The organism is Nocardia sp. NBC_00403 (assembly GCF_036046055.1).
Classification (GTDB): Bacteria; Actinomycetota; Actinomycetes; order Mycobacteriales; family Mycobacteriaceae; genus Nocardia.
Map to the genome: position 1 here is coordinate 687,076 of NZ_CP107939.1, position 230,686 is coordinate 917,761.

Annotated in this window: 208 protein-coding genes, 1 tRNA gene and 2 pseudogenes (2 of these 211 running past the window's edge); 99 read left to right on the forward strand and 112 right to left on the reverse strand. The window is 66.4% G+C overall.

Annotation, left to right across the window (positions count from 1 at the left end; all coding sequences use genetic code 11):
• A protein-coding gene (locus OHQ90_RS03030; RefSeq protein WP_328407087.1) for an MFS transporter crosses the window boundary here: on the reverse strand, nt 1-160 show its beginning. Its footprint begins 1,283 nt before the window's first position; only the first 160 of its 1,443 coding nucleotides appear in the window; its start codon is at nt 158-160; the stop codon falls past the left edge of the window.
• A gap of 87 nt (nt 161-247) precedes the next feature.
• On the opposite strand from OHQ90_RS03030, the gene OHQ90_RS03035 reads away from it, so the two are divergent.
• Together OHQ90_RS03035 and OHQ90_RS03040 are read left to right on the forward strand one after the other, a co-directional pair.
• Nucleotides 248-691 carry a winged helix-turn-helix transcriptional regulator gene (locus tag OHQ90_RS03035; protein ID WP_328407089.1) on the forward strand — a complete coding sequence of 148 codons (444 nt, stop codon included), beginning with the start codon at nt 248-250 and terminating at the stop codon, nt 689-691.
• A gap of 293 nt (nt 692-984) precedes the next feature.
• Complete coding sequence (locus OHQ90_RS03040; protein ID WP_328407091.1) at nt 985-2,145, forward strand: zinc-binding dehydrogenase; 1,161 nt, start codon at nt 985-987, stop codon at nt 2,143-2,145.
• A gap of 76 nt (nt 2,146-2,221) precedes the next feature.
• On the opposite strand, the gene OHQ90_RS03045 is transcribed toward OHQ90_RS03040, so the two are convergent.
• From OHQ90_RS03045 to OHQ90_RS03070, 6 genes are all read right to left on the reverse strand, one after another.
• Nucleotides 2,222-2,755, reverse strand: coding sequence for an NUDIX hydrolase (locus tag OHQ90_RS03045; RefSeq protein ID WP_328407093.1), 534 nt, complete (start codon nt 2,753-2,755; stop codon nt 2,222-2,224).
• Nucleotides 2,756-3,109: 354 nt separating this feature from the next.
• The gene (locus OHQ90_RS03050; RefSeq protein WP_328407095.1) at nt 3,110-3,574 is read right to left on the reverse strand and encodes a hypothetical protein; all 465 of its coding nucleotides are present in this window, start codon (nt 3,572-3,574) and stop codon (nt 3,110-3,112) included.
• Nucleotides 3,575-3,693: 119 nt separating this feature from the next.
• Complete coding sequence (locus tag OHQ90_RS03055) at nt 3,694-3,906, reverse strand: hypothetical protein (RefSeq protein ID WP_328407097.1); 213 nt, start codon at nt 3,904-3,906, stop codon at nt 3,694-3,696.
• Nucleotides 3,907-3,956: 50 nt separating this feature from the next.
• On the reverse strand, nt 3,957-5,480 hold the full coding sequence (locus OHQ90_RS03060; RefSeq protein ID WP_442941436.1) for a dynamin family protein: 1,524 nt from the start codon (nt 5,478-5,480) through the stop codon (nt 3,957-3,959).
• A 14-nt stretch (nt 5,481-5,494) separates the two neighbouring features.
• Nucleotides 5,495-7,372, reverse strand: a complete 1,878-nt coding sequence (locus OHQ90_RS03065; RefSeq protein WP_328407100.1) for a dynamin family protein — start codon at nt 7,370-7,372, stop codon at nt 5,495-5,497.
• Nucleotides 7,373-7,389: 17 nt separating this feature from the next.
• Nucleotides 7,390-9,099, reverse strand: coding sequence for an IniB N-terminal domain-containing protein (locus OHQ90_RS03070; protein WP_328407102.1), 1,710 nt, complete (start codon nt 9,097-9,099; stop codon nt 7,390-7,392).
• A gap of 301 nt (nt 9,100-9,400) precedes the next feature.
• Between OHQ90_RS03070 and OHQ90_RS03075 the strand changes: the two genes are divergently transcribed.
• From OHQ90_RS03075 to OHQ90_RS03100, 6 genes are all read left to right on the forward strand, one after another.
• On the forward strand, nt 9,401-11,251 hold the full coding sequence (locus OHQ90_RS03075) for an Hsp70 family protein (RefSeq protein WP_328407104.1): 1,851 nt from the start codon (nt 9,401-9,403) through the stop codon (nt 11,249-11,251).
• The gene (locus OHQ90_RS03080; protein ID WP_328407106.1) at nt 11,244-13,907 is read left to right on the forward strand and encodes a LuxR C-terminal-related transcriptional regulator; all 2,664 of its coding nucleotides are present in this window, start codon (nt 11,244-11,246) and stop codon (nt 13,905-13,907) included. Before OHQ90_RS03075 ends, OHQ90_RS03080 begins: the two co-directional genes overlap by 8 nt.
• Nucleotides 13,908-13,942: 35 nt before the next feature.
• A complete protein-coding gene (locus tag OHQ90_RS03085; protein ID WP_328407108.1) occupies nt 13,943-15,091 on the forward strand; it encodes a hypothetical protein in 1,149 nt (382 codons plus the stop codon).
• A 167-nt stretch (nt 15,092-15,258) separates the two neighbouring features.
• Nucleotides 15,259-16,614 carry a S1 family peptidase gene (locus OHQ90_RS03090; RefSeq protein WP_328407110.1) on the forward strand — a complete coding sequence of 452 codons (1,356 nt, stop codon included), beginning with the start codon at nt 15,259-15,261 and terminating at the stop codon, nt 16,612-16,614.
• A gap of 317 nt (nt 16,615-16,931) precedes the next feature.
• Entirely contained in the window at nt 16,932-18,260 is a 1,329-nt protein-coding gene (locus tag OHQ90_RS03095) for a S1 family peptidase (protein WP_328407112.1), read from the forward strand.
• Between the two features lie 128 nt (nt 18,261-18,388).
• Nucleotides 18,389-19,282 carry an NRDE family protein gene (locus OHQ90_RS03100; RefSeq protein ID WP_328407114.1) on the forward strand — a complete coding sequence of 298 codons (894 nt, stop codon included), beginning with the start codon at nt 18,389-18,391 and terminating at the stop codon, nt 19,280-19,282.
• A gap of 54 nt (nt 19,283-19,336) precedes the next feature.
• Here the strand turns inward: OHQ90_RS03100 and OHQ90_RS03105 are convergent, their stop codons facing one another.
• Nucleotides 19,337-20,023 carry a hypothetical protein gene (locus tag OHQ90_RS03105; RefSeq protein ID WP_328407116.1) on the reverse strand — a complete coding sequence of 229 codons (687 nt, stop codon included), beginning with the start codon at nt 20,021-20,023 and terminating at the stop codon, nt 19,337-19,339.
• Nucleotides 20,024-20,541: 518 nt separating this feature from the next.
• Here OHQ90_RS03105 and OHQ90_RS03110 point away from each other — a divergent pair.
• On the forward strand, nt 20,542-23,619 hold the full coding sequence (locus OHQ90_RS03110) for a (Fe-S)-binding protein (RefSeq protein ID WP_328407118.1): 3,078 nt from the start codon (nt 20,542-20,544) through the stop codon (nt 23,617-23,619).
• Nucleotides 23,620-23,726: 107 nt separating this feature from the next.
• Here the strand turns inward: OHQ90_RS03110 and OHQ90_RS03115 are convergent, their stop codons facing one another.
• From OHQ90_RS03115 to OHQ90_RS03145, 7 genes are all read right to left on the reverse strand, one after another.
• On the reverse strand, nt 23,727-23,996 hold the full coding sequence (locus tag OHQ90_RS03115; RefSeq protein ID WP_328407121.1) for a Txe/YoeB family addiction module toxin: 270 nt from the start codon (nt 23,994-23,996) through the stop codon (nt 23,727-23,729).
• Entirely contained in the window at nt 23,989-24,552 is a 564-nt protein-coding gene (locus tag OHQ90_RS03120; protein ID WP_328407123.1) for a type II toxin-antitoxin system Phd/YefM family antitoxin, read from the reverse strand. The genes OHQ90_RS03115 and OHQ90_RS03120 overlap by 8 nt, the downstream gene beginning before the upstream one ends.
• 54 nt (nt 24,553-24,606) lie before the next feature.
• Nucleotides 24,607-25,431 (reverse strand): enoyl-CoA hydratase-related protein, encoded by an 825-nt coding sequence (locus tag OHQ90_RS03125; RefSeq protein ID WP_328407125.1) that lies wholly within the window; start codon nt 25,429-25,431, stop codon nt 24,607-24,609.
• A 51-nt stretch (nt 25,432-25,482) separates the two neighbouring features.
• On the reverse strand, nt 25,483-26,109 hold the full coding sequence (locus tag OHQ90_RS03130; protein ID WP_328407127.1) for a QsdR family transcriptional regulator: 627 nt from the start codon (nt 26,107-26,109) through the stop codon (nt 25,483-25,485).
• 2 nt (nt 26,110-26,111) lie between these two features.
• Nucleotides 26,112-27,260 (reverse strand): acyl-CoA dehydrogenase family protein, encoded by a 1,149-nt coding sequence (locus tag OHQ90_RS03135; protein ID WP_328407129.1) that lies wholly within the window; start codon nt 27,258-27,260, stop codon nt 26,112-26,114.
• Complete coding sequence (locus OHQ90_RS03140) at nt 27,260-28,489, reverse strand: acyl-CoA dehydrogenase family protein (protein WP_328407132.1); 1,230 nt, start codon at nt 28,487-28,489, stop codon at nt 27,260-27,262. The genes OHQ90_RS03135 and OHQ90_RS03140 overlap by 1 nt, the downstream gene beginning before the upstream one ends.
• Nucleotides 28,490-28,705: 216 nt before the next feature.
• Nucleotides 28,706-29,242 (reverse strand): YdcF family protein, encoded by a 537-nt coding sequence (locus OHQ90_RS03145; protein WP_328407135.1) that lies wholly within the window; start codon nt 29,240-29,242, stop codon nt 28,706-28,708.
• Nucleotides 29,243-29,391: 149 nt separating this feature from the next.
• Here OHQ90_RS03145 and OHQ90_RS03150 point away from each other — a divergent pair, with 149 nt between their 5' ends.
• Both OHQ90_RS03150 and OHQ90_RS03155 read left to right on the forward strand, forming a co-directional pair.
• The gene (locus OHQ90_RS03150; RefSeq protein ID WP_328407138.1) at nt 29,392-30,714 is read left to right on the forward strand and encodes a UDP-glucose dehydrogenase family protein; all 1,323 of its coding nucleotides are present in this window, start codon (nt 29,392-29,394) and stop codon (nt 30,712-30,714) included.
• Between the two features lie 152 nt (nt 30,715-30,866).
• Complete coding sequence (locus OHQ90_RS03155) at nt 30,867-32,195, forward strand: Hsp70 family protein (protein WP_328407140.1); 1,329 nt, start codon at nt 30,867-30,869, stop codon at nt 32,193-32,195.
• Between the two features lie 15 nt (nt 32,196-32,210).
• Here the strand turns inward: OHQ90_RS03155 and OHQ90_RS03160 are convergent, their stop codons facing one another.
• The 3 genes from OHQ90_RS03160 to OHQ90_RS03170 all read right to left on the reverse strand — a co-directional run bounded on the left by OHQ90_RS03160 (nt 32,211) and on the right by OHQ90_RS03170 (nt 36,632).
• Nucleotides 32,211-33,491 (reverse strand): YibE/F family protein, encoded by a 1,281-nt coding sequence (locus tag OHQ90_RS03160; RefSeq protein WP_328407142.1) that lies wholly within the window; start codon nt 33,489-33,491, stop codon nt 32,211-32,213.
• A 436-nt stretch (nt 33,492-33,927) separates the two neighbouring features.
• Nucleotides 33,928-35,184, reverse strand: a complete 1,257-nt coding sequence (locus OHQ90_RS03165; RefSeq protein ID WP_328412495.1) for a pyridoxal phosphate-dependent aminotransferase — start codon at nt 35,182-35,184, stop codon at nt 33,928-33,930.
• A 107-nt stretch (nt 35,185-35,291) separates the two neighbouring features.
• Nucleotides 35,292-36,632 carry an XRE family transcriptional regulator gene (locus OHQ90_RS03170; RefSeq protein ID WP_328407144.1) on the reverse strand — a complete coding sequence of 447 codons (1,341 nt, stop codon included), beginning with the start codon at nt 36,630-36,632 and terminating at the stop codon, nt 35,292-35,294.
• Between the two features lie 262 nt (nt 36,633-36,894).
• Here OHQ90_RS03170 and OHQ90_RS03175 point away from each other — a divergent pair, with 262 nt between their 5' ends.
• On the forward strand, nt 36,895-37,350 hold the full coding sequence (locus OHQ90_RS03175) for a hypothetical protein (protein ID WP_328412497.1): 456 nt from the start codon (nt 36,895-36,897) through the stop codon (nt 37,348-37,350).
• 214 nt (nt 37,351-37,564) lie between these two features.
• Here OHQ90_RS03175 and dcd read toward each other — a convergent pair whose 3' ends face one another.
• The 7 genes from dcd to OHQ90_RS03210 form a co-directional block, all read right to left on the reverse strand.
• Complete coding sequence (gene dcd, locus OHQ90_RS03180; protein WP_328407146.1) at nt 37,565-38,137, reverse strand: dCTP deaminase; 573 nt, start codon at nt 38,135-38,137, stop codon at nt 37,565-37,567.
• Nucleotides 38,138-38,202: 65 nt separating this feature from the next.
• Nucleotides 38,203-38,973: an alpha/beta fold hydrolase gene (locus tag OHQ90_RS03185; protein WP_328407148.1), complete on the reverse strand. Its 771-nt coding sequence runs from the start codon at nt 38,971-38,973 to the stop codon at nt 38,203-38,205.
• A gap of 69 nt (nt 38,974-39,042) precedes the next feature.
• Nucleotides 39,043-39,510 (reverse strand): DUF2961 domain-containing protein, encoded by a 468-nt coding sequence (locus tag OHQ90_RS03190; RefSeq protein ID WP_328407150.1) that lies wholly within the window; start codon nt 39,508-39,510, stop codon nt 39,043-39,045.
• The gene (locus OHQ90_RS03195; RefSeq protein ID WP_328407152.1) at nt 39,507-39,656 is read right to left on the reverse strand and encodes a hypothetical protein; all 150 of its coding nucleotides are present in this window, start codon (nt 39,654-39,656) and stop codon (nt 39,507-39,509) included. The genes OHQ90_RS03190 and OHQ90_RS03195 overlap by 4 nt, the downstream gene beginning before the upstream one ends.
• A gap of 49 nt (nt 39,657-39,705) precedes the next feature.
• On the reverse strand, nt 39,706-39,906 hold the full coding sequence (locus OHQ90_RS03200) for a hypothetical protein (protein WP_328407154.1): 201 nt from the start codon (nt 39,904-39,906) through the stop codon (nt 39,706-39,708).
• A gap of 154 nt (nt 39,907-40,060) precedes the next feature.
• Nucleotides 40,061-40,495 carry a hypothetical protein gene (locus OHQ90_RS03205; RefSeq protein WP_328407156.1) on the reverse strand — a complete coding sequence of 145 codons (435 nt, stop codon included), beginning with the start codon at nt 40,493-40,495 and terminating at the stop codon, nt 40,061-40,063.
• A 1,176-nt stretch (nt 40,496-41,671) separates the two neighbouring features.
• Entirely contained in the window at nt 41,672-41,818 is a 147-nt protein-coding gene (locus OHQ90_RS03210) for a hypothetical protein (protein ID WP_328407159.1), read from the reverse strand.
• 824 nt (nt 41,819-42,642) lie between these two features.
• On the opposite strand from OHQ90_RS03210, the gene OHQ90_RS03215 reads away from it, so the two are divergent.
• Nucleotides 42,643-45,189, forward strand: a complete 2,547-nt coding sequence (locus OHQ90_RS03215) for a helix-turn-helix transcriptional regulator (protein WP_328407161.1) — start codon at nt 42,643-42,645, stop codon at nt 45,187-45,189.
• Nucleotides 45,190-45,282: 93 nt separating this feature from the next.
• On the opposite strand, the gene OHQ90_RS03220 is transcribed toward OHQ90_RS03215, so the two are convergent.
• Nucleotides 45,283-45,789, reverse strand: coding sequence for a GNAT family N-acetyltransferase (locus tag OHQ90_RS03220; protein ID WP_328407163.1), 507 nt, complete (start codon nt 45,787-45,789; stop codon nt 45,283-45,285).
• 13 nt (nt 45,790-45,802) lie between these two features.
• Nucleotides 45,803-46,605 (reverse strand): annotated as a pseudogene (locus OHQ90_RS39315) (IS110 family transposase).
• 510 nt (nt 46,606-47,115) lie between these two features.
• On the opposite strand from OHQ90_RS39315, the gene OHQ90_RS03235 reads away from it, so the two are divergent.
• On the forward strand, nt 47,116-48,495 hold the full coding sequence (locus tag OHQ90_RS03235) for an aminotransferase class V-fold PLP-dependent enzyme (protein ID WP_328407168.1): 1,380 nt from the start codon (nt 47,116-47,118) through the stop codon (nt 48,493-48,495).
• Nucleotides 48,496-49,526: 1,031 nt separating this feature from the next.
• On the opposite strand, the gene OHQ90_RS03240 is transcribed toward OHQ90_RS03235, so the two are convergent.
• On the reverse strand, nt 49,527-50,069 hold the full coding sequence (locus tag OHQ90_RS03240) for a hypothetical protein (protein ID WP_328407170.1): 543 nt from the start codon (nt 50,067-50,069) through the stop codon (nt 49,527-49,529).
• A 363-nt stretch (nt 50,070-50,432) separates the two neighbouring features.
• Here OHQ90_RS03240 and OHQ90_RS03245 point away from each other — a divergent pair, with 363 nt between their 5' ends.
• On the forward strand, nt 50,433-51,047 hold the full coding sequence (locus OHQ90_RS03245) for a GNAT family N-acetyltransferase (RefSeq protein WP_328407172.1): 615 nt from the start codon (nt 50,433-50,435) through the stop codon (nt 51,045-51,047).
• A gap of 82 nt (nt 51,048-51,129) precedes the next feature.
• Here the strand turns inward: OHQ90_RS03245 and OHQ90_RS03250 are convergent, their stop codons facing one another.
• The gene (locus OHQ90_RS03250; RefSeq protein WP_328407174.1) at nt 51,130-52,428 is read right to left on the reverse strand and encodes a cytochrome P450 family protein; all 1,299 of its coding nucleotides are present in this window, start codon (nt 52,426-52,428) and stop codon (nt 51,130-51,132) included.
• 308 nt (nt 52,429-52,736) lie between these two features.
• On the opposite strand from OHQ90_RS03250, the gene OHQ90_RS03255 reads away from it, so the two are divergent.
• From OHQ90_RS03255 to OHQ90_RS03265, 3 genes are all read left to right on the forward strand, one after another.
• A tRNA-Gly gene (locus OHQ90_RS03255) sits at nt 52,737-52,810 on the forward strand.
• A gap of 452 nt (nt 52,811-53,262) precedes the next feature.
• On the forward strand, nt 53,263-54,555 hold the full coding sequence (locus tag OHQ90_RS03260; RefSeq protein ID WP_328407176.1) for an alpha/beta hydrolase: 1,293 nt from the start codon (nt 53,263-53,265) through the stop codon (nt 54,553-54,555).
• A 265-nt stretch (nt 54,556-54,820) separates the two neighbouring features.
• Nucleotides 54,821-55,123 carry a DUF1905 domain-containing protein gene (locus OHQ90_RS03265; RefSeq protein ID WP_328407178.1) on the forward strand — a complete coding sequence of 101 codons (303 nt, stop codon included), beginning with the start codon at nt 54,821-54,823 and terminating at the stop codon, nt 55,121-55,123.
• Nucleotides 55,124-55,152: 29 nt separating this feature from the next.
• Here the strand turns inward: OHQ90_RS03265 and OHQ90_RS03270 are convergent, their stop codons facing one another.
• The 3 genes from OHQ90_RS03270 to OHQ90_RS03280 all read right to left on the reverse strand — a co-directional run bounded on the left by OHQ90_RS03270 (nt 55,153) and on the right by OHQ90_RS03280 (nt 56,118).
• A complete protein-coding gene (locus OHQ90_RS03270; protein ID WP_328407180.1) occupies nt 55,153-55,485 on the reverse strand; it encodes a hypothetical protein in 333 nt (110 codons plus the stop codon).
• A 122-nt stretch (nt 55,486-55,607) separates the two neighbouring features.
• Nucleotides 55,608-55,907, reverse strand: coding sequence for a hypothetical protein (locus tag OHQ90_RS03275; RefSeq protein WP_328407182.1), 300 nt, complete (start codon nt 55,905-55,907; stop codon nt 55,608-55,610).
• Nucleotides 55,894-56,118, reverse strand: a complete 225-nt coding sequence (locus OHQ90_RS03280) for a hypothetical protein (protein WP_328407184.1) — start codon at nt 56,116-56,118, stop codon at nt 55,894-55,896. Before OHQ90_RS03280 ends, OHQ90_RS03275 begins: the two co-directional genes overlap by 14 nt.
• 162 nt (nt 56,119-56,280) lie before the next feature.
• Between OHQ90_RS03280 and OHQ90_RS03285 the strand changes: the two genes are divergently transcribed.
• On the forward strand, nt 56,281-57,069 hold the full coding sequence (locus OHQ90_RS03285; protein ID WP_328407186.1) for an alpha/beta fold hydrolase: 789 nt from the start codon (nt 56,281-56,283) through the stop codon (nt 57,067-57,069).
• A 4-nt stretch (nt 57,070-57,073) separates the two neighbouring features.
• On the opposite strand, the gene OHQ90_RS03290 is transcribed toward OHQ90_RS03285, so the two are convergent.
• The 3 genes from OHQ90_RS03290 to OHQ90_RS03300 are packed head-to-tail and all read right to left on the reverse strand — an operon-like array spanning nt 57,074 to nt 60,016.
• Nucleotides 57,074-57,718 (reverse strand): TetR/AcrR family transcriptional regulator, encoded by a 645-nt coding sequence (locus OHQ90_RS03290; RefSeq protein ID WP_328407188.1) that lies wholly within the window; start codon nt 57,716-57,718, stop codon nt 57,074-57,076.
• 4 nt (nt 57,719-57,722) lie between these two features.
• The gene (locus tag OHQ90_RS03295; RefSeq protein WP_328407190.1) at nt 57,723-58,487 is read right to left on the reverse strand and encodes a crotonase/enoyl-CoA hydratase family protein; all 765 of its coding nucleotides are present in this window, start codon (nt 58,485-58,487) and stop codon (nt 57,723-57,725) included.
• On the reverse strand, nt 58,484-60,016 hold the full coding sequence (locus OHQ90_RS03300) for a thiolase C-terminal domain-containing protein (RefSeq protein WP_328407192.1): 1,533 nt from the start codon (nt 60,014-60,016) through the stop codon (nt 58,484-58,486). Before OHQ90_RS03300 ends, OHQ90_RS03295 begins: the two co-directional genes overlap by 4 nt.
• Nucleotides 60,017-60,143: 127 nt before the next feature.
• Here OHQ90_RS03300 and OHQ90_RS03305 point away from each other — a divergent pair, with 127 nt between their 5' ends.
• From OHQ90_RS03305 to OHQ90_RS03320, 4 genes are all read left to right on the forward strand, one after another.
• Nucleotides 60,144-60,905: a crotonase/enoyl-CoA hydratase family protein gene (locus tag OHQ90_RS03305; protein WP_328407194.1), complete on the forward strand. Its 762-nt coding sequence runs from the start codon at nt 60,144-60,146 to the stop codon at nt 60,903-60,905.
• 164 nt (nt 60,906-61,069) lie between these two features.
• Nucleotides 61,070-62,176 carry a DUF4185 domain-containing protein gene (locus OHQ90_RS03310; RefSeq protein ID WP_328407196.1) on the forward strand — a complete coding sequence of 369 codons (1,107 nt, stop codon included), beginning with the start codon at nt 61,070-61,072 and terminating at the stop codon, nt 62,174-62,176.
• Nucleotides 62,177-62,339: 163 nt separating this feature from the next.
• Nucleotides 62,340-63,596, forward strand: coding sequence for an erythromycin esterase family protein (locus OHQ90_RS03315; protein WP_328407198.1), 1,257 nt, complete (start codon nt 62,340-62,342; stop codon nt 63,594-63,596).
• A 58-nt stretch (nt 63,597-63,654) separates the two neighbouring features.
• Complete coding sequence (locus OHQ90_RS03320; RefSeq protein ID WP_328407200.1) at nt 63,655-64,362, forward strand: class I SAM-dependent methyltransferase; 708 nt, start codon at nt 63,655-63,657, stop codon at nt 64,360-64,362.
• 89 nt (nt 64,363-64,451) lie between these two features.
• Here the strand turns inward: OHQ90_RS03320 and OHQ90_RS03325 are convergent, their stop codons facing one another.
• Complete coding sequence (locus OHQ90_RS03325) at nt 64,452-65,057, reverse strand: alpha/beta hydrolase family protein (protein WP_328407202.1); 606 nt, start codon at nt 65,055-65,057, stop codon at nt 64,452-64,454.
• Nucleotides 65,058-65,358: 301 nt separating this feature from the next.
• Between OHQ90_RS03325 and OHQ90_RS03330 the strand changes: the two genes are divergently transcribed.
• A complete protein-coding gene (locus tag OHQ90_RS03330; protein ID WP_328407204.1) occupies nt 65,359-67,194 on the forward strand; it encodes an acyl-CoA dehydrogenase in 1,836 nt (611 codons plus the stop codon).
• Nucleotides 67,195-67,279: 85 nt separating this feature from the next.
• Here the strand turns inward: OHQ90_RS03330 and OHQ90_RS39320 are convergent, their stop codons facing one another.
• Nucleotides 67,280-67,441, reverse strand: a complete 162-nt coding sequence (locus OHQ90_RS39320) for a winged helix-turn-helix transcriptional regulator (protein WP_442941437.1) — start codon at nt 67,439-67,441, stop codon at nt 67,280-67,282.
• Nucleotides 67,442-67,681: 240 nt separating this feature from the next.
• Between OHQ90_RS39320 and OHQ90_RS03335 the strand changes: the two genes are divergently transcribed.
• Entirely contained in the window at nt 67,682-68,770 is a 1,089-nt protein-coding gene (locus OHQ90_RS03335) for a DUF4185 domain-containing protein (protein WP_328407206.1), read from the forward strand.
• A gap of 73 nt (nt 68,771-68,843) precedes the next feature.
• On the opposite strand, the gene OHQ90_RS03340 is transcribed toward OHQ90_RS03335, so the two are convergent.
• The 3 genes from OHQ90_RS03340 to OHQ90_RS03350 form a co-directional block, all read right to left on the reverse strand.
• Entirely contained in the window at nt 68,844-69,044 is a 201-nt protein-coding gene (locus OHQ90_RS03340; protein WP_328407208.1) for a hypothetical protein, read from the reverse strand.
• Between the two features lie 352 nt (nt 69,045-69,396).
• Nucleotides 69,397-69,627: a hypothetical protein gene (locus tag OHQ90_RS03345; protein ID WP_328407210.1), complete on the reverse strand. Its 231-nt coding sequence runs from the start codon at nt 69,625-69,627 to the stop codon at nt 69,397-69,399.
• 656 nt (nt 69,628-70,283) lie between these two features.
• Nucleotides 70,284-72,221: a VanW family protein gene (locus OHQ90_RS03350; protein WP_328407212.1), complete on the reverse strand. Its 1,938-nt coding sequence runs from the start codon at nt 72,219-72,221 to the stop codon at nt 70,284-70,286.
• Nucleotides 72,222-72,543: 322 nt separating this feature from the next.
• Here OHQ90_RS03350 and gnd point away from each other — a divergent pair, with 322 nt between their 5' ends.
• From gnd to OHQ90_RS39325, 3 genes are all read left to right on the forward strand, one after another.
• Nucleotides 72,544-73,575, forward strand: a complete 1,032-nt coding sequence (gene gnd / locus OHQ90_RS03355) for a phosphogluconate dehydrogenase (NAD(+)-dependent, decarboxylating) (protein ID WP_328412501.1) — start codon at nt 72,544-72,546, stop codon at nt 73,573-73,575.
• A 277-nt stretch (nt 73,576-73,852) separates the two neighbouring features.
• Nucleotides 73,853-75,607, forward strand: coding sequence for an SDR family oxidoreductase (locus tag OHQ90_RS03360; protein WP_328407214.1), 1,755 nt, complete (start codon nt 73,853-73,855; stop codon nt 75,605-75,607).
• A gap of 407 nt (nt 75,608-76,014) precedes the next feature.
• Complete coding sequence (locus OHQ90_RS39325; RefSeq protein ID WP_442941438.1) at nt 76,015-76,344, forward strand: carbohydrate-binding module family 14 protein; 330 nt, start codon at nt 76,015-76,017, stop codon at nt 76,342-76,344.
• Nucleotides 76,345-76,724: 380 nt separating this feature from the next.
• Here the strand turns inward: OHQ90_RS39325 and OHQ90_RS03365 are convergent.
• The 4 genes from OHQ90_RS03365 to OHQ90_RS03380 all read right to left on the reverse strand — a co-directional run bounded on the left by OHQ90_RS03365 (nt 76,725) and on the right by OHQ90_RS03380 (nt 81,389).
• A protein-coding gene (locus OHQ90_RS03365) for an IS3 family transposase (protein ID WP_442941243.1) occupies nt 76,725-77,869 on the reverse strand; the annotation gives its coding sequence in 2 pieces (ribosomal slippage) (nt 76,725-77,602 and nt 77,602-77,869; 1,146 coding nt in all).
• A 440-nt stretch (nt 77,870-78,309) separates the two neighbouring features.
• Complete coding sequence (locus OHQ90_RS03370) at nt 78,310-78,918, reverse strand: PIN domain-containing protein (RefSeq protein WP_328407216.1); 609 nt, start codon at nt 78,916-78,918, stop codon at nt 78,310-78,312.
• Nucleotides 78,919-78,972: 54 nt separating this feature from the next.
• On the reverse strand, nt 78,973-79,431 hold the full coding sequence (locus OHQ90_RS03375) for a helix-turn-helix domain-containing protein (protein WP_328407218.1): 459 nt from the start codon (nt 79,429-79,431) through the stop codon (nt 78,973-78,975).
• Between the two features lie 641 nt (nt 79,432-80,072).
• Nucleotides 80,073-81,389, reverse strand: a complete 1,317-nt coding sequence (locus tag OHQ90_RS03380; RefSeq protein ID WP_328407220.1) for an acetyl-CoA C-acetyltransferase — start codon at nt 81,387-81,389, stop codon at nt 80,073-80,075.
• Nucleotides 81,390-81,632: 243 nt separating this feature from the next.
• On the opposite strand from OHQ90_RS03380, the gene OHQ90_RS03385 reads away from it, so the two are divergent.
• Together OHQ90_RS03385 and OHQ90_RS03390 are read left to right on the forward strand one after the other, a co-directional pair.
• Nucleotides 81,633-82,991, forward strand: coding sequence for a 3-oxoacyl-ACP reductase (locus OHQ90_RS03385; protein ID WP_328407222.1), 1,359 nt, complete (start codon nt 81,633-81,635; stop codon nt 82,989-82,991).
• Nucleotides 82,988-83,884, forward strand: coding sequence for a MaoC/PaaZ C-terminal domain-containing protein (locus OHQ90_RS03390; RefSeq protein WP_442941301.1), 897 nt, complete (start codon nt 82,988-82,990; stop codon nt 83,882-83,884). Before OHQ90_RS03385 ends, OHQ90_RS03390 begins: the two co-directional genes overlap by 4 nt.
• Before the next feature lie 77 nt (nt 83,885-83,961).
• Here the strand turns inward: OHQ90_RS03390 and OHQ90_RS03395 are convergent, their stop codons facing one another.
• From OHQ90_RS03395 to OHQ90_RS03405, 3 genes are all read right to left on the reverse strand, one after another.
• Nucleotides 83,962-85,128: a DUF5685 family protein gene (locus OHQ90_RS03395; RefSeq protein WP_328407224.1), complete on the reverse strand. Its 1,167-nt coding sequence runs from the start codon at nt 85,126-85,128 to the stop codon at nt 83,962-83,964.
• A gap of 131 nt (nt 85,129-85,259) precedes the next feature.
• Nucleotides 85,260-85,859 (reverse strand): TetR/AcrR family transcriptional regulator, encoded by a 600-nt coding sequence (locus OHQ90_RS03400; protein WP_328407226.1) that lies wholly within the window; start codon nt 85,857-85,859, stop codon nt 85,260-85,262.
• 302 nt (nt 85,860-86,161) lie between these two features.
• Nucleotides 86,162-87,331 carry a glycoside hydrolase family 3 N-terminal domain-containing protein gene (locus tag OHQ90_RS03405; protein WP_328407228.1) on the reverse strand — a complete coding sequence of 390 codons (1,170 nt, stop codon included), beginning with the start codon at nt 87,329-87,331 and terminating at the stop codon, nt 86,162-86,164.
• A 314-nt stretch (nt 87,332-87,645) separates the two neighbouring features.
• Here OHQ90_RS03405 and OHQ90_RS03410 point away from each other — a divergent pair, with 314 nt between their 5' ends.
• The 5 genes from OHQ90_RS03410 (at nt 87,646) to OHQ90_RS03430 (ending at nt 95,598) form a co-directional block, all read left to right on the forward strand.
• Nucleotides 87,646-88,125: a universal stress protein gene (locus OHQ90_RS03410; RefSeq protein WP_328407230.1), complete on the forward strand. Its 480-nt coding sequence runs from the start codon at nt 87,646-87,648 to the stop codon at nt 88,123-88,125.
• A gap of 245 nt (nt 88,126-88,370) precedes the next feature.
• Nucleotides 88,371-89,465, forward strand: coding sequence for an isochorismate synthase (locus OHQ90_RS03415; RefSeq protein WP_328407232.1), 1,095 nt, complete (start codon nt 88,371-88,373; stop codon nt 89,463-89,465).
• A 299-nt stretch (nt 89,466-89,764) separates the two neighbouring features.
• A complete protein-coding gene (locus tag OHQ90_RS03420; RefSeq protein WP_328407234.1) occupies nt 89,765-89,935 on the forward strand; it encodes a DUF2613 domain-containing protein in 171 nt (56 codons plus the stop codon).
• 83 nt (nt 89,936-90,018) lie between these two features.
• A complete protein-coding gene (locus OHQ90_RS03425; protein ID WP_442941439.1) occupies nt 90,019-94,818 on the forward strand; it encodes an alpha-(1->3)-arabinofuranosyltransferase domain-containing protein in 4,800 nt (1,599 codons plus the stop codon).
• 321 nt (nt 94,819-95,139) lie between these two features.
• A complete protein-coding gene (locus OHQ90_RS03430) occupies nt 95,140-95,598 on the forward strand; it encodes a DinB family protein (RefSeq protein ID WP_328412505.1) in 459 nt (152 codons plus the stop codon).
• Here OHQ90_RS03430 and OHQ90_RS03435 read toward each other — a convergent pair.
• Nucleotides 95,583-96,773, reverse strand: a complete 1,191-nt coding sequence (locus OHQ90_RS03435) for an acyltransferase family protein (protein ID WP_328407238.1) — start codon at nt 96,771-96,773, stop codon at nt 95,583-95,585. The two genes, OHQ90_RS03430 and OHQ90_RS03435, sit on opposite strands and share 16 nt — an antisense overlap.
• A 205-nt stretch (nt 96,774-96,978) precedes the next feature.
• Between OHQ90_RS03435 and OHQ90_RS03440 the strand changes: the two genes are divergently transcribed.
• On the forward strand, nt 96,979-98,154 hold the full coding sequence (locus OHQ90_RS03440) for a DUF3068 domain-containing protein (protein WP_328407240.1): 1,176 nt from the start codon (nt 96,979-96,981) through the stop codon (nt 98,152-98,154).
• Nucleotides 98,155-98,228: 74 nt separating this feature from the next.
• On the opposite strand, the gene OHQ90_RS03445 is transcribed toward OHQ90_RS03440, so the two are convergent.
• On the reverse strand, nt 98,229-98,594 hold the full coding sequence (locus OHQ90_RS03445) for a VOC family protein (protein ID WP_328407242.1): 366 nt from the start codon (nt 98,592-98,594) through the stop codon (nt 98,229-98,231).
• A 38-nt stretch (nt 98,595-98,632) separates the two neighbouring features.
• Nucleotides 98,633-99,880 carry a polysaccharide biosynthesis protein gene (locus OHQ90_RS03450; RefSeq protein ID WP_442941302.1) on the reverse strand — a complete coding sequence of 416 codons (1,248 nt, stop codon included), beginning with the start codon at nt 99,878-99,880 and terminating at the stop codon, nt 98,633-98,635.
• A 332-nt stretch (nt 99,881-100,212) separates the two neighbouring features.
• Between OHQ90_RS03450 and OHQ90_RS03455 the strand changes: the two genes are divergently transcribed.
• Nucleotides 100,213-102,351 (forward strand): hypothetical protein, encoded by a 2,139-nt coding sequence (locus tag OHQ90_RS03455; RefSeq protein ID WP_328407244.1) that lies wholly within the window; start codon nt 100,213-100,215, stop codon nt 102,349-102,351.
• Between the two features lie 330 nt (nt 102,352-102,681).
• On the opposite strand, the gene OHQ90_RS03460 is transcribed toward OHQ90_RS03455, so the two are convergent.
• Nucleotides 102,682-103,848, reverse strand: a complete 1,167-nt coding sequence (locus tag OHQ90_RS03460) for a glycosyltransferase family 4 protein (RefSeq protein WP_328407246.1) — start codon at nt 103,846-103,848, stop codon at nt 102,682-102,684.
• A 277-nt stretch (nt 103,849-104,125) separates the two neighbouring features.
• On the opposite strand from OHQ90_RS03460, the gene OHQ90_RS03465 reads away from it, so the two are divergent.
• Entirely contained in the window at nt 104,126-104,839 is a 714-nt protein-coding gene (locus OHQ90_RS03465) for a class I SAM-dependent methyltransferase (protein ID WP_328412508.1), read from the forward strand.
• Here the strand turns inward: OHQ90_RS03465 and OHQ90_RS39330 are convergent.
• Nucleotides 104,836-105,354, reverse strand: coding sequence for a hypothetical protein (locus tag OHQ90_RS39330; RefSeq protein ID WP_442941303.1), 519 nt, complete (start codon nt 105,352-105,354; stop codon nt 104,836-104,838). The genes OHQ90_RS03465 and OHQ90_RS39330 overlap by 4 nt on opposite strands.
• On the opposite strand from OHQ90_RS39330, the gene OHQ90_RS03475 reads away from it, so the two are divergent.
• Complete coding sequence (locus OHQ90_RS03475; RefSeq protein ID WP_328407248.1) at nt 105,353-106,798, forward strand: aldehyde dehydrogenase; 1,446 nt, start codon at nt 105,353-105,355, stop codon at nt 106,796-106,798. The genes OHQ90_RS39330 and OHQ90_RS03475 overlap by 2 nt on opposite strands.
• Here OHQ90_RS03475 and OHQ90_RS03480 read toward each other — a convergent pair whose 3' ends face one another.
• Nucleotides 106,799-106,999 (reverse strand): hypothetical protein, encoded by a 201-nt coding sequence (locus tag OHQ90_RS03480; protein ID WP_328407250.1) that lies wholly within the window; start codon nt 106,997-106,999, stop codon nt 106,799-106,801.
• Between the two features lie 316 nt (nt 107,000-107,315).
• On the reverse strand, nt 107,316-108,266 hold the full coding sequence (locus tag OHQ90_RS03485) for a GlxA family transcriptional regulator (protein ID WP_328407252.1): 951 nt from the start codon (nt 108,264-108,266) through the stop codon (nt 107,316-107,318).
• A 14-nt stretch (nt 108,267-108,280) separates the two neighbouring features.
• Between OHQ90_RS03485 and OHQ90_RS03490 the strand changes: the two genes are divergently transcribed.
• From OHQ90_RS03490 to OHQ90_RS03505, 4 genes are all read left to right on the forward strand, one after another.
• Nucleotides 108,281-108,583 (forward strand): hypothetical protein, encoded by a 303-nt coding sequence (locus tag OHQ90_RS03490; RefSeq protein ID WP_328407254.1) that lies wholly within the window; start codon nt 108,281-108,283, stop codon nt 108,581-108,583.
• Nucleotides 108,584-108,623: 40 nt separating this feature from the next.
• Nucleotides 108,624-109,025: a hypothetical protein gene (locus tag OHQ90_RS03495; protein ID WP_328407256.1), complete on the forward strand. Its 402-nt coding sequence runs from the start codon at nt 108,624-108,626 to the stop codon at nt 109,023-109,025.
• Between the two features lie 67 nt (nt 109,026-109,092).
• Entirely contained in the window at nt 109,093-109,560 is a 468-nt protein-coding gene (locus tag OHQ90_RS03500; RefSeq protein WP_328407258.1) for an SRPBCC family protein, read from the forward strand.
• Nucleotides 109,561-109,822: 262 nt separating this feature from the next.
• Nucleotides 109,823-110,656, forward strand: coding sequence for an HD domain-containing protein (locus tag OHQ90_RS03505; protein WP_442941440.1), 834 nt, complete (start codon nt 109,823-109,825; stop codon nt 110,654-110,656).
• Between the two features lie 70 nt (nt 110,657-110,726).
• Here OHQ90_RS03505 and OHQ90_RS03510 read toward each other — a convergent pair whose 3' ends face one another.
• From OHQ90_RS03510 to OHQ90_RS03525, 4 genes are all read right to left on the reverse strand, one after another.
• Nucleotides 110,727-112,559, reverse strand: a complete 1,833-nt coding sequence (locus OHQ90_RS03510) for a phosphoenolpyruvate carboxykinase (GTP) (RefSeq protein WP_328407262.1) — start codon at nt 112,557-112,559, stop codon at nt 110,727-110,729.
• A 255-nt stretch (nt 112,560-112,814) separates the two neighbouring features.
• Complete coding sequence (locus OHQ90_RS03515) at nt 112,815-114,371, reverse strand: hypothetical protein (protein ID WP_328407264.1); 1,557 nt, start codon at nt 114,369-114,371, stop codon at nt 112,815-112,817.
• A complete protein-coding gene (locus OHQ90_RS03520; RefSeq protein ID WP_328407266.1) occupies nt 114,358-115,497 on the reverse strand; it encodes a hypothetical protein in 1,140 nt (379 codons plus the stop codon). Before OHQ90_RS03520 ends, OHQ90_RS03515 begins: the two co-directional genes overlap by 14 nt.
• A 66-nt stretch (nt 115,498-115,563) precedes the next feature.
• Nucleotides 115,564-116,346 carry an SDR family oxidoreductase gene (locus OHQ90_RS03525; RefSeq protein WP_328407268.1) on the reverse strand — a complete coding sequence of 261 codons (783 nt, stop codon included), beginning with the start codon at nt 116,344-116,346 and terminating at the stop codon, nt 115,564-115,566.
• Nucleotides 116,347-116,519: 173 nt separating this feature from the next.
• Here OHQ90_RS03525 and OHQ90_RS03530 point away from each other — a divergent pair, with 173 nt between their 5' ends.
• The 5 genes from OHQ90_RS03530 (at nt 116,520) to OHQ90_RS03550 (ending at nt 122,972) form a co-directional block, all read left to right on the forward strand.
• On the forward strand, nt 116,520-117,866 hold the full coding sequence (locus OHQ90_RS03530) for a lipase family protein (protein ID WP_328407270.1): 1,347 nt from the start codon (nt 116,520-116,522) through the stop codon (nt 117,864-117,866).
• Between the two features lie 154 nt (nt 117,867-118,020).
• On the forward strand, nt 118,021-118,830 hold the full coding sequence (gene trmB / locus OHQ90_RS03535; RefSeq protein WP_328407272.1) for a tRNA (guanosine(46)-N7)-methyltransferase TrmB: 810 nt from the start codon (nt 118,021-118,023) through the stop codon (nt 118,828-118,830).
• 118 nt (nt 118,831-118,948) lie between these two features.
• On the forward strand, nt 118,949-119,629 hold the full coding sequence (locus OHQ90_RS03540; protein WP_328412511.1) for an NYN domain-containing protein: 681 nt from the start codon (nt 118,949-118,951) through the stop codon (nt 119,627-119,629).
• Entirely contained in the window at nt 119,629-122,634 is a 3,006-nt protein-coding gene (locus tag OHQ90_RS03545) for an MMPL family transporter (RefSeq protein WP_328407274.1), read from the forward strand. The genes OHQ90_RS03540 and OHQ90_RS03545 overlap by 1 nt, the downstream gene beginning before the upstream one ends.
• A 23-nt stretch (nt 122,635-122,657) precedes the next feature.
• Complete coding sequence (locus tag OHQ90_RS03550; protein ID WP_328407276.1) at nt 122,658-122,972, forward strand: putative quinol monooxygenase; 315 nt, start codon at nt 122,658-122,660, stop codon at nt 122,970-122,972.
• Nucleotides 122,973-123,022: 50 nt separating this feature from the next.
• On the opposite strand, the gene OHQ90_RS03555 is transcribed toward OHQ90_RS03550, so the two are convergent.
• The gene (locus OHQ90_RS03555) at nt 123,023-124,747 is read right to left on the reverse strand and encodes a DUF2339 domain-containing protein (RefSeq protein ID WP_442941304.1); all 1,725 of its coding nucleotides are present in this window, start codon (nt 124,745-124,747) and stop codon (nt 123,023-123,025) included.
• Between the two features lie 684 nt (nt 124,748-125,431).
• Between OHQ90_RS03555 and OHQ90_RS03560 the strand changes: the two genes are divergently transcribed.
• Nucleotides 125,432-125,803, forward strand: coding sequence for a hypothetical protein (locus OHQ90_RS03560; protein ID WP_328407281.1), 372 nt, complete (start codon nt 125,432-125,434; stop codon nt 125,801-125,803).
• Nucleotides 125,804-126,073: 270 nt separating this feature from the next.
• On the opposite strand, the gene OHQ90_RS03565 is transcribed toward OHQ90_RS03560, so the two are convergent.
• Nucleotides 126,074-126,532, reverse strand: coding sequence for a hypothetical protein (locus OHQ90_RS03565; RefSeq protein ID WP_328407283.1), 459 nt, complete (start codon nt 126,530-126,532; stop codon nt 126,074-126,076).
• Between the two features lie 346 nt (nt 126,533-126,878).
• Here OHQ90_RS03565 and OHQ90_RS03570 point away from each other — a divergent pair, with 346 nt between their 5' ends.
• Nucleotides 126,879-128,069, forward strand: a complete 1,191-nt coding sequence (locus OHQ90_RS03570; protein WP_328407285.1) for a helix-turn-helix domain-containing protein — start codon at nt 126,879-126,881, stop codon at nt 128,067-128,069.
• 50 nt (nt 128,070-128,119) lie between these two features.
• Here the strand turns inward: OHQ90_RS03570 and OHQ90_RS03575 are convergent, their stop codons facing one another.
• Nucleotides 128,120-128,506 carry a MerR family transcriptional regulator gene (locus OHQ90_RS03575; RefSeq protein WP_328407287.1) on the reverse strand — a complete coding sequence of 129 codons (387 nt, stop codon included), beginning with the start codon at nt 128,504-128,506 and terminating at the stop codon, nt 128,120-128,122.
• A 65-nt stretch (nt 128,507-128,571) separates the two neighbouring features.
• Between OHQ90_RS03575 and OHQ90_RS03580 the strand changes: the two genes are divergently transcribed.
• The gene (locus OHQ90_RS03580; protein WP_328407289.1) at nt 128,572-129,711 is read left to right on the forward strand and encodes an alkene reductase; all 1,140 of its coding nucleotides are present in this window, start codon (nt 128,572-128,574) and stop codon (nt 129,709-129,711) included.
• Nucleotides 129,712-129,716: 5 nt separating this feature from the next.
• On the opposite strand, the gene OHQ90_RS03585 is transcribed toward OHQ90_RS03580, so the two are convergent.
• The 4 genes from OHQ90_RS03585 to OHQ90_RS03600 form a co-directional block, all read right to left on the reverse strand.
• The gene (locus OHQ90_RS03585) at nt 129,717-130,385 is read right to left on the reverse strand and encodes a DUF1707 SHOCT-like domain-containing protein (RefSeq protein ID WP_328412513.1); all 669 of its coding nucleotides are present in this window, start codon (nt 130,383-130,385) and stop codon (nt 129,717-129,719) included.
• A 289-nt stretch (nt 130,386-130,674) separates the two neighbouring features.
• A complete protein-coding gene (locus tag OHQ90_RS03590; RefSeq protein ID WP_328412515.1) occupies nt 130,675-131,307 on the reverse strand; it encodes a response regulator transcription factor in 633 nt (210 codons plus the stop codon).
• Between the two features lie 65 nt (nt 131,308-131,372).
• A complete protein-coding gene (gene macS, locus OHQ90_RS03595; RefSeq protein WP_328412517.1) occupies nt 131,373-132,548 on the reverse strand; it encodes a MacS family sensor histidine kinase in 1,176 nt (391 codons plus the stop codon).
• Nucleotides 132,529-133,749: an AI-2E family transporter gene (locus OHQ90_RS03600; protein WP_328412518.1), complete on the reverse strand. Its 1,221-nt coding sequence runs from the start codon at nt 133,747-133,749 to the stop codon at nt 132,529-132,531. The genes macS and OHQ90_RS03600 overlap by 20 nt, the downstream gene beginning before the upstream one ends.
• Before the next feature lie 268 nt (nt 133,750-134,017).
• Here OHQ90_RS03600 and OHQ90_RS03605 point away from each other — a divergent pair, with 268 nt between their 5' ends.
• Entirely contained in the window at nt 134,018-135,538 is a 1,521-nt protein-coding gene (locus OHQ90_RS03605; protein WP_328412519.1) for an adenylate/guanylate cyclase domain-containing protein, read from the forward strand.
• 114 nt (nt 135,539-135,652) lie between these two features.
• Nucleotides 135,653-136,066, forward strand: coding sequence for a DUF3054 domain-containing protein (locus OHQ90_RS03610; protein ID WP_442941441.1), 414 nt, complete (start codon nt 135,653-135,655; stop codon nt 136,064-136,066).
• Between the two features lie 86 nt (nt 136,067-136,152).
• Here OHQ90_RS03610 and OHQ90_RS03615 read toward each other — a convergent pair whose 3' ends face one another.
• Nucleotides 136,153-137,652, reverse strand: a complete 1,500-nt coding sequence (locus OHQ90_RS03615) for a serine hydrolase domain-containing protein (protein ID WP_328407294.1) — start codon at nt 137,650-137,652, stop codon at nt 136,153-136,155.
• A gap of 440 nt (nt 137,653-138,092) precedes the next feature.
• The gene (locus tag OHQ90_RS03620; RefSeq protein WP_328407296.1) at nt 138,093-139,772 is read right to left on the reverse strand and encodes an NTF2-like N-terminal transpeptidase domain-containing protein; all 1,680 of its coding nucleotides are present in this window, start codon (nt 139,770-139,772) and stop codon (nt 138,093-138,095) included.
• Between the two features lie 397 nt (nt 139,773-140,169).
• Here OHQ90_RS03620 and OHQ90_RS03625 point away from each other — a divergent pair, with 397 nt between their 5' ends.
• A complete protein-coding gene (locus tag OHQ90_RS03625; RefSeq protein WP_328407298.1) occupies nt 140,170-140,769 on the forward strand; it encodes a hypothetical protein in 600 nt (199 codons plus the stop codon).
• A 24-nt stretch (nt 140,770-140,793) separates the two neighbouring features.
• Nucleotides 140,794-141,246, forward strand: a complete 453-nt coding sequence (gene aroQ / locus OHQ90_RS03630; RefSeq protein WP_328407300.1) for a type II 3-dehydroquinate dehydratase — start codon at nt 140,794-140,796, stop codon at nt 141,244-141,246.
• A 38-nt stretch (nt 141,247-141,284) separates the two neighbouring features.
• Here the strand turns inward: aroQ and OHQ90_RS03635 are convergent, their stop codons facing one another.
• Nucleotides 141,285-141,731, reverse strand: a complete 447-nt coding sequence (locus tag OHQ90_RS03635; protein WP_328407302.1) for a nitroreductase/quinone reductase family protein — start codon at nt 141,729-141,731, stop codon at nt 141,285-141,287.
• Nucleotides 141,732-142,028: 297 nt separating this feature from the next.
• Between OHQ90_RS03635 and OHQ90_RS03640 the strand changes: the two genes are divergently transcribed.
• Nucleotides 142,029-143,300, forward strand: coding sequence for a glycosyltransferase 87 family protein (locus OHQ90_RS03640; RefSeq protein WP_328407304.1), 1,272 nt, complete (start codon nt 142,029-142,031; stop codon nt 143,298-143,300).
• Nucleotides 143,301-143,327: 27 nt separating this feature from the next.
• Entirely contained in the window at nt 143,328-143,609 is a 282-nt protein-coding gene (gene ppnP / locus OHQ90_RS03645) for a pyrimidine/purine nucleoside phosphorylase (protein WP_328407306.1), read from the forward strand.
• A gap of 44 nt (nt 143,610-143,653) precedes the next feature.
• On the opposite strand, the gene OHQ90_RS03650 is transcribed toward ppnP, so the two are convergent.
• Together OHQ90_RS03650 and OHQ90_RS03655 are read right to left on the reverse strand one after the other, a co-directional pair.
• Nucleotides 143,654-144,151, reverse strand: a complete 498-nt coding sequence (locus tag OHQ90_RS03650) for a hypothetical protein (RefSeq protein ID WP_328407308.1) — start codon at nt 144,149-144,151, stop codon at nt 143,654-143,656.
• Between the two features lie 65 nt (nt 144,152-144,216).
• Complete coding sequence (locus OHQ90_RS03655) at nt 144,217-144,570, reverse strand: winged helix-turn-helix transcriptional regulator (protein WP_442941305.1); 354 nt, start codon at nt 144,568-144,570, stop codon at nt 144,217-144,219.
• A gap of 143 nt (nt 144,571-144,713) precedes the next feature.
• On the opposite strand from OHQ90_RS03655, the gene OHQ90_RS03660 reads away from it, so the two are divergent.
• Nucleotides 144,714-145,604, forward strand: coding sequence for an NAD(P)-dependent oxidoreductase (locus OHQ90_RS03660; protein ID WP_328407312.1), 891 nt, complete (start codon nt 144,714-144,716; stop codon nt 145,602-145,604).
• A gap of 21 nt (nt 145,605-145,625) precedes the next feature.
• Here OHQ90_RS03660 and OHQ90_RS03665 read toward each other — a convergent pair whose 3' ends face one another.
• The 3 genes from OHQ90_RS03665 to OHQ90_RS03675 are packed head-to-tail and all read right to left on the reverse strand — an operon-like array spanning nt 145,626 to nt 147,632.
• The gene (locus tag OHQ90_RS03665) at nt 145,626-145,865 is read right to left on the reverse strand and encodes a helix-turn-helix transcriptional regulator (protein WP_328407314.1); all 240 of its coding nucleotides are present in this window, start codon (nt 145,863-145,865) and stop codon (nt 145,626-145,628) included.
• Complete coding sequence (locus OHQ90_RS03670; RefSeq protein WP_328407315.1) at nt 145,855-146,706, reverse strand: ABC transporter permease; 852 nt, start codon at nt 146,704-146,706, stop codon at nt 145,855-145,857. The genes OHQ90_RS03665 and OHQ90_RS03670 overlap by 11 nt, the downstream gene beginning before the upstream one ends.
• Nucleotides 146,703-147,632, reverse strand: coding sequence for an ABC transporter ATP-binding protein (locus OHQ90_RS03675; RefSeq protein ID WP_328407317.1), 930 nt, complete (start codon nt 147,630-147,632; stop codon nt 146,703-146,705). Before OHQ90_RS03675 ends, OHQ90_RS03670 begins: the two co-directional genes overlap by 4 nt.
• A gap of 101 nt (nt 147,633-147,733) precedes the next feature.
• On the opposite strand from OHQ90_RS03675, the gene OHQ90_RS03680 reads away from it, so the two are divergent.
• Nucleotides 147,734-148,060 (forward strand): SRPBCC domain-containing protein, encoded by a 327-nt coding sequence (locus OHQ90_RS03680; RefSeq protein WP_328407319.1) that lies wholly within the window; start codon nt 147,734-147,736, stop codon nt 148,058-148,060.
• Here the strand turns inward: OHQ90_RS03680 and OHQ90_RS03685 are convergent.
• Together OHQ90_RS03685 and OHQ90_RS03690 are read right to left on the reverse strand one after the other, a co-directional pair.
• Entirely contained in the window at nt 147,942-149,063 is a 1,122-nt protein-coding gene (locus OHQ90_RS03685) for a glycerate kinase (RefSeq protein WP_328407321.1), read from the reverse strand. The genes OHQ90_RS03680 and OHQ90_RS03685 overlap by 119 nt on opposite strands.
• Before the next feature lie 37 nt (nt 149,064-149,100).
• Nucleotides 149,101-150,690: an alpha/beta hydrolase gene (locus OHQ90_RS03690; RefSeq protein ID WP_328407324.1), complete on the reverse strand. Its 1,590-nt coding sequence runs from the start codon at nt 150,688-150,690 to the stop codon at nt 149,101-149,103.
• A 158-nt stretch (nt 150,691-150,848) separates the two neighbouring features.
• Here OHQ90_RS03690 and OHQ90_RS03695 point away from each other — a divergent pair, with 158 nt between their 5' ends.
• Nucleotides 150,849-151,160 (forward strand): GNAT family N-acetyltransferase, encoded by a 312-nt coding sequence (locus tag OHQ90_RS03695; RefSeq protein ID WP_328407325.1) that lies wholly within the window; start codon nt 150,849-150,851, stop codon nt 151,158-151,160.
• Here OHQ90_RS03695 and OHQ90_RS03700 read toward each other — a convergent pair.
• Nucleotides 151,154-151,915 carry a lysophospholipid acyltransferase family protein gene (locus tag OHQ90_RS03700; protein WP_328407327.1) on the reverse strand — a complete coding sequence of 254 codons (762 nt, stop codon included), beginning with the start codon at nt 151,913-151,915 and terminating at the stop codon, nt 151,154-151,156. The two genes, OHQ90_RS03695 and OHQ90_RS03700, sit on opposite strands and share 7 nt — an antisense overlap.
• 141 nt (nt 151,916-152,056) lie before the next feature.
• Between OHQ90_RS03700 and OHQ90_RS03705 the strand changes: the two genes are divergently transcribed.
• The 3 genes from OHQ90_RS03705 (at nt 152,057) to OHQ90_RS03715 (ending at nt 153,986) form a co-directional block, all read left to right on the forward strand.
• Nucleotides 152,057-152,701, forward strand: a complete 645-nt coding sequence (locus OHQ90_RS03705; protein WP_412001456.1) for a YqgE/AlgH family protein — start codon at nt 152,057-152,059, stop codon at nt 152,699-152,701.
• A gap of 62 nt (nt 152,702-152,763) precedes the next feature.
• Entirely contained in the window at nt 152,764-153,273 is a 510-nt protein-coding gene (locus OHQ90_RS03710) for a sigma-70 family RNA polymerase sigma factor (protein WP_328407329.1), read from the forward strand.
• A complete protein-coding gene (locus tag OHQ90_RS03715) occupies nt 153,270-153,986 on the forward strand; it encodes an anti-sigma factor family protein (protein WP_328407331.1) in 717 nt (238 codons plus the stop codon). The genes OHQ90_RS03710 and OHQ90_RS03715 overlap by 4 nt, the downstream gene beginning before the upstream one ends.
• Nucleotides 153,987-154,053: 67 nt before the next feature.
• Here the strand turns inward: OHQ90_RS03715 and OHQ90_RS03720 are convergent, their stop codons facing one another.
• The 3 genes from OHQ90_RS03720 to OHQ90_RS03730 form a co-directional block, all read right to left on the reverse strand.
• A complete protein-coding gene (locus OHQ90_RS03720) occupies nt 154,054-154,824 on the reverse strand; it encodes an ABC transporter permease (protein WP_328407333.1) in 771 nt (256 codons plus the stop codon).
• A complete protein-coding gene (locus OHQ90_RS03725; protein ID WP_328407335.1) occupies nt 154,821-155,798 on the reverse strand; it encodes an ATP-binding cassette domain-containing protein in 978 nt (325 codons plus the stop codon). The genes OHQ90_RS03720 and OHQ90_RS03725 overlap by 4 nt, the downstream gene beginning before the upstream one ends.
• 130 nt (nt 155,799-155,928) lie before the next feature.
• Nucleotides 155,929-156,447 (reverse strand): EXLDI protein, encoded by a 519-nt coding sequence (locus OHQ90_RS03730; RefSeq protein ID WP_328407337.1) that lies wholly within the window; start codon nt 156,445-156,447, stop codon nt 155,929-155,931.
• Between the two features lie 198 nt (nt 156,448-156,645).
• Between OHQ90_RS03730 and OHQ90_RS03735 the strand changes: the two genes are divergently transcribed.
• The 5 genes and pseudogenes from OHQ90_RS03735 to OHQ90_RS03755 form a co-directional block, all read left to right on the forward strand.
• Nucleotides 156,646-158,337 carry a thiamine pyrophosphate-binding protein gene (locus tag OHQ90_RS03735; protein ID WP_328407339.1) on the forward strand — a complete coding sequence of 564 codons (1,692 nt, stop codon included), beginning with the start codon at nt 156,646-156,648 and terminating at the stop codon, nt 158,335-158,337.
• Nucleotides 158,334-158,996 (forward strand): SRPBCC family protein, encoded by a 663-nt coding sequence (locus OHQ90_RS03740; protein ID WP_328407341.1) that lies wholly within the window; start codon nt 158,334-158,336, stop codon nt 158,994-158,996. Before OHQ90_RS03735 ends, OHQ90_RS03740 begins: the two co-directional genes overlap by 4 nt.
• An 8-nt stretch (nt 158,997-159,004) precedes the next feature.
• Nucleotides 159,005-160,063 carry a 3-oxoacyl-ACP synthase III family protein gene (locus OHQ90_RS03745; RefSeq protein WP_328407343.1) on the forward strand — a complete coding sequence of 353 codons (1,059 nt, stop codon included), beginning with the start codon at nt 159,005-159,007 and terminating at the stop codon, nt 160,061-160,063.
• Nucleotides 160,060-161,121 carry an aminotransferase class I/II-fold pyridoxal phosphate-dependent enzyme gene (locus tag OHQ90_RS03750; protein WP_328407345.1) on the forward strand — a complete coding sequence of 354 codons (1,062 nt, stop codon included), beginning with the start codon at nt 160,060-160,062 and terminating at the stop codon, nt 161,119-161,121. The genes OHQ90_RS03745 and OHQ90_RS03750 overlap by 4 nt, the downstream gene beginning before the upstream one ends.
• A gap of 102 nt (nt 161,122-161,223) precedes the next feature.
• A pseudogene (locus OHQ90_RS03755) lies at nt 161,224-161,475 on the forward strand (hypothetical protein); the annotation flags it as partial.
• A gap of 245 nt (nt 161,476-161,720) precedes the next feature.
• Here OHQ90_RS03755 and OHQ90_RS03760 read toward each other — a convergent pair.
• Nucleotides 161,721-162,128, reverse strand: a complete 408-nt coding sequence (locus tag OHQ90_RS03760; protein ID WP_328407347.1) for an SdpI family protein — start codon at nt 162,126-162,128, stop codon at nt 161,721-161,723.
• A gap of 363 nt (nt 162,129-162,491) precedes the next feature.
• Here OHQ90_RS03760 and leuS point away from each other — a divergent pair, with 363 nt between their 5' ends.
• Nucleotides 162,492-165,335 (forward strand): leucine--tRNA ligase, encoded by a 2,844-nt coding sequence (gene leuS / locus OHQ90_RS03765; RefSeq protein ID WP_328407349.1) that lies wholly within the window; start codon nt 162,492-162,494, stop codon nt 165,333-165,335.
• A 114-nt stretch (nt 165,336-165,449) separates the two neighbouring features.
• On the opposite strand, the gene OHQ90_RS03770 is transcribed toward leuS, so the two are convergent.
• Nucleotides 165,450-166,238, reverse strand: a complete 789-nt coding sequence (locus tag OHQ90_RS03770; protein ID WP_412001466.1) for a polysaccharide deacetylase family protein — start codon at nt 166,236-166,238, stop codon at nt 165,450-165,452.
• Nucleotides 166,239-166,403: 165 nt separating this feature from the next.
• A complete protein-coding gene (locus OHQ90_RS03775) occupies nt 166,404-167,099 on the reverse strand; it encodes an SDR family oxidoreductase (protein ID WP_328407351.1) in 696 nt (231 codons plus the stop codon).
• A gap of 281 nt (nt 167,100-167,380) precedes the next feature.
• On the opposite strand from OHQ90_RS03775, the gene ggh reads away from it, so the two are divergent.
• Nucleotides 167,381-168,718 carry a glucosylglycerate hydrolase gene (gene ggh / locus OHQ90_RS03780; protein WP_328407353.1) on the forward strand — a complete coding sequence of 446 codons (1,338 nt, stop codon included), beginning with the start codon at nt 167,381-167,383 and terminating at the stop codon, nt 168,716-168,718.
• Between the two features lie 99 nt (nt 168,719-168,817).
• Complete coding sequence (locus OHQ90_RS03785) at nt 168,818-169,564, forward strand: glycoside hydrolase family 25 protein (RefSeq protein ID WP_328407356.1); 747 nt, start codon at nt 168,818-168,820, stop codon at nt 169,562-169,564.
• An 89-nt stretch (nt 169,565-169,653) separates the two neighbouring features.
• On the opposite strand, the gene OHQ90_RS03790 is transcribed toward OHQ90_RS03785, so the two are convergent.
• The 3 genes from OHQ90_RS03790 to OHQ90_RS03800 form a co-directional block, all read right to left on the reverse strand.
• Nucleotides 169,654-171,717 (reverse strand): PhoX family protein, encoded by a 2,064-nt coding sequence (locus tag OHQ90_RS03790; protein ID WP_328407358.1) that lies wholly within the window; start codon nt 171,715-171,717, stop codon nt 169,654-169,656.
• A gap of 165 nt (nt 171,718-171,882) precedes the next feature.
• Nucleotides 171,883-172,686, reverse strand: coding sequence for a hypothetical protein (locus OHQ90_RS03795; protein ID WP_328407360.1), 804 nt, complete (start codon nt 172,684-172,686; stop codon nt 171,883-171,885).
• A 137-nt stretch (nt 172,687-172,823) separates the two neighbouring features.
• A complete protein-coding gene (locus OHQ90_RS03800) occupies nt 172,824-173,369 on the reverse strand; it encodes a lipoprotein LpqH (RefSeq protein ID WP_328407362.1) in 546 nt (181 codons plus the stop codon).
• A 146-nt stretch (nt 173,370-173,515) separates the two neighbouring features.
• Between OHQ90_RS03800 and OHQ90_RS03805 the strand changes: the two genes are divergently transcribed.
• Genes OHQ90_RS03805 through OHQ90_RS03820 form a run of 4 tightly spaced genes read left to right on the forward strand, consistent with a single transcriptional unit; the run spans nt 173,516 to nt 178,731 of the window.
• A complete protein-coding gene (locus tag OHQ90_RS03805; RefSeq protein WP_328412525.1) occupies nt 173,516-174,868 on the forward strand; it encodes a hypothetical protein in 1,353 nt (450 codons plus the stop codon).
• Nucleotides 174,868-175,887 (forward strand): hypothetical protein, encoded by a 1,020-nt coding sequence (locus tag OHQ90_RS03810; RefSeq protein ID WP_328407364.1) that lies wholly within the window; start codon nt 174,868-174,870, stop codon nt 175,885-175,887. Before OHQ90_RS03805 ends, OHQ90_RS03810 begins: the two co-directional genes overlap by 1 nt.
• Before the next feature lies 1 nt (nt 175,888).
• Nucleotides 175,889-177,466 (forward strand): tetratricopeptide repeat protein, encoded by a 1,578-nt coding sequence (locus tag OHQ90_RS03815; RefSeq protein WP_328407366.1) that lies wholly within the window; start codon nt 175,889-175,891, stop codon nt 177,464-177,466.
• Nucleotides 177,463-178,731: a CHAT domain-containing protein gene (locus OHQ90_RS03820; RefSeq protein WP_328407368.1), complete on the forward strand. Its 1,269-nt coding sequence runs from the start codon at nt 177,463-177,465 to the stop codon at nt 178,729-178,731. Before OHQ90_RS03815 ends, OHQ90_RS03820 begins: the two co-directional genes overlap by 4 nt.
• 37 nt (nt 178,732-178,768) lie before the next feature.
• Here the strand turns inward: OHQ90_RS03820 and OHQ90_RS03825 are convergent, their stop codons facing one another.
• The 9 genes from OHQ90_RS03825 to OHQ90_RS03865 all read right to left on the reverse strand — a co-directional run bounded on the left by OHQ90_RS03825 (nt 178,769) and on the right by OHQ90_RS03865 (nt 185,708).
• On the reverse strand, nt 178,769-178,945 hold the full coding sequence (locus OHQ90_RS03825) for a type II toxin-antitoxin system RelE family toxin (protein WP_328407370.1): 177 nt from the start codon (nt 178,943-178,945) through the stop codon (nt 178,769-178,771).
• A 56-nt stretch (nt 178,946-179,001) separates the two neighbouring features.
• Nucleotides 179,002-179,841 carry an alpha/beta fold hydrolase gene (locus OHQ90_RS03830; protein WP_328407372.1) on the reverse strand — a complete coding sequence of 280 codons (840 nt, stop codon included), beginning with the start codon at nt 179,839-179,841 and terminating at the stop codon, nt 179,002-179,004.
• Between the two features lie 132 nt (nt 179,842-179,973).
• On the reverse strand, nt 179,974-180,399 hold the full coding sequence (locus tag OHQ90_RS03835; protein WP_328407374.1) for a hypothetical protein: 426 nt from the start codon (nt 180,397-180,399) through the stop codon (nt 179,974-179,976).
• 332 nt (nt 180,400-180,731) lie between these two features.
• Nucleotides 180,732-181,088 carry a nuclear transport factor 2 family protein gene (locus OHQ90_RS03840; RefSeq protein WP_328407376.1) on the reverse strand — a complete coding sequence of 119 codons (357 nt, stop codon included), beginning with the start codon at nt 181,086-181,088 and terminating at the stop codon, nt 180,732-180,734.
• A 135-nt stretch (nt 181,089-181,223) separates the two neighbouring features.
• Complete coding sequence (locus OHQ90_RS03845; RefSeq protein ID WP_328407378.1) at nt 181,224-181,697, reverse strand: GNAT family N-acetyltransferase; 474 nt, start codon at nt 181,695-181,697, stop codon at nt 181,224-181,226.
• A 123-nt stretch (nt 181,698-181,820) separates the two neighbouring features.
• Nucleotides 181,821-182,117, reverse strand: a complete 297-nt coding sequence (locus tag OHQ90_RS03850; RefSeq protein ID WP_328407380.1) for a hypothetical protein — start codon at nt 182,115-182,117, stop codon at nt 181,821-181,823.
• Between the two features lie 110 nt (nt 182,118-182,227).
• A complete protein-coding gene (locus OHQ90_RS03855) occupies nt 182,228-182,953 on the reverse strand; it encodes an amino acid ABC transporter ATP-binding protein (protein WP_328407382.1) in 726 nt (241 codons plus the stop codon).
• A 5-nt stretch (nt 182,954-182,958) separates the two neighbouring features.
• Entirely contained in the window at nt 182,959-184,752 is a 1,794-nt protein-coding gene (locus tag OHQ90_RS03860) for an ABC transporter substrate-binding protein/permease (RefSeq protein WP_328407384.1), read from the reverse strand.
• Between the two features lie 161 nt (nt 184,753-184,913).
• Entirely contained in the window at nt 184,914-185,708 is a 795-nt protein-coding gene (locus OHQ90_RS03865; RefSeq protein WP_328407386.1) for an LLM class F420-dependent oxidoreductase, read from the reverse strand.
• 403 nt (nt 185,709-186,111) lie between these two features.
• Between OHQ90_RS03865 and OHQ90_RS03870 the strand changes: the two genes are divergently transcribed.
• Together OHQ90_RS03870 and OHQ90_RS03875 are read left to right on the forward strand one after the other, a co-directional pair.
• A complete protein-coding gene (locus tag OHQ90_RS03870) occupies nt 186,112-186,711 on the forward strand; it encodes a methyltransferase (RefSeq protein ID WP_328407388.1) in 600 nt (199 codons plus the stop codon).
• A gap of 64 nt (nt 186,712-186,775) precedes the next feature.
• Nucleotides 186,776-186,904, forward strand: a complete 129-nt coding sequence (locus tag OHQ90_RS03875; protein ID WP_328407390.1) for a CDGSH iron-sulfur domain-containing protein — start codon at nt 186,776-186,778, stop codon at nt 186,902-186,904.
• Nucleotides 186,905-187,000: 96 nt separating this feature from the next.
• Here the strand turns inward: OHQ90_RS03875 and OHQ90_RS03880 are convergent, their stop codons facing one another.
• The 5 genes from OHQ90_RS03880 to OHQ90_RS03900 form a co-directional block, all read right to left on the reverse strand.
• Nucleotides 187,001-188,011 carry an iron-containing redox enzyme family protein gene (locus OHQ90_RS03880; protein ID WP_328407392.1) on the reverse strand — a complete coding sequence of 337 codons (1,011 nt, stop codon included), beginning with the start codon at nt 188,009-188,011 and terminating at the stop codon, nt 187,001-187,003.
• Nucleotides 188,012-188,421: 410 nt separating this feature from the next.
• Nucleotides 188,422-189,171: an ABC transporter permease gene (locus tag OHQ90_RS03885; RefSeq protein ID WP_328407394.1), complete on the reverse strand. Its 750-nt coding sequence runs from the start codon at nt 189,169-189,171 to the stop codon at nt 188,422-188,424.
• Nucleotides 189,168-190,109, reverse strand: coding sequence for an ATP-binding cassette domain-containing protein (locus OHQ90_RS03890; protein WP_328407396.1), 942 nt, complete (start codon nt 190,107-190,109; stop codon nt 189,168-189,170). Before OHQ90_RS03890 ends, OHQ90_RS03885 begins: the two co-directional genes overlap by 4 nt.
• Before the next feature lie 370 nt (nt 190,110-190,479).
• Nucleotides 190,480-193,107, reverse strand: a complete 2,628-nt coding sequence (locus OHQ90_RS03895) for an ATP-binding protein (protein WP_328407397.1) — start codon at nt 193,105-193,107, stop codon at nt 190,480-190,482.
• Nucleotides 193,108-193,365: 258 nt separating this feature from the next.
• Complete coding sequence (locus OHQ90_RS03900; RefSeq protein ID WP_328407399.1) at nt 193,366-193,662, reverse strand: hypothetical protein; 297 nt, start codon at nt 193,660-193,662, stop codon at nt 193,366-193,368.
• 271 nt (nt 193,663-193,933) lie between these two features.
• On the opposite strand from OHQ90_RS03900, the gene OHQ90_RS03905 reads away from it, so the two are divergent.
• Together OHQ90_RS03905 and OHQ90_RS03910 are read left to right on the forward strand one after the other, a co-directional pair.
• Nucleotides 193,934-195,007, forward strand: a complete 1,074-nt coding sequence (locus OHQ90_RS03905; RefSeq protein WP_328407401.1) for an ABC transporter ATP-binding protein — start codon at nt 193,934-193,936, stop codon at nt 195,005-195,007.
• A gap of 103 nt (nt 195,008-195,110) precedes the next feature.
• Entirely contained in the window at nt 195,111-195,758 is a 648-nt protein-coding gene (locus OHQ90_RS03910) for an NADPH-dependent F420 reductase (RefSeq protein WP_328407403.1), read from the forward strand.
• 22 nt (nt 195,759-195,780) lie between these two features.
• Here the strand turns inward: OHQ90_RS03910 and OHQ90_RS03915 are convergent, their stop codons facing one another.
• Entirely contained in the window at nt 195,781-196,299 is a 519-nt protein-coding gene (locus OHQ90_RS03915) for a winged helix-turn-helix transcriptional regulator (RefSeq protein WP_442941307.1), read from the reverse strand.
• A gap of 101 nt (nt 196,300-196,400) precedes the next feature.
• Here OHQ90_RS03915 and OHQ90_RS03920 point away from each other — a divergent pair, with 101 nt between their 5' ends.
• Nucleotides 196,401-197,570: a thiolase family protein gene (locus tag OHQ90_RS03920; protein WP_328407406.1), complete on the forward strand. Its 1,170-nt coding sequence runs from the start codon at nt 196,401-196,403 to the stop codon at nt 197,568-197,570.
• Nucleotides 197,571-197,652: 82 nt separating this feature from the next.
• Here the strand turns inward: OHQ90_RS03920 and OHQ90_RS03925 are convergent, their stop codons facing one another.
• On the reverse strand, nt 197,653-197,976 hold the full coding sequence (locus OHQ90_RS03925; protein ID WP_328407407.1) for a hypothetical protein: 324 nt from the start codon (nt 197,974-197,976) through the stop codon (nt 197,653-197,655).
• A gap of 92 nt (nt 197,977-198,068) precedes the next feature.
• Between OHQ90_RS03925 and OHQ90_RS03930 the strand changes: the two genes are divergently transcribed.
• The 3 genes from OHQ90_RS03930 to OHQ90_RS03940 are packed head-to-tail and all read left to right on the forward strand — an operon-like array spanning nt 198,069 to nt 200,544.
• Nucleotides 198,069-198,692: a TetR/AcrR family transcriptional regulator gene (locus OHQ90_RS03930; protein ID WP_328407409.1), complete on the forward strand. Its 624-nt coding sequence runs from the start codon at nt 198,069-198,071 to the stop codon at nt 198,690-198,692.
• Entirely contained in the window at nt 198,689-199,492 is an 804-nt protein-coding gene (locus OHQ90_RS03935) for an SDR family oxidoreductase (protein WP_328407411.1), read from the forward strand. Before OHQ90_RS03930 ends, OHQ90_RS03935 begins: the two co-directional genes overlap by 4 nt.
• Before the next feature lie 59 nt (nt 199,493-199,551).
• Nucleotides 199,552-200,544 carry an o-succinylbenzoate synthase gene (locus tag OHQ90_RS03940; protein ID WP_328407413.1) on the forward strand — a complete coding sequence of 331 codons (993 nt, stop codon included), beginning with the start codon at nt 199,552-199,554 and terminating at the stop codon, nt 200,542-200,544.
• A 134-nt stretch (nt 200,545-200,678) separates the two neighbouring features.
• On the opposite strand, the gene OHQ90_RS03945 is transcribed toward OHQ90_RS03940, so the two are convergent.
• Nucleotides 200,679-201,197, reverse strand: coding sequence for a TIGR04338 family metallohydrolase (locus OHQ90_RS03945; protein WP_328407415.1), 519 nt, complete (start codon nt 201,195-201,197; stop codon nt 200,679-200,681).
• Nucleotides 201,194-202,042: a DUF2786 domain-containing protein gene (locus OHQ90_RS03950; RefSeq protein WP_328407417.1), complete on the reverse strand. Its 849-nt coding sequence runs from the start codon at nt 202,040-202,042 to the stop codon at nt 201,194-201,196. The genes OHQ90_RS03945 and OHQ90_RS03950 overlap by 4 nt, the downstream gene beginning before the upstream one ends.
• 181 nt (nt 202,043-202,223) lie before the next feature.
• Between OHQ90_RS03950 and OHQ90_RS03955 the strand changes: the two genes are divergently transcribed.
• From OHQ90_RS03955 to OHQ90_RS03980, 6 genes are all read left to right on the forward strand, one after another.
• Nucleotides 202,224-203,525 (forward strand): ABC transporter substrate-binding protein, encoded by a 1,302-nt coding sequence (locus OHQ90_RS03955; protein WP_328407419.1) that lies wholly within the window; start codon nt 202,224-202,226, stop codon nt 203,523-203,525.
• An 86-nt stretch (nt 203,526-203,611) separates the two neighbouring features.
• Nucleotides 203,612-204,586, forward strand: a complete 975-nt coding sequence (locus OHQ90_RS03960; protein WP_442941442.1) for a carbohydrate ABC transporter permease — start codon at nt 203,612-203,614, stop codon at nt 204,584-204,586.
• The gene (locus tag OHQ90_RS03965) at nt 204,586-205,446 is read left to right on the forward strand and encodes a carbohydrate ABC transporter permease (protein ID WP_328407421.1); all 861 of its coding nucleotides are present in this window, start codon (nt 204,586-204,588) and stop codon (nt 205,444-205,446) included. The genes OHQ90_RS03960 and OHQ90_RS03965 overlap by 1 nt, the downstream gene beginning before the upstream one ends.
• A gap of 331 nt (nt 205,447-205,777) precedes the next feature.
• Nucleotides 205,778-208,108, forward strand: coding sequence for a transglycosylase domain-containing protein (locus tag OHQ90_RS03970; protein WP_328407423.1), 2,331 nt, complete (start codon nt 205,778-205,780; stop codon nt 208,106-208,108).
• 183 nt (nt 208,109-208,291) lie between these two features.
• A complete protein-coding gene (locus tag OHQ90_RS03975) occupies nt 208,292-208,750 on the forward strand; it encodes a GyrI-like domain-containing protein (RefSeq protein WP_328407426.1) in 459 nt (152 codons plus the stop codon).
• Between the two features lie 9 nt (nt 208,751-208,759).
• Nucleotides 208,760-209,185 carry a GyrI-like domain-containing protein gene (locus tag OHQ90_RS03980; RefSeq protein WP_328407428.1) on the forward strand — a complete coding sequence of 142 codons (426 nt, stop codon included), beginning with the start codon at nt 208,760-208,762 and terminating at the stop codon, nt 209,183-209,185.
• A 404-nt stretch (nt 209,186-209,589) separates the two neighbouring features.
• Here the strand turns inward: OHQ90_RS03980 and OHQ90_RS03985 are convergent, their stop codons facing one another.
• From OHQ90_RS03985 to OHQ90_RS04000, 4 genes are all read right to left on the reverse strand, one after another.
• Nucleotides 209,590-210,681, reverse strand: a complete 1,092-nt coding sequence (locus tag OHQ90_RS03985) for an inositol-3-phosphate synthase (protein ID WP_328407429.1) — start codon at nt 210,679-210,681, stop codon at nt 209,590-209,592.
• Nucleotides 210,674-211,231 carry a PadR family transcriptional regulator gene (locus OHQ90_RS03990; protein ID WP_328407431.1) on the reverse strand — a complete coding sequence of 186 codons (558 nt, stop codon included), beginning with the start codon at nt 211,229-211,231 and terminating at the stop codon, nt 210,674-210,676. Before OHQ90_RS03990 ends, OHQ90_RS03985 begins: the two co-directional genes overlap by 8 nt.
• A 127-nt stretch (nt 211,232-211,358) precedes the next feature.
• A complete protein-coding gene (locus OHQ90_RS03995) occupies nt 211,359-212,168 on the reverse strand; it encodes a DUF1707 SHOCT-like domain-containing protein (protein WP_328407433.1) in 810 nt (269 codons plus the stop codon).
• Between the two features lie 7 nt (nt 212,169-212,175).
• Complete coding sequence (locus OHQ90_RS04000; protein ID WP_442941308.1) at nt 212,176-213,294, reverse strand: DUF1707 domain-containing protein; 1,119 nt, start codon at nt 213,292-213,294, stop codon at nt 212,176-212,178.
• Nucleotides 213,295-213,408: 114 nt separating this feature from the next.
• On the opposite strand from OHQ90_RS04000, the gene OHQ90_RS04010 reads away from it, so the two are divergent.
• Together OHQ90_RS04010 and OHQ90_RS04015 are read left to right on the forward strand one after the other, a co-directional pair.
• On the forward strand, nt 213,409-213,825 hold the full coding sequence (locus OHQ90_RS04010; RefSeq protein ID WP_328407434.1) for a DUF5318 domain-containing protein: 417 nt from the start codon (nt 213,409-213,411) through the stop codon (nt 213,823-213,825).
• 502 nt (nt 213,826-214,327) lie between these two features.
• The gene (locus OHQ90_RS04015) at nt 214,328-216,721 is read left to right on the forward strand and encodes a transglycosylase domain-containing protein (RefSeq protein ID WP_328407436.1); all 2,394 of its coding nucleotides are present in this window, start codon (nt 214,328-214,330) and stop codon (nt 216,719-216,721) included.
• A gap of 743 nt (nt 216,722-217,464) precedes the next feature.
• Here the strand turns inward: OHQ90_RS04015 and OHQ90_RS04020 are convergent.
• The gene (locus tag OHQ90_RS04020; RefSeq protein WP_328412531.1) at nt 217,465-219,132 is read right to left on the reverse strand and encodes an amidase; all 1,668 of its coding nucleotides are present in this window, start codon (nt 219,130-219,132) and stop codon (nt 217,465-217,467) included.
• 455 nt (nt 219,133-219,587) lie between these two features.
• On the opposite strand from OHQ90_RS04020, the gene OHQ90_RS04025 reads away from it, so the two are divergent.
• Entirely contained in the window at nt 219,588-221,294 is a 1,707-nt protein-coding gene (locus OHQ90_RS04025; RefSeq protein WP_442941443.1) for a glycosyltransferase family 87 protein, read from the forward strand.
• Nucleotides 221,295-221,321: 27 nt separating this feature from the next.
• On the opposite strand, the gene OHQ90_RS04030 is transcribed toward OHQ90_RS04025, so the two are convergent.
• Nucleotides 221,322-222,929: a TerD family protein gene (locus OHQ90_RS04030; protein ID WP_328407440.1), complete on the reverse strand. Its 1,608-nt coding sequence runs from the start codon at nt 222,927-222,929 to the stop codon at nt 221,322-221,324.
• A gap of 31 nt (nt 222,930-222,960) precedes the next feature.
• Complete coding sequence (locus OHQ90_RS04035) at nt 222,961-224,331, reverse strand: TerD family protein (protein ID WP_328407443.1); 1,371 nt, start codon at nt 224,329-224,331, stop codon at nt 222,961-222,963.
• Between the two features lie 207 nt (nt 224,332-224,538).
• Here OHQ90_RS04035 and OHQ90_RS04040 point away from each other — a divergent pair, with 207 nt between their 5' ends.
• The 3 genes from OHQ90_RS04040 to OHQ90_RS04050 are packed head-to-tail and all read left to right on the forward strand — an operon-like array spanning nt 224,539 to nt 226,635.
• The gene (locus tag OHQ90_RS04040; RefSeq protein WP_328407445.1) at nt 224,539-225,162 is read left to right on the forward strand and encodes an AIM24 family protein; all 624 of its coding nucleotides are present in this window, start codon (nt 224,539-224,541) and stop codon (nt 225,160-225,162) included.
• Nucleotides 225,163-225,171: 9 nt separating this feature from the next.
• Nucleotides 225,172-225,867 (forward strand): AIM24 family protein, encoded by a 696-nt coding sequence (locus OHQ90_RS04045; RefSeq protein WP_328407447.1) that lies wholly within the window; start codon nt 225,172-225,174, stop codon nt 225,865-225,867.
• 3 nt (nt 225,868-225,870) lie between these two features.
• Nucleotides 225,871-226,635, forward strand: a complete 765-nt coding sequence (locus OHQ90_RS04050) for an AIM24 family protein (protein WP_328407449.1) — start codon at nt 225,871-225,873, stop codon at nt 226,633-226,635.
• Between the two features lie 79 nt (nt 226,636-226,714).
• Here OHQ90_RS04050 and OHQ90_RS04055 read toward each other — a convergent pair whose 3' ends face one another.
• Nucleotides 226,715-227,413 (reverse strand): HAD family hydrolase, encoded by a 699-nt coding sequence (locus OHQ90_RS04055; protein WP_328407451.1) that lies wholly within the window; start codon nt 227,411-227,413, stop codon nt 226,715-226,717.
• A 137-nt stretch (nt 227,414-227,550) separates the two neighbouring features.
• Here OHQ90_RS04055 and OHQ90_RS04060 point away from each other — a divergent pair, with 137 nt between their 5' ends.
• Together OHQ90_RS04060 and OHQ90_RS04065 are read left to right on the forward strand one after the other, a co-directional pair.
• On the forward strand, nt 227,551-228,189 hold the full coding sequence (locus OHQ90_RS04060; RefSeq protein ID WP_328407453.1) for a hypothetical protein: 639 nt from the start codon (nt 227,551-227,553) through the stop codon (nt 228,187-228,189).
• 74 nt (nt 228,190-228,263) lie between these two features.
• Complete coding sequence (locus tag OHQ90_RS04065) at nt 228,264-228,701, forward strand: MerR family transcriptional regulator (RefSeq protein WP_328407454.1); 438 nt, start codon at nt 228,264-228,266, stop codon at nt 228,699-228,701.
• A gap of 23 nt (nt 228,702-228,724) precedes the next feature.
• On the opposite strand, the gene OHQ90_RS04070 is transcribed toward OHQ90_RS04065, so the two are convergent.
• A complete protein-coding gene (locus OHQ90_RS04070) occupies nt 228,725-229,471 on the reverse strand; it encodes an IclR family transcriptional regulator (protein WP_328407456.1) in 747 nt (248 codons plus the stop codon).
• A gap of 150 nt (nt 229,472-229,621) precedes the next feature.
• Here OHQ90_RS04070 and OHQ90_RS04075 point away from each other — a divergent pair, with 150 nt between their 5' ends.
• Nucleotides 229,622-230,371, forward strand: a complete 750-nt coding sequence (locus OHQ90_RS04075; protein WP_328407458.1) for an MIP/aquaporin family protein — start codon at nt 229,622-229,624, stop codon at nt 230,369-230,371.
• Nucleotides 230,372-230,382: 11 nt separating this feature from the next.
• Nucleotides 230,383-230,686, forward strand: partial view of a dihydroxyacetone kinase subunit DhaK gene (gene dhaK, locus OHQ90_RS04080; protein ID WP_328407460.1) — the 5' end (the start) only. It continues 698 nt past the right edge of the window; 304 of the gene's 1,002 nt are visible here — the first part of the coding sequence; its start codon is at nt 230,383-230,385; the stop codon falls past the right edge of the window.

Genomic DNA, 230,686 nt, shown 5'->3' on the forward strand with positions numbered 1-230,686 from the left:
CGGTGGACAGGCCGAGATCGGACCGAATCGACGGCAACGCCACATTGAGCATCGCCACGTCGATGCCCTCCAAGAAGATCGCGCCGCACAGCACCGCGAGCACTGCCCAGGCACGGCCGGACATCTCGGTGAAGACCTCGGCGGGTCTCGATTCCACCATCGAACGACTCCCAACAGACACGGTTACCGATAGTGAGGTCGGTTCCCTCTTGATACCGACCATGAGTCTTCGGCAGAATCGGTAACCATGGAAGACGGCACATTGAAGTCACCCGGTTACTGCGGGGATACCGAGGAGGACTACGACGTTCTCCAGTGGGACACCCGCGTCGACTGCGAGGTCAGGCAGATCCTCGACCGCGTGGCCGACAAATGGTCGCTGCTGGTGATCGCCCTGCTCGACCAGCGCAGCCTGCGTTTCACCGAACTGAAGCGCAAGATCGACGGTGTCAGCCAGCGCATGCTCACCCGCACGCTGCGGCATCTGGAACGCGACGGACTTGTCCAGCGGACGGTCTATCCGACGGTCCCGCCACGGGTGGACTACGCCCTGACCCCGTTGGGCGCCAGCCTGCACGCCACCATCAAGGCTCTGGTCGTCTGGACGGAGGGCCACCAGAACGAAATCGCCTCTGCCCGTGATGCTTACGACCGCCGCAGCGCCGAAGCGGAAGCCCTGCAAACGGTGTGACCGGCCCTCCGGTCCGCTCGGAGCCGACGCTCGGCCGAGTCCCGCCGAGGCAACGGTCCAGTCGGCCCGGCCGTCGGAGTACGACACGGCTTCGCGAGCCGGCGACGGTCATTGCCGGCCATCGAGATGTGCGTAAACCGGTGCGCGGTGGATTTCCGGATCGGCGACGCGCCCTGCCACTTGTTCGTCGTCCTCCTCGCGAGTCAGCCGAATAGCAGTAGCGTGAACCTGCACCGTGGGCCGACCCACGCATCGGGAGCCCTGCCGCGCGCCGCCGATTCGAGGAGTTCGCCATGAGGGCAACCGTCTGCACCGAGAGCAAGTTGACCGTCACGGACCTGCCGACGCCGACGCCAGGGCCAGGACAGCTGCTGATCAACGTCTCCCGCTGTGGCATCTGCGGCTCGGACCTGCATGCGCGCGCCCACGCCGACGAAATGGCCGATCTTGCCGTCGCAACCGGCTACGACCACTTCATGCGCGCAGCTCAGGGCGTGGTGCTGGGACACGAATTCAGTGGAGAGATAGTCGATTACGGGCCGGGCTGCCGCAAACGCTGGCCGACGGGAACCCGGGTTGTCGCATTGCCGATCGTGCGCCACGACAAACAACCGCACCTTGTCGGCCTGTCGACGGCGGCACCCGGCGGATACGCCGAGCAAGTAGTGGTGCAAGAGTCGATGACTTTGCCTGTCCCGAACGGACTTTCGGCCGAGCATGCCGCGCTCACCGAGCCGATGGCCGTGGCATGGCACGCGGTTCGCAAAGGCCGCGTCGACAAGAACCAGAACGCCTTCGTGATCGGTTGTGGCCCAATCGGTCTCGCCGTCATCAGCATGCTCGAAGCGGCGGGCGTACGCACCGTGATCGCCAGCGATTTCTCGCCGCGCCGCAGGGAACTCGCCACCGTGTGTGGCGCGGACGTGGTGGTCGACCCGGCATCCGAATCTCCATGGTCCGCCGCCCCGAGGAAGGGTCGCATCAACGGTGTCACCGATATCCTCAGCCTCGGCTTCGACACCATGGAAAAGCTGCGTCGCATCCCGAACATGCCGTGGTGGTACGTCTTTCGCCTCGCGCACACAATGAACGCGGGACCATCGGGTCCGGTCATCTTCGAATGTGTCGGGGTCCCCGGCATCATCGACCAGATCCTCACCGCAGCGCCACCGCTGTCGCGCGTAGTCGTTGTCGGCGTCTGCATGGAAACCGACCGATTCCAGCCCGCCATGGCCATCAACAAGGAGATCGAACTTCGCTTCGCCCTCGGCTACGACCCCGGCGAATTCCGTGACACCCTGCACATGCTCGCCGACGGCAAGGTCGACCCGGCCCCCTTGATCACCGGGACCGTCGGCCTCGACGGTATCGACAATGCCTTCACCGCACTCGGCAACCCGGAGCAGCACGCCAAAATCCTGATCGACCCGACCAGTACAGCGATAACACCCTGACCGACTACCCGGCCCGCGCTGCATTCGCCAGCCGGCTCAGCCGTGGCAATCCAGCCGCCGTGACGCGGTGCCGCGCTCAGCCGAGGTGGCGGTCGCGGTCGGCCTGGCGGTCGAGCCAGGACGCGGGCGCGGCGTCGGCGCTGGGATATGCCAGTGCTGTTCGACCATGTTCGAGGTAGAGCGGGCGGCCCTCCAGGCGGGCGCGGAAGGCGTGCCACAGCCGGCGCGCCAGCCGGGGCACGACGAAGTCGTCGATGGTGTCGACGCGGACCCATTGCCAACGGTCGAGCTCGCCCGGCTGCAACTCGACCGCCTTCTCGTCGCCGAGAACGCCGCAGTCGAATATGTAGACAATCTTGTCGCCGTCGTCGGCACTCGGCGCCCAGTCGTGCACGAGGAGTCGCTGTGCGGGGCGGTCGATGCCGAGTTCTTCGCGAATCTCACGACGGCACGCGGCGGCGGGCGATTCGCCGGACTCGACATAGCCGCCCGGAATCTCCCAGCCACTGCCGTCGGTGGTGTGCACGAGCAACACTTCCTCGGCGCGCACGAACAGGCCGCCCGCGGCCAACCGTACCTGGGCGAATGAATCCTCGACACTGTCGATCATCGACTCACGACCTTCGGTTGCGGACCGGGACGGGCACGACCCTTCCACTTCTACACCGCCGCCACCCGGTCGTACAGAGAACAGCTATCAGTGGTCCGCACCCACCACGGCGGGCGCGGCCATCCACAGCTCACCTTCTACCATCCCGTGATTCTCATGTAGCCGTTCAACGGAACCGGCTACCTGAGCAGGTCCCGATACGCAACGTCCGACGGCCACCGCGGCGGGCGCGACCATCCACAGCTCACCTACCATCCCGTAGTTCTCATGCAACCGTTCAACGGGACCAGCTACCTGAGCCAGGACCCAGTACGCACTGCCCGGACCCGCGGCCACCACGGCGGGCGCGGGCGTCTACCCCTCACCCGCCGCCTCATGGGCCCTCACGCGGCTGTGAGCACCGCGTTCAACTGGGGCGGTGACCTGGGCAAGGACTCGGCCCGCGGTGTCCAGATCGACGGCCGGGATGTCGGCGTAGGCCTGTTGCATCGCGGCCTCGATATCCGAGCGGACCGCGCCGAAGCGGGTGCGACCGAGATCGGTGACACGGACAGTCGTCGAGTCCTGGTCGATCAGACCCTCGACGGTCAGTTCGGCGAGGGTGGTTCGGACTGTGTCGACACTGGTCTTCAAAGCGCCGGTCAGCCGACCGATGAGCTGCTCGAGCGGAACCTGGTCGCCCGCCGTGGCGGCGACCGTGAGGCCGACCCACTGGTGGTAGGTCATGCCGGGGCTCCGCAGAATTACGTCGAGCATCGCGCGGTGTGCGTTCTCCGCCTGGCCGAGGACCTGCGGGTTCAGTGTGACGACGGTAGCCATGATGACTGCTTCCTTCCGGTTGTGTTGCCTTCACCCTGTTTCGACACCGGATTCGCGTCGGCTGTGACCGCGCGAGGTGAGCAGTTCCTGTGAGCCCGATCATGTACCCGCCATCGACATTACGGCGTTACGTAGTCCTCGAGCGCGACCGTGCGGACGACCTGCTGCGGTGCGCCGATCATGCCCCACCACCGCAAATACGGGGGCGGGCGGACGTTGAGGTTGCGGAGGCGGATCGTCGGGTTGCTCGCGGGCACATACCACTGGTCAACGCCGTCGGCGAAGCTCTGGCAGGCGGCGACCGGCCGGCCCCTTCGATCGGTCGTCCACATGAATCCGGGCCATGGCGTCGAAGTAGAAAACGGTCAGCTGGTTTCGGTGGTCAGCTCGACAGCAGGTCGAGAATGCCCTCCGCGCTGCGGGCCACGGTGAGGCAGGCCGTGATGGTCAGCTGATCGGCGAGTGGATGCTTGGCTCGGGTGCGCCATTTGCGGACGGCCGCGACGGCGTGCGCGCGCTGCTGCTCCAGCGAGGTGTCGATCGGGAGACCGAGGCGCAGGTGCGGTGCGACGCCGGATCCACCGATCAGTCGATGGAGTTCGGCGAGATCGTCTGCGGGAAGGGTCAATTCGTCGGTGCGCAGGCGGCCGAGGAGACGCAGCTCGGCGAAGCCGTGCACGTCGGCGAGCAGGGTGCGCACTCGGGGCAGCAGCTGTTCGGCCGCGACGCCGGGGTAGGCGGTGAGTACGCGAGCCAAGACGGTCAGGGCGGAATGCGCCTTGAGTTGGTCGGCGCGCTGGCCGAATTGGACGTCCAGCACCGAACGCAATTCATCGACGCCACTGCGGCTGGTCAATTCCGCTGCCAGCGTGGTCGAATCACGGACGCCGAGCCGAATCAGGGTGATGGCCATCCGGATTCCGAACATGCCGAACCGCTCGGCCAGTTGCGCGCGCAGCCCCGGTGACACCGGAAGCGCGATATCGGCGCGCGCGAAGCGATCCGCCGAGAGCAGTGCGGCGCTCAACTCGTCGACCGGAACACCCGCCAACGCATCGAAGGCCGCGAAGTCCTGCTGACGTAGCGTCGCGGCGGCGAAGGCGAGCAGTCCGGCGACCGGAATCACCGCCTGGCACAAGCCGGTTCGCTCCAGCTCGCCGGCGAAGCGCACCGCGACATCGCGGGCGGAATGCAATGCATCGATCCGGCCCGCCCCGATCTCATCGGCCCGCGAGACGACGCCGACAACGCCGAGCGGACCGGACACTCCCGAATCGCCCGCGCCAGCTCCGACCTGCTCGAGGAACCGAATATCGGCGGCATCGAGCCTGCGCAGCAGATACACCACCGCATCCGCACCGGGAATGGCGATGTTCTCCGGGGTGTCCAGCCCGGCGTCGCCCGGCGTCAGCAGCCGCGCGGTCCGCTGCGACACCTCCCGCGACAACGACGAAGTGCCGGGCGTATCGATGATCGTGGTGTGCGCGAGCGCGGCCGAGGGCCATTCGACCTCGAGATGGTCCACCGCCCGCGGCGCGGGCGCGTCCCAGGTCAAGCGGTCCAGGTCGAAGGTCAGCCCGTGGGCTCCACCGCCGCGCCGCACCACCACATTCGCCCGGGCGCCATCGGAGGCATGCGCGGTCACACTCGGTGTCGAGCCATACCGGTACCAGGTGACCACCCGTGTGCACTCGGTGGCATCTGTCGGCGCGATGTCCTGTCCGACAAGGGAATTGAGCAGCGTCGACTTGCCCGCTTTCAGCGAGCCCGCCAGCGCGACACGCAATGGCTGATCCAGTCGGCGCGCGCAGTCGGCGAGCAACGCGCGCGGGCGCGGTTCACCGGCGAACGCCTGACGGGCCGCGCCGACCAGCTGACGGGCCTCGGCGACGATCCCGGGGGCCATCCGGGCATCGATTCTCATCGGCCCACCGTACCGACCTGCCCTTCCAACGGCGCGGCACGCTCGATCACCCGTATGGTCTGCATGGCATCCGCATAGCGCCGCAGCTCCGCGACCACCCGCAGCTGCCGCTCGAGCACCGTGCACCGCTCGGCGCGCCGCGCGGTTTCCATCGTCGCCGCCTCCTGCGCCGCGCGCAGCGAATCGTCGATCGAGCGCAGGCTGCGCTCGGCGACGCCGGTGTAGTGGTCGCGCAGGGCCCGATGGATGCGGTGCAGCCGGTCCTTGGATTCCTTGCCTGCCTGGAAGGCGACATCGTCGACGAACCGCCGGATCGCGATCTTCGCCTCGTTCCGCCTGCGCGTCATCCTGGCCTGCTTGTCATCACGGAAAGCCTTGCCGCCGACCAGCAGACCCGCGCCGAGCGAGAGCGGGTTGAGCAACGCAAGCCCGGCGAAGGTACTGACGAGACCGACCATCAGCACACCGCCATAGGAGCCGCGCATTCCGACGAGCAGTTTGCTGCCGAGGCCGATGTCGGGCTCCAGGCCGGCGAGAGTGCCCGATCCGGCGCGGCTCTCGTCGGTGTTGAGGCCGGGGTGCACGTCGGGCAGGTCGACAGCACCGATTTCGGTGAAGTGTTCGGCGACCTGCTCGGCGAGTTGCACCGCGCGGGCATGCGTCCACAGCAGGTTGTCTCCGAGTGCGGTATCGATGGTGCCCGTGAGCCATTCGGCGATCCGGCCCCAATGTCTGCCGGGATCATGGGCGTCGATCCACTCCTCACCGGTTCTGGCGATAGTGCGCAACCGATCACGCAGATCATGATCGACATCGCCGGCCAGGTCGGTGATTCCGTCGGCGAGTGTCAGCTGCCATGCCGCCGTGCGGCGGTGCAGGTCCTCGGCCGCAGTCCTGGCCGACTGCAATTCGCGCACAGCCGCGGCGCCCTGCTCGGGATCGCGTAGCGCGACCAGTTCGCTGCCCAGAGCAAGCGCCAAATGTTCTGCGGCCGAATGGATGTCGCGCGCTACCGCGAGGCGGGTCGCGGCCACATCGCGGGCAACCACCTGCTCACGCAGGAACTGATAGAGCACGCCGAAGCCGGATTCGATGCCGAGCTGCTGATCCTGCAACCGCATGGCGTGGCTGCGCAGCACCGCGGAGACCGGGATCATCGGCACGTCGAGCCGTGCCCACTCGAGGTGGCGAAGGTCGGCCTCGTGCACCTGCCGCCAATGCGGGTACAGGTCGGTTTTGGTGAGCAGGAGCGCGACCGTCGGGCACAGTTCGCGCACCTGACGCACAAAGGCGAGCTCCGGCTCGGTCAGCTCGGTCGAGGCGTCCGAGAGCACCAGCACCGCGTCTGCGGCGGGCACCATGCCGAGCACAGTTGCCGCATAAGAACTTCCGTGCCCGCCGACCCCGGGGGTGTCCACCAGCACGATGCCGTCGGCGAGCAGCGGGTTCGGCACTTGAATCTCCAGACGGAGAATCCGGCGTCCCTCGGCCAGCGGTGATCGTGCGGTGATCATGCCGATCTCGTCGACCGGCACCGGGATTCGTGCCTCCTGCCCACCACTGTGACCTGTGACGACCAGCTCGGCACGTGGTTCGGGCCCATGGGAAAGCTCGGTCGTCACCGCGGTGGTCGCATCATCGCCCACCGGGCAGATATCGAGGTTCAACAGTGCGTTGACGAACCGACTCTTGCCCTGATCGAGCTGTCCGGCAATGACGATGCGCCGCCGCGGATCACGGACCCGATCGGCCGCCACTTCCAGGCGGCCGACCAGGTCGGTGCGACCCGCAGCGCGCGCCGCGGCGATGGTTTCACCGAGTACCGAAAGCAGCGGTACCGCGGGTGGTTTTGCCTGTGGTGCGGGTGTCCCCATCGCGTTATCGCTCTCCCTCAGTGCAGGAACATATCGTCGTGCAGGTCCCCGCCACCGTTTCCGGCGACGTCGGCACCCACATGTGTGTCGGAGAACAGGCTGGAGTCGCCGTGTGCGTCGACCGAACTCTCCAGGCCCGAGCCGAAGGCACTCGAAACATCCAGTGACGACCAGGTATTCGCGGTCGAAGCGGCGGTCGACCCGACACTGCCGCCGAGATCCGCCGCGCCGTGCGCCCCGGCATCCGCCGCACCATGTGCTCCGGTCCCCACCGAACCACCCACTCCCGCAGCCGTTTCCAGCCCGGAGTGCACAGTTCCACCAACACCCGTGGACAACCCGCCGCCGAGATCGGCAGCCGTGTCGATCCCCGTCGACAGTCCACCGTTGATCGCGCCGCCGAGCCCTGTCTCGAGGCCCGCGCCCAGGTGCGTCCCCACGTCCGCAGCGCCACCGACACCAGCGGACAGGCCGGTATCGGCAGCACCGATTCCTGTCGAAAGTCCCGTCTCGAGCCCCGTCGCCGCCTGCGCACCGGCGCCGACAGCACCACCGAGGCCGGTGGCCAGATCGGTGCCTGCGTGCGCACCCGCGTCGACAGCACCACCCAGACCCGACGTCAGACCCGCACCCGCCTGCGCACCAACATCGACAGCACCACTCAAACCCGACGTCAGACCCGCACCCGCGTCAACGGCACCCTGCAAGCCGGTGGACACCCCCGCTCCCAGATCCGCTCCGGCCTGCGCACCTGCGCCGAGGTCGGTCGACGCTTGGCCACCGGCGTCGAGGACACCACCGATTCCGGTGGTCAACCCCGTTTCCAAGCCCGTGCCGAGGTCCATCGCACCGCCGAGACCGGTGGCCAGGTCAACACCCAGATCAGCACCCACCTGCGCGCCCGCGCCGAGTACACCGCCGAGACCGGTGGACAAACCCGCCTCCAAACCCGTCCCGAGCTGGGCACCCGCATCGAGCACACCTTCGAGGCCGGTGGTGACACCAGCGCCCACATCCGTTCCCAGCTGCGCGCCGGCGCCGAGAGTGGCACCGAGCCCGGTTTCGAGCCCTGCCGCGGCCTGCGCGCCCGCGTCCAGCACACCGCTCAGATCGGTCGCGACATTTCCGCCGAGACCAGCACCGCCATCGACAACGCCCTGCAGGCCGTTGGACAACCCGGCACCGAGGTCGACGACAACCTGCGCGCCGGCGCCGATGACTGCGCCGAGGTCGGTGTCCAGTGCACCGCCGAGGCCTGCCGTCAGGTCGGCGCCCGCATTGGCGAGGCCATCGAGACCTGCGGAAACCCCGGCGCCGATGTCGGCACCGAGCTGCAGGCCCGCGCCGATCGCGGTGTTCAGGCCAGAGGTCAGATCGAGGTCGACTCCGGTTCCGGCTTGCAGGCCGAGGTCGATGTCGTTCTGCAGGCCGCCGCCGAGATTCAGGCCCGCGTCGGCGGCGACGGCCGCTCCGGTGGTGACCGCAGCGGCAGCGCCTGCGTTCCCGGCGGCCTGCGAACCGGCCGCGACGATCGCCGACAGTTGCGAGCCACCGCTGACCAGCGCCGATTCCGCGACCATCGGGGCGACGGCGGCGATGTCCTCGGGCGTCACATCGGGTAGACCGGCCGCGACCAGCGCCTGGCCGGGGTTGGCGCAGTAGGCCACCGCGGCATCGTGGTGGCGTAGCAGGTTGAGAATGAACTCCAGAATCGCGTTGGGTGTCATCGAAATCATCTCCTGGATGAGCGGACCCTCGCGATCCGCGGTCGTTGGAATGCATTTCACGCTAAGGACCCCACGCGTTACTTCGAAACGGGGCGGACCCCTACTGTCCGCCGTCGATACCCGTTAGGGACCCGAAGACCATTAGGGGAATTTCCCCGAACATGCCCCGATTCAGTAACGGCGGACCGCCAGCAACCGACAGAACTGACGGATCCACAAGATCCACGCAACCCTTTTCCGCAGCGGCGGGACTAACCAACAGCGCCATCGGACCGAACAGTTTTTCGAACGGGGTTCTCGAATGACAGAGCGTCTCGCACTCGGCATCACAGTCGGAGCGTCGAATTCGGTCGCCGTGGCGGCGACCGGGGATATCAGCGACGGGGTTGACGGACCCGCAGGTAGCGGCGCTGTTTTGACCCACCCGAGCGTACTGCGCCTGGCCGCGGACAGCGCGCCGGCCTTCGGGACGGACGCCCGCGCCACCGCCAGGCATTCCAGCGACGTGGTGCTCGATGGCTTCCTCGACCGGGTCGGCGATCCGGTCGGCATCCTGGCCGAGGACGGCACGAGCCATGCCGCCGCGGACCTGATGGCCACGGCCGTCAGGTGCCTGATCGACGAAATCGATACAGAGGCAACGCAAGACGGCTCGGCCACGGTCGCGTGCCATCCGGCGTGGTGGTCGCGGCACACCGTCGATATGCAACGCGCCGCGCTGGATCGGGCGGGCCTACGTGAGGTGACCCTGGTTCCGGAACCGACCGCCGCGGTGCGCTGGCTCGAAGCCGCACACGGCCCGCTCGGCGACAGCGTGGTGGTCGTCTACGACCTCGGCGCCACCGGGCTGACGGTCTCGGTGGTCCGCACCGGCGAACAGGCGGCCTTGCTCGGCACACCGCTGCGTACCACCGACGTGGCAGGCGCCGAATTCGACCTGCTGACCATGCGCTACGTCCTGGCTAACGCGCTGGGCGGAAATGAATTCGATCCGTTCGACCCGGTCGTCGAGCGTGAATTGTCGGTATTGCGCAACCGCTGCAGAAATGCGAAAGAAGAGCTTTCCATAAATACCGCGACCGTGGTTCCGGTGCGCTTGAATCCCATCGATCGGCGCACCGACGACATCCGGCTGATCCGCGGCGAGCTGGAGGATCTGCTGCGCGGACCGCTGCTGAGCTCGATCGAACTGGTCCGGGATGCGGTGCAGCGCGCCGGGCTCGACATCGGCGATATCGGCCGCGTGCTGCTCACCGGTGGCGGCGGCGCGATTCCACTGGTTGCCGAGCTGATCTCGACCGAGTTCGGCCTTCCGGTCGTCGCCGCGGCGGAGCCCGGACACACCAGCGCTCGCGGCGCCGCCGTGCTGGCCACGGATCTGCTGGCCGCCACCGGCGACCGCGAGCCGCTCGCGGCCGCGGCGGCTGTCGTGACGAATGCCCCGGCGAAGACCGAAGAGCTACCCGCGGTGTCGTGGCAGGACAAATCGCCGCCGAAGGTGGGGGCGCTGCCCGGCTCACGTGTCCGCAACCTGACCGGCCGGCAGCGGGCCGCCGTTGTCGCGGGCGCGGTGGTCGTCATCGGGCTGCTGGCGACCGGCACCGTCGCGATCGGCACCGGGGCCCAACCCGAGCCGAGCCGTCCCGCATCCACCGAACAGACCACCGCCGGCACGTCCGACGCGGCGGCGACCACCGGCGCGGGAACCGGCGCGGGAACCGGCAACGCACCGGTTCCCGGAGCAGCCGCATCGGTGGCAGACCCGACCGGTACCGACCCGAAACCCGAAGCAGGACAACCCGGCTCCGCAGCGCCGGGAGCGACGTCGGTGGAAGCGGTGAACAACGGGCCCGCGCTCGACCAGGCCGTGGCGAGTCAACATGCGCCCACACCGGCCAACCCCGCGCCTGCGACGCCCGGAGCATCCCAACCAGCCCCACAGTCACCCGCTCCGGCCCCCGCACCAGCGCCTGCGCCCGCACCAGCTCCCGCACCAGCCCCCGCACCCTCGCCGAAACCGCCCACCCAGTCGCCGGGCGGCGCACTGAACAACACCCTCGACGGGGTCGTCGATGGCGTCGACGGGGTCGTCGACGGCGTCGGCGGCATTCTGCGCCCGCCCGGCCAGATCATCGGAGGCTCTGGTGGCTGACATCGCGTTCGATACCCTCCCGTGCGCCCGCGAGATCTTCCGCGAACTGGATGCCGCCGGTCAGCGGCCGGTCGTGTATCTCATCCGAGGCCGCTCCGGCACCGGTAAATCCATGTTGCTTTCGGTCATCCGCGCCCGGCTGCAGGCCGGCGGGATCGCACTGCAGGATCACCCCGCGCTGCCTGCGACTGCCCTCGAGGTCGGCTCCGGCGATGCCGTCCACGCGATGGCCGGCGCGCGTAGCGTGTTCGGTGCCGCAGCAGGCAATGGGCGCCGTACGTCCCGTATCGTGCCCGCCGCCGACACCACGCAGTCCCGCGCCGAAACCACGCAGGCACGGCCCGCCCTGATCATCGACAACGCCGAGACCCTGAGTCACGCCGAGCTCGAAAACCTCTGCGCAACTGTCGAATCCGGCCGATGCACGATGGTGATCGCAGCCCAGCCCCGCCCGCACGACCCGTCCCTGCGCAAGCTCGCCGACACCGTGGCGCGCCGCGGCCGGGTGGTCGACCTCCGCGCCCTCGGCGTGAGCGATATCGCGCCGTTCGCCCGCGAGCTCGGCATGGCGGTGCCGCGCCCGGTGGCCCAGCACATCCACCAGCAGACCGCGGGCATCCGCAGTGGCGTGGTCGCCGCACTCACCGCGGCCTGTTCGGCGCGGCTCGACGCCGGTATCGGCGCCGTCGACGAGGCGGTCGCAGGCTGGGCGCGCGCCATGCTGGACAACGTGGCGCCCGACCTGCTCGAGACCATGGTCGTGGCAACCACCGGCACCGGACTCGATGCGACCGAGCTGGCCGAGGTGCTCGGCATCGACACGGCCGCGGCGCAGGATCTCATCGACAGGGCCCGGGCAAGCGCCCTGGTGACCGATGCCGACCTGCTGCTCGGTCCCGCCATCGCACCACTGCGCACAGTGCTCGGCGACCGGCGGTACGTCGCGGTCCAGCGCAGGCTGCTGACCGCGCGATTGGACGCGGGCCTGATGCGCGACCACACCGCGTTGCAGCTGGCCGAGTCCGGCGTGCGCGATCAGCGACTTGCCGAATTCCTGTGTGCCGCCGCGGCAAAGGCGGGCCGCGACGCGGTGCGCTATTACGCCGCGGCCGCCGCGGCAGGCGCCGACCCGGACATCATCGCGGTGCGCTGGGCCGAAGCGGCCGCCTGCATCGGCGACGGCGAGACAGCGATGCGTCTAGCCGAGCCGGTGCTGGTCCGCTCGGGTGTCAGTGCACCGGAACTCGCCGCGGCCGTGCGGATTTGCGCGGCGGTGCTGACCCGACGCGGTCTGGTCGGGCGGGCGGCGCAGTTGTACTCCTGGCTCGGATCCCATCGCATCGGCGCGGATTGGGCGGTCGGCGCGACTGTCCTATACCTCGCGGGCGATGTACGCGCCGCCGCGGAGATGTCGCATTCGGCGACACAGTGGCCACCGACCGAGACCAACGCGCACGCCCGGCTCATCGCCACGGCACTCGCACAGACCATTGTCGAGCACGAAACCGGTACCACCACAGCCGTTTCCGCGCTCATCCACGCGGCGCAGGCCGATTCGGGAGTCGACAGGTTCCTGCCGTGCACCGCGGTGTCCATCGCGACTCTGCTGTGCCTGGGCACCGGTGAACCCGACCGTGCGGGGGATGCCGTGCGCAGAGCCACCGCAAGCGGCCTGCGTTGTCATCAACTCCAGGTGCTGCAGGCGTGGGCCGCGATGCTCGGCGGCGACGAGCAGACCGCCGCGGCGACAGTCGTAGCATTGCAACCGGGCTCGCTCGATATCCGCGACCAGCTGCTCGCCCACGGCGTCGCCGTCGGCCTGGCACGGCGCAGCGGCGATCACGCCGCACTCGCCAAGGCCTGGCAGGCTGCCTACCCACTGTTCGACGACGTGGACGCCGATCTGCTCACCTTGCTGCCGATCGGCGAGCTGTGGCTCGCCGGCATCCGGCTGCGCGACGAGCGCCGGATTACGCCGCTGGTGGAGGCCTCCCTCGCCTTGCTCCGACGCCTGGATCAACCGCCGGCCTGGGCGAATGCCTTCCACTGGTACGGCGTGCAGGCTGCGATCGCACACGAAAGTCCCGCAGAGCTGCTACCGCACGCTCGACTGCTCAAGACCGCGGCCGAGGCGGGCGACCGGCATGCCGCCGTGCTCGTCGACGCCGGCCGCACCTGGGTGCTCGTGCTGCGTGGAGAGGTCGCGGTCGCGCAGGTGCAGGTTGCCGTCGCCGGACTCAGCGAGATCGGCCTGACCTGGGATGCCGCCCGGCTCGCCAGTGAGGCCGCGCTCGCCGCGGACGACTCCACGACCGCGACCGCACTGCTCAAGCTGGCTCGCGCGGTTCGCTCCGATGCGCGTCCGCAGGAACCCGCAGTCCGTCCGCCCGCGCATGCCGCGGCGCCGAACGGTCGGGAGCTTGCCGCGTCTGCACCGGCGGCGCAGGCGACGGCGATCCTCAGCGAACGCGAACGGGAAGTCGCCGAACTCGTACTGCTAGGTTTGACCTATCGGGAGATCGGCGCACGCCTGTACATTTCCGCGAAGACGGTAGAGCATCACGTCGCCCGCATCCGGCGCCGTATCGGTGCCAGGTCCCGCTCGGAGCTTTTGTCTATGCTCCGCGCGATGGGACACGGCTCGCTGCTGGTGTGACGGGTCGCGGACTGATCCGAAGCGAGGTAACGAGGATGGCCACAGGCGTCGGTCTGCGCATCGCCGAGAACAATTGCACCGCGGCGATTGTCACCGACGCCGGTGAACCGCAATTCATCATCCGCGAGTCGATCCTGCACATGTCCGACGACGGCGACACCGTCCTCGGCGGACCTGCGCCGGCCGATCACTCGCACTCCATCACCGAGTTCGTTTCCCGGGTCGGCGATCCGGCCGGTATCCCGGTCGACGCCGGCGAGGCCTACCGGGCCGAGGATCTGGTTGCGACCGCACTGTTCTGCCTGATCAATCTTGCGGCCGAGTATTTGAACGGCCCGGCCGAGTTCTATGCGACCCATCCGGCCGACTGGCCGCCGCTATACGTCCAAGCCTTGCGCGATTCGCTCGACTATCTCGGCCTGCGCTCGGTGGTGCTGGTCAGCGAGGGCGACCTGCCCGGCACCGATATCGGCGACCCGGAGGCAGCGTTGGCCTACGACGCCGCCCGCGCGGCACTGGCCTCGGTGCTGGCGACACCGGCGGGCAGCACCCCGCCCGATCCGAGCGACGCCGAGAACTCGACCGTGGTCACCGACGTGATTCCCGCGGTGCCTGCCCCCGGGTCGCAACAAATGCAGGCCTACTCGGCGGCGCTGCCGATCGCCGACCCGATCCTCGCGCAACTGCCGACCGCAGCGGTAGCGGAGTCGCCTGCCGCGCCGAAGACCATCGCGCCGAGGGCCACCGCGCAGCCCGGCCGCACCACCCCGCTGCTGATCGCGGCGGCGGTAGTGATCGGGTTGGTGCTCGGCGGTTTCGGCGTGTCGGTGCTGTTCCGCGATACCGGAAAGACCCCGGTGCCGACGGTGCGGGACGCCAAGTCCGATCCGGTGACGGTGACCCCGACGCCACCGGCGCCACCGGTGGAGTTCCCCACGGTGCCCATCACGACGCCCCCACCGACCACGGAACCGCCGGTGGTCATCACCCGCACGGTCGAGCCGGAAACGACCGAGCCACCGGTCACCACGACCACCGAGCCACCGGAAACCACCACCGAGCCAACGACGACCGCCCGGCCAACGACCAATTCGCGGCCGACTCGAACGACCAGCCCCTTCCATATCGACGTGCCAACACCGCGGCAGTGGCGGCCCACCTCGGAGATCACACGTCCTCGCTGATTTAGTAGAGCCCAACCCCGGTTTGTGCCCTAAAGTGATCCGCTGACCGGTGTTGCCGGAAAAATTTCCGACGACCGGTCTGTTGCTGGACGAGGACTGTGCGCCAACGGATTCAGCCTGTGGCCCACGGATGTAGCTGGCACGCCCCGTGCCGACGAAGGGACTTCATGCGCAAGTTGGTGGCGCGCAGCGCCGCGGTCAAGGCAGCAGCCGTCGGATGCGCCGCGACCGTTTTCCTCGCTCCATTGCTCGGTATCACCTCTGCATCGGCCACCCCGACGCAGCTGCCCGCCGAAAATCTGCCCGCCGAATTGGTGCAGGCCATTTCGCGCGATCTGAAGATGACGCCCGCGGAGTATCTGGAACGGTCCGCCCGCGCCCAGCAGCTCAGCGAATACGCGCGTGACTTCCGATCCGAACGTCCCGATTCCTTCGCAGGCGCGTGGATCGGCACGGACGGCAGGCCGTTCGTCGCGGTCACCTCGGTCGATGCCGCCAAGATCGCCTCGGCCGCCGGCTACCAGACCCACCTCGCTCCGGTCTCGGCGAACGCACTGGAAAACTCCCTGATGCAACTGAATCAGTGGATCAACACGCTGCCGCGTGAGCTGTCCTCCACGATCAACTCCGTCGCTGTCGACTTCCTCAACAGCCAGCTCGTCCTCAGCGTCGCGAACACTCCGGCCGGCCACGTGCTGAATCTGCCGACGCTCATCGCCAACGTGAAGGTCATCCTGTCGCCGGGCAGCGGCGGCCCGATCGAGCGCCGCCCGATGGGCGGCGACACCTACATCAGCGCCCCCACCTCACTGCACGATGCCGAGCTGCGCAGCGTCGATGTGTGCTCGTTCGGCTTCAACGGCGTGGACGCCGCGGGCAATGCGCTCAACATCAGCGCCGGCCACTGCGATCCGAATCTCGGCAAGGGCGACCAGCAGGCGGGGGTCTACCTGCCCAACGTCAAAGATATTCCGAACAGCCCCGAAGTCGGCACCTTCATGCAGGCGAAGCTCGGCGGACCGACCGCATTGGACTATTCGGTCATCAAGCTGAACGAGCGCGCGGTCAGGGCCGGCATGGACCAGCCATCGGTGCGCGGCTCCAACGGCACCACACTGACCATCACCGGCACCGCCGACCCGGTGACCGGTGCACCGGTGTGCAAGTCGGGGCAGTCGTCCACCTTCACCTGTGGGTTCGTGGTGGCCGATCGGGTCGAGACCCAGCTGTTCACCGCGGAGGGCGTGAGCAAGACCGTGCGCGGCTTCGCCAGCTCGGCGTGCACCCTCGGCGGCGACAGCGGTGGCGCGATCTTCACCGGCACCCTCGCGCTCGGCATCACCAGCGGCTCCAACGCGGCCGACGCACCGAATTGCAACGACGCAAATGTCGGCCTGGCACAGTACGGCGGCACCGCCTCGCTCGGCATTCCGATCCGTGCGATCCTCGCCGATATCGACGCATCCTCGGGCGGCGGACTCGGCAGCGGTGTCGAGTTGCGCACCAAGCAGGCGGCCGGCTAGGCGGCTGCCTCGCCTCCGCTCGACCCGGCGCGAGTGCGGCTGCCTCGCCTCCGCTCGACCCGGCGCGAGTGCGGCTGCCTCGCCTCCGCTCGACCCGGCGCGGGCGCGGCTGCCTCGCCTCCGCTCGACCCGGCGCGGGCGCGGCTGCCACGCCTCCGCTCGACCCAGCGCGGCTGTCGGCGGACTGCCGTCCGACAGTGCCATCAGGTGTGTCAGAGCCTGCTCACACCGGACGTGGTGTCGGTTACGTCCACAGCGACCGAATCGTCGCCCGTGATAAGTAGGCACCCCCGGGCTGGAGCCCATATAGTCTGGGAATGCTCCTGCCACGTATAGGTCAGCTCCGATCAGCTGCGCGACAGACCCGGGTTCGAAAAACAGTAATCGCCGCCTCGGCGGCGATTCTGCTGTTCGGTCCCACAGCAGCAGTAGCGACGGCACAACCGGACCCGAATGCCGGACTTTCCCCCGAGCTGGCAGCGGCCGTGGCACGCGATCTGAAGATCTCGCCGGAGGAGTACCTGCACCGCGCCGACCTCGCCCAGCAGGCCGCGGCCTTCGCCACTACCGCACAGCGTCAGTACCCCCAGGTTTTCGCCGGTTCGTGGCTCGACGACGCGGGCCGCGTCGTGGTGGCGCTCGCGCCGGGATCCGGCATCGATGAGGCGCGCAAGGCCGCCGATTCGGCCGGATTCGAAGTCCGCAACGTCGCCAAGAGCGAGGCTGCGCTGCGCGGTGAGAAGACCGCGTTCGAGCGGTGGCTCGACGGGCAGCCCGAGGCAGTGTCCGCGCTGGTACGCGGCGCGGTGATCGACACCGTCAACAACAGCGTCGCGGTGCGGGTCGACAAGCCGGGTCTGCCGATGCCGAGCTTCATCGATCCGATGCGGGTCATGGTGATGGCTCCGCCGGTGGCGAGCGAGCCCGCGAACCTGCCGCGGGCCGGCGAGATCGCCGGTGAGGCGCGTGGCGCGCTGTCGGGCGGCGACGGTTTCGCCTCGATCGGCGGTGATACGTCGCTGCGTTGCTCGTTCGGCTTCAATGGCACCGACCGGTCCGGCAACACCGTGAACATCACCGCGGGCCACTGCAACCCCGACATTCCCTCGGCGGGCAACGGCAATGCGGCAGGCGTTTTCGAGCTGCACGGCGATCGCGCGGGCGCGCAGCTCGGCACGTTCCAGAAGTCGGTGCTCGGCGCACAGGACTACTCGATCGTTCGGATCAACGACCAGGCCAAGGGCCGCTTCGAGAACAACGGCGTGCGGGTTCCCGGCCGGGCACCGATCCCGATCGACGGCGTCGCCACGCCGGTCGTCGGTGCGCCGGTCTGCAAGTCCGGTTCGCGCACCGGCTTCAGCTGCGGCGTCGTCAATGCCGTCGATCAGACCGTGCTGGTCGGCGATCGTGAGCTCACCCAGAGCTTCTCGGCCAACATCTGCGCGCTGCCCGGCGACAGCGGCGGCCCGATCGTGACCGGCCGGATGGCACTGGGCATCTCCAGCGCGTCCTCGGTGGCCGACTTCCCGATCTGCGAGATCCCCAACCTGATCGGCGCCCTCACCGGCAATGTGCCGCAGCTGTTCGCGCAGCCGGTCAGCGTGGTCCTCTCGGACAACCCGGGTCTGCGGATTCGCACCAACTGATCCTCGGGTCACCGAAAAGGCCGGCAGCGGGTCGCTGTCGGCCTTTTTGCTGTCACTGCGCTGTTCTACCGGCCGTCCGGGGATGAATACGCTGTGAGCGCCCGCTAGGTTCCGGCATCCTGGATTACATGTGTTTGGTTTTGATCGGCTGGCGTGCACATCCGGAGTACCGGTTGATCGTCGCGGCCAACCGCGACGAGTTCTACACCAGGCCGACCGAATCAATGCGGTGGTGGCCGGAGGTGGCCGGCCTGCTGGCCGGACGCGATCTCGGGGCCACCGGCAAGGCGGCGGGTGATCCCCCGGGCACCTGGCTCGGCCTGACGCGAGAGGCGCAGGGACGCAACCGCTTCGCCACCGTGACCAATGTCCGCAACCCGGATGGTGAACGCTCCGAAGCCCGTTCGCGTGGTGCGCTGCTGATGGATTTTCTGCGCGGCGCCGACGACCGCCATCCCAGCGGCAGATTCCCCGGCCCCGAAAAGTACGTTCTCGACGTCGCTGCGGCACCGGATGACTACAACGGGTACAACTTGGTGGTCTCGGACCTCGAATCGCTCTGGTGGCATTCCAACCGCAGTACGACCCCGCCCCGCGAGCTGACGCCGGGCTTCCACGGTCTGTCCAACGGGACCTTCCTGGCCTCGACGGCACCGGGACCCTCGACGGCATTGGAAGCGCCGCAACCCATCTGGCCCAAAATGCGCGACGGCGTCCTCGGTCTGCGCGCCGTCGTCGAGACCGATCCCGGCAATATCGACCGATATTTCGAGGTGCTCGCCGACCGCACCCAGGCGTCGGACGATCAATTGCCGCACACCGGCATTCCGCTGTCGCTGGAGCGGGCGGTGTCCGCCAGATTCGTCGCGCACCTCCTGCACGGCACCCGGGCGAGCACGGTGCTGCTGGTGCGCGAGGACGGGACGTTCGAGATGGCCGAGCGTTCGTTCGGGCGGTTCGGGCGCGGTAAGGGCGAGGAATCGTTCAGCGGCAGCTTGGATTTGCGCGAGCGCCAGGCCTGAAAACACAATCGGCCCGCTCTCTACGAGAGCGGGCCGATTGTTGTTCGGTTCGAGTTAGTTCGGCGTTTGAACCGGCGCGGCCGCGGGCGCCGCCACCGGCTTCTCGGCCCACTTCGTGGTGCCATCCGGAGCCTGGATGGTGTTGAGCAGTTCGAGGCCCGCAGCAACCAGCGTCGGACCGCCGACGGCGATGGTGCCGAGGATGCCGCCGATGCCCGCACCGGTCAGCAGACCCGGAAGGCAGCCGACCGGAATGCTGATGATGCAGCCGGCGATCGCACCGATCGCGGTACCGATGAACCCGCCGACGGCGGTCGCGATGCCGAAGTTGCTAGCGAATTCGTTCTGCGCGCGCTGGTTTTCGATCGGCGACGCGATTTCCTTGGCGGCAACCGGCTTCGCGACGACCGGCTTGGCCGACACCACGAGATCCGCGGGCTTTTCCGGGGTGACCTCGAGCACGGTGCCGTCGTTCTTCATATCCGCTTTGACCGGCACGAGCTTGCCGTCGACATCCACGTTCAGCGGGAAGGAGACGAGGGTGTTGCCCTTGCCGTCAAGCACGTTGGCGATCGTGGTCTTCGGGTCGTCGACAGTGGCGCCGGGCTCCTCGGTCACCGAGAAGGTCCCCCCCTTGAGGGTTGCGACAACGACCTTGTTAACCAGCTTGACGGAATAGCTGAGAGGCTGCGGCGCCGCAGGTGCAGGCTCAGCATGCGCGGTGCCGAGGCTGATGGTCATCGCACCGATGACCAACGCCGAAGCCGCAGTAGTTCTGCGGAGATTCATTCAGATTCCAATCCATCATCACGGGTGTTCCTGAGCCTTCTCCAACACGCGAGAGCTCATTCAACCCAATGGCGGTCTGACCTTCGGGTTCTCCCCGAGCGGTGTGAAGACAGGCACAGCAAATAGAACGGACGTGAGACTAATCGAACCGCCATGAAGATGCGAGATGCATTACTAGCCCTGGGAACACGAAGGACTAAGCCTGTCCTTACCTGCAGGAATGTATGGGTCGACGTTTACGGTGGTGGTCGGTAGTAGACACCGTAGGATTGGTCGAATTTGTGTGACATTCTTCACAGGCAAATTTGGGCTCGAGCCCCTGCATGAGGGGGTTCCGCCCGGCCGGTGATCGCACGATGGAGACCAATTGTTACTGGTGGGTAACTTACTGGCGGTTAGGATACGAGCCAACCGAGGCGGCAGATGGCCGCCCTCGACACTCGTGTTGCCTCTAAAAGAAAGGTCGCGACATGAATGCCCTGACAGTGACGCTGGGCACGATTGGGGCGACGCTCAGCCTCCTGTGTTGGGCGTCGTTCTTCGGCGGCGTGCGGAATATCGTCCGCGCCATCATGATCGGCCAAGGCGCGCCGGACCGTTGGCGACCGTTCTTCCCTCGCTTCAAGCAGATGCTCGTCGAGTTCATCGCGCACACCCGCATGAACAAATTCCGCACCGTCGGCTGGGCGCACTGGCTGGTGATGGTCGGCTTCCTCGGCGGCTTCATGCTGTGGTTCGAGGCATACGGCCAGACCTTCGATCCGGAATTCCACTGGCCGATCGTCGGCGGCTGGGCGATCTACCACCTGTGGGACGAGATCCTCGGCATCGGCACCGTGGTCGGCATCTCGGCGTTGATCATCATCCGTCAGCTCAACCACCCCAGGGTGCCCGAGCGGCTGGCTCGCTTCACCGGCTCGAAGTTCGCACCCGCCTACGTGATCGAATCGATCGTGCTGCTCGAGGGTCTGGGCATGATCTTCGTGAAGGCGGGCAAGATCGCCGCCTACGGCCACTCGAATCCGGCCACCGACTTCTTCACCAGGCAGGTGGCCGAGGTGCTGCCCGCGAGCACCACCATGGTCGCGCTGTTCGCGTTCGTGAAGCTGATGTCCGGCATGGCATTCCTGTACCTGGTCGGCCGCAACACCACGTGGGGTGTCGCGTGGCACCGGTTCTCGGCGTTCCCGAACATCTACTTCAAGCGTGAAGACGACGGCGGCGTCGCGTTGGGTGCGGCCAAGCCGATGATGTCCAAGGGGCAGCCGGTCGACATGGAGTCGGCCGATCCGGACAACGACACCTTCGGCGCCGGTCGGATCGAGGACTTCTCGTGGAAGGGCTGGCTGGACTTCACCACCTGCACCGAGTGCGGTCGGTGCCAGTCCCAGTGCCCGGCCTGGAACACCGGCAAACCACTGTCGCCGAAGCTGTTGATCATGTCGTTGCGTGACCACGGCTACGCGAAGGCCCCCTACCTGCTGGCCGGCGGCCGCAAGGATATGGGTGGCGACGAGGTCGGTCTCGTCGACGCCGAGGGCAACCCGAACGAGGGCGCGCTGGCGAAGATTTCTGCGGCGGCCAAGGCCGAGGCCGAGCGGCCCCTGGTCGGAGACATCGAAGCGGGCGGCATCATCGATCCGGAGGTGCTGTGGTCGTGCACCACCTGCGGCGCGTGCGTCGAGCAATGCCCGGTCGATATCGAGCATGTCGATCACATCATCGATATGCGCCGCTACCAAGTGCTGATCGAGTCGGAGTTCCCCTCCGAGCTGGCCGGATTGTTCAAGAACCTGGAGAACAAGGGCAACCCGTGGGGTCAGAACTCCAAGGACCGGCTCAACTGGATCAACGAGATGGACTTCCAGATCCCGGTCTTCGGTAAAGACGCCGACAGCTTCGACGGCTACGAGTACCTGTTCTGGGTCGGCTGCGCGGGCGCCTACGAGGACCGCGCGAAGAAGACCACCAAGGCCGTGGCCGAACTGCTTGCCACCGCCGGGGTGAAGTTCATGGTGCTCGGTGCGGAGGAAACCTGCACCGGTGACTCCGCACGCCGCGCGGGCAACGAATTCCTGTTCCAGCAGTTGGCCGCGCAGAACATCGAGGTGTTGAACTCGGTCTTCGAGGGCGTGGAACAGAGCCGCAAGAAGATCGTCGTCACCTGCGCGCACTGCTTCAATGCGCTGAACAACGAATACCCCCAGGTCGGCGGCAACTACGAGGTCGTGCACCACACGCAGCTGCTGAACCGGCTGGTGCGGGCCAAGCAGTTGATCCCGGTCGCCTCGGTGTCGCAGAACGTCACCTACCACGACCCCTGCTACCTGGGCCGCCACAACAAGGTCTACGACGCACCGCGTGAACTGATGGAAGCCTCCGGCTCCACCCTCGTCGAAATGCCACGCCACGGCGAACGTTCCATGTGCTGTGGCGCCGGTGGCGCCCGCATGTGGATGGAGGAACAGCTCGGCAAGCGCATCAATATCGACCGCGTCGACGAAGCGCTGTCCACCTCGCCGGCCAAGATCGCGACCGGTTGCCCGTTCTGCCGGGTGATGCTCACCGACGGTGTCACCGCGCGCCAGGAGCAAGGCCAGGGCGAAGGCGTCGAGGTCGTCGACGTCGCGCAGCTCATGCTCGACGCCATCGACCGCGTCGACGCGGGCACGTTGACCGAGAACCTGACGGTGGTGCAGAAACCGAAGGCTCCCGTCGTCGAGAAAGTTCCCGAGGCCGAGCCGGAACCGGCCCCTGTCGCGCAGACCCCTGCAGCGGCCGAGGCCGCGCCCGCGGGTGGCGGCTTGGCGATGAAGGGCCCGGCGAAAGCACCAGGTGGACTGGGCATGAAGGGCGCCGCGAAGGCACCCGGCGGTGGCCTGTCCATGAAGGGCGCGGCCAAGGCACCCGGCGCCAAGGCATCCGCCGCGGCACCGGCCGAGGCGGCCACCGCGGCACCCTCCGCACCGGCCAAGGGCCTGGCCATGAAGGGCCCGGCGAAGGCACCCGGCGGCAAGGGCTTGGCCATGAAGGGCGCGGCAAAAGCGCCCGGCGCCAAGGCCGAATCGGCTCCGGCCGCCGAGGCCGCACCCGCGGCCGAAGCGCCCGCGGCACCCGCAGCACCGGTGAAGGGCCTGGCGATGAAGGGCGGCGGCAAAGCCCCCGGCCTCGCCATGAAGGGCGCGGCCAAGGCACCGGGTGCCAAGGCTCCCGCGGCACCCGCACCTGCCGAAGCACCGGCGCCCGCCGAAGCTCCGGAAACAGCGGCCGCCGAACCGGCTTCGGAACCCACCGAAACCAAGCCGACAGCACCGGTCAAGGGCCTCGCCATGAAGTCGGGCTTCAAGCGCCCCGGCCCCAAGGCGCCAGGCACCGCAGCCGCACCGGCCCCCGCGGCGGCACCGACCGCCGAGACACCGGTGGAATCAGCTCCGGAACCCGAGCAGCCGACCAACGGCAACGGGACCCCCGAAGCCACTCCCCCGGCCGCTAAGCCCGGCGGCCTGGGCTTCAAGTCCGGAGCAAAGGCGCCGGGGCGCAAGAACTGACCGGCAACTGAACGCGATCGGCCCGGGTCCACAGGGACCCGGGCCGGCGTGGGCTCGGCGGCCTGGTTGCCCGGCCTCAACTGACAATTCTGACTGCCCAGCCCTGGTCAGTCGTCGTAGTGCCCGCCTACCTGCACAACCACTACCTCCGTGTCGGTGACGTAGTAGATCAGTCGATGCTCTTGGGTGATCCGCCGCGACCAATGACCTGCCAACTGGTGGCGCAGCGGCTCAGGCTTACCTATCCCTGCGAAAGGGTCGAGCAGCGCGGCCTCGATCATCTTGTTCGCCGCCTTCAGCACCGCACGGTCCCGGGCCAGCCACGCTGAATAGCTGCGCCACCCCTGGTCGGTGAACGTCACTTTCCGATCAGGCACTTGGCTCCCCCGGCGGCACAGCCCTTTCGCGCAGGTCCGACAGGACCGCCGGCAGTCCTCCATCTGCTGGACGATCCACCCACACCGACACTGGCACGGAATCGAGTGCGGACTTGTACTGGTACAACTCGTCGAGCAGGTCGCGGCGGACCGAACGATCGTCGGTGGTGCGCAGCTGAGCGAACAGTGTGCGGATTCGCGTAGAGGCTTCGCCCAGCGCACCCGCCATATTCGTGGCGGCCGCTACATCCTCTGCTTCCTTGTCAGGGTCGATGAGGGCGTGAGTCTGGGTACGACCGTCGCGGGCGTCTTGCGCGGACTTCAGCAGTTCCACGCCTCCGTGGGTCTGGAGTACATACAGCGTCTCCATCAGTGAGTTCCAATCGGACTCGGCGACCAGCACGGCGTTCTCGCCGGACTTGGTGACCACTGTCAACGGATCATGATCGTCGTTGACCTGCTGGACCAGTCCGAATAGGTTTTGGCGAACCTTCGAAATCGGTAGCGCGGACATCTCCACCTCCTGGAAAAAGTCGTACAACATATCGTACGTCACACTCGTACGGGAAGTTGTACGACTACGTGAGCGAGGACGTCAGCAGGCGGCCACTTAGGACAACCAGTCGTCGAGGTCGGGGAGTTCGGTCTCGACCTTGCCGGTGAACTGGGGTGGGCGCTTCTGGAGGAAGGACATGACGCCTTCGCGGAGGTCGGCGCTGGAGAAGGCGTAGGAGATCAGGCGGGCGTCGAGGGTGAACACGTCTTCGGGGGTTTTGTCGCCGGACATGGCGACCAGCCCGCGGCGGATTGCCGCTACCGAGACCGGCGCGACCTGCGTAGCGAGTTCGGCGGCGAGGGATCGGGCGGCCGGGAGCAGGTCTTCGGGGGCGTGCAGGCTGGTCACCAGGCCCGCGGCCAGTGCTTCTTCGGCGCCGAAGATTCGGCCGGTGAGCATCCATTCCTTGGCGCGAGCCAGGCCGACGATGCGGGGCAGGAACCAGAGGGAGCCGCCCTCGGGGAAGAGGCCGCGGCGGGCGAAGACGAAACCGAAGCGTGAATCCTGTGCGGCGAGCCGGAAATCCGCCGCCAGGGTCATGGAAAGGCCGACACCGACCGCCGCGCCCTGCATCGCGACGATGACAGGTTTGTTCAGGTTGGTCATCGGGCGCACCACCCTGGTGGACCACTCGACCCACCCCGGCGCGGTGACGTCCTCATCGGAGGCGCCCGCTGTCAGGTCCATGCCGACGCAGAAGTCCTTGCCGGTGGCGGCGAAGACGACCACGCGGACCTGGTCGTCATGGTCGGCGGCGGTGAAGGCCGCGCCGAGCTCATCGGCCATCTCGGTGGTGAAGCCGTTGCGGGCATCCGGGCGGTTGAGCGTGATCGTCGCGACGGCATCGGCGACGCTGTAGATGATGGTGTTGTAGGACAATTCGACTCCTGGTCTCTTCGAGCGACTTGCAAGCAGTCGCTAGCGGTGTGATCAGCGCTTGCCGGATGCGGCGGTAACGAGCAGTTCGACCATGGCCGTCGCCTTGTCCGATCGGGGCGGGTCACCTGTGATGACGTCGCTCCAGACGAAAGCTTCGCCGATGCGGACAATGGCGTAGGCGAGATCGCGTATCTCGATGCGCGGATCGAGGTCGGGCAGATCGGTCAATCGGGATGCCGCCCAGTCGATCATCCGGCTCTGCACAACGGTGTAGCCCGAGGTGAGCACCCGCAGACCGTATTCGGGGTCGTCGGCGACAAATCGTGAGAGCGGTTCGAAGGTGCGCACGGTGTCGGCGAGCCTGCCGAAATTACGGACGAAGCGGTCGAGGGGACCGCCGTACCCGCGCGCTTCGACCCGGGTGATCGCGTCGGCGATGATCCGCCAGACCACCTCGCCGATCACCACTTCCCTACTGCCCCACCAGCGGTACAGCGTCGCGCGACCGATGCCGAGCTCGCGGGCCAGCTGTTGCATGTCAATGCGACGGCCGTCGAGAAACCACCGATGCGCGAGATCGATGACCTCCTCGCGCGTCGGCTTCGACCGGGCATCGGGTGGTTGTGCGGCAGCCGGTAGCGACTCCTCCCGCACCGATTCCGCCCCGCCGCGGGACACGGTTACGGCCTCGTGAGTGCTGCGTACCGAGCGAGATGCTGCTCGCTGGAACCGAATTCGCGCTCGATCACGGTAAGCCGCTTGAAATAGTGGCCGATCGCGAGCTCTTCGGTCATGCCCATGGCGCCGTGCAGCTGCACCGCGTTCTGACCGATGAACCGTGCCGCACGACCGATGGTGACCTTCGCTGCCGACACCGACCGCGCGCGGTCGGCAGCGGAAGCGCCGAGCGAATAGACCGCGAGGAACACCGCGGCGACGGCCTGCTCCAGTTCCATATACATGTCGACCATGCGGTGCTGCAGCACCTGGAAGCTGCCGATCGACACACCGAACTGTTGGCGCTGCTTAGCGTATTCGACGGTGTCCGCGAGCACTTTTCGCATACAGCCGACGGCCTCGGACGCGATGGCCGTCGTCGCTTCGTCCACGGTCGCTTCGATGTCGTCCCAGGCCGCGCCTTCGGTGCCGAGCAGCGCGTCGCCCGGCAGCCGGAGACCGGTGAAGGTGAGGTCGGAGCCGACCCTGTCATCGATGGTCCGGTAGGAGTGCACCTCGACACCGGTGGGCGGGTTGGCCGCATCGAATTCCGTGAGGAACAGCGACACACCGGCCTTGTCGCGCCGGTCGCCCGAGGTGCGGGCAGTGATGAGCAGATGGGTGGCCAGCGGCGCGCTGGTCACCACGGTTTTCGCACCGTCGAGCACCCACGCCTCACCATCCCCGCGCGCGCTGGTCGACACGTCGTGGAACGTCGGGCCCGACGTCGGCTCCAGCGCGGCGAAGGCGGTGCGGGCAGCGCCGGACACGATCTGCCGCAACACTTCCTCGGCCCGCTCACCGCCGGAACGCCCCAGCAGACCGCCGCCGACAACAACCGTGTCGACATACGGTTCGACAACCAGCGCGCGGCCGAGCTCCTCGGTGATCACCATCAGCTCGATCGGGCCGCCGCCCATGCCGTCGACCCGCTCCGGCAGTGTCGCGCCGAGGATGCCGAGCTCGTCGGCGAAGCCGCGCCAGAGGGCAGGCTGCCAGCCCGCATCCGATTTTGCGGCGTTGCGGCTCTTCTCCAGTTCGTAGCGGGCGCCGAGGAATCCGGCGACCGCGTCGCGCAGGAGTTCCTGCTCTTCGGTGAGTGTGAAGTCCATCAGAGCCCCAATGCTGCCTTGGCGAGGATGTTTCGCTGAATTTCGTTGCTACCCGCATAGATCGAGCCCGCGCGGTCGTTGAAGTAGCGCAATGGTGCGACGGCCTGCCAGTCCTGGCCGCTGCGATAACCGTCCGCGGGCGGAGTGAATTCGGCGATCGGCCCGCCGGGCTTGGTGGCGTGCGGTTGATAGACACGGCCGCGCGGGCCCGCCGCCTCCAGCGCGAGTTCGGTGATCCGCTGGCTCAGCTCGGTGCCGAGCACCTTGAGCATGGATGAGGCGGGGCCGGGGTTCTTGCCCTGCGCCATCGCGGAAAGGGTTCGGTATTCCAGGATCTCGAGCACTTCGGTGCGAATCCGCGCGTCGGCCAGCTTCGCCGCGAACGTCGCGTCGTCGATCAGCGGATTGCCGTCCGGCCCAGGCTGATTCGCCGCCACGTTGGCCACATCCTGCGCCATCACCTGCAGCCACGGTGACGCCGCGCCGCCGCGTTCGTGCACGAGCAGGTACTTCGCCACCGTCCAGCCGTCGTCGATCTGCCCGAGCACGTTGCCCTTGGGCACCCGCACATTGTCGAAGAAGACCTGGTTCTGCACCTCCTCGCCGGAGGTCATCACCAGCGGGCGCACCTCGATGCCCGGCGTGGTCATATCGATCAGCAGGAATGTGATGCCCTGCTGCTTCTTTCCCGCGCGCGAGGTGCGCACGAGGCAGAAGATCCAATTGGCCTCGGTCGCATGGGTGGTCCAGATCTTGCTGCCGGTGCAGAGGAAGTCTTCGCCGTCTTCGACCGCCGCCATAGTGAGCGAGGCCAGGTCGGACCCGGCCTCGGGCTCCGAATATCCTTGGCAGAAGAAGATTTCGCCGGTCAGGATGCGCGGCAGATAGAAAGCCTGCTGCTGCGGGGTGCCGAATGCGACGATCGCGGGCGCCACCATCCTGATCCCCATCGGCGACAGCGTCGGCGCGCCCGCCAGCGTCGCCTCCCGGTTGAAGATGTAGTGCCGGGTCAGGCTCCAGTCGCACCCGCCGTGCTCGACCGGCCATGCCGGCGCCGCCCACCCTCGCTCATGCAGGATGCGCTGCCACTCCATGCTCGCCTCGTGGTCCGGATAGACACTCGTCGCCAAGCGCCCGGCCTTGCGCAGTTCGGGCGTCAGCTTCGCGTCGAGGAATTCCCGCACCTCGTCGCGAAAGGCCAGATCCGCCGCTGACCAGTCGTATTCCATCTGCACTCCCAGAGGTATGCGTCATTGCCGCACCGCGAGCCCCTAGGCCCACGAGACACAACATACGTCTGTCTCACGTCCGAATCAAACTGAAGTCACCCGCCAGCAGTTCCAATTCGGACAACCCGCGCAATAGGCGGTACCGGGCGGAGAGGTCTTCTCGACGTTCGACTCAGCCATGTACCGCTCGCCCACAGTCGGGTGAATTCGGCAGAGTCAGCAGGGTTCGATGACGGCCTCGAGATAGCCGGCGGATTGGTAGATGTAGTTATAGGCCCAGCGAGCGAGCGATAGGTGGGGGCGGGGGTCCAAGAAGAGGAGGTCTCCGTCCCAGCACTTTTCGAGGATGTGGCGGGCTCGGGAGAGGTGGGGGGTGAAAGTTATGACGATGACTCGGCGCCAGTTCTCGGCGCGAGCCAGCGCGGCCAGTTCGCGGCCCTCACCTCGGGTGGTGCGAGGGGACGGGTCGAAGCAGATGACTTCGAAGCTGTAGCCGCCGTGGCAGATTCGGTTGATCAGGAGGCTGTTTTCGTAGGGGTCGGAGAAAAGGACTCGGGGCGCGTAGCCTTCGTGTGCCAGGCGCAGGGCCAGTTGTTCGCGGCCGTCGTGGGCGCCGCCGAGAACAAGGATGGCGTCGGCTTTTCCCGGCTGATCGGTGCGGGGGTCGACGTACACCGGCCAGAGCGCGGCAGTCAGGACGACGACGGCCGCGGCAAGACTCGACAGGAACCACAGTATTCTTCGGCGGCGCACCCGGTCGATGGTAGCTGGGGTGTCGCGGACAAGAAGTTCGCAGGTCAGCACGATATTCGGGATTCATGTCGCCACCTGTACACCTGCTGTTGCCGCGACTCTTGCCTCGCTGACGTGGCGTGGCCATTGGCGAGGCCTATCAATCGATCATGCGATGCACAGTCTTCGGAACCGGGTACCTCGGGGCCACGCACGCAGCGTGCATGGCCGAACTCGGGCATGACGTGATCGGGGTGGACGTCGACCCCGGCAAGGTCGCGAAGCTGTCCGACGGGGTCGTGCCGTTCTATGAGCCGGGCCTGGAGGAGGTGTTGCGGCGGAATCTGGATGCAGGCAGGCTGCGTTTCACCACCTCCTACGCGGAAGCGGCGGCGCACGCGGACATGCATTTCCTCGGCGTCGGGACACCGCAGAAGAAGGGTGAGTACGCCGCCGACCTGAAATACGTTCACGCCGTCGTCGATACGCTCGCACCGATGCTGGAGCGACCCTCGGTGATCATCGGAAAGTCAACGGTGCCGGTAGGGACCGCGACGGCATTGGGCGCGCGGGCCCGCAAGCTCACCGACACCGCGGTCGAGGTGGCCTGGAATCCGGAGTTCCTACGCGAGGGCTTCGCGGTGAAGGACACGCTACGCCCGGACCGGCTGGTGCTCGGGGTCGATAACCAGCGCGACGCCGCGGCCTGGGTCGAGGACCTGGTGCGGGAAATCTACGCCGATCTGATCGCGGCCGATGTGCCGTTCCTGCTGACCGATCTGGCCACCGCCGAGCTGGTCAAAGTGTCGGCGAATGCCTTTCTCGCGACAAAGATTTCATTCATCAACGCGGTCTCGGAAGTCTGCGAGGCGACCGGCGCCGATGTGACCGTGCTCGCCGACGCGCTCGGCTACGACGCCCGCATCGGCCGCCGATTCCTCAATGCCGGACTAGGTTTCGGTGGCGGCTGTCTGCCGAAGGACATTCGCGCGTTCATGGCCCGCGCCGGTGAGCTCGGCGCCGATCATGCCGTCGCCTTCCTCCGCGAGGTCGACAACATCAATATGCGCCGACGCACCAAGATGGTGGACATGGCCGCGCGGGCCTGCGGCGGTTCGCTACTCGGCGCCAATGTGGCGGTGCTCGGCGCGGCGTTCAAACCCGAATCCGACGACGTGCGCGACTCCCCCGCATTGAATGTGGCGGGCATGATCCAGCTGCACGGCGCGGTGGTCACAGTGTATGACCCCAAGGCACTGGAGAATTCGCGACGCGTATTCCCCACGCTGAACTACGCGACCTCGGTCGCCGAGGCATGCGAGCGCGCCGATGTGGTGCTCGTCCTCACCGAATGGGATGAGTTCGTCGCATTGCGACCGCAGGATCTGGACCCGGTGGTCCGCGGGCGCTCGATCATCGACGGCAGGAACTGTCTCAATCGTGCCACCTGGAGAGCCGCCGGATGGGTGTACGCCGGTCTCGGCACACCGTAGAGTTGCCTGGCGAGGCGGGAGCGACTGTCGGACAACCAGTCCTGCCTTAGGCATTGCCGATCGTCGGCGGTAGGGTCGGCATGAGCGGCCTATCCACCGGCGGGCGGCACAAGGCTCGCATGTCGTGGAGTGTGAAACGAGATGGGTAGCTGATGAGTTCGGTTCTGGGAGTTTCGGTGGGGGCCGGCGCAGTCCGTATGGCGCGGCCGCACGCCGCAAGCCCTCACGGACACATCGCGCCACACTCGTTCGACCTGCAGTCCATCCCGGTCGGCGAGTATCAGGTGGAAGAGCTGGCCGCCGAGGCGATCGGCGTGACGCTGGAGGCGACCCCGGGTATCGAAGCCACCGCAATCGCCTACCGCAGCGAACAGCACGCCAGGGCGATCCGCGCATCCATGGCCCGTCAGCAGCTCACCAATTACGAACTCGTGCCCGAGATCATCGCCGCGCTCGAATTCGCCCACTCCACCGGCGATATTCGCGGCATCTCCTCGCTGGTGGTCTACGATCTCGGCAGCTCGGGACTTTCGGTCAGCGTCGTCGATGCCCAGACCCGTGAGGTCCGCCACAGCGAACGCACCAGCGATATCAGCGGCGACTACCTCGACTCACTCATCCGCGAGCAGCAGATCGCCTCGGGCCGGATCGCGCACCCTGCGGATCCGGCGGGCTTGGCCGCACTCGACGCGCTATGTCGCGAGGCCAAGGAACAGCTGTCCTCGAACACCGCTGTCGCCCTGCCGAGCGAACAGGGTCTGGTGCTGCTGGCCCAGGAAAACTTCGAATCGCTGATCATGCTGGCGATCGAATCGTCGGCGCGGATGGCGCGCGATGTGATCGTGCGGTCCGATCGCCCGGTACACGGTGTGCTGCTGATCGGTGGTTGCGCGCGAATTCCGCTGATAGCCAAGGTGCTCGAGCGGTGGATGGGTGTGCCGGTGATCGTGCCGGACAGCCCGGAAACGGTGATCACCCGCGGGGCGGCACTGCTGGCCCGTCCGGTCCGTCCGATCCGGGCTTCCACTCCACCCGGCAGGATGCTCGATGACGATGAGCTGTCGCCCGCCTGGTTATCCGCGCCGCCCAAGCGTCGTCGTAAGCGTGAGATCAACGGCGCGGTCCTGACCGTCAGCGCGCTGGCGGTTGTCGCCGCGATCGGTCTCGGACTGGGTTACGGACCGCAGGTGCTCGAACGCGATTCGCAGAGCAGCGAGCGGCCCACCTCGGTCTCCCCGACCAGCGCGCCGCGCACCACCACGCTCGATCCACAGATCGCGGTCGCCCCTGGCACGACGACCGAGACCGAGGAATCGGTCGCCGTACCGCCACCGCGACGGCAGACGACAACGACGCCACCGACCACGACGCAGGGCCCGAATACGATTGTCGTGCCGGGGCTTCCGCCGATCGTGGTGCCGACAATTCCGACCGAGGTCTTCCCGTTCCCGCCGCCACCGCCGCCACCGCCACCGCGGTAACCGGCGAGCCCACCCTCAGTTCTTCGCGTGCCGCGCACGACGCGCAGGCGCGGACGGCGCCTGCTGCTTGCCGCCGAACGGGCGCGCGAGCATGACCGCGATTGCGGTCGTCAGCGGAACCGACAGCGCGAGCGCGATGCCGCCGACCGCCGAGCGCGCGATCTCGATGGCCACCGCGTCGCCGGTCAGCACATCGCGGATGGAGCGGCCCGCGACGCTGAACAGCAGCAACAACGGCAGCGCACCACCGGCGTAGGCGAGCACCAGGGTGTAGACGGTGCTGGCGATGTGGTCGCGGCCCACTCGCATCGCGGCAGCGAAAACCTCGCGGCGCGAGGCCGATTCGTCGAGGGCGGCCAGCTCGAACGCGGCGGAGGCCTGGGTGATGGTGACATCGTTGAGCACACCGAGCGAGCCGATGATGAAGCCCGCCAACAGCAGCCCGGTAATGCTGACGTGCTGAATGTAGGTGGCGACGTTGGTGTTCTGTTCCTCCGACAGCCCGGTCAGGTGCGTCGTCTCGATCGCGACCCAGGACAGCACCGCGGCGAGCACCATCGATGTCAGTGTGCCGAGCAGCGCCGAACTGGTCCGCAGGTTCACCCCGTGTGCGAGATACAGCACGGCATAGAGAATTAGCGCCCCCGAGACAAGCGCGACGGGGATCGCGGGTTTTCCGTCCAGCAGCGCAGGCAACAGGAACCCCACCAGCACGGCGAAGGCGAATATCAGTCCGAGCAGCGCGCGCAGCCCGCGCCAGCGCGCCACCACCACGATCACCACCACGAAGGCCAGCACGATCAGCAGCAACGGCAGCCCGCGCGAGTAGTCCTCGAAGGAGTACATCGGCGTGCCGTTCGGATCGGTCTGCCGGACCAGTCGGATGTGGTCACCGGCGCGCAGGTCGGGTTGTCCTGGGCCCGGCGCGATTTCGAGCAGCGTGTGATTGCCCTTGTGCGGCCCGGAATCGATGGTGATCAGACTGCGCTGGCAGGTGTAGGCGTTGTTGCGTGGTACTTCCGGCTTGTCGACGAAGACCTTACCGATCGAGGAGCTGCCGCACGCGCCGACGTCCTGTAGCACCACCGTTCCGGCCTCGGTCTCCACCGCGCCGCCGCCCGCACTCTGCATCGGCAGCGGGATGTCGACGTGCTGGGCGCTCGGCCACAGGACGATCGCGGCGATCACGACCAGCACACCGATGGCGGTGAGTAGCCCGATCACGACGCGGGCGGCGTTGGTGCCGATCGCGATCGGTTCGGAATGGTCGTGGTGGTGGTGATGGTGGTCGGTCATGACACCGCCGTGCGCTGTGGCGACGGTGCGCTTGCTGCGCTCACTTACCGGGCTCCTGCCTGTCGGACGTGTGCTTGTCCGGTGCCGAGCTTAAAGGATTTCATTTTCAAGTCTGCGCAACGGACCGGAGCGGCGTTCGAGGCGAAATCCGGAACGGAGAAAGTGGGAGGGGGCGGCGGAGAGCAGGGGGATGTCTCCGCCGCCCGCGAGCTGGCGCCCAGGGGGGTAGGCGGCCGAACTCGAGGTCGGATCGTCCAGGGGGGGTAGACAACCCGACCGGGCACTCTAAAGTGCCAAGAGCCACTGTACACAAAAGGTCTTCTTTTGCGCTAGCTAGTCTTGAAAACTCGCCAATATCCATACGGTGAGTCGGTTTTTTACCGCGTAAGCGGGGCGGTTTGGTTGCCCCGAACACGCTGGGTCCCTAATCAGCCACTCACTGACGGTAGCTGGACAGGAAATTGCCGAAGCGCTCGATGGCCACCGCAAGATCCCGAGCCCACGGCAGCGTGACGATCCGCAGATGATCGTGATCGGGCCAGTTGAAGCCGGTGCCCTGCACCATCAGGATCTTCTCCTGCAACAACAGATCCAAGATCAGCTTCGAATCATCTTGGATCTCATAGACGTTCGGATCCAGCCGCGGGAACGCGTACAGCGCACCCTTCGGTTTCACACACGAGACGCCCGGGATCATATTGAGCCGCTCCCACGCGACATCACGCTGCTCGAGCAACCGCCCGCCGGGCAGGATCAAATCCTCGATGCTCTGGTGTCCCCCGAGCGCCACCTGAATCGCATGCTGTGCAGGCACATTCGGACACAGCCGCGTCGAGGCGAGCAGGTCGATGCCCTCCAGGAAGCCCGCGGCATGCTCCTTCGGCCCGGTGATCGCCAGCCAGCCCGACCGGTAGCCCGCGACCCGGTAGGCCTTGGACAATCCGTTGAACGTCAGACACAGCAGGTCGGGCGCGAGCGTCGCCAGCGAAATGTGCTTGGCGTCGTCGTAGAGAATCTTGTCGTAGATCTCGTCGGCGAGCAGCAGCAGCCGATGCTTACGCGCGATATCGACCAGCTGCTGCAAAACCTCGGCGGAGTACACCGCGCCGGTCGGGTTGTTCGGGTTGATCACCAACAGGGCCTTGGTCTTGTCGGTGATCTTCGACTCGATATCGGCGATATCGGGCTGCCAGCCGTTGGACTCGTCACACAGGTAATGCACCGGGGTGCCACCGGCGAGGCTGGTCATCGCCGTCCACAGCGGATAGTCGGGCGCCGGGATCAGCACCTCGTCGCCATTGTCGAGCAGCGCCTGCATGGTGATGGTGATCAGCTCGGAGACGCCGTTGCCGAGATACACGTCGTCGACATCGAGCTCGGGGAAGCCCGCGACCAGCTCGTAGCGGGTGACGATGGCGCGCCGCGCCGACAGGATGCCCTTCGATTCCGAATAGCCCTGGGCATACGGCAGCGCGGCGATGATGTCACGCATGATCACATCGGGAGCCTCGAACCCGAACGGGGCGGGATTGCCGATATTGAGTTTGAGGATCCGGTGACCCTCCGCCTCGAGCCGTGCCGCGTGCGCATGTACCGGACCACGAATTTCGTAGAGAACGTCCTGCAGCTTTGTCGACTGTTCCAGAACGCGCGGCGGATGATGCGGTAGATGACTCGGGCTCACCTGTCCAATGGTGCCATCCCGCCGCAAGCACTTATCGGCCTTATCGGCGCGAGGAGACCTGCGCCACTGCCAACCCCGCACGCGCAGGGCTGCGGGAGAAGACCGAGGTCGCGGGCTCAGGCCGACGAATTGCCCGGCGGAATGCCTTTGGCCGCGGTGATGCCGCAGAATTCCTCGATGCGTTCGTCGAGGAACCGCGCCTCCACCGCATCGCGGAAGGCGGGACCGGCGATGCGGCGCCGTACACCGGTGAGTCGCTCCTCCAATTGGGCGATGCGCTTGTCCTCGGCCAAACCGAGCACCGGATGCAGGGCCTCGGCCGCACCGTCCAGGCTGCCGTTGATCAGGTGCGCCGCGGCGCTGTCCACCCGGGCCAGGGATTCGGCGCCGTAGGAGCGCTGCTCGGTCGGACCGTTCGCATACAGCTCGATGGTTCGCTCGGTGGCGGCTAATGCGGGGGCCGCCTGGCCGAGGTGGATATAGGTGGCGCCCGCGTAGTAGCTGGCCTTCGCCTCGTTGAAGCCGAATACGCCGCCGATCTCATCGTGCAACGTGTCGGTCTCGCCGGTCTCGCGCGCATCGTCCGCGGCGCGGATGCACCGATCGGTGTCGGCGGCACTGCCGAGGCGAGACCAGATCCTGGCCTCGATATTGAGCAGGCGCACCCGCGCGGTGGCCGACTCCGCGAACTCCTGCCCGCTCTGCGCGAGCAGCACCGCGCGGCGCGGCCGCTCCGACCAGTATTCGATGAGCGCGTGCATGCCGCGGGTCCAGGCACGCAACCCGTTGTGGCCGCACAGTTCCGAATAGGCCCATGCGGCTCTGGCCTGTTCACCGGCCGCGTCGTAGTAGCCGAGGTCGGTGCTCGCGTTGGCGAGCAGACCAGAGAGAGTGCCTGCCAACAGATATAGGTGACTGGTGTCGGCGGGCCGCTGATGTCCCTCCAGTAGTCGGTACACCCGGCGACGCACCCGCAGCATCTCCACCATCATCGGAACCGGCGGAATGTGCACATAGTCGTTCGCGATGCGCGTGACATCGGCATCGAGCTGTTCCAAAGTGGTTGCACCCACATTGGTGCTCTCGGCCTGGCCGGCGTGCTCGCTGGCCTCATGGGCAGCCGCCATGATCAGATCCCTCTCCGAAATCGCCGCTAACGCATCACCTCTCATCGCACCGGCATCTATGAGAGCCAGCAGGTCCGCGTCGCTCGAATAATTGGCGCGCGCCGCGGCGTCGGCATGCGCATCGAATCCTGGCGCGGCAGCACGATCAACAAGGGGTTGATCGATCAGCGCCGCAAACCTCGCCCGCACAACATCGTCGGACCTGGCCAGGGACGTATCGAGAGCGGCTTGATTGATCGGACGTGGGTGTACCCGGGCGCCGCCGGCCTCCCACTTCGACACCAGGCGTTCGTGCACACCCAGATGCGCCGCGAACTCCCGGAGACTCATCCGCTTGGCATCGCGAAGGGCACGGGCCTCTTTACCTGACCACTGCCGGACCACGATGTCATCCCTTCGAACGAACAACTCCTATCCAGGGTACGAGGGGTTTGTGAGTGCGGCCACAGTCAAAGGCAATTCGCTATCAGGCAAGGCAATCGGCGCAGGGGGCAGTCGCGTGAGGGGCAGCGGAATGGCAGTGGAAGGCGGGCGCGCGGGCAATACCGAACCGCCGCCGTTGCCGCGACCCTTGAAGCAGGAGGCGAGGAGTATGGCCGTGAACGTGGACAGGATCAGAACAGTCGACGATTGGGTGGCCTACTACCGGCACGAGTTCGGGCTACCGGTCAGCGAGCGAGGCGGGTTCGTGATGCTGCCGATTACCGGTCGAGTGTGTGTCGTACATCTGCCGACCGCCAGGGCCGAAAAGGTCATGGCGGCTTTGGAACAGCAGGGGACGAGGGGCCCCATGCTGGCCAGGCAGATCCGATGGAGCTTCCTTGCCGAGCCGGACAGCCGGCCGGGGACACAGGTATTGGAGGTGTTGAACCGTCTCGACATAGGCATACCTGCCATCGGCAGCGCCGTGATGTTGCCGACCGGACTCGGCCGCTGGACCCGGGAAGGGTGCTTCTGGGTCAGCCTGCCGAATCGGGGCGACACGCTCCCACCGCTTTCCGTCATCATCACGACGGCACTCGCGGTCGGAGCGGGCGGCGGGGATTGATTTGCGTCATCAATCCCCGCTGGCGCCGGCGCCGACCCCGAGCCGGGCCCACCCCTATTTCCGGCAGTCGACAGGGGTGGACCCGGCCCTGGGGCCGTGACATCGAAGTACGAGCCGTGACATCCGCGGCGGAATCCGGCTGGAGCCGAAGGCATTCGGCTTCGACCAGGGCGCAATGCTCGGCGACGCATCGAGGAAGGCTCGCCGAGCAGCCCTAGGTCGGCAGCGGGAAGTTCAGGTAGGACTTCGACGGTGTCGGACCGCGCTGACCCTGATATTTCGACCCGGTGCTTGCACTGCCATACGGGTTTTCGGCCGGGCTCGTCAGCCGGAGCAGGCACAGCTGACCGATTTTCATGCCGGGCCACAGCGTGATCGGCAGGTTCGCCACGTTGGACAGCTCGAGGGTGATGTGGCCGCTGAAACCCGGATCGATGAAGCCCGCCGTCGAATGCGTCAACAGACCGAGCCTGCCGAGGCTCGACTTGCCTTCCAGTCGTCCGGCCAGGTCGTCGGGCAGCGTGCACACCTCGAGGGTGGAGCCGAGTACGAACTCACCCGGGTGCAGCACGAACGGCTCGCCCTCGCCGGGCTCGACCAGGCTGGTCAGCTCATCCTGCCGCTGCGCCGGGTCGATATGGGTGTAGCGGGTGTTATCGAACACTCGGAACATCCGATCCAGTCGCACGTCGATACTCGACGGCTGGATCAGGGTTTCCAGGAGCGGCTCGACGCCGAGACGCCCAGCGGCGATCTCCGCACGGATGTCACGATCGGAAAGCAGCACGCGACGAGACTACTGCCTGCCCGATAGGGCCTGTCGGCGTGGCATCCGGCTTCGGTGTTGTCGAGTTACCGCGACTGGAGGAAATCGCGCACGGCCGCGGCGAATCCGCCCGGGTCGCCTTTGTGCACGAAATGGTCGGTGTCGAGGGTGATCAGCGCCGCATTCGACCTCTTGACGCACATCTGCTCGGCGAGCGCGGGGTCCACGCACGGCTGCTTGTTGCCGACGACGAGTAGGGCCGGGCATTCACTACCGAGCCAGTCAGCCCAATAGTCGCCGGCGACAAGAGCTTCGGAGTCGACCATGTCCTGCGGAGCGAACGGCAATCGCCAACTGCCGTCCGGGTTCTCGCGCAGCACCTCTGCGAACATCGGCGCCGCGAACCCGAGCGCGTCGAGCAGCCCTTGCCTGGTCGATGCCTGCTGCGGCCACCCGAGTACAAAGTCCAGCGCGCCGGTGCTCACATGGACCGCGCCGATTTCTTCCACTATCAGTGCGGAGACCAGGTCCGGGCGGCGGGCCGCGAGCCGCATTGCGGTGATGCCTCGGCCCGAGTGTCCGAGAATCGCGACGGGTCCGACTCCCAGGTGCTCGATCAGCGCGACGGCGTCGGCAACATAGCCCTCGAGCGAGTAGTCGGGTGCGCGATCGGAGTCGCCGTGCCCGCGCTGGTCGGGCGCGATGACCCGCCACTGTGGCGCAAGATCGGCCGCCAGCCGCGCCCAGCTCGCTCCCTCTTCCAAGTGACCGTGCAGCGCGAGCAGCGGCCTGCCGTCCCCGCCCGCGTCGAGGTAGGAGATCCGGCGGCCGTCGATGGTGAGTTCGTTTCTGTGCATGCACGAGACACTACAAAGATTTAGACATTTGTGCAACACATATGTACAAGACGAATGTCCAATTCGTGGTCAGGTCGCCATACGCTCGGCATGAACGCGGACGTTCGAACCCGATGAGCGTTGCGCCACAGGGGAGTTCGACAGGGGATCACGGATGCTACGGGGTGTCGTTCGAAGTCTGTGTGTGTAAAAGAATGCGACGGAACCGTATTCGGCCTGCTCGTCGTTCTCCGGCCCGTGCTCGATACCGAAAAGCAGGCTGGATCGGTAGTCCACCGCTTCGGCGAGCATCAGGCGGTAGGCGGTCACGCAGTAGTCCTCGCATCGATCGTCGGTAATGCGGACACTCGGCTGCCCGGTGAGCGGCAGGCTGTAGCGAGTGCCGTGGTCGAAGAACCAGCCGCCCTCGTAGAAGTCCTCCGTGCCGGTGCCGTGGAGCTGCGGTACCAAGGAGTCGTCGACATAAACGCGCTCGTCGACTTCCAGGAAATGTGGGCGCAGGTCGCCAGGGAACGGCTCGATCCGACGGCTGCTCATCGAATGCGCGGCCGTGCCCGGGCCACGGCCGGGCCGGCACTGGTGTCGAGGGTGGTCAGCCCTGCCTCGACGGCGGCTTCGACCGCCGAGGGATCGGTGACAGCGGACACGATGTCGATCTCGACGGCATCGGCGGCCGTAAGCACGTCCAGGCATAGGCACTCAGGCCGCGCCCCGACACCTGCGCCCTCACGGTCAGCACCGACGCTGTTCGCGCAGGGTGGCGAGTTTAGCCTCGGCCATCTGCAGCACCGATCCGACCGCATCGGCCTCCACTCCCAACGCCTGCGCGATCACCTCGTCGGTAACACCGGCTGCGCGCAGGCGCAGCGCCTCGGCATATGGGAAGGGCAGCCGATCCACCACCGAGCGATCAAGCTCGTCCTCACTGCTCATCTCACCCGTGCTCCTTTCCCGACCCGGGGCAGCGCGGACCGCGCGCGTACCGCGTCCGATGTACTGCCGGAGTCGTCGAACGCGATGGCCGGCCGGAGGACTTTCGCCCGCCGGCCGGGCACGTGCCCCTCGTCTGTCCCCCGCAGGGGCGGGGTCACCGCAGGGCGGGATCGGTCGTCAGCGTGCCGCTACCCCCACCGACCAGCATTCCGTCGACCCCGTCGAGCACCGGGTTGGCCAGATCGACCGCGACCTCGAGCTTCGAGTCGAGCACCAGCTTCGGGAAGGCTGGGGCTGGGGGGCGCGTATAGCAGACGGTGTGGACCCAGCGGATTCCGGGCGCGACCTGTGAAATCAGCACGCTCTGCCTGCCGCCGGCGGGGACGTCGATCTGTCGGTTGCCACCGCCGTCAACCGTTACCGAGCACCCCAGCGGATCGAGCTCGGTGGAAGTGACGGTGACCTTCACTCGTTCCCGTCCGCCGACCGGGTCTTGGTTCACGTCCGCGAAGGCCATCGCGGGCCACCCCGCGACCACGGCCGCACCGCTCAACGCGACCACTACAGCGCGAAACATCTTCCTTCTCATCTCATCTCTCCTTTCTCGGCAGCCGGGACTCGGTACCGCGGCTGCGGGATCGCGGGCCATAACCGACCCGAACCAAGTCTCGAGGCGCAAGCAGCGACCAGCTGAAGTAATCGGCTACCCCAAACCGGATGCAACCCCTGCCACACCGCGCACCAAACACCGCGCGCACGCCATCCAGGGGCGCCGCAGGGGTGGTGTGCAGCAGCGGCCACAGGCTGGCTAACCGATCGGCGAAACACCGGAACGAAGGCTCTTGCACCGTAAAATCGCGCAGGTTCCTTCTGGACGGCCACCGCGACTGTGATGCCCAGCCGCAGTGCTGGATGTGGAGTACCAGGTGGTGGGGGATCGGCGAACCCGACGTTGGACGCTGTCGACTCGATGTTCATCAGTGCGGGCGGCTCGGGCTGGCCACCAACGCGACACTATGGCGCCCCTGCCATCCCCATGGCGGGTCGGATGTCCGGCGGCGTGATTACAGCCGCACCGCGTGGACACCCCGGGGCAACAGGCAATGTCCGCAGCCGGACTACAACCGCTTGTACGTCGCCTCACTCAGCTGAAGTTGGACGCTGGTCGCAGTTCCGGTGGTCTGCTGACCCTGGTTCCGGTCGAACGGTTCACCGCGACAACGCAATCCATGCCCGGGGCGCCGACGGCATCGCTGATCGAACCCTGCCCCGGGAGCCAGCGGAGCACGCACACTTGCTGTATTCGAGCGCAGCGATGACTGCCGACGACTTCACCGTTGGCACTGCAGCAGGTGAAGGAGTTCATCAACGCAGACGTGCACGAGAGGATGCGTGCCAATGGTTGGCCCGAGCTGTCCGAGCCTCGCCGATTCGGCCCCTTGCTTCTACGACTGCGGCAAAAGGGGTTCATCGTGAAGGTAGCCGGTTGCGGGCAACTCCAGCACGTTCGCATGGCGGTGTGACATCGGTATGGCGAAGCAGAGCCTTGCAGCAGTGACCCGGTCCGTCCCGACTGTCGGGTGTCGCCACTCTGGTTTCCGGCAAGGTGGAGCGATGCGCGTCTACGGATGCCGGCGAGTTGGGTGGGCAGGTGTCTATGTCGGTGGGGTTGTGTGCATGACGGCCTCGCTCCGATCTGTAGCGCCCGTTGCTGGCATTAGTCCAGGTCGGCGTCCGCGGCGAGGTCCAGGTGGGCGATCGAGGTTCAGGGCCAGAATGGTGGGGCGTGGTCGGGGACTTTCTGGGCGATCATGATGAGCCCGAAAGGGATGCCGATCCCGGCGCTGCCGTCGTTGTTTTGCAGCAGTCGTCCGCCCAGCAGTTCGAGGTAGAACCAGGGCTTCGGGGTCATCGCAATCCAGGGATCGTCCGGCCAGTTGAAGGGGCTCTCATCGACAGACTCCTGTACTGCTGTGCCGGATGAAATCGGATCGAGTCATGGTGACATCACGTCGTCGCTGACGTCAGCGTATTTCGTTAGGGTTCTTTGCTTTTCGGAATGGCGTAGGCGGCACACTGCGGTGCCCGCAGGCCCGAGCCGTTGACTTTCGATGATGAACTACGAACACGCGCCCCTCTTTCGTGGTGTGGTGTCGTGAACACCACGTCGGTGCGCCCTTCTGTCCTGCGATCGTTGCGCGTTCGAGCTGTCGGCGTCGATGCGTCGGTGGAGATCGGACGCCGATAGCGAACGCCGGAGTGGTCGGTGTTCGCCGCGCGGCGGGTGGCCGGGGAATTGGGGTAGTGGGCTACGCATGCCATCGCGGTGTTCTCGGAGAAAGGTAGTCGGTGCGGTCCGACCGCATCGGGATCTGTATTTCGATCGGAGGCGATCAGCAAATGACATCGGTGACTACTCTGGATAGGGAACAACTGGCCACGATCCGCGGACACGACCAGCGATGAAACCCCGCAGAATCGGGCCGTTTCGTGGTCAGAGTGCGAGCACGCGGGTACCGGCCGCAGATCCCGAGGCGGTCGGGCTATTGGATACACATCTGGTGCGAACCGAACTCGCCGTGACCGGGGTGCGTCATGACCGGAATTGAGTGCTCGAACCACACGCCGCCAACCCCGCGGGCCGTCGAGGCTCGCCACGCTGAGTTCGCGGCGGCTCAATGGCCTCTGGTCGGGCGTCGAGAGGAGTTGGACTGGGTAGTCGAGCACACACACCCAGTGTCGTTGGGCGTGTTGGTGGCGGGCCCAGCCGGGGTGGGGAAATCGCGATTGCTGACCGAAGCCGTAGCGCACTGGCGTGCACGTGGCCGCCCGTGCCATTACTTCCACGCCAGCCGTTCGGCCCAGGCGGTACCACTGGGGCTGTTCGCCGCGGTCGCCGATGCCGCCTCGGTCGACCCGCTGCGCCGTATCCGCGCGGTGGTGACAGCGCTGACGCACTGCGACGACCCTGCTGTTCCGGTTCTCTTGGTCATCGATGACGCTCATCTACTCGATGACCAGTCCTCGCTGGTGCTGACCCAGATCGTGCACCACCATCTCGCGACGGCATTGCTGGCCGTACGCACCGGGGCGGACTCGCCCGACGCGGTCACCGCGCTGTGGAAAGACCAGCGTCTGCGTCGTCTGGACCTGCAGCCGCTGTCGGTGTCCGAAACCGCCACTCTGCTCACCTGTGTACTCGACGGACAGGTCGAACATTCTGCGGTTTCCGAGCTGTGGCGATACACCCGTGGCAACGTCCTGCATCTGCGGCACCTGGTCGATGGCGAACTCGCCGCGGCGCGACTGGTCGACCGTGGCGGAGTGTGGGTATGGCAGCGCGGCGAGGGCATCTCTTCGCCGTTGGCCGAGCTGATCGAGTCCACCATCGCCCGGCAATCACCGAGTGTGCTGGCTGTGATCGACCTGCTGTCGGTGTCGGATCCGATCGAAACCACGGTGCTGGAGATACTGACCGGTGTCGAGGCGATCGGTGCCGCGGTGGATGCCGCGCTGGTCACTCTCGACACCGTCGGTGCGGGCTCGATGGCCCGCTTGGCTCACCCACTGTTGGGCGAAGGCCGCCGCGCCCGCACCACCCCGTCGCGACTGCGCGCCTTGCGCGGGCAGATCGCGACCGCCCTGGCCAGTTGCGGGACCGCCACCGGGCTGGTCGATTTCGTACGCCGCGCGGTGCTCGTCGCCGACTCCGACCTGCCTCCGGATCCATTGATGTTCGCCGAGGCGGCAGAAGCGGCACTGAGACTGGCCGACCCTGCCACCGCCGAGCGACTGGCTCGCCGTGCGGTGGAGACGGGCGGCGCACGCGCGGCACAGATCGTGCACGCGAGGACGCTGCTGCACTGCGACCGCTACGACGAAGCGCTCTCGGTGAATACCGCGCTGCAAGACAGTGCCGAGTCCGATCGAGAAGCTGTGCTCTTGACGCTGAGCCGTATCACCTACATGGCCGGAAAAGCCGACTACGCTGCCACGGCCGCAGAGGTCACCAGAATTGAAAAGGCCGCTAACGCATGCGGTTTGCACCGCCCCTACAACGCGATCGCAGCTTGGGCGAAGCTGCCGCGCGATCACCCGGCAGCGATCACGCACGCCTGTGCGGCGCTGCAGGCACAGGGCTGGCTCGATGAGTCCTTCGGACTCTTTGCTCTGACCTCGCTGGTAGCCGGACACAGCATGCTCGGCAACTACAAGCAGATGACCGCGGCGGCCGAAGACGGCTACCGGCTGGCAGGCAACTCCGCCGACGCCGCCACCCTGCACTACATCATCGGCATCTTCCACCTCGAGGGATACTGTCTCGGCGGTTACCTCGACGCCGCGACCGAACTGGTTCGACAGCTCGACCACGTACCGGGAGACTTCCCCACAGCTTTCGCCTTCCGGGCGATCTTCGCGGGCATGCTCGCCTACACCCGAGGTGAGCTGTCCGCGGCGACATCGCACTTCCGGGAGGCATTGGCGATCGCGGCCTCGTTCGAGTCGGTGTGGCTGCCGGGTTTCGCACAACTGAGCGTGGCCACACTCGCCGCAATGGCGGGCGACAACGGTACGGCCACAACACTGCTCGACCGATACGAGCCTTTCGGATACCCCGACCCGACACGGTTCACCTACGCGCACCTACTCGCGCGCGCCTGGACCCAGGCCGCCGCCGGCACCGTCACCCATGCCATCGCCTTGGCCAATCAGGCCGCCGATCTCTCGCAGGAACATCGACGACCTGCGCAGGAACTCATGGCCGCCCAGACCGCGACCCAGTTCGGTGACCGCACCCAGGCACACCGGCTCGGCGAACTCACCCGCCTGGTCGAAGGCCCCCGCCCCGTTGCCGCAGCCCTACACGCTACCGCGTTGTCGGACTGGGACCCTGCGGGTCTGGTGGAAGCGGCGCGGTGCTACGAGGAATTCGGTGATCTCGTCGCTGCGGCGGACACCTTCGCGCAAGCAGCGGATTTGTTGCGTCGCAACGGATATCGTGGTGCTGCACTGACAGCGACGGCGTCGGCGCGCAGGTTGGCCGCGATCACCGGCGCCGATACCCCCGCGTTGCGTGCCAACAACGTCCCCAGCCCGCTGACCACCCGTCAACGCGAGGTCATCGCTCTGGTTGCGGCGGGGCTCACCAACCGCCAGATCGCCGAAAAACTGGTCATGTCGGTGAGGACGGTCGAAGGTCACCTGTTTCGAGCCTCACGCAAGACCGGGATCACCACGCGCGCGGGCCTCGCCGCTGCCTTGGACCCCACTGCGAAACATTGACACTGCGTGCCGACCTCGACCCGGTCCCGATCGCTGAGAACACCGGGTAACGTGTCCCTATGGTTCCTGTCAACCGGTCGGGGAAGTTGAGGATCAGCTACTCGGTGGAGGAAGCGTGATCCAGTAGCGTTGAGCGGGGCCGAGTTCGGTGTCGCGGACTTCTTCGAAGACTCCGCCCAGGCGTTGGATCGTTGTCGCGGAAGCGATGTTGTTCGCGTCGCAGACGAGCAGGAGCCGGTCCATGCCGAGCTGACGGGCCTGGTCGAGCATGCCCCCTAACGCCCAGCTGGCCAGCCCGCGCCGCCGCGCGGACGGCCGGATGCCGAAGCCGATGTGGCCGACTCGGAGCGCGTAGTCGTCGAGGTGGTGGCGCAGCGCGATTCCGCCGAGGACCTGGTGGCCCTCGCGTATCCACCGGTAGGTCGTCTGGGCCGACTCGTCGGTCAGTCGCTTCACCCAGGCTGCGAAGCCGGCAGGCGAGTCGACGTCGTCGGCCGGTGTCAGCCCGAACCCGTCTTCGTGTAAGCCGGGCCCCCACTCGGCATGCGCGTCAAGCCAGGCGCGGTGCAGGCGTGTGGTTGGTGCGATCAGGTCGGGCATGTCGCGACTGTAGCTAGTGGGCCGGGTTCAAGGCTGGCTGTCGCAGCGGGTTGCGGTAGGGCTCTTTGGTTTTCAGCATGGCGTAGATGACGTCGCAGCGGCGTCGGGCCAGGCAGATGAGGGCGGCGTTGTGTTTCTTGCCCTCGGCGCGTTTTCGGTCGTAGTAGGCGCGACTGGTCGGGTCGTGCAGGGCGGCGAACGCGGACAGGAAGAACGCTCGTTTGAGCTTGTGGTTGCCGGATCTGGCGGGGTGTTCACCTTTGATGGAGCTGCCGGAGCGGTGGGTGACCGGGGCGATGCCGGCGTAGGCGGCGAGGTGGCCGGAGGAGGCGAAGGCGGAGCCGTCGCCGACTTCGAGCAGGATTCGGGCTCCGGTCCTGACTCCGACGCCGGGTGTCCTGGTCGGCTTCGACGACGACCTGGCCGGAGAGGCCACCCGCACCATCAACCGCATCCGCGGTCTGCTCACATGGTGCGGGCCGCGTCGGCGATGATGAACGCGTCACGGGCGTCGGTCTTGGCTTGGCCGGGGTAGAGATCGGCGATGCGGCGCATCGCCAGGCCGGGCAGGTAGGCCACATCGTGGCCGCAGGCGCGGGCGACGGTGACCGGCAAAGCGCCGATGGTGTTGGGCTGGTCGACCACGATCAGTAGCCGACCGCGGTTGGCGAGGCGGTCGAAAACTGCGCGGAGTTTAGCTTCGTCGTTCGGTAATGCCTTGTCGTGCAACCGGTTCCCGGATACGTCAAGTCCGACCGCGTGATGTTCGCCCTTGCCAACGTCAATGCCGCAGAACACGGCGTACGCCTGTGTCACTCGCAGTTCCTTCGTCGCGTGGAGCCCGGACGGCCGCCCGATCTGGCGTCAACGCCCGGCACCCACGTTACGAAGAGACCTACGATCGGCCCTGTCCCTATCAGCGGTCCGTCGACGCCACCAGGAACCCGGTGACACCACCCCCCGGATCATGCGAAAGACAGGGGCAAGAAGTCATACCGGGCCTGGCGACCGTGGCCCTGGTTCAGGGCCACGAAAAAGGTAACGGGGGGACGAATGCGCTGTAACTCCGCGAGGTGCGCGATCGCATGAACCGCCGGGGTCAGTCGATTCCGCGGGCGGATAAGATCGCGTCTGCCGCTCGACCGCTCCGCATCTCGTGTTCGTTCGCACTTTCGGTAGGCACCCACCGCATCAGCGCACCTACGAAAAGAAGGAGTACGGGGGAACGGGCCGTCTCGAGCGCCGCGAACCCGACCGCCGATGGCCGAAACACCTGTGCCCCAACATATGACCGCCGAAGAGTTTCGCCGTCATGGGAGGGCGGTGGTGGATTGGATCGCGGACTACTGGGAACGGGTGGAATCGCTGCCGGTGCGGTCTCAGGTGAAGCCGGGACAGGTACGCGGGCAGCTGCCGTCCACACCGCCGGAGGTGGGCGAGCCCTTCGACGCCGTGTTGGCGGATTTCGACACGATTGTGGTTCCGGGACTGACGCACTGGCAACATCCTGGATTCTTCGCCTACTTCCCGACCAGCACGTCTGGTCCGGCGGTACTCGCGGAGCTGCTCGCGTCCGGGCTGGGCGTGCAGGGGATGCTGTGGCAGACCAGTCCGGCGTGCACCGAGCTGGAGCAGCATGTACTCGATTGGCTGGCCGAGATGCTGGCGCTGCCCGAGAAGTTCACCTTCGCGGGCACCGGAGGTGGCGTCATCCAGGACACGGCATCCAGCGCGATACTCGTGGCGCTGGTCGCCGCGCTGCATCGGGTCTCCGGCGGACAGGTGGCCCACGACGGTGTCCAGCGCGGTCGCTACGCCGTGTACACCTCGACACAAGCGAACTCCGCGCTGGAGAAAGGCGTGCGTATCAGCGGCCTCGGCGCGTCATCGATACGGTTCATCGAAACGCGTCCGGACCTGTCGATGGATCCGGAAGCGCTACGGCTGGCGATGAAAACGGATGTGGCGCAGGACATTATCCCGGTCATGGTGATGGCCACCGTGGGTACCACCTCGACCGGTGCGGTCGATCCGATCGAGTCGATCGGCCGGATCTGCCGGGAATACGACGTATGGCTGCATGTGGACGCGGCCTACGCCGGGGTGGCCGCGGTGTGTCCGGAGTTGCGGTGGATTCATCAAGGGGTCGGCGCATATGCCGACTCCTACGCGACCAATCCGCACAAATGGATGCTCACCGCATTCGACTGCGACGCTTGCTATGTCGCCGATCGGGAGGCACTGGTGGGCGCGCTGTCGGTGCTGCCGGAATATCTGCGCAATACCGCGACGGACTCGGGCGCGGTGGTCGACTATCGGGACTGGCAGGTGCCCTTGGGGCGTCGCTTCCGGGCGCTCAAGCTCTGGGCGGTTATCCGCTGCTACGGGGTCGAGGGTTTGCGGACGCATTTGCGGCACAGTGTCACGCTGGCACAGCAATTCGCCGCATGGGTAGATGCAGACGATCGCTTCGAGCTGATGGCCCCGCATCAGCTGTCATTAGTCTGCTTCCGGCTTCGAGGGCCCGATGAACCCAATCAGCGGCTGCTCGAGGCGCTGAATGCATCCGGTCGGGTCTACCTGTCCCACACCGTGGTTCATGGCGCGTTCACGCTTCGCCTGGCGATCGGCGGCACGGCCACCAGGTACGAGCACGTCGCCGCCGCCTGGGATCTCATCGGCCGGATCGCCGCCGCCTGCCGGTGAGCGCGCACTCGGATCGATCAGCCCGATCCGCCGTTCTCCGAGCTTGCGCAAGACGATCACAGCGGAGGACTGATGGGGGCGCACCACCGTGCGGAGGCTGGTCGCGGCGTCACCGACGAAGCGTTCGCATACGCCTTCGTGTGCCCCGTATACAGCAGTGAGTGCGGCATGCAGGCGTTCGACCCCAGGGTGCACCGCGGGACTGTCCATGCCGTGCCGACATTGCCGGAGCGTGGCGACCAACATGCGATGATCCACCGACAGCAGCCCGCTGAACCCCGCCGAGACATGGGGTGGCGTCATCAGCGGTCGTATCTGCTCCCGATATTCCGTGGCGCTGAAGTTCGCGGTGATGCGCAGCGCCGCAGCGCTGGAACGAAACAGGGCCGCTGCGGTATCGAGGCCCGCGGTGGCGGCACTCGGGATGCCCAGCCGTACGGTTCGGCAGGCGTGGCGCAGGGCCACCGTCGCCACTTGGGTCAAGACCGCGAAGAGGCGGTGACCCTCCACCCACCAGTCGAGCGGCGCCCATGCGGTGTCGTCCCGTGCGGGCGGCACCTGCGTCAGCGACCGGAAGACCTCTGGGGGCAATGCGACAGACAGTCCAGCGAGCAGGTCCGGTTCCTGTCGCGGCGGGATCTGCGCGGCCAGTCGGCCGGTGAACTCCTGCAGGCTCCGCATCAAGGCCGTCCGCCACAGCGAGGCGGGATCCCGTGGTACACGTTGGATGCCGAAGAACCTGTCGTGCTCGGCCTCCCCCACGGTCATGGCGTGGATATCGACGCCCGCAAGCGATGCACGGCCGTGGGACCACAGCGCTGTCATGGCCTCCGGCAGCATCCCGGGGTGGGCGAGCAGCACCGGCTCGCGGATCGGTCTCTCCGAATAATTGCTCATAACGAGTGCACCTGACTCGTAAAGAATCTGGGAACGTGTAGGACCTCGGGCGTCGGCACCGCCGCCGCATCGTCAGTCCCAATCGGGTGCGGCTGATTCGTCCGCGCTGTCTGCGCGGCCTGCGGGCAAGTCGATCAGAATATCGACAGCGTGCCGGTGAGCGTGGCTTCGGTCAGACCCGGACAGGATTGGCCGGATGCGGTCACGGTGTTGTCATCGGTGGCCGGATGGCCGACATAGTTCCCCGTGAGAATGGTGATCGGAAAGACACCGGGCCCCGCGCCGGCGGATTTGCTCTGCACGTTCACACCGGCGGAGATCTTGCTGGTGGAACCATCCGACCAGGTGATTTCACCGGTGCCAGAATGCACTGACACCTCGCCATCGCAGGATACGAATTCGGTTCCGGTTTCACTCACATGGACCGGGGTCGGACGTCCTTCATCGACGGCCGGTCCGGCGCAGTCGGTGAAGTCGATCCCGGCATTCCACTCGATGGTCGCCGGCTCGTTGCGTATTCCAGGGGCAGCCCAGGACACCGCGCCCGACTCCTGACAGATCATTATCGCCCCCGGAGCCAGGCTGGGCAGTGCCGCACTGTGCGTGATCAGCGGGGGCGTGGCGAGCAGCACGCCGAAAACAGCGACGGTACCGGCCAAGCGGTGACTCGTAGACAATGCATGTCCTTCCACCAGGAATACGTTCGGTCGGCTTGGTGCAGCGCTTGGGCACCGGTTATGCCGGTGTGTGCGTAGAACATCCCACGTATCCGTCGGCATACTTTGAATCTTCGTTGTCGACTGCGCCGAGGATGGCTGTCAGGAGGCGACACGAGAGACCAGAAGAAATCGCACTAACGCGCCATTCACGTGTCGGTGGGTAACAACGCGGGCTGATCCAGCGCGGCGCCGCCTGTCTTCCCCGATGACGAGGAAAGCTGACCGACGTCAGCCTCACTGGTCAGTTTCGCCGCGCTACTCGGCATCGAACCATCTCAGCACCGTGCCTGCCAGGCCCGACTTCGTTTGGACGGAGGAGCGATGATCAGACGCTCGCAGATTCGCCGCGCGACTGCGACCGATGCCAGCAGGATCGCCGAGCTGATCGCCGTAGCCTTCCACTCCTTGGAGGTCGCGGCCTGGCTCGTGCCAGACTCCGGCGAACGCGCACACGTCCTGCCGGCCAACTTCGGCATCGGCATCGACCAAGCGCTCAGCGACGGCGAGATCCACCTCCTCGATGACGAGTCCGGCGAACTCGCGGCGACCGCCGTTTGGTGGCCCCAACCAGCCGGACCAACTTCACCGCCAGGCGACTACACCACCCGACTCGCCGCCGCCTGTGGACCCGCCACGGGGCGATTCCAAGTGCTGGACCAGCGATTCGCCGACAGCCACCCGCACACCGTCGCGCACCACTACCTCGTATACCTCGCGACCCGCCCCGACCTCCAGGGGCGTGGGCTGGGCACCGCACTTCTGCGATACCACCACAGCCACCTTGACAACCATCGCGTACCCGCGTTCCTCGACGCCAGCAGTCCGATATCGCGTGCCCTCTACCAGCGGCACGGCTACGAGTGCCTCGGCGCTCCTTTTCGCCTGCCGGACGGTCCGCCGATGTGGCCGATGTGGCGGGAGCCGAAAAGCGCGTAGCTCCTCGATCACCAGTGCTTCGGCTCGACCGGCACCAGCTTCGAGTTCGGAACCACCCAGCTGCTGACCTCGAACTTCCGGCTCAGGGTCCGAGGAGAACCGGCAGTTCGCACAGTTCGTTTTGTGTCACCGTCGGATTGTGGCGCAACTCCTCGGCGGGAACCGCGAGTGTCAGGTCCGGGAACCTCTCATACAACATGGAAAGAGCCATGTGCCCCTCCATCCGAGCCAAGGTCGCACCCACGCAGAAATGTGGGCCGTGACCGAAGGACATGTGGCGATTGGGGGCTCGGGTGACGTCGAAGTCCTCGGCAGTGCGGCCGTGTTGACGCTCGTCGCGGCCGATCGCACCGTAGGAGACAATGAGGGCCTCGCCGCTCCTGATCACTATCTCGCCGACTGGGACGTCCTCGGTGGCGAAGCGGATGAGGAAGTTCGAGTTCGGCGCGGAATAACGCAGGGTCTCCTCGACCACGGCATCCCAGCCCACGACGCCGCGGCGGACCAGTGCCAGTTGGTCGGGATGGGTGCAGAGGTTGGCTACCGCGTTGACGATCAGGGAGACCGTGGTCAGGTAACCCGAGCCGATCAACAGTTGCAGGGTGCTGACGATCTCCTCGTCGGTGAACATGTCACCGCCGCCGTGGGCGACGGCAAGCAGGCTGGTCAGGTCGCCGATAGGGGATGCACGGCGCGCAGCGGCCAGAGACCGCATCATCGCGGTCAGCTCGGCCTGATTCGATGCCACCTCCTCCGGCGGCGTCTGGGTCGAAAGGAACTTGTCGAACAGGACCGAAAGCCTAGGCTGGTCCACCAGGTCGACACCCATCACCTCGCTGATAACCCTCATCGGCAGCCGGCAGGCGAAGGCTGCTTTCAGATCGACCGGTTGCCCGTCGTTCGGCAGAGCATCCAGCAGTTCCCGCGTCAGTTCGCCGATGCGTTCGCGCATCCCCTCCACCTGCCGGGTGGCGAACGCCTGCGCGACCGGGCTCCGCAGCCGTCGGTGGTCCACGCCATCCACGGTGAACATGGAACGGCCGTGGTCCACCACACCGATCAACGGCCACTCGGGCGAGATCTGCCCGCGCTGCCAAAGAGCCCACACGTTGACGTCCTTGACCAGACGCGGATCGGTGAGCAAATGTCTGGCCTCGGCGTCGCGGGTGACCGCCCACGCGGGTATTCCGCCAGGCAGTTCCACCGCGACGAGCGGGCCGGCGGCCCGTAGCCGAGCGTTTTCGGCCTCGATGTCTCTGACAAGCGGATCGAGGACAAGGCGGCCCGTGCGAACACACGGTTTGGTTGTGCCGAAGACGGCCGGTTCGGCGGCATCGGGCTCGCTGGTATAGCGGATGTGGTCGGGTGTTGACGGGGTCAAGGAACTCGTTGCTCCTTTGGGTTCGTGGGAGCCGGTGAACGGCTGCTGTGGTGCACGTCGATCTTCTGAGCGATGGCGCCCGTGTCTGCGGCGAGGATTCGATGCTGGTATTCGTGGTGAGCGCGGACTCCTCGGTGAGAACGAAGCGCGAGTCCCGGCAACCACTTCGGGCGTGTGGCCTGATGGCTGCCGAAAGCAAGGCGTAATAAGGACCAGGCCCGTTCAGTGCCTGATGCCGGCGTCGACACACCAGGACTTGCAGCGCATAGTGCCTGATCTGGTAGGCTCGCGATCGCGCTCACGCGTAGGCCGATGTAGTTCAATGGTAGAACTTCTGCTTCCCAAGCAGACAGCGCGGGTTCGATTCCCGTCATCGGCTCCACACGAAAAGATCCCACTACCAGGGCATTCCGATTTCAGGCCGATTGGCCTCGGTCTGCGGTGCAGCCAAAAGTGCAGCCAATCCACTCCTTCCTCGATTCCCGGCCACGGGGTTCCAGTATCGGTGTTGTCCTGCGCTGGGGTGGGCATCGACGGTAGTGGAATGACGCTCGTCGATGCCACTGCGGTTGGCTGGAGCAATCCGGCCGTTCGCAGATGTGTGCCGCGCGGCAGTACCGGAGAGTGAGGCGGGATCGCTCGCTGGAGTGATGTGGTCGGTCGAGGGTCGCGGCGACGATCATCCGTATGCACTTCCGTCGCAAGATACTCGGTGTGACCTTGGCTTCGACACTGGTCGCGGTGGCATCGGCCGCCTGCACTTCCGCCGCGAGTCCAGCGCAAGCACTGCACTGGCAGCCTTGTGCCGAGAAGGTCGAATTCGACTGTGCGACAGTGACTGTGCCCATCGACTGGTCGGACCGAAACGGTTCGACAATCGACATTGCCGTGGTGCGGGATCGGGCCGACGATGCCGCAGGGAAGATCGGAACGCTTGTTTCACTACCCGGTGGGCCCGGCTCTTCGGGGGTGGACGAAATCCTGCGGGGCGGAAAGTTCTCGCCGCAGCTGCAGGCGCGGTTCGACATCGTCAGCATTGATCCGCGCGGGGTCAAGCGCAGCCATTCGGTGCAGTGCGATTCCGGACTCGCAGCGAGCCACCCGAACATGGTGCCGGACACCGGCGGGCGGTTCGACGATATTCATTCGTACACACGAGATCTCGCGGAAAGCTGCCGCCAGTACACCGGGCCGCTGATCGATCATCTCGATGCGGCGAGCGTCGCACGGGATGTCGAGGCGCTGCGGTCGGCGCTCGGCGAGGATCAGCTCACGCTCTACAGCCGCTCCTACGGCACCATGCCGGCGCAGGCGTACGCGGAGCTGTTCCCGAAGCGATTGCGCGCCTCGCTGATGGACAGCGTGGACGATCACAGCTTGGACGGTCGCGGGTTCCTGGCCAGCGAAGCACGAGCGGGCCAAGACACTTTCAACGAATTCGCATCCTGGTGTACGCGCGACGAGCAGTGCGTCCTGCACGGCGTCGACACCCACCGCGTCTATGGCAAGCTTTTCGCCAGCGCCGAGCGCGGCGAACTGCGAGATGCGGAGAAGCCCGACACCCCGCTGGGCCCACTCGAATTGAGCCGCAAGGTCACCCAGCGACTCTATGCGCCCGAATGGCCGCGACTGGCGACCGAACTTCGAACACTGACCGAGCAACCGGCCGGCCTCCCGATGCCGATTGCCCCAATCGAGCGGTCCGGCAAGCCGACGACAATGCCGGAGATCATCCTGTGCTCCGACTGGCGCTTCGACATCACCGATCACAACGACTGGCTGGGCCTCTGGCGCGAACAGAATGCCAACACCCCCACCCTGCGCGCCCATTTCGCCTGGGCCGCAGGCACTCTCTGCTCCGGCTGGCCGACCCCACCGCAGAACCCACAACACCGCCCGCAGATCGAAGACGGCCCACCGATCCTGATCGTCAACTCCTTGCACGACCCCGCAACCCCCCACGAATGGGCAACCCAGGTAGCCGCCCGAACCCCACGCGCAACCCTCCTGACCTACACCGGCTGGGGCCACGGCGTCTACAACCGCACCCCCTGCACCACCACCGCGGCCGACCAATTCCTGACCACCCTGACACTGCCGAGTACACCTAGTTGCGCGCCCGCCTGACCTGGTAAATACCGCGGACCTCGTCCAGTTCGGTTCGCAAACACGAATCGGAGACTCGAATCGGTTCGCGTTCGTCCTGGATGGCGGCGGCCCGAGCGAGGAGATCGTGGTCATGGCGTTGGCTGAACTCAGGGAATTCGACCGCGTCCCCGCCCCGTCGTAGGGGCTGGCGTTCACTTCTGGGGTCGGCAACAGAAGGCGGGCGCGGGTACCCGGCCCAACGATCGCTCGGCCAGTTGTCGGCGCCGCTCGCTACAGTCACGCGGTGGCGGTAGCGCGGTACTCGTTCTCGGCGGAGGTCTGGGAACACAGTGGGCAGGGGTCGTGGCATTTCGTGAATCTGCCCGAGAGCATCGCCGATGAGATCGAGGAGAGGTACTCGCACCGGGCCGGTGGGTTCGGCGCGGTGAAGGTGGAGGTGACCATCGGCGGTAGCCGTTGGTCGACCTCGCTGTTCCCGGACAAGTCCCGGGCCACCTACGTGCTTCCGGTGAAGAAGCCGGTGCGGATCGCCGAGCAGCTCTCGGCCGGATCCGAGGCGCACATCGAACTCGTCGTCATCCTCTGATCCGCGCACCGGCTCGACTCATGATCGGGTCAGTGCTGTGCGAGGCATTCGCTGACGATCTTGCCGGTGGCCTGGCGGGCCTTGTCGGCGTCTTCCTTGCTCATACCGAGGGTTGTCGGGTCGACAACCTTGGTGTCGTACTCGCTGCCTGTCATCTTGCGCAGGCCCTCCTGCGAAATACCCTGCTCCACATAGAGCTTTGCCGCGCATTCGGCAAGCTTCGGGTCCTGCAGGCCCTTGTCCTGCAGCGACTTCGAGAGATCTGCCTGGGTTATCGCGGTCGGCGCCGCGTCCGTGTCGTTACCGCACGCCGCCAGCATCGGCAGCGCGACAGCGGCCGCGGCGATCAGGAAAATCCGCACCTGACTCCTCTTCTCAGTAAGCTTGTGACATTAGGGCGGCCACTTGGTAGACGCCGCAACGATAATGCCGCACCGAGGCCCCGGTGGCCGCTCGAGCCGAAATTCCCGGCCCGGGGAAGCAGTCACAGATCCATGGCCGCCCGCAATGCGGTGTCCAGCCGTTCGAGCTCTTCGGTTTCCATTTCATCGACTCGCTCGGCGAGCCAGCCACGGTAGATGCGACCGATATTGCCCGCGTGCACCCACCCGTGCCGCGATACCGGCACCGCGAGGATGTCCTGCGGATCCTGATCGAGTATCTCGGCGGCGATCAGCCACTGCCTGGTCGACTCGTTGATGCCATCGCTGCTGATGAGCACAACGGTGCGGCGCCGCGACGGCGAACCATGGGGGTAGTAGGTCCACAGTTCACCCCTGCGCACGCATCGCCTCCTCGGCGGCGGCCAGCTCCGCCTCGTCCGCCGCAGCATCGGCCGTCACATCCAGCACCGGACCGACTCCCGTGCGAACGGCTTCGCGGCGCGCTGCCTTCGATATCCACGCCGAGGGCGACATACCGGCTCTGGCCGCGGCCTGTTCGGCGAATGACCAGGCGGCCTCGTCCAGCGAAAGGGTGACCTTACGCGTTGCCATACCTTTTATCGTACCGACCCGAGCCCGTTTCGGCTCGTCATCGACGAGTGCAGTTTGCGCTGCAACCGGGATCCTATGGCGACGCCGATACAAACTGATGGCTGGTGACTGCTGTTAGTGTGATCGCATTCGGCCGATCGCGAAGAACTGGGGATCACGAGGATGACGACGCTGAATCACCACCGGGTCGGCGCCGGGGAACCGCTGGTCCTCGTGCACGGGATCGGCAGCAGGTGGCAGGTGTGGGAACCGATCATCGACAACCTCGCCGAATCTTTCGAGGTCATCGCCGTCGACCTGCCCGGGTTCGCCGGTTCCGCGCCGCTGGCGCACACCACTGTCGACACACTCACCGATGCGCTGGCCGATTTCCTCACCGCCCAAGGCATCCAACGGCCGCACCTCGCAGGCAACTCGATGGGCGGGCTCATCACGCTGAACCTCGGCGCCCGCGGGCTTGCTCGATCGGTGACCGCCTTCTCCCCGATCGGATTCTGGGAGACCGCGGGCCGTGTCTGGTGCCAGCAGGCACTCGGCAAGTCCAAAGCGCTGGCGGGCCCACTCGGATCCGCGTTGCCGACAATCCTCGGGACCGCCGCAGGCCGGACCGCCTTTCTCGGCCTCGTCTTCGGCAAGCCATGGGCGGTGTCCGCTCAGATCGCCATCGACACCGCGGGCGGTGCGGTCGACGCCCCCGCCTTCGACGACGCACTCGCCTCTTTCGCCGAGGCGCAACTGCATGAAATCGGCAGTCTCGCAGACATTCCCGTCACGATCGCGTGGGGCAATCGCGACATCCTGCTGACCTACGCCACGCAGAGCCGCCGCGCCCGCGCGGCATTGCCGAACGCCGGGCACGTCACCCTGCACGGCAGCGGGCACATCCCGTTCTACGACGACCCGGCCGCCTGCGCGAAGGTGCTGCGGGACACGATCGCCGGTTGCCCGTAGCGCCCTATCGGTCCGACCGTGGTGTGGTGAGGGTGCTCGGCTCCGCCGTACCGAGCAGGATGCGCACCGCATTTCGCCAGCGGTGCTGGATGATTCGGTTCCGATCGAGATCACCGGTCAGCAGCGCACGCAGCGCGAGCCCGGTCATGATCTCGATAGTGAATTCGGTGATCGTCGGCACCCGGGGATCGTCGGGGAACTCCGCGCGGAAGAGGTCGCGAATGCTGTTGTGCATCAGATCGAACAGGCGCTGCTCCAGCGGCAGGAAGGCCGTGAGCAGTTCCGGATCGGTGCGGGCGCCGACCCACATTTCCAGCGCGGCCAGGAAGGTCGGTCCGCTGAGCATCCGCATGGTCAGCTCGACCGCCGTCTCCAGCCGATCGGATTCGGCGGGTATCGCCTCGAATTCCCTTGTCAGCTGGAGGAATCGACGTTGGGCAACATGCTCGACAGCACCGGCGAGCAGATCCGCCCTGGTCGGAAAATAGTGCTGCAGCGTGCCGCGCGGGACACCGGCCCGCTTCTGCACTTCGAGTGTGGTCGTGCCCGCATAGCCGACCGCGACCAGGCTCTCCACCGCCGCGTCCAGGAGACGGGTGCGCATGCGTGCCCTGCGCTGCGCCTGCGTCTCCCGGACGCGTTCGGTCATGGTGTCAGCGTCCCTGCCACTGCGGTTCGCGCTTCTGCGCGAAGGCCAGTGCACCCTCGGCAGCATCCTTGGAAAACAGTGCGGGCAAAGCGATTTCGCCCTGCTTGGCGAAACCCTCCGCGAGGCTCCAGTCCGGCGACTCGTCGATGATCCGCTTGCTCGCGGTGACCGAGAGCGGTGCGGCCGCTACAATTTCCGCCGCCAACGCCAATGCACCCGCCAACGCGCCACCGGGTTCGGTGACCCGGTTGACCAGCCCGAGCTGGTAGAGCCGCTCGGCGCCGATCCGGCCGCCGGTCAACGCGAGCTCGGCGGCCATCGGCCGCGGCAGGCGCTGGGTCAGGCGCAGCACACCGCCACCCGCGGCGACAAGACCGCGCTTCACCTCCGGAATGCCGAACTGCGCGTCGCTCGCCGCGACAATCAGATCACCGGCGAGCGCCAACTCGAAACCACCGGCGAGCGCGAACCCCTCGACCGCCGAAATCATCGGTTTGACAGGTGGTTTCGCGGCGATGCCGAGCGGACCCCGGCGCTGCGTCATCGGCATCTCTCCCTTGGCAGCCGCAACGAGATCCATTCCGGCGCTGAATGTTGCGCCCGCACCGGTGAGTACGAGCACGCGAGCGGAATCGTCGGCCTCGAACTCGTCGACGGCGGCCTCGATGGCCTGTGCGGTGGCCAGGTTGATGGCGTTGCGGGCCTCGGGACGGTTGACGGTCAGCAGCGTGATGGCATCGCGCCGTTCGACAAGGATCAGGTCGGTCATCGGGCGGTCCTCTCGGTGAGCAGGGTGAGCTGGTCTGCGGCTGTGATGTCGACGGCGACGCCGAGCGGATCGCCGTCGGTGAACGCCGCGATGGTCTCGGCATCGGACACCCGCAACAGTATGCGTGCACCCTCGGGGTTGAGCGCGCTGATCACCACGGCCTCCGGCTCGTCGGCACGGTCGGGCCCGCTGCCCTTGCGATAGGCAACGGTGTAGGACTCGACGACGGCGGGCCCGGTGTAGCCGGGCGCTGTATCACGCCGTGCGACAGGCACTTCTGCCTCGACGGCCCGAAACAGTCGCGCGGGCGGGCGCGCCGAGTACACGCCGACACCGTGTTTGGTGATGTACCAACCCAGAGCGGTCGCCAGACCGTAGGACCCGGAGTCCGCGCGCAGCAGGCCGACCAGTGTCGCGAGGGCATGGGTGGTGTAGTTGTTGCCCGGCCCGCCGCCGAAGGTGAGTCCGCCGGTGACCGAGAGCGGCCGGGCGGGATCGTCGATCGGCAGACCGAGCGCCTCGGCCGCGACCTGCACCGCAACCGGGAAGCAGGAGTACAGGTCGAGGTGCGCCACCTCGTCGATGGCGATGCCTGCGGCCGCCAATGCGGCCTGCCCGGCAGCGGCGATGGCCGGCGAGGCGGCCAGATCCGCCCGCTCCGAGACGAACCATTCATCGGTGGCCGTCGCGCCACCGTGCGGGAAGACCCAGCGGTCGTGCGGGACGCCCGCCGCGTCGGCAGCGGCGGCGCTGCACACGATCAGACCGGCGCCCTGATCCACGGACAGATTCGCGACGAGCAGCTTCGGATACGGGGCCGACACCAGCCGGTTGGCCGGACTCGGCGTCACCAACTCCGCGATCGAATGCTCGGTGGGCTGCCAGGCATACGGGTTTCGCGCCGCCACCCCGGACAGCCGCGACCACAGCCCGCCGATCCGCTCCCGATGCTCCTGTTCGCTCAGGCCGAGCCGTCCGCGCAGGGCAGTTTCCATCAGTGCATAGAAATAGACCGGGCCCCACAGTCCGGCCGCGGTCTCCATTTCGGTGTTGGGTCCGCGCTCGGAGCCGATGACGTCCGTCGGTCGCGCACCTTCCGGCTGCTCGGGCCAGTCGAGCGTGCCGCCGCCGCGAGTCGCGACGTTCCAGGAGGCGACCGCCTCTGCTCCGGTGAGCAGCGCGACGTCGGAGGTCCCCTCGGCGATCGCCTGCGCGACGGCGTTGAGCAGCCGTAGCGGCGCGTCGCCACCGAACCGTGCGGATCGCACCGTCCGCTTCGGGGCAGCGCCGAGTTCCGCGGCGACGAGTGCGCCGAGGTCCGGATAGGGACGACTGACCGGTGCCGCCGTGGCGATCAGGTCGGCCGCTCGGAGCAGTCGGTCGCCCGTGCCGCTGTCGGATCCCGCTCGACGCAGGGATTCGGCGGCGAGTTCGACAGGTCCGGGCAGTCCCGGCTCGCCCGGCCGGTGCACGATCTGCCCGGCGCCGACGAGCACCGGCGTTCGGGGGTCCATTCCCGCTGGCAGCATGTGTTCCTCCGCATCACGCTCCAGTTACCGTCAACATTGACGGTAACTATAGTTCCGATTAGAACAGGTGGCACCCCGGGCAGGCAATGGCCGATGACACGAACTGACCCACGGGTAAGATTCGAGAATGGGCACTGACATCGCACTGCGGTTCGAGGGCGATCGCGCCTACGTCACGCTGGACCGACCCGACAAGCACAACGGCCTCACCATCGAGATGCTGCGCGGGCTGGCCGATGCCGCACACACCATCGCCGACCGCAAAGACCTCCGGGCGGTCATCCTGTCCGGCAACGGCCCGAGCTTCAGCAGCGGCCTCGATGTCGCCCAGGCCACCAACGACCCACTGGCCGTCGCGCGCAGCTTCGTCCCGCTACCCTGGCGCGGCACCAACACCTTCCAGGAAGCCTGCTGGGCGTGGCGTCGACTCCAGATCCCGGTGATCGCAGCGGTGCACGGTCGCTGCTACGGCGGCGGCCTGCAGCTCGCATTGGCCGCGGACGTCCGATTCGCTACGCCGGACGCGGAATTCTCGGTGATGGAAGCCAAGCACGGCCTGGTGCCGGATATGACCGGCGCCGCGACGCTTTCGCGCCTGATCGGCATCGACAAGGCGCTGCTGCTGACCATGACCGCCGACCTCGTCGACGCCGCCTACGCCGAGCGCATCGGCCTGATCACCGAGGTCACTGTGGACCCGGTTGCGACCGCGGAAGAACTCGCCGACCGCATCGCGACCCGCTCCCCGCACGCCGTCGCAGGAGCCAAGCGGCTGTTCGATCGGTCCTGGCAGGCTTCCGCACGCCGCACCTTCGCGATCGAGCGGGCCATTCAGCTGCCGCTGATCGTGCGGAAGGCGACCTCCCGGGCCAACAAACCACTGAAGTAGTCGTCAACTTTCACCGATCAATGATGCAACCCCACCAATTCCTCCGGATTGGCTGTTAGCATTTTCCAACGATTTGCCAGCCAGTCGAAATGTGCCTCGAAACACACGAAGAGGGGTCGGTGCATCGAGCACACTTCGGCGAGAAACCGGAGGGCTCAAAGACTTTGACCAAAACCGGATCCATCCTGCTGTCCGCGCTGGCGGGTGCCACGGCCTTGCTCCTCACAGCGACTACCCCAGCCTCGGCAAACCCAAACGCAATCAACCCGTTTCCCGTGCTCAACGGCTCAAATGGGCTACCCAACCTGACTGGACGGACCAGGGCCGTTTTCCAGGTAACGGGCATGGCCAGCCCGAACAACACCCAGAGCTACAACGTGCTCGGCACCGATCTCGGCATCATGTGGGACAACGGAAGCGGCGAAATGCTAACCGCGTTCGGCGACACCGCCGGACTCGGTTTCCCGAATTTGCTCGCCGGTAGCATGTGGGCGTGGCGAAGCAATATTCTCGTGCGCAGCCATACTCAGGATCCGGCCAACGGCATATTCTTCGACAGTGTCGTGCGCGATGTATTCGGGCAGGCGCGCGACCTTATCCCCAGCCCCAAGATTCCTTTCATCGAGATAAGCCGCATCCCCACCGCGGGCATCGCGGTCAACGACGTCCAGTACATGAGCCTCATGTCGGTGCACAGCTGGGATGACGTCGGGCAGTGGACCACGAACTACTCCGGCCTCGCCGCCTCCGGCGACAATGGCGAGACGTGGGCCGAGCTGCCGGAGACCCGCAGGCCCAATGAAGGGGCCAACGCCAACTTCCAGATGAACGCCTTCATGAAAGACGGCGGGTATGTCTACGAATACGGCACCCGCTCCGGGCGCAACCGTGCGGCGTTCGTCGCCCGCGTGCGGGCCAACGACATCGCCAACCTCGCCGAATACGAGTACTGGGACGGCGAGCGCTGGAAGAAGGACGACGTCAACGCGGCCGCGCCGATCATGTTCGGCGTCGGCGAGCTGTCGGTCATGTACAACCAGTACCTCGGCCAGTACGTCGCGCTGACGACCGATCAGTTCAATTCCGTGGTGATGCGCCGCGCACCATCACCGTCTGGTCCGTGGAGTGATCCCGAGGTGTTGATCGACACCAGGGAACTGCCTTCCGCATACGCGCCGTCGATCTTCCCGTACCAGACCGGTCGTGACCTGTACTTCCTCACGACGGTCCACAGCCAGTACAACGTGATCCTGATGCGCACCACGTTGTGACCACGGCCCGCGCGTCGGCACGGGTAGTCCGATGGCTCCGCGTCTGGATCGGACGCAGCGCTCGACATAAGCCGGGGTCCAGCAATGGATCCCGGCTTCGCTGTCACACCGCCCTCAGTGCGCGCCTTGACCTCGAGTGGACTTCACGTATGAGGCTTGCGGCATGACTACTACCGCTCCCGCATCCGATGCCAGCGCATCCACCGAGACTGCCGCGGTGCGTGACTGGTTGCGCGCCAATGCCCATCCGGTGACCGGTACCGACGCCGACTACCGTGGCACCGACCTCGAACCATTGACCGACCGGCTCGCTGCCGCGACAGTGGTCGGACTCGGCGAATCGACCCGCTTCTCCCGGCAGACCTTCGGCGTGCGCTCGCGCATCTTCCGCACGCTCGTCGAGCGGCACGGCTTTCGTGCACTGGCGATTCAGGACAGCGCACGTTCCGGTGAGCGCTGGGACGATTACGTCCGGACCGGGGCGGGCGATCCCGAATCCGTGCTCGCGGGTGCGTGGCGACCGTGGCGCAGCGCCGAGACCGCCGAGGCGCTGACCTGGATTCGGGCTTTCAATCAGGAACATCCGGATGATCAGGTTCGCATCTTCGGCGTCGAGCCGCCGCATGCCGAACCCGCCGATTACGACGTGGTGCTCGACTACATACGGCACGCGGCGCCGCAACGGCTCACCGCGCTCGAATCTCATCTCACTCCTATCAGGACCGCCCACCAGGTGGACGAACACGTCCAGCGTCACCAGGGCATTCACCCTGGTCGTCCCTTCGTCGACGAGGCACGCGACGCGCTCGCGTTGCTCGACGGACTACCCGAATCGACCGAGCGCTCGACCGCACTCGCCCACGCGCGCCTCATCCTTTCTTTCCATTCGAATAGCGTTGCGGGACAAGGCGGTTTCGACCGCAACGAGCAGCCGTCGGCCGACCGCGTCATCGAATGGCACCGTGCGACCGGCGCCAGGATCGCCTACTGGGACGGCATCGCCCACACCTGCGCGCTCGCCCTCGGTGCCCAACCCGAGCAGAGCACATTCCGCGGTGCGGGCAGCCACCTGCGCCGCCACTTCGGCACGGACTACGCGTCGGTGGCTATCGGCTTCCATCACGGCGACCTGGGCATGGCGATAGCCCCTGATCCCGCGCCCGATCTCATCGATGCAACGCTCGGCGCGGTGAACCTGCCCGCCTTCGCCGTCGACCTGCACGCGGCGGCCCCCGACGCGGTGCTCCGGTGGCGACTCGCACCGGCGAAGCTGCGCACCATCAGCGGGATCTACGACCCGACGCAGGACGCCGACGCGAACATGCTGGTCGGCTCGTTGATCGATGCGTTCGACCTGCTGATCCACATTCGGGAAACCACGCCGCTGCGCTGGCTGCCGGAGTTCGCACCGTCGAAATGACCCGGCCCGTGTGCACAGCGCTGCGAGCCGGCCGCAGCCGGTCCATAGACTGACGGGTATGGAGGCGGCCGATTGGGACGCGCGGTATGCGCAAGGTGAATTGGTCTGGGGCGCACCGCCGAACAGCACGGTGGTCGAGCACGTCTATGGGCTGGAGCGACGCACCCCGCTGCAGCCCGACACCCCGGACGGCGGTGCACCGATGCTGCCGCGCGCCCTCGACCTCGCTTGCGGCGAGGGTCGAAACGCATTGTGGCTGGCCACGCACGGCTGGCAGGTGCACGCGGTCGACTACTCGCAGGTGGGGGTCGACAAAGGCCGCACCGTCGCGACCCGCTTGTCGCGCTCCGTGCGCAGCCGCATCACCTGGCAGTGCGCCGACGTCACCGACCTCGACGCGGCGGGTATCACCGGCCCGTACGAGCTGGTCCTGCTGGTCTTCCTGCACCTGCCCGCCGAGCAGCGCCGCACCCTGCTCCGTCGCTGTGCCGACCTGCTCGCCCCCGAAGGCACCCTGCTGATCCTCGGGCACGACACCACCAATCTCACCGACGGTTACGGCGGTCCTCAGGACCCGTCCATCCTCTTCACCCCCGAAGACATCGTCGCCGACCTCGGCCCGAAATCCGAACACCTCCAGGTCCGCATCGCCGACCGCGTCCTGCGCCCCACCGAAGAACGCGATGCCATCGATGCACTGGTCGTCGCGACCAGATCGGCAGCAGTACCCGACCGGCCGGCACTGGAATCCCAGACCGTCGAGTGACCGACGATCCGCCTGCGCCGCGCTCAGCAGAGGCGGTTGCGCTCAGAAGTCCAACAGATAGTTCTGCTCAGAACCAGAAGCAGTGGTTATCAGACTGCGCGTCCGGCCCATCGCCGCAGCGGCGGCGTCACGATGTCGGCGATCTCGGCGAATCCGCTGCGGAACGAATGCGGTTGTCCAGCGATGGTTTCCACCAGCGTCGCGTCGGCGGCATCGGGCACGCCGAACGGGTCGCGCGCACCGTTGATCACCACTACCTCGATGTCGCCGGTCGACCGCAGCTCCTCGACGCGGGTGTTCTCCGGCTTTCCCGGGGGATGCAGCGGAAAGGACAGTGCGATCACCCCGCTTGCCCCTGCGGCGGTCGCGGTGCGGCAGGCCACCCGGGCACCATTGCTGCGACCACCCTGGATCAGCGGGACCTTCGCGACCCGCTTACGCAGGTCCGCGACGATCTCGAGCCAGGCTTCGTCCTGCTTCACCGCCGAGCCCGGCGCGCGTCGTCCCGCGACCCGATAGGGCTGCACGACCCTGGCCACCGCGCCGCCGAGCTCGAGCGCACGATCGCGCACCGTGAGCAGGTCTTTCGCGTCGACGCCACCTCCAGAGCCGTGCGTGAGCAGCAGCAGGAAGGCAGGGGTGCGCGGCTTGTCGAGCTCGATCTCGGCAGGCCCTGCGCTCGTCTCGATTCGCACACCCAACGGTAGCGCTCCAGCAATCAGGAAACATCGAGCGCAACAGGGCTTTCGTTCGGCAGTCGAGCCAGGTCGGCAACCCGCCTCTTACTCGAGCCGCGGTGGCGCGGCAACGCCTTCCGGTGTTTTCCGCGTCACATTGCCCGCTCGAGCCTTTGCCTCCCCATTACCGGCCGGTAATATGTTTCATAAGTTACCCGCGAGTAGCATGCGGAAACCCGGATGGCTACCCGGTGGCGACAACGGGCGGGAACGGCAAGCAACCGACCGCACCAACTCAACGGAGAGTGAGTAGACAGACATGGGCCACTACAAGAGCAACGTCCGCGACCTGGAGTTCAACCTCTTCGAGGTACTCGGCCTCGGTGCGCTCCTCGACGGCGAAGCATACGGCGATCTCGACTCCGAGACCGTCAAGGAGATGCTCAACGAGGTGCGTCGCTTGGCCGAGGGTCCGCTGGCCGACTCGTTCGTCGACGGTGACCGCAACCCGCCGACCTTCGACCCCGAGACCCACACCGTCACTCTCCCCGAGTCCTTCAAGAAGTCCTACCGCGCGCTCGAAGACGCGGGCTGGGCCAAGGTCGGCGTCCGTGAGGAGCTGGGCGGCCTCGGCGCGCCGAGCGCCGTCACCTGGGCGCTGGGCGAAATGATCCTCGGCGCCAACCCGCCTGCCCAGATGTACGCAGCGGGCGCGGGCTTCGCACAGGTCTTCTACAACAATGGCACCGATGAGCAGAAGAATTGGGCTCAGATCATCGCCGACCGCAACTGGGGCGCCACCATGGTGCTGACCGAGCCGGATGCCGGCTCCGACGTCGGCGCCGGGCGCACCAAGGCGATCGAGCAGGAAGACGGCACCTGGCACATCGAGGGCGTCAAGCGCTTCATCACCTCGGGTGACTCCGACGACCTGTTCGAGAACATCATGCACCTGGTGCTGGCCCGCCCCGAGGGCGCAGGGCCGGGCACCAAGGGTCTTTCGCTGTTCTACGTGCCGAAGTTCCACTTCGACTTCGAGACCGAGACCATCGGCGACCGCAACGGTGCCTTCGTCACCAATGTCGAGCACAAGATGGGCATCAAGGTTTCGGCCACCTGTGAGGTCACCTTCGGCGGCCACGGCATCCCCGCCAAGGGCTGGCTGGTCGGTGAGGTGCACAACGGCATCGCGCAGATGTTCGACGTCATCGAGAACGCGCGCATGATGGTGGGCACCAAGGCCATCGCGACCCTCTCGACCGGTTACCTCAACGCGCTCGACTACGCCAAGCAGCGCGTCCAGGGTGCGGACCTGACCCAGATGACCGACAAGGCCGCTCCCCGCGTCACCATTACCCACCACCCGGACGTGCGTCGTTCGCTGGCCATGCAGAAGGCATACGCCGAGGGCCTGCGCGCCATCTACCTCTACACCGCCGCGCACCAGGATGCCGATATCGCGCAGCTGGTTTCCGGCGCCGACGAGGACGTGGCCTTCCGCGTCAACGATCTGCTGCTGCCGATCGTCAAGGGTGTCGGCTCCGAGCGGGCCTACCAGTACCTGACCGAATCGCTGCAGACCTTCGGTGGCTCCGGCTTCCTGCAGGACTACCCGATCGAGCAGTACATCCGCGACGCGAAGATCGACTCGCTGTACGAGGGCACCACCGCCATCCAGGCGCAGGACTTCTTCTTCCGCAAGATCGCCCGTGACCGCGGCGTCGCGCTGGCCCACGTGGCCGGCCAGGTGCAGAAGTTCATCGAGTCGGAAGCAGGCAACGGTCGACTGAAGGCCGAGCGCAAGCTGCTCGCCACCGCGCTGGAGGACGTGCAGGCCATGGCCGCCACGCTCACCGGCCACCTGATGGGCGCGCAGGCCGACCAGACGGAGCTCTACAAGGTCGGTCTCGGCTCGGTGCGCTTCCTGCTCGCCGTCGGTGACCTGCTCATCGGCTGGCAGCTGCTGCGTCACGCCGAGGTTGCCATCAAGGCCCTCGACAATGGCGCCACCGGTGCCGACGAGGCGTTCTACACCGGCAAGGTCGGTGTCGCGCAGTTCTTCGCCCGCAACGTGCTGCCGGAGCTGACCGCCACCCGCGCCATCCTGTCGAACCTGGACAACGACATCATGGAGCTCGACGAAGCGGCGTTCTAATGCGGTAGCTGACTGCTACCCACAGCGAACACAACACAGCGGCCCGGAGATTCTCCGGGCCGCTGTGTTGTGTTCGCTGTGTGCGCTAGTCGATCCGGTCTGCGTGCTCGGCGTCGAATTCGGCCTGCGAGCGCAGGATTGCGTCCTGGCTATCGCGTGACCATTCGACCAGCCCGAAGATCGGGAGGGACAGGCTATGGCCGCGCTCGGTCAGCGCGTATTCGACCTGTGGCGGATAGGTCGGCAGCCGCTGACAAGACCGTCACGAACCACTTTTTGCCGATCTCCGACGAGATTAGCAACGATTCTCTTCGGGCCCCGCGTGCCGGATCGCCTCGAAGGGGGAGGCGATGCGGCACGCGGGGCCGCATTTCGCTGCTGTTATCCGGTGCGGTCCGCCGACACAACACCGGCCGCCGGACATCCGACGGACAGCGGGCACAATGATCGGGCAAGCCGCGCGTGTGCCGACGAAGGGACCGTTTGGATGAACCGCTCGCTGCCCGCTCTTGCCAGAATCGGCGTACTCGCCGTCGCATTCGCTGTCGCGTTCGCGGGTCCGGCCGGCGCCGATCCGAACAATGTCAATCCGATTCCCGGGCTCAACGGCCAGCCGCGCGGACTACCGCGGCTGCCGGGTCCGGCCCAGGCGATCTTCCAGGTGACCGGAATCGATAGCCCCAATCACACCCAGAACGTCAACGTGCTCGGCACCGATCTCGGCATCATGTGGGACGACGGCGGCGGCCGGATGATCACCGCCTTCGGTGACAGCGCCGGGCTCGGCGTGCCCAACCTGCTCGCGGGCAGCATCTGGGCTTGGAACAGCAACGTCCTGTTCCGCAGCACCACCAAGGACCCGGCCAACGGCATCATCTTCGACAGCGTGGTGCCCAACCCGCTGCCGAGCCCGAAGATTCCGGGCATCGAGATCAGCTTCATTCCGACCGCGGGCATCTCAGTGGGCGGCGTGCAGTTCATGAGCATGATGTCGGTGCGCGAATGGGGCGACCACGGCAAGTGGGCCACCAACTTCTCCACCCTCGCGGCCTCCGGCGACGGCGGTCGGACCTGGGCCCAGTTGACCAACACCCGGCGCGCGAATGTGGACGGCCACGAAAAGTTTCAGCAGAACGCCTTCTTGAAGGACGCGGGATATATCTACCGCTACGGCACGCCCGGTGGCCGCAACAACCCCGGATTCGTCTCAAGGGCAAAGGAAGCCGATATCGCGAATATCGACGGCTATGAATATTGGGACGGCGGCGCATGGCAGCCCGGTGACGCGAATACCGCGGCGCCGATCGTCGGGGATGTCGCCGAGCTGTCGGTGCTGTGGAACGACTATCTCGGCAAGTTCGTCATGCTCACCACCGACCCGGCCAATTCCGTTGTCATGCGCACCGCGTCGGCTCCACAGGGCCCATGGGGCGATCCGCAGGTTCTCGTGAGCGGGCCATCATTGCCGACTGCCTACGCGCCCATGATCTTTCCGTACCAGACCGGGCGGGACCTCTACTTCATGCTGACCGTGCACACTCAATACAACGTGATCCTGCTGCGAACTCCATTGTGACGGATGGCGAAACAACACAAGCGGCCCGGATTTCTCCGGGCCGCTTGTGGATCGACGCGCAATCGAGCGCTTATCAGCCTGCCGTAGGGACGGTCGGCAGCGGCTTGACGCCACCCGAACCGGTCGCCAGCAGCTTCGCAAGGCCGGTGGCGAGGTTGCCCGAGCCGGTGGGAGCCGGGACGGGGGCGGGGGTCTCGGCGGCGGCGATACCCGAACCAGCGAGGACGATACCGGCAGCGGCGACGGCGGCACCGAACAGACGAATCTTGCGCATGAAAACTCTTCTTCCTTATTCCTCATCCGACCGCGTTTGCGATCGTCTGCGCATTTCTATCACGGTAGATTTTCGATCAGGGTCGTGACTATGAACACCACGCAAACGGATAGTTACCAGTTCTGCACACGACCTGGTGGTTCGCTGCGAGGAGACGCAGCTCGCCGTCGGAACAAATAATCAGCGGCGGAAGAATGCTGGCCACCGCCTCGTGGCTCGTGATATTGCGAACCGGCCCCGCGCCGATTAAGTCATCGGCCGCTCGGGAACCTTGGCACAGCAGTAGGTTTCGAACGCAAGAAACAAGAATTGCCCCACCTCATGCGAGGTGGGGCAATTTCGGTACCGTGAATTACGGAGTCGTGGGAGTGGTGCCCGCCGAGCCGGATGCCAGCGCCTTGAGAAGTACCGGAAGCAGCGCCGCCGAGCCGGTACCGCCCGGGGCCGGCTCACCGGGGGCGATGGTGCCGATTTCCTGCAGGACGATGCCCTGGTCGACGGTGGCGGACGCCAGGCCCGAGCCCGCGCCGATCACAGCAGCAGCAGCGATAACGACCACACCGAACACGCGAAGCTTGCTCATTGAATATCTACCCCTAGAAATGTCTGTCGCCGATAACACGTTTGTTATCAACGAAAGATGTTCTATCACAACGCTTCAACTGCCAGCGAGCAGCTACGCGACCCTTCTGACCGGCAAGAGTTGCCGCACCGTTGCGAGTCTTTCGAAATGAAATCCACGATTGATCGGACTCGAGCCGAGCTGCCGGGCGGTCCGCCCCGCGCCCGCCCCGCACAAACTTCACCGCCGACAAGTCATCCGGCGAGGCTGCAGCTGGCACGATAGGCCGCACAGCATCGAGCACACGCCGAGATCGCACCAATGACCTTGCACAATGGGCCCATTGGACGATCCTCGAGAGAGCCGAGAGGCATGCCCATAGAAATGGGGTGTACCCAGCTACCCACAAGTTATGTTGAGAAGTATTTCACAGAAATTATCTGTAACATTTCCGGGCTCGCGGAGATGGTGAGGTGATTCGCCTTTATCCGCTCGAGCCGAACAGCCAACGCGCACTTGGTGATCGGCAGGCCATTCCCGTACAGCCCCGCCTCCGGAACTGTACGGGTAGCGCCGCCGCCCGCAACCTCAGGTCTCGCCCGGGCGGGAAGGCGGGCTCGAGGCGGCCTCCGCAGGTTCCTCGGCGACTCCCCCGGTGCCGACGCGCGAAGCCCGACCTACTCGCACTTGACGACAGGGATCGGGTCGTACTTCACGGTCCGAGTCGCACGCGAGACTTCCCGGCCGGTTTTGTGATCGGTGATGACGCGGGTATCGGACACGGTGAACCCGGGGGCACCCTCGGAGGCGATGCAATCCTTGCCCTTCGGGAGGGTGACCGTCTTGGGTTCGGTCGGCTTGTCTCGTTCGCCGGTGATGGACTCGACATCGACGGTCTTGGTGCCCCAGAGCCGGACCGTGACGTCGGAGTCGGTGGTGAGAGTCTCGATGTATACGCCGTTGGGGGTGTTGTTGCGGAAGCGCAGGTCGATGGCACCGTCGAAGACGGTGGCCTCGCGAGCGGCGGGGTAGCGCGAGATGTAGTAGCTGTGCTCGGTGTGGCCCGCGTCCTCGAGGCCCGCGAAGTAGGAGGCGTTGTAGAGGGTGGTGGCGAATTGGCTGATCCCGCCGCCGACGGCGGTGCTCGGTCGACCGTGATCGATGATGCCGGATTCGACGTAGCCTTCGGCCGTACCGCGCGGGCCGGTGAAGTCGTTGAGCGAGAACGTATCTCCAGGTTTGACGATGGCGCCGTTCACCTTCCGCGCGACCACCCGGATATTCACCCCGGAGGGGCCGCTGAAGCCGTTGGTGGTGAATTGGCCCATGACGTCGGTGACGCCGAGGCCCTGTGCTGCCTCGGTGGTGAGCTTGGGGTCGACCTTCTCGTAGACGGCGTGAGCGGTGCGTTCCTGTGGCATGACAACGAGATTCGGCAGCTGCTCGAGCGTCTTCGGCCAGTTGATCTTGTCGCCGACAATCGCCGGAACGACCTTCGCCGCGCCACCGGCCAGACTGAATGTCGCGTCCTTCGCCTCCACTTCGGAGGCGGCGAGCTGGGGCGCCAGCAAACCGGTCGCGAGCTCCTGGTTGAAGGTCGCAGCGAGTCCGCCATTCCCATCGGGCGCGAAAGACAAGATGGTCGCGATCTGCTCCGGCTCCAGCTTGGCCGCTGCACCGTTGCCCGCAAAGGTGATCGGTGCGCGCACTGCGGGCTCTGCGACCTCACGCAATGCCCGATCGACCGCTTCCGGGCGGACGGTCATGGGCGCGGCCGTCTCCGGCAGATCGATCAGCGTGCCGTAGATCCAGTTGTCGATCAGCGCTGCGCGCGCCGCGGGCTCGTCGAGCACCCGCCCCGGCACCGGCGGCACAGCTACCGGTCTGCCACCCTCGAATCTGATGGTGCCTTCGACCGTCGGCCGGTCGTGCACCCGCAACGCGGTGAGCTGACGATCCAGCGCCGAGTTGTCGACCACACTGGCGATCGGCACCGCGCGGGTGGTGAACAGTGATGTCAGCCTGGTGACCGGATTCAGCGGCTGCGAGCCGATGCGTTCCCAGGTGGTCGCCCAGTCCACTTCCAGCCCCGCGGTGCTCGGCAGCAGCTTGGTCTGCATATCGGCGATCTGCACGGGCAGTTCATGCCCGGAACGCGGGCCGAGCACTGCACGCAGCCTGGTGTCCGCGGTGGCGGTATCGAGGCCGCCCACGCTGACGCCGGCGACCTCGACACCGCGCGGCACTTCCCCAGCGGACAACAGCAGGTCAGCCACATACACAGATCCGGCCACCGCGATGAAGGCGCCGATCCCGATGCCGATCTTCTTGACGAGGGGCGCCTTCGGTGACCCGCTCACCTCGGGTTGCGACTGTGGCCGCGGTTCCTGGCGCCGAGACCAGCGCTCGGTAGCGGCTTCGCTGACCGGCGGGCGACGGGGTGGCTGCACCCTGGCGGTCGTCCGCAGGGGTTGGGTGGGCGTCGAGTCGTCAGCCCAGCCGGTGGACGCGTCCGGTAACGGAGAACGGGTCGATTCGAGGAGCTGACGCAGTCCGACTTCGCCGCTTTCGTGTCTGCCGTGACCGTCACGCCCGGCGCTCGATTCGCTCGTCACGAACCGTCCTCCCCGCTCGAGATGAAAAGGGACCTCGCACGGTTGCGAGTCTCCGCCAACCATAGTGGCCGCTACCGGCATGGTCCGCAGAGCACAGATCTGCAGCAAACCTTGCGCAAAAGGGCCCGCGGAGAACATGGAAGGGCCCCACGCAGTTGCCGGGTCGGGGGTCTGGCAACTACGCGGAGCCGATTGGAATATCGCCACCCCGAACCAGAGCGTTACACCCGCTGCACGCGACCGTGGCCGACCGGCGCGGGACAATCGACCAGGACAGGACTCTCACTATCAGGGCTCGAATACACGAGGGAGATGGATGGGTATGCAGCTGGGAATGATCGGTCTAGGCCGGATGGGCGGCAATATCGTGCGCCGCATCGTCAAGGACGGGCACACCGCCGTCGGCTACGAACGCAAACCTGAGCGCATCGACGAACTGACTGCCGAGCTGGGCACCGCGAAATTCCAGGGCGCCACCGAACTGGCGGACTTCGTCGGCAAGCTGGAGACACCGCGCGTGGTCTGGGTGATGATCCCGGCAGGCGCCACCGGTGCGGTCATCGATCAACTGGCCGAGGTGCTCGAACCGGGCGACATCATCATCGACGGCGGCAACAGCCGCTACCACGAGGACCTCGTACGCGCCGAGCAGTTGCGGCCCAAGGGAATTCACTACGTGGACATCGGTACCTCGGGGGGCGTCTTCGGCCTCGAGCGCGGCTTCTGCCTGATGATCGGCGGCGAGGCCGAACAGGTGAAGTACCTCGATCCACTCCTGAAATCCATCGCTCCCGGTGTCGAGGCCGCCGAGCGGACACCGGGCCGCACCGGCGAACCGTCCGCGGCCGAGCAGGGCTACCTGCACTGCGGCCCGGCCGGTGCGGGCCACTTCGTGAAGATGGTGCACAACGGCATCGAGTACGGCGCCATGCAGGCCTATGCCGAGGGGCTGAACATCCTGCACAAGGCGAATATCGGCGCGAACCACGACGCTCGGTTCTCCGCCGAGGAGACACCGCTCGAGCATCCCGAGTACTACCGGTACGCGATCGACATCCCCGAGGTCACCGAGGTGTGGCGGCGCGGCTCGGTAGTCGCCTCATGGTTGCTGGACCTGACCGCGGGCGCCCTCTACGCCGATCCGAACCTCGATTCGTTCGACGGCCGGGTCTCGGATTCGGGCGAGGGCCGGTGGACCCTCGACGCCGCGATCGACACCGGAGTCCCCGCACCCGTCCTCGCGGCGTCGCTGTTCGCGCGATTCTCCTCGCGCGGCGAATCGCTGTACGCGGACAAGATGCTTTCGGCTATGCGGCAGGCCTTCGGCGGGCACAACGAGCTGCCGGAGCAGTAGCCGGTCGACGTCGCTGTCGAGCCGGTCGATGGTCTGCATACCGAAGAGGTCCAGCCCGGCCGGTAATCAGCACGTCCTGGCATCGGGTACGAAACAGACCGGCGATCGCAAGCCCGGCCGATTCGGCCCGGAGTCCGGCGCCGTCTCCGCTACCACGGCCCCGGGGCAGGCAGACACTGCCGCCGGACACGGAGGGGCTATCCGAAACGTGCCGTCTCAGACACAATGAACTCGAGGGCGACGTCCGCTACCGCGGTCCGGAAGGTGGGTTGACTTCATGGTCGAGAAACATGTGGTGCGCAACGGCGAGGTGGACATTGCCGTCTTCGAGCAGGGCAATCCGGCGGGCCCGACGGTCTTGCTGCTGCACGGCTGGCCCGATAGCCACCATCTGTGGAACAACGTCGTACCGGAACTCACCGAGCGATTCCGGGTGCTGAGCGTGGACAACCGCGGGCACGGCGAGTCGTCCAACCCACCCGGCACCAACGCCATTTCGGTGGCGAATTTCGCGGCGGACTACGTCGCGGTGATCGAGGCGCTCGGCAATGGCGAGCCCGTCCACGTGCTCGCGCACGACTGGGGCAGCATCGCGATGTGGGAGGTGATCGCGCGGCCCGACGCCCAGCGACTTGTCGCGTCGTTCACTTCGGTCTCCGGCCCCAGCCTCGCGCACACCGCGAGTTGGGCACGCAGCAGGCTGGCCAGGCCGACGCCGCGCAATATCGCGCTCCCGCTGGCACAACTCGGCTCGTTCGCCTATTCGGGCGTTTTCTCACTGCCGGTACTTCCGCAAGCCGTGATCGCGGCGGGGATGAGCGAAGAGCGTTGGCGGACCTGGCTTTCCCGCGCCGAGGGAGCGGCCCCCGACCAGATCCACTTGGCCCCCACGTTCAAGCAGGACATGGCGAACGGCCTGCGCATCTACCGATCGACCTGGGCCACCAATCCGCTGCGCGGCCGCGCGCAGCACACCTCGGTTCCGGTGCAGATCATTATCGGCACCCGCGATCCCGCGGTGCGGCAGTCGAGTTACTCCGATGAGGACCACTGGGTCGACGCGGTGTGGTTGCGCGTGGTGCAGGGCGGGCATTGGCTGCCGTTCTCCCACCCGCGACTACTCGCCTCAGCGGCCGTCGAATTGATCGACGCGATGGCAGGCGCGCCACAGTCGCGCGCCCTGCGGCGCGCGCGAATGGGTGTGCTGCGCAAGCCGTTCGAGGACCAGCTGGTGGTGATCACCGGTGGCGGCAGCGGGATCGGGCGGGAAACCGCCCTCGCCTTCGCCGAGGAAGGCGCGGAGATCGTGGTGTCGGATATCGACATCACCGCCGCCGAGGCGACCGTCGCGCTGATTTCCCGGTCGGACGGCCGCGCCCACGCCTATGAACTGGATGTCTCCGACGAAGCGGCAGTGCGCAAGCACGCCGACCGCGTGATCGCCGAGCACGGCGTGCCCGACGTGCTGATCAACAATGCGGGCATCGGCCAGGCCGGACGCTTCCTCGACACCTCCACCGAAGATTTCCAGCGCGTGCTGAATGTGAACCTCAACGGAGTCGTCAACGGCTGCCGCGCCTTCGCCGGTCACATGATCGAGCGCGGACTCGGCGGACACATCGTGAACCTCTCCAGCATGGCCGGTTATATGCCACAGCAGGGATTCACCGCCTACTCCACAAGCAAGGCAGCCGTTTTCATGTTCTCCGACTGCCTACGCGCCGAACTGGCAAAGCACAGCATCGGCGTCAGCACCATCTGCCCCGGCATCGTGCACACCAATATCGTGCGCAACACCAGGATGTCGGGCGTTTCGCCCGAAGAAGAGGCACGCAGGCAGCAGCGCTACGACCGCCTCTACCAACGGCGCGGCTACGGACCGGAGAAAGTGGCCCGGCAGATCGTGCGAGCGGTGCAGAAGGACCGGCAAGTCGTTCCGGTGACGCCAGAAGCACGGTTGCAGTATATCATCGGACGACTCGCCCCCGGCCTGGTCCGCTTCGCCGCCGCCCGCGTCAGGCTGGTGCGCTGACACCAGAGGGATTCGAACCCACACTGTCGCCACCGTCGCGGCACCCGAGTCCGGCATGCGGACACGGAGAGGCGCCAGCGCGCCGACTGAACCGGCAGGATTTTGCCGATTCCGCTGACTTCTCACACCAGATCGCCAGTCCGCAGCTCAAACCGGCGAGATTCTGCCGAATCTTTTCTACCTCCGGCCGCACCGGTCTCGAACAACGCTACCGCCGCGACACGCTGCTGCTCGGACAACGAACTTCGTGCATGCATAAAACTGCTCCCCGGAGATCGGAACTGAGTTTCTCAGTCCAACTTCCGGGGAGCGGTTCACACACGCGGCCCGCCCCTTCGCCGTTCCCTGCCCGAGGCAACAACAACTCTCTCTCGAGCGGATCATGATCGGGCGGGTCCTATGTCATGATGCGAGGTCTGCGACAACAACTGAAGGAGACGATCGTGAGATTCGTGCGTGTCCTCGTTTTGCCCGCTGCGACGTTGCTGGCCGGTTCGGGGTTGTTGCTTGCCGCAGCATCTCCAGCTCTGGCCGAAAGGTATGCAGACAGCGTTGCCGATTACACCTGCCCCAAGCCGGACGGGTACTTCGAGTATCCGAACGATCGAAGCAAATACATAGAGTGCAGGGGCAATACCGCGACCATTCAGTCATGCCCTTCGGGCCTGATCTGGAATCGCACTGGCGAGTACTGCGACTGGCCTGCCAGCGCGGGTGCGGCGGCTCGCCGAGAGTGAGCGGCGCCGTACCCATGGAGAGACCAACGGAGCGCGCTGTTCGACTCGAACCCGGAGCAGATCCCGCTCGCGCGGGTAGTGCTTGAACCCGGTCTGGCGCGCGACATCGGCGTGCTGGCGATCTCGTTGCCGGTCGTGGCCTCGAAACCCCGATGTGCACGAGATCGCCCTGCGCCGAACCGTTTTTCCAGCTGCCGTTTGCGGTGATCTCGCAGAATTGCCAGCAGTGGTCGAGGCGCCCGCAGTTTGGAGCAGCCGATGCCACAAATCGCCATTATGGTCCGATCTATGGATGACGAAGTATCAGTGCGACTCGGGACTGGCGAGTCCCCGATATCGAGTCCGCCCGGTAGTAGAGCCGGGTGGTATTCGATCCAGGTTCAGTTGATGTCGCAGGCCACGGGGTGGTGGGTGTGGCTGCAGCGGGCAGCGTACTCGGCCGGGGTGAGATAGCCCAGCGCCGAGTGACGGTGCCGCAGGTTGTGCTCGGTCTTGAAGTCGCCGATGACCACCCGGGCCTCGAGCAGGCTCGTCCAGTGGTTGCGGTTGAGGCACTCGGCGCGCAGCCGTCGGTTGAACGACTCGATGTAGCCGTTGTTCCACGGCGTCCCGGGCGGGATATAGGAGATACCCACCCGGTCGGCGCAGAACTGTTGCAGCGCTGCCGAAATCATCTCCGGCCCGTTGTCCATGCGCAGCACCAGCGGTGGGCCGCCTCGGGCGGTGAACACCTTCTCCAGCTCGGTCACGAGCTTCTCGGCGGTGATCGAGCGTTCCACGAGGTGCAGCACCGACTCGCGGGTGTGCTCGTCGATCATCGACGCGATCTTTACCGCCTTGCCGTCGACGGTCGAATCGAACTGGAAATCCAACGCCCACACCACTTTTGGTGCGTCGGCGTCGATCCTGGGCGCCGAGGAGGCGCCGGCCCGCTTGCGTGGTGAGTGCGCCCGCACCTGCAGCCCCTCGTCTTTCCACAACCGGTGCACCTTCTTCTTGTTCACCTCCCGGCCGTCGTCGTGGCGCAGCGCGGCCCAGGCACGGCGAAACCCATGGCCGGGATGTTTCGTGGCATAGGCGCGCAGCCAGGCCCGCAGATCGGCGTCCGGATCGGCCGGGGTCGCCGCGACCGGGATACGCCGGTAGGTGGCTCGGGCGAGCCCAACAACCTTGCACGCGAACCGTTCCGACAGGCTCTGAACTTCTCTGAGCATGTCCACGGCGCGGCGCTTGGCAGCCGGGCCTAGAATTTTCCCTTCGCAATCTCCCGCAACGCGTCCTTCTCCAACTCCGCATCGGCCAGCAGCCGCTTCAACCGCGTGTTCTGCTCCCGCAACTCCTTGAGCTCCTTGGCGGCGTCGGTGTCCATGCCACCGAACTGGCGGCGCCAGTTGTACAGCGTCGCCGCCGACACTCCCAACTCGGCCGCGATCTGTTCGCCGGTCTTGCCTTCCGCGGCCAACTCATCGGCGCGGCGCAGCTTGCGCACGATGTCCTCTGCGGAATGCCGCTTCCGACCAGCCATGTCACTCATCGTCCCTTCCAGCCCTCACCAGGGCCAACAGGACTCTAATATCAAGCGGTCTCATTCATTGGGGACGGGCCAGGACCGCCTCCGACGCACGGCGACACTTCGACGCAATCTGCGCGCTCTACGACGCCGCGTTCTCGCAACCGCCGTTCGTGTGGCCGGACACCGAGTCGCAGCGCCACCGGAAGATGCTGACTGGCATGATCGAGTCGCCGGACTTCGGAATCGCGATAGCCGCCGCTGCGGACACATTGATCGGATTCGTCTACGGGACAACGCTTTCGACTACGACCGGATGGTGGAAGGGATTCCAGCAGCAGGTCCCTGCGGAGGTGACGGCCGAGTGGCCCGGCCGCACCTTCGCAGTCATAGATCTCGTTTCGACATCGCGGCGCGCCTGCCCAATCAGAGCGTCGACCGCTGGACGTCGCGGGCTACGGCAACTTGCCCTTCAGAAGGCGGGCAACGTCGACATTCTGTAGATACCGTCGGATGCGTTCGCCGAATTCGGGTGCGCCCGCAGATTTCAGCGCCTCGGGGAGGGACTTGCCGTCTCTCCTAACCCAGTAGACGAGCTGTTCCCGCATGGCGATCTGTACCAGTTCCGGCCTGGAGTCGTCGACAAGCTCGAAAAAATCGTCAGCTGTGTAGATCTCGTATGGAAGCTCGTCAAGGTTGTTGAAGTCTTTGTCATTTGCTGTCAGGACGATATCGGCACCAGCGTGGACAGCCGCGGCATGGATGTGCGCGTCTCCGGGGTCACGGTACACAAGCGTTTCGTCGACATGGTAGCCCCTGATGAGGGCGCCGTCACCAAAGGTTTCCTCGATCTTTCGACGGATCCCGCCCACCTGCTTATCGGAGAGGAAGGGGTTGTCCTTGCGCTTGTGGTAGACGACCTCAGCCATGACGTCTTCGGTCCAGAGGACCTCGAACATGCCGTGGCCGCCACGTAGGTACAGCAGCGATAACCAGTCACGAAGGGTCCTTGAATAGAGGATATTTGCATCGACAAGGACCCTGGTTACCCGCCCGCTGACCATGGCGGACATGCTACAAGCGGGTGGGCACCGCGACTGGTCGAAAACCGGTGGCGCTCAATCAATGACGCCGAGCTCATCCTCGAGTGCTCGCAGCTCATCGAATGCCTTGCTCTGCGCAGCCAGTTGACTTCTCCGGTAGGCAAGCACGTCTTTGCTGTAGAGCCGGGCATGTGAGCCGACCTTGTGCGACGCGATCTTGCCGTCCTTGATGAGCTTCATCAACGTTGGTCGCGACACTCGTAGCATCTGCGCAGCGGTAGTGGTAGTGACCTCGTTGGGGATGCTGCCGACTGTGATCGTGCAGCCGCGACTAACCAGATCGACAACCTGCATGACAAGCTTGGCCAGTTCAGCCGGCATCCGCACGTGCTGATCAGCATTTGGGCCGACGACCACGTCCACCGTCTTGCTTGTCGAGGCCGAGCCGACCAGTCGCTCTACGAGGGCCTTTACATCGCGCGCCTGCTGGATTTCACTGGAGCCGATCGGCACGAGAGCCTTGTCCTCACGCATCAATATGTCCACTGGTTCGACCCCCTTCTGTTGTCAGACGTATCTAAATCTGACTAAATCTTACGCACCTTACACATATATGTGCAACCAATTTTCGCTTATATGTGCAAGGGCGATGGTCGCTGAGCTGCGCGGATAGGTCCGGCGGTGTGCAGAGCCCCACGACTCTGCCCGAGCACCGCCTCTATCAGCGGCTCTCTTGATCCTTGTGTCGCCAGAACATGGCAAGCACTTTCCGCGCGACCTCGCGGCGGTCTTTATCGCGGGCGAAGACCCCGGCGAGGCTCAGGACGTACATCAAGGCGCAAGACACACAGCGCGATGGTCCCGCCACCGGTGGCAATACCAGAGAAAGCTCCAAACACGATGGACCCCAGTTGGTTTGGAGATGACCTCACGCTCGAGTGACGTCGCGGCCGGGCGGTCCGGCATGGATACGACAAAAGGGGTATCCGATCGGGAAACCGACCGAATACCCCTCTCGTCGTGTGCTCACTTTCAGCCGTCCCTACAGGACAACTGATTTCGTCAGCACATGGGTAACTCACCGGGTACCGGCGAACTCACCCATCACCTCTCCGCCGGCCGCCGACGCCACCCTTGCGGCACCCGAGTCCGGCCTGAAGACGCGGAGAGGCGGGTTAGCGCTCCAGGATGGCTACGACACCCTGACCACCCGCAGCGCAGATGGAGATCAGCGCGCGGCCGGATCCCTTCTCCGCCAGCATCTTCGCGGCGGAGGCGACGATGCGGCCGCCGGTGGCGGCGAACGGGTGGCCCGCGGCGAGCGAGGAGCCGTTGACATTGAGCTTGCTGCGGTCGATCGAGCCGAGCGCGCCGTCGAGGCCGAGGCGCTCCTTGCAGTAGGCGTCGGACTCCCAGGCCTGCAGGGTCGCGAGCACCACGGAGGCGAAGGCTTCGTGGATTTCGTAGTAGTCGAAGTCCTGCAGAGTCAGGCCGTTGCGGGCCAGCATGCGGGGCACCGCGTAGGTCGGGGCCATCAGCAGGCCGTCGGGGCCGTGGATGTAATCGACGGCGGCGACCTCGCTGTCCACCAGGTGCGCGAGCACCGGCAGGTTGCGCTCGGCGGCCCATTCATCGCTGGACAGCAGCACCGCGGAGGCGCCGTCGGTCAGCGGGGTGGAGTTGCCCGCGGTCATGGTGGCCGCGCCCGCCTTCACACCGAAGACCGGCTTCAGGGTGGCCAGCTTCTCGACGGTCGAGCCGGGGCGCAGGTTGTCGTCGCGGGTCAGGCCGAGGAACGGGGTGATCAGGTCGTCGAAGAAGCCACGGTCGTAGGCGGCCGCCATGTTCTTGTGCGACAGGTAGGCCAGCTCGTCCTGCGCCTCGCGGGCGACACCGAACTCCTTGGCGGTGATGGCGGCGTGCTCACCCATCGACAGCCCGGTGCGCGGCTCGGCGTTGCGCGGGATCTCGATGCCGAGCATGCCGGGACGCAGCTGGCCGACCAGCTTGAGCCGGTCCTTGTTGCTCTTGGCGCGGTTGGCGTCGAGCATCCACTCGCGCATGCCTTCGCTGACGCCGATCGGAGCGTCGGAGGTGGTGTCGGTGCCACCGCCGACACCCGCGTCGATGCGACCGGCCGCGATCGCATCACCGACGGTGACGATCGCCTGCAGGCCGGTGCCGCAGGCGAGCTGCAGGTCGTGGGCCGGGGTGTAGGGGCTGAGCTTGCTGCCGAGCACGCTCTCGCGGACCATGCCGTGCTCGCCGACGCGCTTGAGCACCGCGCCGCCGACGACCATGCCGAGGCGCTCGCCCTGCAGGTTGAACCGGCTGACAAGGCCGTCGAGCGCGGCAGTGAACATGTCCTGGTTGGAGGCGTGGGCGTAGGCCTTGTCGGAGCGGGCGAACGGAATCCGGTTGCCGCCCACGATCGCAACCGGGCGGGGGGCCTTCTTGGCCGTGCTCTTCGCCGAACGGGCTTTGGTTGTCACTCGAGTCTCCAGGTCTCGTCGGGGTTGGCCGGCGCCCCGGTGCTCGCACGGAAATTTCCGTGCGGATCGGCGCACCGTCGCGTTGGTTTACTTTAAACTTACTCTGGAGTAAGTTTGTTGTCGACACCGTACCCCGCGCAAGTGCGTAATTTCGCCTGGGGACGTGCAGTGAACGAGCAACACCGGTCGGCCGGCAGCCACCGGCGAGTCGAGCACACACACGACACAGAAAAGGGAGAAACAGTGGCAGCGAACAAGAGCAAGGGTGCTCCCAACCTCTACGGATCGTTCGTACACTCTGCCCCCGGACAGTTCCTGGCGAGCAAGCTGGGCCTGCCGCAGCCGCAGACCCTGCGCCGCTACACCAAGGGCGAGCCGCCGCTGCCCGGCCCGGTGCTGCTCGGCGGCAAGGGCCGCGTCGCAGAGCCGGTGCGCACCCTGCTGTCGGACTACACCTTCGCCGACGCACCGAGCCAGGGCGCGAAGTACGGTGCGCTGGTCTTCGACGCCACCGGCATCGGCTCGATCGAGGACCTTTCGCAGCTCTACGAGTTCTTCCAGCCCGCCATGCGCAGTGTCGCCGCGTCGGGCCGCATCGTGGTGATCGGCACCACCCCCGAGCTCACCGCGAGCGTGGACGAGCAGATCGCCCAGCGCGCGCTGGAGGGCTTCACCCGCAGCGTCGCCAAGGAACTGCTGCGCGGCGCCACCGCCCAGCTGGTGTACCTGCACCCGGAGGCGGCCCCGACCGCGACCGGACTGGAATCCACCCTGCGCTTTCTGCTTTCGGCCAAGTCGGCGTTCGTCGACGGCCAGGTCATCCGGGTCGGCAAGGACGACGCGGCCGCGCCCGCCAGCTGGGATCGCCCGCTCGAGGGCAAGGTCGCCGTGGTCACCGGCGCGGCCCGCGGCATCGGCGCGACCATCGCCGAGGTGTTCGCCCGTGACGGCGCCACCGTGATCGTCGCCGACATCCCAGCCGCGGGCGAGGCGCTCTCGGCCACCGCCAACAAGGTCGGCGGCACCGCGCTCGCACTGGACGTCACCGCGCCCGACGCCGCGGAAAAGCTGGCCGAATTCGCCACCGAACGTTTCGGCGGCATCGACATCGTCGTGCACAACGCGGGCATCACCCGTGACAAGCTGCTCGCCAATATGGACGAGGGCCGCTGGAAATCGGTCATCAACGTGAACCTCGCTGCGCCGCACCGCATTACCGAGGGCCTGGTCGCCCGTGGCGCGCTCAAGGAAGGTGGCCGCGTGATCGACGTGTCCTCCATCGCGGGCATCGCGGGCAACCGCGGTCAGACCAACTACGGCGCCTCCAAGGCCGGTGTCATCGGCATGGTCAACGCCGAGGCGCCGAAGCTGGCCGAGAAGGGCATCACCATCAATGCGGTCGCGCCCGGCTTCATCGAGACCGCGATGACCGCCGCCATCCCGCTTGCGACCCGTGAGGCGGGCCGCCTGATGAGCTCGCTGCTGCAGGGCGGCGAGACCGTCGACGTGGCCGAGACCATCGCCTACTTTGCGAGCCCGGCGTCGAACGCGGTGAGCGGCAACGTGGTTCGGGTCTGCGGGCAGAGCCTGATCGGAGCATGATGGCACGGGCGGGAACAGGTCGGGAGAAGACGCAGTTGATCACACTTACCGAACCTCCGAAGAACAGCAGCCTGTTCGTCAAGGCCGCACTCGGCGCGGTCCCGGTGCCGCTGGTCTCGGCACGCAAGTCCACCCTGCCGGATCGGACCGTCCGGCTCGAGGGTTTCAAGGTGGACCCGGACCACCTTGCCGCGTACTGCCGGGCGACCGGACTGCGGTTCAACGACTCGCTGCCGCTGACCTACCCGTTCATCCTGAGCTTCCCGCTTGCCATGCAACTGGTGGTGGCGCGCGACTTTCCGTTCGTCGCGGTGGGTGCGGTGCACGCACAGAACCTGATCGAGCGCACCCGCGAGATCTCGGTGAGCGAGCCGCTGGACTTCACGACGCACATCGAGAACCTGCGCGAGCACCCGAAGGGTCTGCTCGTCGATGCGGTAACCGAGGTCAACGTCGGCAGGGAGCTGGTGTGGCGTCAGGTCACCACCTTCCTGCACCAGCAGCGCACCTCACTGTCGGGTGGACCGAAGCCGGAGCCGAAGCCGGACGAGGTTCCGCCGCCGCCGCTGCGCACGATGCGGGTGGATCAGAAGACGATCACCCGGTACGCGTCCGCGTCCGGTGATCACAATCCGATCCACACTTCCGCGTTGGGCGCCAAGGCTTTCGGCTTCCCGAAGGCGATCGCGCACGGCATGTGGTCGGCGGCGAACATCCTCGGCAATATCGAGGGCCGCATCCCGGAGCAGACGACCTACGCGGTCAAGTTCGGCAAGCCGATTCTGCTGCCGTCCACGGTGAACGTGTACGCGGATCAGGTCGACGGTGGCTGGGATCTGGCGTTGCGCAACCCGAAGAAGGGTTACCCGCACCTGACTGCCACGCTGCGCTGAACAAAGCTGGAGCCGGAGCCGCACCTCGAATGCAGGTGCGGCTCCGGCTTTTCCGGCACGCTGTCGACGACAATGTCTCAGCAGTCGCAGCCGCAGTCACAGCAATTGCCGCAGTCACAGCAATTACCACAGCAGTCACCACAATCGCAGCAGTTACCGCAGTCGCAATTCTTGATCCAGGCGTCTTTGCGCCGGCCGGAGCACGGGCTGGTGTGGTCGGCGCAGCAGGCGTGGCCGGTGCAGTAGACACCTAGGACCAAGGCGAGAGCTTCGCCCAGGCCGGGGCGGCGCGTCGGCGGGCGGTGCCCGGTGTTGGGCGGACCGGGGTACTGCAAGGTCACCTTGTCGCGGGATGTGTTGCAGGCGTTAGCAGTTGCGCCGACGCCGCGGCCCACCTTGCGTACCAGGGCGTGCAGCGGGTCCAGCAGCATCCAGCGGACGGTTGGCACCTGATCCAGCCCGGCCGCGGAGACGGCCGCGCGGACCTGAGAGTCCGATTGCCGCAGTAGGTCATAAGCCTCCGGCATGGTCGTTCCGGTGGCCGCGAGCGGGTTGAACCGACCGCGCGTGCTGTCCGCGTCGAAATCCTCGACAGCGTCGGCGAGATGCGCGATACGGCCGAAATGTCTACCCGCCTCGCGCAATGCGGCGATGTTCTCCGGACGGTCGGCCAGCACCGCGGTGTGCCCGAACAATTCCGAGGCACAGATCTGGGTCGGTGCGGTCAGCTGATCCAGGGTCGGCCGTGCGCGCGTCGACTGTGCACCACCCACGCGACGTTCGAGTTCGACCTGCGAATCTATCGCGGCGACAAGAGGTTCCACGTTCAGCCCGATCAGGCTCGCCTGCGAACGTGCCCGCTCGGCCCACCGGCCGGAAACCTTGGCCATCGGCCGTCTGGTCAGCGCCGAACTGTCACCGTCCTGGACATGATCGCGAATCTTGGCCGCGCCCAACAACAGTGATGCCGTCGATGCCAGCAGCACACCCGGCGAGTCGGCAGCGGCAACCGTGGCCCGCTGCATGCCGCGCAACGCGCACGGCCCCGCGGCGGTCCGCGCCATCGGCCCGGAGAGCTGAGCCTCGGTCAGCACGCTCAGCACGATCGCATCGGTATTGGTCGCCGTCCGCGCCAACTGCCCGTGCCCGTCGCGCAATCCCAGACACAGCCCACACATATGGGTGCGCCACTCCGTCGCGTCGATGCCGTACTTCTCCGCGCCATGCGAACACGGCCGCAACATCCCGAACAATTCCGCCCCGTCCCTCCCCGGCTGCCACCGAATCAGCCGGTCCTTACTCGATGAACTCCCGCACTCTGTCAGCCCGTCGACGACGTGGCAAGCCGAGCGGCAATCATCTCGCCAGAGCCGAGCTACTCGGCTTTCTTGCGACCCGCGAGGCCGCGCCAGGCGAGGTCGTCGAGGAGGTCGACGGCTTCGCCGACTTCGATCCCCCCGGCGGCCACGCGGTCGGCGATCGCTTCGCCCGCGCCGATGACCGCTACGGCCACCACGTCGAAGTTGGTGCCAGGCTCGGCATGCTTCGCGCTGGACTCGAGCAGTTTGGCGGTGAGCTCGATGACGCGCTCGCGGGCGTTCTCGATCTCCGAGGCGAAGGCTTGCTGCCCGATCGCCTGGCGGTAGAGGACCTGCCAGGAGCGACGGTTGCTGTCGACGAAACCGAGGAAACCCTCCAGCGCGGTACGGACCTGCTCGTGCGGGGACAACTGCGGGTTGCCCGCCGGTGCCACCGACTCGATGAATCGCAGCCCCTCGCGCTGGATGCAGGCGCGGAACAACTCGTCCTTGGAGCCGTAGTAGAGATACAGCATCGGCTTGGAGATCTTGGCCTCGGCGGCGATCGCATCCATCGAGGTGTCGTGGAAGCCTTTGCGCGAGAACACCTCGACCGCGGCGTCGAGCATCTGCTGCTCACGAACCGCCCGAGGAAGTCGCTTCGTCCCGCCAGCCATCCACTCTCCTACCGCATGGTGAAGTTCCTATATTACTCCAAGGTAAGTTCCGTGGGTTGGATTTGCTCACCAGTCGCCCGATATCGCGGTGATGAGATGTCACAACGCCAGGGACGATCCGCCGACCCGGAGTTGATCGGCCCGGTGATCATGCCGGACTCGACGCGTCCCGTCACCTGACTCTGTACATCTCTGGGAACGCCGGGCGATCACGGATCGAGCCCGCGCTCCGCACACACGACAACCGCCGTCCCCGATCACTGCGGGACGGCGGCCTCGGACAACACGGCTCGAGCGTCAGCTCAGCAGGTCAGCGCGCCCTTGTAGCGCGCGATACGCAGCACAGAGGCATCGACGCGGGCGGCAGGCAGGCGACCGCTCGACACCGCCTCTTCGAGACGATCGAGCACCTGCGGTACCGCGTCGGTGGTTATCCACAGGGCGTTGTCGGCGCCCGCGACCAGCGCCGCCTCGACCGCCTCCTCGATACTCATCCGGCTGGTGATCGCGGCCATGCCGCCGAGATCGTCGGTGAAGATGACGCCACGGAAAGGCGCGGCGCCGTATCCGGTGCCGTCCCGCAGCAGCGACATGGCCTCGGGACTGATACTGGCGGGGATGCCGGGGGTGGTGAGGCCGGGCACGTCGAGATGACCGACCATGACCGCAGCGCCGGAGTTGATCAGGGTGCGGAACGGAGCGAGGTCGACGGTCTGCAGTTGGTCCAGCGGCGGGGTGCGAACCGCGCCCGTGTGGGAGTCACCGGAGCCGGAGCCGTGGCCCGGGAAGTGCTTCATCACCGTGCCGACGCCGACCTCGCGCATGGCGCGGATGTAGGCGTCCGCGTAGCGGGTCACCACGGCCGGATCATCGGAGAACGAACGGTCACCGATGACGGAATCGTCGGGCTGGCTGCTCACGTCCACGTCGGGCGCGAAATCCACCGTCACGCCGAGGTCCTTCAGCGCCTTGCCCCTGGTCAGCGTGGCGTCGTAGAACTGTTCGGGCGTCATGGTCTGCGCGGTCACCCGTGCCGAGGGCGCGACGCCGATCAAGTCCTTGACTCGAGAGACGCGGCCGCCCTCCTCATCGATGGTCACCATCAGCGGAACCTTGGCCGCGGCCGTGACCTGGCCGATCTGACCGTCGGCCAGCAGTGCCTGCTCCGTCCAGCCGCCGACGAAGATACCGCCCACCTGTTCGGTGCCCACCACATTCGTGGCATCGGCGGCGCCGGTGACCCCGACGGTCAACAGCTGCGCCAGCTTCTGACGTGGCGTGAATCGCGCGAGATAGTCGGCCGCGCAATCCGGTTTTGCCGATGCAGTGCCGGGTACCCCCGATGCGGATCCCGGCAGCGCGTCGGTCGGCTGCGCCCGCGAGGTTGTCGTGGCGGTAATGGTGTCACCGCTCGAGCACGAGGTCGCGACGGCGGCGAGGATAGCGAGCAGAACGAGAGGCGTCTTCCGCATGAGTGTCAACGGTAATCGCAGACCCCGACGCGTCGGGGTGCGACCCGCCGCAGCGGACGAGCGCCCTACCCTGCCCAGTTGGGTTTACGGTGACCAGCTGCGGTGTTGGGCGACCGATCGCGCGGCTGGCCGGTCCGGTGCGGGGATTCGCTTGGCCCCGAACAGTATTCCGGCAATCGGGGCGCCGGCCGCCTGCCTACATCGACCATTCACCCATTTCGTGCGGCCGATTGCCCGCGCGCGGCGCGGCCGCCACAGTGACCTCCCGGAGTAGCCTGATTGCGTAGCCATGTGACTCCGACCAGGAGGTCATCGTGCCCTGCGATCTGATGCTCATTGCTTATGACGGCTCCGAGAATGCCAAGCGGGCCATCGAATACGCCGGACGGTTCCTTTCCGCGAACCGGGCCGTGGTGCTGACCGCATGGGAACCGATGGTGCGCCAAGCCGCGCGCCTGTCCGGCCTGTCCGGAGTGATGCAGCCGGAATGGGTGCCCGACGAAGAGGTCGAGGACATCGCCTACGTCGACGCCCGCAGCGTGAACACCGAGGGCGTCCGGCTGGCCAAGCTCGCCGGCCTGAATGCCGAGGCGCGCACCACCGAATGCACCACGACGATCTGGAACGCCATTGTCGAATGCGCCGACGACCTCGACGTCGACATCATCGTCGCAGGCACTCGTGGCGCCACCGGCATCCGCGCCCTGCTGCACAGCAGCGTCGCCGACGCCGTCCTCAAGCACTGCCACCGGCCCGTCCTGATGGTGCCGCCGGGCAAGGAGCCCCGGCGCTAGCCCGACGAGTGGCAGCTCGTGGAGAGACTCCGCGGCATGTTGCAGCGGCCATGCGCCACCGACTCGGCGGCGCGACCGCAGCGGTGAGATATGGGTCGCTGATGGGCGGTGCGTGCGGGGTGGCGGTGTTAGGCGGCTGCCTCGCCTTCGCTCGGCCCGGCGCAATAGCGGCTGCCTCGCCTTCGCTCGGCCCGGCGCGACTGGCGACGGACTCCGTCCGGCAGTGCGATTAGGGTCGAGGGATCATGGACGGTTTTCTGCTCGCTCAGCCAGGTGGTGTTGTTCGCGCGTCCGGTAGGCGGATCGCGTTCGACGAACCGACGCGAGCGGTGGCGGCACTGCGCGACGGCACCGCGAAGCTGGTGGTCGGCGCGCTGCCGTTCGATCCGCGGCAGCCCGCCGCGCTGAGCGTCCCGGAACGGGCACAGCACACTGCGGGACCATGGCGGCCCGCCGCCCTGCCCGAGCTACCCGCGGTGGCGGTGGTCACCGAGATACCCAGTCCGGCAGAGCATGTCGCGCGGGTGACGAAGCTGGTCGAGCAGTTGCAGGATCCTGGGCAGCGGCTGCGCAAGGTCGTTGCCGCCAGATCGGTACTGGCGCAGGCACAGGATGTACTCGATCCGGAGTTGGTGGCCGGACATCTGCTCACCAGGCATCCGCACGCCAATGTGTTCGCGGTCGACCTGACACCCGCGGGACGAGCAGGTGTCACGCTGGTCGGCGCTACGCCGGAAGTTCTGGTCGCGCGCCATGGCACCACCGTCACGCTGCGGCCGCTCGCAGGCACGCTGCCACGGCTCGCCGATCCCGAGGCGGACGCGGCGCAGGCACGCGAATTGTTGGCCAGCGACAAGAATCGTGACGAGCATGCCTTCGTCGTCGACTGGATCCGGGAGAAACTCACCCCGGTGTGCGCGCAGCTGAGCATCCCCGACGGTCCGGAGCTGATCAACACCCATGAGGTCTGGCACCTCGCCACACCGATCACCGGCCGACTGCGCGACCCCGCGACCACCGCCCTGGATCTGGCGCTGCTGCTGCATCCCACACCGGCGGTCTGCGGGACGCCGACCGACTTGGCACTCGACACGATCACTCACATGGAAGAGGACCGCGGCTTCTACGGCGGCGCGGTGGGCTGGTGCGACGAGTACGGCGATGGCGAGTGGGTTGTCGCCATCCGCTGTGCGGAACTCTCGGCCGACGGCCGCTCGGTGCGCGCCTTCGCGGGCGGCGGCATCGTCGCCGCCTCCGATCCACACGCCGAACTCGACGAGACCACAGCCAAACTCCGCACCCTGCTCGGCAGCCTGCACTGCGCGATCCCGGAAGGCTGATCCGGTTCCAACAAGCGGTCCGCCGACGGCGGCCCGAGAACGTGCCCATTCGACCCGGAGTCACAGCCACCACCGCGACATCCATGACGGAATACAGCGCCGTGCGGATCGACAAGCTTGTCCGTCGGCTCCGGGCCGTAACCGCGCCGGATGGATCGTTTGTCGAGCGGTCGCAATCGGTGGATGTCAGCGGCTGCGCCCGTTGATGTCGGTTATCGACGGGCTGAACGCACGCGAAGCGCAGTGTTACTGCTAGGTTGACCCGGAATGTGCCTGCATCGATGTATTGGAGTGCCGCGATGAAGTTTGCTGTCCCTGGTGTTGCGAGTGCGGTCGCCGGCGCCGTGCTGGGCGCGATCGCGGTGTTGATCATCACCGTGGCTGTGCAGCAGAACACGCGTCCGGACATCGACCACACCGGTGATTCCGACTCCTCGCTGCTCAACAGCGTCGAGTACGGCAGCCGCTGACCTCCGCTTCATCCGCCGACTCGCTCGGCTCCTCCGCAGCGGCGCCCAGCCGAGACGGCGGGCCGCACGGCTCGGGTCGCGAGATCGGCGCCGCCCCGCTCGGTAGACGATGGTTCGTCGGGACCGTGGTCGCGGCGTTCCTGCTGACGTTTCTGCAGGCGCCCGGCCGCACGGTCGCCGACACCAAGTACGACCTGGCGCAGAATCCGCTGGGTTTCCTCGAACGCGCCGCCCACCTGTGGAGCAGTCAGGCCCCGATGGGCCAGGTGCAGAACCAGGCGTACGGGTACTTCTTTCCGCACGGCGCGTTTTTCTCCGCAGGGCATGTACTCGGTTTGCCCGCCTGGGTGACACAACGGATCTGGTGGGCACTGCTGCTGCTCGCCGGGTTCTGGGGCATCATCCGGCTCTGCGAGACACTCGGCATCGGCAGCCGCGGGTCCCGCATTATCGCGGCTGTCGCCTTCGCACTGTCGCCGCGCGTACTGACCACCCTCGGCTCGATCTCCTCGGAGACGCTGCCGATGATGCTCGCACCGTGGGTCCTGCTCGGTCCCGCCGCGCTGGGCACCGCATACCGCCGCCGCGGCGCGACCTCCCCCGCAGGCAGCGCGCTCGCGCTGGCACTGATGGGTTCGGTCAACGCGGTGGCGACCGTCGCCGCCTTCCTGCCCGCACTGTTGTGGTGGGCGGCCGCCTCGCCACTGTTCAACCCGGCACGCACCGCTCGGCGGAGCACGCCGGGCTGCACATCAGCAGCGGCTACCTCAGCTCCGGCGCACGGCTCGGACCGAACCCGGCCCGGCAGCGCATCAGCGGCGAGCGGCTCACCGCTACCCAGGCAAGCGCAACACCCGGGCGGAACTGGCATCGAGCGTGCTCGTTCGGCGTCCCGTCAGGCGAATCGAGACTGGTGGCGGTTCACCCGGGCGTGGATTCCACTGCTCATGCTCGCCACGTTCTGGTGGGCGGTGCCACTGCTGCTGCTCGGCAAGGTGAGCCCGCCATTTTTGGATTACATCGAATCCTCGGGGGTGACCACCCAGTGGGCGTCGCTCGGTGAGGTGCTGCGCGGCACCGACAGCTGGACGCCGTTCGTGTCGCCGGAACGCATCGCGGGCGCGGTGCTGGTCACCCAGCCCGCGGCCGTACTCGCGACCGGGCTGCTCGCGGCGGCGGGGATGGCAGGGCTTGCCATGCGATCGATGCCGTATCGGGGCCGGCTCGCACTCATTCTGATCGTCGGCCTTGTCGGGATTTGCGCCGGTTACGCGGGCGAGTTGAGCGGACCGTTCGCGGAGTCGGTGCGGACCTTCCTGGATTCCGGCGGTGCACCACTGCGCAATGTGCACAAGCTGGAGCCGTTGATCCGGCTTCCGCTCGTGCTCGGCCTCGCGCATCTGCTTGCCAGGGTGCCGCTGCCCGCTGCGGTGCCGATGCCGGTATGGCGCAGTGCGTTCGCGCATCCGGAGCGGGATCGGTCGGTGGCGGTGGCCGCGCTGATTCTCACTGCGCTGGTGCTGTCCACCTCGCTGGCGTGGACAGGGAAGTTGGCGCCACGTGGTTCCTACGAGCACATCCCCGAGTATTGGCAGCACACCGCGGACTGGCTGGCACACAACGCCTCCGATACCCGCGCGCTGATCGTGCCCGGCGCACCGTTCGGCAGTCAGGTATGGGGACTGACCCGTGACGAACCGCTGCAGGCGCTCGCGAGCACGCCGTGGGCGGTACGGGACGCCGTGCCGCTGAACCCGCCCGGCACCATCCGCGCGATGGATTCGGTGCAGCGGCTGATCGCCGACGGCAGGCCATCGACCGGACTCGCCACGACACTCGCCGATCAGGGCATCGGAATCCTGGTGCTGCGCAACGATCTCGACCCGGAAACCTCCCGCTCGACCCGGCCGATGCTGGCGCACCAGGCGCTCGACGGCTCGCCGGGGCTGACAAAGGTGACCGAATTCGGCGCGCCCATCGAGACGGCCGTCATCGCCGAGGACCTGGTCGCGGATGGCGACCTGCGCCCCGTGTACCCGGCCATCGAGATCTACCGGGTCGACGTGCCGCCGCCGGGAACTCCCGCCGACGTCCGCAGCGGGCCGGGTGCCCCGAAATCTTTTCCCGGCGCCTACACGGTGCCGCTGGCGACGGTGCCGGTGATCCAAGGCGGGCCCGAAGTGCTGGAACGGCTGCGGCGCGACCGCGGAAAGGCCGATACACCGGTACTTCTCGCGTCCGACGCGAGCAAAGCCGGGCTGCCGATCGGTCCGTTGACCGTGACGGATACCCCGATGGACCGGGAAGCCGATTTCGGCAGGGTCGACAACCATAATTCCGCGCTGCGCGCCACCGAGGACGCCCGCCGCACCCACAATCTGGTGCCGGACTACCCGGTGCCCGGTGCGGATTTGGTGCGCGGGGAATGGTCGGGCGCGACGATCACCGCGTCCAGCTCGGCGGGCGATGCCACCCAGCTCGGCGGCGCGGCGCCGGGCAGCTCCACCGCGGCGGTGGTCGACGACGACCCGTCGACCGCGTGGATCAGCAACGGCATCGAACGCGCACTCGGACAATGGCTTCGACTCGACCTCGACCAGCCGATCAGCTCCGGACTGCTGCACCTGTCCACCAGTGCCGCCGCGATCGGGGACCCCGTGAAATGGGTGGAGGTGCGCACTGCGAACGGCAGCGTCTCGGCCCGGATATCCGAACCCGGTGCGCCGGTGTCCATCTCGCTGCCCGCCGGACGGACGAACTGGCTGTCCATCACCGCCATCCGAACCGAAACCGGCACGCGGGGTGGACAGTTCGGCATCAGTGAAATCACGCTGGAGGACTACACCGTCCGTGACAAACCGGTGCGCGTCGATATCCGGCATCGGACCGTGCTGCCACCGCCGCCGTCCGGCGCCCAGGTGCAGGCATGGGATCTCGGGCAGGAATTCCCCGGCCGCAGTGCCTGTTTCGATGCGCCGGATCGAGTGCGGTGCAGCAAGGGGCTCGCCCTCGCCCCGGAGGAACCCGGCACTTTCGAACGCACGATCTCGGTTCCCGCACCCGTGACGGTCACCCCGCAGCTGACCGTCCGCACCAGGCAGGGGCCAGCTTTGGCGGCACTGCTCACCGACCACACCCGACCGGTGGCCCGCGGCCGAGCCGATGTCGGTGATCTGCGCGGCTCCGCGTTCGCGGCCACCGACGGTGATCCGCGCACCAGCTGGACCGCACCGGAGGGTTCGGTCCGTAACCTCACCGGCGGCAAGCCGACACTGACGATCGAGCTGCCGGAGCCTGCCCTCGTGACCGGGCTGGAACTGACCTCCTCCGCGGGCGGACTGCCCGCCGCACCCACCGCGGTGGTGGTCAATCTGGGTGACGGGCCGCAGGTGCGTGAAATCGAGCCGCGAGAGCCGGGCGCACCCGTCCGAATCTCGCTGCACCCCAGCGTCACCGACCGCATCGAACTCAGTGTGCAGACATGGCAAGACGTGCTCGACCGCACCGCGCTCGGCTTCGTCGTCACCCAGCCGCCCGGGCTCGCAGAGGTCACCGTGCTGGGGCCGGACTACCCCGTACCGGCCGCGCTCGATCGGCACATCACCATTGCGTGCACGGACGGACCCACGATCGCCCTCGGCGGACGCTTCGTCCACACCACTCTCACCGCAACCGTCGACGAGCTACGCTCCGGCGCACCGATCGCCGCCCGGGTCTGCCCGAATTCCGAACTACCCCAGCCTGATTCCGAGAGTTCCGACATCGCCGTCGCACCCGGCCGAGCCGACGTCACCGTCGCACCCACCGATCTCTTCTTCGTCGACCGACTACGCCTGGACCGGACCGATCTCACCACCGAGGCGAGGACCGACGCCGAGAACCCGGCACAGACCGGCTCGAATGCCCCGCTAGCGCCGGACGCCCAGCAGTTACCCGCGTCCGAGGCCGACACGCAGCGTCGAGAAGATTCGATGCCCGGCACCCGACTGCTGGTGCTGCCGCTCAGCAACAACGTCGGCTGGCGGGCGCAGACAGCGGACGGCACCATCCTCGACCCTGTCATCGTCGACGGCTGGCAGCAGGCCTGGCTTGTTCCCGCAGCCGCCAAGGGCCCATTCACCATCGAGTTCCCCGCAGATCGCTGGTACCGCCTCGGCATCTTCGGTGGGCTGCTGCTCCTGATCCCCCTTGTCGCACTCGCGATCCCGCTTCGACCACGCAAGCATCGGAAGCCGATCGGCATTGGGACATCACCTGATACGGCCGTCCCCGCGGACTCGGACGTGGCACGCGACTCCTCGGATATCGACCGCACGGACTCGCGCGCCGACCACGCCGCCTCGGATGTCGATCCCACAGGCTCGAGCGACAACCACACCACAGGGGACGCCGATCCCACAGGCTCGAGCGACAACCACACCACAGGGGACGTCAACCTCACCGACTTGCGCGACAACCACACCGGCGAAAACGTCGACCCCACCGACTCCAGCGACAACCACACCGCTTCGGACGCCGCACACTCCAGCTTCGCCACGGGCCAGACCCCCGGCACCGAAGATCGATCCACTCCTGTCAACCGGAGCAATCGCCTGCTCGGGGAGATCGGGCTGAGCGCAGCCATCACCGTGATCGCAGGACCGGTCGGAACCGTTTTGACGATCGCGGGTATCGCAGGGGCCAGATTCGCCCCCCGTGCGGTGTCGAAAAGCCTTGCGGCCCTGGCTGGTCTGGGGACCGCTGTCGCCGCAGCGGCGCTGTCCACCGGACCGTGGCGTGCCCCTGGCGGATACATGGGCGGCTCGCTGTGGGTGCAGGTGCCCGCGCTGATCGCCGTGATCGCGGTGGGAGTCGCCGCGCTCGCACCGCGTAAGACCGACTGACACACGGACAAGCCGATAGCCGGGAGACTTCCCGGCCGCTGCCGCGCCGCACACGCACGAACGAATCCGACGCTGCGGCTGATTCGACGTGCGCTACCTCGATCTGTCGAGCGCCGTTGGCAGGGCCGTGAGTTCGCTGCGCCCGGCTGCTGCCGAGCGGAATCGAGGGACCACCACTGGCTACCCCAGCACCATCGACGTTCCGGTTTGCCTGCCGACTATTCCGGCGTCGTTGTGCGTTTCGAGTGGTCCGGCGACGCAGTTGCTAGGTTCGGGGGCGTGACCGACTGTGTGGAATGCGGCTTCGTGTACGACCTCGCCATGGCCCGCGCGGTACCGGAATTGGCTCGCGGCCATGCCGCGGAGTACGCGACCCTGCTGCGCGGCGACCACGAGGAACTGCGACGACGATCGCGGCCGGAGGTGTGGTCACCGCTGGAATACGCCTGCCACATGCGGGATGTCCTGCTCGCACAACGTGAGCGGGTGCTGCTCACCCGCCGAGAGGACACGCCGACGGCACAGAACATGGGCCGAGACGAGCGCGTCGAATACGAGGGGTACGCCGAGCAGCAACCGGCGGACGTGGCCCGTCAACTCGGCGACGCGGCCCTGCTATTCGCCAACGTGCTCGACCGGTTGGCGCCCGTGGACTGGGATCGCACGATCATCTACCTCTTCCCCGAACCGCAGGAACGTTCGGTGCGCTGGGTCGCCGTGCACACACTGCACGAACTACGCCACCACCTGCTCGACATGCGCCGTCAACTCGAGGACTGACCGGCCGATCGAGCGCGATCGCGGCGGCGAGCGAAACGGCGGGCGGGTTCCTCGACGAGGGCGTAGCCGGCCGCGGCGACAGGCAGGGTGAGGGCGATGGTGAGCGCAAGGACGTAGGCGAAATTGCCGTGGAACGGGAGGATTCCGAAGACCGGGAAGACGACCGACAGCACGACGAGATGCCAGAGGAAAATGCCGTAGGACCAGCGGCCGATAGTCGCGGCGACGGAAGATTCCAGCCACCGGTGTGGGCGTGCGGTCGGCGGTCGCAGCACTAAGGGCGCGAGCAGGGCGAAACCGATGATAGTGCCGAGGCCCATTTTCGCCGCGTACTGCCAGGGTTCGGCGCGGGTCAGGCCGGCGGGGCCGCCGAGATCGGTGGCGGAGAACAGGAAAGCGGCGAGCGCGACGGTCCACATCAGTGGTTTGTTGCCCGCGATCCGACGCCAGCGCGATAGCGAATCCGTATTATCGACGAGCTCGGCGAGCAGCATGCCTGCCGCGAACCACGGCAGATAACCGGGCAGCCAGTTGTCGGAGTGAATCGCGTCGGGAGTCGGCACCGGAATGAAGTTCCAGCTGAGCGTCACCACCGCCAAGGTGACGATCGCGGGGATGCGCCAGCGGGCGGCGCCGCCACGCAACCGGATAAACGCGAACGCCAACAGCGGCAACACAAGATAGAAGGCCACCTCGACCGACAGGCTCCACATCTGCGTGAGCCCATCGGTGAGCGTCAACGGCACGAACACCTGCAACAAACCGAGGTTCGCCACCCACACCCGCAGGCCTGCGGTGCTTGCCGCACTGGGCAGCAGCACCAATGCCACGCACACCACCACCCAGTACGCGGGCAGAATGCGCGCCGCGCGATGCCGCAGGTAGTAGCCGACAGTGGGCGCGCCGCCGTGGCCGCGCGCCGCCGCGGCATGCGGACGCCAGAGCAGAAAACCGGAGAGCGCGAAGAAGATCGCGACTGCCATATCGAAGCGTTCCCAGATCCGGCCGAGCACCGGCGTTCCCGCGGCACCGGTCTGGAAGGCGACGTGGGTGACGACGACGCCGAGCGCCGCCATGCCGCGCATGCCTTCCAGCGCGGGCAGGAAGCCGCGGGGTCGGGTGGGTACGGCCGTCGCTGTGGCTGCGGCGGTCGGCGCGGGCATGGTTGCGGTCATCGAGCTCCAGTCTGCCTTGTGCGCTCGCCCAGGTGAGAACCCCCCGTTTCACACTTCACGCTAAACTCGGGCGATTTCCGGGTCGATTCCGGCCTCGACACCGCATGGTACGACACCGGACTGTTAGTGTCGGGGCTCACGAGTGCCGTGGCGTGCCCGCAGTACTCGCCGGAATGACCGGTGTTCTACGACGAGGAGAGTTTGCATGGCACTGAGTGCCGGAACCAGAAGGACGGTGGCCTGCCTGCTCGTGGGTCTCGGCGCGTTGCTGATTGTCGCAGCGGTGATGATCCCGACGTACACCGTCAGCAAACTGGCAAAGACTCCGCTCGACCTCGAGATCACGACCATCGCCACCAGCCAGCCCGGCTCGGAAAGCCTTGTGCTCGACTCCAAGTCGCTCACGGCACCCGAAGGCTCGGCCAAGGTCGACACCAATGTGCCGCTGGTTTCGCAGCGGTTCCTCACGGTCGAAGATCCCTCCGATGCCAGCGAGATGACCATCCAGGCTGGTCAGACGCTGCGCCGCATCGATAAGCAGGCCGACACCGGGCTGCTCACCGCGACCGTCGACCGGGTCACCATCGACCGCAAGAACGGCATGCCGGTCGACAAGGAGCCCAACGGCTCCATCGCGGTCTCGGTGAACAAGGAGGGCCAGAGCATCGCGGACCCGGTTCAGCACACCGGTCTGCAGTACCGATTCCCCATCGGCACCGAGAAGAAGACCTACCCGTACTTCGACATCAACGCGCGCAAGTCCTACGACGCCAACTTCGTCGAAGAGACCGAGATCAACAGCATGAAGGTCTACCACTTCCAGCAGCACGTCCCGGTGACGAACATGTGGGACGTGGTGCAGGCGCCGACCAACAGGCTGAGCCTGCCCGCCGCCAAGTGGGGCGTCGAAGGCGGTGAAACCCCGGTCACCATGACCCGGTGGTACACCAACATCCGCGACCTGTGGGTCGAGCCAGACACCGGCACCGTGATCAAGGGTGGCGAGCAGCCGCACCTGTTCTACGCGCGCAGCGGCGACAAGCCCGAGGTCACCGCACTGAAGTCGAACCTTATCTTCGACGAGAACACCGTCGAGTCGCAGATCTCGGTGGCCAAGGAGAACATCGACAAGCTGTCGCTGTTCGGCCGCATCATGCCGATCATCTTCGGTGTTCTCGGTGCGATCGCCCTGATCGCCGGTGTCGTCCTCGGCATCCGTGGCGGCGCGAGCCCCGCCACCGCTCCGCGCGGCGGCACCCAGGCTCCGCGCGGTGGCACTCCGGCCCAGCCTGGCAGCGGTGCCGCGGCGACCGCTGTGCACCCGCATCGCGGCGCGGACGACGCACCCACCGAGCAGATCAATATCAACAAGCGCCCCTGACAGCGAAAGCGCTGATAGCAAGCATTGTCGAACTCGGCCCCCGGCTTCCCGCCGGGGGCCGAGTTCGTTTCCGTTCAGGGCAGCGGCGCACCCAAGGGATAGGCAACCGGGTGCCGGGGTTGATAGAGCAGCATCGTCCCGGCGCCTGGAATGCGCATGCCGATGCAGCGGCCGAAGGCCCGCTCCGCGACATCGCCCTCGAATTGCGCTCCGCGCTCCGCCAATTCGGCAATGGTGTGGTCCAGGTCGTCGCACATGAGCGAAATCTCGTGCGTGGGTGGGCCATCGGCCGGATGCACCCCCAGCTCACTCGGCCCGGTTCCGAAGATGAGCCAGCCGGCGTTGGCATCGACATTCGGCCAGCGCAGCACATCGCGGAAGAACGCGCGTGCCGCGTCGGGATCTTCCGCGTAGACCAGGGTGTGCACAGCGGTGATCATGGGGCTGATCGTAGGTGAGCGCGGCCGGTGTCCGTGGCTCAACCAGCGAGGTGCTGCGGCTCGGCCCGCCCCGGCTGATCCGCGGTGCGCAAGACGACCAGAGCGACAATGAGTGTCGTTGCGACCGCGATGCACACGGCGATGGTGATCAGCGACGCCACCGAACGCGCCAGCGACAGCATGAGCGTCACCTCGACCGCGAGACCGACCCAGGTCACCGCGGCAAGCGAGGTGCGGTCCACCGCGATCGCCGACAACAGCGCTCCTTGCAGCACCGCGAGGATGGCGCCTTGCAGTGCGAAAACCCACAGCAGGCCCTCGATCGGCGCATAGTCCCGCCCCGCGAACAACGGTGCCAGCGGTGCCGCGACGGCCGCGCCGAGCACCGCGACCACCCCGATGCCGGACAGCACCGCGAGCGCATCCCGGATCGCACGCGCCGAATGCGTCGGCTGCGCCATCCGCGGGTACAGCACCACACCGACCGCCTGCGGCAACCAGAAGGCGATCTTCGCGGCGATGGCGCCCAGGGCGTACCGGCTGGCGTCCTCCTCGCCCAAGACGATCCGCGCAACGATCAGATCGGCCGACGACAGCGCCATCAATGCCGCCTGCGCCTGCGCGGCCCGCAGCACCGGGAGTACGCCGACGAAGCTCGGACCGCGGTCGACAGCGTCGAGTGCCTCGCGGTCGGTGCCCGACAGCGCGGGCGGTGATCCGACTACACACCGCGCGAAAACCGCCGCCGTGGCGATCCCGAGCGCCGCCGCGCACAAGGCAGCAGCCGCACCGCCCCCCAGCCCGAGCACCGCAAGCGCGGGCGCGACCCGTGCCACGCCTGCCGTGCCGAGGACGACAGCCAATGCCCGAAACCGCCTGCCGCCCTGCAGCATGCCTTGCTCACCGGACAGCACCACCAACGCGGGCGCCGCACCCAGCGCGGCGGCCGACGCCGCGACTCCGACACTCAGTGCCGCCGTCACCAACGGCACCAGCACCGCAGCGACCACCGCGACGATCACCGCGCATCGCCACTGCAATCCGCGCAGCGCCGCGACACTCGCGCCCCGCACCAACTCTCGTGCCACCACATTCTGCAAAGCCAGCGCAGGCACCGCACACAACAACTGCACCGCGAGCAGACTCGCGAACTCGCTGTAGCCGGTAACCCCCAGCCACCGCCCGGCCAGCAACTGCAGCAGATACCCCGCCACATTGGCGGTCATCGCTCCCGCTGTCACCAACGTCAGATCCGCCACAACGGGTAGGCGACGGACATCAGGCACGCAGCCATCGTCCCACTTCACCGGCCATCACGCCCGCCCCGCCCCGGTCGTCGACACCCGCACCCACCCCGGCGGTGGCGAAGTATCGCCCACAACCCACACCCACCCCCGCGGTCGCGAAGTATCGCCCACAACCCACACCCACCCCCGCGGTCGCGAAGTATCGCCCACAACCCACAACCCACAGCCCACACCCCATCTGCCCGAGGCCTCGCACCCGGCACCAGCAACCAGTAGTGGGCAATGCACCACAGTCCGCCCACAACGCTCGCCGCACCTGGACTTGCCCCGGCAACGCCGGAGGTCGCGACCGGGACGTAGGGTCGACAACCGTGAGCGACGGGCAGGCTCGGCACGACCGGTGGGCGAGGTTGGTCCCTGCCGGCTACAGCGCGATATTGGCGCTGCTCATCACCGGTCCGCTGCTCGGCTCCGGCTATCTGCTGCTGCGCGATGCGGTGAGCACCCCGCGTTCCTATCCGACGGACTCCGCTCTCGGTCTCGGCGACGCCGCTCCGCGGGCCGTCCCGCAGGACGCGCTGATCGTGGTGCTGTCACCGATCGTGGACGGCGGCCTGATCGTCAAGGCGATACTGCTCGTCGCGCTGTGGGCCGCCGGATACGGCGCTGCGATCCTGGCCCGCGAGCTGCTGCGGGTGACCACGGGCCCGCAACTGGTGGCGACCACCGTCGCGCTGTGGAATCCCTACGTAGCCGAACGCCTGCTGCAAGGTCATTGGAGTCTGCTGGCCGGATACGCTGCACTCCCTTGGACAGCGTTGGCCGCCTACCGGATTCGGTCATCCACGCATCTCCGCCGAGCGCGCGGCACCCGCCGACCCGACGATGCACCCCACTCGACCGATGCGCTCGGCCGTACCTTCCAGGTAAAGGGCGGAGGGCGAACGGCGTTCGGGCACTGGGGGGCGTTGGCCGCGTGCCTCGCCGCTGCTGGGCTCACGCCGACGGGCGCGTTGCTGGCCGGGTTCATGGCACTTGTGCTGGTCGGACGCCGAAACATAGTGGGAACGGTGGTGCTGCTGCTGGCCGCGTCCGCGCCATGGTTGACCGCGACAGCACTGTCCGCGGCCGGTTCCGAACCCTCCGACCCGGCAGGCATTGCCGCCTTCGCCGCCCGCGCCGAACCAGGCCTCGGCACACTCGGCAGCTTGGCCGGGCTCGGCGGCATCTGGAATTCGGATGCCGTTCCGAACTCCCGCACCACACTGCTCGCCCTCGTCGGCACCTTTTTCCTACTCGCAGTTGTCGCGACGGGCATCCGCGCCGTTGTCGCCGGAAATACCTCTGCGGGAATCTATTTCATCGCCCACAGCCAACGCGCAGGCGTACAGACGCGGCGACGACTGCTGGTCCTGGCCGCCGTCGCCATCGCGCTGCCCGCGTTGGGCGCTACAGCGTGGGGCCGGGATGTGCTGGAGTGGCTCGTCACCTCGGTCCCCGGCGCGGGTCTGCTTCGCGACACCCAGAAATACGTAGCGCTCGCGATGCCCGCATATGCGCTGTGCGCGGCGGCCGGATGCAATGCCGTCGCCCAGTTGTTCGCATCGAAGGACCGCCCAGCGGCGAATGCCACACTGGCACAGCCGCATTGCCAGTCCACGGATGAGATACCAAGGGCCGCATCCCCGCTGCGCTCCTCAGCTACAGCCGCAGCGGCATCTCGGACGGAACCAGCATCGGAACCAGCATCGGAACCAGCATCGGAACCAGCATCGGAACCAGCATCGGAACCAGCATCGGAACCAGCATCGGAACCAGCATCGGAACCAGCATCGGAACCAGCATCGACGAACACGGTGACGAGGTCGCCGGAAGGGCGCAAGACTGCGGCCGTAATATCGCTGACCGCAACGATATTCATCGCGCTGCTGACCCTGCCGATGTTCGACCTCGGATGGGGCGTGAGTGGCGCGATCCGGCCCGTGCACTATCCGATCGGGTGGCAGCGGGTCGCGGAGCGGATCGTTGGGCCCGGCGATGTCGCGGTGCTGCCCGGCGGCATGTTCCGCCGGTTTCCGTATAGTGGTCGCGCACCGGTTTTGGATCCGGCGCCACGGATGCTGCCCCACGATGTCCTGCAAACCGGCGAGCTTCCGGTGCACGGCCGCACTGTCGCGGGCGAAGGCGCACGCGCGCGGGAGGTGGAAAGTCTGCTGCTGCACGGCGGGACGGCAACAGGCCTGGCAAAACTGGGCGTCGGCTGGGTCCTGCTGGAGCGCACCACCCCCGGCCCGCTCGGCGAGTCGAAAAATTCTCTCGCCCAGCTCGACCCGGTCTACAGCGACACCCATCTCGCGCTGTACCGAGTGCCCGAAGCCGCCGACCGGGACACCGAATCCCACTCCACACGCCGCACCATCTCTGCGGCCGCTCACCTCTTGTGGGTCGCCTTACTCATCGGCGGCCTGCTCCTCGCATCCTGGTCACCTCGAACACCACAGCACCAGTAGCCGACCCGGCATCACCCAGCGTCATCCGACGAGTGCAGCTCGACAGGCCATGCCTTCGAGTCACATCGAACTACTCGGCGAGACTTGATGAGTGGCACACCTCGGAGGCGCTTCTCAGCGCATCGCCACCACCCTTGTGCCGCACACCGATGGGCGTCGCCCGAGAATGGGACGAGCCAGAACACCGGCCGGGTGGGGAAGTCGGGTTTGGAGCGGGATCCATCACGCCGAAGACCTGACGTCAGGGCCGAGCGTCCAGGCCGAGCGGGACAGTCACGGCCCGAGCTGGACAGTCACGGTCCACAAGACTGTCGGCGACCAGCTGGACGGTTAGGGACCAGGCGGGAAGAGGCCGGAGGTGTGTTGCCCTCTCGCGGCCGCGGCGAGGACTTGGTAGACGCCGTTTCCTGTTTGTTTCCAGGAGAATTCGTTGGCGCGGGCGCGGGCTTTTTCGCCCATGACGGTGCGGGCTTCGGTGTCGTCGATGAGGTCACCGACCGAGTCGGAGAGTTGGGCGAGGTCGTCGACGAGCAGACCGGTCACGCCGTCGACGATGGAGTCGGTGAGGCCGCGGGAGCTGCGGTAGCCGATGGTGGGGACGCCGTGTTGGGCGGCTTCGATGACGGCCAGGCCCCAACCTTCTTTGCGGGAGGGCAGGACATGCACCCAGGCGTGGGCGAGCAACTCGTGCTTGCGGCGTTCGTCGACGTGGCCGTGGAAGGTGACCGCGTCGGCGATGCCGAGGTCAGCGGCGTTGGTCTTCAGGTTGTCGGCCCACCAGCCGTCGCCGATCACGTCCAGGTGCAGGCCGGGAATGCGGGTGCGCAGCCGGGCGACGACGGCCAACGCGTCTTCGATCTGCTTGTGCGGCACCAGGCGGGAGAGCACCACGATGCGGGGGTTCGGGGTGCGTGTCGCCGCGGCACCGGTCGGTGCGTCCGCGGGGACGGGTTCGGCGCCGTTGCGGACCACCGCGATGCGCGACCGGTCGACCCCGAGCGTGGCGAGTTCCTCGGCCGAAGGCAGCGAGACGGTCAGGTATTGGTTGCGACGATGCGCCCGCGGGGACAGCCGCGACTCGATGAACCAACCGATCCGGCCGACAAGGCGACCGGCAACCGGCCATTGCTCGCGGTGTCCGTGATGGACGAGCACAACCGACGGCGCGTTGGTCGCGGCGGCCGCGAAGAACGGGATTCCGTTCTGGGTGTCGATCACCGCGTCGGGTCGCAGCCCGCGCAGCGACCCGACACCGAGCCTGCCGAGCGCGATGGCGGCCAGGGCCCGCGGATACACGGAGTAGCGCCCGCCGGCCCGACTGATGTCGATGCCGTCGATGCGTTCCCGCTTCGGCGCTCCGGGATAACGGGCGGTTCGCAAGGTGACCTTGACTCCGCGGGCGGCCAGCTGGGCGCCGACCTGCTCCAGATACCGTTCGCTGCCGCCGCCCTGCGGGTGCCCGGTGTCACGCCAGCACAGCAGGAGGACTTCGCGCACTGTAGAGCTTCTCTCGGTCGGCAGGTCCCGATCGGGGACGTCGGATATCGCCCAACACCCTAACCTGTGCATGCGTCCACATCCTGCCCACCGGCCCTGATATCGCGTATTGCCTCCTCCGGTGGCAGTGGTTGGAGCGAATTGCGGGCGTTATGCGAGACTCACCGCCGTGCCGAGAGCTGAAAGTACGCCAGCGGAAGCCGAGGCGGCAGGCTCGCCGCGGCAGGCCGGGCGCGCCATATCCCGGTTTGCGCGGCGGGCGACATTGCGGCGGTCGATGCGGTTACTCAGCAGCTTCCGGTTCGAGCAGAGCGATCCCGCGCTGTTCTACGGCGAGCTGGCCGGCGACAGTGCGGCGATGATCGGCGACTTCTATGCCGACGTGACCGGACGCGGGTTGCAGGACGCGACCATTCTCGATGTGGGCGGCGGTCCCGGCTATTTCGCCGACGAGTTCATCAAGACCGGCGCGCGGTACATCCCGGTAGAGCCGGATCCCTCGGAGATGCACGCCGCCGGGTTGTCGGTGCCGGGTGCGGTCCGCGGGTCGGGGATGGCACTGCCGTTTCGAGATGACGCGGTGGACATCTGCTTTTCCTCGAATGTGGCCGAGCATGTGCCGTACCCGTGGGTGATGGCCGACGAAATGGTGCGGGTGACCCGGCCCGGCGGGTTGATCGTGCTCTCCTACACGGTGTGGCTCGGACCGTTCGGCGGGCACGAGACCGGACCGTGGCACTACCTGGGTGGGGAGTACGCGGCACGCCGGTATCGGCGCAAGCACGGGCGGGAGCCGAAGAATCGATTCGGCAAGTCGATGTTCGCCGTCCCAGCGGTGGACGGATTACGTTGGGCGGCAAGCACTCCCGCCGACGTCCGGACGATCTTCCCGCGCTACCACCCGCGCTGGGCCTGGTGGTTGGTCCGCATACCGTTGCTGCGCGAGCTGTTGGTGAGCAACCTGGTGGTCGTCGCCACCAAGAGCCGCTAAGGCTGCCGCTCCAGCCAGCCGCGCCGCCAGCTGCGCCTGCCGCAGGTTCCGTACGACGACTCGCCCCAGGGCGATTCCTGAATGGCGAGGCCGACAGTCTCCAGCGTGGTCAGCGCGAGTAGGTCGGCCAGCATCTCCACAGTTGCCACCGCCTCCGCCGCCTGCATGGCCGCGGTGGCCTGCTCGATTGTCAGCGTGCGGCCCGGCAGGAACGAAACGACCCAGCCACCTACACCGACGCTTTTAGCTTGATGCTCGGTTTGATCGCTCGTCATCAGCGACCGCCCGATCACTTGCACCGCCATGGCTCTGACTCCCCAACTGCGATATCGGTTCATGAATCGAGCGAGCTGATCAGTAGCTAAAGCATCCTCTTTCCAGCAACAGAACGCAATAGTGCGTTCTCTGAAAAGCGAACCGACAGGTTGGAATTCGCGCTGCTCAGCGCGATGGCCGAGGAGAAAACTGGAACAGGTTACAGACAAGTGAGCCACAAAACTGTAACGTGTTCTCATGCACTACGACAGCTTGTTCATCGGCGGCCAATGGACCGCGCCAGCCGGCACCGAGCGGCTCCAGGTCATCTCGCCCGCCACGGTCGAGACGGTGGGCAGCGTCCCGGTGGTCGTTCGCGACGACGTCGACGCCGCGGTTGCCGCCGCCCGGCACGCCTTCGACCACGGCCCATGGCCGTCCACCCCGCCGGAGGAGCGCGCCCAGGTCCTCAGCCGCGCCGCGCGCCTGATCGAGGAGCGCTCCGCCGACCTGCTCGCCACGCTCACCGCGGAAATGGGCGCACCGGCGATGATCGCCATGACGCTCAACCAGATCCCCGCGGTCGCCGCGCTCGACGCCTACGCCGCACTGGCAAAGTCCTTCCCCTGGAACGAAACTCGCACCGGAGTGTTCGGCACCTCCCGGGTCTCGCGCGAGCCGCGCGGCGTCGTCGCGGCCGTGACCGCGTGGAACGTTCCGCTTTTCCTCGCGGCCAACAAGCTCGCCCCCGCGTTGCTGGCCGGCTGCACCGTGGTGCTCAAGCCCGCACCGCTGACCCCGCTGACCGCCAACAAGATCGCCGATATCTTCACCGAAGCCGGCCTGCCCGCCGGCGTGCTTTCGGTACTGCCCGCAGAGGCGGAGGCCGCCGAGTACCTCGTCTCGCACCCCGGCGTCGACAAGGTCACCTTCACCGGGAGCACCGCGGTCGGCCGTAAGATCGGCGCAATCGCGACCGGCCAGCTCAAGAGCGTGTCCTTGGAGCTCGGTGGCAAATCCGCCGCAATCCTGTTGCCCGATATGGATGTGGCCGCCAATATCCCGGTGCTCGCCTTCTCCGGCCTGATGAACAGCGGCCAGGGCTGCGTCGCGCAGACCCGCATCCTCGCGCCGCGCAGCCGGTACGACGAAATCCTCGAGGCGCTGGTCGAGCACGTGCGCACGATGAAGGTCGGCGATCCCACCGACCCGACGGTGATACTCGGCCCGCTGATTTCGGAGCGGCAGCGCGAGCGCGTCGAGGGCTACATCGCCAAGGGTAAGGAAGAAGGCGCGCGACTGGTGCTCGGTGGCGGCCGTCCCGCCGACCTGGATCGCGGCTGGTTCGTCGAGCCGACGATCTTCGCCGATGTGGACAACTCCTCGACCATCGCCCAGGAGGAAATCTTCGGCCCCGTGCTGTCGGTGATCCCCTACGACACCGAGGACGAGGCGGTGGCCATCGCCAACGACTCGGTATATGGCCTGGCAGGCTCGGTGTGGACGACCGATGTCGAACACGGTGCCGAGATCGCGGCGCGGGTGCGCACCGGCACCTACGCGATCAATTGGTACGCCTTCGATCCCAGCTCGCCTTTCGGCGGGTACAAGAGCTCGGGCCTGGGCCGCGAGAACGGCCCCGAGGGTCTCGACTCCTTCTGCGAGCAGAAGTCGGTGCTCATGCCACTCGGCTGGACGGGGTGATCAACTCCCCGCCATGACCACCCGCAGCACGGGCCGGTGATCACGCCCCCTGGCAATCGGCGTGTCGACGATCTCGACGCGCCAGCCGGGGGGCAATACCGCCTGCAGTCGGCCAGCGGCCCGCCGCAGCGGCGTGCTCGCGGTCGCCGGCTCGATTCCGGCAAACCGGGGCGCCCGCCCACTGGTCTCCAGATTCGTCATGCTCCCAACCACCTCTCGCGCTTCGATCTCATCGTTGGTCACGCGCATCGCGGAGTCACGAGTCGATAAGGAAAAGTCGATCAGTTAACTGTTGGCAATCAAATGTAAGTCACCTACGGGCAAACCGCACACTCCAGGCAACCACCCGAAGCGCGATCCGGCAAGCCCTACCTAGCTACCAGTCCGCGATTATCGCGGCGAGCTGTACTCGCCATCGCGACCGTCTCGTCGGAGATTAGCGCATCCCCGCGGTGCGGCCGCCCGCATCGCACCGGACGCATAAACCGGCCCGCCCGCGCCTCCCGGCCGCCTCGGGTCATCGGCGCAACGACCTGCGATACCCCGCGGGCGTCGTGCCTGTCGCGGCGCGCAGGTGCACCCGCATTGCGGTGACGCTGCCGAATCCGGATTGCGCCGCAACGACCTCGACCGGCAACTCGGTGGTTTCCAGCAATTCCCGAGCACGCGCCGTGCGCTGCGCCTCCAGCCATCGTCGCGGCGTGGTGCCCACCGCCGTCTTGAATCGGCGAATAAAGGTGCGCTCACTCATCAAGGCGTGCGCGGCCAGCGCCGAAACATCGGGCGCAGCCGCCGGATTCGCCGCGGCCCACGCCATGGTCGCGGCAAGACCACCGCCGAAACCGTTGGTGCTCATGGCATCCGGGATGTACTGAGCCTGCCCGCCTTCGCGATGCGGTGGTGTCACGTTCCATCGGGCCAGCTCCGCTGCGGCGGCCGCGCCCAGCTCGCGGCGCACGATGTGCAGGCACAGGTCGAGACTCGCGGACAACCCGGCGGAGGTGAGAACGTCACCGTCGTCGATGTACAGCGCGGCGGGGTCGAGCTTCACCGCAGGAAACAGCTCGGCGAAATCATGACAGTAGGCCCAGTGCGTCGTCGCCGGCCTGCCGTCCAGCAATCCGGCCCAGCCCAGCACGAACGCACCGACACACACGCTGACCATGGTCGCGCCGCGCGCCGCGGCGGCCTGCAGCGCATCCAGCGCAGCGTCCGGCGGCGGCAACGTCGGCAAACCGATGCCGGGCACCACCACGATGTCCGCCTCCGCCATCACCTCCAGCCCGTGCGCGACGTGCAGATCGAATCCGCTCGGCGTCCACACCGGCCCCGGCCGCACTGAGCACGTCTCCAGCTCGAATCCGACCGCGACACCGAATTTTCCCGGCCCGTGCCGGAACGCCTGCACGATGCAACCCAGGTCATAGGTCATAACGCCGTCGAGCGCGAGTGCGACAACCTTCTTCATCGCCTCAGTTTGGCATGAATCCGAGTATTACTGGCATTCTCGCCACTCACATTCAGGGCCTGCGGTTCTTGCCCGAGTTGATCGCGTCGCGGTATCTGCTGGTCTCGGCGCTACCGATCCTCGTCCGCGGTGGTGTGCGGGACGTTCGCGGTGCCGGGGTTTTCGAACCGGAACGGGGGCGGTGCCGGGCACGGTACGCGCTGATACTCGAGGTCGCGGTGCTGGGCGGCGGGGCGGCGGCACTGTCGTCCGCTGTGGTGCTGGTGACGTACCAGGCTCTCGCGTATTTCCGGGCGGGCCGGCTGCTCGCGCATTGAGACAATCGGAAGCGGTACGAAGTGTCGAAAGGATTTGGTTGTGACCGTTCAACCGAGCGGCGTGGAGCCGCGGCCGGACTTGGTGGATCGTTCGGCGCCCTTACTGCCCGCAGGCAGTGAGATACGGCAGGTATTCATCGGCCAGGCCGCGCCGAGCTTCCTCTTCTTCCTGATCACATATCTCACCGGCCTCACCATGTTCTGGAACAGATACCGTTGCGTGGCGGTCACTCCGGACGCCATCTACGTGCTGGAGAGCAGCAAACTGTCCGGCGGCGCGAAACCACAGCATCTGCTGGGCACGATGCCCCGCGATACCCGGGTCGGCCCGGTCTCCGGCCGCTGGGCACAGGTGACGCTGCTCGGTGAACGGCACTGGGTGCACAGGCGCTTTCACGACCAGATCGCCGCGGCAGACCGTGAGGCCGGCGTCACCGGATGACTCAGCCGGATGGCTGCGGCGGTTCGTGAGAATGCCTAGGGCAGAGTGGATTGCTACAGTCTCGGCTGTGCGCACAGTCACTTCCAAGGTCCGTATCGAAGCCCCCAGAGAGATCGTGTGGGCGGTGCTGACCGACCCCGAATACGTCAAGCAATGGCAGTACGGCAGCGTCTTGAGCACTGACTGGTCCGTCGGCTCGCCGATTCGTTTCACCAACGAGTGGGACGGCACAACGTTCGAACAGTGGGGCAGCGTGCTCCTCGTCGATGCCCCCGCGCAGTTGCGGTACTCGCTGTTCGCTCCCCGCCCGGACCTCGAGGACAAGCCGGAGAACTACTTCACGATGGGCTATGGGCTCGAGGACGCCGTGGGCGCAACGGAGTTGACGATCACGCAGGAAGACCCCCGCGAGAATGCCGGCGACGAGGACGAAGGCGAGGAGGGAGAGAGCCCCGTGCTCGCGGCCTTGAAGAACCTTGCCGAGTCGGTGGCGGTGAACCAGCAGGCTGAGACCCGCTCGGTCGGCCCGGCATAGGAAGCGAGCAGCAGCGTGCAATGGGTGATGGCCTACGACGCCATCTCCTTGGCGCTGAGCAGTGCTGCGCCGCACAGGGATACCGGAACCTATGGGCCACACGCGCACTCAGGCATGAGCGGTCCGCTGCATCGGCTGACCTGAGCACGCGCGTACCGCATCGACAACGACAAGGCCGGAAGGTGCACCGTGGCGGCTGCACCCAGCGCCAGAACTTCGTCCAGGCTTTTCGCCGTGCGGATTGGCGTAAATCCGAGCGTTACTGGCATTTCCGCCACTCGTCGGTAGTCCGCTCAGCGGCTTCACTGAACAGCGAGAAGCGTTCGAGGAGAAGGAGGGCAACGTGGGTGCGCCTGCTGGGATCGACTGGGAATGGGCGACGCGGACCGGAGGGACGCTCTCCGGAGCACAGCACCGACAGTTGGCGGTTGAACTGGCGCGGACGCTGCCGAAACTGAGTGGTGCGCAGCTCAAACGCGTGCTCGGAAGACACGGCACCGGGCGGCTGGAGTTCGCCGGGTTGCGGGTGCCCGATTCGAAACTCGCCAAGGCGGCGGAAACCGAAGCCCGCGAATCACTTTCGATCCACCTGCTCGAGCATTCGTATCGCACCTATTTCTTCGGGCGGGTGCTCGCCGAGCTCGACAGTATTCGCTACGACGACGAATTGGTTTATGTCGCCTGCCTGCTACATGACCTCCAGCTCGAAAACCCCACTCCGGGCAGGTGTTTCGCGGTAGCAGGTGGCGAACGAGCGGCAGCGTTCGCGGCGCGCGAGGGCGCGGATCCGGAACGCGCACAGGAAATCGGAGCCGCGATTGCCGCACACATCACCACTGGTGTCGCCAACGATCTGAGCGATCCCGGCGGCTTCGTATCCGCGGGCGCCTCGGTGGATGTGATCGGGGCGCGCTTCCCGGAACTGGACCCGGACTGGGTCGCGCAACTGTTGCAACGGCATCCGCGTCACGATGCGAAGCGTCATCTGATCGCCGCGTTCAAGGCCGAGGCCGAAGCCGTACCGAAGGGCCGCACCGCCTTGCTGAACAGTGTCGGCTTTCTGCAACTCGTCCGAATGGCTCCGTACTCCGAATAACCTGCCGGATAAACGAATTCGCCCGCACCATTGACGAAAATGGTGCGGGCGAATCAATTTCGGGGCGCTATCAGCCCAGACGTTCCTTCAGCGCCTCGAACTCGTCGCGCACGCCGGAAGGCAGTTTGTCGCCGACGAACTCGAACCACTCCTCGATCAGCGGAATCTCCTTGCGCCACTCGTCGGCGTCGACGGCGAGCGCCTCGTCGACGTCGGCGGCGTCGACCTCGAGACCCACCAGGTCCATCTGCGCCGCGGTGGGCACGTTGCCGATCGCGGTCGCCTCGGCCTCGGCCGAGCCCTCGATGCGGCCGACGATCCACTCCAGCACGCGGGAGTTCTCACCGAATCCCGGCCACAGGAAGCGGCCGTCGGCGCCGCGGCGGAACCAGTTGACGTAGAAAATCTTCGGCAGCTTGTTCGCATCCGCGTTCTTGCCGACGTTGATCCAGTGGTTCAGGTAGTCACCGACGTGGTAGCCCATGAACGGGATCATCGCCATCGGGTCGCGGCGCACGGTGCCGACCTTGCCCTCGGCCGCGGCGGTCTGCTCCGAGGAGAGGGTCGCGCCCATGAAAACGCCGTGCTGCCAGTCGAAGGACTCGGTCACCAGCGGGACCGTGGTCTTGCGGCGACCGCCGAACAGGATCGCCGAGATCGGCACGCCCTGCGGGTCGTCCCACTCGGGCGCCAGGATCGGGCACTGCGACATCGGCGTGCAGTAGCGCGAGTTCGGGTGGGCGGCAAGGGTTTCGGTCTCCCGCAGGTGCCAGTCGTTGCCCTTCCAGTCGATCAGGTGATCGGGCTCGCCCTCCAGGCCCTCCCACCACACGTCGTTGTGGTCGGTCAGCGCGACGTTGGTGTAGACGGTGTTGCCCGCGTTCATGGTGGCCATGGCGTTGGGGTTGGAGCTGTAGTTGGTGCCCGGCGCGACGCCGAAGAAGCCGAACTCCGGGTTCACCGCGTAGAGGCGGCCGTCCTTGCCGAAGCGCATCCAGGCGATGTCGTCGCCGAGGGTTTCCGCGCGCCAGCCGGGAACCGTCGGCTGGATCATCGCGAGGTTGGTCTTGCCGCAGGCGCTCGGGAAGGCGGCGGCGATGTAGTAGGCCTTGTTCTCCGGGGAGATCAGCTTGAGGATCAGCATGTGCTCGGCCAGCCAGCCCTCGTCATGGGCCATGGCCGAGGCGATGCGTAGCGAGTAGCACTTCTTGCCGAGCAGCGCGTTGCCGCCGTAGCCGGAGCCGTAGCTCCAGATCTCGCGGTCCTCGGGGTAGTGGGTGATGTACTTGGTGTCGTTGCACGGCCACGGCACGTCGGCCTGGCCCTCGGCCAGCGGCGCGCCGACGGAGTGCAGCGCCTTCACGAACGGCTTGTCGGTGCCGAGCTTCTCCAGCGCGGCGGCGCCCATCCGGGTCATCACGCGCATCGACACGACCACGTACTCGGAGTCGGTGATCTCGACGCCCAGCTTGGGGTCCTCGGCGCCGAGCGGGCCCATGCAGAACGGCACCACGTACATGGTGCGGCCCTTCATCGAGCCGCGGTACAGCTCGGTCATGGTCGCGCGCATCTCGGCGGGGTCGACCCAGTTGTTGGTCGGGCCCGCGTCGGCCTCGGTCTTCGAACAGATATAGGTGCGCGACTCGACTCGAGCCACGTCGGAGGGGTCGGAAAGTGCGAGGAAGGAGTTCGGCTTCTTCTTCTCGTCGAGTCGCTTGAACGTGCCCGCCGCAACGAGTTGGTTGGTCAGCCGATCCCATTCGTCATCGGAACCGTCCGCCCAGACCACTCGCTCCGGCTGAGTGAGTTCTGCGACTTCCTGTACCCAGGCGAGTAGTTCGCTGTGCTCGGTCGGCGTTTTGCCGTCGGATCCACGAAGACCAGGAATGGTCGCTGAGGTCATGAAAAACTCTCCTGAGATGGGCGGCTCTACGATGCTTCCGTCTGGCCTCCAGGCCCATGACCAGCGCGAACACACCGAGCGCCACCATTGGCGGGAAGGCACCCGCTACGACCAGTCGAATGCACGTCCCGGCTGGACGGCGTACATGGACGAAGCGGACGCCCAGGTTCCTGATTAGAGGTTAACGCGATGTGACGACCAGTACGGAATCGGGTACAGATCGGGTTGTCTCTCGAGTACCCAATAGATACCGATTCACTCTGGCGAAATCCGCCGATCGATGATCTCGATATCGCGTTCGCACGCGGCGAGTTGTCCGGGTTGTTCGGCAGCGGTACGTCGCAAACGCGCCTCCAATTCGGCAACGCGGCGATCGGTCGCGACGATTCGCGCGGTGCTCGAACGCACCACGCGCTCGGCGAGCGTGGTCTCCATTTCCACGAGCGCGGTCGCCGCCCGCTGCTCGAGCTGGGCTTTCACATTGACCAACGCGTCCGACACCCATTGCCTGACGTGCGCGCGGTCGGCAACCTGTCTGCGCGCTCGCACCACCCAGCCCGCCGCGCCTGCCCCGAGCAAAAGCGTCACCGGCACGCTCGCGACGTCCAGCGTCGACACCAGCGCGAGTGGCGAAACCAACAGTCGGCCGAGGCCGACACCCGCCGACGCGCCGAGCGCGATCATGAGGTGATCTTCGACACCTCGGTGCCGCGGTTCCGGGTCAGGGCCCACCCGGGGTGCGGGATCACGCCGCCGGGCGGCCGGCTCGACTGTCGAACCGTCGACCCGCACAGCCAGCTCGGCCAGCCTCCGCTCGACCTCCAGGTCCACAGCACCGGTCAGCTCGGTCACCGCCTGCTGCAACCGGTCCGGATAGTCGCCCAGCTGGGACGGGCGCATTCGATCGAGTTCGCCACGCGCGGCGGTGTGCAGCGCCCGCACCCGAGAGCCGACATCGGTCATCAGGTCGACCCTGGCCAGGTGCAGTTGGCTGCGCAGCGTCGACAGCACCGTCGCCCGGCCACCGTCGCGGCCCGCGAGCAGCGTGGTTCGTTCTTCCCGCCACTGCGCGGGTTCGGCGCCGGAACGCAGCGCCGCGACCTGATCCACCACCCGCTGGCGGGTATCGGCCAGCACTCGGGCGGTGACGGCCGCGAGCCTGCCCTCGCTATCGGCTTCGGCGCCCGCGGATGCCGCGGCGAGTTCGGCGTGCAGTGCGGTCAGTCCGGAGCGATCCAGCAGGCCGGCGTCGCCGCCCGCGCGGGCCGCCACCGCGAGCCGGGCCGAGACCGGCACGATATCCAGGTCGGCAGCGCCCTGCGCGGCGAGCAGTTCGAGATTGTGTGCGCGGACCGCGCGCCAGTCCTGATAGGCGTGGATCCCGTTCATCGCGAGCAGGATTCGAGCGCCGTCGGCACGCAGCCGTCGCACCAGCCGCAGCGTATCGGCGCCGAGTGAGCTGCCCGCGTCGAGCAGGATCAGTGCGACCGCCGCGGGCGCCGCCCCCGACGGGGAGGTTGTTTCGACGGCCGCGCTCGCGTCGGCCACTGGATCCGACAGCAGGATCCGAGGCTCGAACCGCGCCAATTCGGTGCGCAACAGCGTGGTGTTGGCGTCATTGGGCCCGATCAACGTGACCGCCGATGCGCCGCCGGTTCCGACAACGGCGCGCATGAGTGCCATGCCCTGCGGATTCCACCGCGCAACCACCGCCTCGACATCGGGCGGCAGCGGCGGCGCATCGGGCGCGCGCGATGCCTGCGGCTGATCGGCCGGTGAAAGTGCCTGCTCCGGTTGCTCAGAGTCCGGCACTGCTCATCCGCTCCCATAGTCGGATGTAGCCGTTGTGGACGCGCAGGGCGGCGCGACGGGCAGCGGGCGACATATCGCTGGAGACAACCGCCCGCCAGCGCGCGGCCCTGGCCAGCGCGTCGTCGGCATCGGCGGGCGAGGGCGAACGGTACCCGGCCGCAAGGTGCGCGACATCGGGGCAGGCGAGTCCGGCGCACAGACCCATCCACAGCGCGTCGTCGCCGACGAGATAGTCCTCGAGGATGTCGCGGGCGTGGCCACCTTCGCCGGGCACCGCGGCGGCCGCGAGCCGGGCCAGCTCGTCGAGCAGCACGCCACCGCGCAGCGCCGAAACCTGCTCGTAGCGGCGGTGCAGGGTCTGGTGCAGCGCGTCGATGCCGCTCACCGCGTGCAGGATTTGCAGCAGGGCGTGCGGGGTGAGCTCGGGGTCCTGGCGCAGTGCGATGAGTGCGGAGCTCACGCCGTAGAGATCCCAGCGGTGCAGTAACTGCTCCCGTTCCGCGACATCGGGCCCGGCCGATGACGAGACGAACAGATCGGGAGACAGCGTCAGCGCGGGATCGGTGGTGCCTGCCAGTCGTTGCAGCGTCGCCATATCGGCATCGTTCAACGCGCCGGCCCTGGTGCGCACCGCCAACGAAGCGACCACCGGCAGCGTGAGAATGCCCAGCTCACTGCTGTATTGCTCGGCGGCGGCGACTGCATCGCCCCAGCGCGAACCGACCGCGTCGGCCTTGTTCAACACCACGACGGTGTGTTCGGGCGGCAGGGTGGCCAGGATGCGGCGGTCGGCGGGCAGCGGTGCGCCGGAGAGGACATAGACGATGATGTCGGCGTCGAGCACCGGGTCGGACGCGCCCGGTTCGTCCACCGGACCGGTCTCCACTGCGGACATGAGCGCCAGCGCATGCAGCACCGTACTGCGGCCGGCGTGCGCGCGACCGGTCACCTGGATCCGCGGCGGCCTGCGCCACCGAGCGCTGACTACGCCGACCTGATTCGACAGCTGCGGATCGTTGCCTGCGCCCGAGCGCAGCATGGCGATCAAATGGTCGAGTTGGTCGAGTTCACGCGCGGGTCCGCCGGGTCGGGCGGCAGGCCCGTTGGTTTCGGTGGCTGTCGACATAGCTGCACACCCCCTTTACGGTGCGCAATTCTGTCAGACGCCGGACCTGAAGACGGTGCGGACCGCTCAGCTTCCGCTGAAGTATTTGTTCGCGGTGCGCACGGCCCAGTTCGGCGCGTACTTGGCGGCGACGGCGAGCACCTTTGCCTGGGTACCGATTTCGTAGTGCACCTTCGGCAGCCGTCCACGTTTGCGGGTGACTTCCCAGATACCGGAGGCGACATCTGCTGCGGTGAGCCGCACGCCGAGCGACTTCGTCGACGCGGTCTCCACACCGTCCACCATCGCGGTCGCCACGAACAACGGCCACACCGCGATCACCCGGATATCGTGCCGCTCCCATTCGAGATCCAATGCCTCTGTGAGGCTTTTTACCGCGGACTTGGTCGCGCCGTAGCTGGCGAGCTGGGGTTGCCCGTAGATCGCCGATGCCGAGCACAAATTCACCACCTGCGCGCCGGGAGTGGCCCGCAGCAACGGGAACGCCGCGTGCGTGCCGTTGATGACGCCGCCCAGATTGACATCGACGATCGCCTGATGGGTGGCCAGATCGATGGACTCGAAGGGACCTGCGCGCAGGATCCCCGCGTTGTTGATCAGGATGTCGAGCCGGCCCGCATCGGCGGCGAACTCCGTGAGCCGCTCGGCCCAGTGGGTGTTGTTGGTCACATCGAGCACCCCGGTTCGCACAGTGCCGCCTGCGCCAGTGATGTCACCCGCGAGCCTGGTCAGCCCCACCTCGTCGATGTCGTAGGCGCCGACGTGATACCCGTGCGCAGCGAAAAGCAGCGCCGTCGCCCGGCCGATTCCGGCCGCCGCGCCCGTGATGATCACCGTCGGTCCGCTCATGTCGGGGAGTCTAGTGCGGTGCCGAGCCCCTCCCAGGTGCTTCACAGAGTTAACGTCGTTCGCTTACGCTGCTGTGATGGTCGGCACCATACTCGCTGCGCAGCTATGCTTTTCGATCGCGGCAAGCCGGCCGGCGCAGACGAGCCGTCGGCGCTGCTCGATGAGGAGGTGCGATGACCGTCGACGTCATCGGCGTTGTCGGCCCGGACCCGAATCATGGATTCGACCGCAAGCCGTTGTTGCCGAGCAACGATCCGTTCCTCCGGCCGCCGAAGGGCTTCGCCGCCAAAGCGGCGGGCACCGTCCTGCGCAGTCGCAGGGTCGATCTGGCCCTGCTCGGTGTTGTCTCGCAACAGGTTTCGGCGTGGCAACTGCTCTACCGCAGCTGTGACATGCACGGCACACCCGAGGTAGCGATCACCACGGTGCTGCTACCGCTGGGCGCCGACTCGAGCGAAGATCGGCCACTGCTTGCTTTCCAGACCGCCATGGACGCGGTCGCGGAGAGATGTTCGCCCTCCTACGCGCTGCGGCGCGGATCGCACGCACTCGGATCGGTCACCCAGCTCGAATGGCTGCTCGTCGCGAACGCGCTGCGGCGCGGCTGGGCGGTGACCATCGCCGATCACGAAGGCCCGCACGGGAACTTCGGCGCCCCACGCGAACCCGGCTACCGCGGGCTCGACGGCATTCGCGCGGCACTGAATTTCGGGCCGCTGGGCCTGTGTTCCGACACCAGGGTCGCGGTATGGGGCTATTCCGGTGGCGGCATGGCCAGCTCCTGGCTGGTCGAGATGGCGCCGACCTACGCGCCGGAGATCGATATCGTCGGTGCGGTGCTCGGCGCACCGGTCGGCGACCCAGGCCAGGTCTTCGCCCGGCTCAACGGCGGCCGCTACGCCGGGCTGCCCGCCATCGTCATCGCGGTGCTGCGCAGGCTGTACCCCGCCCTCGGCACGGTGTTCGACAACGACCTCGCCCCCGAAGGTCACCGGCTCATCGCACGCGCGGAACGGGCGACGCCGTTCTCGGCCATCACGGGCCTGACCAAGAAGGACGTCGGCGCCTACCTGACCCGCCCGCTCGACGAGGTGCTCGCCGCCCCCGATCTGCAAGCCATGCTCGACGACCTGAAGCTCGGCTACGCGACCCCGGCCTGCCCGTTGCTCGTCGTGCAACCGGTCCATGACCAGATCATCCACGTGGACGGCATCGATGCGCAGGTCGATCGGTACCGGCGCGGTGGCGCCACGGTCACCTACGTGCGCGATCGTCTCAGCGAACACTTCTCGCTGCTGCCGCTCGCTACCCCGATCAGCCTCAATTGGCTGGCCGACCGACTCGAAGGTCAACCGGTGCGCGACACCGGCGACTCGACGGTCTGGTCGGTCGCGGCCTCACCCGCCGGACTGCGCGGCCTGCTGGAAATGGCCGTGACCGCGGCCAAGGTCGCGCTCGGCAGGCCGCTGATGCAGGAGGCGGAACCCACATCCCGAATCCCCCGCGAACGCGCCGCCTGACCACCCGGTCACCCCCGCCACAGTGTCGCGTCGGGCGACCGACAGGCGGTGTGGTTCGAACGACCTGCAAACCAGCCGCTAGCGGCACAGTTTCGACCGGCCCGCAAGCGACCGCAAGCGGCCGATTGCCGCCCCGATCACCCGATGCTGGACAATGGATGCCGTGAACGACGCCGCGAACCACACTGCCGAGTCAGTTCCGGAACCACCGTCCACACCATCGGTACCGGCTGACAACGAACCCCGACGGGGCACCGCCTCCCGCCTGTACCCCCGCGTCACGAGCTTCCGCTCGCGCCGGGGCGCGCTGACCCCGACCCAGCAGCAATCCTGGGCTCGCACCTGGCCGCGCATCGGCGGCGAGGTCTCCGACGAGCGCCTCGACGCCACCGCCTGGTTCGGCCGTGCAGCCCCCCTCGTCATCGAGATCGGTTGTGGCACAGGCACCGCCACCGCCGCGATGGCACAGGCCGAACCGCACCTGAACCTGATCGGCATCGAGGTCTACAAGCCGGGCCTCGCCCAACTCGTGCAGCGAATCGAGCGCGAGCACATCGAGAACATCCGGCTGCTGCGCGGCGACGCCGTCGATGTGCTGGAGAATATGATTGCCGAGCAGTCGCTGACGGGCGTCCGAGTCTTCTTCCCCGACCCGTGGCCCAAGGCGCGCCATCACAAGCGGCGGCTGCTGCAGCCCGCCACCTTCGCCCTCATCGCGAGCAGGCTCCGCCCCGGCGGCGTGTTGCATGTCGCCACCGATCACGCCGACTACGCTGAGCACATCGCCACGGTCGGCGCCGCGGAATCCCAGCTCATCGGCCTGAACGAGACCACGGGTGGGGTCAGTGCCGAGCATCGGGACAGCGCCCCGATCGGCTTCGAGCGGCCGGTTACCAAATTCGAAGGCAAAGCGCATCGCGCTGGAAGTGCCATCACCGAGTTCATATGGGGGAAGATCGAATGATGAGCGAGCGAACAATTAGCTCAGCCGTCATGGCGGTCATGACGGAGTTGTGCGCTAGCGAGGCGGAGTCATGAGCATCAGTGAGATAGCCCCCGAGGTCGTGGATGTTGTCGGGGAGATGCACGGCACCGGACCGGAGGTGCTCGGCGGTGTGACTTCCGATGTGCGCCGAGTCCTGCTGGTGTGGGACGCCCCCAACCTCGACATGGGTCTGGGCGCGATCCTCGGTGGCCGCCCTACCGCTGCCTACCGCCCCCGTTTCGATGCGCTCGGCCGCTGGCTGCTCGCGCGCACGGCCGAGCTGTCGGTGGGCAGCACCTACCGGGTCGAGCCGGAAGCGACCGTCTTCACCAATATCGCCAGCGGCACCGCGGACGTGGTCCGCCCGTGGGTCGAAGCGCTGCGCAATGTCGGCTACGCCGTGTTCGCGAAGCCCAAGATCGATGAGGACTCCGATGTCGACGCGGACATGCTCGCGCACATCGAACTACGCAGCCGCGGTGCCGGGCTGGCAGGCATCATGGTCGCCTCCGCCGACGGCCAGGCATTCCGTGAGCCGCTCGAGGAGCTCGCCGCACACGGAGTCCCTGTTCAGGTACTCGGCTTCCGCGAGCATGCGAGTTGGGCCGTCACATCCGATACCCTCGAATTCATCGACCTCGAGGACATCCCGGGCGTGTTCCGTGAACCGCTGCCCCGGGTCAGCCTCGACTCGCTGCCCGATGAAGGTGCTTGGCTGCAGCCGTTCCGGCCGCTGTCGGCACTGCTCACCTCTCGCCCCTCGCAAGGAGTCGCTTAGTGTTTACACGCTGGGGCGATCTGGTCTATCGGTGGCGCTTCGCCGTAATCGGCGTGGTGACGGCCGCTCTCTTGGCATTGGGCGGATACGGCCTCGGCCTCGAAGACCACCTCAGCTCCAGCGGGTGGGACGATCCCACGTCACAATCCGCGCAGGCCGCGCGGTTGTCCGACCAAGCGTTCGGCCGCAATCACAACAGCGACGTGATCGTGCTGTACACCGCGCCGGACGGTCGGACGATCGACGATCCCGAGTTCAGGCAGAAGATCGTCGACAGTCTCAACAGCCTGCCGCGCGAGCACCCGAACGAGATCACCAAGATCAACGGTGCCTACTGGCAGACAGAGACCGGCCCCGCCTCACCGATGACGTTCGGCTCGAAGGACAAGAAGTACACCTTCGCCTCGATCGCCATCCAGGGCGACAACGACACCGACATGGTCCGGAACTTCCGGAATGTGAAGGACGTCTTCGCCATCCCCGGTATCGACGTGCAGGTCGCCGGTCTGCAAGCGGTGGCAGGCACACTCAACGACACCATCAAGAGCGACTCCAAGCGGATGGAGATGCTGGCCATCCCCGCCGTCGCGATCTTGCTGTTCTTCATATTCGGCGGCGTCGTCGCGGCCGCGCTGCCCTTGATCGTCGGCGGTCTCACGGTGATCGGCGCCAACGGCATCGTGATGTTCCTGACGAGGTTCACCGAGGTGAACTCCTTCGTCTCCAGCGTTGTTTCCATGATCGGCCTCGGTCTGGCGATCGACTACGGCCTGTTCATCGTGAGTAGATACCGCGAGGAACTCGCCGAGGGCTACGACACCAAAGCCGCGGTACGGCGCTCGGTGATGACCGCGGGTCGCACCGTCGTGTTCTCCGCGACGATGATCATCGCCAGCCTCGGCGGCATGCTGCTGTTCCCGCAGGGCTTCCTGAAGTCGATCGCCTACGGCTGTATCGCCACCGTGGCGCTCGCGGCGCTGACCGCCATCACGATCCTGCCCGCGATGCTCGGCGTTCTCGGGCCGAAGGTCGACTTCCTCGGCCTCAAGCGGGTCCGCAAGACCAAGACCGCCGAGGAAATCGAGAACGGCTTCTGGGGCAAGTCCACCCGCTGGGTGATGCAACATCCGCTCAAGATCGCGATCCCGATCTGCATCGGCCTGCTGCTGTTGATCATTCCGGTCAAGAACCTCGCGTTCGGCGGCATCAACGAGCGGTATCTGCCGCCGGACAACAGCACTCGGCTCGCGCAGGCGAAGTTCGATTCGATCTTCCCGCTACGCAAGTCCGATCCGATCCAACTGGTGTTCGTCTCCGACAGCAGCACCGATGTCGGCAAGGTGTGGGCCGAAGCCAAGCAGGCACCGGGGTTGACGGGCACCTTCGAGGTACCGACACGGTCGAATAACGACCCCGATATCTATCGCACCGCCGCGACGCTGGCGGACTCCGAGAACGCGGATCCGACCATCGACTATCTGCGCTCGCTCGAAGTACCCGACAACGTGCGGATGTACGTCGGCGGGCAGCCGACGATCCAGAAGGACAGCATCGACGCGCTGCTGGACCGGATGCCGTGGATGATCGCGCTCGTCCTCTTCGTCACCACGCTGCTGATGTTCCTGACCTTCGGTTCGCTGGTGCTTCCGATCAAGGCCGCGTTGATGAGCGCGCTCGGATTGGGTTCCACGCTGGGCATTTTGACGTGGATTTTCGTCGACGGGCACGGCGCGGGCCTGCTGAACTTCACGCCGCAGCCGATCATGTCGCCGGTGCTGGTGCTGATCATCGCCGTCATCTACGGCTTGTCGACCGACTACGAGGTCTTCCTGTTGTCGCGCATGGTCGAAGCGCGAACGCAGGGGGCATCGACCACCGAGGCCGTGCGCATCGGCACCGCGCAGACCGGCCGCATCATCACCGCCGCCGCGCTCATCCTGCTCGTGGTCACCGGGGCGTTCGCGTTCTCGGACCTGGTGATGATGCAGTACCTGGCCTACGGCATGATCGCCGCGCTGTTCATCGACGCCACCATCCTGCGCATGCTGCTGGTGCCCGCGACGATGAAACTGCTCGGCGACGACTGCTGGTGGGCCCCCGCCTGGATGAAGAAGGTGCAGCAGAAGGTCGGCCTCGGCGAGCCGATCCTCGACGACGAGCGCCCCGGCGGGGGCGAGGTCGTCGACCTGGTCAAGACCACGCCGATCACCGACCCGGTCACCATGCTGATGCCCGCGCTCGCGGAAGGCACGCGCCTGCCGAAGTCGCCGCGCCGCCCGCGCACGGTGGAGGAGATCGAAGCCGAGGCGCCGACACAGCATTTCCGCAGTCTCGGGCAGGTGCCGCCGCGATCCGCGCCGACCAACCCCGAACACACCGGACCCCGGGTCACTCCGGTACACGACCCGAGCAGGCCGAGAGCCGCGCATTCCGCGCCTGCATCGCCCGAGGTGCCCGCGCCTCGACCGATGCCCTCGGTCCAGGTGCCCCAGGACCGGACGGGACCACGGCCCGGGGCTGCCACACCACCGCAGGCACCTGTTCCCTTGCTGCCGACCACGCAGTCACCCGCTCCCTCGGTGCCCACAGCACAGACACCGACGCCGAGCACACATGCGCCCGTTCCTTCGCCTCCGGTCGGGCAGGCGCCAATGCCGTCGATGCCGTCCTCCCAGGCACGGACGCCATCGATAGCAACCACACCGGTGCCCATGCCGTCGACTCGTGCCACACAGCCACCGGTTCCGCCGACGCCCGCAGCACCGGTCCCGACGGCGAGCGCTCCGATCGATCACCCGACCCACCACGCCGCACCCGAAAATCCTGCGGCGCCGCATGACGAACCGGACAACGGGCCGCCGACCACGCGCAGCACCATCGAAAACTGGATGGCCGAACTGCGCTCCTCGCGCCGCACCGGCAAGCCCGACGAAGGCCGCCATCACGGTGGGGACGGCCGCACCGTCAGCGTCAACGAACTACTGCGTCGCCGCGACCAGGAGTAGCCGCCCCGCACTAGGGTGGGCACGTGAGTTCACATGTGCTTGTCGTCGCCGATGTTTCGTCGAGTCCGGAGAATGCCGAAGAACTCGGCCGCGCCTTGCGCGAACTCGCGCAAGCCTGCCGCACCGAACCCGGCTGCTTGTCCTACGACGTGTTCCACTCCGTCGAACAGCCCGAGCGCTATGTGAGCATCGAAAAATACGTCGACTCCGCGGCATTCGCCGCACACCGGGCCGCCGACCATTTCCGTGAGATCGGACTGGCCGAGGTGATGCCGCTGGTCACCCGGCGAGACGTGCGGATGTACGACTCGGCAAGCAATATTCCCGCCGCACAGTAGCTGCCATACCGCGGCCGCACCTCCAGGTGCGGCCGCGATCGGCCCGTGGTTCAGTGGGCTGCGGTGTCGCCCGAATCTCGGGTTGCCCCACCGGCTTCGGCGAAGACTCGGGCGTAACGCGTGCCCACTGTCAGGAGCAGGACGCCGACGACCAGGAACGCGGCTACTCGGACCAGTCCGTCGAGGGTGGCGAGGTCGAAGAGGAAGAGTTTGGCCAGGGCGGCTGCGGTGACAAGGAGGCCGGAACCGAGGGCCAACTTGGCCACCGGGGCCGAGCGGGCCAGGTTGCGCAGACCGAACAGCAGGGCGCCGGTTGCCGCCGCCATCCACAAGATGGTGGCGGCGCTGTGTCCGACGACGAAGCCGTCGGGCAGGCCGGTGGCGACGCCGACCGATACCGTTGCGGCCGTCACCGCGTAGAGGGCGACGACACTGGTGGGTATCCACAGGATCGATTCGGTGGTTTCATCACCGGTCCGAGTCGCGAACTTCCGGACGCACCACACGCCTGCCGCGACCACCGCAAGGGCGAGTACGGCGGCCAGCGCCGTCGAGATGCCAAGCTGCTCTTCCGCGTAGCGCTGTGCCGCAAGCGTTTCCGGATTCACGGTGGCGAGGTAGACCAGCGCGCCGACCGCCGCGAACGCCGCCGCGATGCCCGCGGCCACCCGCGACCGCTGCTGCCCGGCCATGCCGAGGAAGCCCGAGGTCACCAGGAACAGCGCTATCGGCAGCGTCTGAACTTCGGTCACGCCGATGCACGCCTCCAACAGTGCGAACGAACCCGCGACCGCGGCGACCAGCCCGACATGCCCCGGAATCCGTACCAGCTCACGCAGTTTCGACACGGTCGACACTGCAGCGACGAGCAACAGCACCACGGCGAAGACCGCAGCGACGATGGCGCCCGTGTGCCGCGCGAACAACGCGGGTGCGGCCAGCAGCGGTATCGTCGCCAATCCGAAAGTGATTGTGGCGGTGAGGTCTCCCGGCCGCCGACGAACTACCAGAATGTTGCCGACGAGGCCGACAACCGCGACTGCCACGGCTGCGGCGAGCAGCCGATACACCCGGTCGTGGGCCGTAGCGTCGAAAGCGGCCGAGCCGATGGCCAGCAAGGTCGCCAGCACGGCGGGCAGTGTCCGCACCACATGCAGCAACGGCCAGTCCCGGTCCAACTGCACCGGCACGCAGGCCAGCTGCAACACGATCAGGAAGGCCGGCAACACCACCTCGGTCGTCACCACCGGCGACAACACCGCCGCACCCGCGACGACAAGCACCGCAAGCGGTTGCGACTTCCAGTGCATCGCCAGCGCGACACCACCCGCGGCGACCGCGAGCGCCACCGCGAGGCCGAGCGGCGGATACAACCAGTCGTAAATCGCGCTCACCGCAACGACATCCAGGTATGCACCGGCAATACCGGTGGCCGCCAAGGCAATTCCACCCACGCGACCACCGGCGCGCCCGAACACTCGCATCCCCACGCCCACCAGCGCCGCCGAGAACACCGCCCCGGCGGCAACCCGTGGCACCGGCCCGAACAGGCCCGCCTGCGCGGCGAGCACCAGCAGCATCACCACACCGATCAGCGTCACGCCCACCCCGGCCACCGCCAGCATCCGGCTGATCATCCCTTCCTGCTGCCACCACGGGGTGTGCGGCACAGCAGGTCCCCACCGCACCGGCGGACGCATACCAGGCGGTACCGCACCCGTCGGGGGCATCGGCCCGCTCGGAATTCCGGTCGCCTGGACGCCTGGCGCAAGCATCCCCGCAGGCCAATTGAGCCGGCCCGCCGGAGGCATTCCCGCAGACCCCCCAGCCCAATTCGGCTGCCCCGCCACCGGCATTCCCCCTGACGCACCAGCCCAATTCGGCTGCCCCGCCACCGGCCCGGGGGTAAACCGCGGAACATACCCGGGCGCGCCACCTGGCACCTGACCCGTCGGTGGCGCGCCGGCACCACCTGCCGGCATCGTCTGCGGCGCAGGTGGCGGTGGCATGGGCGCCTGCGGAGCCATGGGCACTGCTCCAGGCTGTGGCACCCGCGCGGATTCATCCACAACCACGGCACTTGCCGGCGCCGAAACACCGGATGCCGCAACCGAACCCGCGGTAACCTGCGTCCGCAGCAACTCCAGGTCCCGCCCGAGCACACCCATCTGTGTCCCGAGCGCAGCGAACTCCCCCGACAGTCGCGAAATAAGCGCCGGATCGATAGATGTAGTCATAACCCAATGCTCGGTCCACACACCCCACTCGAGCATGAGTAGAAACCCCCGCTGACGCCCCGATATCTACCCGAACTGCCGAGACACTATGGGCGCCCGGACTTCCCTGCACCAGTCGAACGGTCGATTCACCTCGATTTCGATCACCGATTTCTGATCGACTCGGATCAGATCGAGAGCATTCATCCCTGAGCACGCAACTCGACGAGATAGGACAACGAAATGAGCGTTGTGCCAGTTGAACCCCGACCCTTGTCGCAACTCGAGGCCGCAGTCGTGGCAAAGCTGCTCGCTGTTGATTTCGAGGGCGCTGCTCAGTTCCGGACGCAGATTCCATTCACGCAGGTTGTCGCGACATGGGGTGCAGACGCACCGAGCGTCGATCTGGAGGTAGCGCCCGGTTCGGAGCAAGCAGGTCTCATCGGCGGAGAACTACCCGTGCGTGGTGAGGTCCGAGACGAGCGGGGTTCGTACATCGGAGAAGTCACCCTATGGGCAACCGACGGTTTCCTGTCTGCGATCGAATACGGGTGGGTGACCGAGGACCGGCCGACCTCATTGCCGGACCCAACGCTGATGACGGTATCCACATAGGTGGGTCCGTTCAGTGTCACGCCAGGGGTCGCGGTATCGCTCCTGCTGTCCAGCTGAATGATTCGGCTCCGAGCGGGTCCCGAGAACCTCCCGCACCATGCACAAAGGGTGGCCCGTCCGCTGCCGAGCGGCTCGTGATGAGCCCACGATGCACACCGAGTGCGAACGGTCGAGGTCGGCCGCGGTGACATCAGTTTCGCGGCGTGCTCGATCGGAAAGTGCCACGCGCTCCCACCCGGATCTCGGGTGGGAGCTCGTGATCGGATGGCTTCAGGCGGCCGGTGCTCGCACGGTGGTCACCTGGTGGACGGCGTTGATCACCGCCGAGCGGGGTGGCATGCGGAGCACGCCGGGGGCCGGTTCGCCCGCCCAGTGCCAGCCGAGTTGGGAGTCGGTGCTGGGCAGTAGGACGTGACGGCCGCCGGGGATGACGGTGACGTGATGGCCTGCGAGGCAGCGACGGATGGAGATATCCACCGGGTTGGCCGGGCTGGGCTGGGTGACCAGGAAGGTCCAGGTGCGCTCGCCGGGATCGGCCACCACCGGGGTGGTGTAGGTCCGGTCGAGCGTGGCCAGCACCTTGCGGCCCAGTTCAGGGGGCATCACCAGGGCGCCGAGGATGGAGCCGGTGGTGATCATGGGGCGGCCTGCCAGCAACTGGACCGGTAGTCCGTAGCGATGTCGCAGTAGGTGCGCGACCTCGTGGGGTGAATGACAGCGTTCGAACATGGCTCTACTCCTCGCCGAATCCAGTGCATCCTGGGGAGATTGCGCGGGGTAGTGACACCGCGCGCGGTCCTCGGCGTAGCGGGCCGTGCTGGTCGTGCACACGCTGGGTGTGGCGTGCGGTTCCGATGAAAGATATCCCCTGCTCCAGTGCGCGATCGGCGCTTCGATCCCGCACGGCCGTGTTCGGCATGATTGTCATTGCCGCCGCCCTTTGCTGTGAAAGTTGCAGAAAGGCAACGGTATTCCAACTACGGGTGAACGAGTCGTACGCAATGTCCCACTTTCGATGAGCGCAATCCTTTAGCGTCGTACCCTGAAACGTGGACGTAACAAAGGACTCGGGTTCATGGATGATTCGTCGATCGGCGTGCGGATCCGGCTGTTCCGCGGTAAGGCGCTCACCCAGCGTCAACTCGCCGATCAGGCCGGTGTGAGCGTGGATTTGGTGCGCAAGCTCGAACAGGGCGGACGCCAGACCGCCTCGATTGCCAGCCTGCAAAAGTTGGCGCGCGCGCTGGACGTCGATATCTCCGACCTGGTCGGAAAACGCCATGGCATTCCCTCCGGAAATCCCGACGCGGGCATCGTCGCGATCCGCAGGGCACTCACCCCCGTCGACGATCTGCTCGGCGAGGTCCCCGAGGAGCACGCGGTCACCCACAACGAGGGCAGTCGCGCAGTCGATTACGCATGGGGCGCGTACTGGGCGGGCCGCTACGAGCTGCTCAGCTCGATTCTGCCCTCGGGCCTGGTCCAGCTCCGCGCGACCGTGCACGCGGCGCGCAACGGCATGGTCGCGCCCGCGAACGAACTGCTCGCCAGGATGTACTGGGTCACCGGCTGCACGCTGGTGCACCTGGGCCAGACCGACCCGGCCTTCCTGGCGATCCGGCAAGCACTCGTGGCGGCCGAGCAGGGCAACGACCCGTTGCTGCTCGCGACTATTCGCGGCTCGGTGGCCTGGCAGCTACTGGTGCAAGGCAGGTACGACGAATCACGCCGGGTCGCGCTGCGTGCGGCCGCGAACCTCGAGCCCGAGGGTGCGGAAACCCCGGCGCACCTGTCGGCCTACGGTTCGCTGGTATTGCAGGGCGCGACCGCGGCGGGACGAGCACAGAGTGTGCCCGAGGCCCGCACGCTGATCGAAGCGGCGGGCGAGGTCGCGTTGCGCATCGGCGGTGATCGCCACGACTACGAAACCTATTTCGGCCCTTCCCAGGTCGTCATGCAGACCGTCGATGTCAACGTATCCTCGGAGCGCTATCCGGAAGCTCTCGCCGCCGCGAAGGACATGCCGGCCAACTGTGGGCTCCCGCAAGCCTCCCGCGCCCGCCATCTCACCGACACCGCGGTCGCCTTGACCCGTACCGGGCAGACCGAACGCGCCCTCGACGCGCTGCTCAACGCGGAGCGGGTCGGCGGCGCGGACTGGATCAAATACCAGTCCCTGCCCCGGCACATCGTCTCCGAACTCCTCGATCATGATCGTCGAGTCCCGTTGCGCGCCTTCGCTCGTCGCATCGGGGTCAATACCTGAGCGCCGAACGGCACTGATCAGGCGGCGGCGATGCGCCACCACACGTGTTCCTAGTCGGACACCGAATCGGGGACCCGGAACCGCTCCGAGGCCCGCTCGAGGACCTCGTCGAGTACCTCGCGTGAACGCATCAGATCGGTGATGGTCCGAGTGATCCGGTCCCGCTCGGCGGCAAGTTCGTCGACCAATTCCGGCGTCGCGAACTCGTTGGCACCGCCGTCCGCGTCGCGCATGCACGGCAGCAGCTGGGCGATCTTCTTGCTGGACAAGCCCGCCGCGTAGAGCTCTTGGATGTGGATAACCCGGTCCACCGCCCATTCGGGATAGTCCCGATGCCCGCCGGGCGTGCGCTCGGCCACCAGCAATCCCTGCTCCTCGTAGTAGCGCAACGATCGTTCGCTGACTCCGGTGTGCTGCGCCAACTCACCAATTCGCATCCGCTACCTCGCATTTCGCCGCAGGACTTGAACTTCACATAGATGTCAGATTTTACCGTACTCGTATGAAGAACACAGCAGCAGCAGCGAACCTCTTCGACCCCGCCGAAGTGGGCGCCCTACAACTACCGCACCGCCTGGTGATGGCGCCGATGACCCGAAACCGCGCCGAGGCCGACGGCACCCCATCCACCCTGATGACCACCTACTATGCCCAGCGCGCCGGCGCCGGGTTGATCATCGCCGAGGCCGCAACGCCGAACCAGGTCGGCCAGACTTACACCAACATTCCCGCCATCCACACCGCCGCACATATCGAGGGCTGGCGGCGAGTCACCGACGCCGTCCACACCGCGGGCGGCCGGATGTTCCTGCAACTCCAGCACGGCGGCCGGGTCGGCCATCCCGACAACAGCGGTCTGACCCCGGTCGCACCGTCGCCCATCCCACTCGGCGAAACTATCCACACCCCGACCGGACATCAGGACGCGGTTATCCCGCACGCGCTGACCATCGACGAAATCCACGCCACCATAGCTGATTTCGCTACCGCGGCGCGCAACGCCATCGAGGCAGGTTTTGCGGGAGTGGAAGTGCACAGCGCCAATGGCTATCTGCTGCACCAATTCCTGGCCGAGAACACCAACCACCGCACCGATGGCTACGGCGGCTTGCTCGCCAACCGCATCCGGTTCACCGTCGAGGTGGTCGAAGCGGTCGCCGCCGCGATCGGACCCGAACGGGTCGGCTTGCGCATCTCGCCGGGAAACACCGTCAACGATATCGACGAGGGCGATACCGAAGCCATTTATCCCGCCCTTGTCGATGCGCTCGCCGACAAGGGTCTGGCCTATCTACACATTGTTTGGGCCGATCCCGACCAGCCCCTTTTCCACCAGCTCCGGAAGGCCTGGCCGAGCACGGTGATCGCCAATCCGAACCTCGGCTGGGGCGTCCCGCTCCCGGCAGACGGCGGCAAGTCGGCGGCCGAGCGGTTACTCGCCGCGGGTGCCGACCTCATCTCCCTCGGTCGGCCCTTCCTGGCCAACCCCGACCTGGTCGAACGACTCCGCACCGGCGCGGCGCTGAACCCCGTCCGCGATGCCCACCTCATGTACGTCGGCGGCGCGGAGGGCTACACCGACTACCCGACGCTGGCCGCTGCCGAGCAGCGCAGCGCACTGCTCGAACCAGCCGGCGCCTGAGGACCTCAGCGCTCCATGAGCTTGCGCCAATGCGCGCTCAGCGGGTGCTTCGCGGTGACGGAGCCGAAGCGGACCCGGCCGAGCACGACCAGGTGCAGTGGACCGAACGGCGGACCGGTGCGGACCTTGTTGTTGACGCTGGAGCCGATGAGGTCGAGGGCATTGAGATCGACGGTGGCCTCGGCCGGGACGATCAGGGTCAGCGAGCTGCAGTAATCGTCGACATGCAGCTCGACTACCTGCGTGGACATGATCGCCTCGGTGAAATCCAGCGTGACGCCGGAGAGCCATGTGTTGGTCTGCAGCGACGGTGCCACGTGCCAAGGCCCACGGCGATGGACGCCGGATAAGCGGCTGCGGATCACATGGCCCGGCGTCGCAGGTGAGGGGCCCGGCACCGCTGGTCCGCGCTTGGTGAACGGCGACGCGGAATTCATCAACGGCGCAGCGTTACCGAAGGTCGACGGCGCCGCGGCAGGATGCCCGACCAGCCGAACACCGGGCAGATCGATGAGCACGACATTGAGTTCGCCACGAGTCTTGGCAGCCAGCGCGGTGTCCATCCGCTCGGTGAACTCGCCGAGCGACAGCATCCCGAGCCCGACCGCGCGTTGCAACAACTGGCCGACATGCTCGCGCTCGGCATCGGAGACGCGCAACTCCCTGTTGCCCACCACATCGCCGCGGCCGACACCGTCGGCTACCGATTCGGGTCCGCCCATGAATCCGAGGTTACCGATCCCCCACACCCCACACATCAGGGCGATCCCGGATTCTCCGCACGACTTCAGTCGCACCAGCCCAGCTCCGCACCCGCTCACGATCCACACCGCGCAACGGCTACGGAGTCGTAGGCCCCGCACGCGCCCGGCTCGTTCGGTGGCGGGCCAATTCGCGTAATGGCGCAGCCAGGTACCGCTCGAGCCAGGCCGCAGTCATTGCCCGCTCTGGCGCGGCTACGTGCTATTCGAGGCCTTGTTCGATCGCGTAGCGGGTGAGTTCTACGCGGTTGGCGAGTTGGAGTTTGCGGAGGGTCGCCTGGACATGGTTCTCCACCGTGCGGTGGCTGAGGTTGAGGCGGGCGGCGATTTGTTTGGCGGACAAACCCTTTGCCACCATGCGCAGCACCTCGGTCTCCCGTTCGGTGAGCGCGGGCCGGTGTAGTTCGTCGGGCTGTGCGGGAGTTGTGGCCATGCGGCGGTATTCGCCGAGGACCAGGCCGGCGAGCCCGGGTGTGAACACGGGCTGCCCGGCAGCGGTCGCGCGGACCGCGTCGATCAGCTCGGCGACCGAAGCGCTCTTCACCAGATAACCCGAGGCGCCCGCTTTGATCGCATCCAGGACATCGTCGCGTTCGGCGGACGCGGAAAGCACGAGCACCCGGCTCTGCGGCGATACCCGCAGCACCTCGGCGGTGGCCTCGGCGCCGTTCCCGTCGGGCAGTTGCATATCCATCAGCACCACGGTGGGACGCACCGCCGCCGCCCGCCGGGTGGCGGATCCGACCCCGTCGGCGGTGGCGGCCACCTCGAATCCGGCCTCGGCGAGATCTCGGGACACGCCGTCGCGCCACATTGGGTGGTCGTCGACGACCATCACCGAAACAGGCTCGGCCGCTTGGTCATCGGTCACGCCATACCTCCTGTGTCGGCACTGTCCGCTCAGGCACGCGGCACCCGGAATTCCCATTCGGTACCGAAGCCGACCCCGCCATCGGCCTCGGTCAGCAGGTCCGCCGCCCCGCCGAGCGCGGCGATCCGGCCCACGATGGATCGTGAAACACCCATCCGCCCTTCGGCTTCGGCCTCGGCCAATCGCCCGGCCGGTATCCCGACACCATCGTCGCGCACGCTGATGATCAGCTGGTCACCGGTGTCCTCCAGCAGCACATACGCTTTCGCGTCGGCCCCGGCGTGCAGCGCGACATTGGACAGCGCTGTCGCCACAGCCGCGGCGATCTCCTGCGCGGTCCAGCGCCCGATCAACACCGGCTGGCCCGGCGTCGAGACGAACACCTTGGGCGTCGCGTGCACCGTCAACAGCGGGCGCAGATCGATATCCGCACCGCCGGCGTCCTGGCGCCCGCCTTGCTCGGAGATCAGCACCCGCAGCGCCACCTCCTGTTCCCCGGCGCGCTGCGCCAGCTCCGCGGTGGGACCGCCGATTTCGCTGCCGCGCCGCTTGATGTAGCTGAGCACCTGCAGCACGCCATCGTGCACCTCACGCGAAAGTCGTTCGCGCTCTTCGGCGGCCGCGGTCAGTCGGACCGCCCGTTCGAGCTGGTTCTGGGCGCGGCGGGCGGTATTGGCGGCAAGCCCGAGCGCCAAGCCGATGGAGACCAGCACCGGCGCCGTCGCATCGGCCCACACGTCCTGGCCCCACTGATCGCGGACCGTGACAATCACCGCCGCGATCAGCATCCCCGAAAGCACGCCGCCGATCGGACCGCGCAGGATGGCGGCCGAGATCACCGCATTGGCGGCCCACAATGTGGTCGGCAGCGTCTGATGTCCGTGGTACCAGCCGTAATCGGCGACCAGGCGGGTCGAGGCGATCAGTGCGATCACCACGACGTGGTCTCCGACGACCACCCACCGGCGCAGCCGCGCCACATCCGGAAAATGCCACACCGAGAGCATCAGCGCCGACGCGCCGGACCACACCGCCATCAAGGCGATCAGCACCCAGCTCAACCGCTGGTTCTGGTAGTAAGGCACCGACGCGATCTGCTGCCCCACCGCATAGAGCAGGGTCACCAGCCGCAGCGCCTGCGCGGCCCGCCACAGCGGTGCGGTCGCCGCATCGGTCGGGCTGAGGTCAGTCGTCGACGGCCGCATCATCGACTTCGTCCACGTGACTGCCTCGCCGGCGCTGCGACTCGGGCTTGTCCGACGACTCGGCCTGCTCGTGTTCGACCGCCTCGGCCAGCATCGCCGCCACATCGAATCGGCCCAGCTCGGGTTTGTCCGGCTCGGCGGCGTACATCCGGCCCGGTTCCCCGGTCTGCAATTCCTCGAAGACTTCCTCCGGACTGTCGGCGAGCAGTGACCGGATCGCGGTATTCATCACCGCGACGAACGGCACCGCGAGCAGACCACCGGCGATGCCACCGAGCACCACACCCGCGGTGATCGCCAACACCACCGCGAGCGGATGAATGCTGACCGCACGGCCGAGTAGCAGCGGCTGGAGCACGTGACTCTCCAGCTGCATCACCGCGATGATGATGCCGAGCACGATGAGCGCGGTGACAAAACCCTTGGTCACCAGGGCTATGAACACCGCGACGGTGCCCGCGAGGAACGCACCGATGATCGGGATGAACGCGCTGATGAACACCAGCGAGGCCAACGGCAGCGCGAGCGGCACCCCCAGGATCGCCAGCCCCGCACCGATGCCGATGGCATCCACCGCCGCCACCGCGACGGTGGCGCGCACGAACCCGACCAGCGTCCCGAACCCGAGCTGCCCGGCCGTGCGGACCCGCTCCCGGTGCGGCGTCGGCACGATCCTGGTGACGAACTCCCAGATCTGGTCGCCGCTGTACAGAAAGAAGATAAGGATGAACAGGGTCAGGAAGGTGCCGGTGAGAATGTGCCCGATCACCGTCGCGGTGGTCAGCGCCCCGCTGGTGAGACTGTCCTGATTGGACCGGATCGTCTTGACGATCGTGTCACCGGCATTGCGGATCTGTTCGTCGCTCAGATGCGGCGGACCGTTGATGAGCCAGTCCTGCACCTGGTGGATGCTGTGGGTGATCTCGTCGGACAGCTGCGGCACACCGTCGACGAACTGTTCGACAACAAAGGTCAGCACGCCCGCGACCAGGCCGAGCGACCCGGCGAGCGCGACGAAAACCCCCACCGCCCGCGGCACCCCGAGCCGCTGCATCCAGTCCACCAGTGGCGCGAGCAACGCGGCGGCCAGCAGCCCGATAGCAAGCGGGATGGCCACCGTCGCGAGTCTCTGCACAATCGCCGACAGCGCGAGTACCACCGCGAAAATGACCAACAACCGCCACGACCATGCCGCGGTCATCCGGACCAACGGGTGCACCGCCTCGGCAGGAGAGCGACTGGCAGTGCCTGTCCGCGGCGAACTCGGATTCGGGTCGGTCACGATCACGAGCGTAGTGCGCGACGGCGGCCGATGTTCGTCCTTGACCGTAGGCCGGGCCGGGCGAACGTGGGGCCGACCGGAGGCGAGGCGGCCACCGAATGGCCGAGCAGCGCCGCGAACATGCTCACATGATCGAAACGCTAGATTGGTGATCGTGTCAGCGCCACTGGAAGCGGTCAAACAGACCATGCGAACGCGCTGGCCGCTGTACCTGACATCGATGCTGTTGGCGAATGCCTTCGGCGCGGTCCTGGTCTGGGCGTTCATCCAGTACGGACTTCCGGTCCCCGAGGGCGAGCAGACCGGTGCGCGGCGCACCGGTCTGCTGATCCCGGTCCTGGTCTTCGTGACCGGCGGCCTGCTCAGCCTCGGCGCATCGGCGTTGATGCTGCGCCCGGTGATGCGCTGGCAGATGCGCGGTGGTCCGCCGAGCAGACAGGAGCAGATGGCCGCGCTGCACGCACCGCTGCGGCAGGCCATCGTGCACCTGACACTGTGGCTGGTCGGCGGCGCCATCCTGGCCGCGACCATCATCGTCGACGCGCCCGAACTGGCCGGGGCCGTCATCGTCACCGAATGCATGGCCGCCACCATCGTGTTCGGCTTCACCTACATGCTCGGCGAACGTATCCTGCGCCCGGTCGCCGCGGAGGCGCTGACCGAGGGCACCTTCGATCACACGCTGACTCCCGGCGTCGGCACCCGAATGGGCATGACCTGGGGCATGGGCACCTTCGCGCCCACCATCGCCATCGTGCTGCTGTGCGTCACCCAGATTTCCTCGGACGTGAAGTTCTCGGCGCAGTCACTGGCCATCTCGATTCTGCTGCTGTGCGGCGTAGTGATCATGCAGGCGCTCGCGTTGTCGATGCTCACCGGTTCCAGCATCTCCGACCCGGTGCGCCAGCTCAGCCAGGCCATCGACCGGGTGCAGGAGGGCGCCCGCGACGTCCAGGTCGAAGTCTTCGACGGCAGCGAGATCGGTCTGCTGCAGGTCGGGTTCAACCGGATGATGGAAGAGGCCGCCAAGCGCCGCCAATTGCAGGAGCTGTTCGGCCAGCACGTCGGCGAGGAAGTCGCGCAGCGCGCCCTCGACTACGGCACCGAACTGGGCGGCGAAACGCGATTTGTCGCCGTGCTGTTCGTCGACATGGTCGGTTCCACCGCGACCGCGGCCGAGCGGCCGCCGACGGAGGTGGTGAGCCTGCTCAACGAGTTCTTCCGGGTCGTCGTCGATGTCATCGACCGCCATCACGGCTTCGTCAACAAGTTCGTCGGCGACGCGGCTCTGGCCATCTTCGGCGCCCCGCTGGACCGCCCCGACGCGCCGACCGCCGCGCTCGCCGCCGCCCGCGAATTGCGCGAAGCCCTCCGTGAAGTTCCAGGACTCGATATCGGCATCGGTGTTTCGGCAGGGCTTGCCGTCGCCGGAAATATCGGTGCCGCAAACCGTTTCGAATACACGGTGATCGGTGATCCGGTCAACGAAGCATCACGTCTGACCGAACTGGCTAAAGATCAACCGGGGCGTGTACTCGCCTCCGGGAGCGCGCTCTATTTCGCCGATGAGAGTGAGCAGCACCTCTGGGAAACCGGCGACGAGGTACAGCTGCGCGGACGGCGCAGAAAAACTCGATTGGCCTGGCCGCAGGATGGCATCGACCCGCACGCCGCCACAAACAGCGAAACGGCCGATTCGTTGGGCTGACCGGGTTGCGGCCAACGGGCGAGCCTGCGCTGTAGCCGGTCCATAAGCCGGAGCGTGGCACATTTCACGCGGTATCTCTCGGCGGCACTGCGCCGGGGCAGGTGTCGCGGCGCGATGTGGCACCGCTGCCCGATTACGCTGGCGCGGGTGAACAAACTGGTGCCGTTGGCGGTCGATGCACTGCTGGTCATCCTGTTCTGCGCGATCGGACGGCGCAGTCACGACGAGGCGGTACTCACCGGATTGCTGAAAACGTTGTGGCCTTTCGCCATCGGTCTTGCGATCGGCTGGGTGATTGCGATCGTCGTTTCCAGTCGCATGCCCGGTGCGACGGAACGTGCCGGCCGCGTCGACGGAACCGCCTTGTGGCCCACTGGGATTCTGGTCTGGCTCGGCACCCTCTGCGGCGGCATGCTGCTGCGGGTGGTCAGTGGTCAGGGCACGGCAATCAGTTTCGTCCTGGTCGCGGCAACCGTGCTCGCCTTGTTCCTGCTGGGTTGGCGAGCGGCGATCAAGGCGCTGAACTAGCACGTCGATTCGCATGGCGCACCGCCTGGCTGAACCAACCCCAGCCCCGCCGAACTGGTCGGCGGGGCTGGGGTTTTCACACTCGATCAGGCGGTCTTGGGCGTGGCCCGGGTACCGACGTAGACGCAGGGGATGCCATTGGCCAGGGTGGAGAAGATCACCGGCATGTAGCCCTCACTGAAGGAGGGGCCCGCGCCGGTTCCGGCCCATACGGTCTCCGACACCGGGATCAGGTCGATATCCAGGGGCGGCGACATGTCTTTCATGTCGTCGACGAATTCATAGAGCATGTGCGCCTTGCCGTCTCGCTCGCTCACGGTGATGACGACGCCCGCACGCTTGTACGTGCCGATGTGCGGTGCGATGTCGATCGCCGGCGGCGCTGCGGCGGGCCCGAACGGCTCGGGCATCGTCACCCCGGCAAACTCCCGCAGCAGTTCCCGGAACAGGTCGGCATACAGCTGACGGGCGCCGCCGCCGTTGGTCAGCAGCACCACCGCCACCCCGGCCGACGGGACAATGCGTAGGTAGCCGTATTGGCCGACGGCCGCGCCGTCGTGACCGAAGCCGCCGACACCGTTCCAGTCGTTGAGCACCCAGCCGAGGCCCTGGCCGTCACCACTGACGGTCCACTTGTCGGGGCAATCGATCTCGCGCCGTTGCATTGCCGCGGCGGACTCGGCACTGAGCACACGGGTGCCGTCCGATGCGGCGCCGCCGGCGAGATGCATCTGCGCGAACCGGACCATATCGCCTGCACTGGAGATGATTCGGCCCGCGGGGCCCGCCGAACGCGGCATCAGATCCCAGGCCGGCGCCGGGTCCGGGTCCATGCCTGCCTCGCCGAGGTGGCTCATCGCGGTGCGCAACCGCAGTGCCTGCTCCGGCAATGTCACGGTGCGTTCGAGACCGAGCGGGATGGCAATTCGATCCTGAACAGCCTGATCCCAGGTCGTTCCGGTCAGCACCTCGATCATGCGGCCCATGACGACATAGCCGACGCCGCCATAGGAGAACGCGGTCCCCGGCGGGCAGTCCAGTGCCACCTCCCGGGCCGCCGCAACATATTTGGTCAGACAGTCGTCACCGCGGCCGGTGTCCAGGTTGAAGTCGTTGGTCAATCCGGCGGTGTGCGACAGCAATTGCCGGGTGGTAATCGTCTTGGTGGCCTCCGGATCCGGTACCGCAAACTCGGGCAGCACGTCGATCACCGGCGCGTCCAGGTCGAGCTTTCCCTCATCGACGAGCTGCATGATCATGGTGGCCGTGTAGACCTTGGCGATCGAACCGCACAGGAACACCGAGTCGGTCGTCACCGCCACGCCGGTGCCGCGATGCAGCACCCCGCTGGCCAGCTCATAGACCTTTCCGTCGACCAGGAACGCCAACCCCGCGCCGGGCACATGATGGGCGGCGCGCAGCTCATCGAGTCGCGCCTGCCAGTGGGCGAGGTCCAAGCCATCGACGGCCGTCGCGGGACGGTCGACCGGCCCGGCGGCAACTATCTGGTTCCCGGAGCTCGCGGTTCCCCAGTCGCCCTTGGCTTCCCAGTTACCGGTGGTGTCCCAGCTGATGTTCTTCGACATGATCACTCCTCTGCTCCCCATCGTTGCGCACGATGTTCTCGCTCTGCGAACACCGTACGCTTAGTGGAACGCTATGTGCAATTGCGCACGGCGTTTTTCTCGAATCGGCAGGTCAGAACGACATCAGCCAGGACGAGCTCAGATGCGCTCGAGCCCCGCAGCTCCGCGAAACCCCGGCGACGATCTCTGCGCGAACGCCACAGACGTGCACCAGGTCTGCGCCTCGACGCCCGGCGCGGGCAGCGCGGCGGGATAGGAGAGGCGACGAGCACAGCCCGTACACAGCGCGCAGCACGCCTGCTCGTCGCGCAAGAGTTCGACCGGACACCAGACGCCCGAGCGAAGCCACCCGGCACAACCACAATCCCGCGGATACGAGTGACCGACCGGCGGACTCGGCTGCTATGAACGCACGAACCGACCGACCGCCTCAGCGATCCTTACGTTTCGGGACTGACCAGTGCCTGGAGCAATCGAGCAGCCATGCGCGCCGTGGCGTCACTGCTGTCGACATCGTTGATATGAATCGCGAAGGCCAGGTCGCCCATGTTCGCGATCAGCCAGCCGTCCGGTCCGGCAGTCGCGGCGAAGCCGGCGACGTCGCGGTAGCCGCGCAGACTCGCGACCTCCGGCCGACCCGCGGCGTCGCGCAGGAAGCCGCGCAGTCGATCGGTGATCTCCGGGGTCAATGCCGCGAATTGCGCGTCGGTCGTGCCGGGCCGCGCGACCTCGATCATCGGCGGCGGCACCGCGCCGCGCGCGATCGCGGCGGCGGCGATGGCCATCCCGAACGGGCTGGCGAGCACCGCGTCGTTGCCGCCGCCCTGACTCACCTGTTCGGCGCTGCGGCCCGCGATCGCCAGGCGTCCGGTGACCTCGTCCAGTCCGGCAACCTTGAAATCGACGCCGACGCCGAGCATGGTCGCGGACTCCGCCGCATCCTGCACCGAGATGTCCTGCGGCGCCTTACCCTTGGTCACCGCGGCGATATTGCGGAACAGTTCGATGTTCCCGCCGACCGGATACAGGCCGGTGAACGCGACCGGGCCGTGCTCGCTGGCCTGACTGTTCTGCGCGGCCGCGACAACCGCGCCGGTGGACGGCTGAATCGCCACGATGGAGGCCTGTGTCGCCGCGCTGACCACCGCATCCTCGGCGGCACGCTGCAGACGCTGATCCATGGTGGCCGCGATATCCGGCCCCGGCGGGCCCTGCTCGCCGGCGATCTGGCCGACCAAGCGGCCGTCTTGCTCGAAAATCTGCACGCCCCATCCGGAGTGCGCCTCCTGGCTGTCCTGCTGCACCTTGCGCAGCGCGTCCAGCAGTGGCGACCACACCCGGCGATCGGCGGAGATGAGCCGTGGCTGCTTCTCCATCACCACGCCCGGAATCGGGGCCATCAACGGTTCCAGGATGGCGAAGTCGGGTTCGCGCAAGTTCACCGCGACGATCGGCTTGCCCTGCGAGCTCGACAGCTGCTGCATCAGCGACGGCCCGGTGATCAGCGGCGCGACCGGCTCGATGGCCTTGGCCAGCGCGTCGGAGGAGGCGATCGGGTTGGGCAACTTGGCAGGGTCGAGCTTGATCACGTTGATGATCTGCTCGGTCATCAACGGTTCACCGACAATGTCGGTGACACGCGGGGCAGGCAAGGCGGTGGTGCGCACCAACCGGACCGTTCGATTGTGACCCAGCTGCGGCATGACGACCGCGGGATCCCAGGAGATCCGCCAACCGATCGCCAATTTCCGCACATTGCCCTGCAGGCTGTATTTCCAGCTCTTCTTCTCGCCGAAGTTCCAGTCGACATCCATACTGAAGAGCGCCTCATCGGCGTCCAGGCTGATGAATTGGGTCTTTTTGTAGTCGACCTTGCCCGGCCGCAGGCCCTCGAACATTTGCTTCAGCGTTGCGGAGGCCGCGTTCGGGTACGACGTCAGCTCCGATGCCTTGACGTGGTCCTGATTGTCCAGGAGGTCGGTGAAGCGCTCGACAACCGCTTCGGGTTCATTCGGAGTCTGTTGGGATCCACACGATCCCATCGTGAAAGCCAGCACCGCTGCCCCCGCGAGTGCGATAGCGCTCCGGACGCGAAAGCGGCGGGATCCCCTCACATCCATGTCGCCCACTCTTCACTCTTGTCACTCCGGTAACAAGACCACCGTACCTGAAGGTAACTGCCTGCGGTGCCACCGCAACCGAGGACGTTACCCATGCTCAGCATCCCAATTGTGCCCGAAGTCCTGCGCTCGGGAGGCCAATCATGGACGGTGTTCTGTCACAAGACGACAAACCGGCGCCGCTACCGTACCGGTCGGAATGAAAACTCGGGCGATAACAGCTCACGTCGGCGTTTCGGGACCCGACCAGCCCTGTCGACCAAGCGAACCCGCAGCCGCAAGTACTCGATGGACACGATTTGAAACCTGTTCGCACAGAGCGGAACCACTTTCTCCGTTTACGTCGTAATCTTGTAATCAGGTAACCACAGCAGCGCAGTAAGTTAGGTGATTCCCAATGAGAAACGAACATCGGGGACGGGGTTTCGGACGACCGGGCGGCTGGCAGCAGGCCGATCTGCCCGATCCCGCAGACGTTCCGGACTGGTTCGCCGGACGGTTGCCGAGCGACTGGTTCACCGGATCCCCCGTCATCGAAATCGACCGCGACGAGATCGTCGTCGTCGGCGAACTCCCGATCCCTCAGCCCGAGAAGTCCACGGACTCCGAGTCCGAGACGGACACCGCAGACAAGGTTCCGAACGCGACCAAAGAAGGCGCCATCGCCCGGTTCCGCGAATCCACCCGGTCTGCTCGGATGCAGATCGCCAATGAGGCACAGCAGCGGTACGGCCGCAGCGTCGCTTGGGGCGTCTCGGTCGATGGGCAGCGATACCTCTTCACCCACCTGGCCGTTCCGGTCATGACCCGGCTGCGCCAGCCCGAGCGCAAGGTGCTCGACACACTGGTCGATTCGGGCGTGGCGCGCTCGCGCGCCGACGCACTGGCCTGGACCGTGAAACTGGCGGGCAAGCACGCGGAAGCCTGGCTCGAAGAGCTGCGTGGCGCGATGCGCAAGGTCGACGACCTGCGTTCGGAAGGTCCGAAGGGGCTCTGAGCGGTTCGGACTAAGGTTGCCTGCATGGCAGCCACCGCCTCCACGGACCAGGGTCCGATCCTGGTCCTCAACGGCCCGAACCTGAATATGCTCGGCACCCGCCAGCCGGAGGTCTACGGGTCGGCGACACTCGACGATGTCGTCGAACTGTGCAAGCGGACCGCCGCCCGGTACGGCCGTGAGATCACCGCGTTCCAGTCGAATTCCGAAGGCGCGCTGATCGATCGGATCCACCGGGCGCGCGGCGCCGAATCGGCCATCGTCATCAATCCCGGCGGGCTGACGCACACCTCGGTCGCGCTGCGGGACGCGCTGGTGATTCCGGAGATCCCCATCGTGGAGGTACACATCAGCAATGTGCACGCCCGCGAGGAGTTCCGTCATCACTCCTATATTTCACCGATCGCCACCGCGGTCGTGGCCGGGATGGGCATCCACGGGTACGCCGCGGCCATCGAATTTCTGATCAACGGTTAGTACTCCACAACTTTCCACACGCTGTGGACGGCTGTGTCTCAGGAGAGCCGGAAGACCGGGAAGCCGGGGGCGATGGCGGCGAGTTCGGCGTCGGTGGCGCCCTTGGTGACACCCTCGAAGAACTTGCCGACTTCCCAGCCCCAGCGCTGCAGGTAGAGCCGCAGCAGCGGGACCTTGTTCTCGTCCGCCACCTCGACGGCGGTGAATTTCTCGACCTTCCGGCCCAGCCGCAGCTCCCCGTCGCCCGACACGCGCAGGTTGCGCACCCACTGGGTGTGTCCACGCGGCGCGACCAGGTATCGCGTGCCATCCACATCCGTCAACAGGTTCACCATCGTGGTTCGCCATTCACCACTCTTGCGCCCGCGCACCGCGAGCAGCCGCGATCCCAGCACGCTGATCCCGAGCCGAGGCAGCCAGTTGAAGACCTTGTTCATGATCGGATCGATGCCGGTCGGGCCGATGTAGCGGGTGCTGGCGTTCATGACGACTCCTGATTGTGAGCACTGCTCTCCGTTGAGAAGAAGTGTGCCACCGAACCGGCAGAAAAACAAGAGCACCGCTCTCAAAAAGATTGAAGTGGCATGGCTCACAACCAAGGCCGTCGAGGCATGGGCTGGGCGCGGTCCTTCAGTACGCTGAGCGTCGGGAAATGTTGTGCAGCTATGAATGCGGGATCGAAGGGTTGGATCAGTCGATGATGAGGCGTGACCACTGCCGGCAGACCACCATCGAACAGACTCTGGATCCCTGGGCGGCGCTGGTTATTTCGTAGTTCGCCGGTGCTGAACTCGCGGCCGCTGGAGTTTCCGCGAAAGGGCCCAGCGCTTTTCGTACTCGCCGGCAGCGCACTGTTGGCGGTGATCCTGGTTTTCGCCACCGTCGATCCATGGCTCGAGCGGGCGGGGATTCTGGCAGGCGGGCTCGACGTGCACGTCTACCGAGACGGCGCCTGGCGAATCCTGCACCGGCTGCCGCTCTATGACGAGCCGACCATGTTCGGGCTCCTGTACACCTATACGCCGTTCTCGACCATCGCATTCATCCCCGTCTACTTGGTGCCGTGGGCCTACGTCACGAACACGTGGCTGGTGGTGAACCTCGGCGTGCTGTTCGCGAACGTCCTGATGGCGTGGCGGATACTCGGCTATCGGCTCGACGCCCGACTCGCAGGCGTCAGTGCCCTCCTTGCACTCACCTGTGTCTTCATCGAGCCCGTCCGCACCACCCTGTACTACGGGCAGATCAACCTGGTGCTGATGCTGTTGGTGCTGTGGGATTTCTCCCGCGCCGATCGCGCCGGGTTGCGTGGCGTCGCTGTCGGGCTGGCCGCGGGAATCAAGCTGGTCCCGCTCTACTTTGTCGCGCAGTTCATCGTGCTCCGGCAATGGCGCTGTGCTGCCACCGCGTCGGTGGTTTTCGCGGCGTCCATCGGGCTCACCTGGATCGTCCTGCCCGCCGATTCCGAGCAGTACTGGACTTCGACGTTCTTCCAGTCCAATCGGATTGCCGTGGACAATAACCCGGCCAATCAATCCCTTCGCGGTGTCATCGCACACCTCACCGGCCAGCCCGCGCCGGTGTGGCTGTGGCTACTCATCGCGGGCATCGTTGCGGGCGTGAGCCTGGCCGTCACCGCGGGCCTGCACGAACACGGCGAACGCCTACTCGCGGTGACGCTCGCCGGGCTCACCGCCTGCGCGATATCGCCGTTCTCCTGGGGCCACCACTGGGTGTGGTTCGTGCCCTTGTTCGTCTACCTGCTCCACAAGGCGCTGTCGCAACCACGGTGGTGGATCGCCGCGACAGCCCTGTTTCTATCGATCGGCGCCTGGGCCTACCACTGGAGCGCAGACTTCGTGACGATCGGGGTATTCATGCTTCCGCCGTCATGGCCGGTCGCACAAATCCTGATGAATGCCTACGTCATCGCCTACTTCGCCGTGCTCGGCGGCGCGATCATCCTGCTCGCCCGCCTGCCCCGCACCCTCGCAACGCCACGACCACTAGGCCCCCTGAAGCGTCGGATACGAAAATCACCCCAGGTATCCTGACCGCTCACCCGAGTTCGAGGAGCCGCATTGTTCAAGGTCAACGAGTACTTCGACGGCAACGTCACGTCGATCGCCTTCACGACGCAGCAGGGACCGGCGACCGTCGGCGTCATGGCCGTCGGCGAGTACGAGTTCGGCACCTCCCAGCTCGAGATCATGCAGGTGGTCTCCGGCGCACTCACCGTCCAGCTGCCCGGCAGCGATGCGTGGGAAACCTTCGCGGCGGGAACACAATTCACCGTGCCGGGCGATAGCAAGTTCCAGGTCAGGGTCGAGGTCGAGACCGCCTACCTGTGCGAGTACCGCTGACGCCAGGCCGTCGCTTCCGGCAGATCGCATACCTGGAGACATTGTCAATTTCTGTGGACAGGGCCGGTTTGTAGGTCATCGGGGTTGATGTCGAGGTTGCGTTCGGCGGTGTTGCGGACTCGTCGGGTTCGTCCGGCGCCGGCGAGGATCGTCAGGGCCTGCGGGGATGTCATGCTCCTGGACACTTTGCGCTGCAACCAGTCCGAGGAACTGATAAGCGCGTCGGGCTGCCACGGCTCGGAAAGCGTGATGGCCCGCAACAGCGACCACTCGTGGATTCGCTGCACGATGAACGGATACTCCTCAACGGCGTCGGTCATTGCCTGTGCCCAAGCCGGGTACCCGGGTTCGTCAAGCAGCGCTATTGCCCGCCGGTCGATGTGCCCGACCACTGCGGACTGCGCCATTACCTGGTCCGAGTCATCGAGAACGGCTGTCACCAGCGCGGGTTCGCCGGTATCCGGGACCGTCGTCAAGGCGTGCTGATAGCGCATCCAACGGGCGTGCTCGTCGGGGAGTCCCGTGCATTCTGAGTGGCCCATGTTCGGCCTAGAAATCAACCATCAGCTGATCGCAAAGCGAACCTTTGCCCTCGCATGACGCCGCGTCAGCCGACAGAGGCCAAGAGGTTTTCGCGCAGCTCGTGACGGTTCTTGTCCCCCCAGGCCTCCAGCGGGCGTAGCGCGACATTGAGTTCCTCGCCGAGCGGAGTGAGGGAGTACTCCACGCGTGGGGGGATTTCGGGGAAGACTTCGCGATGGACGATGCCGCTGGACTCGAGTTGCCGGAGGTTCTCGGCGAGGACCTTTTCGCTGACGCCTTCCAGTAGGCGGCGGATCTGGCCGAAACGCTGCGGGCCCGCGCCGAGGACCCACATCAGATGCAGCTTCCACTTGCCGCCGACCACGTCGATCGCCATGGACATGCCACACACGTCATCGTGATCCGTATCACTACCCATGTCCACCGCGCTCCTTCTGACCTTATTTCGAACCTTTAGGTAAGCAACCCCACCTGAACGTTCGGTCTTCCCGACTCTACCTGCGGCAACGACTATTGATCACGGCGCCGACAGCAACCGATCGAGAACAGAAGAGGCACATAATGTCCGAGCAGACAAGCATTCGCTCCGTGTCCGTCGTCGGCCTCGGGCCGATGGGGCAGGCGATGGTGCGGGCCTTCCTGGCGGCGGGCGTCGAGGTGACGGTGTGGAATCGGAGCACCGCCAAGGTCGACGCAATGGTCGCACTCGGCGCCAAGCGCGCCGCCACCGTTGCCGAGGCGCTCGACGCCAACGAGGTGACCGTGCTCAGCCTCACCCACTACGCCGCCATGTACGACGTGCTCGGTCCGGCCACCGACCACCTGGCGGGCAAGGTCATCGCCAATCTGTCGTCGGACTCACCGGAGAAAGCACGGGCAGGCGCAACCTGGGTGCGTTCGCATGGCGCACAGTTCATTTCGGGTGGTGTGATGTCGGCGGGTGACAACATCGTGCACCCCGCCTCCTACATCTTCTACAGCGGTCCACGGGAAGTCTTCGAGGCGCACGCCGAACTGTTGCGTCCGCTGAGCCCACAGGAGTACCTCGGCGCAGACGATGGTCTGGCCCAGATCTTCTACCAGGCGCTGCTGATCATTTTCCATCCGTGGCTGCTCGCCTTCGACCAGGCAACAGCCGTGATCGAGCGCTCCGGCCACGACATCGACCAGTTCGTACCGTTCGCCATCCGGTCCAGCGAGGCGTTCCCCTACTTCATGACCGAATTCTCCGCCGCCAATAAAGCGGGTGGCTGGGCCGATCTGGCGAGCCTGAAGATGATGGATGCCGGCGCGCAGCACATCATCGATGCCAGCGAGGAAGTCGGTGTCGACGCGACGTTCTCGCATACCGCACAGGCCTACTGGCGCAAGGCCGTTGCCGCCAGCGAGCAGGCGGGCAAGCCGGTGTCCACCTACGAGCTCATCCGCGGCACGCAGGCAGCCGAGGCGTAGGGCAGGACCGGTGCGGCTCGCTCAGGCGGAGGCCGCAGAGCCGAGGCGCGGGAAGGGGGCGGTGGAGAAGACGACCTCCACCGCCACTTCGAAGTACGCGGCGATGCGCAGCGCCAGATGCAGGCTCGGGCTGTATTCGCCGCGCTCGAGATAACCGATCGTCTGGTAGTGCACGCCGAGCGCCTCGGCAAGCTCCCTGCGGGAGATGCCGCGCTCGGCGCGCAACATGGCGATCCGGTTGTAGATGACTTCAGTAGGCACGCGCCATAGCCTTCTCCCGGCGGGCGGCGACCCTGGAACCGGACTCGCCGCGGGCCATCCGCCGCAAGACAATCGGCGCGACGGCCAAGCCGAAGATCGCCCAAATCACCAGCATGCCAATGGTTTCCAGGTGACGCCAGGATTGCTGGAGTTCGATGGCGACCGCGTCGGCGGGGAGCATGGCCGAGCGCATGCCCAAGCCGAGCCAATAGACCGGGAAGAACTGCGCGATGCCTTGCACCCAGCCGGGCATCGACGTGATGGGGTAGAAGATGCCGGAAATCGCGGTCAGCCCCATGATCGGCATCGAGACGAAGCCGATGGCGCGGGGGCTGTTGAATGCCGATCCGATGATGGCGCCCAGTGGCAGTGTCGCGAGCATCCCGAGTGCGAGCACCCAGGCCAGGGTCAGCCAGGCGCCGGCGGTGTTCATCGCCAGTCCGTCGGCCAGGAACAGCCCCGGGATCAGCACGATGACGAACGGGATGAGCACCCAGCCGGTCACCGTGACGATCTTGCCGATGAGATAGCCGACCATGCCGTTCGGGATTGCCTTGGCGCGCAGCAGAGTTCCGTCTTCACGTTCCAGCGCGAGCAGCTGTGCCATGCCGAAGATCCCGTTCACCGCGACCAGCATGCCGAGGATGCTCGGCAGCGCGAAAGCGCCCAGCGCAACCCCACCTGCCTCCAGGGTTCCATTACGCATGAAGAACAGCACAACGATCATCACCACTGGCCAGAACAGCAGGCTGAACAGGTCCGGACCGCTGGTGAGCGCCTGGCGCAGTTCGGTAAGGCCGCGCGTCACTCCCGCGCGGACCGCGGTGTTCATCGGATTCATCGCGTCACCTCTGCCAATTGGTGGACCTCATCCCCGGCCCGGCCGGATTCGAATTGCTGCACCAACGTCATATACGTGTCCTCGAGTGAGGCTCGCCGGACCTCCAGCTCATCGATCTCCTCGCCGTGCTGCTTGAACAGCTCGTAGACGAACTTGGTCGATTCGGTGGTGGTGTGGACGAAACGCTGCCCGTCCCTGGTCCAGCGGATCTCGGCTTCGCCTGCGATGCGGCGCGAGAGTTCGTCGGCAGAGCCGTCGGCGATGATGCGCCCGCCCGCGAGGATCAGGATTCGATCGGCGAGTTTTTCGGCCTCGTCCAGATCGTGGGTGGTGAGCAGGATGGTGGTCTGGTGATCGTCGGCGAGGCGGTGCACCAGGTCGTGGAACTCGCGCCGCGCCTCGGGATCGAATCCCGCGGTCGGCTCGTCCAGGAAAAGCAACTCGGGGCGGCCGACAATGCCGATCGCCACGTCCAGCCTGCGTCGTTGGCCGCCGGACAGGGTCATCACTTTGCTGTTCGCCTGTTCGGTCAGCCCGACCGCCGCGACGAGTTCGTCTGCGTCCCAGGGGCGTCGGATACGGTCGGTGCTGTAGGGCGCGTAGTAGGAGCCCAGATGTGCGAGCAGTTCACGGACCCGCCACTTCCCGTGATCACGCCACGATTGCAGCACCACGCCGATGCGTGCCCGCCAGGCTTCGTTGCCGTGCACCGGGTCTACGCCGAGCACCTCGACGCGCCCTGCCGAGCGCATACGGAAGCCTTCCAGTATTTCGATGGTGGTGGTCTTACCTGCGCCGTTGGGTCCGAGCAGCACCAGAACTTCGCCGTGCCGCGCCCGGAAACTCACCTCGTGCAGGACATCTTTCGTGCCATACCGCATTCGCAGTTTTTCGACGTCGAGCACGACGCCGTCACCCACTGTCATGCTTTCTCCCCATAATGAGAACTAGATGCTTTGTAGCATACCTACTACATAGCGCCGCGACAATGCTCTTGCGGGCCGAGCACCGCTGGATATGCAACCGAATGGCTACCGAGAAGCTGTGGCAGGCCTTGACCGACCCGGCCTTCGCCGACCGCTACTGGGGCGCGAGCTTCGAAACCGATTGGCGACCGGGCTCGGAGATGGCCTGGAAGCAGCAAGACTGGACCAGCAAAGACCCCGAACAGGTTGTCCTGGAATCAGATCCGGACCGGAAGCTGTCCTACACCTGGGTATGGCGCAGCCCGTTGATCAGTTCTCCAGATGGTCAACGGCGATCTGGGCACCGACTCGCTCGAGCAGCGGTGCCGCCTCGGCCATCGACCGCGCGCTGTCCGGTTCCAGGTCGGCCAGGGAATAACAGGCCGTGAAGCCGCCCGCGCGGATCTCGGTCGGGGTAAGCAGCGTGCGACCGACCGCGGCGACCGTGGGGACACCGGCTTTGCGCGCCGCCGCGCAGACGCCGATCGGGGCCTTGCCGTGCAGGCTCTGGGCATCGAGGGCGCCTTCACCGGTGACGACGAGGGTCGCGCCGTCGAGGCGGCTCGGGAAATCGAGCAGCTCGAGGATGACCTCGATGCCGCTGCGGACCTGAGCGCCGAGCACGGCGAGTGCGCCGAATCCGGTTCCGCCCGCCGCGCCCGCGCCGGGGTGGTCGGCGCACTCGGCGCCGACGATGGTTGCCCAATTGGCCAGTGCCGCTTCGAGAATCAAAAGGTCGTCGACTGTTGCACCCTTCTGCGGCGCATACACCGCGACTGCGCCGGTCGGGCCGAGCAGCGGATTGTCGACATCGCAGGCCACGGTGAATTCGGTGGCGGCGATGCGAGGATGCAATCCGGATCGGTCCAGCCGTGCCGCGTGGGCCAAAGCGGCTCCGCCGGTGGGCAATTCGTGGCCGCCACGGTCGAGCACCCTGGCCCCGAGCGCCCGCAGCATGCCTGCTCCGCCGTCGGTCGACGCGCTGCCGCCGAGACCGAGCACGATATTCGTGACACCTCGGTCCAGCGCGTCCGCGATGACGATGCCGAGCCCGTCGGTGCTCGCGCCGAGTGGATCGAGCTGTCCGCCAGGTAGTTTCACCAATCCGACGGCTGCGGCCAATTCGATCACCGCGGTCGCACCGCGCACCGCGTAGGGCGCGGTCGACGGTTCCCCCGTCGGGCCCGGTGCGGGCACCACGATGCGTTCCCAGCCCGCCGCGACGAAGGCGTCGACGGTGCCGTCGCCGCCGTCGGCGACCGGGACCTGTTGGATCTGCGCCTCCGGCGCGGCGCGGGTGATGCCCGCGGCCAGCGCCGCCGCCACCTCGGGTGCGGTCAGCGATCCCTTGAACTTGTCCGGGGCGATCAGCACTCGGAGCGCGGGGGTCATCTCCACATTGTCGCCGCGCGCACCGGGCGCTCGCACGTCAACTGGTCGGCAGGGGGGCCTGATCGGCATTGCTGATGGTGACCTGACCGGTGCGCAAGTAGGTCATGACGGCCTCGTCGAGAACGGAGTTGCCGCGCCCGAAGGTGCCGTGATCGCCGCCTTCGACGGTGATCAGCGATCCGTCGAGTGCACGGGCCATCGCCGGTCCGCCCTCGTATTTCGTCAATGCGTCGTGCCTGCTCTGCAGCAGCAGCGGCGGGGTGCCCAGGTCCCGGCCCGCGATCGGCACCGGCTTGGTCACCGGTCGCCAGGATCCGCAGGTCATTCCGGAACGGACCATATCGGCGCGGGCATCCATGGCATTGCCGCCGGAGGCGATGGTGCCGACCGCGGCGCCGAGCAGTTCGGGCCTGCCGGGCACGGCGTTCTCGTTGCAGGTAATGGCGGCGAAGACGAAGCGGCCGGTGGGATCGGTGCTGGTCGCGCCCTCGATCGCGCGCAACTGCGCCACGTTGGCCGGATCGGCGTTCGCCTCGGCCATCGCCTTCGCGAAGACGGGCCAGAAGGTGCGGGTGTAGGTGGCGACCGCGGTCGCGCCGACCAGCGGCACCTGCGCGGAAGCGCCGCCGGAAATCAAGGTGCGCAACAGATTCTGCACCTTGCCCGCCTGCTCCATGCTGCCGTTGAAGCCGTCGCGGGCGATCTCGGCGATCGGCTCGGGCAGCGTGCCCGGCAGATCGGAGACGCTCGCGGGCGGCGGGGTCAGGTTTGCGTACCAGCCACCGCCCTGGTCGGCGACCAGTCGCACCCAGTTCTGATAGACCTGGAATGCGGTGTCGCCGAGGCGGTACCGGCCGTTGTGCTCGGCAATCCAGGCGAACAGGTCGTCGAGGCGCTGCTTGCCGGCAACCTGTTGCTGGGCGAATTCCTCGGTCCACACCCAGTCGGGATTGACGTTGGAGTCCAACACCATCCGATCGACGTGCGCGGGAAACAGCGAGGCGTAGACCGCGCCGAGATAGGTGCCGTAGGAAATGCCGAGGTAGCTGATTCGTTCCACTCCGAGCGCCGCGCGCACCGCGTCCAGGTCGCGGGCCGTGCTCTCGGTGGTGATGGTGTCCAGGTAGCCGGGCAGTGCGGCGTCGCAGGCTTTCTTGATGGCGTCGCGACTCCCGCCGCCGAGCGAAACCTGCTCGCCCTCAGCGGCATTCGAGTCGGCGGAGCAGCGGAGCGGGGTGGCCCAGCGCAGGCCGCGCGGCTGCACGGCGACGCGGTCGTAGTGGGCGTTGAGCTCGGCGGGCATCGTATCGAGCCGCCGCGCCCAGTAGTCGAGCGTGTCCGCGCCGGGCCCACCGGGGTTGGCCATGATGACGCCGTGGCGCTGCTGTGTCGCCGCGATCCGGCTGACGGTCAGTTCGATCTGCGGCCCGTCCGGGTCCGCGTAGTTCATCGGCACCGAGACGACGGCGCATTGCACACCGCGCTCCGGCATGACCGACCCATCCGGGCAGGCCCCGAAGGCTGCGGCGGGCGCGGCGTCGGCAAGTCCTGTCGCGATCGATCCGCCGAGCAGGCTCGCCACGACCAGTGCGGCCGCCACTCGCGAAATACGCAGTGTCCTCATCATCTTTCGTACCTCCGCCGAGCCGCCGCTCCTGGCGGAGCGTCCGGTGCGACCAAGAGCATTCTGCCAGTCCGGGCCCGGCAGACAAGTCGAGGGCGAGATTTCACCACGCGAGTGGTGCGAAACATGGTGATTCGGGCGCATCAGAGTAGCGTCGAGCCATGTCGACTGAGGTCCGTAACAACACGGCACTGGAGCGCTACGAGATTTATGTCGACGGCGCCATCGCCGGTTACGCCGAATACCAGGACACCGCTTCCGAACGCGCGTTCGTGCACACCGAGATCTATCCGCGGCACGAGGGCCAGGGCTACGGCCGCGTGCTGGTCGAGGCCGCGCTGCGCAACACCCATGAAGAGGGCTTCGGTGCCTTGCCGATGTGCCCGATGGTGCATCACTTCATCGAAAGCCGGCCCGAGTTTCTGGTGATGGTGCCGCACTGGGCGCGTGAGCGACTCGGATTGCCTCAGTAGGCGGCAACGGCGCCGTCGAGCGCCCGCTGTAGATCTGTGTGCGCCAGCCGGGCGATCTCCGCTGGACGGGCGGGCAGCTCGGTGATCGGCACCCCGAAGTAGACGCTGGCCGACTTGGCCTCCTCCTTGGTGACCGCAATGGTGGGATCCGGTCGCGTTCCGTAGCTCAGACCCATACTGACCAGTGCGGGCTCGGCCCCGAGCTTCATTGCGCGGAAGGCGATGTGCCCGATCCCGCTGCCGACAGCCTGCACCTGGGTCTGGTCGACCTCATTGCAGGTGCCTTCGGGAAAGACGGCGATGCCGTCACCGGCCGCCATCCGCTCGGCGCAGATATCTATCATGCGCTGACCCGCCGCGTTCACCGCCCGCAGGCCGTGGTCCTTGCCGCGGAACACCGGGATCCCGCCCATCATGTCGACCTTGCGGCGCTGGTCGGGATCGAGGAAGAGCTCGTCCTTGGCCAATACCCGGACCCGACCGATCACCCGGCGCAGTTCGCTGCGCCATGCTCCGGCGGCGACGGTATACGGATCGGATTCCGAGAGATGGTTGATCGCGACGAGCAACGGCCGCCCCTGGGCGATCAGGTCGTGCAGCAGCTCACGCGCACCATCGGCGTAGGCGACCCGGGGATGGTATCGACGCCCGAGTAGTGCGTAGGCGCCCCATGCTTTGAGGCGGTTCTGTTTGTGATCGCGATAGAAGTCGTACACAGCATCCGCATTGTCGAGGAGAACCTCGGGTCTATCCATGTCGCCGACTCTAATGCCACTGCTGGACGGAGTCTGCCGACAGTTGCGTCGGGCCGAGCGAAGGCAAGGCGCCCGGGTGTTCCCCGAATCGGGCACCCCGCTTGACCGACGAATGGTCCGCGCCAGTGCGATGATGGCTGGGTGGCACGCGCAGATGACCCGGATGAGAGGCAGACTCGCGGCGGGCACGGCGACCGAAAGCGGCGCGACGCCCGGCACGGCGAGCAGGTCGTTCGTGCGGGCACTCTGCTGGTCTCGGCCACCGAGCTCGTCGAACCGACCTTCCGGCGCACTGTCGTCTACATCATCGAACACAACGAGGCGGGCAGCTTGGGCGTCGTGCTCAACCGCCCGAGCGACACCGCGGTGCACGACGTGCTCCCCAAATGGACCGACGCCGCGGCGGCGCCGCGCACCCTGTTCATCGGCGGCCCGGTCAAGCGGGACGCGGCGCTGTGCCTCGGCACGGTCCGAGTGGGCGCCTCGATCGACGGGGTACGTGGGCTGCGCCGGATCGACGGTCGGGTGGTGCTCGTCGATCTCGACGCGGACCCCGAGCAGATCGGCCCGCTGATCGAGGGCCTCCGAATTTTCGCAGGCTACGCGGGCTGGACCTTCGGGCAACTGGAGGGCGAACTGCAGAACGAGGACTGGATCGTGCTTTCGGCACTGCCCTCGGACCCGATCAGCACCGGCCGCCCCGACCTGTGGGCCCACGTGCTGCGCCGCCAGCCGTTGCCCCTTTCACTGCTGGCCACACACCCGATCGAACTAGAGCGCAATTGACATGTGCCCTCGCGTTGAACCAAAAACCCGGCCTGTGTCGTGGGTTGAGCGGGAGGTGACAAATGCCCGACGACCAGGCCGAACTGCTGCGGGTGCTTTATCAGGAGCACGCGTCGGCACTATGGAGATACACGCTCGGTCTGGTTCGAGACCCAGGCCGGGCCGAGGACATCGTGCAGGAAACGTTGTTGCGGGCATGGCAACGACCGAACGTGCTGGATCAGTCGACAATGTCGGCACGCGCGTGGCTGTTCACCGTGGCGAGGAATCTCGCCGTGGATGAGCATCGCAGCGCTCGCAATCGCCGCGAGTTCCGCACCGACAGCCCGCCGGAGCAGGCCGCGCCGGACCAGTCCGATCGGGCCTTGGACGGGTGGCTGGTCGCGGATGCGTTGGCCAGGCTCAGCGCCGATCATCGCGAGGTGATCGTGCGTGCCTACTATCGAGGGCTGTCCACCCACCAGATCGCGGCGGAGCTCGACATTCCCGCTGGAACGGTGAAGTCCCGGATGCATTACGGCATGCGGGCACTACGGCTGGCACTACAGGAGATGGGGGTGACGAACCAATGACGGATACCGCACATGACTACACCACGTGGGATGCGCCATATGTGCTCGGCTCCCTGACCCGGACCGAACGCAGGGAATACGAGGAGCATCTCGCCCGCTGCCCGGCCTGCCAAGCCTCCGTAGCCGACCTTGCCGGTGTACCGGGAATGCTCGCCCTCGTCGACACCGAGACCGCGCTCGCAATGATCGCCGCACCGGAGACCGCTGCGCCGGAGTCGAATCCGCCGGTGCCCGAGTTGCTGCCCCGGCTCGCGGACGCGGCAGAACGGCGTCGCAGCCGCGACAGGTGGGTCTCCATCGGCGCTGCGGTGGCCGCGGCCGCCGCGGCAGTGGCCATCGCGGTCCCGGTGGTCTACACCGTCGCCTCTTCGGACAACAACCCGACGACCACCGAACAGGTCTTCGCGGAGCGCAGCATGCAACCGTTGCAGCCGACGCCGATCTCGGCGAGCTTCAAACTCGTTGCGGCCGAAGGCAAGACCCGCATCATCATGACGTGCAGCTACGGCGCGAGCGACCAGAAGTACAACTGGAAGTTCGCCTTGTTCGTCTTCGGCGCCGACGGCAAACAGACCGAGCTCGATCAGTGGCCCGCCGGACCCGGCACCCAGCTCACCATCGACAGAACCGTCGACAGCGCACCCGACCAGATCCGCAGCGTGGAGATCAGGTCCGTCGCCACCGGCGAGCGGGTGCTCGTCGGAACGGTCTGACAACGCACCGATCCCCCGCGGGCGGCGGGGGATCGGAGCTGTTGTCGCGGAAGTGGCGCAGTCGAATTCAGCGGGTCTGCTTGCGGAAGACCGAGGACGACCAGAGGTAGCCGACCAGCGCGAGACCGATGCACCAGGCGACCGAGATAATGCCGTTGTTGCCTATCTCGGTGCCCATGAGCAGGCCGCGCACGGTCTCGGTGATCGGCGTGAACGGCTGATACTCGGCGAACTGGCGCATGCCGACCGGCATGGTGTCGGTGGCGACCAGGCCGCTGCCGAGGAACGGCAGCATGATCAGCGGGAAGGGCATATTGCTCGCGCTCTCCGGACTCGACGCGACCAGGCCCATCCCCACCGAGAGCCAGATCAGCGCGAAGGTCAAGAGGGCGAGCAGCACGAACGCAGCGATCCATTCGACGGCATTCGCCGACGGCCGGAACCCGATGAGCACTGCGAACCCGACCATGGCCACGACGCCGAGCATGGCCTGGATCAACGCGCCGATCACATGCCCGGTCAGGAACGAAGACGGTGCGATCGCCATGACGCGGAACCTGTTGACGATGCCCTTGGTGGTGTCGGTGGCGATGGACACCGCCACCGATGCCGTTATATACGCCGGAATCATCAACAGCATGCCCGGGGCAAGGTAGTCGATGTAGTTGCCGCCGGAGGACTTCTCCAGTGCGCCACCGAACACGAAATTGAAGACCGACAACAGGACAATCGGCATGATGATGACGCCGAATGTCAGGCTCGGGTAGCGCCTGGCATGAAGTAGGTTGCGCCGCAACATGGTTACCGAGTCCGTCAGCGCAAGCGACATTGTGGTCATCGCGCAGTCTCCTTTTCCGCGGTGGGCTGACCGGTGAGGGTGAGGAAAACGTCATCGAGGTTCGGGGTGTGCACCGAAAGGCCCTCGACGTCGATCTGTTCGAGGTCGAGCCGGTCGAGCACAGCGCGCAGCGACTTGACGCCGCCGTCGCTGGGAATCAACAGCGCGAGGTCGTCGTCCCCGGCACCCTCGACAACACGCGCGGTGGGACCGAGTACCCGAGCGGCGGTGTCGCGTCCGGACCGGTCGGCGAACTCCAGTCGGATGTGACCGCCGGGGACCAGTCGCTTCAGTTCCGCCGCAGTGCCTTCGGCAACGATCTTGCCGTGGTCGAGGACCGCGATCCGGTCGGCGAGCTGATCGGCTTCATCCAGGTACTGGGTGGTGAGGAAGACAGTGACGTTGTAGTCGTTGACCAGGCTGCGGATGATGTCCCACATCGCCCGCCTGCTGCGCGGGTCGAGGCCGGTGGTCGGCTCGTCGAGGAAGATGATGCGCGGGTCGCCGACCAGGGTCATCGCCAGGTCGAGTCGCCGGGTCATGCCGCCGGAGTAAGTGGCCGCGGTCTTGTCCGCGGCCTCGACGAGGTCGAAGCGCTCGAGCAGGTCCGAGGCGAGGCGCTTGCTGTCCCGACGCGGCAGATGGTGCAGATCGCCCATCAGGATCAGGTTCTCCCGGCCGGTCAACAGCTCGTCGACCGCCGAGAATTGCCCGGTGACACCGATCACGCCACGGACCGCGTCGATTTCAGCCGTCAGATCGTGGCCGTCGACCCGGATCTCACCGGCATCGGCGCGAATGAGCGTAGTCAGGATCTGCACCGTGGTGGTCTTGCCCGCCCCGTTGGGACCGAGCATCGAGTAGACCGTCCCCTGCGGAACCGTGATGTCGATCCCGTCGAGCACCACATGCTCGCCGAACGATTTGCGCAGACCCAGCGCCGAAATGGCGAGGGCGCGGTGACCATTCGTCATGGCCTTACCTTTCCGAATTCATGAATCAATGCGTATGTGAGCATGATTCACCCGCACCGCTCCCGGGGATCCGGTGCGGCGAAATGCCTATCGAGTGAGTTGTATTTCGTTGTCCCCGAGGGAGATTCGGCTAGATATCGAGCTCCTCGACTGGTGGACGATCCACGATGCCCGCCACCCGCTCATACAGCTTGTCCGGGATCTTCCCCTTCAGCTCGCCGAGCGTGTCGACGATCTCCAGGATGAAATCGCCCCAATCCTGATCGCCGACACCGAGCATGCGGCGCCAGTTCGTCAGATCCTTGAGCCAGTTCTTGCTGCTCTCCGGATACTCGTCCCAGTTCGAATACTGGGCATGCATGACGAACTTGCCCTTTCTGCTGCGGTAGACCTGGACGTGCTCGATGCGCTGCTCGTTGACATCGCGCCATTCGCCCAACAGCGCGCCGGAGAATCGGACCTGACGCACGCCGTTGTGGCCGACCCGGAGCACTACCTCGTCGTAGCCCTCCAGCCTGCCCTCTTCCAGCTCGATGAACCGGCGCAGCGCCGTGGTCACCGCCCCCGAAAGATTGCCCCCGACCAGCTCCTGCGCTCGCTGAAAGAGCGCCAGATCGTCATCGGAAACATAGATCGTCTTGTTGGGCATGACTCGACTATACGTAGATGTATACGTACACGCAATACCCGCGTGCCCTCCCGCGATTCCCCCTGTGCGACCACGCCGATCTACATCTTGCGCGATGCGTTGAACCGCGGGACGACCCGGCTCGTATTCCAGGTGTACGCGATGCGTGATCGCCCGTGTGTGCTGCACATTCCCGGTCGCCGCGAGAAGGAGTGTCGAATGCCCGGCAGGGTAGTGGATTATCTGGTACAAGCGGTTTCGACCCTTGGAGTACGGCACATCTTCGGAGTCGACGGCGCGAACATCGAAGACCTGTACGACGCCATCTTCGATGCGCCGTACGACGTCACCGGCGTGGTCGCCAAGCACGAATTCTCCGCGGTGACAATGGCCGACGGCTACGCCCGCTCGACCAGCGGGCTCGGCGTCGTCTGCGCGACGTCCGGTGGTGGCGCGATGAATCTCGTTGCGGGGCTTGCCGAATCGTTCGCTTCGCGGGTTCCGGTACTGGCGCTGGTCGGCCAGCCGCCGACCGTACTGGAAGGGCACGGCGCATTCCAGGACACCAGTGGGCATGCGGGCACCATCGATGCGGTCCGGATGTTCAGCGAGATCAGCCAGTACTGCGCACGCGTGCATACGAGCGGCGACCTACCTGAGCAGCTCGCAAGAGCGGTCGGCGCCGCCCGGCGCGGCGGGCCCGCCGTCCTCCTGCTGCCCAAAGACGTGCAGCAGTCGAGCATGGACGGCATCCCGTCGTTCCGGTGGGAACCAGAAGGACTACGCGACGACGAGCACGGCATCGCCGAGGTGCGCACCGCGCTCACCACGGCGCGGCGGACCGGGAAGATCGTGATCATCGCGGGCGATCAGGTGGCGCGCGACGATGCCCGCGGCGAACTGGCCTGGCTGGCAACCACATTGGATGCGGCCGTCGGCGTCGCACCGGATGCCAAGGATGTCTACGACAACACCGATGCCGGGTACTGCGGTGTCGCCGGCAGCATGGGACATCCGGAACTCACCGCGGCGATCCGCTCGGCGGCGCTGTGCCTGCTGATCGGCACTCCGATGCCGATCACCACGCGCACCGGATTGGACGAGCTGCTCCGAGACTGCCCCGTGGCGAGCATCGGCGTCAGCGCGCCACACTTGCCCGCGACCCATGCCACCAGCACCAACCTGGCCATCACGCTGGCGGAACTCGCCGACGTCTTCGCCGCCGTCGCGGCGACCGCCGACGGGGCACGCACCGCCACGAACCCGCCGACACCACTACAGGTTCCCCAGGCGAGCGGACCAGGACTGCGCTACCGGGAGCTCGTCGAGACGATCGATGCGGCACTGCCGGAAGGCACCGACGTCTTCGCCGACGCAGGCAACACCGGTGCCGCGGTAGTGCACCACCTGCGGGTGCCGCGCGGCGGCCGGTTCGTCGTCGCCCTCGGCATGGGCGGCATGGGTTATGCCTTCGGCGCGGGCATCGGCTCGGCCTTCGCCCGCCATCGCGGGCCGGGCGGACCGAGGCGAACGGTGGTCATCGCAGGCGATGGCGCGTTCTTCATGCACGGCATGGAACTGCACACCGCGGTCGAGCACGCATTGCCGGTCACCTTCATCGTCCTCAACAACAACGCACACGCCATGTGCGTCACCCGGGAGCAGCTCTACTACCGGGATCGATACAGCTTCAACCGATTCCAGCCGACCCATATCGGAGCAGGCATCGCCGCCATGTTCCCCGACCTGCCCGCCTACTCGGTGCGGACACCGCGAGAACTGGCCGCCGCACTGGGACCGTGCACCGAAACCGATGGGCCGTCGTTCATTTCGATCGACTGCGACCCCGACGAAGTTCCGCCCTTTATTCCGTTCTTGTCCACCTTGGAAGCCTCTAGGAGCACACCTTGACCACCACCCGAGCCCTGCCCGCACTCAGTGATATCCCGGAGGAAGTCATCCCCGGTGTGCTGCGAATCGAGAACTCCGACAAGGACGCGACCACGCCGATCATCATGGATATGCTGCGGTCGGTCTATCCGCACGATCAGATCTTCGGTGAGTACTGCCCGGTGCAGGCGTATATCGCGGCGCCGCCGCAAGAGGTGTTCGAGTACCTCGCCGACACCAGGTCATTGGAAGAGTGGACCTACAGCCTGCGCGGGTTCGTCGAGACCGAGGAACCGGGCCTGTGGCTGGCCTACGACCGCCTCGGGGACGCCACCAAGATCTTCACCCGCACCGTTGCGCATCAGGACGGCATGACCGTGGACTACCACTGCGCCTGGGACCAGGGCCGGCACCTGTGGATGGTCTATCTGCTTCGGGTGATCGACGCGCAGGTGGTGTTCAACAAGCCGGGTTCGGTTGTCCTGTGGGTCAACTGTAAGCACCCCTTCTACGACGAAAATCCCTATCCCGAAACCGCGCCTGCCAAGCGCCCGGTGTGGGTCGGCGATTTCTGGGAGATGTTCTCCGCGGGGCATCAGCTGGAAATGGACAACCTCAAGGCGATCTGTGAATATCGCGCGGCCAACGGCCTGCCGATCAAGCCCGACTGGATGAAGTGAGCATGTCGATGGCAAACGCGAGTACCAACGAACTAAACCCTGACGCCCCCCGACTGCCGACGGTCAGTCTGGTCGATGTGGCCAGCTATCTGCCCGGTGATCCCGTCGGCACCGAATACTTCACCCAGTTCAGCCGCTCGGACCGGATGGCGAAGAATGTCATGTTCCGTTCGCCCAAGGCACGCCATCATGTGGACCGGGACGAGACCGCGGTGGACATGGTCGAGCGTGCCGTCGCGCCGCTGATCGAACGCCATGGCGCACAACTGCTTTCGAACATCGACGTGCTGATCACGCACACTCAGCTGCCGGACAACCCGGTCATGGGGTGCGGGCCGGAAGTGGCGCGCAGGCTCGGCGCGCGGCCCGGATTCGTCTACGACGTGCACAACGGTGGCTGCGCGGCATTTGTGCACATGATGGCGATGGCGCGAATGATCCTGCAAACCACCGACGCGCGCACCGCCCTCATCGCGGCCACGCAGAACTGCGCCGGCCCGGTGTTCACCCAGCCCGATATCCGCAAGCTCGCGCAGGCTCCGGTGCCCGGCGACGGATGCGGCGTCGGACTGCTGGTGAAGGACGACAGCGCGCCGATCCTCGATATCGAATGCCGCACCTATCCCGAGTTCGCCGGGGATATGTCGTTCTCCACCAATGGCGATCGCAAGTACTGGGAGCCGGGTGAAGGCCAGGGCTGCGTGAGCTTCACCGAATCGAAGATCACCAAGGTGTTCGCACGCGGCAACCGCCTGGTGCCCGAGGTGGCACTCGAGGTGTGCGATCGGATCGGTGTGAAGGGGCGCGATATCGACACCTTCGTCACCAATCAACCGAACCGGCTGTTCCTGCGCAACTGGCACGACGCGCTCGAACTGCCCGCCGAACGCCACCCCGACACCTTCGATCAGTGCGGAAACCTGTTTGCCGCGGGCATTCCGGTCACCCTCGATGCGGAGAACCGGGCGGGCAGACTGCGCAACGGGTCGGTGGTACTGATGTCGGCGTTCGCGCACGCGGGCGACTTCGCGGGTGCGGCAGCGGTGCGCTGGGGCGCGGCGCAATGACCGTGGAACTGGCCGACGGCACGCTGCCGTCGCGACAACACCACCAGGAGCGGGCGCTGCCTCGATTCGATCTGAGCTTGAGCGAGAATCCTTTCCCGCCACTGCCTTCGGTGTTGTCGGCGGTGAACGGCGTACTCGCGCAAGCCAATCGGTATCCGGAGTTCTTGCCGCTCCGGTTGCCGAAACTGATCGCCGACCACGTCGGTGTGCACTCCGACCAGGTCGTCGTCGGTTCGGGTGCGACGGGGGTGGCCATGCAGATCATCCAGGCGCTGACCACGCCGGGCGCCGGGATCGTCTACGGATCGCCGACCTTCGACGGTTATCCGATCATGGCAGAGATGGCCGCGCTCGACGTCGTTCCGGTGCCGCTGGACGCGGGTGGCAACCAGGATCTGCCCGCCATCGCACTGGCCGTCGACAAACGGACCGGGCTGGTGGTGGTGTGTCGGCCGCACAATCCGACCGGCACCGTCATTCCGAGCAGACTGTTGCAGACCTTCCTGCGCGCCGTGCCGCAGCGGGTGCCGGTAATCCTCGACGAGGCATATGCCGAATTCTTGGGCCACGCCGATCAGATCGACACCGTCGCGCTGCTGCGCCGGCACCCGAATCTGCTGGTGCTTCGCACCTTCTCGAAGGCGTACGGGCTGGCGGGACTGCGCATCGGATACGTCTTCGGAAGCCGGGAGCTGATCAGCCGAGTGCGCAGGCTGCAGCTGCCGTTCGGGATGAGCTCGGCGGCGGTGGCCGCGGTAGCCGCGTCCTATGCCGCCGAACCCGAACTCGCCGCGCGCATCGTGCGCATCACGGCCCGGCGGGAGGCACTGCGGAACGCGTTGTGCCTGCGCGGTGTCGCGGTGCCACACAGCCACGCCAATTTTCTGTATCTACCCGGTCCCGGTGTCGCGACGGCGTTGCGCCGGGGCGGCATCGCCGCGAAGTCCTATCCCGACGGGAGCGCCCGCATCGCGGTCGGGGATCCCGAAGCAGACAACGCCGTCTTGCAAGCTCTCCGGCCACGCGGTGCCTGCAATCCGATACCGGAGGCTTCGTAGCCCACACGCGGGCCCCCTTTGTGCAGCGCTGCGCAAGGGCGGCCGTTGCATGGGATCGTCGAGCGCCGCTCGAACAACTGCGGATGGTTCCATGGGGCTGTGATGATCCGGCGTGATCGCGGCCTGCGCCCGAATGCGGCACCGGCCCACCACACGGCCAGCCGGGTGCTGGCCCGTTTCATCATCGGCCGGCGCGAGTTCATTGCGCGGCAGACCGTCATCGAGCCCGGTGGCACCAGCGGCTGGCACTACCACGACGGCACCCTGGTCGTCTTCGTCGCGCGCGGCACCCTCGACCATCCCTACGCGGACTGCGTGCCGGTCACCTATCGACGCGGCCGGCTGTTCAGAGAACCCAGCGGCCCGGACCATCCCCATGTCGCCCGCAATCGTGGGACCACTCCGGTCACCTGTTCGTGCTCTATCTCAACCCCGCGGGCAGTCCGCTCGCACACAGCGTGCCCCCGCCGGGGTGCGCCGACTGAGCAGGCCGCGGCGGAGCAAAAGGCTCGGTGCAACGTCAGCACAGGTAAGGCTTCGGAGCAGCGACAATGCCGGAAAGTGCGATCAGCGCGGGCTCGGCCGCATTCGCCCGGCGATCAGCCTGCGGGCAAGCAGGCGTCGCGCAGCGAGCACGCGCCGCAGGACTGGCCACAACCGCCGACTTCCTCGGCGGGAACCAGGTCGGCGACCGCCTGCGCGGCAGCATTGGCACCCGCACCGAGGGTGAAGAGCGCGACGACGGCAGTGCCCGCCGCCACGATGAGCGCGGGGAGGGTGCTCGCGGCCATGGCGACGAGACCACCGGCGAAGAGCAGGGCGCCTGCCGCCACCGAGGTGGGTGCGGCGACACGGTTCGCGATGCGGAAAGTCTCTTCGTCGTGGAGAGCGGCTTCGGTGTGCACCCCGACGACGCGATTGCGCGGGAGCTTGCCGGTCAGTCCGAGCACGCCGGTTGCGATGGCCACGAGGGCCAGCACGAACAGGACAAGAGCGACGACGAACACCCGAGAAGGCTATCGCACTGTCATCGAGCGGCGACGGGCCGCTCCCCCGCAACCGCCCAGCACCTGGCGCTGCACCACCCCGGACAGGCGCATTCCACATTGTCACCCCGCAGCCGGCGGGTACAGCAACCACCCGAGATCACCGGGTGCCCGGGATTTCGTGCCGACCGGTGGGGATGTCCGGAAACCGCTGCGGCACAAGAGCACCAATGCGTCCGGCCGAATGCCGCGCGGCGCACCGGACAGCGCGGCGGGTGCGCTGCGGGAATCCCGGTCCGGCCCGATTTTCGGTCCTGCGACCCGGACGTTCTACCCTGATAGACGGTAGTTATGTCGGGGATCGGCGAATAAGAAGGCAGGACCGTGCAGGACACTCGTGCAACCGAAAGCGCTGTACCGGAGCACAGGTATAACGCTGGCCTCGCCGTCCGCATCGAGGATCGGTGGCAGCGGATCTGGGCGGAGCGCGGAACCTTCCACGCACCGAACCCGGTCGGTCCGCTCGCGGGTGCGACCCCGGCGGACAAACTCTTCGTCCAGGACATGTTCCCGTATCCCTCCGGCGCGGGCCTGCACGTCGGGCATCCACTCGGCTACATCGCCACCGACGTCTTCGCGCGCTACCACCGGATGCACGGGCGCAACGTGCTGCACGCGCTCGGCTACGACGCCTTCGGCCTGCCGGCCGAGCAGTACGCGGTGCAGACCGGCGCCCATCCGCGGGTGACGACCGAGTCCAACATCGCCACCATGCAGCGGCAGCTGGACCGGCTCGGGCTCGGGCACGACCGGCGGCGCACGTTCGCGACCACCGATCCCGAGTACTACCGCTGGACCCAGTGGATCTTCCTGCGTATTTACAACGCCTGGTACGACCTGGAAATGGACAGGGCCCGCCCGATCGCCGAGCTCGAGGACCAGTTCGCCTCGGGTGCACGGCCGACACCGGACGGCCGCGCATGGGACGCGCTGAGCGGCCGCGAGCGCACGGCGCTGCTGGACTCCTATCGTCTGGTGTACCAGACCGATTCGGTGGTCAACTGGTGCCCCGGCCTGGGCACCGTGCTGTCCAACGAAGAGGTCACCGCCGAGGGCCGCAGCGAACGCGGCAACTTTCCAGTGTTCCGTAAGCGCCTGTGGCAGTGGATGATGCGCATCACCGCCTACGCCGACCGGCTGGTCGACGATCTCGATCGGCTGGACTGGCCGGACAACGTGAAGTCCATGCAGCGCAACTGGATCGGGCGATCCCGTGGCGCGCAGGTGAAGTTCGACGCGGCGGGCGAACAGATCGAGGTCTTCACCACCAGGCCCGACACCCTGTTCGGCGCAACATATGTGGTGCTGGCCCCCGAACACGAGCTGGTCGACAAGCTGACCGCGGCCGCCTGGCCCGACGGCACCGATACGCGCTGGTCCAACGAGAGCGCGACACCCGCGGAAGCCATTGCGGCCTACCGCAAGTCGATCGCCGCCAAGTCGGATCTGGAGCGCCAGGAGAACAAGGAGAAGACCGGCGTCTTCCTCGGCACCTACGCCACCAACCCGGCCAATGGCGCACAAGTACCCGTCTTCATCGCCGACTACGTGCTCAGCGGCTACGGCACCGGCGCGATCATGGCGGTACCCGGCCACGACCAGCGGGACTGGGATTTCGCCACGGCGCTCGGGCTGCCGATCGTCGAGGTCATCGCGGGCGGCGACATCACCGTCGCGGCGGTGACCGGCGACGGCGCACTGGTGAACTCCGGCTATCTCGACGGCCTGTCGGTCGAGGAGGCCAAGGCCACCATCATTGCCAGGCTGGAGACCGAAGGCCACGGCAAGGGCACCATCCAATACAAGCTGCGTGACTGGCTGTTCGCTCGGCAGCGGTACTGGGGCGAGCCGTTCCCGATCGTCTACGACGAAGACGGCGCACCGCACGCGCTGCCGGAATCCATGCTGCCCGTGCAGCTTCCCGAGCTCGACGACTTCGCGCCGGTCACCTTCGATCCCGACGACGCGAACTCCGAGCCGTCCCCGCCACTGGCCAAGGCCGCCGACTGGGTCAATGTCGAACTGGATCTCGGCGATGGCCCCAAGATGTACCGGCGCGACACCAATGTCATGCCGAACTGGGCGGGCAGCTCGTGGTACCAGCTGCGCTACGCCGACCCGACCAACAGCGAAGCGTTCTGCGCCAAGGAGAACGAGGAGTACTGGCTCGGTCCGCGCAGCGGCGAGCACGGTGTGGACGATCCGGGCGGTGTCGACCTGTATGTCGGTGGCGTCGAACACGCGGTGCTGCACCTGCTGTACGCACGGTTCTGGCAGAAGGTGCTCTTCGACCTGGGCGATGTGACCGGTTTCGAGCCGTACCGCAGGCTGTTCAACCAGGGCTACATCCAGGCCCACGCCTACACCGACGAGCGCGGCGCCTACGTGCCCGCCGCCGAAATCACCGAACGCGACGGCAAGTTCTTCTGGACCGACCAGACCGGCACCGAGATCGAGGCGTTCCAGGAGTACGGCAAGATCGGAAAGTCGCTGAAGAACGCCATCTCTCCCGATGAGATGTGCGATCTGTACGGCGCCGACACCTTCCGCTTCTACGAGATGTCGATGGGGCCGCTCGACACTTCCCGGCCGTGGGCGACCAAGGATGTCGTCGGCGCGCACCGCTTCCTGCAGCGCGTGTGGCGACTGGCGGTCGACGAGGAGACCGGTGCGCTGCGGGTCACCGACGCCGCACCGGCTGATGAGACGCTGCGCCTGGTGCACAAGACGATCGCCGGCGTGGACGAGGATCTGGCGGCGCTGCGCGACAACACGGCGGGGGCCAAGCTCATCGAGCTGACCAACCATCTCACCAAGACCTACCCCGGTGGCGCGCCGCGGTCGGCGGTGGAGCCGGTGGTGCTGATGCTGGCGCCGATGGCCCCGCACATCGCGGAGGAGTTGTGGGAACGTCTCGGCCACACCCGGTCGCTTGCCCATGGCCCCTTCCCGATCGCCGATCCGGCGCTGCTGGTCGACGCGTCGGTCGAGTACCCGATCCAGGTGAACGGCAAGGTGCGCAGCCGGATTCAGGTGCCCGCCGATGCCGACAACGCGGCCATCGAGGCGGCCGCGCTCGCCGACGAGAAGATCGCCGCGCTGCTGGGCGGCAATGCGCCGCGCAAGCTGATCGTGGTGCCGGGGCGTCTGGTGAACATCGTCGCGTGACCTCCGACTCCCGCGCCGCGCCGGAATTCCTTTCCGGGCGGCGCGGGAAGGTCGGACGCGCAGTCGATTGCGGTGCTCGGACCGACCGAAGTGCGGCAGTCGATTACGTCCGCCTCAGCGCGGCGGGAGCAGGACGTCGTTCAGCGTGACCAGTGCGAGGTTGCGCTCCTTGATGATGTCGACCAGCTGTCCGTAGCAATGCGTGACCGCAGGCGCGTTCGCATGGCCGATGACGATGGTCTGCGGGTTGAAATACTTGCGGGCGCACTCGATCAGGTAATCCTCGGTGATCACACCGGAGTCCGACAGCGAGCCGTACCACATGGTCGGCACCGTGTATCCGAGGTCCGCGGCCACCCGGTCCACCGTGCCGTTGTGCCTGCCGAACGGCGGCCGGAAGTACGGCGTTCCGTCCACGCCGAAGTTGTTGTGCAGGTAGCTCTTTGCCTGATTCAGCTGGGCAGCGACGGCCGAGCCGGACAGTTTGGTCAGATCCGGATGGTCCCAGGTGTGGTTGGCCAGCTGGATCTGCCCCGACTCCACCAAGGGCCGCAACGCATTCCGGTGCATGTTCCACGAGTCGTAGTAGGCGGTCACGAAGAAGGTGAACCGGGCGCCGGTGTCACGTGCGAATGCGATGTAGGCGGCGACCACGTCGGGGCTGGCGCCGTCGTCGACGGTCAGCGCCATGGTGTTGCCCGGTCCGGGCAGCGCGGTGATGGTCGACGCCGGAATCGGCGTCTTCGGCCCACCGGGCGGGGGTGGCAACCGCGGCGCAGGTGGCAGGATCGGCCCGCCGCCCGCGGACCCGCTGTCGATCGGCGCGCCCTCCGCAACCACACCGCCGGTCAACGCGACCGCGGTGCCGGCGGCGAGCATCGACAACAACCGACGTCTGTCCACCTTGGAACCCTCAGCTCTGCTCGAAACATGTAACCAGTCGCGACTGTACCGAGCGAATCTGTCCTGGAGCCGAATTCCGCGCACACGTAAATAAACCGTCATGATCTGGAGCGATGTGTACTAGAGTCGTCGACTCGATACCGACGGCACCCGGCCCGCCCGCACTCAGTAGGGCCGCAGCACGATCTCCGTCGGGTGCCCGTCGCGCGGGGTGTCGATGGCATTGCGCACCGTCGCGGCGACGGTCTCCGGGGTGAGGAATTCCTCGGGCCGGTACTCGCGACCCTCACCGGCGATGATCTCGCGCTGCATGTCGGTATCGATCCGGCCGGGGTGGATCGAGGTCACGCGCAGTGCGGGTTCCTCGAGCCGCAACGCGTCACCGAAGGCGCGCAGCGCGAACTTGCTTGCGGCGTAGGACGCCCAGCCCGGGTTCGCGCGCAGCCCCGCCCCCGAATTGATCAGCACCACATGGCCGTTGGCCACGCGCAGTGCGGGAAGCAGCAGCCTGGTGAGCTCGGCGACCGCAATCACGTTGGCCTCCAAAGTATTTCGCCACTGCTGCACCGAGGATTCGGCGATGGTGCCCAGATCTGCCACACCGGCGTTGTGCACCAGCACATCCAGTCGTTGCAGGGGCACGACCGCCGCGGCCACCGCGGCATAGTCGGTCAAATCGACGGGCCACGCTGTGGCGCTGGGAAGTTCGCGCTGGATGTCGCGCAGTGCCGCGGCGGAGCGGGCGCCGAGCAGCAGATCATGCGTCGGTGCGAGCACACGCGCGATGGCGGCACCGAGCCCGCGGCTGGCGCCGGTGATCAGTGCGGTCGGCTTCGGAGTGCTGGTCACGACGGAGGTCATTGGCCCACCGTAGTAGTTTCGCAAAACTCGCCGGGAAATCCGTAGCACGGCCCGCATGCGCGGCGATGCATGGATACGTTGGTATAACAATCTCCACGGACGGGGCATGGGTGAGTTCCACCGAATACGAGTCGGCCAGCGTGACCGGTGCTATTTCGAGCGACCTGCCAGCAGTCGCCACCGGAAATGCTGTTCCGAGCGACCTGCATGGTGCTGTGTCGAACGCAACGCCAGACACCGCCGAGCGGGCATACCTTCCGGTGTCATCGCAGAATAGGGGCATGGCACACCCGGGTTTCACCCCGACACAGCTCGCGGCCCGCGCCGCCTATCTGCTGCGGGGCAATGATCTGGGCACTATGACGAGCGCGGCGCCGCGGCTGTACCCGCACATGTGGAGCTGGGATGCCGCGTTCGTCGCGGTCGGCCTCGCCCCGTTGAGCGTCGAGCGGGCGGTCATCGAGCTGGACACGCTGCTCTCGGCGCAGTGGAAGAACGGGATGATCCCGCACATCGTCTTCGCCAACGGCGTCGACGGATACTTCCCCGGCCCGGCCCGGTGGGAATGCCGCAAGCTGGCCGCCAACGCGCCCGACGGCCCGGACACCTCCGGCATCACCCAGCCACCGGTGCACGCCATCGCGGTGCAGCGGATCCTCGATCATTCGCGCAGGCACGGGCGCAGCACCAGGGCGGTGGCCGAGGAGTTCCTCAACCGTCGCTGGCCGGATCTGGTGCGCTGGCATCGCTGGATGGCACACGCCCGCGACCCCAAGGAAAGTGGCCGGATCACGCTGTACCACGGCTGGGAATCGGGCATGGACAACTCGCCGCGCTGGGATCGGGCCTATCAGAACGTGGTCGTCGGCGACCTGCCGCCGTATCGACGCAAAGACGTGCTGGTGGTCGCCGACCGGTCGCAACGACCGAGCGACCGCGAATACGACCGCTATCTATGGCTGGTCGAGCAGATGCGCCGAGCCGGATACGACGACTACCAGCTGTCCTCGACGATGAGCTTCGCGGTGGAAGACGTGTTCGTCACGGCGATCTTCGCGCTGGCCTGCGAGGTGCTCGCCCATATCGGCGAGGAGTACAAGCAGCCGAACGCCGATGTGCGTGACCTCTACACCTGGGCCGAGCGCTTCCGCGCCGGCGTTGTCGCGACCACCGACGCGCGCACCGGCGCGGCGCGGGACTTCGACGTCCGGCTGCAACGCTGGATCGGCACCGAGACGCTGTCGATGTTCGCACCGCTGCTGTGCGGCGGTCTGCCCCGCGACACCGAACGCAGCCTGCTGCGCCTATTCGAAGGCCCGCGCTTCTGCGGCCATCCCGACCTGCGCTACGCACTACCGCCGTCGACCTCGCCCGTCTCGAAGGACTTCCGCTCCCGCGAGTACTGGCGCGGTCCGGTCTGGCCGGTGATGAGCTGGCTGTTCTCCTGGGTCTTCGCCCGCCGCGGCTGGGCGGAACGCTCGTTCATGCTCCGCGCCGAAGGACTGCGCCAAGCCAGCGACGGCAGCTTCGCCGAGTACTACGAGCCGTTCACCGGCGAACCGCTCGGCAGCATGCAGCAGTCCTGGACAGCCGCCTCGGTTCTCGATTGGCTCGGCTGACCCAACCGGACACCGTGAACAGCCCTCCGGTGAATGTTGCGCAAATGCATCATGCGCCACACTGGCCACATCAAGAGCTTGTCGCTATCGTCGAACAGCATGGATAGCACTCGTTGGAGATCGACTCACGCTCTTGCGTTGTCCGCGATCGCTGTGGGCGGCATCCTCACCGCAACCATGCCGGGCACCGCGACGGCCGCACCGAGCGGACCGGATGTCTCGTCTTGGCAGCATCTCGACGGCCGGTTCATCGACTGGTTCGCGGTCCGACGCTCCGGCCACGACTTCGCGATGGTGAAGGCCACCGAGGGTCTGAACTACGTCAATCCGTACTTCATCCAGGACAGCTTGCTGATGCGCGCGGCAGGCGTCGCACGCGGGACCTACCACTATGCCCAGCCGAGCCTGCCGCCGCAATCACAGGCCGCGCTGTATGCGGCGACAGTGCTCGGACAGAATGGGCCGCTGGATCTGCCGCCGGTGCTCGACATGGAGAACGCGGGCGGCCTCGACCCGGCGCGGCTGATCAACTGGACCCGCCGCTACCTGGAAACCATCGAGCTGCTGACCGGCCGGACCCCGATCATCTACACCAATCCGAACTTCTGGAAGACCGCCATGGCGAACACCGATGAGTTCGTCCACTACCCGCTCTGGATCGCCGACTACCGCGGCAACGACCAACCCGAGGTGCCCGGCGGCTGGCCGACCTGGACGTTCTGGCAGACCACCGACCGCGGCAAAGTTCCCGGCATCGCGGGCGGCACCGATGTGAACGTATACAGCGGCGCCCAAGGCGATTTCGCCCGCTACGCGCACATCAGCGGCCTGCTCGGCAGCAGCTGAGCGGCCGAGGCAGAAAAAGACGAAACCGCTACTCCCTGCAGGATGAGTAGCGGTTTCGTTTCCTTCACAGCAGGTGGCCTGCCGATCGATTAAACACCGATGCGGCCGCCGCCCTTCCTCCATACCACCGCGACCGAGGGCCGCGGCTGCTTGTCGCCGCCGTCGGGCCAGTGCGACAACGGGTTCTCGGGGGTCGCGTCGTCGGCCTCACCCGGATGCTGCACGCACACCATGACTCGCGATTCGGTGACGATCGGACCGCAGGTCTCGGCGCCGCGCGGCACCGTGAGGAATTGCTTGGTCTCACCGCGATTCGCACCGTCGAGCACCACGGAGAACAGACCGTCGTTCGACTTCAGCGCATTGCCGTCGGTGGAGATCCACAGGTTGCCGTAGGGGTCGAACGCGAGGTTGTCCGGGCAGGAGATCGGGCTGACCTTGGTCTTGTCGAAGCCGGCGAAGTAGGTGTCCGCCGCGGCGGGGTCTCCACAGACCAGCAGCAGCGACCAGGTGAACTTGGTCCCGGTGTGGTCGTCGTCGATTTCGAGGATCTGACCGTTCTTGTTCAGGTTGCGCGGGTTGGCCTCGTCGGGACCCTGCTTGCCTTCCTTGCCGCGGTTGTCGTTGTTGGTCAGCGCGACATACACCTTGCCGGTGTAGGGGTTGGCCTCGAAGTCCTCCGGGCGGTCCATCTTGGTGGCGCCGACCTTGTCGGCGGCCAGCCGGGTGAACACCGCGACCTCGGCCGCGCTCATGCCCTCGACGAGCGATTTGCCCTTACCGTCGGCACCCGTCTCCAGCAGCGGAAGCCACTCGCCGGTGCCGGTGAAGCCCTTGTCCGAAGGCACTGTGCCGTTGCCGTCGACCTTGTCCGGATGGTTGCCGGTCAGTTTGGCGACATACAGCGTGCCCGCGTCCAGAATGGTCAGGTTGTGGCGCCTGCTCGCCTGGCCGGTCCCCGACTGGATCTTGCGCGAGGACACGAATTTGTACATATAGTCGAACTTTTCGTCGTCACCGGTATAGGAAACGACGTCGCCGTCCTTCGTGACATAAATGGTGGCGCCCTCGTGCTTGAGGCGGCCCATCGCACTGTGCTTGATCGGAGTGGAGGTGGGATCCCACGGGTCGACCTCGACGACATAGCCGAAACGGTTGGCCTCGTTGGGTTCCTGCGCGAGATCGAAGCGCTTGTCCGCACGCTCCCATTGGTTGGGGGTGCCGCCCTTGGTGAAACCGTATCGCTTGACCCGCGGCTTATCCGCCGATTCCGACACCTTGTCACCGTTGGCGAAGTAGCCGTTGAAGTTCTCTTCGCCGGAAAGGACAGTGCCCCACGGGGTCACGCCACCGGAGCAGTTGGCGAAGGTGCCCAGCACCTTGGCGCCGGTCGGGTCGGCGGTGGTCGTGACGAACGCGCTGCCTGCGGCCGGACCGGTCAGCGTGAACTCGGTGGTCGCGGTGATGCGGCGGTTGTACTTGCCGAAGACCGGGGTCAGTTTGCCGGTGCCCGGCTCGCCCTTGACCTCGACCACGGACAAGCCGTGCGCGGCCATGGTGACCGCGATCTGCGCGTCGGTCGGCGCCTCTTTGTTGTAGCCGCGGAACATGTGCGGGCCGGTGGTGTACTCGTGGTTGACCACAAGCAGATAGCTGTTGGCCTGGCCCTCGATCGGCAGCAACGCGGCGAAGTCATTGTTGTAGCCGAACTGTACGGCCTGCGCGGCAGCGGTCTGCTTCTCGAAGTCGAAGGCCGGCGCGTCGGCGAAGAGCGGGTCGCCCCAGCGGATCACCACGGACTGCTCGTAACCCTCGGGGATCACGATCGCGTCTTCCTTGTTCGGCGCGACGGCGGTGAAGCCGGTGCCGGTACCCACCGGGCCCGCCGGGGTATTGGTCGGGGTGACCGTGCCGGCCGCGGCGTCGTCGCCACAGGCCGCGAGCACACTGCCCGCACCGACTGCCAGCACCGCCGCGGCGCCGCCCTTGATCAGCCCACGACGGTTCAGCGAGCTGACGATGTCACCGAAGTAGGCACCGCCGGAGGTGTTGGGCACCTCGTGGAAGCACGCGTTCGCGCATTTGTATTCACAGGTGACGGAAGCGCGCGACGACTGGCCGTCATGCTTCACGAAGAGGGCGAGAGGTTTCACGGCGACTCCTGGATTGGTCCGACGCGCGCACGGTAAACGCCGCAGGCTATTCCCAGGAAACGCTCAGATGAACGATCGACCAATTAGGTGACCCTCAGTACCGGCGAAAACACGAATGTCGCTCTCGCTCTCCGGAATGGAGCGACAGCGACATTCGTGCTGCGTTCAGGCATTGACTTGCAGGGCGATCACGACCTCTTGTTCGTTCTCCGGCAGATAGTGGACCTGCAGGATGCGGCCGACCTGGACTCCGGCCACGCTCGCCGGTGGCAGGAATTTCTCGACTCGGGTGGCGAATGTTGTTCCGTCGGGCCGGGTCACGACGAGCCCGAGTTCGATTTTGGAGTGGCCGTTGCGGATTTCGCCCGGCACGGCGAGCGATTGCACCACCGCCTGCGCCATGATGCCGCGGGCGGCGATATCGAGTTTGCCCTTGGTGGTGAACCCCTTTCGGATCATGGACTCGTTCATCGCCTGCTGCGCAGCCGAGGTGTCCCCCGAGCGATCCACCTCGACCTTGTCGGTTCGACCCGGCAGATAACGCACCGGCAGCACGACGCCGGGCTGCAGCAGCGCGAGTTCGGTGAGCGGGACGATCAGCTTCGCCGCGGAATCGAAGATCTTGCCGTCGACGCCCTCGACGCTGAACTCGATGCGCACCTGCGGCTGATCGTTGACGCTCAGCCCGGTCTGCCGAAACGACTTGACGGTGCCGATCCCGACGAGACCGTTGCGGAACGAGGAGCTGTTGCCCCCGGTGAACGCCTCCAGAATGCCTTCGCCGGTGAACGCGAAAACGAGCGGGACAACGGTGAGCGCGATGATCGGCAGCGCCATGTGGGGACCGACCCAGGCGAGCATGCCGTCGTCGTACGTCCCGGAGGGGACATAGGTCAGGCCGTGCCAGAGATAGAAGCCGACGGAGAAGATGCCGAATGCGGCGGCGAGCGAGCGGGCGATGGTTTTCATGATGTGCCTTCGGTGGGTAAGCGGGTGTGTGGATGACCCGTCGGTCCGCGCACGCCCGGGCCGCCCCGCCACCCCTCGCAATGACGGGGCGGCGGCGGACGTGCCGGGCATGAGCGGAGTCGGCGTCTGGTCGCGGATCAGCCGCCGACGACCGTCGAGCAGGCGAAGGTGATGTCGAATTTCGCCGTCGTAGGGCCCGCGAGCGGGTTGCTCATGTCGGGGCCGCCGACGCCCTCACCGGTGATCTTGTAGGTGTTGCCGTCCTTGACGAGCTTGGCCGAGCCGCCCGGCATGCCGTTGCCGAAGCCCAGCGCGTAGGGCAGACCGTTGGAGCCACCCTTGCTGCCCGCGATCGCCACCGCGTCCACGGTGTCGGTGCCGGAGATGGAGGCGCTGACGCCGAGGGTGCCGTAGGTCGCGTTGTTGGTGTCGTTGAGCGAGAGGGCCAGCGTGCCGCCCTGCTTGGCGCAGATGGTTTCGAACTTCCCTTCGAGCGCCTTGCCGTCCACCGCGGCCACCGACTTGCCCGCTGCCGGACCGGACGGCGCCGCGGAGGTGGCCGGCTTGGCCGAAGCGGCGGCGGGCGAGGTGCTCGCGTCGTCGCTGCAACCTGTGACGAACAGGGCGAGCGTGGCGGCGGCGGTAAGAGCGGCGGCGGAGATGCGAACCGGCTTGGTGTTCATGATTTCGTTCCTTTGCTTCGTCCGGCCCCGGTGTGGAGCCGATACGAGAAAGGTAGGAACCGGTCGCGCCCTACCGATCCCAGGTTTTCCGGTGTCTGAAATGGTCGATATTCCGATAACCTGGTCGAATGCGACGGCCGCGCGCGATGGTGCTGGACGAGGTTTGGCGCCGCCTCGACGGTGTCGAGCCCCTCAGTGGGCCGCACGGCGGGCCACTGCGCCGCACCGTCAAACTCATTCTCGATCCATTGGTGATCCGCCCCGTCCAGAACCCGCTCTGCGCGGGCTCGATACTCACCGCGGACGGCGCGACCCTGCTCGCCACACGCATGCACGCCGCCGCGGATGTACTGCGCGCGACCGCGTCGTGGTTCACGCTGCTCAAACAGGTCCGGCGCGCGCTGCGAATCACCGAAGGCAATCCACAGGATCTATATTTCCAACGCTGCTTCGAGCTCGCGACGACGACAGGCGCACCGGATCCACTGCGGGACAGAGCAATTGCCGAAGCCGCGCTACGTGATATCCACGAATTCACCGCCGGGCGGACAACACAGGCACTCAAGGAGCACCTCACCGACGGCACACACATCGGCGCGCTCGGCGCGCTGATCGATGTCGCATGGCAGCGACGGCCGCTGGGTGCGCCGACGGGTGATCACAGCCTCGTGGTGCGCTCGCTGCTGGACGCGTGCGCGGCCGCCCGACTCGGACAGGCACCGCACAATGGACACAAGGAGTTCGCCCGCCTGCTCGCCACCCATGCGGGCACACACGGGGGAATTCGGCTCTGGGACAACGTATCCACACCGACCGCCCACGAGCTGGGGCTCACCGCGCGTCCCGCGCCACAGCCACCCGAGCTCGGCACCTCGGCCTCGACGGCCAACCTCGGCCTGCCATTCGACCGCACCATCTATGAGCGCGTCTTCACCGTGCTGCAAGCCTCCAGCGAACGTGCCGAGCTGCCGCCGATTCCGGAGCTGGTGACGACCGAAATCGCCCGCAGTTGTGCGCCGTGGGCGCTACTCGACGAGTCGCTGCGCGTCGCGGCGAGCGCGGGAATCGCACTCGCGCAAGGGTTGAGCCCCATTGCGACGGTCGCGCGGCTGCCACGTCATGGTCAGGTCGTCAGTGCGTCGCACGATGCGGAGACGACGGCGCATCGCGTGATCAACAGCCGCTGGCAGCGGGAGGCGTATGTCCTGCAGGCGCGGCGGCTCGCGGTGAGTGCCGACCACTCCGCGACCATTGGACCGCTGGCCGCCATCGCCGCCGAACTGCGCACGCCATGGCGGCCCTACCTCCGGCGACTGTGGGTTCGCCTGCACGGCCGCGATGTCAGGGAGTTCGGCATCTACGAGCCCGACGAGCTGTGGGATCTGCTCGATGGGGTCGCTCGCTCCGTCATGCTCGATCACCGGATGCGGGTCAAGCAAGCATTGAGCGCGAGTTCCCTTGCCCAGGAGCCGGACCCAGCGGAATCGAGGGCGAGCTGATGACCGGGACCGTGACCATCCGCCGGGCCGAGGGCGGCCTGTGGATCATCGCGCCCGAGGGTGCACCGACCGTGCTGGACGATGCGGCGGATGTCGACATCGTGGTGCTCGAAGTATTGGGCGGGCACCTCACCTGGAGTCTGGCTTCCGGACAACCGATTCCGGCCGCGGTCATCGAGGACATGACGCTTGCGCACGAGTGGATATGGGCCGTGTACGGCGCAGCCATCGCGCTTGCCGTCGACGAATTGGACAGTGACACCACCGAACTCACGGTGCAGCCGGCGCTCCCTCGGCTCGCCGCGAACGTATGGCGGCTGGGATACGCACACTGGGCGGCGCGGTGGTGGCCGGCCTCGACCATCGACGGCATCGCACCACTCGACGAACGGCTGCTCGACCAGGAAATCGCCGCCCTGCGAGAGGAATGCGAATTGATTGTCGACGACGATGCCGAGCCGGTGTCGAGCGAGGACATGTCGACGTTCGATATCCCCTCTCGCGCGGAGGACTACGCGTTGGCGGCGGGCTCCGCCTCCGGAACGTCGGCAAACGCGCTCGTCCTCGCGCGTGGCAGCGGTGGCTGGGATTGGCACCGCTGCCCACCCGGGCTCATCGATGCCTCCGAGCATGCGGTGTCCTGGCAGGTGTCCCGGTCTCCCGGCACGACGACCATCGGGGTGGAGGTGGTTGCCGCGCCCCGCGTGGCCGCCGATATTCCGGCGCACCTGCATCCGCGCGCGCTGATCGCCGTTGCCGCGGAAACGGTCGAGACCGAGCTGAACCTCGTCGGCGATACCTGGACCGGACAGGCGAGCACGTCCTCGGAGGCGGTGTCGTCGGTGGAGCTCTATGTGCCCGGCGTCGGCACGCCCGGCCTCGGGGACCCGGGTGTCCGCCAGCAGGTGCGCGACATCGCCGCAGCACGACTGCGGCGTGCGTCAGCCGACGACGACGCAGCCTTCGACGCGCCATTGCTTGCCGAAATTGCCGCCGCCGCTTCGGAATCGGACTTCTGACATGGCCGAAGGCGCGGACGACGGAAGCATGCTGCTTGCGGAAGGTGCGGCGGCCTACAGCCGCGGCGAGGTTGCCGAAGCGCTGCGCCTGTTCGAAAATATCGCGGCCACCAGCACCGCAGGTCTGCGGGTGAGCGCACTGGTCAATGCCGCGAGCATGCGCGATGAGATCGGCGATCACGCGGGGGCGGTAGTCATGTTTCGCGAGGCGCTGGATGAGATGCCCGCGGATGCCATCGAGAAACGCCCCGCCGCACTGGTCAATCTGTCCCAAGCGTTGCAACATGTCGGCGACCTCGACGGAGCGCAGCAGGCTTTGGAGCAGGCGCGGACGATACTCACCGAGCACAACAACGAGACTCACCTGCACGTGGCCTGCCTGGTGTCGTTGACCGCCGTCGCCTTTCATCGCCAGGACTGGGCGTACGCGATCGAGCTGGCCACCGAATCACTCGACGCAGCAGTGTGTTTCGCGCCCTACCTGGCGGGACATCCGCTGTCGACCCTCGGCGGCATCTACTTCGAAACCGGCCGCCGCGAGCTCGCGCTCGACTTCGCGCAGCAGGCGCTCGCCGCATTCGACACCGCGGGCGACCACAATGCGGTCGCCGAGACCGAACAGAATCTGGCCATCATGTACGTCAGGCTGGACCGCTTCGACGAGGCGGAACAACCGCTGCAGTCCAGCCAGGAGTACTTCGAGCAGGCCGAGCTCGGGTATCGGGCCGGCGTCGGCCTCAAGACCATGGGATTTCTCGCCGAGGGCCGTGGCGACGCCGATCGGGCCTACGAGCTGTACGGCCGCAGCCTGGCCTACTTCCGTGCATCAGGAGCGGCACTGGACGCGGCCGATGTCCAGGCGCGCCTGGCGACCGTGGACTACAAGACCGGTCGATTCGATGCGGGCGAGGCACTGCTGGCCGCGGCTTTCACCGCGTACGCCGAGCGCGGCCTCGGATTGCAGTGCGCGCAACTCGACTTCTGGCACGCGGCGCTGCTGGAGATGGTGCTCGAGCAGTCCGAGACTCCCGATCCCGAGCTGCTCTCCCGGGCAGTCGATCTGGCCATTTCTTCCGCGCTCGCCATCGATGCCGTGCGCCATACGCTCCCGAACGGCAATCAGCGTGAGCAATGGAACCGCCGAATCGCCGACCCGGCGATGCGCATGGCCTTCCGGTTCGCCTACCTGTCGGGCAATGGCCCCCTGCTGGTAGATCTCATCGAAACACAATGCGCTGGTACGGCATTGCCGGCGACTGCACCCGCACCCGACACCGAACACGTAGCCACAAAACAACTTCCACTCGAACTGCTCGATCCGCAGGAAGCCGCGGACGAACCGCCTCCTGCACCGCAACTCGGTATGCCGATGCAACTGGGCACGGGCCGACAATCCGGCGGTGCCCCACAGCTCGCAACGGCATTGGCCGCGGTCGCGGCGAGTGCGGGACTGCCGGTTGCGCCACCGCCGCGCCTGGCCGTCGCCCCCGACGGACATATCGCGCTCGCCGCCTACATCACCGCCGCTGAACAGCGCTACGGTCGGCCGGTTCGGGACAGTCGGGTGCTGCCCGCATGACAAACCCACCGGAGCAACCGACGGTCATCGTGCGCATGGCCGATGCCGGCGATCTCTACATGTCATGGCGCTGGATCGGGAATGTCCACAGCCAGGGCGCGAGCATGCTGCCCGAAGCGGCGATCACCGATGCGGTGCGAAGGTTGGCGGCTGCCCTGCCCAACCCTGCCGAGCCGGACGCACTCGAACGCGCCATAACGACCGGGGCTTTCGCCGCGCATGACTCGGAATGTCTTGTCGCGCAAGCTCTTTCACGGGCGCTGCTGCCCTACGGACTGGCCGTCCAGTTGTACGACCTGTACACGCGGGGGATACGTCCGCATATACGGCTGCAGCCGTCGCCGCGGTTGGCCCAGGTGCCCTGGGAGATCATCGCTCCGGACCCCGCGCTGCGCCTCGTCGATATCGCGGACGTCAGCCTGCTCGCCCCGGCCGGCATCGTGCACAGTCGAGGACGCACGGCCCGAGCCTGGCACGACACGCGGGAACAGCCCGTGGTGGCGGTACTAGATCCGCGCATTCCGGGATACCGCGCCGATTCCATCCTCGGATCGGTGCTCGGCCGGATGGACGCCGATACTCCGGTCGCTCGCCGCTTCGCCGAATACCACACGCTCGGCCGCCTCCTGCCCGCCGTCGAGGACGCGATCGAAGCATTTCGCCGCACCGATGTCGACCGCGATTGGCTCGGAAAAGCCTTGCGAGAAGGCGCAAGTCGATTGGTCTACGTGGGTCACGTCACCGCGGCCGCACCCGAATCCGGCCAAAGCGAAGACGCCGAACTACATTTGTCCTGCACCGCCGACACCGTCGGCTTCGCCGCACCCACCCGCGCACACCGCCCGCTCTCGGCCAAAGACCTACTGCTCGGCACCCACACCCTCACCCAGGATCCCGTCGACGGACCGCAACTCTGGCCGATCCCGAGCCGCGTCGCCCTCATCGCCTGCGAAAGCGGCGGCGATATGCGCTTCAGCGAAGCACTCGGCCTCGTTGCCGCCATGATCAACGGCGGCGCCGAACTGGTTACCGCCAGCAGATGGCCCCTCCCCACAGATCTCGCCTTCCAACGCCTGGCAGGCGCACCCCCCGAGGCCCACCCGCTACAGGACGCCATCTGCGCCATCGATGCCGCCCACGAACACCCCGACCCGACAACCGCCCTCGCCGACTGGCAACGAGCCCGCCTCACCCAATGGCGCACCGACCGATCCATCGAACACTCCCCCATACTCTGGGCGGCCTTCGCCACCGTCAGCACCTGAGCGCCACCATGCGGAGATCCCGAGCCGCCGACCCCTGTCAGCGATAGGCGTCGGAGCGTTCGGCGACGGTGAAGACCGTCAGGACCTGCTCCTTGTCGTCGATCTCGTACACGATGCGGTACTGCCCGATGCGGATTCGCCAGTCCTGACTCCCGACAAGCTTTTTCGAGCCGGTCGGTCGCGGATCCTTGGTCAGCGCGATGATCGCGCGCAACGCGACCTCGAGTACGTCACGAGGCAGCTTCTGCAGTTGTTTCAGGACGTCGGGATCTAGGCGCGGTGGGTGAGGAGGTGTTCCATGATCAGGCGGGTCAGGGCTTCGGGGGCTTGTTCGGGGATCCAGTGGGAGACGTCTTCGAGCATTTCGAAGCGGTAGGGGCCGGTGACGTGGCGTTCGGTGGCCATGGCGGCGGTGGAGCCGATGGTGCTGTCCTCGGTGCTCCACACGTAGAGAGTCGGGACTGCCACGGCATCGGTCGGGGCCGCGAGATGCATGGCCCGGTACCAATTCAGGGCCGCGGTCAGGGCATCGGGCTGGGTAAGGCGGTGGACGTAGTCGTCGATCCGCTCTTCGGGAATCTTCCATTCGAAGATCTGGCGGAGTGCGGCCGCATCGTCGGCGAGCAGCACGCGCTCGGCAACCCGGGGTCGGCGCAGCAGCGCGAAGTAATTGGAGCGTTGAGCCTGGTCTTCGTCCTCGGTGAGCGCGCGAAGGAAGGCGGCAGGGTGCGGTAGCGACACCGCGGTCCAGGTGCGAATTCGCTCGGGCATGGCTGCCGCGGCGGCCCAGCCCACATAGGCACCCCAGTCGTGGCCGACCAGATCGAATCGCTGCCAGCCGAGCTCGTCGGCGATGGCGACGACATCGCCCACCAATTCCTCGACTCGGTAGTCTGCGACGTGTTCGGGACGCGCACCGGGGGAATAGCCACGCTGATCAGGGGCGACAACGTGGCAGCCGCCGTTGCCGAGTGCGTCGATCTGGAACTCCCACTCGATGGCGGCTTCCGGAAAACCGTGCAGGAGCATGACTTCGCGACCACCGGGTTCCCCGCAGGCCAGCGCATCGAAGGTGCCCGCCGCGGTGGGAATCTTGATTGCCTCGATCACCCCGTCGACTCTAGAGGCCGACCCCGACAGCGCCACAGGGCCGCGCCAGAACCCCGGAAACGACGAACGCGGCATCGGCGGGAAGCCGATACCGCGTGGGTCGATGGTGGTTGTCGTCGTGGTGAGTTCGGGTCACTTATTGCGGCGCAGTCCGAGGTACTGCAGAGCGGCGAACCCGCCGACGGTGGCGGCTTGCATGACCGTCCAGACACCTCCGATCGTGTTGACCTCGAGTGCGCCTTCGATCAGGGCGGCGAGGCTGATGACGGCCCAGGCGACGTTCCCCGTGATGACGGTTCGAACCAGGCCGGTGTTGATGGCGGCGGGTGTGCTGATGAGGGCGACGGCGATGCCGTAGAGGGTCAGGAAGATCCCGATCGGGATCCCGATGCGGGTGTCGAGGCCGAGCAGGGTTTCCAGTGGTCCGGACAGGGCGAGGTAGGCCAGGCCGTTGACGCCGGTGATGACGGCGTCCAGTCGCAGCGAAGTACGCAGCAGTTTCGGTCCGGGTGCGAGCAGGGTGTTCAGGTAGGACGATGCGGCGGTGGTGGTAGTCATGATCGTGGGTTTCCTTCTGGTGGAATGGTTTTGGGGGCGGGGGTCGTGCGAGTGGCACATCGTGGAGTGAGGTTGTGGGTGTTTGCCTCGGCGATGTGCCACTCGCGGGCGGCCCGGTAGGGTTCGGGCTGCGGCGGGGTGGGTGGTGTCCGGCGGGATTCGGGCCGGGCTCGGCTGTGCCGGGCAGGTTCGGGTTGGTGGCCGGCCCTTATCCGCAGGACAGGGACCAATTAATGGCGCTGTCGGCCGGAGTCCGACAGTCGGCTCCGGCCCGGATTCCGGTGGGTGGATATCCGTCCACGCCGGGCTGGGTTTCGGACTCTGCCGCGGTTTCAGACTCCGGCGGGGACTTTGTCGAGGAAGCCCAGGACCTGGGTGATGCGGTTGTTGTCGATGACTGCGACGTCGAAGCCGACGACGACGGCGGGGCCGTCGGCGGGGCCGAGGTTCCAGGTGAAGCGGACCTGGTTGTGGTGGGCGTCGACGGGGCCTGCGAGGGTGAAGACCCAGTCGGGGAATTGGGCTTGCACGCCGGCGATGGCGGCGTCGAGTTCGTGGTGGCCGGACACGGTGACCAGGGGGTCGGTGTAGGTGGCGGTTTCGGTGAAGACGCGGGCTATCGCGGCGGTGCGGGCGGTGGGGTCGGTGGTGTTCCAGGCTTCGAGGTACTGGGTGACGATGGTGTTCATGATGGCCTCCGAAAGGGCTTGTGGTCTGCGGTTTCTCGGTGTCCGTGCTGGACGAGAACTACGTTATGACCTGGCCGTGGGGTGGCGAATCAGTCGTCTATAAGTACTTTCGGCAGCGGGGCTACCTACATCGGGTCACAGCCTCCGCACCATCTCGAATTCCAGGCGCGGATCGCCTTCCGCGATCGGACCGTGCACGCCGGTTCGGACGAACCCGTGTCGCAGGTAGAGCCGTTCGGCCGCGGTGTTGCCGTCCGACACCTCTAGCCAGACCGCCCGATATCCCGCCTCGGCGGCCCACGCGATGACCGCGCGCACGAGCAGACCCGAAACCCCGGTGCCGCGCGCTTCAGGAGCAACCCACATCGAAATCAGATGGGCGCCATCGCGTTCCACGTCGTCGAGACCGCCGACCGTGCCGATGTCCACACCGTCCGCACTCGCGAGGAACTGCGCGCGCTGCGCCAGCGAGCTGCGCCAATCCTGTTCCGTCCGAGCCTGCGCCCACACCAGCGTCGACCCGAACGCCGACGGCGCGTCGGCCAATGCCCGCAACCGGATGTCTCGAAACCCCGCCCAATCTTCGGCCGTCAGACGCCGGATCCCCACTTCCCCCAATGCGATCCCCTCCATCGAGTGGCATCAGGCCACAACAACCGTGCCGAGTGCCCTGTTGTACCACTCGAAAAGTAACCCATCGCCGCACCCGAAGGCACGGCGATTCAACGGGTTTCAGTGTTCGTCGTAATGACCGTCGTGGGCGGCGTGACGGTGACCGTCGTGCAGGTAGTCGACATGGTCGCCGTGCTGGACCGCGTCGTGGCCGCAGCCTTCGCCGTGCACGTGATCGTGGGCGGCGCACTCCGTGTGGCCTGCGGGCTCGCATTCGTCCCAGTGGCCCTCGTGCCGGCGGTGCAGGTGGCCGTCGTGGGCATAGTCCACGTGGTCACCGTGCGCGACCTCGGCGTGGCCACATCCCGGGCCGTGCACGTGCTCGTGTTCGGTGTGCTGCCGGTGTGCGGTGGTCATCAGACTTCCTTCCCGATAGCTGGACAGGTGGAGTCGATTGTGCCGAACACATTAGCAGGTGCGCATCTATACAGTTTGCTCAGGGTGTGCCACAGGTCACACCGACCGGATCACAGCACCTGGGAGAGGAAACGCTGCAGGCGTGGGGTCTGAGGGTCGTCGAACAGCGACTGCGGGGTGCCGATCTCGACGACCTGACCGGCGTCCATGAACACCACGCTATCGGAAACACTACGAGCGAAACCCATTTCGTGAGTCACCACGATCATCGACATACCGCCCGAGGCCAGGTCGGACATAACCGCGAGGATGCCCTTGACCAGCTCGGGGTCCAACGCCGAGGTCGCCTCGTCGAAGAACATGATCTCCGGCTTCATGGCGAGCGCGCGGGCGATAGCCACCCGCTGCTGCTGGCCACCGGAGAGGTTCGACGGACGTGAATCGGCCTTTTCGGCCAGCCCGACAACCTGCAGCTGTTCGATAGCCAGCGCCCGCGCCTCGTCCTTGGACAGCCCGCGCAGCTTGCGCGGGCCGAGGGCGACATTGTCGGCGACCGTCTTGTGCGGGAAGAGGTTGAAGTGCTGGAACACCATGCCGATGCGCTGGCGCAGCCGGTCGGGGTCCTCGGTCAGCACCGACTTCCCGTCCAGCAGCACGTCGCCCTGATCCGGCTCGTGCAGCCGGTTGAGCACCCGCAACAAGGTCGACTTGCCGGAGCCGGACGGGCCGATGACGGTGGTGGTCTTGCCCGCGTCGACATGCACGTTGATACCGCGCAGCACATGGTTGCGCCCGAGCGTCAGATGCAGGCCGGTACCGGTGAGGGAGGCACTCATTTGATTTATCCGCGCCCTTCCGTGATTGTGGCCGCCTCGACCTGGTCGATGGGTTGGTCGGGCCTGCCGGTGCGCATGCGGCGGTCGATGTAGTTGACCAGGTGGGTGAGCGGGACGGTCAGCAGCAGATAGACCAGGCCCGCCGCGACCAGCGGGGAGAGGTTTCCGGTCTGCGCATTGAGGTCGCGGCCGACGGCGAACAGTTCGCGCTGGGTGGCGAGCAGGCCGAGGAAGTAGATCAGCGAGGAATCCTTGATGAGCGCGATGAACTGGTTCATCAACGCGGGCAGCACGCGCCGGACACCCTGCGGGATCACCACCAGGGTCATCGCCTGGCGGTAGCCGAAACCGATGGCGCGTGCCGCCTCCAACTGACCGGGCTCCACCGACTGGATGCCGGAGCGGAAGATCTCACCGATATAGGCCGAGGCCAGCAGGGCCAGCGCGATCGCGCCGAGCCAGTAGGGATTGTTGCCGGTGACACCGCGCACCACCGGGCCGATGCCGAGGCCGATGATCAGGATGATCACCACGGCGGGCAGACCGCGGAAGATATCGGTGTAGACGCGAGCCGGCCAGCGCAGCCATCGGGTCCTGGAGATCCCGGCGACCGCGAGCAGCATGCCGAGCACGGTGCCGAGGACACCCGAAACCAGCGCGAGGATCAGCGTGTTCGGCAGGCCGGTCTTGAACAGGTCGGGAAAAGCCTTGCGATACAACGACCAGTCGAAGAACGTGTCCTGCAACTGCCGCATCGTCGACTTGGGTGCGCTCTGCACGGTGTCGGTCGGCTTCTTCTCCGCAGCGATGGCAGCGAAGTCCGGAAGCTGCGGCGCGGGTGCGGCTTTCGAGCCCGGCTTCCAGCCCGGCGGCAACTGCCTCGGCACCCAATCGGTGTAGAGCTCGGAGTAGGTGCCGTCAGCGATCACTGCGTCGAGGCCGCTGTTGAGCGCGTCGATGAGCGGCTGGTTGTCTTTGGCGACCGCGTAGCCGACGAAATTGTCCAGGCTGAAGGTGTTCTGGATGATCGACGTTCCGTCACCCGGCTGCACCTGCCCCTCGGCCTGCGCCGACGGCGCGACCCAGGCATCGACCTGGCCGGACTTCAAGTTCGCGTAAGCAGTAGCGTAATCGGGAAACTTCACCGGATCCAGGTGCAGCTGGTTGACCACGTAATCGTCCTGCACGGTGCCCTGGACGACGGCGATCCTGGTGCCGCGCCCCAGGTCCGAGAAGCCTTTGATGGCGCTGCCGTTGGCCACGACGAGGGAGAAGTAGCCGAAGTCGTAGCCGTTGGTGAAGCCGACGCGTTCGCGGCGCTCCGCGGTGGTGGTGATGTTCGACGAGCCGACATCGAAGCGGCCGCCGGAGACCTGCGACAGCAGCGGTGCGAACTCGGTGCCCGAGAACTCGACCTGCAGACCGAGTTTCGCACCGATCGCACGCAGCAGCTCATTGTCGAAGCCGGTGAAAGTGCCCGTCGAGTTCAGGCAGATGCTCGGCGGCGCGTCCGACAGTGTGCCGACGCTGAGTTTGCCCGGTGTGATCAGCCGCAGCTTGCCGGTGTCGATGGACCCGACCGGTGCGGTAGTCGCCGTGGTGTACCGATCTACCCCGGCGGACGCCGCCGACCCGAGTTTCGTCGGCGCCGCGGACGCGGCACTGATCCCGGGTGGCGAGCATTGATTGCGGTCGGATGACGAATCGTCGCCGGAACCGCACGCCGTGGCCGCGAGGCCAACGGCGAGCAGCATCACGGCGATCAATGCACGAGACCGCACAGCGGGCAGACCAGCCATGATCCAGAACCCTAGACCGGAACTATCGCAATCCCACAGTTACACCGATGGCTCCGCGACGTCCGCATCCGGCAGTTTCGGCGGTATGTCCGGCGCTGCCGAGTTCGGATCACGTTGATCCGAACTCGCCGTCGCCATGGAGCCGCATGCCGGGCAATCGGTCAGGCGAGGCCGCTGACCGGCTCCGGATTGATCTCGTCGCGCCAGCGGATCGCCCGCTCGACCTCACCCAGGTCGTAGTTCGGGCCGCTGACACCGATAGTGAACAACGTCACGCCCGCGGCGAGCAGCGCGGGGGCGTTCTCCGCCCCCGGCCAGTGCACCGAACGCTCGATGTGTCCTTCGTCGGTGCCGACCGTCGCGCAATGCTCGGCGAGCACCTTGTTCTTGTGCGCGAGAACCTCGAGGTCGGCAAAGGTGTGCCAGATGTCGGCGTACTGGGCGACCAGCCGCAGCGTCTTCTTCTCGCCACCGCCGCCGATGAGGATCGGAATGTCGCGGGTCGGCTGCGGATTGAGCTTCCTCAGACGGGCATCGATGCGGGCCATGTTCTCCTTCAGGAGATCGAGCCTGGTTCCCGCGGTGCCGAATTCGTAGCCGTATTCGTCGTAATCCTTCTGGAACCAGCCCGCGCCGATCCCCAGGATCAGTCGACCGTCGCTGATGTGGTCCACGGTGCGCGCCATATCGGCGAGCAGGTCGGGGTTGCGGTAGCCGCCGCCTGTGACCAGCGCACCGAGCTCGACGCGCTCGGTCTGCTCGGCGATCGCACCGAGCATCGTCCAGCACTCGAAGTGCGCGCCGTTCGGATCACCGGTCAGCGGGTAGAAGTGATCCCAGTTGAACACGATGTCGACACCCGCGTCTTCCGACCGCAAGACGGCGTCGCGGATGAGTCCGTAATTCGGTGCGTGCTGTGGTTGTAGCTGAACTCCGATACGAACCGGTCGGGTCATATCCATGCTCCTCGTCGCTCGGTCTAACTCCCCGATCGAGGCTACCGGCGATGGCCCGATCCGGTCGGCTTCCTTCCCCATGAGCGATCCAGCCCGAAGGCGGTCGATGCCATCCGCCCCGTTTCCGAAATCTCGGAAACGGGTACAGGCCAGCTATGCGTCGGCTAACTTTGATGTGGGGCGACGCGAGGTGCCGCCGAGCAGATTCCATCTGCGCGGCGGCACTGTCCAGCGCGGGAAACGACTTTCAGCACGGCGATGAGTCTGCCGGACGATTCCGCAGCTGCCCGTTCGAGTAATTCGGGTTGCTGGTGATTAACCTGCCGTCAGCGGGTATCCACGTCCTGTGAGGCTGATACGAATGCCAGGCGTGTATCGACCGCAGGCCGATACGACCTTGCTCATGCAGGCAATGCTCACTGCCACGATTCCACTCGACAAACGAGTCCTCGACATGTGTACCGGCACGGGCGCTCTGGCCATTCGAGCAGCGATGGCGGGCGCTCGCAGCGTGACAGCCGTGGACATCTCTTGGTCCGCGATCGCTTCGGCGTGGCTCAATAGTCGAGCACGAGGTATCCGACTCGAATTGCTGCACGGGGAGCTTGCGCACATTCCGCACCGCAGGTTATTCGACTTGGTGCTTGTCAATCCGCCATACGTGCCTTCTCCGAAAGAAATACCCGCCCGCGGACGAGCGCGCGCATGGGAAGGCGGAGCCGGCGGCCGAGCTGTGCTGGATGTTCTATGTCGGATGATGCCGCACATGCTCGATAGCCACGGCATCGGGCTGATGGTCCATTCGGCGCTTTGCGAGCCAGAGGCCACGTTGTCTCAGCTCCGCGATGGTGGGCTCAAAGCTGCAGTGGTGGCGCGCGAAATAGCGGCTTTCGGGCCCGTAATGCGTGAACGTGTGGACTGGCTGGAATCAGTTGGGCTCATCGAGCCAGGACAACGACATGAAGAGTTGGTGGTGATCCGTGCCGACCGAACACAAGAATGAGCGCCGCAGAGTGACCCTCACTCGAGACGGGCCCGCTTTGATCGAAGGTCCCGTGGAGTTGGTTATGGATGACGGCACCACCGTCACGTCGGACCGGTTCCTGGTCGCCATCTGCATGTGCCGCCGATCAGGCAACTATCCATTCTGCGATACAAGTCATCGCAAGCATCGAACCAAACCAGTCGCAGACTGAAAATTTCCTGCTGCCTTGCTATCTCATGGCGCTGGTTTCACCCTGACGATTCGTATCACGCGCACCAGAAATGGCGCTCACCAGGGCAATCATCTATTAGTCCCTGGACATCCGACCACCTGAGTCGAGCTCGCGCAAGGAACTGTGTCCGGACTGCCAGCTTCCGAGCACCTGCTCTGCGAATCGATCCTCCAGCAGATTCGTTGCCTGGATGCCGAAGACGACCGACGCCGTCAGCTCAGGTTCCTGAGTGAGTAAATTCTCGATGACGTCGCGGCGCATGACCTGTTCGTGTACAGCGTCGGCCTCGACATGTTCGGTGTAAAAGAGCACACAAGCAGGATCCGCATCCAACCGCTCCAGTGCATCCACCATCCGCCTCGCTCCAGGTGGCGAGGCGATCTCTACTGAGGCGAAATGACCGACCAATGCTCCCCGCAGGTCACGATGCAGCCCGAAGAGCGACATCATATTCACCACCGCAAGCATTGGAGCGGGAACGACGTTCAGATAATAGAGATAGCCGGATGCCAGCCCCGCGCCCGCTAAAAGATCCGCAAACAGCCGGGCATGTATTCGATCGCCGCGCCCGCCGCCGAACTCGTCGAATTCAACGGCAACCAGGGATGCCTTGGCCTGTCCGCGCAACCGCGGAATCACCCAAGCGTATGGATCGGCCTCCTTGTGGTGATAGATCGAGCGATGCACGAAATATTCACAAACCTGCCACCATTCGCCGTGATCGCGGAGGTGCTGACTGACTCCAGTCGAGTCGATGGGCTCGAGAAGCAAGGCATCGAGCTCCTCTTTCAGCTCTTGGCCGCCCGCGACATCCCGCCGGAGAGCTGCCAAAAATCGGTGCTCCAGTTCCGCGCGGAACCCGAGCAGGCCGGGATCCCATTCCCAGCCCGGATCAACCGACTCGAAGCCCTGATAGTGCAACTCGTAACACATATTTAGCGCCAGCTGCAGATCTTCGCCGTAAGGATCGACGTCATCAGGGTTGACGGCGATAGCGGCGCCGGTTCGGCCGCCCAGCAGGTCCACGACTGCGCGCGAGAGCGGGCCGCGCGGCCGCGGCAGGGTGGGGAATTCGATGCCGATCATGCTCGACGCTTACCCAAAACACCCCTGGTTACGCCGGGACCACGTCAGTGCGGTTGAGGCGATAGCCGCCGACTGCGGTCGCCTCGGCCTCGGCCCTTTGGTAAACCACCCCGACGGGCCTCCTGCAGCAATCTGTGCAGATCCTCGCCGGAACCCTGGCCGAACGCGTGGTGTCCGGACTGTCGGACACCGGTGTCGAAGACCGCTGACCGGCTGAACGAGGAGACATGAAGCCCTTCTTGCGGACCGCCTACGACCTCCTGACCACACGGCTGTCGCGAATTCGCCACGCCGCACGAGTTCCGCGGCCCGGATCGAGAAGCAGGACACGCGAAGTCGCCTCGGTGACACGGGGTTCACCGAGGCGACTGGAGCGGGGGCACAGACGAGCTGGCGTGAGTTGGGCGCGGTCACGCTCGCTTGTTGAATGTGGAGGATGCCCACAGGTACCCGACGAGAGCGATCCCGACGCACCAGGCGACGGCGGCGACCGCGTCGCCGGTGTCCGGTGCGCCGTTGAGCAAGCCGCGCACGGTTTCGATGATCGGCGTGAAGGGTTGGTACTGCGCGAACTGCCGCAGGCCCGGCCCCATCTTCTCCGCCGGTACGATCGCGCTGCTGAAGAACGGCAGCATGACCAGCGGCACGGCGGCCAGACCCGCCGTTTCCACAGACTTCGCCGCCAAACCCAAGGCGACTGTGAGCCAGCCGGCCGCGACACCGAGCAGCACGACGATGCCGGCCACGCCGAGCCAATCGAGGAAACTCGCCGCCGGGCTGAATCCAAGTAGGAAGGCCACCCCGATGAGGGCCGCGATGGCGACCACATTGGTCAGCACACTGGCGACGACATGACCGGTCAACACCGCACCACGGGAGACGTCCATGACCTTGAACCGGTTGATGATGCCCTTCGTCATGTCGGAGTTCACCGCGGTCGCGGTGGCCCCCAGCCCGTAGCAGACCGCCAGCAGCATCAGTCCCGGCGTCGCGTAGTCGATGTAGTCGACACCGACGTTGAACGCGTCACCGAACATGTACACGAACATCAACATGATGATGATCGGCATCAGGACCGCGTTGAACACCGATGTCGGGTTCCGGGCGATGTGTTTGAAGTTGCGGCGCAACATGACAATCGAGGGGGACTTGGTGCTCATCTCGCGGAAACCTCCGTGGTGCGGCCCGTCAGGGCGAGGAAAACGTCGTCGAGGTCGGGGGTGTGCACCGAGAACTCCTCGGCGCTGAGTGAGTACTCGTCGAGCCGGTCCAGCAGAGCCCGCAGCGATTTCGTCCCGCCATCGCTGGGAACCCGCAGGGTGAGTGCCTCGTCGTCCCGCGTGGAGTCGGGGAAGATGGGCGCCGCCGCGTCGAGTTGGGAGACGTTGGTGAACCGGAGCCGGATGTGCGTTCCCGGGATCTGGCGCTTGAGTTCGTCGGGAGTGCCCTGGGCAACCAGGCGGCCCCCGTCGAGCACCGCGATCTGATCGGCGAGCTGATCGGCTTCTTCGAGATACTGCGTGGTGAGGAAGATGGTCACGCCGTCGGCCACCAGGTCACGGATGATCGACCACATCGTGCGACGGCTACGCGGGTCCAGTCCCGTCGTCGGCTCGTCCAGGAAGATGATCTTCGGGTTGCCGACGAGGGTCATCGCCAAGTCCAGCTTCCGCCGCATACCGCCGGAGTAGGTCGACGCGGGCTTGCGCGCCGCCTCCACCAGATCGAAGCGTTCCAGCAGCTCTGTGACGATCCGCTTGCCGTCTTTGGCGGGGACCCCGAGGAGGTCCACCATCAGCTGCAGGTTCTCCTGCCCCGTCAGCAGCTCGTCCACCGCCGCGAACTGACCGGTCACCCCGATCGCCGCGCGCACCGCCTTGGCCTCGGTCGCGAGGTCATGGCCGGCAACGCGGACCGACCCGCCGTCCGCCTTCATCAACGTGGTCAGCACGTTCACCGTCGTCGTCTTACCCGCGCCGTTCGGGCCGAGCAGGGAAAAAACCGTGCCCGCAGGAACATCCAGATCGATGCCGTCGAGCACGACCTTGTCCCCATATGTCTTCCGCAGCCCGGAAACTGCGATCGCTGAATTTCTCATGTGACCACCATCGGCACCCGGCCTGACACCGACCTGTCACGCCCCTGACATGACCACTGACACGGTGTTCTACCCCGTCGCGCCAGGCCAGGATGCTGCGCGGCCGGATCGCCGACGAGGACGCTCCGGGAGGACGGCCATCGTGGACACTCTCGTTCCACGGATCAAGGCCATCGTGCCCGTGAACTGCCGTTTCGGCTCGAGGTGACACGGAGTCAGAGGCGTGTCAGCACGGTGACGGTCCGATGCCAGGACGGGGGGCGATTGTGGTTTCCGTTGAACACCGCACCAGAGACGAGGAACCATGAAAACCCAATCCCCACTATCGATTCCAGGTGGTTCAGAGTCGCTGGACCTGGTTGTCTGTTCGCTATCGTTTTGTGTGTTGTTGGTATGGCTGCTCGCGGCGTCGCCGGGGTCGGCGTGCTGCTTCTGCTTGGACCTGGTTCTGGCGGTCTTGGGGAACGAATCTGATGATCTCCTCACGTGAGGTGATCATCAGCTTCTGCAAGATCGCGGCCATATGCGCGTCGACAGTCCGGACCGAGTTCCCCCGACGCACCGCGATCGCGCTGTTGGTCCACCTCGCCGCTGCCAACGTCGCCACTTCCTGTTCGGCGCCGGTTAACTCGTGCCATTTCACCAGAGCGGCCTTGCCGGTGGGGCGCTGCGCGTAGCGCTCGTCTATCGACAGTGTGCCCATCGCGAACCGCTGCACCTCGTCCAGTTCGGGACGCAACAACAACCCCTGGTTTTCCGCTTCAGCGTATGCCCTCCGTCCCAGCACCTCGCGGGCGACTGCGACGGCCTTGCCGCTTTCCACAGCAAAGGGCGGTCCCCCTTTGATCTCGATACCGAGCCGGGCTCCCAGTGTCGCAGAGCCTCCGGCGAGCCGAGCGGTTTCGGTGGCCAACGCGACCAACTCGTTTCGGTCGGCGTGTCCGGCCTCGATCGAATCGGTAATCAGTTGCGCCAAGGACCACGTCCGAATTTGCACCGACTGGATCGCACTCCACTGATCACGGGTGCGGAGTTGATGTGTTAACGCGTCACGTCCGACATGCAATGCTTCGGTGGGGTTGCCGTGCTTGGTCAAGGTGATAGCCAAGGCCAATTGGGCCCAAGATTTCGCCATCGACGCTGCGGAAGCGTCGAGACTATCCATACAATGCTGCGTGAGCTCATAAGCTTGGTGCGCGGTTCCTGACAACCCTGCCGCCATTGCCGCGAATGTTTCGGTCGTCACCGCGGCACCAGTATCGCCGAGGCGATAGAACTTGTCCCGCGCCCGGGTAAGGACCGTGATGGCCTCGGCGTCGCCGCGGGCCGCAAGTACCAGGCCATGGGCCATGTCGACGTGGACGGGCAGCCCGATATCGCTCTCGAGAGTCTGCCGCCAGTGCACTCGACTGTCCGGGTCCGGCAGAATGGCGCAGACACACTCCTCGAGCATCGACTCGGCATCCTCGAGTAGGCCCTGACTCAAAACGACAAATATGGTCCAGGCCATGGCCTGTACTTGGAGCTCGGTGGGTTGCGGGGTCAGCGCGTGGGTAGCTGCCAAGGCGCGTTCGGTCGATCGTCGTGTTTCTCGGATTGACCCTTTGAAGAACGGCAAGCGCAGCGCGAGCAGCCCGACGCAGATCTCCAAACCGAGAGCGGAGTCGCCCGGGGTGGTGATGCTTCCCTCGACTGCGGTCAGAATGTTGTCCCAAGCCGCTCGGGCCCAGTACAGAAATTCCTGCTCGGCGGGGCCGAACCAGTTGGCCGCCGCATACACGACTTTGTCCCGGTAATACCGGCGGTGTCGTGCAGCCAGCCGCGCTGGTTCGTCCACCTCGCCGGCGGTGCGTTCTCGGAGTCGTCGCGCAGCGAAGATTCGCAGGCTTTCCAGCAGGAAATACCGCGTGGTGGTCGATGTGATGTGCGCCGACACTAGCGACTGATCGACCAGCCGCTCGAGCAGACCCTCGATCTCCCCCCGCGCGAGCCTCACACTCACGCCACCGTCGTGCTTTCTGTCGCCATCTGGCCTCTCATCGTCGCAGCAGATGACCTCGATTGCCTCTAGGTCTACTCCCACGAGAGCACGGTTGTCTTTCTTGTCTTCGGGGCTGGTGTCGTATCCGGCGGCGAACACCGACATCCGGTCCAAGAGCAGACGTTCCTTGTCCTGACACAGGTCGTAGGACCAGGCGATGACGTCACTGACCCCCCGGTGGCGTGACTCGGCGCCCACTCGCGGACCATGCGACCACCGCATCCGCTTATCACCAGTCTCTTCACCACTCAATTCCTCTAGGATCACCGCGAGCGGCTGGTGTATCAACCGCGCAGCGGCCAACCGGATATACAACGGATGATTGTGTATATGGCGACAGATCTTGGTAGCCGTGGCGATCTGGTCGTTATCGGCGACGGGATGACCAGTGAGCTCAGAACGCTGCCGAAACAACGCCACAGCCTGCTGCCGCGACAACGGCGGAACCTCCACCAACTGCTCATCAACCCACCCGATCGCCTCACGACTGGTCGCCAGGATGCTCAACCCTGGCACCGACTCGAGCAACCGGGCGATCACGACACCGGCACTGTCGATCACATGCTCACAGTTGTCCACCACCAAAACGGTCTGCACCGTCCGCCCGACCGCATCCGTCTCGGTAACCGAATCAACCAGCGCATCCCACGCCGATCTCCCCGAAAAATCCGTATCGACCACCCGCTGAGCCATCTCCTCCTCAACCGCGGCGACGTCGGCACCCTTCACCAAACGCGCCAGCCGCACCCACCGCACCGTCACATGCCTGGCCCGCTGATAACGACCCACAACCTCAGCCGCAAGCCGGGTCTTCCCGACCCCACCCGGCCCGATCAACGTCACCAACGGCACCGAACGCAGCAATAAGGTGACGATTCTGTCCAGCTCGGCCTCACGGCCGACGAAACCATTCGCCGCCGATACGTCACCACCCCGGTCCACCCGCTTGACGGACACATTATGGACAGTAGTCCTCCTGCGGGAGATACTGTCAAGACTGGTCTATCGACAGTTTTCAGCAACCTTTATTTTCGGCGTTGCATGCTTCTTTTATGGCGCCAATCTACCGGAATGCGCGGATTTCAATAGTGCGGCAAAGACATTCGACTGCTTGTGAAACCAGCGGCGTAGTTCTCGGGCCACCGGGCAAGGTCGGCACTTGGGCGCCGAAGCCAAGGAACAGAGAAAGGTCCGCCACACCAATCAGGGGGATGGTCAACTACAAACTGAAAGCTGTCGCTGCGGCGGCGCGCGGCGAGCAATGCAGATCGGCGTGGGGTTCAGGCCGTCGACGAGAGCGATCGCGCAGCGGAGAAAATTGTCGCATTGCTCATTAAGCAGCTCTACCACACCGCGATCCACGACATCGGCGACAATGTCCGGAGTCCAGACGAGATCCGTTGATGCATTACCGTTGTGGCCGATTGCGGTGGCGGCAATGTCGACCTCACCACGTACCGACCAGCACGATTGTCGAGAACACACGCCGACACGTCCGGTCAGCAACCGCACGACCCAGTGTTGGCCGTCTGCGCCGATCGAGCACACAGCCGCTGCGTGCGCGCGAACTCGAGCATTTCGAGCACGAATCGAGCAGATCCAGTAATATCGCCGCTCAACCCCTTACTCGGATCGTCCGGCACGTTCCTGCCGGTGAGAGGACAACATGAACCACTTCCGTCATGCGCAACCAGCAACGGTAGCCTTCGACCCCGTGACCACGCTGCTGTTGCGAAATCGCACCCTTTCGCGTGTTCCAACCGGCGAAGGGAAGTGATCTGCCGTGGCTACGGTGACCTTTGAAAGCGCTACCCGGCTCTACCCGGGCAGCAACAAACCAGCCGTCGACGCCCTGGATCTGGGGATCGCGGACGGTGAATTCCTCGTTCTGGTCGGTCCGTCCGGCTGTGGCAAGTCGACCTCGCTGCGCATGCTCGCCGGTCTCGAAGAGGTCGACGGCGGGCGAATCCTGATCGGCGACAACGACGTCACGCACGCGGAGCCCAAGGAACGCGATATCGCGATGGTGTTCCAGAACTATGCGCTGTACCCGCACATGACCGTCGCCGAGAACATGGGCTTCGCGTTGAAGCTGGCCAAAGTCGCCAAGGCGGACAAAGAAAAGCGGGTGCTGGAGGCGGCCAAGCTGCTCGACCTCGAGCCGTATCTGGATCGCAAACCGAAGGCGCTCTCCGGTGGTCAGCGCCAGCGTGTCGCGATGGGCCGCGCGATCGTGCGCCAGCCGCAGGTGTTCCTGATGGACGAGCCGCTGTCGAATCTGGATGCCAAGCTGCGGGTGCAGACCCGCACCCAGATCGCCCAGCTGCAGCGTCGCCTCGGCACCACCACCGTGTACGTCACCCACGACCAGGTCGAGGCGATGACCATGGGCGATCGGGTCGCGGTGCTCAAGGACGGGCTGCTGCAGCAGTGCGCGACGCCGCGCGATCTGTACCGGGATCCGGCGAACATGTTCGTCGCCGGGTTCATGGGCTCACCAGCCATGAATCTGTTCACGCTGCCGGTCGCCGAGGGCGCGGTCTCCCTCGGCGGGCACCCGGTGCCGGTCCCCCGCTCGGTCGCCGACGCGGCCGAGGGCTCGGTGGTCGTCGGCATCCGGCCGGAGCATCTCGAGCTCGGCGGTGACACCGGGATCGAGTTGGAGGTCGACGTGGTGGAGGAGCTCGGCTCCGACGCCTACATCTACGGCCGCGCCGTGGATGGGGACACCGGGGAAACCATTGTGGCGCGGGCAGATTGGCGCAGCCCGCCGGCGAAGGGCGACCGGGTGCGGTTGTCCACCTCCGCCGAGCACACCTACTTCTTCTCGGCCGCAGACGGACGTCGCCTCTCCTGAACCCGCGAAAGCCCCGTTCGCCCAACGCGGAACAGCTGGTGAACGGGGCACGGCGTTCTTACACTCGGGTCCGCGGATACGTCCCCCGCGGTAGGAGCAGGCAATGAAGGTAGCGGTCCTCGGCACCGGAGAAGTCGGCAGGAGGCTCGCGAGCAAGCTGGTCGAGCTCGGTCACGCGGTGACGCTCGGCTCCCGCACCGCCGACAACGCCGCTGCCACCGCGTGGGCGGGCGAAACCGGCGGCGCGCACGGCACCTTCGCCGAGGCGGCGGCGGACGCCGAGCTGGTGATCAATGCGACGTCGGGCACGGCGTCGCTGGCCGCGCTCACCGCCGCAGGCGCGGCGAATCTGAGTGGCAAGGTCATCGTGGATGTATCGAACGCGCTGGACTTCTCCGGCGGGTTTCCGCCCAAGCTGGTCATCCCCGAGGCGGGCAGTGTGGCGGAGCAGCTACAGCTGGCCTTCCCAGCGGCGCGGGTCGTGAAGACCCTCAACACGATGAACAACCAGCTGATGGTGGACCCGTCCCGAATTTCGGGTCGGCACAACGTGTTTCTCAGTGGCGATGACGAGTCCGCCAAGTCCGAAGTGGCCGCCCTGCTCCATTCCTTCGGCTGGACCAGCGAGCAGATCATCGATCTCGGCGCCCTCGAAACCGCCCGCAGCACCGAGCCACTCGTGCTGTTGTGGGTGTCGCTGCACAGCAAGCTGGGTATCGAGGACATCAACTACGCGGTCGTCACCGGCTGACGACCGGCTCGGCAGGGCGGAGCTACTCGGCCCGGCGCCCCCGGCCTGCGCGCGCATAATCCGGATTGAGCCGAATGCCGAGCTCCTCGAGCGCGATCTCATTGCCGGTCTCGCTGCGCACCTGAACCCGGACCGGCGCGCCGCTCGACCCCTCTACCAGCAGCAACGGTGCTGGTCCCGGCTGCAGGTACGTGTCGCCCCACTGCATCAGTGCGAGCACCGCGGGTAGTAGGTCGCGGCCCATGTCGGTCAGCACATACTCGTGGCGCGTGCGCCTGCCCGCTTCTCGGTACGGCTGCTTGGCCAGCAGACCCGCCTCCGTGAGCTTCCGGAGCTGGCCCGATGCGGCCGCATCGGTGATGCCGACCCGTGCGGCGAAACCGTCGAAGCGCCGGGTGCCGTAGTAGGCCTCGCGCAGGATCAGGACCGCCGAGCGGGTGCCGACAAGATCCATCGCCTTCGCGATCGAGCATTCCTCGGGTTTCCACGAGCTCAGATCGGCCAACGGTCCTTCCATCACGGCTGCCATGACGAACATCATAGCGACAGCTGGCTTGAGTCGACTATACCCAGGCGTTAACCTGACTATAAGCCAATAGAGCCAGACGAAGGGGTCCGGCTCGCGGTCCGGAAGGAACCACCATGAGAGACGCAGTGATCGTCGAGGCGGTACGCACACCGATCGGCAAGGGCAAGCCGAACGGGGCGCTGCACAACGTGAACGCAGTGGATCTACTGGCGCACAGCCTGCGCGAGGTGGTGGACCGCAGCGGCATCGATCCGGTGCTCATCGACGACGTGATCGGCGGCATCGTCACCCAGGTCGGCGAGCAGGGCGCCAATATGACACGGCGCGCCGCACTGGCCGCGGGCTATCCGGAATCGGTGCCCGCCACCACCGTCGATCGGCAATGCGGCAGCAGCCAGCAGGCCATCCACTTCGCCGCCCAGGGGGTCATCGCCGGCGCCTACGACATCGTCGTCGCCGGAGGTGTCGAGTCGATGGGCCGAATTCCCATGGGCGCCAACCTGATCGGATCCGAAGATCTGTCCGGTGTCGGTTTCGCCGAGCGCTATCCCGATGGCCTCGTCCCCCAGGGCATCAGCGCCGAGCTGATCGCGGCCAAATGGGGACTGACTCGCACGCAGCTGGACGAGTTCGCGCTGGCCAGCCACGAAAAAGCCGCACTGGCAACGAAGAACGGCCTGTTCACCAAAGAACTCGCGCCGATCAACGGCCTGCACACCGACGAAGGCATCCGGGTCGGCAGCACCCTGGAAACTCTCGGCAAGCTGCGTCCCGCCTACTACGACGAGGCCATGGCCGCCCGCTTCCCACAGATCGGATGGGAGATCACCGCGGCAACGGCGAGCCAGGTCAGCGACGGCAGCGCGGCGGTGTTGATCATGACCGGCGAACGTGCCCGTGAGCTCGGCCTGACCCCGCTGGCCAGGCTGCACAGCTTCGCGGTCGCGGGCGACGATCCGCTGCTCATGCTCACCGCGGTCATCCCGGCCACCCGAAAGGTCCTGCAACGCGCCGGTCTCCAGCTCTCGGACATGGACCTCATCGAGATCAACGAGGCGTTCTCCCCCGTCGTTCTCGCCTGGGCGCACGACACCGGCGCCGACCTGAGCAAAGTGAATGTCAACGGCGGCGCCATCGCCATCGGTCACCCGCTCGGTGCCTCCGGCGCGCGCCTGATGACCACCCTGGTCCACGCTATGCAGGACCGCGGCGCGCGCTATGGCCTGCAAACCATGTGCGAGGCAGGCGGATTGGCCAACGCCACCATCCTCGAACGGCTCTGATATCGAAGGATCCGAATCCTGAAGACAACCGTCCGGGACGGACAATGCCCGTCGCATCGACTCGGTGCGACGGGCGTGTCGTTCACCCGGAGACGACGATCGCGACCAGGAAACCGGCGACCCATGCTCCGGCCAGCAGCGGCAGCGCAACGAGCGGCGTCCAGCCGATGGGCCTGCGGGCCCGCACTGCCGTCAGTAAGAGCATCGCTGTGTATGCCAACGACATTGCGATGCCGGCCCAGGCGACGCCATAGGCCACCGACAGCCGTCGCATTTCACCCACATCCGCCACGAGTTCGTACAGCGGCACGAAAGCAGCGGTCGTCCATGCGAATCCGATGCTGATCAGCGAGCCGAAGATAGCGCGCACAAGATCCAGCAACCGGTGCGCTCGATCCCACGTCATACCCCCAAGCATGACGGGTGCCGAAGCCAACCGAATCATCCGTATGTCTAAATTAATTAGCCATTTGTAAAATTATTGGTTAGCCTGGTCGGGTGCCCACACACCGCGCCCCTGAGCCCGGCTCCCGCGTACGTGATGCCGAACGAACCAAGCGTTGCCTGCTCGATGCCGCGTTCGACGAGTTCTCGGCGCGCGGGTACGCAGGGGCGCGCGTCGGCGACATCGCCACCCGCGCCGGGGTCAACAAGCAGCTGATCACCTACTACTTCGGCGGCAAAGAAGGGCTCTATCAGGCGTTGCAGCGGCAATGGCTGGAGCAGGAAGCCGATTTCGCCGACCCGTCGCTGCCGCTCGGCGAAGTCCTGACCCGATATCTGCGGCACGCCCTCGCCGACCCGCGTGGCATCCGGCTGCTCATGTGGCGGGGCTTGTCCGACGACGCGCCGGAGACCACCCGGAAGCCGATCCACGAGGCAGACCTGGAGATCACCCGGCGGCGGCAGGAGTGCGGGGAGATCGCTGCCGATCTCGATCCCGCGTCGTTCCAGCTCGCGGTGATAGGCATGGTGATCGCGCCGCTGCTGCTGCCTGCGCAGGTCCGCGAACTGTTCGGGATCGATCCACAGACACCGGAATTCGAACAACGCTACGGCGCACAATTGCGCCGGATCCTCGCTCATCTCACTGCACCAGATTTCGAAGGAGACACCCCGTGACCTACCTCGTCACCGGCGCCCGCGGCATTGTCGGCCGCGCCGTCATCGACCAGTTGCTCACCGCAGGAAAGTCGGTGCGGGCAGCCAGTTCCGATCCGACCAAGACCACCGTGCCCGACGGGGTCGAGTTGGTCGGCCTCGACATGACCGACCCCGCGTCGGTGGCCGCCGCGCTCGACGGCGTGGACCGGGCCTTTGTGTACGCCGCACCCGAAGGCATCGAGAACTTCATCGACACCGCACAGGCCGGCGAGGTCGCACACGTGGCGCTACTGTCCTCGATCGCGGCGGAAAGCGAAGACAATACGATCGGCGCGCAGCATCTCGCCGTCGAGCGGCCACTACAGGAATCCGGCCTGCCGCTGACCGTGCTGCGGCCGGGCGCATTCGCGGCCAACTCCCGCTGGTGGGCGTCCTCGATCAAGTCGGAACGGGTTGCGCGCCTGCCCTTTCCGGGCTTGCAGCTGAACCCCATCCACGAGGCCGACATCGCGGCCGCGGCCGTCGCCGCACTCACCGTGCCGGGGCATGCGGGCAAGATCTATCCACTGACCGGACCCGAATCGCTGTCGCAGCGCAGCATGGTCGAGCACATCGCCGCGGCCATCGGTGCACCGGTGGAATTGGTCGAGCTGAGCTACGAGCAGGCAGCGGAGTTCCTGTACAAACCGGTGCTCGACATGTGGGCCGAAGCCGGGACCGCGCCGGCGTCGGTCGGCCCCACCTCCGAGTCGGTGACCGGCGCACCCGCGCGGACATACGCGCAGTGGGCTATCGACCACATCGCCGACTTCCGCTGACCGCGTTGCGAAACTACTCATAGCGACGAGGCCGAAACGAGTAGCCGATCCCCATCCGTATGGTGACGATGGTGATCACCGCCGACACCGACGCCATCACCGAGACCATCGTGTACGCCATTCCGCTGCGGACCCGCTTCCGCGGCATCACGGTGCGCGAGGGGATGTTGTTGCGTGGACCGCTCGGGTGGGGCGAGTTCTGCCCGTTCCCCGAGTACGACGATCGCGAAGCGACCGGCTGGCTGGCCACCGCGATGGAGCAGGTCACGGTGGGCTGGCCGGAACCGGTGCGCGAGCTGGTCCCCATCAATTGCACCGTGCCCGCCGTCGACCCCGAGCGCGCATACGACATCGTGGCGAAGTCCGGATGCCGCACCGCCAAGGTGAAGGTCGCCGACCATCCCGAATCGCTCGCCGAAGACGTCGCCCGCGTTGCGGCGGTGCGGGCGGCGCTCGGGACCGACGGTGCGATTCGGGTGGATGCCAACGCGGTGTGGGATGTGGATACCGCGATTGTCAATATCGGCAGGATCGACAGCGCGGCAGGCGGTTTGGAGTATGTCGAACAGCCGTGCCGGACGATCGAGGAACTGGCTGCGGTGCGCCGCAGGGTGGGTGTGCGCATCGCCGCCGACGAATCCATTCGCCGGGCGGAGGATCCGCTGCGGGTCGCCGTCGCGGGCGCGGCCGATATTGCGGTCCTCAAGTGCACGCCACTGGGTGGCGTACGACGCGCGCTACAGGTCGCCGCGGCCGCGGGCCTGCCGTGTGTCGTGTCCTCCGCCCTGGAAACCAGCGTCGGCCTTGCCGCGCAGCTCGCCCTGGCCGGTGCACTGCCCGAACTCGACTTCGCCTGCGGGCTCGGCACGACCGCCCTGTTCGAAGGCGACGTGGTCGCCGAATCGCTGCGCCCGGTCGACGGCTTCCTGCCCGTGCCACGGACACCGCCGCAACCAGACCCGGCTTTGCTCGAGCGTTATCGACATCCCGACCGGGACCGGATCACCTGGTGGCACAACCGCTTCGACCGAGTGAGCAAGCTGCTGTCCTGAGGCTGCGGCCGCAAACGCGACCGGGCAGCGGCCCGCCCGATCCGGCAGCCGGAAGCGGGACCGACCGGATGTCGCGGATCGGCCCATCCGGAGAGCGGAGCGGTTCGAGTCGACATTCGTGGTACCCCGGCGAGTCAGCCGGGCCCCAACCGCACACCACACCCCAGCATCGTTGCCCGCAGCACCAACGCCGCTTCCGGTCCGATGACACCGTCGACCAGATCCAGATAGCGACTACAGAATTCCGGACCGTGTGGCGCCACCGAAGCGGGCGCGGGCTCCAGATGGTGGGTGAGTTCATGCAGCACAACGAGTTCGCGCAGCGCCCACGCGGTGCCTCCGGTATGCAACGGCACCGCGAGAACCGCGTCCTCGACCTCGTAATGCGCAGCGGTAGTACCGGCCCGCGACCGGACGCGCACGGCCACCTCGGCTCGATCCCACTGCGCACGAACCCAATTGAGCCCGAGAACCTTGTCCGCATAGGTCTGCACCGAATCGACAGTGGCGAAGCGGCGCTCGATGGGCAGCGTCAGGTGCGATCCGTAGAGCTCGACCGTGCGATTGCCGTGCTCGTCGGCCCGGTCGAACACCCTGCGCACCAGCTGCTCGGCGTCATATACCTTGGCGCGCTGGCTGTCTCGCGGGCTCATAGCGATGTGCCCTCGCCCCGTGCCAGTTGCCCGCGGGCCGCACCGAGTTCGGGCGAGGTGCCGAGCCGGGCCGCCCGACCCGCAGCGTCACCCGCTCGGCGCGCCGCCGCCGAATGACCGGCCGAGGCCTGTGGGCCACGCCAGGTGCCGCGTGCCTCGGAGGTTTGCGAGTAGAAGTCGGTGAGCTCGATTTCCTTGTTGCGCAGGGCCAATGCGGTGCCGGCCGCCGAGGTGTCCGGCACGATCTCCGCCTCGACCTCGGCCTTCACCGCGGCCAGTCGGCGCCCGATCCGCGCGGCGAAGGCCATCTGAAAGTTCAGCCTGGCGGTCACTGCCGCGACCGGCGCCTGCACTCGGCGTTGCACCCTTCGTCCCCACCGCTTTTCGGTGACAACTTTCTCCACTGTCGCGGTTCGGTACTGCCCCGATTTGATGTACTGATCCGATGCCCGCACCATCTGCACGAGCAGGCTGGCATATAGGGCCTCGCAGGTGTCGATATCGGAATCGAAACCGTAGGCGTAAACCTGGGTGGAGGTCCGCGCAACATCACAGCGCACGTCGTTGGCGGCCGCGATCGCGACGAACAGTTGCACGTAGGTGCGCAATCCCTTTTTGCCCGGCTGGCCGATCGGGATGATCCGCTGCACCGGTGTCGGCCTGCGTTCGCGACCCGCGACGTGCGAGCGAGCCACCGTCAGGTCGATCGAGGATTTGGTCGCCAGCCGTTGCGCGGCCGCGAGGAAGGCCTCGGCCTCGTGTTCGTTATCGGTGGATTCGGCCTTGCGCAACAGCCCACCGATCCGGGTGAGCATCCGGTCGGGAACCGCATTCGGCGAAGTCATCGGGCCCAAGCCTAATAGGCTGTCCCGGACCTAGTACGACCACAGACCTGCGTTTGGACGAGTGACCATACAACCGCACAAACGGTAGGCGTAATCCGGCGTGGCACATGAACACCATGTATCTTGCGTTGTGCACCTCTGGTGTGCTGGTGCTCACGTCTCGACCCTTGGAGTGTTCGCGATGGCTTTGAAGAAGGTGTCGTCCCTGCGTTCGTCGCTAATGCCTCGAGCGGCGCTGGCTGCTGCCTCGGTGGCGCTGCTGGCGGCGACGTTCACGGCCTCGTGCTCCAGCGACAGCGGGGGCAATCCAACCGGCCAGAACCTCACCGGCCGCGGTCCGATCACCTATGTCGAGGGCAAGGACACCACCGAGACGGGTGCGGTCAAGCAGCTGATCGAGCGCTGGAACGCGTCGCATCCCGACGAGCAGGTGACGTTCAAGGAGCAGTCGAACGACGCCTCGCAGCAGTACGACGACCTCGTCGAGCACATGCGCTCCAAGCAGTCCAGCTACGACGTGTTCGCCATGGACGTGCCGTGGACCGCCGAGTTCGCCGCGAAGGGCTGGATCCAGCCACTGCGGGATACCTTCTCCATCGACACCTCCGCGCTGCTCTCGCCGCCGGTCGCCAGCGCCACCTACAACAACGTCCTGTACGCGGCGCCCCGAAACACCAACGGCGGCCTGCTGTTCTATCGCAAGGACCTGGTGCCCAACCCGCCGAAGACCTGGACCGAAATGCTGGCGCAGTGTCCGGTCGCCAAGCAGAACAACATCGGTTGCTACGCAGGCCAACTCGCACCGTACGAGGGCTTGACGGTGAACACCGCCGAGGTGATCAACGCCTTCGGCGGTACCTTCGTCGGCGCCGACGGCAAGACCCCGACGGTGAACAGCCCGCAGTCCCGCGCCGGACTGAAGCAGCTGGTCGACGCGTACAAGAGCGGCGATATCCCCAAGGAAGCCATCACCTTCAAGGAGCCGGAGAGCGGCGCCGCCTTCACCCAGGGCAAGCTCATGTTCCTGCGCAGCTGGCCCTCCACCTTCGGTGACGCCGGCTCGGAATCCTCGGCCGTGAAGGACAAGTTCGGGGTCGCGCCGCTGCCCGGCGAGAACGGCGTCGGTGCCTCGACCCTCGGCGGCTACAACGCCGCCATCAGCGCGTTCTCCAAGAACAAGGCCACCGCGCTCGACTTCCTTCGCTTCCTCATCAGCGAGGACGCGCAGCACATCGTCGCCGCAGGCGCGCTGCCCTCGGTGCGTGCATCGATGTACGACGATCCGGCACTCATCGCGAAGATGCCGTTCCTGCCCGCACTCAAGGAATCGATCGCCAGCGCAGTGCCGCGCCCGGTGACTCCGTTCTATCCAGCGGTGTCGAAGGCCATCCAGGACAACGCCTACGCCGCGTTGAACGGAACCAAGTCTGTCGACGACGCGATCACCGGTATGCAAAAGGGCATCGAGACAGCCGGCTCATAGCGAACCGGACCAGCCCAGCCCTGTAGGAGAGAGATACGGTGTCGGATCCTTCGGGAACGACCACCCGCGTGTCGAGCGACGGCCACCTGCCGCCGAAGCGCGGGTTCGGTGGAACATTGGCTTTGCAGCTTCGGAGTTCCGGTAAGGCGTGGCTATTCGTCACGCCGGTGTTGATAACGCTGGCCGTCGTCGTCGGCTACCCGGTGTTCCGGGCGATCTTCATGTCGTTCCAGAAGGATGCCGGGCTGGATCCGGCGACCGGGATGTTCGTCGAGGGCGGTAGCGCCGGATTCTCGAACTACACCCACTGGCTGTTCCAGCAGTGTCAGGCCGGCGGCGAGACGGTGTCCTGCCCCACCGGCAACCTCGGATCGCAGTTCTGGCTCGCGATCGGCGTGACGCTGTTCTTCACGGTGATCACCGTGACCCTCGAGGCGACACTCGGCCTCGGCATGGCGATGGTGATGGGAAAGACCTTCCGTGGCCGGGCCCTGCTGCGGGCGGCGGTGCTCATTCCGTGGGCGATCCCGACCGCGGTCACGGCGCGACTGTGGGAGTTCATGTTCCAGTACGACGGGGTGGTGAACCGGCTGCTCGGCACGCACATCCTGTGGACCTCCGAGGCGTGGCCCGCGCGGTTCGCGGTGATCGCCGCCGACGTGTGGAAGACCACGCCGTTCATGGCCTTGCTGCTGCTCGCAGGCCTGCAGGTAATCCCGGCCGACGTCTACGAGGCCGCCAAGGTCGACGGCGCATCGGCCTGGCAGCGCTTCACTCAGATCACCCTGCCACTGCTCAAGCCCGCGTTGCTGGTCGCGGTGCTGTTCCGGACGATGGACGGACTTCGCCTCTACGACCTGCCCGCGATCATGACGCTCGGCAACCCGGCGACCCGCCCGATCTCCGCGCTGGTGGTCGAGCAGGTCCGTCAAGGCCCGAACAGTGCGGCCGCATTGTCGACGATAACCTTCCTGCTCATCTTCGCGGTGGCGTTCCTGTTGGTGAAGGTCTTGGGTGCGAATGCCGTTCGGACCCAGGAAGAACAGCGGGAGGCGCACTGATGGCCACCACGACCCCCACGACCCCCTGGACCAAGCGGCTCGGTTCCGTGCGGCTGTACCTCGGTGCGCTGATCGTGCTGCTGTGGGGCCTCGGACCGTTCTACTGGATGGCCGTCACGGCATTCCGCGATCCGGACTTCACCTTCGACAACACCCCGTGGCCAACCCATCTCACCTTCGAGAACTTCCGCAACGCCTTCGACACCAGCCGCGGCAACGATTTCGGCAAGGCGCTGCTCAACAGCGTGGTCATCGGCGCGGCCACCACAGTGTTCGCCTTGGTGCTCGGCGTGCTGGCCGCCTACGCGCTGGCCAGGCTCACCTTCAAGGGCAAGTACCTGGTGTCCGGGCTGATCCTGAGCGCCTCGATGTTCCCGGTGGTCGTGCTGGTCACGCCGCTGTTCCAGCTGTTCACCAATCTGGGCTGGATCGGCGAGTACCAGGCGATGATCATCCCGAACATCTCGTTCGTGCTGCCGATGACCGTCTACATCCTCGCCTCGTTCTTCGCGGAGCTGCCGTGGGAGCTCGAGGAGGCCGCGCGCATCGACGGCGCGACCAAGTTGCAGGCGTTCCGGCTGGTGATGCTGCCACTGGCCGCGCCGGCGGTGTTCACCACCGCAATCCTCGCGTTCATCGCCGCGGTGAACGAATACCTTTTGGCGCGACTGCTTTCCAGCGACAAGACCGAACCGGTGACCGTCGCGATCGCGCGCTTCTCCGGCAACAACCCCTTGGTGCAGCCCTACGCCGCCATCATGGCCGCGGGCACAATGGTCACCATTCCGCTGGTCATCATGGTGCTGCTGTTCCAGCGCCGCATCATCTCCGGTCTCACCGCGGGCGGCGTCAAGAGCTGACCGTATCTGATGTGCAGCGCCTGCGGCGCTGCGTGTTCGCGGCCCCCAAGGCTCGCGTCCGAGCGGCCGAGACTCGCGACTTCGTCGCATGCGCTTCGGCCACTCGGACACGAGCCGGCCGCAAACGGTCGCTCGTAAGACTCGCTCCGCGGTAGTCAATTCTTTCGGGATCTCTCAAAACAAAAGCAGGCCGAACGGGCCGTTTGGGCTGACTTGCGGTGATATGCTCGCGGGTCGCTGCGGCCTGGCGGGGACGACAATGTGCCAGGGTTGTAGCCCGGTTTCCGATCGTTATCCGTGCAGGTGAGTTTGACCGACGCTCCGGGAGGAGATGATCGTGAGCTCGTTCGGCAAGCGGCGAAGACGCGGTAATCCCAGGCGCGCGCGGGGCAAGTCGTCGGCCGCACCGTATGCCTCCATCGCCGGATGGAAAGAGCGGACGACCACCCGCACCGACCGCAAACGGTCCACTCGCCCGCCGAGATCACGCCGGACGACCACACCGGCCAAGCCGGTCCCCGCCCCGGCCGAGCGGCCGCAACGCACCCGCGGCGAACGATTCCGGCGGCTGATGCTTGCCCTGTTCATCATCTTCGTCGCGGTGCCGTCGGTGCTCTGCGTGCTCGTCTACTGGAGCGCGGAAATCCCCGATCCGACATCGGTGCAGACCAACCAGATCGCCACCATCCTCGCCTCGGACGGGACCACGGTCATCGCCAAGGTTGTTCCCCCCGAAGGCAATCGGACCCCGATACCGTTGAGTGACGTACCGAAACCGATGCGCGACGCGGTGCTCTCGGCCGAAGATCGTAATTTCTACAGCAACCCCGGCTACTCGACCTCCGGATTCCTGCGCGCCGCTCGCGACAACCTGCTCGGGCGCGGGGACGCGGGCGGCGGTTCCACCATCACCCAGCAGTATGTGAAAAACGCCTTCCTCGGCTCCGAACGCACCCTCACCAGGAAGATGCGCGAGCTGGTCATCGCGGCAAAGATGGCGCGGCAGTGGAGCAAAGACGACATCCTCGCCGCCTACCTCAACACCATCTATTACGGGCGCGGCGCCTACGGTATCGCCGCGGCGGCGAAGGCATACTTCGCCAAGCCGGTGCCACAGCTGACCCTGGCCGAGGGCGCGGTGCTCGCCGCGGTCATCCGCACGCCCTCGATCCTCGACCCGGAAACCCATCTCCCCGAGCTCACGGCCCGCTGGAAGTACGTGCTCGACGGCATGGTCGAGATGGGGGTGCTCGCGCCGGGCAACCGCGACGCGACGGTGTTCCCGCCGATCGTCCCGATCTCCCAGATCCCCGACGAGAACGTGGCCCGAGGTCCGGAGGGCCTCATCCGCGCGCAGGTGTTGCGCGAGCTGCACTCCTCCGGGATCAGCGAGCGGGACCTGAACACCGGTGCGCTACAGATCACCAGCACCATCGATGCGCGAGCACAGCAATCCGCGCTCGGCGCTGTGCACGACCGGCTCGATCCGCAGCCGCCCGAGCTGCGTAGTGCGGTGGTATCGATCGACCCGCGTTCCGGCGCGGTGCGCACGTACTACGGCGGCAACGACGGCCTCGGCTACGACTTCGCACAGGCGCCGCTGCAGACCGGGTCCGCATTCAAGGTGTTCGCAATGATCGCCGCACAGCAGCAGAGCATTCCGCTCTCGCGCGTGCTCGACAGTTCACCGGTGACCGACCACGGCACCAAGATCACCAATGTGGACGGCGAGTCGTGCGGCAGGTGCACCATCGCCGAAGCGTTGAAGCGGTCGCTGAACACCAGCTTCTACCGGCTGACGATGATGATGTTCGACGGACCGAAAGCCATCGCGGACGCGGCCCATCAAGCGGGTATCCCGGAGGAGATCTCCGGTGTGGCAGGCAAAACGCTGACCGAGGAGGACGGACATCCGCTGAACGGAATCGTGTTGGGCCAATACCTGGTTCGCCCCATCGACATGGCCTCCGCGTACGCGACAATCGCCAATTCCGGTGTGTACCACCAGCCCTACTTCCTGCAGCGGGTGGTGACCGGCGACGGCCGGGTGCTGCTGGACCGCGGCGCGTCCGAACAGCAGGTCGGCAAGCAGCAGCCGCCGGGACAGCAGCGCATCCCGCGCGCCATCGCCGACAGCACCATCCAGGCGATGACACCCATCGCGGCGTATTCGAACGGCCACAATCTGGCCGGCGGCCGCCCCTCGGCCGCCAAGACCGGCACCACCCAACTCAACGACACGAAGTCGAACAAGGACGCGTGGATGATCGGCTTCACCCCGTCGCTGTCCACCGCGGTATGGATCGGCACCGAACAATCCCAGCCGATCCAGACCGCACGCGGAGCTGACATCTACGGTTCCGGGCTGCCCGCCGACATTTGGAAACAGATGATGGACGGCGCACTCGACGACACACCCGTGGAGCAATTCCCCGCCGCGGGCGGCCAGGAGCCGAGCAAGCCCTCCGGCGGTAGCTACGACATTCTGAATCCGCCGAAGAGTCAGTCGCAGGAGCCGAGCAAGCCCTCCGGCGGTAGCTACGACATTCTGAATCCGCCGGAGAGTCAGTCGCAGGAGCCGGTCATCGTGATCCCGCCCGCGCCGCAAGCCCCCAAACAAGTGGAGATTTTCCCAGGATTGAGCGTCCCGGTACCGGGATGATGTCGAATGTGCGCCCACGCTCCCACCGGGAACGGATGACGTGGCAGCATCGTTTGCCAGAGTGAGAGCGAAAGCGAGGGCCTCGACCCGGCACCGAACCGGGTCGACGCCGATGCCGCGGGCACGATGCGGAAGGATATGCGCTCGAGCGACGACGAAAGACTAGACATAGGGGCTACGCCGGTGGATTTCAATGTCGTTGACCGTCCCGAGACGCTGGTGGCGGGAACAGTACTTCGCAGCCCCGCGCTCGCGGTCGAAGGGCCGCGCCGCGCGAGGGTCGAAGAAGCGTGGAAGCGCAATCTGGCCCGCTCGCTGCCCGGGCCACCAACGACCGCATATGTCGACCACGCGCCCGAGATCAACTCGTATCTGACCCACATCGTCGGCTACCGCTGCCGGTCCCTCGCCGACCTACTGCCCGGTGATGTGCTCGCGCGGGTGCCCGCGGGCAGATTCGCCCGGTTCACGGCGAGCGGGGACAACCTCGGTGACACCATCGTGTCGATCTGGCGCGCGGTATGGGACGCGGAGGCCGCAGGCAGGTTCGTGCGCGCCTACACCGGCGATTCGGAGCACTATCCGGATGCCCGCACGGTCGAGGTGTTCGTGGCACTGGCAGACGATCAGATCGACGAGTAGGAACGGGCTGTGGACTTCGAGATAGTCACATTGGATGAGAGCCTGGTCGCCGGACTCACGGTGCCACTCGCCGGTCGCGAGGTGAGCGCACGCGACCTGGACCTGGTGAACTTCACCTGGGACAGATACCTGGCACGAGAGAAGAACGTAGCGCGCGTAGCCGCCTACATCGGCCAGAACGATCACGCGGTCGCCGTGCTCGGATACGAGGTCGCGGCGATGGAGGACATGGACGCAGGCGACGTCGTGACCCGGGTGCCCCAGGGCCGCTACGCGAAATTCGTCGTCTCCGACAAGCCCTACGACCTGCTGCGCACCGCATGGGCCCAAGTCCGCAAGGCCGAAAGCGCGGGCACCATCACCCGCTCACACACTGCCGAGATCGAGCGCTACACCGGCCCGACCTCGGTCGAGGTCTACGTCTCACTGGATTGATGCTCGAAACAATCGAGGGCTGGGTGCGGATATTCGCACCCAGCCCTCGATTGTGCGCTGTCCTACCCACCCGCAAGAGGCGGCCGATGGAATCGCGAGATCCTCACCGACGCCCAACTAGGCACGATGACACCCTCCGAGCAAAGCGAGATCGAGCACTCGAGTTCGCGGCGCATCCCACCTCCACGGCCGCCGAAGCGCCTCGACCAAAGTCGCAAGATCGCCACCAACGCGTCCATTCGGCACGATGATGTCTTCCGAGCGCAGCGAGACCGAGCCCTAGAGTTCGCGGCCCGTCTCGCTTCCGAGTCGTCGAAGCGCATGCGACGAAGTCGCGAGTCTCGACGGCTCGGAAGCGAGACCAAGGGGGCCGCGAACACGCAGCGCCGCAGGCGCTGCCAAAACTACTCAGCGCCGATGATGAATGCCTCGAGTTGGGTGCGGGCGACGTCGTCCGCCAGCTGCTTGGGCGGGGACTTCATCAGGTACGCCGAGGCCGGGATGACCGGTCCACCGATACCGCGGTCGAGGGCGATCTTGGCGGCGCGCACCGCGTCGATGATGATGCCCGCGGAGTTGGGCGAGTCCCACACCTCGAGCTTGTACTCCAGGTTCAGCGGCACGTCACCGAAGGCACGGCCCTCGAGCCGGACGTAGGCCCACTTGCGGTCGTCGAGCCAGCCGACGTGATCGGACGGGCCGATGTGCACATCGTTGGCGCCGAGTTCCTTCTTCAGGTTGCTGGTGACGGCCTGGGTCTTGGAGATCTTCTTCGACTCCAGCCGCTCCCGCTCGAGCATGTTCTTGAAGTCCATGTTGCCACCGACGTTCAGCTGCATGGTGCGGTCGAGCTGCACGCCGCGGTCCTCGAACAGCTTGGCCATCACGCGGTGGGTGATGGTCGCGCCGACCTGGCTCTTGATGTCGTCGCCGACGATCGGAACACCGGCATCGGTGAACTTGGCGGCCCACTCCGGATCCGAGGCGATGAACACCGGCAGCGCGTTGACGAAGGCGACACCCGCGTCGATGGCGCACTGCGCGTAGAACTTGTCGGCCTGTTCCGAGCCCACCGGGAGGTAGGACACCAGGACGTCGACCTTGTTGTCCTTCAGCACCTTGACCACGTCGACCGGCTCGGCCTCGGACAGCTCGATGGTCTCGGCGTAGTACTTGCCGATGCCGTCGAGGGTCGGGCCGCGCTGTACGACGACGTCGCTCGGCGGCACATCGGAAATCTTGATGGTGTTGTTCTCGCTGGCGAAGATCGCCTCGGACAGGTCGAAGCCGACCTTCTTGGCGTCGACGTCGAAAGCAGCGACGAACTTGACGTCGCGGACGTGGTACTTGCCGAACTTGACGTGCATAAGGCCCGGCACGGTCGCGGTTTCGTCGGCATCCTTGTAGTACTGCACGCCCTGGACCAAAGAAGATGCGCAGTTGCCCACGCCCACGATGGCCACGCGAACTGTGTCAGCCTGGTTCGTTTCAGTCATGGCCGATGTTTCCCTCTTTCTGTGGTGCCGCATTCGTCGATTGCTCCGCTGCAATCAACTCGTTGAGCCAGCGCACTTCGCGCTCGCTTGATTCCAGACCGAGTTGGTGGAGCTGTCGGGTGTAGCGATCCAGCGACCCGCTGGCCTTCTTTATCGCCTCCCGCAGTCCTTCTCGTCGCTCCTCGACCTGCCGCCGCCTGCCCTCCAGAATTCGCATCCGCGCTTCCGCGGGGGTGCGACTGAAAAACGCCAGGTGGACGCCGAAGCCGTCGTCGGTGTAGTTCTGCGGTCCGGTGTCGGCGAGCAGTTCGGTGAACCGCTCCCGCCCCGTCGATGTCAGCTGGTAGACCCGCCGCGCCCGGCGCATCGCGACGCCTGCGGCGTTCTCCTCCGCAATCAGCCCGTCTGCCTGCATTCGGCGCAGCGTCGGGTAGAGCGACCCGTAGGAGAAGGCCCGAAACGGCCCGAGCAATCCGGTGAGTCGCTTGCGCAGCTCGTACCCGTGCATGGGCGATTCGAGGAGCAGCCCGAGAATTGCCAGCTCGAGCATCGGGCTTCACCTCCCTGACTTGTGTACAGACCTAACCGATGGATGCGACTTCTGACTATATCGGAGCGATATAACCAGGGACAGCCCTTGCTGACAGATGAGGTGTCTGCGCAGGTGGTGAGGAGTGCTAGTGACTGGGGGTGGAGACCCGGAGGGGCTCTCCGGTGAACGTCACGGTCATGAAGCCCGAGGCATTGGTCTCGTTCTTCGTATAAATCTGGAGGACGGGCTCGGCATCGGCAGCGGCGCTGGGGTCGAACTCAACGCTGGCATGGGTCACGGTGCCGCCCGGCGTCTTCGTCGTCTGCGCAGCACCCGCAAGGAGCCCAGCGAGCGCACGCACGTCCATGACGGCGAGATCCAGGGTGCGCACATCGGGTTTGCGGCCGGTGGTTGTCGTCGGCTTCCGGAAACTTCCGTCGTAGTGATAGCGGGCGGTCACGGCCGGGTTGCCGGCCGCTTGCCGTTCGAAGAGCACGTATTCGGGATACAACGTCACCTTGTCGACCTTCGTATCCCCGAACTCGGCGCGATATTCGGCGATGAAGTACGCAAGACCCGCACCGGTAGTGAGCACCGGCACGTGCTCGGCGGACCCGAGCGATCCGGGCCCGTCGCCCGCGCACCGGGTGATGCCGCCGACCGCTGCACCGAAAACCGCGGCAGCGATGATGCCGGCCAACGGCACCAACCAGCGCCGAGGGCGGCGGCGATCCACCCGGACGACGGGAGCATCGACGAGGTTGTCGGGGATCTGCAGATCCCCGACAATGCCGTCCAGTTCACCGAAGGACGTGGCCCGCATGGCCTTTGCGGTGCGCGCGGTGTGCTCGTCATCGGTGAGCTGACCCTCGGCCAGTGCGGCGTCGAGCAGGCCGCACACATCCGCACGGTCGGTGTCGCGGGCTCGAATTCCGCCGTATCGTGTTGTCGCCATTACCCGGTCATCCTTCGAACGGCCACGCACGAGTGACCTCGCCCGCCGGGGTCAGAATCATGTGGCCGGACTCGTTGAACTTGTTGCCCGCATAGATCGAGACGAACGGCCGGTCCTTGGCGATGCCGTAGTAGCTGTAGGTGCCGGAATCGTTGACCTCGACTGCCATATGGGTCACAGCGCCGTTCGGCACCCGCAGGGTGCCAGGCGCTTTCGCAAGCGCATCGGACAGCGCCGCCAGATTCAGCTCGGCCAGATCGGCGGCGGACGTGCCGGCCTTGCGGCCGGTGACCGCGCCGCTCTGCTGGAATCCGCCGCGATAGTCATAGCTGATCACCCGGTTCGGCTGACCGGGCACCGCACGTGAGATGCGGGCGTAATCGTCGAACAGGGTCAGTTCGTCGACTTGTAGGTCGCCGAACTTTTCCCGGTACCGCTGCAAGAACAGCGTAAGACCCTCGGCGGTAAGGATATCGGGCGTCACGACCACCACCGGTTGGACAGCGCCCAGATCGGGCGTGCGGGCGGCGACGGGCGCCACGGGCGCTGCTTCGGTTTCCGAGACTCCGATGGTCAGTGCGAACCCGGCGGCTGCCGCGCCGGCGATGGCCACCGAGACCGCGATCAAATACCGCTGAAGTCGACTCGAGTGCGGCGGCCGCGCTAGCGGCGTTGCGTCGGTCGGCCGCTGTAGATCGTCGACGAGTCCGGCCAGATCTCCCAGCGTTGTGGCCGCTGCGGCCAGTTCGGTGAGTGTCTCGTGTTCTTCCTCGGTGAGCTGGCCGTCGCGGCGTCCGCTGTCCAGCAGCTCGATGGTGGTGGCGCGATCGCGGTCGCCGGCCCGAGTGTGACCGGGATAACCATCCCCAGATCTGGGGCGACGCAACAGATTTCGCGGCGGGGTGGGCCGGGCCGCAACGAGATCGCGCACGGCCGCCGGCGCTTGCAGATCGCCGACCACCCGCGCCAACTCGCCGAGCGTCTTGGCTGCCGTGGCCTGCGCTGTTCGGTCGTGATATTCGTCGGCGCCGAGCTGTCCTTCGGCATATGCGGCATCCAGCACGCTGCAGGTATTCGCGCGGTCGAGGTCACGCGCTCGCGTGCGCCCGGATGCTGCTGTGGACACAGCCGAATAGTAGTCGGCTCATGCCCATGACGCCCCAGTTCGGACCCGGTTACCGGCCCGGCAATCCCGCATTGCCCAGCGCGGCCCGTTTCCATCACCGCTACTCTGGTTCTCGTGCGAATTCAGCGGCAAGTGGTCGACTATGCGCTCCGGCGTCGGTCGCTGCTGGCTGACGTCTATGCGGGCCGTGTCGGTGTCGCCGAGGTGTGTGATGCGAATCCCTACCTGCTGCGTGCGGCGAAGTTCCACGGCCGGGGGAGCGAGGTCACATGCCCTATCTGCCGGAAAGAGCAACTCACGCTCGTATCCTGGGTCTACGGCGACGGCCTCGGAGCTATGGCAGGTTCGGCTCGCACACCGGAGGAATTGGTACGGCTCGCCGAGAGTCGCGAGGAGTTCTCCGTCCATGTCGTCGAGGTATGCCGGAGCTGCAGCTGGAATCATCTGGTGCAGTCCTACGTGCTCGGTACCGCTCCGGCGCCAACGCGCCGTCGCACAGGTACCCGGGCAAACCGGCGCGCTGCCGAATAATGTGCCAGGTCATCTACCCGTTGGATGACATGCGGAGCCTGCACGCGTCCGCCGCGGTGATCACAACCGCATCGAGCCATTCAGACCGTTACGAGTTATGGAGATCTTGTCAGTGAATTCGCCTTACGAGACTTCCCCCCACGGCGATGAACCGCACGGCGGCCGTACTCAGCGAAGTTCACAACCTCCGTTCCCGAATCAGCGGCCGGCCGGTCCCCCACCCGGCGGCGCGCGGCCGGGCCCGCCGCCCGGACCGCGCCCGCAGCCACAGGGTGGCCCCTACCCCGGCGAGCCGCGCGGCCCACAGCCGCCGCGGCGCCAGGGACCGCCGCCCCCGCAGCGTCCGCCGCAGGGGCGTCCAGTGCCCGCGGGCGCGCCCAACGCCGTCCAGCCGACTCATAAGATCCAGCGGCCCGGTTCGCTGACCGAGGCGGTGGCCGAGCGCAACCGTCGCTCCGGGGCGCCGGCCGGATCACGACCGGCCACCGGTCCGCGTCCTGCCGTGGATCAGCCCACCCGTGCCGACGGTGCTCCCGGCGCGGGCCCCAACGGCGAGCGTCGTGCCAGGCCTGCGGGCGCACCGCCGTCCGGACCGCCGCCGCGCCGAAATGGTGGCGGTGACGACGGGTCCGATGGGCCGGGCAGGCGCGGTCCCGGCGCGAAGAAGCGGAAGTCGCCATGGCGGATTGTGCGCCGGGTGTGCTACGTCGGCCTCGCGCTGGCCATCCTGGTGCCGAGCGCCGTGTTCCTGGTCGCCTATTCGACCGTCTCGGTGCCGAAGCCGGGCGACCTCAAGACCAACCAGGTCGCACTGATCTACGCGGCCGACGGCTCCACGGTGCTCAGCAATTTCGTGCCGCCCGAGGGCAACCGCACCGATGTGACCATCGAGCAGATTCCGCCGCACGTGCGCAATGCGGTGATCGCCGCGGAGGACCGGGATTTCTACACCAACCCCGGCTTCTCCATCTCCGGCTTCGCCCGCGCCGCACGCGACAACGTCCTCGGCAAGGAAAGCGCGGGCGGTGGTTCGACGATCACCCAGCAGTATGTGAAGAACGCGCTGGTCGGTGACGAACGCTCGCTGACCCGAAAGATGCACGAGCTTGTCATCTCGGCGAAGATGGCACGGCAGTGGAGCAAGGACGAGATCCTTGCCGCCTACCTGAACACCATTTACTTCGGCCGTGGTGCGTATGGCATCGATGCGGCAGGGAAGGCCTACTTCGGCAAACCGGTGCAGGAGCTGACGGCAGCCGAAGGCGCGATGCTCGCCGCCACCATCCAGCAGCCCTCCGGCCTGGACCCGGAGAAGAATCCGGAGGGCGCGCGAACGCGCTGGAATTACGTGCTCGACGGCATGGTCTCCGGCGGCAACCTCAAGGCCGAGGAGCGCCAAGGCATGCAGTTCCCGCAGGTGGTGCCGGTGTCGACAACCAAGGACAAGACCCTGGACACCGGGCCGGAGGGCCTGATCAAGACGCAGGTGCTCAAGGAGCTCAACAGCGCGGGCATCAGCGAGCAGCAGCTGAACACCGCAGGCCTCTCGATCACCACCACGATCGATCCGAAGGCGCAGCAGGCCGCCGTCGATGCGGCGACCAAGAAGATGGAGGGTGAGCCGGAACAGCTGCGGACGGCAGTGGTGTCGGTGGATCCGCGCACCGGTGCGGTGCGCGCGTACTACGGCGGCAACGACGGCCAGGGCTACGACTTCGCCAATGCCGGTCTGCAGCCTGGATCGTCGTTCAAGGTCTTCGGCCTCGCGGAGAACCTCGAGCTCGGTATCCCGCTGTCGCAGATGTACGACAGCTCGCCGGTGACGGTCAACGGCATCAAGATCACCAACGTCGAGGGCGAGCAGTGCGGCATGTGCACCATCGCGGAGGCACTCAAGCGCTCGCTCAACACCAGCTTCTACCGCATGCAGATGGATATGCAGAACGGCCCGCAGAAGATCGCCGACATGGCCCACAAGCTCGGCATCCCCGAAACCATCCCCGGCGTCGGCAAGACACTGACCGAGTCGGACGGCTCCGGCCCGAACAACGGCATCGTGCTCGGCCAGTACCAGGCGCGCCCGCTCGACATGGCCTCGGCCTACGCGACATTGGCGGCCTCCGGCGTCTACCACGCACCGCACTTCGTGACGAAGGTGGTGACCGCCGAGGGCCAGGTGTTGCTCGACCGCGGTGATGTCGCAGGCGAGCGCCGAGTTTCCGCAGCGGTCGCAGACAACGTGACCGCGGCGATGAAGCCCATCGCCGCCTGGTCGCGCAACCACAACCTGGCGAACGGACGCGAGTCGGCGACCAAGACCGGCACCGCGCAGCTCGGCGATACCGGCGAGAACCAGGACGCCTGGATGGTCGGCTATACCCCATCGCTGTCGACCGCGGTCTGGGTGGGCAGCGTCGACAACACACGGCTGCGCAACTACAGCGGTGGCATGATCTACGGCTCCGGCCTGCCGTCGGACATCTGGAAGGCCACCATGGACGGCGCCCTGCAGGGCACCTCCAACGAGACCTTCCCGAAGCCGGCCCCCATCAAGGGCCAAGCCGGCGTGCCGGAGTGGAGCGCGCCCTACACCGCACCGTCGGCCACCGATGCACCTTTCCTGCCGCCCGTTGTTGTCGTGCCGAGCCAGGTCGAGATCCTGCCCGGCATCACCATCCCGGTGCCCGGCGTGCAGCCGCAGCCACAGCCACAACAACGGCCGCAGCAGCGACAGGAGAACGGACCGGGACCGCTGCCGGGGCAGCCGGTGGCGCCGGCCGACGGCTCGTCACCGACGGCCACCGGAGCACCGCGCCCGAACGGGAACGGGAACGGCTATGGCAACTCGGATGAAGGACAGTCGGGTAACGGCACCCAGCCGACGCGCGGCCGGTAGTCCGAACACACGAAATCTGATCGAGTTCGAATCGAGAACGATACAGTTCATCGCGAGATTCGAACTCGATCAGATTGCTCTTGCTTAGATTCCGAACGTTGTAATTCCAATGGTAGTCAGCCGGGGCCAGAATTACTTGGACAAATCCAGGGCCTCGTCGGTGATATATCAGATGGGCGTCTTATAATAGAAGCCATTTGGATCCTGATAGCACTTCTCCCGTGCACCGGCATCGCTCAAACAATCAGTAAACGACCAGTAGCCCCGGAGGACAACCCAGGAGCCGTCTGATATCTGAATACACTTGTCCGCCACCCCTTTCCCGCCGAGACAGTCCGCGTAGGACGGATGTCCGGCTACCGCATTTCCGGCGAACCCAACCAGCGTCGCACCAGCAACAGCCACCGAAGCAACGAATCTCGTAAACATGCCCACCCCTATTCAGCGAATAGTCGGCTATTCTCCATAGATAGCCAGCCAACACGATATTAGCAATCCCGAATCAGCGACAAAAGGGTGATGCACGCGCATATCTGGACGAGAGTAAGTCACATAGCCGCTCAGATCCAGATTCATCGATTCGAGCACGGTCCTGTTCGCTTCAACCAACGTCGTTCGGCACCGAATAAACCACCGCCTACCATTCTCGATGCAGCAGATCATCGCCGACTCCGAACTGCGCGGTACGAGCGGTTGAGCAACCCGATCGCCTTCTCGAGCCGACTCAAGCGATGCCTCGAGTCCTAAATCGGTGCGGTACTCGTTGTCGGGACGAAACTGAACGACGGCGCCGCAGCGCCCGTGTTCGTCGGATCGGGGCCCGGTCCGGGGGCGCGCACGGACACCTCGGGCAATGCGCGCGCATTGGGCGACAGCGGTGGAATGTCACGCCAGACGGGGGCAGCTGCCTGCAGTTCGAGTCCGATCGAGATCAGCTCCGCTTCCGCCCATGGGCGTCCACCGAGCTGGACACCGAATGGCAGCCCGGTCACGGCCGAGCGTTCGACCGGTAGCGAGAGCACCGGAACACCGGTGTAGTTCGCCCACGCGAAGGGAACGGTGCTCGCCCCGAGGATCGAGACGGCCGCGGCCGCGCTGCGCGGCAGGCCGTCGGTGATCGCACCGGGCAACACCACCGCGTCCAATCCGCTGTCTTCCAGCATTCGGTTGTAGTCACGCTGATAACTCGCGCGCGCTCGTGCCAGCTGCCACCAGTCCACGGCGGGCGCGGCCAGGGCGGCGAGACCCAACCCGACGATCGCGGCGGTCGGCGGTTGGTAGGACGGCAGCCGATCGGCCCACTGTCGGTGATACAAACCGACTTCCACGGCGTCCTTGCTGAGCAGCCCTTCGGGCTCGGCGGGCATCGTGACATCACGGGTCTCGCCGCCCAACACTGTGAACAGGTCCAGAAAGCGTGCGAACAAGGTCGCGAGCGCGTCGGGCAGCATCTCGGTGACCCCCCTCGGCACCCCGAGTCTCTTGCCCGCCAACGGTTTATCGCCCCCCACCGCGGCGATCGGGAACCCGCCGTCGGGCACCGGCGGCGCAATAGCTGTCACCGGGTCGAACGCGTCGGCTCCCGTCATGTACGACAACAGCAGCGACGCGTCGGCGATGCTGCGTCCGAGCGGCCCAGGATGGTCTCTGGTCCATACCACCGGAATGATGCCGTATTTGCTGCACCGCCCGAAGGTCGGCTTGATCGCACTGACGCCGCACCGGGAAGCGGGGATCCGGAGGGAACCACCCGTGTCGGTGCCGATCGACAAGGGCGCGAACCTGGCGGCCAGTGCGGCCGCACTGCCGCCGGAGGACCCGCCGACGGACTCGTCGATGTTCCACGGATTGCCCACCTGCAGCGTGTCCGTCATGATCGCGAACTCATCGTTGTGCACGTGCCCCATCAAGACCGCGCCGTTATCGTGCAGACGCCGCCAGACCGTCGAATCACCCGCGGCGATATTGCCGTCGAGAATGCGACTCGATGCGGTGAGCGGCAGCCCGGCAACGGCATACAGGTCTTTCACCGCAATGGGCAGACCGCAGATCAGCGGCGCGTTCCCGGCCGAGAGCCGATCCGCCGCACGCTCGGCCTGCTCGTGGGCGAGCTCGGGGTAGGTACGGACCCACGCCCCGATCGCGCCGTCGAACGCCGAGCTTCGCTCGATGCAGGCGTCCAATAGCTCTACCGGGTGCAACTCTCGGGCCTGCAGCAGGCTGGCCGCCTCCACTGCGGACAGCATCGCCGGATCGGTCGCCGCAATGCTCGCGGCATCGGGAAGTCCCGGAGCGCGCCGAGCGATCGGCGGCGCTGCCGCGACCACGGCGTTGGTCAGCCCGGTCGCGGCAACTCCGGCACCGATGCTTGCGGAGCGCACGAACGACCGTCGCGACAAACGCAATTGCATTCCCATTCAAACCTCTGTCTACGTGGCCCACTGGAAGTCACGGTTTCGTTGGTGATGCGAGTAGCCCAGGAAATTCGGGCCCGGCCCGATAATCGAAACACTGACAGGTTTCACACAAACACGATATTCAGCCACTCAGCCTGAAACCGACGTTGATTTCACTGCAATATCCCGTAAAGATTCACAGATAAATAGAATACGAATCCGAAAATGCACTATCGAATGCCGAACATCATTTTCGATCCTGGTAACATCTGTTACACATCTAATAATCGACCTCCCCTGAACCACCGGTCGATCAACGGCATACTACAGCGCTCGACCTGCCGAAAAGACGCATTTCCAGCCATCCAGAGCCCCGACGGATGCGATCCACCATGGGCGAACAGCACCCGCTCGATCCGGACCGACAGCCAGGGCCGGTAGCCTCGGATGCCGTGAGCGATCAGCAACTGATGGACGAGGCGACGAACGGGAGCTCGCCGAAGTTCAGCGGGGGACAGTCCGCCGGACCGCACTACACGGCCCCGGCCCCGCTCGCGCCGGATCTGCGGTCGGCCGACGGACGAGACCGACCCAGCCGCAACGATTCCCTGACAGCACAGCTGTGCACCGTGATCGGCGGCCCGGTCGGTGATCACGCACTGATCGGCCGCGTCCGGTTCTGGACCCCGATGCGGGTGCTGCTGGCCGTCACCCTGGTTTTCCTCGCCCTCGGTTGGACAGCCAAGGCGCCCTGCATCCAGCAGACCAGCACCGCGGACGGCTCGCTCACCCTGGACTGGAACAACGGCCGCCAATACACAGCCATGTGCTATTCGGACACTGTGCCGCTGTACGGGGCGGAGCGCCTGAACGAGGGCGCGTTCCCCTATAAGAAGTCCTGGTCCGAGCAGACACCCGATGGCGGCACCGAGACGAGGTACATGGAGTACCCGGTGCTGTCGGGCCTTTATCAATACATATCCATGGAGATCGCCAAAACCTGGGACGCACTGCCGTTGCCCGGTGCGCTGCAGGTGGTCATCTACTTCAATGTCGTCGCATTCGGCCTCGCTATGGCCTGGCTGGTCACCGTGTGGGCCTCGGCCGAACTGGCCGGGCGCCGCATCTGGGACGCGGCGATGATCGCGGTTTCACCCTTGGTAATCGTGCACGCTTTTACGAATTTCGACGCGCTGGCGACGGCATTCGCGGCGACCGGTCTGCTCGCCTGGGCCCGGCGACGACCGCTGCTGGCCGGCGTGCTGCTCGGACTCGGCGGTGCGGCCAAGTTGTACCCATTACTGCTGCTCGGACCGATCGTGGTGTTGTGCCTGCGCGCCGACCCGCTGCACCGGGTGCCGAGCGCGCAGGCCGGACTCCGGGTAAGCGATATCGACAGTCCGCGCACCGCACTGGCCTGGCTGCGCGACCGGATGCAGCTACTCAGCTCACGCCCACTCGGTGCCGCCGCCCTGACCACCGCGGCCGCGGCCGGGACCTGGCTGGCGGTGAATCTGCCGATCGCCCTGCTGTACCCGACCGGATGGCGCGAATTCTTCCGGCTCAACACCACCCGGCACGCCGACCCCGACTCCATCTACAACGTGATCACCTCGTTCACCGGCTGGCTCGGCTTCGACGGGGAGCTCACGCACAACCAGCAACCGACCATCCTGAACGCGGTGTCACTGCTGGTGTTCGTCGCCGCCTGCCTGGTGATCGGCTATATCGCGCTCACCGTGCCGCGTCGGCCGCGGCTCGCGCAACTGTGCTTCCTGGTGGTAGCCGCGTTCCTGCTGACGAACAAGGTGTGGAGCCCACAGTATTCACTGTGGCTGGTACCCCTGGCCGCTCTTGCGCTGCCGCACCGGCGGATCCTGTTGGCGTGGATGACGGTTGATGCGCTGGTGTGGGTCCCACGGATGTTCTACTACCTCGGCCTCGACCACAAGGGCCTGCCCGAGGAGTGGTTCACCGGCACCGTCGTGCTGCGCGATCTCGCGGTACTCGCCCTGTGTGCCTTGATCATTCGACAGATCTATCGGCCGGAGGAGGACCTGGTGCGCCGCGACTTCATCGACGACCCGGTCGGCGGCATCGTCGATCGAACACCGGACCCGCTGCTGCCGTGGCTGCCCGAACCACTGCGCCCACGAATTGCGTTGGCCCGCACCTGAACACACCGGGTGCGGACCGCCGCGGCGTCACTGGTGCACGCGTAGGTAGCGCGCCTGCCGCTCCGGCTCTCGTGGCAACAGGTCCAGATCCAGCTGCCATGGGCTGCCGGTCCACGGATCGAACAGCGGTGTGCCGTCGACTGTAGGAAGGTGCCTGCAGGCTTGCGACAACGCCGCGACCACGGGATCGCTGGAATCGGATTCGTCGCTGCCGACGATCATGGTCGACAACCCGATCAGATCGCCACGCACCATCAGCGACCCGATGCGTTGTGCATCTGCGGCCTGGTAGCCGTGCGGGAAATCCGCGGCGAGCAGCACTCGATGTTCGACCGGGGGCGTGAAAACCCCGCCCTCATAGGCCAGTTCGGCCAGTTCTGTCGCGTCGACCAAGGCCTGTAGCCGCGCCGAGATCTCAGCATGGTCGGTGACCGGCGGTCCGTTCAGCACCGGTGTCAGCGGTCCGACGAGCCCACGGAACGCCCCGGTCAGATCGATCATGTCGACGCGCACGCGCCGCCCGGGATCGGCCGCGAGCAGCCGGGCCAGCAGTGCACCGACGACCGGGGCCGCCGCACTGCTGGATTCGGTGTCTATCCACAGCGGCCGATTCAACGGCACCGGCACGCAGTACGGCACCCGCAGCGGCCCCCGCTCGATCGCATGCAGCTCACCGAGCCGGATGCCGTCGCTCGCCGCGGGCGGACCGTCCCAAGTGGGCGATTCCCAGGACGCCAGCGACGGTGGCAGCAGCCGGTCCGCGTCGGCGAGTTCGCGCAGGAGGTGTTGGCTGTCGCGGTGGTGGTTGCCCTCGGCGACGGCGATCAGCTCGTCGCTGCGGCGGTGCGCGGCCTGCCGCGCTGCCTCGGCGGCCGGGGTGTTCCTCGTGGTGGGATCCGATACCGCGGCGGACAATTCGTGATCGAGCCGTTGGGCGGCATAGTCGCGTGCCGAGATGAGCGCGGCCGCCGAACGCGCGGCATCCTCGAAGATCATCCACAACCGGTCGAGCCCGTGCGCGACCTCCACCGGCACGGGTCCGGCCGCGCGGGAATCGGCCACGGGGCCGGGAATGGTGTCCTGACCATCCGATCGCGCGCCCGGCGAACCGGGACCGGCCTGCGGCGCGGCTGCGGCGGGCTGGTCCACCACGCCGTCGACCTCGACCCCGTGCGCGGTCAGCAGCTGCGCGAGTCCGCCCGCGTAACCCTGACCGACCGCGCGCAGCTTCCATCCGGTGCCGCGCCGATACACCTCCAGGCAGATCAGCGCGGTCTCCCCTGCCAACGGGGTGATCGCGAATTCCGCCGCGACCACATCGTTTTCGAACAACTCCACGGTCACCGGCCCGAGGCCGCCCGGCTGGGCGGGCACAGCCGGATCGGCACTGACCACCAGCAGCACCGCGTTGGCATCGGCGCGGACCTCGGCGAGCCGGATCGCCACCGAGCCGTCGGACAGCGTGACACCCTGGGTCCGCGGCTGGTCATAGAACACGAAGTCCTCGGCGGCGAGCACGCGCAGGTTCTGCGCCACCACCAGTGCGGAAACATCCAGCGCAGCACCGGCTTTCGCGCTGAATCGAACGACATCACCGGTCAGCGGCGTGTTCTGACCGGCCTTGAGCTGAATCACGTTGTCTGCCCCCGTTGTTCGTGCTGTCGTATCACCCGGCCGAGAGGAACCGGCCGAGCTGCGGAACCGCCTCGCCCGGATGCTTGGCCTGGAAGCCCTCACCGAGGGCCTGCATCTTCCAGTCGCCGCCGACGCGGTACACCTTGGCCATCGCCATGGCGGTGAACCGCATGCCGCCTGCCATGGTGTACCGGGCGAGTTCGGCATTGTTGGCGCCGTCGACCAAGCGGCAGAACGCATTCTGGACCTGCTCGAAAGTGTGCCCCTTGTAGGAGGTCACCATGAACAGCAGCGTGCTGACGTGCGCCGGGATGCGGGTCAGGTCGACCAGGATCACCTCGTCGTCACCCTCGCCCTCACCGGTGAGATTGTCGCCCTGATGCCGGACCGAGCCGTCCTTGGAGGTCAGCTGACCGTAGTAGGCGACGTCGACGAGGTTCGCATCGGCGAACATCGCGACCGAGGCGTCGAGGTCTACATCGACGGTCCGGTTGCCGAACATGCCTCGCGTCTGCACCGGATCCCAGCCGAGACCCATCTTGACGAAAGTCAGTGCCGCGCCGCCTTCCTTGCGGAGCGTGACCCGCTGCCCCTTCTGCAGGCTGACCGGACGATCCTTGCTCAGGCTCACCTCGGCGGGCGCCTGCTGCGGCGCGGCCTGCTGCGGGGGCGGCGGGTAACCCGGCCCCGGTGCGGGCGGCGGCGGGTAACCGGGCCCCGGCGGCGGGTAGCCCGCGGCGGGCGGCGGCGGATAACCGGGTCCGGGCGGGGCCGCCTGGGTCGGCGCGTACTGCGGCGCGGGCTGGGCCGGGTAGGCGGGGGTGGTCGGCGGCGGGTAATTCGGTGCGGGCTGGGCCGGGGGCGGCGCAGGCGCAGCCTGCGGCGCCGCGGCAGGGGCGTCGTCGACCGTCACGCCGTGGTCGGTGACCAGTGCCGCGAACCCACCCGCGTACCCCTGTCCGACAGCCCGCACCTTCCAGGCACCCTGCCGCCGATACAGTTCGAGCGCGATCACGATCGACTCGCTCTGCAAACCGTCGACCTGGTACTCGTACAACCGATTACCGGACGAATCCGAGACGATCGCGGTCGGCGCGGGAAAGCGGCCGAAGCTGCTCGACGCGTCGTCGAGGGTGATCACCGCGCGAATCTGATCGATATCGGCGGGCACCGCGCTCAGCGACACCGCCAGCGACATGGGCTGTCCCTGCGGCGCGGGTTGCAGGTTCACGCCAGGCCCGTTCGGCTGGTTGAAGAAGACGAAGTCCGCGTCGGAACGGACCTTGCCCCGCTCGGTAACCAGCAGCGCGGACAGATCCGCTGGTGCCGTGAGCTGGATGGAGATCACCACGTCGTTGGTGGCCAGTGGACCGTTCTGGCCCTTGGCGAGTGTTGCGGACAAGGTCGACCCTTCGCTTGTCGGTGCGTACGTTGCCACTCTACGAGAAACGAACCGAACGGATGCCGCCATGACACCGGCTCCGCGAAAGCGAGGCTGCGCGAGTCGATAACGGACTGCGTCCGGCTGTGTCCGTTAAGGTGACCGCAGGCAGTTGGAATGTGGCGAATACTCCCATGTTCCCGATCGAGACAGCAGGCAAACTCCCCTATGGCGCAACTTTTCGAGCAGTCGAAAAAGGTGATCGAGGCCCACCTCGCCGGAACAAGTATCCGTGCGATCTCCGGCTCGATGATCGCCTATGAAGGAAATGTGCAGTTCAAATCTGCTGGTTTCGGCGGCGGTGACGGTGTGATTGCCGGGCTCAAGCGGCGTGCCACCGGTGAGAAGCTGTCGCTGATGGAGTGCAACGGGCACGGCAGGGTCTTCTTCGCGGTGAACGGCCAGCACGTCACCGTGGTGAACCTCAACAACGAGACGCTGCAGGTCGAATCGCAGCAGCTGCTCGCCTTCGCGGGCAATCTGCGCACCGATGTACGTTTCGCCGGCGTGCGCGGCGCCTCCACCGGAGCGGGGCTGTTCACCACCACGGTGTCGGGACAGGGTCAGGTCGCGCTGCTTTCGGCGGGCGGGCCGCTGATCCATCTCGAAGTGTCGCCGCAGTACCCGCTGGTCGTCGACCCCGACGCCTTCGTCGCGGCGCGCGGCAATCTCAACCACTCGTTCGTCACCGACGTGTCGTGGCGCAGCCTCGTCGGCCAGGACGCAGGCGAGGCGTTTTCGCTGCGCTGGGATGGTCAGGGCGTGGTGTTGATCCAGCCGGCGGAACGGTAGGTACGGGCGATGTTCGAGAAGGTCAACGGCAAAGTCGTCAAAACCGATGTCGGCATGGCGGGCGGTGTCGTCGCCCGCAACGGCGCGATGCTGTTCTATACCGGCGATGTCTCCTTCGCGCCGCACCAGATTCCGGGCGGCCAGGGCATGGGCGGTGGCGGCGGTCTGATGCGGATGGCCGGCCGCATGATGGCCGGTGAGCACGAGCGCACCATGTTGGCCCAGGGCTCCGGTGAGGTGCACTACGGATTCGCCGGGCTCGAGGTGCACGTGGTCCACATGCAGCAGGGGGCGACGTTGCGTGTCGAGGCCTCGCGTCTGCTTGCCAACACTGCCGGACTGCAGAGTTCGGTGGTGTCGGTGATGAGTTCGGGCGGCGGCGGTGGCGGCGGCCTGATGGGTGCGCTGCGCGGCGCCGCCGGCGGCGCGCTGACCGGGCAGGGCATGTTCACCACCCAGCTCGCGGGTCAGGGTTCGGCGGTGCTGCTCGCGCACGGCGGATTCCTGGAACTGCAAGTGGGCGGGCCGAATCCGATCGTTGTCGATCCGCAGGCCTTCGTCGCCACCTATGGCAATGTGCAGACCGAGCTGAAGACTGCGATGAGCTGGCGCGACGCGGTAGGACGCGGAGCCGGCGAGGCGATGCAATTGCATTGCGTCGGACAGGGTGTCGTGTACGTGCAGGCCTCAGAAGAGAAGTTGTGAGCCATGTCCCAGATTTTGAATCCGCTGAATCTCGGTGAGAGCGACAACATTCCGGGAAACAGCTACGCCTACTGCATCGACCTGAACAAGCCGTGGTTCATGCGCAAGGGCGCGATGATCGCCTACTACGGCGATATGCGCTTCCAGATGCTCACCCACGGCCTGCAGGGTGGACTGCTGCACATGGTGTCCCAGCAGTTCTCCGCGCCGTTGTTCACCGGCGATTATGTGGTCGCAGAAGGCCACGGCAAGCTCATCATCGGCGACCGCGGCTACGACATCAATTCCTATGATCTAGAGGACAACGGCAACCTCACCATCCGTGCGGCGAACCTGCTCGCCTTCGAGCCGGGTCTGTCGCTCAACCAGTCCATCGTCCCCGGCTTCCTCACGCTGATCGGCACGGGTAAGTTCCTCGCCTCGTCCAATGGCCCCGTCATGTTCGCGGAGCCGCCCCTGCGGGTCGACCCGGAATCCCTTGTCGGCTGGGCGGATTGCCCTTCGCCCAGCCATCACTACGACCAGCGGTGGGTGACGAATTTCCTCGCGGCAGGCGCGGCCGGGTTCGGCGTCAACTCCGGCGAGGAACGACAGTTCGACTTCACCGGCAGCGGAACGGTATTGATCCAATCCAGCGAAAAGGTGCTCAGCGACTCCATGCTGGTGCGCACCATCGAGGGTCAGCTGCAGAGCGGCATGACCGTCGGTGGCCTGCAACGATTGCAAGGCGTCATCGCCCAGCAGTTGGGTGGTCAGCACTACGACTGAGGGCCGATCACGGGGGCGAAGGGGAAATGGCCTGGTCTCGATGCGCGATGCAGGCTGATTCACCGCCGACCACGTGCGACTAGCCGCGGATCAGCGGCGGCAGCTCGGTCAGGCTCTTGATGCGCTTGGCCGAGGTGGCGACGCCGGTATCGCGGCGATCCAGCCAAATCCCCTGCAGCCCAGCGGTGATCGCTGCCTCGGCATCCGTCCGCAGGCGATCGCCGATGTAAACGACCTGCGAAGACGGCAACCGCAGTGCATCGCATGCGGCCAGGAAGATTGCCGGGTGCGGCTTGGCTACGCCTATTTCGCTGGAGATGGTTGCGTGGTCCAAAAGGCCTAGGAGACCGACCTTCGCCAATTTGCGGCGCTGCTGTTGCGAATCGCCATTGGTGATCACACCGAGCCGCACCTTCGGGTGCTCGGCAGCGAGCGCCGACAAAGCGGGTGCCACATCGGGATAGGTCCGCCACGCCGCCTCGTACTGCACCAGATACTCCGCGAACCACGCGTCCGCCCGGTCATCCGACCAGACCCCCTGACCGAACTCGTCGGCGAGATGAGTGATCCGCAGGCGTCGTTGCTCGGTGAAGGTCAGCTCACCCGCGAGGTAGCGATCCATCGCCCATGCTTCCAGCTCCCGCCACCGGCGCGCGAGACCATCCCGATCGGGAACAAAGGGGAACCCGGCGCGGACCGCCGCCTCCGCGGCAGCCTCGTGGTCGACGAGCGTTCCATCCACATCGAACAGGACGGCTTCGGCGCAAAAGATCGGCACAACGATCCATTGTCGCAGTCGCAACGGAAGCGCGGGAGGACTCTGGGATCCTTCTCGGACTCCTCCGTTCGGCCGACTCGGACTATCCCGCTGCGTCGCTACTTTCCACAAACGGGTCGTTCTCGTTGGGAGGCAACATGAGTATCGGACTGCTGATCGTCATCGTCGTCGCGGCCGTCGCGTTGATCGTGAAACGGTTTCAGGGCGAGCCGATGAACGCGCGGGATACGTTCGGTACGCCGCTGATCCTGGTGGCGATCGGGATCTACAGCGTCACCAAGGTCGAGGACCTCGATGGCACCGACATCACCTGGCTGATCATCGGCGGCATCGTCGGCGTCACCTTCGGCGCGATCCGCGGCACCACCATCGGGATCTTCGACCGCGACGGACATCTCTGGCAGCGGTACACGGTGCAAACCGTGGCGGTGTGGGCTATTTCGATGGTCGTCGGCTTCGGGGTCGGGACACTCGGCACGGCCATGGGTATGCACCACGATGCTCGGCCTGCGACGCTATCGATCGGCATCGGCATGGTCGGCGAGATGCTGAGCCTCGGGGTTCGCGCGCTGTCCACCGGTGTGCCGTTCGCGCCGGACAAAGGCAGTTCGCGCGCATCCGACCGTTCACAATCACCGCTGGACCGCTACCTCGGCAAGCCGTCCCAGCCCGCTCCCGATCGGCCGCACCCAGGTGAACCGAATCGCAGGCTGCATCCTTCACCAACCTTGCGCGACGGACTCGACTGGCTGAACCAGGCCCGCGATCGCAGGTAAGCGGGATACCGCGACTTTGTCGGTCATCTCGACTAACCTCCGATTTGAAGCGCGATTCAAGTCAAGGAGACACAATGGCCGACGCCCTGCTGGATATCGCCGAGGTGGCCGAACGCGCGGGGCTCGCCCCATCGGCACTGCGCTTCTATGAGAAGCGCGGCCTCATCGCCGCCGACGGTCGCAACGGATTACGGCGCACCTACCGACCCGACATCCTCGGCCGCCTCGCCCTGGTCGCCTGCGCCCGCGGCGCGGGCTTCACCATCGCCGAAATCGCCCGCTTCATCCGAGCCACCCCCAGCGACACCGAACTGCGTGCCCGCATGGCCGACAAAGCCCGCGACCTCGACGACGACATCGCCCGGCTCATCCGAATGCGCGACAGCCTCCGCCACGCATCGACCTGCACCCACGAGCCGCTGGTCGAATGCCCCGATTTCAAGAGCACCTTCGAAACCCCTGAAGCCCAGGCCATTCGGACGCCGGCGACCGCGAGAACTGGACTGCGGTAAATAGACGAGCAAGCAGCGCCGGATCACCGATCCGGGGTGGCAGGCCAGCGGGTGGAACCGAGTTCGCGGGAGATGGTGCGCGCGGTGGTGCGGACCGCGTCGACGGTGACGTCGGAGGCGGGCCAATCCGGCGTCGGAATGACTGCGCCGACCGCGCCGACGACGCTGCCGGTGCGATCGAAAATTGCTCCGGCCACACAGGATTCGCCGAGCACGGCCTCCTCGCATTCGTAGGCGAGACCCGACGATGTGACCGGTCGCAGGTGTTCGAGGAAGGCCGCGGGATCGGTGATCGTTTCGCCGGTCATGCTGCGCAGCGTCGTCGCCTCGAGCGGCGTCAGGAACGCGAGCATGGCCTTGCCGAGAGCGCTTGCGTGGGAAGGTATTTCGATGCCGACCTCGGGCATTTGCCTACTGCCGTCCGGTCGGGGTTCGTGATGGATGATGACCACATCGTCGCCGAAGAGCACGCCGACCCGGACGGCGAGTCCGGTGGTCCGCGCCAGTTCGTGTGACCAGGTAAGGGCCCTGGCCCGCAGGTCGAGCGTGTCGAGGTAGACGTTGCCGAGCCGCAGCACGGCAGGTCCGAGCTGATAGCGCCCGCCGCCGTGTTCCTGCACGACCACACCGTGGGCGGCGAGCGTCCGGACGATGCCGTGCACCGTTGTCGCCGCGAGTCCGAGCTCCGCCGCGAGCTCGGACAGGGTCATCCGCCGCGCGCCCTGCAGTGCGAACAGTATGCGAACGGCCCGGTCGACCGACTGGATCACGCGGCTTCCTCCCTGTGCTTTCGAGCGACCTGCAAGCAGTCGCAGGCGGCCGAATCCCACCGACTCTTGTGACCTGCGCTACATCCACGTACTCTACGAATCACATTCGACATTGTCGAATCTCGTTCGAAACAATTTCGGGAGTCTCCCATGGATGGACTGCGGACGCCGCAAAAACTTGCGGCGGAAGTGCTCGGCACGGCGTTCCTCGTCTTCATCGGCGTCGGATCGGTACCTGCCACGCTCATGGTGAACGGCGACGCACCGTTCACCATGGCCGACCTCGGCATGATCTCGCTTGCCTTCGGCACCGTGGTCCTGGCCACCGTGTACGCCTTCGGGCACGTCTCAGGAAACCACATCAATCCCGCGGTGACCCTCTCGCTCGCGTTGAACGGGCAGTTCCCGTGGCGACAGGTTCCGGCTTACCTCGCCGCCCAGGTCGCTGGTGCGGTGCTCGGCGCGTTCGCCATCATCGGTGTGCTCGGCGACCGTGCCAGCGCGGTCGGCCTCGGTGTCGCCGCCTACGGCCAAGGCGTCGGCGCAGGGCAGGCGTTCATCGCCGAGTTCGTCGGCACCTTCATTCTCGTGCTGACCGTGCTGCTCGTCGTGCATCGCGCCGCGGCGCCCGGCTTCGCAGGCGTTGCCATCGGACTCGTGGTGTTCGCGGCCATCATCCCCGTCGCACCCGCCACCGGCGCGTCCATCAACCCGGCGCGGACGCTCGGGCCGATGCTCGTACAGCAGGTGTGGGGCGCGGAGGTGGCCTGGAGCCAAGCGCCGGTGTATCTCGCCGCCGAATTCCTCGCCGGTGTCGCCGCAGCCTTCGCTGCCCGCGCCCTGACCCACATCAAGACCTCGGCAGGCGCAAATCACGACGCGCTCGAAACCGCCGCATAACAGGAGAATCGATGAAGAAACTGATCAACGATCCGGCCGATGTCGTCCGAGAAGCGCTGTCGGGCATGGCCGCGGCCCACCCCGAACTGCGGGTCGACATCGAGAACAAGGTCGTGTTTCGCGCCGACGCACCGCGACCGGGCAAAGTGGCGCTGCTGTCGGGCGGTGGCTCCGGGCACGAACCGATGCACGGTGGTTTCGTCGGCGCGGGCATGCTCGACGCCGCGTGTGCCGGGGAAGTCTTCACCTCCCCTGTCCCGGACCAGATCCTCGGCGCCACCACGGCCATCGACGCCGGTGCCGGGGTCCTGCACA

What these genes read in the sequence shown, in the direction of transcription:
- OHQ90_RS03400 (WP_328407226.1), bottom strand. Translation starts at nt 85,859, where the DNA reads ATGGCTGGCGGGACGAAGCGACTTCCTCGGGCGGTTCGTGAGCAGCAG.
- OHQ90_RS03190 (WP_328407150.1), bottom strand. Translation starts at nt 39,510, where the DNA reads ATGAGCAGCCGTCGGATCGAGCCGTTCCCTGGCGACCTGCGCCCACAT.
- OHQ90_RS03680 (WP_328407319.1), top strand. Translation starts at nt 147,734, where the DNA reads ATGGCTACCGAGAAGCTGTGGCAGGCCTTGACCGACCCGGCCTTCGCC.
- OHQ90_RS03970 (WP_328407423.1), top strand. Translation starts at nt 205,778, where the DNA reads ATGATCGTGAGCTCGTTCGGCAAGCGGCGAAGACGCGGTAATCCCAGG.
- OHQ90_RS03635 (WP_328407302.1), bottom strand. Translation starts at nt 141,731, where the DNA reads ATGAACGCCAGCACCCGCTACATCGGCCCGACCGGCATCGATCCGATC.
- OHQ90_RS03570 (WP_328407285.1), top strand. Translation starts at nt 126,879, where the DNA reads ATGGATGATTCGTCGATCGGCGTGCGGATCCGGCTGTTCCGCGGTAAG.
- OHQ90_RS03360 (WP_328407214.1), top strand. Translation starts at nt 73,853, where the DNA reads ATGGTCGAGAAACATGTGGTGCGCAACGGCGAGGTGGACATTGCCGTC.
- OHQ90_RS03405 (WP_328407228.1), bottom strand. Translation starts at nt 87,331, where the DNA reads ATGCGGAAGACGCCTCTCGTTCTGCTCGCTATCCTCGCCGCCGTCGCG.
- OHQ90_RS03695 (WP_328407325.1), top strand. Translation starts at nt 150,849, where the DNA reads ATGTCGACTGAGGTCCGTAACAACACGGCACTGGAGCGCTACGAGATT.
- OHQ90_RS03650 (WP_328407308.1), bottom strand. Translation starts at nt 144,151, where the DNA reads ATGGGCCACTCAGAATGCACGGGACTCCCCGACGAGCACGCCCGTTGG.
- OHQ90_RS03660 (WP_328407312.1), top strand. Translation starts at nt 144,714, where the DNA reads ATGTCCGAGCAGACAAGCATTCGCTCCGTGTCCGTCGTCGGCCTCGGG.
- OHQ90_RS03330 (WP_328407204.1), top strand. Translation starts at nt 65,359, where the DNA reads ATGGGCCACTACAAGAGCAACGTCCGCGACCTGGAGTTCAACCTCTTC.
- OHQ90_RS03290 (WP_328407188.1), bottom strand. Translation starts at nt 57,718, where the DNA reads ATGACCGAACGCGTCCGGGAGACGCAGGCGCAGCGCAGGGCACGCATG.
- OHQ90_RS03910 (WP_328407403.1), top strand. Translation starts at nt 195,111, where the DNA reads ATGAAGGTAGCGGTCCTCGGCACCGGAGAAGTCGGCAGGAGGCTCGCG.
- OHQ90_RS03135 (WP_328407129.1), bottom strand. Translation starts at nt 27,260, where the DNA reads ATGGACTTCACACTCACCGAAGAGCAGGAACTCCTGCGCGACGCGGTC.
- OHQ90_RS03375 (WP_328407218.1), bottom strand. Translation starts at nt 79,431, where the DNA reads ATGCGTGAGGACAAGGCTCTCGTGCCGATCGGCTCCAGTGAAATCCAG.
- OHQ90_RS03345 (WP_328407210.1), bottom strand. Translation starts at nt 69,627, where the DNA reads ATGAGCAAGCTTCGCGTGTTCGGTGTGGTCGTTATCGCTGCTGCTGCT.
- OHQ90_RS03440 (WP_328407240.1), top strand. Translation starts at nt 96,979, where the DNA reads ATGGCACTGAGTGCCGGAACCAGAAGGACGGTGGCCTGCCTGCTCGTG.
- OHQ90_RS03615 (WP_328407294.1), bottom strand. Translation starts at nt 137,652, where the DNA reads ATGTCGAAGAACATCAGCTGGGACACCACCGGTAACTGGGAAGCCAAG.
- OHQ90_RS03805 (WP_328412525.1), top strand. Translation starts at nt 173,516, where the DNA reads ATGGTGCTGGACGAGGTTTGGCGCCGCCTCGACGGTGTCGAGCCCCTC.
- OHQ90_RS03340 (WP_328407208.1), bottom strand. Translation starts at nt 69,044, where the DNA reads ATGCGCAAGATTCGTCTGTTCGGTGCCGCCGTCGCCGCTGCCGGTATC.
- OHQ90_RS03600 (WP_328412518.1), bottom strand. Translation starts at nt 133,749, where the DNA reads ATGACCGCGGCATGGTCGTGGCGGTTGTTGGTCATTTTCGCGGTGGTA.
- OHQ90_RS03090 (WP_328407110.1), top strand. Translation starts at nt 15,259, where the DNA reads ATGCGCAAGTTGGTGGCGCGCAGCGCCGCGGTCAAGGCAGCAGCCGTC.
- OHQ90_RS03725 (WP_328407335.1), bottom strand. Translation starts at nt 155,798, where the DNA reads ATGACGAATGGTCACCGCGCCCTCGCCATTTCGGCGCTGGGTCTGCGC.
- OHQ90_RS03945 (WP_328407415.1), bottom strand. Translation starts at nt 201,197, where the DNA reads ATGAGCCCGCGAGACAGCCAGCGCGCCAAGGTATATGACGCCGAGCAG.
- OHQ90_RS03335 (WP_328407206.1), top strand. Translation starts at nt 67,682, where the DNA reads ATGAACCGCTCGCTGCCCGCTCTTGCCAGAATCGGCGTACTCGCCGTC.
- OHQ90_RS03835 (WP_328407374.1), bottom strand. Translation starts at nt 180,399, where the DNA reads ATGACTACCACCACCGCCGCATCGTCCTACCTGAACACCCTGCTCGCA.
- OHQ90_RS03285 (WP_328407186.1), top strand. Translation starts at nt 56,281, where the DNA reads ATGACGACGCTGAATCACCACCGGGTCGGCGCCGGGGAACCGCTGGTC.
- OHQ90_RS03690 (WP_328407324.1), bottom strand. Translation starts at nt 150,690, where the DNA reads ATGATGAGGACACTGCGTATTTCGCGAGTGGCGGCCGCACTGGTCGTG.
- OHQ90_RS03735 (WP_328407339.1), top strand. Translation starts at nt 156,646, where the DNA reads ATGCCCGGCAGGGTAGTGGATTATCTGGTACAAGCGGTTTCGACCCTT.
- OHQ90_RS03530 (WP_328407270.1), top strand. Translation starts at nt 116,520, where the DNA reads ATGACCGTCGACGTCATCGGCGTTGTCGGCCCGGACCCGAATCATGGA.
- OHQ90_RS04040 (WP_328407445.1), top strand. Translation starts at nt 224,539, where the DNA reads ATGGCGCAACTTTTCGAGCAGTCGAAAAAGGTGATCGAGGCCCACCTC.
- OHQ90_RS03490 (WP_328407254.1), top strand. Translation starts at nt 108,281, where the DNA reads ATGAATCCGAGTATTACTGGCATTCTCGCCACTCACATTCAGGGCCTG.
- OHQ90_RS04060 (WP_328407453.1), top strand. Translation starts at nt 227,551, where the DNA reads ATGAGTATCGGACTGCTGATCGTCATCGTCGTCGCGGCCGTCGCGTTG.
- OHQ90_RS03200 (WP_328407154.1), bottom strand. Translation starts at nt 39,906, where the DNA reads ATGAGCAGTGAGGACGAGCTTGATCGCTCGGTGGTGGATCGGCTGCCC.
- OHQ90_RS03245 (WP_328407172.1), top strand. Translation starts at nt 50,433, where the DNA reads ATGATCAGACGCTCGCAGATTCGCCGCGCGACTGCGACCGATGCCAGC.
- OHQ90_RS04020 (WP_328412531.1), bottom strand. Translation starts at nt 219,132, where the DNA reads ATGCAATTGCGTTTGTCGCGACGGTCGTTCGTGCGCTCCGCAAGCATC.
- OHQ90_RS03580 (WP_328407289.1), top strand. Translation starts at nt 128,572, where the DNA reads ATGAAGAACACAGCAGCAGCAGCGAACCTCTTCGACCCCGCCGAAGTG.
- OHQ90_RS03205 (WP_328407156.1), bottom strand. Translation starts at nt 40,495, where the DNA reads ATGAGAAGGAAGATGTTTCGCGCTGTAGTGGTCGCGTTGAGCGGTGCG.
- OHQ90_RS03565 (WP_328407283.1), bottom strand. Translation starts at nt 126,532, where the DNA reads ATGTTCGAACGCTGTCATTCACCCCACGAGGTCGCGCACCTACTGCGA.
- macS (WP_328412517.1), bottom strand. Translation starts at nt 132,548, where the DNA reads ATGCGGCCGTCGACGACTGACCTCAGCCCGACCGATGCGGCGACCGCA.
- OHQ90_RS03815 (WP_328407366.1), top strand. Translation starts at nt 175,889, where the DNA reads ATGGCCGAAGGCGCGGACGACGGAAGCATGCTGCTTGCGGAAGGTGCG.
- OHQ90_RS03540 (WP_328412511.1), top strand. Translation starts at nt 118,949, where the DNA reads ATGCACGGCACCGGACCGGAGGTGCTCGGCGGTGTGACTTCCGATGTG.
- OHQ90_RS03150 (WP_328407138.1), top strand. Translation starts at nt 29,392, where the DNA reads ATGCGATGCACAGTCTTCGGAACCGGGTACCTCGGGGCCACGCACGCA.
- OHQ90_RS03035 (WP_328407089.1), top strand. Translation starts at nt 248, where the DNA reads ATGGAAGACGGCACATTGAAGTCACCCGGTTACTGCGGGGATACCGAG.
- trmB (WP_328407272.1), top strand. Translation starts at nt 118,021, where the DNA reads ATGGATGCCGTGAACGACGCCGCGAACCACACTGCCGAGTCAGTTCCG.
- OHQ90_RS03395 (WP_328407224.1), bottom strand. Translation starts at nt 85,128, where the DNA reads ATGTTGCGGCCGTGTTCGCATGGCGCGGAGAAGTACGGCATCGACGCG.
- OHQ90_RS03560 (WP_328407281.1), top strand. Translation starts at nt 125,432, where the DNA reads ATGAGCGTTGTGCCAGTTGAACCCCGACCCTTGTCGCAACTCGAGGCC.
- ggh (WP_328407353.1), top strand. Translation starts at nt 167,381, where the DNA reads ATGGCACACCCGGGTTTCACCCCGACACAGCTCGCGGCCCGCGCCGCC.
- OHQ90_RS03390 (WP_442941301.1), top strand. Translation starts at nt 82,988, where the DNA reads ATGATGGCACGGGCGGGAACAGGTCGGGAGAAGACGCAGTTGATCACA.
- OHQ90_RS03315 (WP_328407198.1), top strand. Translation starts at nt 62,340, where the DNA reads ATGACTACTACCGCTCCCGCATCCGATGCCAGCGCATCCACCGAGACT.
- OHQ90_RS03655 (WP_442941305.1), bottom strand. Translation starts at nt 144,570, where the DNA reads ATGGGTAGTGATACGGATCACGATGACGTGTGTGGCATGTCCATGGCG.
- OHQ90_RS03990 (WP_328407431.1), bottom strand. Translation starts at nt 211,231, where the DNA reads ATGCTCGAGCTGGCAATTCTCGGGCTGCTCCTCGAATCGCCCATGCAC.
- OHQ90_RS03750 (WP_328407345.1), top strand. Translation starts at nt 160,060, where the DNA reads ATGACCGTGGAACTGGCCGACGGCACGCTGCCGTCGCGACAACACCAC.
- OHQ90_RS03220 (WP_328407163.1), bottom strand. Translation starts at nt 45,789, where the DNA reads ATGCCCGACCTGATCGCACCAACCACACGCCTGCACCGCGCCTGGCTT.
- OHQ90_RS03155 (WP_328407140.1), top strand. Translation starts at nt 30,867, where the DNA reads ATGAGTTCGGTTCTGGGAGTTTCGGTGGGGGCCGGCGCAGTCCGTATG.
- OHQ90_RS03300 (WP_328407192.1), bottom strand. Translation starts at nt 60,016, where the DNA reads ATGCTGCCAGCGGGAATGGACCCCCGAACGCCGGTGCTCGTCGGCGCC.
- OHQ90_RS03060 (WP_442941436.1), bottom strand. Translation starts at nt 5,480, where the DNA reads ATGGCCCCCGGGATCGTCGCCGAGGCCCGTCAGCTGGTCGGCGCGGCC.
- OHQ90_RS04045 (WP_328407447.1), top strand. Translation starts at nt 225,172, where the DNA reads ATGTTCGAGAAGGTCAACGGCAAAGTCGTCAAAACCGATGTCGGCATG.
- OHQ90_RS03885 (WP_328407394.1), bottom strand. Translation starts at nt 189,171, where the DNA reads ATGAGCACCAAGTCCCCCTCGATTGTCATGTTGCGCCGCAACTTCAAA.
- OHQ90_RS03415 (WP_328407232.1), top strand. Translation starts at nt 88,371, where the DNA reads ATGGACGGTTTTCTGCTCGCTCAGCCAGGTGGTGTTGTTCGCGCGTCC.
- OHQ90_RS04050 (WP_328407449.1), top strand. Translation starts at nt 225,871, where the DNA reads ATGTCCCAGATTTTGAATCCGCTGAATCTCGGTGAGAGCGACAACATT.
- OHQ90_RS03175 (WP_328412497.1), top strand. Translation starts at nt 36,895, where the DNA reads ATGGCCGTGAACGTGGACAGGATCAGAACAGTCGACGATTGGGTGGCC.
- OHQ90_RS03555 (WP_442941304.1), bottom strand. Translation starts at nt 124,747, where the DNA reads ATGCTTGCGCCAGGCGTCCAGGCGACCGGAATTCCGAGCGGGCCGATG.
- OHQ90_RS03920 (WP_328407406.1), top strand. Translation starts at nt 196,401, where the DNA reads ATGAGAGACGCAGTGATCGTCGAGGCGGTACGCACACCGATCGGCAAG.
- OHQ90_RS03480 (WP_328407250.1), bottom strand. Translation starts at nt 106,999, where the DNA reads ATGACGAATCTGGAGACCAGTGGGCGGGCGCCCCGGTTTGCCGGAATC.
- OHQ90_RS03875 (WP_328407390.1), top strand. Translation starts at nt 186,776, where the DNA reads ATGGATGACGGCACCACCGTCACGTCGGACCGGTTCCTGGTCGCCATC.
- OHQ90_RS03700 (WP_328407327.1), bottom strand. Translation starts at nt 151,915, where the DNA reads ATGGATAGACCCGAGGTTCTCCTCGACAATGCGGATGCTGTGTACGAC.
- OHQ90_RS03785 (WP_328407356.1), top strand. Translation starts at nt 168,818, where the DNA reads ATGGATAGCACTCGTTGGAGATCGACTCACGCTCTTGCGTTGTCCGCG.
- OHQ90_RS03590 (WP_328412515.1), bottom strand. Translation starts at nt 131,307, where the DNA reads ATGGTCGTCGACGACCACCCAATGTGGCGCGACGGCGTGTCCCGAGAT.
- OHQ90_RS03865 (WP_328407386.1), bottom strand. Translation starts at nt 185,708, where the DNA reads ATGACCCGACCGGTTCGTATCGGAGTTCAGCTACAACCACAGCACGCA.
- OHQ90_RS03720 (WP_328407333.1), bottom strand. Translation starts at nt 154,824, where the DNA reads ATGACCACAATGTCGCTTGCGCTGACGGACTCGGTAACCATGTTGCGG.
- OHQ90_RS03670 (WP_328407315.1), bottom strand. Translation starts at nt 146,706, where the DNA reads ATGAATCCGATGAACACCGCGGTCCGCGCGGGAGTGACGCGCGGCCTT.
- OHQ90_RS03715 (WP_328407331.1), top strand. Translation starts at nt 153,270, where the DNA reads ATGACGGATACCGCACATGACTACACCACGTGGGATGCGCCATATGTG.
- OHQ90_RS03185 (WP_328407148.1), bottom strand. Translation starts at nt 38,973, where the DNA reads ATGCACAGAAACGAACTCACCATCGACGGCCGCCGGATCTCCTACCTC.
- OHQ90_RS03880 (WP_328407392.1), bottom strand. Translation starts at nt 188,011, where the DNA reads ATGATCGGCATCGAATTCCCCACCCTGCCGCGGCCGCGCGGCCCGCTC.
- OHQ90_RS03950 (WP_328407417.1), bottom strand. Translation starts at nt 202,042, where the DNA reads ATGACTTCGCCGAATGCGGTTCCCGACCGGATGCTCACCCGGATCGGT.
- OHQ90_RS03085 (WP_328407108.1), top strand. Translation starts at nt 13,943, where the DNA reads ATGGCCACAGGCGTCGGTCTGCGCATCGCCGAGAACAATTGCACCGCG.
- OHQ90_RS39325 (WP_442941438.1), top strand. Translation starts at nt 76,015, where the DNA reads ATGCGAGGTCTGCGACAACAACTGAAGGAGACGATCGTGAGATTCGTG.
- OHQ90_RS03710 (WP_328407329.1), top strand. Translation starts at nt 152,764, where the DNA reads ATGCCCGACGACCAGGCCGAACTGCTGCGGGTGCTTTATCAGGAGCAC.
- OHQ90_RS03800 (WP_328407362.1), bottom strand. Translation starts at nt 173,369, where the DNA reads ATGAACACCAAGCCGGTTCGCATCTCCGCCGCCGCTCTTACCGCCGCC.
- OHQ90_RS03520 (WP_328407266.1), bottom strand. Translation starts at nt 115,497, where the DNA reads ATGTCGACAGCCACCGAAACCAACGGGCCTGCCGCCCGACCCGGCGGA.
- OHQ90_RS03475 (WP_328407248.1), top strand. Translation starts at nt 105,353, where the DNA reads ATGCACTACGACAGCTTGTTCATCGGCGGCCAATGGACCGCGCCAGCC.
- OHQ90_RS03280 (WP_328407184.1), bottom strand. Translation starts at nt 56,118, where the DNA reads ATGGCAACGCGTAAGGTCACCCTTTCGCTGGACGAGGCCGCCTGGTCA.
- OHQ90_RS04065 (WP_328407454.1), top strand. Translation starts at nt 228,264, where the DNA reads ATGGCCGACGCCCTGCTGGATATCGCCGAGGTGGCCGAACGCGCGGGG.
- OHQ90_RS03955 (WP_328407419.1), top strand. Translation starts at nt 202,224, where the DNA reads ATGGCTTTGAAGAAGGTGTCGTCCCTGCGTTCGTCGCTAATGCCTCGA.
- OHQ90_RS03890 (WP_328407396.1), bottom strand. Translation starts at nt 190,109, where the DNA reads ATGAGAAATTCAGCGATCGCAGTTTCCGGGCTGCGGAAGACATATGGG.
- OHQ90_RS03305 (WP_328407194.1), top strand. Translation starts at nt 60,144, where the DNA reads ATGGGCACTGACATCGCACTGCGGTTCGAGGGCGATCGCGCCTACGTC.
- OHQ90_RS03840 (WP_328407376.1), bottom strand. Translation starts at nt 181,088, where the DNA reads ATGAACACCATCGTCACCCAGTACCTCGAAGCCTGGAACACCACCGAC.
- OHQ90_RS03860 (WP_328407384.1), bottom strand. Translation starts at nt 184,752, where the DNA reads ATGGCTGGTCTGCCCGCTGTGCGGTCTCGTGCATTGATCGCCGTGATG.
- OHQ90_RS03045 (WP_328407093.1), bottom strand. Translation starts at nt 2,755, where the DNA reads ATGATCGACAGTGTCGAGGATTCATTCGCCCAGGTACGGTTGGCCGCG.
- OHQ90_RS03110 (WP_328407118.1), top strand. Translation starts at nt 20,542, where the DNA reads ATGAATGCCCTGACAGTGACGCTGGGCACGATTGGGGCGACGCTCAGC.
- OHQ90_RS03370 (WP_328407216.1), bottom strand. Translation starts at nt 78,918, where the DNA reads ATGGTCAGCGGGCGGGTAACCAGGGTCCTTGTCGATGCAAATATCCTC.
- OHQ90_RS03065 (WP_328407100.1), bottom strand. Translation starts at nt 7,372, where the DNA reads ATGGGGACACCCGCACCACAGGCAAAACCACCCGCGGTACCGCTGCTT.
- OHQ90_RS03050 (WP_328407095.1), bottom strand. Translation starts at nt 3,574, where the DNA reads ATGGCTACCGTCGTCACACTGAACCCGCAGGTCCTCGGCCAGGCGGAG.
- OHQ90_RS03445 (WP_328407242.1), bottom strand. Translation starts at nt 98,594, where the DNA reads ATGATCACCGCTGTGCACACCCTGGTCTACGCGGAAGATCCCGACGCG.
- OHQ90_RS03925 (WP_328407407.1), bottom strand. Translation starts at nt 197,976, where the DNA reads ATGACGTGGGATCGAGCGCACCGGTTGCTGGATCTTGTGCGCGCTATC.
- OHQ90_RS03915 (WP_442941307.1), bottom strand. Translation starts at nt 196,299, where the DNA reads ATGATGTTCGTCATGGCAGCCGTGATGGAAGGACCGTTGGCCGATCTG.
- OHQ90_RS03850 (WP_328407380.1), bottom strand. Translation starts at nt 182,117, where the DNA reads ATGACCACCGCACACCGGCAGCACACCGAACACGAGCACGTGCACGGC.
- OHQ90_RS03795 (WP_328407360.1), bottom strand. Translation starts at nt 172,686, where the DNA reads ATGAAAACCATCGCCCGCTCGCTCGCCGCCGCATTCGGCATCTTCTCC.
- OHQ90_RS03075 (WP_328407104.1), top strand. Translation starts at nt 9,401, where the DNA reads ATGACAGAGCGTCTCGCACTCGGCATCACAGTCGGAGCGTCGAATTCG.
- OHQ90_RS03685 (WP_328407321.1), bottom strand. Translation starts at nt 149,063, where the DNA reads ATGACCCCCGCGCTCCGAGTGCTGATCGCCCCGGACAAGTTCAAGGGA.
- OHQ90_RS03070 (WP_328407102.1), bottom strand. Translation starts at nt 9,099, where the DNA reads ATGACACCCAACGCGATTCTGGAGTTCATTCTCAACCTGCTACGCCAC.
- OHQ90_RS03295 (WP_328407190.1), bottom strand. Translation starts at nt 58,487, where the DNA reads ATGACCGACCTGATCCTTGTCGAACGGCGCGATGCCATCACGCTGCTG.
- OHQ90_RS03775 (WP_328407351.1), bottom strand. Translation starts at nt 167,099, where the DNA reads ATGACCTCCGTCGTGACCAGCACTCCGAAGCCGACCGCACTGATCACC.
- OHQ90_RS03675 (WP_328407317.1), bottom strand. Translation starts at nt 147,632, where the DNA reads ATGACAGTGGGTGACGGCGTCGTGCTCGACGTCGAAAAACTGCGAATG.
- OHQ90_RS03430 (WP_328412505.1), top strand. Translation starts at nt 95,140, where the DNA reads ATGGCCCGCGCGGTACCGGAATTGGCTCGCGGCCATGCCGCGGAGTAC.
- OHQ90_RS03625 (WP_328407298.1), top strand. Translation starts at nt 140,170, where the DNA reads ATGAGAAACGAACATCGGGGACGGGGTTTCGGACGACCGGGCGGCTGG.
- OHQ90_RS03730 (WP_328407337.1), bottom strand. Translation starts at nt 156,447, where the DNA reads ATGCCCAACAAGACGATCTATGTTTCCGATGACGATCTGGCGCTCTTT.
- OHQ90_RS03105 (WP_328407116.1), bottom strand. Translation starts at nt 20,023, where the DNA reads ATGACCATCAGCCTCGGCACCGCGCATGCTGAGCCTGCACCTGCGGCG.
- OHQ90_RS04075 (WP_328407458.1), top strand. Translation starts at nt 229,622, where the DNA reads ATGGATGGACTGCGGACGCCGCAAAAACTTGCGGCGGAAGTGCTCGGC.
- OHQ90_RS03940 (WP_328407413.1), top strand. Translation starts at nt 199,552, where the DNA reads ATGGTGACGATGGTGATCACCGCCGACACCGACGCCATCACCGAGACC.
- OHQ90_RS03100 (WP_328407114.1), top strand. Translation starts at nt 18,389, where the DNA reads ATGTGTTTGGTTTTGATCGGCTGGCGTGCACATCCGGAGTACCGGTTG.
- OHQ90_RS03855 (WP_328407382.1), bottom strand. Translation starts at nt 182,953, where the DNA reads ATGAGTGCCTCCCTCACCGGTACCGGCCTGCATCTGACGCTCGGGCGC.
- OHQ90_RS03810 (WP_328407364.1), top strand. Translation starts at nt 174,868, where the DNA reads ATGACCGGGACCGTGACCATCCGCCGGGCCGAGGGCGGCCTGTGGATC.
- OHQ90_RS03170 (WP_328407144.1), bottom strand. Translation starts at nt 36,632, where the DNA reads ATGAGTCTCCGGGAGTTCGCGGCGCATCTGGGTGTGCACGAACGCCTG.
- OHQ90_RS03870 (WP_328407388.1), top strand. Translation starts at nt 186,112, where the DNA reads ATGCAGGCAATGCTCACTGCCACGATTCCACTCGACAAACGAGTCCTC.
- OHQ90_RS03160 (WP_328407142.1), bottom strand. Translation starts at nt 33,491, where the DNA reads ATGACCGACCACCATCACCACCACCACGACCATTCCGAACCGATCGCG.
- OHQ90_RS03985 (WP_328407429.1), bottom strand. Translation starts at nt 210,681, where the DNA reads ATGACTGAAACGAACCAGGCTGACACAGTTCGCGTGGCCATCGTGGGC.
- OHQ90_RS03095 (WP_328407112.1), top strand. Translation starts at nt 16,932, where the DNA reads ATGCTCCTGCCACGTATAGGTCAGCTCCGATCAGCTGCGCGACAGACC.
- OHQ90_RS03575 (WP_328407287.1), bottom strand. Translation starts at nt 128,506, where the DNA reads ATGCGAATTGGTGAGTTGGCGCAGCACACCGGAGTCAGCGAACGATCG.
- OHQ90_RS03435 (WP_328407238.1), bottom strand. Translation starts at nt 96,773, where the DNA reads ATGACCGCAACCATGCCCGCGCCGACCGCCGCAGCCACAGCGACGGCC.
- OHQ90_RS03510 (WP_328407262.1), bottom strand. Translation starts at nt 112,559, where the DNA reads ATGACCTCAGCGACCATTCCTGGTCTTCGTGGATCCGACGGCAAAACG.
- OHQ90_RS03055 (WP_328407097.1), bottom strand. Translation starts at nt 3,906, where the DNA reads ATGTGGACGACCGATCGAAGGGGCCGGCCGGTCGCCGCCTGCCAGAGC.
- OHQ90_RS03745 (WP_328407343.1), top strand. Translation starts at nt 159,005, where the DNA reads ATGGCAAACGCGAGTACCAACGAACTAAACCCTGACGCCCCCCGACTG.
- OHQ90_RS03620 (WP_328407296.1), bottom strand. Translation starts at nt 139,772, where the DNA reads ATGGATGTGAGGGGATCCCGCCGCTTTCGCGTCCGGAGCGCTATCGCA.
- OHQ90_RS03420 (WP_328407234.1), top strand. Translation starts at nt 89,765, where the DNA reads ATGAAGTTTGCTGTCCCTGGTGTTGCGAGTGCGGTCGCCGGCGCCGTG.
- OHQ90_RS03820 (WP_328407368.1), top strand. Translation starts at nt 177,463, where the DNA reads ATGACAAACCCACCGGAGCAACCGACGGTCATCGTGCGCATGGCCGAT.
- OHQ90_RS03140 (WP_328407132.1), bottom strand. Translation starts at nt 28,489, where the DNA reads ATGGAATACGACTGGTCAGCGGCGGATCTGGCCTTTCGCGACGAGGTG.
- aroQ (WP_328407300.1), top strand. Translation starts at nt 140,794, where the DNA reads ATGGCAGCCACCGCCTCCACGGACCAGGGTCCGATCCTGGTCCTCAAC.
- OHQ90_RS03210 (WP_328407159.1), bottom strand. Translation starts at nt 41,818, where the DNA reads ATGACCCCGAAGCCCTGGTTCTACCTCGAACTGCTGGGCGGACGACTG.
- OHQ90_RS03320 (WP_328407200.1), top strand. Translation starts at nt 63,655, where the DNA reads ATGGAGGCGGCCGATTGGGACGCGCGGTATGCGCAAGGTGAATTGGTC.
- OHQ90_RS03610 (WP_442941441.1), top strand. Translation starts at nt 135,653, where the DNA reads ATGTGGCACCGCTGCCCGATTACGCTGGCGCGGGTGAACAAACTGGTG.
- OHQ90_RS04025 (WP_442941443.1), top strand. Translation starts at nt 219,588, where the DNA reads ATGGACGAGGCGACGAACGGGAGCTCGCCGAAGTTCAGCGGGGGACAG.
- OHQ90_RS03040 (WP_328407091.1), top strand. Translation starts at nt 985, where the DNA reads ATGAGGGCAACCGTCTGCACCGAGAGCAAGTTGACCGTCACGGACCTG.
- OHQ90_RS03965 (WP_328407421.1), top strand. Translation starts at nt 204,586, where the DNA reads ATGGCCACCACGACCCCCACGACCCCCTGGACCAAGCGGCTCGGTTCC.
- OHQ90_RS03485 (WP_328407252.1), bottom strand. Translation starts at nt 108,266, where the DNA reads ATGAAGAAGGTTGTCGCACTCGCGCTCGACGGCGTTATGACCTATGAC.
- OHQ90_RS03605 (WP_328412519.1), top strand. Translation starts at nt 134,018, where the DNA reads ATGCGAACGCGCTGGCCGCTGTACCTGACATCGATGCTGTTGGCGAAT.
- OHQ90_RS39330 (WP_442941303.1), bottom strand. Translation starts at nt 105,354, where the DNA reads ATGAGAACACGTTACAGTTTTGTGGCTCACTTGTCTGTAACCTGTTCC.
- OHQ90_RS03995 (WP_328407433.1), bottom strand. Translation starts at nt 212,168, where the DNA reads ATGGCGACAACACGATACGGCGGAATTCGAGCCCGCGACACCGACCGT.
- OHQ90_RS03525 (WP_328407268.1), bottom strand. Translation starts at nt 116,346, where the DNA reads ATGAGCGGACCGACGGTGATCATCACGGGCGCGGCGGCCGGAATCGGC.
- OHQ90_RS03465 (WP_328412508.1), top strand. Translation starts at nt 104,126, where the DNA reads ATGCGGTTACTCAGCAGCTTCCGGTTCGAGCAGAGCGATCCCGCGCTG.
- gnd (WP_328412501.1), top strand. Translation starts at nt 72,544, where the DNA reads ATGCAGCTGGGAATGATCGGTCTAGGCCGGATGGGCGGCAATATCGTG.